Source organism: Micrococcus sp. 093350064-1 (assembly GCF_053627955.1).
The window spans coordinates 56,792-245,245 of sequence record NZ_JBSEYU010000005.1 but is presented as its reverse complement, the minus strand read 5'-3'; the positions used below and the strand labels follow the sequence as shown (position 1 = coordinate 245,245).

174 protein-coding genes, 3 tRNA genes and 1 riboswitch (1 of these 178 running past the window's edge) are annotated in these 188,454 nt (G+C 72.5%); of the genes, 57 read left to right on the top strand and 120 right to left on the bottom strand.

Annotated elements, in window-relative coordinates; all coding sequences use genetic code 11:
- The first annotated feature begins 194 nt into the window (after window positions 1-194).
- Both ACUW6W_RS07820 and ACUW6W_RS07815 read left to right on the top strand, forming a co-directional pair.
- Window positions 195-605 (top strand): hypothetical protein, encoded by a 411-nt coding sequence (locus ACUW6W_RS07820; RefSeq protein ID WP_127435035.1) that lies wholly within the window; start codon window positions 195-197, stop codon window positions 603-605.
- Window positions 606-1,640: 1,035 nt separating this feature from the next.
- Window positions 1,641-1,943: a hypothetical protein gene (locus ACUW6W_RS07815; protein ID WP_127435036.1), complete on the top strand. Its 303-nt coding sequence runs from the start codon at window positions 1,641-1,643 to the stop codon at window positions 1,941-1,943.
- A gap of 151 nt (window positions 1,944-2,094) precedes the next feature.
- Here the strand turns inward: ACUW6W_RS07815 and ACUW6W_RS07810 are convergent, their stop codons facing one another.
- From ACUW6W_RS07810 to ACUW6W_RS07740, 15 genes are all read right to left on the bottom strand, one after another.
- On the bottom strand, window positions 2,095-2,472 hold the full coding sequence (locus ACUW6W_RS07810) for a hypothetical protein (protein WP_049145134.1): 378 nt from the start codon (window positions 2,470-2,472) through the stop codon (window positions 2,095-2,097).
- Complete coding sequence (locus ACUW6W_RS07805; RefSeq protein ID WP_049145136.1) at window positions 2,469-3,317, bottom strand: hypothetical protein; 849 nt, start codon at window positions 3,315-3,317, stop codon at window positions 2,469-2,471. The genes ACUW6W_RS07810 and ACUW6W_RS07805 overlap by 4 nt, the downstream gene beginning before the upstream one ends.
- 268 nt (window positions 3,318-3,585) lie before the next feature.
- A complete protein-coding gene (locus tag ACUW6W_RS07800) occupies window positions 3,586-3,966 on the bottom strand; it encodes a hypothetical protein (RefSeq protein ID WP_049145137.1) in 381 nt (126 codons plus the stop codon).
- Window positions 3,967-3,970: 4 nt separating this feature from the next.
- Window positions 3,971-5,875 (bottom strand): type IV secretory system conjugative DNA transfer family protein, encoded by a 1,905-nt coding sequence (locus ACUW6W_RS07795; RefSeq protein WP_060973429.1) that lies wholly within the window; start codon window positions 5,873-5,875, stop codon window positions 3,971-3,973.
- The gene (locus tag ACUW6W_RS07790) at window positions 5,875-7,377 is read right to left on the bottom strand and encodes a conjugal transfer protein TraC (RefSeq protein ID WP_049145144.1); all 1,503 of its coding nucleotides are present in this window, start codon (window positions 7,375-7,377) and stop codon (window positions 5,875-5,877) included. The genes ACUW6W_RS07795 and ACUW6W_RS07790 overlap by 1 nt, the downstream gene beginning before the upstream one ends.
- Window positions 7,377-8,966, bottom strand: a complete 1,590-nt coding sequence (locus ACUW6W_RS07785; RefSeq protein ID WP_060973428.1) for an SCO6880 family protein — start codon at window positions 8,964-8,966, stop codon at window positions 7,377-7,379. Before ACUW6W_RS07785 ends, ACUW6W_RS07790 begins: the two co-directional genes overlap by 1 nt.
- On the bottom strand, window positions 8,966-10,006 hold the full coding sequence (locus ACUW6W_RS07780) for a hypothetical protein (protein ID WP_060973427.1): 1,041 nt from the start codon (window positions 10,004-10,006) through the stop codon (window positions 8,966-8,968). Before ACUW6W_RS07780 ends, ACUW6W_RS07785 begins: the two co-directional genes overlap by 1 nt.
- Window positions 10,007-10,038: 32 nt before the next feature.
- Window positions 10,039-10,344: a hypothetical protein gene (locus tag ACUW6W_RS07775; protein ID WP_060774791.1), complete on the bottom strand. Its 306-nt coding sequence runs from the start codon at window positions 10,342-10,344 to the stop codon at window positions 10,039-10,041.
- 183 nt (window positions 10,345-10,527) lie between these two features.
- Window positions 10,528-11,190, bottom strand: coding sequence for a hypothetical protein (locus ACUW6W_RS07770; protein ID WP_060973426.1), 663 nt, complete (start codon window positions 11,188-11,190; stop codon window positions 10,528-10,530).
- An 86-nt stretch (window positions 11,191-11,276) separates the two neighbouring features.
- Window positions 11,277-11,573 (bottom strand): hypothetical protein, encoded by a 297-nt coding sequence (locus tag ACUW6W_RS07765; protein ID WP_036340685.1) that lies wholly within the window; start codon window positions 11,571-11,573, stop codon window positions 11,277-11,279.
- Entirely contained in the window at window positions 11,570-12,379 is an 810-nt protein-coding gene (locus ACUW6W_RS07760) for an RNA polymerase sigma factor (protein ID WP_231119441.1), read from the bottom strand. Before ACUW6W_RS07760 ends, ACUW6W_RS07765 begins: the two co-directional genes overlap by 4 nt.
- Window positions 12,380-12,414: 35 nt before the next feature.
- Window positions 12,415-13,473 carry a helix-turn-helix domain-containing protein gene (locus ACUW6W_RS07755; RefSeq protein WP_061873033.1) on the bottom strand — a complete coding sequence of 353 codons (1,059 nt, stop codon included), beginning with the start codon at window positions 13,471-13,473 and terminating at the stop codon, window positions 12,415-12,417.
- Complete coding sequence (locus ACUW6W_RS07750) at window positions 13,470-14,603, bottom strand: DUF2637 domain-containing protein (protein ID WP_044659678.1); 1,134 nt, start codon at window positions 14,601-14,603, stop codon at window positions 13,470-13,472. The genes ACUW6W_RS07755 and ACUW6W_RS07750 overlap by 4 nt, the downstream gene beginning before the upstream one ends.
- A complete protein-coding gene (locus ACUW6W_RS07745; protein WP_230956249.1) occupies window positions 14,600-15,367 on the bottom strand; it encodes a helix-turn-helix domain-containing protein in 768 nt (255 codons plus the stop codon). Before ACUW6W_RS07745 ends, ACUW6W_RS07750 begins: the two co-directional genes overlap by 4 nt.
- 83 nt (window positions 15,368-15,450) lie before the next feature.
- Window positions 15,451-15,678 carry a helix-turn-helix domain-containing protein gene (locus ACUW6W_RS07740; RefSeq protein WP_060974140.1) on the bottom strand — a complete coding sequence of 76 codons (228 nt, stop codon included), beginning with the start codon at window positions 15,676-15,678 and terminating at the stop codon, window positions 15,451-15,453.
- A 110-nt stretch (window positions 15,679-15,788) separates the two neighbouring features.
- Between ACUW6W_RS07740 and ACUW6W_RS07735 the strand changes: the two genes are divergently transcribed.
- On the top strand, window positions 15,789-16,103 hold the full coding sequence (locus ACUW6W_RS07735; RefSeq protein WP_081097766.1) for a helix-turn-helix domain-containing protein: 315 nt from the start codon (window positions 15,789-15,791) through the stop codon (window positions 16,101-16,103).
- Here the strand turns inward: ACUW6W_RS07735 and ACUW6W_RS07730 are convergent.
- A tRNA-Asn gene (locus ACUW6W_RS07730) sits at window positions 16,065-16,136 on the bottom strand. The genes ACUW6W_RS07735 and ACUW6W_RS07730 overlap by 39 nt on opposite strands.
- Before the next feature lie 203 nt (window positions 16,137-16,339).
- Here ACUW6W_RS07730 and ACUW6W_RS07725 point away from each other — a divergent pair.
- Window positions 16,340-17,005, top strand: coding sequence for a PepSY domain-containing protein (locus tag ACUW6W_RS07725; protein WP_060974139.1), 666 nt, complete (start codon window positions 16,340-16,342; stop codon window positions 17,003-17,005).
- Window positions 17,006-17,086: 81 nt separating this feature from the next.
- On the opposite strand, the gene dnaG is transcribed toward ACUW6W_RS07725, so the two are convergent.
- The 3 genes from dnaG to ACUW6W_RS07710 form a co-directional block, all read right to left on the bottom strand.
- Window positions 17,087-18,997 (bottom strand): DNA primase, encoded by a 1,911-nt coding sequence (gene dnaG / locus ACUW6W_RS07720; RefSeq protein ID WP_060974138.1) that lies wholly within the window; start codon window positions 18,995-18,997, stop codon window positions 17,087-17,089.
- Between the two features lie 30 nt (window positions 18,998-19,027).
- The gene (locus ACUW6W_RS07715) at window positions 19,028-19,273 is read right to left on the bottom strand and encodes a hypothetical protein (RefSeq protein ID WP_060974141.1); all 246 of its coding nucleotides are present in this window, start codon (window positions 19,271-19,273) and stop codon (window positions 19,028-19,030) included.
- Window positions 19,274-19,335: 62 nt separating this feature from the next.
- The gene (locus tag ACUW6W_RS07710; protein WP_060974137.1) at window positions 19,336-20,202 is read right to left on the bottom strand and encodes an arsenic resistance protein; all 867 of its coding nucleotides are present in this window, start codon (window positions 20,200-20,202) and stop codon (window positions 19,336-19,338) included.
- 32 nt (window positions 20,203-20,234) lie between these two features.
- Here ACUW6W_RS07710 and ACUW6W_RS07705 point away from each other — a divergent pair, with 32 nt between their 5' ends.
- Together ACUW6W_RS07705 and ACUW6W_RS07700 are read left to right on the top strand one after the other, a co-directional pair.
- Window positions 20,235-21,818 (top strand): anthranilate synthase component I family protein, encoded by a 1,584-nt coding sequence (locus ACUW6W_RS07705; RefSeq protein ID WP_095353463.1) that lies wholly within the window; start codon window positions 20,235-20,237, stop codon window positions 21,816-21,818.
- 113 nt (window positions 21,819-21,931) lie between these two features.
- On the top strand, window positions 21,932-22,804 hold the full coding sequence (locus ACUW6W_RS07700; protein WP_454180097.1) for an SIR2 family NAD-dependent protein deacylase: 873 nt from the start codon (window positions 21,932-21,934) through the stop codon (window positions 22,802-22,804).
- Here ACUW6W_RS07700 and ACUW6W_RS07695 read toward each other — a convergent pair.
- From ACUW6W_RS07695 to ACUW6W_RS07685, 3 genes are all read right to left on the bottom strand, one after another.
- On the bottom strand, window positions 22,759-24,165 hold the full coding sequence (locus ACUW6W_RS07695) for a deoxyguanosinetriphosphate triphosphohydrolase (protein ID WP_134416446.1): 1,407 nt from the start codon (window positions 24,163-24,165) through the stop codon (window positions 22,759-22,761). The genes ACUW6W_RS07700 and ACUW6W_RS07695 overlap by 46 nt on opposite strands.
- Window positions 24,158-25,468 carry a tRNA dihydrouridine synthase DusB gene (gene dusB / locus ACUW6W_RS07690; protein WP_247298220.1) on the bottom strand — a complete coding sequence of 437 codons (1,311 nt, stop codon included), beginning with the start codon at window positions 25,466-25,468 and terminating at the stop codon, window positions 24,158-24,160. The genes ACUW6W_RS07695 and dusB overlap by 8 nt, the downstream gene beginning before the upstream one ends.
- A gap of 119 nt (window positions 25,469-25,587) precedes the next feature.
- Window positions 25,588-26,004 carry an ankyrin repeat domain-containing protein gene (locus ACUW6W_RS07685; protein ID WP_095353462.1) on the bottom strand — a complete coding sequence of 139 codons (417 nt, stop codon included), beginning with the start codon at window positions 26,002-26,004 and terminating at the stop codon, window positions 25,588-25,590.
- A gap of 139 nt (window positions 26,005-26,143) precedes the next feature.
- On the opposite strand from ACUW6W_RS07685, the gene ACUW6W_RS07680 reads away from it, so the two are divergent.
- Genes ACUW6W_RS07680 through ACUW6W_RS07670 form a run of 3 tightly spaced genes read left to right on the top strand, consistent with a single transcriptional unit; the run spans window position 26,144 to window position 28,479 of the window.
- Window positions 26,144-27,166, top strand: a complete 1,023-nt coding sequence (locus tag ACUW6W_RS07680) for an LLM class flavin-dependent oxidoreductase (protein ID WP_020628395.1) — start codon at window positions 26,144-26,146, stop codon at window positions 27,164-27,166.
- On the top strand, window positions 27,163-27,630 hold the full coding sequence (locus ACUW6W_RS07675; protein ID WP_223247516.1) for an MFS transporter: 468 nt from the start codon (window positions 27,163-27,165) through the stop codon (window positions 27,628-27,630). The genes ACUW6W_RS07680 and ACUW6W_RS07675 overlap by 4 nt, the downstream gene beginning before the upstream one ends.
- A gap of 18 nt (window positions 27,631-27,648) precedes the next feature.
- Window positions 27,649-28,479 (top strand): MFS transporter, encoded by an 831-nt coding sequence (locus ACUW6W_RS07670; protein ID WP_223247515.1) that lies wholly within the window; start codon window positions 27,649-27,651, stop codon window positions 28,477-28,479.
- 7 nt (window positions 28,480-28,486) lie between these two features.
- Here the strand turns inward: ACUW6W_RS07670 and ACUW6W_RS07665 are convergent, their stop codons facing one another.
- From ACUW6W_RS07665 to ACUW6W_RS07655, 3 genes are read right to left on the bottom strand one after another with little or no spacing between them, the layout of a single operon-like run.
- A complete protein-coding gene (locus ACUW6W_RS07665; RefSeq protein WP_041103529.1) occupies window positions 28,487-29,122 on the bottom strand; it encodes a cation transporter in 636 nt (211 codons plus the stop codon).
- A complete protein-coding gene (locus ACUW6W_RS07660) occupies window positions 29,119-30,255 on the bottom strand; it encodes a GNAT family N-acetyltransferase (protein WP_036317592.1) in 1,137 nt (378 codons plus the stop codon). Before ACUW6W_RS07660 ends, ACUW6W_RS07665 begins: the two co-directional genes overlap by 4 nt.
- Window positions 30,252-31,634 (bottom strand): glycine--tRNA ligase, encoded by a 1,383-nt coding sequence (locus tag ACUW6W_RS07655; protein ID WP_044659691.1) that lies wholly within the window; start codon window positions 31,632-31,634, stop codon window positions 30,252-30,254. Before ACUW6W_RS07655 ends, ACUW6W_RS07660 begins: the two co-directional genes overlap by 4 nt.
- A gap of 141 nt (window positions 31,635-31,775) precedes the next feature.
- On the opposite strand from ACUW6W_RS07655, the gene ACUW6W_RS07650 reads away from it, so the two are divergent.
- Window positions 31,776-32,018: an RNA-binding S4 domain-containing protein gene (locus ACUW6W_RS07650; RefSeq protein ID WP_036317588.1), complete on the top strand. Its 243-nt coding sequence runs from the start codon at window positions 31,776-31,778 to the stop codon at window positions 32,016-32,018.
- Between the two features lie 52 nt (window positions 32,019-32,070).
- On the opposite strand, the gene ACUW6W_RS07645 is transcribed toward ACUW6W_RS07650, so the two are convergent.
- Complete coding sequence (locus ACUW6W_RS07645) at window positions 32,071-32,763, bottom strand: alpha/beta hydrolase (RefSeq protein ID WP_134377310.1); 693 nt, start codon at window positions 32,761-32,763, stop codon at window positions 32,071-32,073.
- An 80-nt stretch (window positions 32,764-32,843) separates the two neighbouring features.
- Between ACUW6W_RS07645 and ACUW6W_RS07640 the strand changes: the two genes are divergently transcribed.
- Window positions 32,844-33,737, top strand: a complete 894-nt coding sequence (locus ACUW6W_RS07640) for an SGNH/GDSL hydrolase family protein (protein ID WP_357012605.1) — start codon at window positions 32,844-32,846, stop codon at window positions 33,735-33,737.
- Window positions 33,738-33,812: 75 nt separating this feature from the next.
- Here the strand turns inward: ACUW6W_RS07640 and metX are convergent, their stop codons facing one another.
- Window positions 33,813-34,943 (bottom strand): homoserine O-acetyltransferase MetX, encoded by a 1,131-nt coding sequence (gene metX, locus ACUW6W_RS07635; RefSeq protein ID WP_136940098.1) that lies wholly within the window; start codon window positions 34,941-34,943, stop codon window positions 33,813-33,815.
- Window positions 34,940-36,307 carry a bifunctional o-acetylhomoserine/o-acetylserine sulfhydrylase gene (locus tag ACUW6W_RS07630; RefSeq protein WP_115165257.1) on the bottom strand — a complete coding sequence of 456 codons (1,368 nt, stop codon included), beginning with the start codon at window positions 36,305-36,307 and terminating at the stop codon, window positions 34,940-34,942. The genes metX and ACUW6W_RS07630 overlap by 4 nt, the downstream gene beginning before the upstream one ends.
- Window positions 36,308-36,437: 130 nt before the next feature.
- A riboswitch (SAM riboswitch) is annotated at window positions 36,438-36,553 on the bottom strand.
- Window positions 36,554-36,730: 177 nt separating this feature from the next.
- Between ACUW6W_RS07630 and ACUW6W_RS07625 the strand changes: the two genes are divergently transcribed.
- The gene (locus ACUW6W_RS07625) at window positions 36,731-37,366 is read left to right on the top strand and encodes a VOC family protein (protein WP_078025700.1); all 636 of its coding nucleotides are present in this window, start codon (window positions 36,731-36,733) and stop codon (window positions 37,364-37,366) included.
- Between the two features lie 18 nt (window positions 37,367-37,384).
- Here the strand turns inward: ACUW6W_RS07625 and ACUW6W_RS07620 are convergent, their stop codons facing one another.
- Window positions 37,385-38,281 (bottom strand): CPBP family intramembrane glutamic endopeptidase, encoded by an 897-nt coding sequence (locus ACUW6W_RS07620; protein ID WP_454180096.1) that lies wholly within the window; start codon window positions 38,279-38,281, stop codon window positions 37,385-37,387.
- A 140-nt stretch (window positions 38,282-38,421) separates the two neighbouring features.
- Here ACUW6W_RS07620 and ACUW6W_RS07615 point away from each other — a divergent pair, with 140 nt between their 5' ends.
- The gene (locus ACUW6W_RS07615) at window positions 38,422-39,498 is read left to right on the top strand and encodes a phosphotransferase (protein ID WP_122054117.1); all 1,077 of its coding nucleotides are present in this window, start codon (window positions 38,422-38,424) and stop codon (window positions 39,496-39,498) included.
- Between the two features lie 15 nt (window positions 39,499-39,513).
- On the opposite strand, the gene gatB is transcribed toward ACUW6W_RS07615, so the two are convergent.
- The 11 genes from gatB to ACUW6W_RS07560 form a co-directional block, all read right to left on the bottom strand.
- A complete protein-coding gene (gene gatB, locus ACUW6W_RS07610; protein ID WP_454180095.1) occupies window positions 39,514-41,019 on the bottom strand; it encodes an Asp-tRNA(Asn)/Glu-tRNA(Gln) amidotransferase subunit GatB in 1,506 nt (501 codons plus the stop codon).
- On the bottom strand, window positions 41,016-42,632 hold the full coding sequence (gatA, locus tag ACUW6W_RS07605; protein WP_454180094.1) for an Asp-tRNA(Asn)/Glu-tRNA(Gln) amidotransferase subunit GatA: 1,617 nt from the start codon (window positions 42,630-42,632) through the stop codon (window positions 41,016-41,018). Before gatA ends, gatB begins: the two co-directional genes overlap by 4 nt.
- 8 nt (window positions 42,633-42,640) lie before the next feature.
- The gene (gatC, locus tag ACUW6W_RS07600) at window positions 42,641-42,937 is read right to left on the bottom strand and encodes an Asp-tRNA(Asn)/Glu-tRNA(Gln) amidotransferase subunit GatC (protein WP_049146890.1); all 297 of its coding nucleotides are present in this window, start codon (window positions 42,935-42,937) and stop codon (window positions 42,641-42,643) included.
- Window positions 42,938-43,141: 204 nt separating this feature from the next.
- The gene (locus ACUW6W_RS07595) at window positions 43,142-43,666 is read right to left on the bottom strand and encodes a GNAT family N-acetyltransferase (RefSeq protein WP_036317337.1); all 525 of its coding nucleotides are present in this window, start codon (window positions 43,664-43,666) and stop codon (window positions 43,142-43,144) included.
- On the bottom strand, window positions 43,663-44,145 hold the full coding sequence (locus tag ACUW6W_RS07590; RefSeq protein WP_454180093.1) for a hypothetical protein: 483 nt from the start codon (window positions 44,143-44,145) through the stop codon (window positions 43,663-43,665). Before ACUW6W_RS07590 ends, ACUW6W_RS07595 begins: the two co-directional genes overlap by 4 nt.
- Window positions 44,142-45,059, bottom strand: coding sequence for an inositol monophosphatase family protein (locus tag ACUW6W_RS07585; RefSeq protein ID WP_454180092.1), 918 nt, complete (start codon window positions 45,057-45,059; stop codon window positions 44,142-44,144). Before ACUW6W_RS07585 ends, ACUW6W_RS07590 begins: the two co-directional genes overlap by 4 nt.
- Window positions 45,056-47,449, bottom strand: coding sequence for an NAD-dependent DNA ligase LigA (gene ligA, locus ACUW6W_RS07580; RefSeq protein ID WP_078025707.1), 2,394 nt, complete (start codon window positions 47,447-47,449; stop codon window positions 45,056-45,058). The genes ACUW6W_RS07585 and ligA overlap by 4 nt, the downstream gene beginning before the upstream one ends.
- A gap of 40 nt (window positions 47,450-47,489) precedes the next feature.
- Window positions 47,490-48,248, bottom strand: coding sequence for a PP2C family protein-serine/threonine phosphatase (locus ACUW6W_RS07575; RefSeq protein ID WP_020625514.1), 759 nt, complete (start codon window positions 48,246-48,248; stop codon window positions 47,490-47,492).
- 11 nt (window positions 48,249-48,259) lie between these two features.
- Window positions 48,260-49,390 carry an adenylate/guanylate cyclase domain-containing protein gene (locus ACUW6W_RS07570; protein ID WP_454180091.1) on the bottom strand — a complete coding sequence of 377 codons (1,131 nt, stop codon included), beginning with the start codon at window positions 49,388-49,390 and terminating at the stop codon, window positions 48,260-48,262.
- Window positions 49,387-49,914 (bottom strand): PH domain-containing protein, encoded by a 528-nt coding sequence (locus ACUW6W_RS07565; RefSeq protein ID WP_134416412.1) that lies wholly within the window; start codon window positions 49,912-49,914, stop codon window positions 49,387-49,389. The genes ACUW6W_RS07570 and ACUW6W_RS07565 overlap by 4 nt, the downstream gene beginning before the upstream one ends.
- Before the next feature lie 30 nt (window positions 49,915-49,944).
- Window positions 49,945-50,781, bottom strand: coding sequence for a biotin--[acetyl-CoA-carboxylase] ligase (locus ACUW6W_RS07560; RefSeq protein WP_123243883.1), 837 nt, complete (start codon window positions 50,779-50,781; stop codon window positions 49,945-49,947).
- A 189-nt stretch (window positions 50,782-50,970) separates the two neighbouring features.
- Between ACUW6W_RS07560 and ACUW6W_RS07555 the strand changes: the two genes are divergently transcribed.
- The 6 genes from ACUW6W_RS07555 to ACUW6W_RS07530 all read left to right on the top strand — a co-directional run bounded on the left by ACUW6W_RS07555 (window position 50,971) and on the right by ACUW6W_RS07530 (window position 58,888).
- Window positions 50,971-52,554: an acyl-CoA carboxylase subunit beta gene (locus ACUW6W_RS07555; RefSeq protein ID WP_036383096.1), complete on the top strand. Its 1,584-nt coding sequence runs from the start codon at window positions 50,971-50,973 to the stop codon at window positions 52,552-52,554.
- Complete coding sequence (locus tag ACUW6W_RS07550) at window positions 52,551-52,844, top strand: hypothetical protein (protein ID WP_084776561.1); 294 nt, start codon at window positions 52,551-52,553, stop codon at window positions 52,842-52,844. The genes ACUW6W_RS07555 and ACUW6W_RS07550 overlap by 4 nt, the downstream gene beginning before the upstream one ends.
- Window positions 52,845-52,878: 34 nt before the next feature.
- Complete coding sequence (locus ACUW6W_RS07545) at window positions 52,879-54,567, top strand: DUF885 domain-containing protein (protein ID WP_454180090.1); 1,689 nt, start codon at window positions 52,879-52,881, stop codon at window positions 54,565-54,567.
- Window positions 54,564-55,259 carry a Maf family protein gene (locus tag ACUW6W_RS07540; RefSeq protein ID WP_454180089.1) on the top strand — a complete coding sequence of 232 codons (696 nt, stop codon included), beginning with the start codon at window positions 54,564-54,566 and terminating at the stop codon, window positions 55,257-55,259. Before ACUW6W_RS07545 ends, ACUW6W_RS07540 begins: the two co-directional genes overlap by 4 nt.
- A gap of 164 nt (window positions 55,260-55,423) precedes the next feature.
- On the top strand, window positions 55,424-57,280 hold the full coding sequence (locus ACUW6W_RS07535; protein ID WP_454180088.1) for an acetyl/propionyl/methylcrotonyl-CoA carboxylase subunit alpha: 1,857 nt from the start codon (window positions 55,424-55,426) through the stop codon (window positions 57,278-57,280).
- 171 nt (window positions 57,281-57,451) lie between these two features.
- Entirely contained in the window at window positions 57,452-58,888 is a 1,437-nt protein-coding gene (locus ACUW6W_RS07530) for an MFS transporter (protein WP_122054101.1), read from the top strand.
- A gap of 116 nt (window positions 58,889-59,004) precedes the next feature.
- Here ACUW6W_RS07530 and ACUW6W_RS07525 read toward each other — a convergent pair whose 3' ends face one another.
- Window positions 59,005-60,435: an NAD(P)H-quinone dehydrogenase gene (locus ACUW6W_RS07525; RefSeq protein WP_122055008.1), complete on the bottom strand. Its 1,431-nt coding sequence runs from the start codon at window positions 60,433-60,435 to the stop codon at window positions 59,005-59,007.
- A gap of 73 nt (window positions 60,436-60,508) precedes the next feature.
- Here ACUW6W_RS07525 and ACUW6W_RS07520 point away from each other — a divergent pair, with 73 nt between their 5' ends.
- The 6 genes from ACUW6W_RS07520 to ACUW6W_RS07495 all read left to right on the top strand — a co-directional run bounded on the left by ACUW6W_RS07520 (window position 60,509) and on the right by ACUW6W_RS07495 (window position 66,239).
- A complete protein-coding gene (locus ACUW6W_RS07520) occupies window positions 60,509-61,354 on the top strand; it encodes a purine-nucleoside phosphorylase (protein ID WP_122054099.1) in 846 nt (281 codons plus the stop codon).
- Window positions 61,354-63,084, top strand: a complete 1,731-nt coding sequence (locus tag ACUW6W_RS07515; RefSeq protein ID WP_242934169.1) for a phospho-sugar mutase — start codon at window positions 61,354-61,356, stop codon at window positions 63,082-63,084. The genes ACUW6W_RS07520 and ACUW6W_RS07515 overlap by 1 nt, the downstream gene beginning before the upstream one ends.
- 20 nt (window positions 63,085-63,104) lie before the next feature.
- Window positions 63,105-63,794 carry a deoxyribose-phosphate aldolase gene (deoC, locus tag ACUW6W_RS07510; RefSeq protein ID WP_069941671.1) on the top strand — a complete coding sequence of 230 codons (690 nt, stop codon included), beginning with the start codon at window positions 63,105-63,107 and terminating at the stop codon, window positions 63,792-63,794.
- A gap of 58 nt (window positions 63,795-63,852) precedes the next feature.
- Window positions 63,853-64,158, top strand: a complete 306-nt coding sequence (locus ACUW6W_RS07505) for a hypothetical protein (protein ID WP_036317357.1) — start codon at window positions 63,853-63,855, stop codon at window positions 64,156-64,158.
- 78 nt (window positions 64,159-64,236) lie between these two features.
- A complete protein-coding gene (locus ACUW6W_RS07500) occupies window positions 64,237-65,304 on the top strand; it encodes an acyltransferase family protein (protein ID WP_078025714.1) in 1,068 nt (355 codons plus the stop codon).
- Entirely contained in the window at window positions 65,301-66,239 is a 939-nt protein-coding gene (locus ACUW6W_RS07495; protein ID WP_122054095.1) for an arsenate-mycothiol transferase ArsC, read from the top strand. The genes ACUW6W_RS07500 and ACUW6W_RS07495 overlap by 4 nt, the downstream gene beginning before the upstream one ends.
- Before the next feature lie 10 nt (window positions 66,240-66,249).
- Here the strand turns inward: ACUW6W_RS07495 and ACUW6W_RS07490 are convergent, their stop codons facing one another.
- Window positions 66,250-67,584 (bottom strand): O-antigen ligase family protein, encoded by a 1,335-nt coding sequence (locus ACUW6W_RS07490; RefSeq protein WP_122054093.1) that lies wholly within the window; start codon window positions 67,582-67,584, stop codon window positions 66,250-66,252.
- Window positions 67,585-67,710: 126 nt separating this feature from the next.
- Here ACUW6W_RS07490 and ACUW6W_RS07485 point away from each other — a divergent pair, with 126 nt between their 5' ends.
- On the top strand, window positions 67,711-69,102 hold the full coding sequence (locus ACUW6W_RS07485; protein ID WP_242934168.1) for a polysaccharide biosynthesis tyrosine autokinase: 1,392 nt from the start codon (window positions 67,711-67,713) through the stop codon (window positions 69,100-69,102).
- Between the two features lie 109 nt (window positions 69,103-69,211).
- Here the strand turns inward: ACUW6W_RS07485 and ACUW6W_RS07480 are convergent, their stop codons facing one another.
- On the bottom strand, window positions 69,212-69,772 hold the full coding sequence (locus ACUW6W_RS07480; RefSeq protein ID WP_216881423.1) for a hypothetical protein: 561 nt from the start codon (window positions 69,770-69,772) through the stop codon (window positions 69,212-69,214).
- A 312-nt stretch (window positions 69,773-70,084) separates the two neighbouring features.
- Here ACUW6W_RS07480 and ACUW6W_RS07475 point away from each other — a divergent pair, with 312 nt between their 5' ends.
- Both ACUW6W_RS07475 and ACUW6W_RS07470 read left to right on the top strand, forming a co-directional pair.
- Window positions 70,085-70,972: a nucleotidyltransferase family protein gene (locus ACUW6W_RS07475; RefSeq protein WP_216881426.1), complete on the top strand. Its 888-nt coding sequence runs from the start codon at window positions 70,085-70,087 to the stop codon at window positions 70,970-70,972.
- Window positions 70,962-71,294, top strand: coding sequence for a PqqD family protein (locus ACUW6W_RS07470; protein WP_371470017.1), 333 nt, complete (start codon window positions 70,962-70,964; stop codon window positions 71,292-71,294). Before ACUW6W_RS07475 ends, ACUW6W_RS07470 begins: the two co-directional genes overlap by 11 nt.
- A 6-nt stretch (window positions 71,295-71,300) precedes the next feature.
- Here the strand turns inward: ACUW6W_RS07470 and mfd are convergent, their stop codons facing one another.
- The gene (mfd, locus tag ACUW6W_RS07465) at window positions 71,301-74,957 is read right to left on the bottom strand and encodes a transcription-repair coupling factor (RefSeq protein WP_454180087.1); all 3,657 of its coding nucleotides are present in this window, start codon (window positions 74,955-74,957) and stop codon (window positions 71,301-71,303) included.
- Window positions 74,954-76,000, bottom strand: a complete 1,047-nt coding sequence (locus tag ACUW6W_RS07460) for a MauE/DoxX family redox-associated membrane protein (RefSeq protein WP_454180086.1) — start codon at window positions 75,998-76,000, stop codon at window positions 74,954-74,956. The genes mfd and ACUW6W_RS07460 overlap by 4 nt, the downstream gene beginning before the upstream one ends.
- Window positions 76,001-76,184: 184 nt before the next feature.
- Between ACUW6W_RS07460 and ACUW6W_RS07455 the strand changes: the two genes are divergently transcribed.
- Window positions 76,185-76,712, top strand: coding sequence for a DUF2505 domain-containing protein (locus ACUW6W_RS07455; RefSeq protein ID WP_454180085.1), 528 nt, complete (start codon window positions 76,185-76,187; stop codon window positions 76,710-76,712).
- Between the two features lie 83 nt (window positions 76,713-76,795).
- A complete protein-coding gene (locus tag ACUW6W_RS07450; RefSeq protein ID WP_454180084.1) occupies window positions 76,796-77,371 on the top strand; it encodes an arsenate-mycothiol transferase ArsC in 576 nt (191 codons plus the stop codon).
- A gap of 47 nt (window positions 77,372-77,418) precedes the next feature.
- Here the strand turns inward: ACUW6W_RS07450 and pth are convergent, their stop codons facing one another.
- The 3 genes from pth to ACUW6W_RS07435 all read right to left on the bottom strand — a co-directional run bounded on the left by pth (window position 77,419) and on the right by ACUW6W_RS07435 (window position 80,121).
- Entirely contained in the window at window positions 77,419-77,994 is a 576-nt protein-coding gene (pth, locus tag ACUW6W_RS07445; RefSeq protein ID WP_454180083.1) for an aminoacyl-tRNA hydrolase, read from the bottom strand.
- A gap of 7 nt (window positions 77,995-78,001) precedes the next feature.
- Entirely contained in the window at window positions 78,002-78,625 is a 624-nt protein-coding gene (locus ACUW6W_RS07440; protein ID WP_454180082.1) for a 50S ribosomal protein L25/general stress protein Ctc, read from the bottom strand.
- A 185-nt stretch (window positions 78,626-78,810) separates the two neighbouring features.
- Complete coding sequence (locus tag ACUW6W_RS07435) at window positions 78,811-80,121, bottom strand: O-antigen ligase family protein (protein WP_324701504.1); 1,311 nt, start codon at window positions 80,119-80,121, stop codon at window positions 78,811-78,813.
- Between the two features lie 169 nt (window positions 80,122-80,290).
- Between ACUW6W_RS07435 and ACUW6W_RS07430 the strand changes: the two genes are divergently transcribed.
- Complete coding sequence (locus ACUW6W_RS07430; RefSeq protein WP_454180081.1) at window positions 80,291-81,694, top strand: polysaccharide biosynthesis tyrosine autokinase; 1,404 nt, start codon at window positions 80,291-80,293, stop codon at window positions 81,692-81,694.
- 59 nt (window positions 81,695-81,753) lie between these two features.
- Here ACUW6W_RS07430 and ACUW6W_RS07425 read toward each other — a convergent pair whose 3' ends face one another.
- Window positions 81,754-83,169: a sugar nucleotide-binding protein gene (locus ACUW6W_RS07425; RefSeq protein ID WP_454180080.1), complete on the bottom strand. Its 1,416-nt coding sequence runs from the start codon at window positions 83,167-83,169 to the stop codon at window positions 81,754-81,756.
- A 13-nt stretch (window positions 83,170-83,182) separates the two neighbouring features.
- Window positions 83,183-84,178 (bottom strand): dTDP-glucose 4,6-dehydratase, encoded by a 996-nt coding sequence (gene rfbB / locus ACUW6W_RS07420; RefSeq protein WP_454180079.1) that lies wholly within the window; start codon window positions 84,176-84,178, stop codon window positions 83,183-83,185.
- A gap of 139 nt (window positions 84,179-84,317) precedes the next feature.
- Between rfbB and ACUW6W_RS07415 the strand changes: the two genes are divergently transcribed.
- Complete coding sequence (locus tag ACUW6W_RS07415; RefSeq protein WP_129867293.1) at window positions 84,318-85,655, top strand: hypothetical protein; 1,338 nt, start codon at window positions 84,318-84,320, stop codon at window positions 85,653-85,655.
- Between the two features lie 52 nt (window positions 85,656-85,707).
- Window positions 85,708-87,588: a glycosyltransferase family 2 protein gene (locus ACUW6W_RS07410; protein WP_206481455.1), complete on the top strand. Its 1,881-nt coding sequence runs from the start codon at window positions 85,708-85,710 to the stop codon at window positions 87,586-87,588.
- A 48-nt stretch (window positions 87,589-87,636) separates the two neighbouring features.
- On the opposite strand, the gene ACUW6W_RS07405 is transcribed toward ACUW6W_RS07410, so the two are convergent.
- Window positions 87,637-88,806, bottom strand: coding sequence for a glycosyltransferase (locus tag ACUW6W_RS07405; RefSeq protein ID WP_165381398.1), 1,170 nt, complete (start codon window positions 88,804-88,806; stop codon window positions 87,637-87,639).
- Window positions 88,806-89,465, bottom strand: a complete 660-nt coding sequence (locus tag ACUW6W_RS07400; protein ID WP_063189840.1) for an alpha-1,2-fucosyltransferase — start codon at window positions 89,463-89,465, stop codon at window positions 88,806-88,808. Before ACUW6W_RS07400 ends, ACUW6W_RS07405 begins: the two co-directional genes overlap by 1 nt.
- A gap of 280 nt (window positions 89,466-89,745) precedes the next feature.
- Here ACUW6W_RS07400 and rfbA point away from each other — a divergent pair, with 280 nt between their 5' ends.
- Both rfbA and ACUW6W_RS07390 read left to right on the top strand, forming a co-directional pair.
- Complete coding sequence (gene rfbA, locus ACUW6W_RS07395; RefSeq protein WP_129867289.1) at window positions 89,746-90,615, top strand: glucose-1-phosphate thymidylyltransferase RfbA; 870 nt, start codon at window positions 89,746-89,748, stop codon at window positions 90,613-90,615.
- A gap of 2 nt (window positions 90,616-90,617) precedes the next feature.
- A complete protein-coding gene (locus tag ACUW6W_RS07390; protein ID WP_036317381.1) occupies window positions 90,618-92,228 on the top strand; it encodes a glycosyltransferase family 39 protein in 1,611 nt (536 codons plus the stop codon).
- Here the strand turns inward: ACUW6W_RS07390 and ACUW6W_RS07385 are convergent.
- From ACUW6W_RS07385 to ACUW6W_RS07335, 11 genes are all read right to left on the bottom strand, one after another.
- Window positions 92,200-93,090 carry a glycosyltransferase family 4 protein gene (locus ACUW6W_RS07385; protein ID WP_454180078.1) on the bottom strand — a complete coding sequence of 297 codons (891 nt, stop codon included), beginning with the start codon at window positions 93,088-93,090 and terminating at the stop codon, window positions 92,200-92,202. The two genes, ACUW6W_RS07390 and ACUW6W_RS07385, sit on opposite strands and share 29 nt — an antisense overlap.
- Window positions 93,091-93,381: 291 nt before the next feature.
- Window positions 93,382-94,515 (bottom strand): glycosyltransferase, encoded by a 1,134-nt coding sequence (locus ACUW6W_RS07380; protein WP_206481451.1) that lies wholly within the window; start codon window positions 94,513-94,515, stop codon window positions 93,382-93,384.
- 10 nt (window positions 94,516-94,525) lie between these two features.
- Complete coding sequence (locus ACUW6W_RS07375; protein ID WP_135019306.1) at window positions 94,526-95,488, bottom strand: glycosyltransferase family 2 protein; 963 nt, start codon at window positions 95,486-95,488, stop codon at window positions 94,526-94,528.
- 16 nt (window positions 95,489-95,504) lie between these two features.
- Entirely contained in the window at window positions 95,505-96,542 is a 1,038-nt protein-coding gene (locus ACUW6W_RS07370; RefSeq protein ID WP_135019307.1) for a glycosyltransferase family 4 protein, read from the bottom strand.
- A complete protein-coding gene (locus ACUW6W_RS07365) occupies window positions 96,539-97,675 on the bottom strand; it encodes a glycosyltransferase (protein WP_454180076.1) in 1,137 nt (378 codons plus the stop codon). The genes ACUW6W_RS07370 and ACUW6W_RS07365 overlap by 4 nt, the downstream gene beginning before the upstream one ends.
- Window positions 97,666-99,909, bottom strand: a complete 2,244-nt coding sequence (locus ACUW6W_RS07360; RefSeq protein WP_434145721.1) for an N-acetylneuraminate synthase family protein — start codon at window positions 99,907-99,909, stop codon at window positions 97,666-97,668. Before ACUW6W_RS07360 ends, ACUW6W_RS07365 begins: the two co-directional genes overlap by 10 nt.
- Complete coding sequence (locus ACUW6W_RS07355) at window positions 99,906-100,697, bottom strand: acylneuraminate cytidylyltransferase family protein (protein ID WP_161787928.1); 792 nt, start codon at window positions 100,695-100,697, stop codon at window positions 99,906-99,908. Before ACUW6W_RS07355 ends, ACUW6W_RS07360 begins: the two co-directional genes overlap by 4 nt.
- The gene (locus ACUW6W_RS07350) at window positions 100,694-101,956 is read right to left on the bottom strand and encodes an RNA-binding protein (protein ID WP_400409999.1); all 1,263 of its coding nucleotides are present in this window, start codon (window positions 101,954-101,956) and stop codon (window positions 100,694-100,696) included. Before ACUW6W_RS07350 ends, ACUW6W_RS07355 begins: the two co-directional genes overlap by 4 nt.
- Window positions 101,953-103,014: a CgeB family protein gene (locus tag ACUW6W_RS07345; protein ID WP_400410002.1), complete on the bottom strand. Its 1,062-nt coding sequence runs from the start codon at window positions 103,012-103,014 to the stop codon at window positions 101,953-101,955. Before ACUW6W_RS07345 ends, ACUW6W_RS07350 begins: the two co-directional genes overlap by 4 nt.
- Complete coding sequence (locus ACUW6W_RS07340; protein WP_400410005.1) at window positions 103,011-103,895, bottom strand: polysaccharide pyruvyl transferase family protein; 885 nt, start codon at window positions 103,893-103,895, stop codon at window positions 103,011-103,013. Before ACUW6W_RS07340 ends, ACUW6W_RS07345 begins: the two co-directional genes overlap by 4 nt.
- A gap of 28 nt (window positions 103,896-103,923) precedes the next feature.
- Window positions 103,924-104,853, bottom strand: a complete 930-nt coding sequence (locus tag ACUW6W_RS07335; RefSeq protein WP_400410006.1) for a glycosyltransferase family 2 protein — start codon at window positions 104,851-104,853, stop codon at window positions 103,924-103,926.
- 138 nt (window positions 104,854-104,991) lie between these two features.
- On the opposite strand from ACUW6W_RS07335, the gene ACUW6W_RS07330 reads away from it, so the two are divergent.
- On the top strand, window positions 104,992-106,158 hold the full coding sequence (locus tag ACUW6W_RS07330) for a PqqD family peptide modification chaperone (protein ID WP_400410009.1): 1,167 nt from the start codon (window positions 104,992-104,994) through the stop codon (window positions 106,156-106,158).
- 49 nt (window positions 106,159-106,207) lie between these two features.
- Here ACUW6W_RS07330 and ACUW6W_RS07325 read toward each other — a convergent pair whose 3' ends face one another.
- The 15 genes from ACUW6W_RS07325 to rsmI form a co-directional block, all read right to left on the bottom strand.
- A complete protein-coding gene (locus ACUW6W_RS07325; RefSeq protein ID WP_400410012.1) occupies window positions 106,208-107,047 on the bottom strand; it encodes a glycosyltransferase family 25 protein in 840 nt (279 codons plus the stop codon).
- Between the two features lie 38 nt (window positions 107,048-107,085).
- Entirely contained in the window at window positions 107,086-107,832 is a 747-nt protein-coding gene (gene lepB / locus ACUW6W_RS07320; RefSeq protein WP_400410015.1) for a signal peptidase I, read from the bottom strand.
- A 2-nt stretch (window positions 107,833-107,834) separates the two neighbouring features.
- Window positions 107,835-108,815 carry a ribose-phosphate diphosphokinase gene (locus ACUW6W_RS07315; protein WP_020627447.1) on the bottom strand — a complete coding sequence of 327 codons (981 nt, stop codon included), beginning with the start codon at window positions 108,813-108,815 and terminating at the stop codon, window positions 107,835-107,837.
- A gap of 116 nt (window positions 108,816-108,931) precedes the next feature.
- On the bottom strand, window positions 108,932-109,969 hold the full coding sequence (locus ACUW6W_RS07310; protein WP_020627446.1) for a nucleotidyl transferase AbiEii/AbiGii toxin family protein: 1,038 nt from the start codon (window positions 109,967-109,969) through the stop codon (window positions 108,932-108,934).
- Window positions 109,947-110,516 (bottom strand): type IV toxin-antitoxin system AbiEi family antitoxin domain-containing protein, encoded by a 570-nt coding sequence (locus tag ACUW6W_RS07305; protein ID WP_020627445.1) that lies wholly within the window; start codon window positions 110,514-110,516, stop codon window positions 109,947-109,949. The genes ACUW6W_RS07310 and ACUW6W_RS07305 overlap by 23 nt, the downstream gene beginning before the upstream one ends.
- Before the next feature lie 85 nt (window positions 110,517-110,601).
- Window positions 110,602-112,095, bottom strand: a complete 1,494-nt coding sequence (gene glmU, locus ACUW6W_RS07300; RefSeq protein ID WP_371510349.1) for a bifunctional UDP-N-acetylglucosamine diphosphorylase/glucosamine-1-phosphate N-acetyltransferase GlmU — start codon at window positions 112,093-112,095, stop codon at window positions 110,602-110,604.
- 37 nt (window positions 112,096-112,132) lie between these two features.
- Window positions 112,133-112,204 (bottom strand) — tRNA-Gln (locus tag ACUW6W_RS07295).
- A gap of 64 nt (window positions 112,205-112,268) precedes the next feature.
- On the bottom strand, window positions 112,269-113,762 hold the full coding sequence (locus ACUW6W_RS07290) for a sugar transferase (protein WP_454180069.1): 1,494 nt from the start codon (window positions 113,760-113,762) through the stop codon (window positions 112,269-112,271).
- 142 nt (window positions 113,763-113,904) lie between these two features.
- Window positions 113,905-115,746 (bottom strand): ABC-F family ATP-binding cassette domain-containing protein, encoded by a 1,842-nt coding sequence (locus ACUW6W_RS07285; RefSeq protein WP_454180067.1) that lies wholly within the window; start codon window positions 115,744-115,746, stop codon window positions 113,905-113,907.
- Window positions 115,747-115,811: 65 nt separating this feature from the next.
- The gene (locus ACUW6W_RS07280; protein WP_113914004.1) at window positions 115,812-116,780 is read right to left on the bottom strand and encodes a 4-(cytidine 5'-diphospho)-2-C-methyl-D-erythritol kinase; all 969 of its coding nucleotides are present in this window, start codon (window positions 116,778-116,780) and stop codon (window positions 115,812-115,814) included.
- Window positions 116,777-117,700, bottom strand: a complete 924-nt coding sequence (rsmA, locus tag ACUW6W_RS07275; protein ID WP_454180065.1) for a 16S rRNA (adenine(1518)-N(6)/adenine(1519)-N(6))-dimethyltransferase RsmA — start codon at window positions 117,698-117,700, stop codon at window positions 116,777-116,779. The genes ACUW6W_RS07280 and rsmA overlap by 4 nt, the downstream gene beginning before the upstream one ends.
- 60 nt (window positions 117,701-117,760) lie before the next feature.
- On the bottom strand, window positions 117,761-119,581 hold the full coding sequence (locus ACUW6W_RS07270) for an ABC transporter ATP-binding protein (RefSeq protein ID WP_454180063.1): 1,821 nt from the start codon (window positions 119,579-119,581) through the stop codon (window positions 117,761-117,763).
- A gap of 24 nt (window positions 119,582-119,605) precedes the next feature.
- Entirely contained in the window at window positions 119,606-120,559 is a 954-nt protein-coding gene (locus ACUW6W_RS07265) for a TatD family hydrolase (RefSeq protein WP_095347422.1), read from the bottom strand.
- Window positions 120,560-120,678: 119 nt separating this feature from the next.
- Window positions 120,679-122,166 (bottom strand): NAD-dependent succinate-semialdehyde dehydrogenase, encoded by a 1,488-nt coding sequence (locus ACUW6W_RS07260; protein ID WP_063189038.1) that lies wholly within the window; start codon window positions 122,164-122,166, stop codon window positions 120,679-120,681.
- Between the two features lie 183 nt (window positions 122,167-122,349).
- Window positions 122,350-123,207: a 16S rRNA (cytidine(1402)-2'-O)-methyltransferase gene (gene rsmI, locus ACUW6W_RS07255; protein ID WP_095347423.1), complete on the bottom strand. Its 858-nt coding sequence runs from the start codon at window positions 123,205-123,207 to the stop codon at window positions 122,350-122,352.
- 96 nt (window positions 123,208-123,303) lie between these two features.
- Here rsmI and ACUW6W_RS07250 point away from each other — a divergent pair, with 96 nt between their 5' ends.
- Window positions 123,304-124,917 (top strand): dolichyl-phosphate-mannose--protein mannosyltransferase, encoded by a 1,614-nt coding sequence (locus ACUW6W_RS07250; RefSeq protein WP_454180060.1) that lies wholly within the window; start codon window positions 123,304-123,306, stop codon window positions 124,915-124,917.
- A gap of 68 nt (window positions 124,918-124,985) precedes the next feature.
- Entirely contained in the window at window positions 124,986-126,824 is a 1,839-nt protein-coding gene (locus ACUW6W_RS07245) for an AMP-dependent synthetase/ligase (protein WP_454180058.1), read from the top strand.
- A gap of 75 nt (window positions 126,825-126,899) precedes the next feature.
- Here ACUW6W_RS07245 and ACUW6W_RS07240 read toward each other — a convergent pair whose 3' ends face one another.
- From ACUW6W_RS07240 to ACUW6W_RS07230, 3 genes are read right to left on the bottom strand one after another with little or no spacing between them, the layout of a single operon-like run.
- Window positions 126,900-128,120: a TIGR01906 family membrane protein gene (locus ACUW6W_RS07240; RefSeq protein ID WP_454180056.1), complete on the bottom strand. Its 1,221-nt coding sequence runs from the start codon at window positions 128,118-128,120 to the stop codon at window positions 126,900-126,902.
- 47 nt (window positions 128,121-128,167) lie between these two features.
- Window positions 128,168-129,727 carry an adenosylhomocysteinase gene (gene ahcY, locus ACUW6W_RS07235; protein WP_371506591.1) on the bottom strand — a complete coding sequence of 520 codons (1,560 nt, stop codon included), beginning with the start codon at window positions 129,725-129,727 and terminating at the stop codon, window positions 128,168-128,170.
- Window positions 129,728-129,772: 45 nt separating this feature from the next.
- Entirely contained in the window at window positions 129,773-130,075 is a 303-nt protein-coding gene (locus ACUW6W_RS07230; RefSeq protein ID WP_020628239.1) for a DUF3499 family protein, read from the bottom strand.
- A gap of 62 nt (window positions 130,076-130,137) precedes the next feature.
- Between ACUW6W_RS07230 and ACUW6W_RS07225 the strand changes: the two genes are divergently transcribed.
- Window positions 130,138-130,683: a hypothetical protein gene (locus ACUW6W_RS07225; RefSeq protein WP_225348318.1), complete on the top strand. Its 546-nt coding sequence runs from the start codon at window positions 130,138-130,140 to the stop codon at window positions 130,681-130,683.
- A gap of 55 nt (window positions 130,684-130,738) precedes the next feature.
- Here the strand turns inward: ACUW6W_RS07225 and ACUW6W_RS07220 are convergent, their stop codons facing one another.
- The gene (locus tag ACUW6W_RS07220) at window positions 130,739-131,260 is read right to left on the bottom strand and encodes a WhiB family transcriptional regulator (RefSeq protein WP_115165317.1); all 522 of its coding nucleotides are present in this window, start codon (window positions 131,258-131,260) and stop codon (window positions 130,739-130,741) included.
- A 171-nt stretch (window positions 131,261-131,431) separates the two neighbouring features.
- Here ACUW6W_RS07220 and ACUW6W_RS07215 point away from each other — a divergent pair, with 171 nt between their 5' ends.
- Window positions 131,432-132,055 carry a hypothetical protein gene (locus tag ACUW6W_RS07215; protein ID WP_123244309.1) on the top strand — a complete coding sequence of 208 codons (624 nt, stop codon included), beginning with the start codon at window positions 131,432-131,434 and terminating at the stop codon, window positions 132,053-132,055.
- Between the two features lie 27 nt (window positions 132,056-132,082).
- Here ACUW6W_RS07215 and ACUW6W_RS07210 read toward each other — a convergent pair whose 3' ends face one another.
- Window positions 132,083-132,643, bottom strand: coding sequence for a GtrA family protein (locus tag ACUW6W_RS07210; protein WP_041104993.1), 561 nt, complete (start codon window positions 132,641-132,643; stop codon window positions 132,083-132,085).
- Between the two features lie 162 nt (window positions 132,644-132,805).
- Between ACUW6W_RS07210 and ACUW6W_RS07205 the strand changes: the two genes are divergently transcribed.
- Genes ACUW6W_RS07205 through ACUW6W_RS07195 form a run of 3 tightly spaced genes read left to right on the top strand, consistent with a single transcriptional unit; the run spans window position 132,806 to window position 136,178 of the window.
- Window positions 132,806-134,011: a 5-(carboxyamino)imidazole ribonucleotide synthase gene (locus tag ACUW6W_RS07205; protein WP_123244308.1), complete on the top strand. Its 1,206-nt coding sequence runs from the start codon at window positions 132,806-132,808 to the stop codon at window positions 134,009-134,011.
- On the top strand, window positions 134,008-134,565 hold the full coding sequence (gene purE / locus ACUW6W_RS07200) for a 5-(carboxyamino)imidazole ribonucleotide mutase (protein WP_002854497.1): 558 nt from the start codon (window positions 134,008-134,010) through the stop codon (window positions 134,563-134,565). The genes ACUW6W_RS07205 and purE overlap by 4 nt, the downstream gene beginning before the upstream one ends.
- A 20-nt stretch (window positions 134,566-134,585) precedes the next feature.
- Window positions 134,586-136,178 carry an LCP family protein gene (locus ACUW6W_RS07195; RefSeq protein ID WP_233569949.1) on the top strand — a complete coding sequence of 531 codons (1,593 nt, stop codon included), beginning with the start codon at window positions 134,586-134,588 and terminating at the stop codon, window positions 136,176-136,178.
- A 28-nt stretch (window positions 136,179-136,206) separates the two neighbouring features.
- Here ACUW6W_RS07195 and ACUW6W_RS07190 read toward each other — a convergent pair whose 3' ends face one another.
- Window positions 136,207-137,214 carry an IS481 family transposase gene (locus tag ACUW6W_RS07190; RefSeq protein WP_454180054.1) on the bottom strand — a complete coding sequence of 336 codons (1,008 nt, stop codon included), beginning with the start codon at window positions 137,212-137,214 and terminating at the stop codon, window positions 136,207-136,209.
- Window positions 137,215-137,341: 127 nt separating this feature from the next.
- On the opposite strand from ACUW6W_RS07190, the gene manA reads away from it, so the two are divergent.
- Window positions 137,342-138,586: a mannose-6-phosphate isomerase, class I gene (gene manA, locus ACUW6W_RS07185; RefSeq protein WP_123244300.1), complete on the top strand. Its 1,245-nt coding sequence runs from the start codon at window positions 137,342-137,344 to the stop codon at window positions 138,584-138,586.
- A 23-nt stretch (window positions 138,587-138,609) separates the two neighbouring features.
- Here manA and glpX read toward each other — a convergent pair whose 3' ends face one another.
- Window positions 138,610-139,632 (bottom strand): class II fructose-bisphosphatase, encoded by a 1,023-nt coding sequence (gene glpX / locus ACUW6W_RS07180; protein ID WP_144825398.1) that lies wholly within the window; start codon window positions 139,630-139,632, stop codon window positions 138,610-138,612.
- A 107-nt stretch (window positions 139,633-139,739) separates the two neighbouring features.
- Here glpX and ACUW6W_RS07175 point away from each other — a divergent pair, with 107 nt between their 5' ends.
- Genes ACUW6W_RS07175 through ACUW6W_RS07165 form a run of 3 tightly spaced genes read left to right on the top strand, consistent with a single transcriptional unit; the run spans window position 139,740 to window position 142,475 of the window.
- Window positions 139,740-140,330: a DUF4245 domain-containing protein gene (locus ACUW6W_RS07175; RefSeq protein WP_152743687.1), complete on the top strand. Its 591-nt coding sequence runs from the start codon at window positions 139,740-139,742 to the stop codon at window positions 140,328-140,330.
- Window positions 140,327-140,998: a carbonic anhydrase gene (locus ACUW6W_RS07170; protein ID WP_002854504.1), complete on the top strand. Its 672-nt coding sequence runs from the start codon at window positions 140,327-140,329 to the stop codon at window positions 140,996-140,998. Before ACUW6W_RS07175 ends, ACUW6W_RS07170 begins: the two co-directional genes overlap by 4 nt.
- Before the next feature lie 55 nt (window positions 140,999-141,053).
- Complete coding sequence (locus tag ACUW6W_RS07165) at window positions 141,054-142,475, top strand: class II fumarate hydratase (protein ID WP_095347539.1); 1,422 nt, start codon at window positions 141,054-141,056, stop codon at window positions 142,473-142,475.
- A 90-nt stretch (window positions 142,476-142,565) separates the two neighbouring features.
- Here the strand turns inward: ACUW6W_RS07165 and ACUW6W_RS07160 are convergent, their stop codons facing one another.
- Together ACUW6W_RS07160 and ACUW6W_RS07155 are read right to left on the bottom strand one after the other, a co-directional pair.
- Window positions 142,566-143,069, bottom strand: a complete 504-nt coding sequence (locus tag ACUW6W_RS07160) for a prepilin peptidase (protein WP_041105007.1) — start codon at window positions 143,067-143,069, stop codon at window positions 142,566-142,568.
- A 345-nt stretch (window positions 143,070-143,414) separates the two neighbouring features.
- Window positions 143,415-144,863, bottom strand: coding sequence for a PhoH family protein (locus tag ACUW6W_RS07155; protein WP_041105009.1), 1,449 nt, complete (start codon window positions 144,861-144,863; stop codon window positions 143,415-143,417).
- A 227-nt stretch (window positions 144,864-145,090) separates the two neighbouring features.
- Here ACUW6W_RS07155 and ACUW6W_RS07150 point away from each other — a divergent pair, with 227 nt between their 5' ends.
- Window positions 145,091-145,732 carry a rhomboid family intramembrane serine protease gene (locus ACUW6W_RS07150; RefSeq protein WP_230297415.1) on the top strand — a complete coding sequence of 214 codons (642 nt, stop codon included), beginning with the start codon at window positions 145,091-145,093 and terminating at the stop codon, window positions 145,730-145,732.
- On the opposite strand, the gene ACUW6W_RS07145 is transcribed toward ACUW6W_RS07150, so the two are convergent.
- Window positions 145,711-146,484, bottom strand: a complete 774-nt coding sequence (locus tag ACUW6W_RS07145) for an isoprenyl transferase (protein ID WP_041105013.1) — start codon at window positions 146,482-146,484, stop codon at window positions 145,711-145,713. The genes ACUW6W_RS07150 and ACUW6W_RS07145 overlap by 22 nt on opposite strands.
- A gap of 103 nt (window positions 146,485-146,587) precedes the next feature.
- Between ACUW6W_RS07145 and trhA the strand changes: the two genes are divergently transcribed.
- The gene (gene trhA, locus ACUW6W_RS07140) at window positions 146,588-147,307 is read left to right on the top strand and encodes a PAQR family membrane homeostasis protein TrhA (protein WP_123244297.1); all 720 of its coding nucleotides are present in this window, start codon (window positions 146,588-146,590) and stop codon (window positions 147,305-147,307) included.
- A gap of 156 nt (window positions 147,308-147,463) precedes the next feature.
- Here the strand turns inward: trhA and ACUW6W_RS07135 are convergent, their stop codons facing one another.
- Window positions 147,464-147,868: a hypothetical protein gene (locus ACUW6W_RS07135; protein WP_036384966.1), complete on the bottom strand. Its 405-nt coding sequence runs from the start codon at window positions 147,866-147,868 to the stop codon at window positions 147,464-147,466.
- 48 nt (window positions 147,869-147,916) lie between these two features.
- A complete protein-coding gene (gene mca, locus ACUW6W_RS07130) occupies window positions 147,917-148,909 on the bottom strand; it encodes a mycothiol conjugate amidase Mca (RefSeq protein WP_095347542.1) in 993 nt (330 codons plus the stop codon).
- A gap of 115 nt (window positions 148,910-149,024) precedes the next feature.
- Here mca and ACUW6W_RS07125 point away from each other — a divergent pair, with 115 nt between their 5' ends.
- The 3 genes from ACUW6W_RS07125 (at window position 149,025) to ACUW6W_RS07115 (ending at window position 150,959) form a co-directional block, all read left to right on the top strand.
- Window positions 149,025-149,471 (top strand): DUF4307 domain-containing protein, encoded by a 447-nt coding sequence (locus tag ACUW6W_RS07125; protein WP_002856530.1) that lies wholly within the window; start codon window positions 149,025-149,027, stop codon window positions 149,469-149,471.
- A gap of 258 nt (window positions 149,472-149,729) precedes the next feature.
- Entirely contained in the window at window positions 149,730-150,224 is a 495-nt protein-coding gene (gene greA / locus ACUW6W_RS07120) for a transcription elongation factor GreA (RefSeq protein WP_073115954.1), read from the top strand.
- Window positions 150,225-150,320: 96 nt separating this feature from the next.
- The gene (locus ACUW6W_RS07115; RefSeq protein WP_061866917.1) at window positions 150,321-150,959 is read left to right on the top strand and encodes a GPP34 family phosphoprotein; all 639 of its coding nucleotides are present in this window, start codon (window positions 150,321-150,323) and stop codon (window positions 150,957-150,959) included.
- Between the two features lie 10 nt (window positions 150,960-150,969).
- Here the strand turns inward: ACUW6W_RS07115 and ilvA are convergent, their stop codons facing one another.
- From ilvA to ACUW6W_RS07015, 20 genes are all read right to left on the bottom strand, one after another.
- Window positions 150,970-152,301 (bottom strand): threonine ammonia-lyase, encoded by a 1,332-nt coding sequence (gene ilvA, locus ACUW6W_RS07110; protein WP_061866918.1) that lies wholly within the window; start codon window positions 152,299-152,301, stop codon window positions 150,970-150,972.
- The gene (locus ACUW6W_RS07105) at window positions 152,301-153,518 is read right to left on the bottom strand and encodes an AI-2E family transporter (protein ID WP_061866919.1); all 1,218 of its coding nucleotides are present in this window, start codon (window positions 153,516-153,518) and stop codon (window positions 152,301-152,303) included. Before ACUW6W_RS07105 ends, ilvA begins: the two co-directional genes overlap by 1 nt.
- Entirely contained in the window at window positions 153,515-154,486 is a 972-nt protein-coding gene (locus tag ACUW6W_RS07100) for an aldose 1-epimerase family protein (protein ID WP_061866920.1), read from the bottom strand. The genes ACUW6W_RS07105 and ACUW6W_RS07100 overlap by 4 nt, the downstream gene beginning before the upstream one ends.
- A gap of 121 nt (window positions 154,487-154,607) precedes the next feature.
- Complete coding sequence (locus ACUW6W_RS07095; RefSeq protein WP_036384970.1) at window positions 154,608-155,483, bottom strand: Bax inhibitor-1/YccA family protein; 876 nt, start codon at window positions 155,481-155,483, stop codon at window positions 154,608-154,610.
- 184 nt (window positions 155,484-155,667) lie between these two features.
- A tRNA-Leu gene (locus ACUW6W_RS07090) sits at window positions 155,668-155,744 on the bottom strand.
- Window positions 155,745-155,835: 91 nt separating this feature from the next.
- Window positions 155,836-157,251: an NAD(P)/FAD-dependent oxidoreductase gene (locus tag ACUW6W_RS07085; RefSeq protein WP_454180050.1), complete on the bottom strand. Its 1,416-nt coding sequence runs from the start codon at window positions 157,249-157,251 to the stop codon at window positions 155,836-155,838.
- Window positions 157,252-157,304: 53 nt separating this feature from the next.
- Complete coding sequence (locus ACUW6W_RS07080; RefSeq protein ID WP_144879234.1) at window positions 157,305-158,903, bottom strand: DUF501 domain-containing protein; 1,599 nt, start codon at window positions 158,901-158,903, stop codon at window positions 157,305-157,307.
- Between the two features lie 50 nt (window positions 158,904-158,953).
- A complete protein-coding gene (locus ACUW6W_RS07075) occupies window positions 158,954-159,784 on the bottom strand; it encodes an FtsB family cell division protein (protein ID WP_063189012.1) in 831 nt (276 codons plus the stop codon).
- 136 nt (window positions 159,785-159,920) lie between these two features.
- Complete coding sequence (gene eno / locus ACUW6W_RS07070) at window positions 159,921-161,198, bottom strand: phosphopyruvate hydratase (RefSeq protein WP_454180049.1); 1,278 nt, start codon at window positions 161,196-161,198, stop codon at window positions 159,921-159,923.
- Window positions 161,199-161,375: 177 nt separating this feature from the next.
- Window positions 161,376-162,182: a MazG nucleotide pyrophosphohydrolase domain-containing protein gene (locus ACUW6W_RS07065; protein ID WP_454180047.1), complete on the bottom strand. Its 807-nt coding sequence runs from the start codon at window positions 162,180-162,182 to the stop codon at window positions 161,376-161,378.
- A gap of 7 nt (window positions 162,183-162,189) precedes the next feature.
- Window positions 162,190-163,401 carry an adenosine deaminase gene (locus ACUW6W_RS07060; RefSeq protein WP_036336747.1) on the bottom strand — a complete coding sequence of 404 codons (1,212 nt, stop codon included), beginning with the start codon at window positions 163,399-163,401 and terminating at the stop codon, window positions 162,190-162,192.
- Window positions 163,402-163,425: 24 nt separating this feature from the next.
- Window positions 163,426-164,073, bottom strand: coding sequence for a DedA family protein (locus ACUW6W_RS07055; RefSeq protein WP_049145521.1), 648 nt, complete (start codon window positions 164,071-164,073; stop codon window positions 163,426-163,428).
- A gap of 4 nt (window positions 164,074-164,077) precedes the next feature.
- The gene (locus ACUW6W_RS07050) at window positions 164,078-165,412 is read right to left on the bottom strand and encodes a thymidine phosphorylase (RefSeq protein WP_134416300.1); all 1,335 of its coding nucleotides are present in this window, start codon (window positions 165,410-165,412) and stop codon (window positions 164,078-164,080) included.
- A gap of 74 nt (window positions 165,413-165,486) precedes the next feature.
- A complete protein-coding gene (locus ACUW6W_RS07045; protein WP_095695390.1) occupies window positions 165,487-165,918 on the bottom strand; it encodes a cytidine deaminase in 432 nt (143 codons plus the stop codon).
- 2 nt (window positions 165,919-165,920) lie between these two features.
- Window positions 165,921-167,228: an ABC transporter permease gene (locus ACUW6W_RS07040; protein ID WP_095347466.1), complete on the bottom strand. Its 1,308-nt coding sequence runs from the start codon at window positions 167,226-167,228 to the stop codon at window positions 165,921-165,923.
- Complete coding sequence (locus tag ACUW6W_RS07035; RefSeq protein ID WP_144825408.1) at window positions 167,225-168,640, bottom strand: ABC transporter permease; 1,416 nt, start codon at window positions 168,638-168,640, stop codon at window positions 167,225-167,227. The genes ACUW6W_RS07040 and ACUW6W_RS07035 overlap by 4 nt, the downstream gene beginning before the upstream one ends.
- Complete coding sequence (locus ACUW6W_RS07030) at window positions 168,637-170,235, bottom strand: ABC transporter ATP-binding protein (RefSeq protein ID WP_113913980.1); 1,599 nt, start codon at window positions 170,233-170,235, stop codon at window positions 168,637-168,639. The genes ACUW6W_RS07035 and ACUW6W_RS07030 overlap by 4 nt, the downstream gene beginning before the upstream one ends.
- Before the next feature lie 126 nt (window positions 170,236-170,361).
- The gene (locus ACUW6W_RS07025) at window positions 170,362-171,519 is read right to left on the bottom strand and encodes a BMP family lipoprotein (protein WP_113913979.1); all 1,158 of its coding nucleotides are present in this window, start codon (window positions 171,517-171,519) and stop codon (window positions 170,362-170,364) included.
- Window positions 171,520-171,663: 144 nt separating this feature from the next.
- Complete coding sequence (locus ACUW6W_RS07020; RefSeq protein ID WP_036314553.1) at window positions 171,664-172,920, bottom strand: amidohydrolase; 1,257 nt, start codon at window positions 172,918-172,920, stop codon at window positions 171,664-171,666.
- Window positions 172,921-172,981: 61 nt separating this feature from the next.
- Complete coding sequence (locus ACUW6W_RS07015) at window positions 172,982-174,133, bottom strand: mannose-1-phosphate guanylyltransferase (protein WP_396829845.1); 1,152 nt, start codon at window positions 174,131-174,133, stop codon at window positions 172,982-172,984.
- Window positions 174,134-174,379: 246 nt separating this feature from the next.
- Here ACUW6W_RS07015 and sdhC point away from each other — a divergent pair, with 246 nt between their 5' ends.
- From sdhC to ACUW6W_RS06995, 4 genes are all read left to right on the top strand, one after another.
- Window positions 174,380-174,784, top strand: a complete 405-nt coding sequence (gene sdhC, locus ACUW6W_RS07010; RefSeq protein ID WP_078025777.1) for a succinate dehydrogenase, cytochrome b556 subunit — start codon at window positions 174,380-174,382, stop codon at window positions 174,782-174,784.
- A 3-nt stretch (window positions 174,785-174,787) separates the two neighbouring features.
- Entirely contained in the window at window positions 174,788-175,267 is a 480-nt protein-coding gene (locus ACUW6W_RS07005; protein WP_036314556.1) for a succinate dehydrogenase hydrophobic membrane anchor subunit, read from the top strand.
- A gap of 77 nt (window positions 175,268-175,344) precedes the next feature.
- A complete protein-coding gene (gene sdhA, locus ACUW6W_RS07000; RefSeq protein ID WP_454180042.1) occupies window positions 175,345-177,132 on the top strand; it encodes a succinate dehydrogenase flavoprotein subunit in 1,788 nt (595 codons plus the stop codon).
- Complete coding sequence (locus ACUW6W_RS06995; protein WP_010079347.1) at window positions 177,132-177,923, top strand: succinate dehydrogenase iron-sulfur subunit; 792 nt, start codon at window positions 177,132-177,134, stop codon at window positions 177,921-177,923. Before sdhA ends, ACUW6W_RS06995 begins: the two co-directional genes overlap by 1 nt.
- A 179-nt stretch (window positions 177,924-178,102) precedes the next feature.
- On the opposite strand, the gene ACUW6W_RS06990 is transcribed toward ACUW6W_RS06995, so the two are convergent.
- From ACUW6W_RS06990 to ACUW6W_RS06955, 8 genes are all read right to left on the bottom strand, one after another.
- Window positions 178,103-178,624, bottom strand: a complete 522-nt coding sequence (locus tag ACUW6W_RS06990) for a hypothetical protein (RefSeq protein ID WP_363931971.1) — start codon at window positions 178,622-178,624, stop codon at window positions 178,103-178,105.
- A 7-nt stretch (window positions 178,625-178,631) separates the two neighbouring features.
- Window positions 178,632-179,216 (bottom strand): hypothetical protein, encoded by a 585-nt coding sequence (locus ACUW6W_RS06985; protein ID WP_036314561.1) that lies wholly within the window; start codon window positions 179,214-179,216, stop codon window positions 178,632-178,634.
- A gap of 108 nt (window positions 179,217-179,324) precedes the next feature.
- Window positions 179,325-179,927 (bottom strand): hypothetical protein, encoded by a 603-nt coding sequence (locus ACUW6W_RS06980; RefSeq protein WP_036314562.1) that lies wholly within the window; start codon window positions 179,925-179,927, stop codon window positions 179,325-179,327.
- 58 nt (window positions 179,928-179,985) lie between these two features.
- A complete protein-coding gene (locus ACUW6W_RS06975) occupies window positions 179,986-181,269 on the bottom strand; it encodes an ABC transporter permease (RefSeq protein WP_363931974.1) in 1,284 nt (427 codons plus the stop codon).
- Window positions 181,266-182,027: an ABC transporter ATP-binding protein gene (locus ACUW6W_RS06970; protein WP_155933632.1), complete on the bottom strand. Its 762-nt coding sequence runs from the start codon at window positions 182,025-182,027 to the stop codon at window positions 181,266-181,268. The genes ACUW6W_RS06975 and ACUW6W_RS06970 overlap by 4 nt, the downstream gene beginning before the upstream one ends.
- Window positions 182,028-182,208: 181 nt before the next feature.
- Window positions 182,209-183,291, bottom strand: coding sequence for a tryptophan--tRNA ligase (trpS, locus tag ACUW6W_RS06965; RefSeq protein WP_002856591.1), 1,083 nt, complete (start codon window positions 183,289-183,291; stop codon window positions 182,209-182,211).
- A gap of 26 nt (window positions 183,292-183,317) precedes the next feature.
- Entirely contained in the window at window positions 183,318-184,244 is a 927-nt protein-coding gene (locus ACUW6W_RS06960; protein ID WP_363931977.1) for an exodeoxyribonuclease III, read from the bottom strand.
- Window positions 184,244-184,807: a hypothetical protein gene (locus tag ACUW6W_RS06955; RefSeq protein WP_206495757.1), complete on the bottom strand. Its 564-nt coding sequence runs from the start codon at window positions 184,805-184,807 to the stop codon at window positions 184,244-184,246. Before ACUW6W_RS06955 ends, ACUW6W_RS06960 begins: the two co-directional genes overlap by 1 nt.
- Window positions 184,808-184,909: 102 nt before the next feature.
- Between ACUW6W_RS06955 and ACUW6W_RS06950 the strand changes: the two genes are divergently transcribed.
- Window positions 184,910-186,499, top strand: coding sequence for an MFS transporter (locus ACUW6W_RS06950; RefSeq protein ID WP_371506583.1), 1,590 nt, complete (start codon window positions 184,910-184,912; stop codon window positions 186,497-186,499).
- Here ACUW6W_RS06950 and ACUW6W_RS06945 read toward each other — a convergent pair.
- A complete protein-coding gene (locus ACUW6W_RS06945; RefSeq protein ID WP_440315461.1) occupies window positions 186,427-188,334 on the bottom strand; it encodes an ABC transporter permease in 1,908 nt (635 codons plus the stop codon). The two genes, ACUW6W_RS06950 and ACUW6W_RS06945, sit on opposite strands and share 73 nt — an antisense overlap.
- 3 nt (window positions 188,335-188,337) lie before the next feature.
- A protein-coding gene (locus ACUW6W_RS06940) for an ABC transporter ATP-binding protein (RefSeq protein WP_095347451.1) crosses the window boundary here: on the bottom strand, window positions 188,338-188,454 show its 3' portion. Its footprint extends 870 nt past the window's final position; only the last 117 of its 987 coding nucleotides appear in the window; the start codon falls outside the window, past its right edge — the gene reads right to left on this strand; its stop codon occupies window positions 188,338-188,340.

The window sequence follows — 188,454 nt, the reverse complement described above, 5'->3', positions numbered from 1 at the left end:
CAACTACCATCGGCCTCATACCTCCTGCGGGGACGCCCCGCCAACCTCGTTGGCCCCGGCACGAGTCAACAACGTCATGACCTCTTACACCTAGGAAGAGGTCCTCTTGAGCGAGAGGGATCAGAGAGCAATAGCGGTGCATAGAGAACGCACAGTACAGTGGGGCGCGTCATATCCACTCGAAGGAGACTCTCATGCCCGACAAGCATCGACCGCGCCTCTCTCGTCTAGCCCAGTCCGGGGCCGCGTTTTCCATCGTAGGAGCCCTCACCGTCAGCAACTTCGGGGCTACCGCCTGGGCGGCCCAGCCCGCCTTCACCCCTCAAGCAACAGACGGGTACGCAGCCGCCGCCTCGCTTCCCGGCGACTTCGAGAATCAAGGAAGCACATCCAGCGAGTGGGATGTCTCTGATCTTCTAATCGAGGAAAAGAAGACCGGCCCGGAAGTAGCCGAAACGCAGGCGTGGCCCTGGGCTGTCTATAGGTGCCTCATGGGAATCGGTCTCAATGGGCCTCAGATCACCCAGATCATGACTCGGGGGACCCCTGAGGCGTTTCTCGCCGCAGGAGGACGGGCTGCGCTTGCCTGCCTGAGGGGGAAGTGACCTATGCCACTCCGAGGCATTTCCCGCTCAGCCCTTGAAGAGGAGCTAAGGGCAGTCAACGCGAAACTCTCCACCCACCCTCTAGCATCCGCTCCAGTCAAGGAAGCGCACGCACTCGTTGCAACGATGCAAGGAGCAGACAAGACAGAGGTCTCCAAAAGGCTGTCTGACAAGGGGCTCCCATCCCTCGACGAACTAGGAGCCCTCCAGCTCAAGGGGTCAGTTTCTTGGTGGCGCCTAAACAGGAGGAAGAATAAGCTCGAAAAGAAGCTAGAAGAAAAATCAGAATGACGAATATTATAGTCGCTTTGATTGAGAGCCTCGCTTCTAGCTTTGTGACCCCACCCCCTCCTGTGATTAGTTCACTTCTTATGAAGAATTGAACTACTTTTCACACTGACACGGACTGCCCAGCTCCAGCCAATCCCAAATGGCCCTCCCGCGTCCTCGTGGAGCGGTCCGGGGTGCACCCCGGACCGCTCCGGCGCACGGTTGCCCAGCCCTGCGAGAAGTACTTCGTCAAGGTCGCCGCGCTCCATGAACGTATCCGCGCCATGCGCACCGAAGGCATGATCATGCGCGCCATTGCCGAGCGCGAAGGCGTCAGCACACGCGCCGTTCATTAAGCGATCCACAAGAACGACCCGCCGCGCACCCCGGACACCCCCCAGGCCCCCAAAACGGACGCCTCCGACGACGCTTGACCCCCTGCGCCTGCACCCCCAGCACAGTGCAACGAATCCCGGCCTGACTAGGCCGAAAGCGACTTAGCATAGCTAAGTATCTAACTTGCTCCGGCTCCGCCGGTCCGCACCCTGCACGCCCTCCTGCGCCCCTGCACGCCCTCCTGCGCCCCTGCACGCCCTCCTGCTGCTTACCGCCTCCGCCTCAGCCACCGACCCGTCTTCTGACGCACCCAACGACCAACCCACTGACGCAACCACCGACCCCCAACCAGTCCCGATCCTCGCTGGTGTCGAAGAAGTCAAAAATGACCAGGTCCCGACTTCGCTCCAGAACCTGGTGGGGTCGTTGATGCTGACAAGCGCCCTCCCTATCGTCGTGGGATTCTGGACCGTCATGTTCGGTGCATCCATCCTCATCCGCAAACGAGCAGTCGCATGGGCCACACTTGTTGTCCTGGTCAGCTTGTCAGCCATCGTCAGCTACAAGTTCAAGAGCACCATCACCGACCTTCAGAACCAGGGCCACGACATCGCGAACCTTAGCCTGGACGGGTGGACGTGGTTTGCACTTGCTCTGATTCTGGTTGCCTCGATCCTGCACGTGATCTTCGAGACCGCACGGCATCGTCGCGCCACCAATCGCACTGACTGACCCCAACACGACGGCCAGCCTCAGCCTGAGCCAACTATTCGAAGGCATCACAGGCTGGCCGTCCTGACTGAATCTCCTACGTCAGACCGAGAAGCCCGCGGCCCCGATACCTCTCCGGTATCGGGGCCGCTCCGTCATGGTGCTCCTGTAGTCAGCTCTGCGTCACAGCGACCTGGAGCTTCCGTTCGATTGCTTCGACGCATTCCCGACGCACGGCCTGATACCGCCCAGCACCCTCCTGGCGTTCATCGAAGTGCCCACCATGAGCCAGCCCCGAGAACAACACATCCGTGCGCTCGATAACATCGGTTCCGGCCAACTCGAACACGCGGTACCGGGACCGGTACGGCGCCCCGTTCTTCGTCATCCGCCAGCCACCGTCGCTGAGCATGGCCAGCACGGTGCCGTACTCCCGCTCCACCCACATTGCGCCGGTGCGGTCGTCCTCATAGAGGTCCCACTCCTGCCTGTCCATTTGCTGGACCCAGTGCATGTTCCACGGGCTACCGGTGCCGCGAACCCAGTTCATCGTCGTTCCTCCTCGCTCGAGTCTTCCGGCTGTTGCTCATCTCCCAGGGTGCCCCAGATGTGCCCGTCCGGGGAGCTCTCCCACTCCACACTGAGGTCGTCCCGACTATCAGCCACGGACACCGCCAGCCGTGGAGCCGACGGCGTAGACGAGGACATCTCCAGCACCACGGCCACGTCTTCAGGCTGCCGGGAGGCGGCCAGCCCCACCGGGTTCGACACCGCGACCTGCCCGCCGTCGCCGTCCACCACACGTGCCCGCACGTATTGCACGCCCGTCGCGGGTCGTTCGAGGGTGTCCTGTTCACGGGTGGTACCAGCCCAGGCCGTGAAGTCGTCCTCGTCGTAGTCCAGCGTGAACGCTGGCCGGTCTCCGTACGCCTCGGGCTCCTTGTGCCTCCCGATCTTCGCGCAGCCGGCCTCATCCACCATGCGGCGCAGACGCGCGGTGAGCATCTCCACATGCGGGTGCCACATCATCATCGGGCCCAGCCCCGGAGCCTGTTCCTCCCAGACCTTGTACTCCATGCACATCGCCGCATACAGCTCGGCCGTCAGGTCCGAGTGCTTGTACCAGCAGGGTGGCACTACCGAGGTCACCAGCCGGTACTCGGCTACGAACCAGTCCACCCACCGACGCAGCGTGTTCCACGCCTCCCACTGGTGCTCTGCCTTGATCTCCCTCCACCGCGTGCCCATCCACACCGGCGGACCCTCGCCCGCGAGTTCCGCGGCGACCTCCGGGTCGACGTAGGGCAGCGGAGTTCCCGTCTGTCCGTCGTCATCGGCGGCCGCCGGCGCCTCCCAGTCCGTGGGCTCGTCGTCTTCAACCCAGGGCGATGCCATCAGTTCCGTCCTTCCCTCGTGTACCGGCGTGCTGGCCCGCCCAACAGCCTCTCGAGCCGGGCGAACAGCTCCTCAACGGCCTCGCGCCCGTCTGCCCCGGTCGAGCGCATGTAGCGATGCGCGGCGTCCTCGCATGTACCGCACAACCACACCCCGATTCCGCCGGTGGCACGACACTCGGCGCGGTCCAGGTATCGTCCATCGGCGCAGTGCCACCTCGTGGAGACGGGCCGCTGGCAGACATGGCACCGTGCACCCCCGTCCGTGCTCATGCCTGCCTCTGCCGGATCATCCTGGCCACGATCACGACCGTGGCCCGCCTGCGGTCCCATCCAAAGAACTCCTTCTTGCCGTCCATGATCTGATGCAGCCGCTGATGGTGGTCCCGGCACAACGGCATCAGGTCGTTGTGCGCTTCGCGGGCCTGCCACCGGCCCTCCTCGTCCTGGCCCACGCCCTTGTACGAGACGTGGTGCAGGTCCAGGGTCCCAGCCTGGGTCAGCGTGATCCCGCAGACCTGGCAGGCCGGCTCTTGGCCGGCCTGCCGGCAGTCTGCGAACCACCGCACCCGCCTGTACCCCCATGCCTGGGACCGCAGGTACCGCTTGTACTCGGCCGAGCTGGTGCGGTGCAGCCCGAACCTGCCCATGCCCTCACCGCACCGGGATCGCCGGGGCCGTCTCCGGCACCGGGTCCAACGCCGCCACGGAGTCCTCGGCCCGGTCCGCGTCGGTCGGTGTGGACGGGGCCGGGTCCTTGGACTCCAGCTCAGCCAGCAGCGCCTTCGAGTACCGCCCCGCGGCCTCCTTGATCTGCTTGCCGTCCTTGCGGTCCCACCAGCGGGTCATCTGCATCAGGATCGGACGCCCATTACGGTTCAGCAGGACCCCCCACCCGAACGGCAGCCGACGCAGCTCCGCGACCGAGACCACGTCGGTGTCGTGGATCTGCTCGGAGACCGAGGTGTGGTCCTTGCCGCGAGACTTCGAGGTCCGCATGATCTTGCGCTGGCCGGCCAGCTTGGCGAACTGCTCCAGGTCGGACACGTTCGAGGCACCCCCGAGCTGGACCTTCACCGTGGCCGCATCGAACAACGCCTGCGCCTGCTGCTCGCCCCACTCGTTGCGGGCCTGAGCCATCGACTGGAACACCGCGAACGGGGAGATGCCCACGCCGCCGCCGTCAGCCATGAGCTGGGTCAGCCCCGGCCAGGCACCGGAGATGTTCGCAATCTCATCGAGCACCAGCGACAGCGGCGGGTCGAGCCGGTTCCCGGGCGACTTCGCCGCCAGCTCGCGCGCCCGCTCGGTGATGGCGTCCATCATCGCGATCAGGAACGGCCCCGCCGACGAGCCGCCGGTCTTGGTGCCCACGATGTAGAGCGTCCCGCACTCGGTGAGGAACTTGTCGATGTCCAGGGTCTCCTCGAACCGGTTGGGTCGCAGCACGTCGCGGACCTCGGGCACCGACAGCCCCTTGACCGCACCTTCGACGCCGAACCACTTGGACTGGAGCAGCTTCGGGTCGCCCTCGATGATGCCCTTGAGCACCAGGTTCCAGTTCAGCGCGGCCTTGGGATGTTCGGTGAGGATTTTCACGGCCTCCTTGGCCTCGGCCGGGTTGTTGCCCCACCGCATCAGGTCATCCACGGTGCGCTCACCCAGCGCCGCGGCGTGCAGCAGGCACTCCATGATCGTGATGGCCGGGGCCTGCCACTCCGCGTTCGAGCTGGAGGACCCCAGGCCGGAGGCACCGATCAGCGACGCCGCCCGCTGGTTCGCCACACGCGGCTCTTCACAGCCCGTGATCGGGGACCACTTCAGCGTGGAGGGCTGACCGGTCAGTCCCTGCGGGTCGAACAGGGCCACTGGTCCCTTCTTCTTGCGCAGCTCGGCTGTGGCCCCCAGGTTGTCCGCACGTGAGCTGGTCGTGATGACCGGGCCGGGTGCGTCGAGAATCGCGCCGATCAGCAGGTGCACGCCCTTGCCCGAGCGCGGCGGGCCGATCAGCACCACCGACTCCTCGTAGCTCGCGAACACGTCCACGCCCTCGGCCTTGCCCAGGCGCATGGCCCCGTCCGTGATGGCCGGCTTCTTGATCGAGGGCCGGACCTTCTTCACCCGGGACAGCACCGACTTGCGGCCCACCGTCTTGGTGATCTCCGTAGACCGGGCCAGGCCCTCGCGTTCGCGCAGCTCCTTGATGAACTTCTTGTCCGACTGCTGGTATCGGCTCCACGCCGTCACCGCGACGCCGATCAGCACGAGCACCAACACACCCAGACCGATCAGCCAGCCGATGACCCCGCCGGTGGTCGCCGTGCATCCCTGCGCGGTGGCCCCGAACGTGGCCGGGTCGTGCTCGCCCACGAGGAAGCCCAGCGGCGCGAACAGCGAGTCCGGCTTCGTCGGTGCCCCACAGTGGATACGCCCGGCCAGGAACCCGGCCAGCAGGTACGCCCCGTAGAGCAGCACGGCCGGACCGATGAGCCAGATCAGTGCCGTCTCGGCCGGGCTGTCCCCTTCCAGGACCGAGTTGTTGCCACGTTCACGTCGCATCAGGCCACCGCCTCCTTCGCCTTGTCCATGCGCTCGTCCGTATCGAACAGCGGCAGCTCGGCCCGCGTGAGCACGTTCTGCACCTCGAACGAGGAATCCCCCAGACGCCACAGGCCCGTGCCCTTGGGCAGGGACCGCACCAGGGACCGCTCCCGGTCGGACAGTTCCATCTCCGACGTCGTGATCTTCAGCGCGGACCGGTCCTGCCGGTAGATCACCTTCACGTCCGCGTCGGCCAGCAGGGACCGGGCCATCGCGGCCATCTTCGAGCTCTGATCACCAGCCATGTCCAGGTCAGCGATCTTGTGCAGCACAAGCACGTTGAAGATGCCGTAGGCGCGGCTGAGCTTCCACTGCTCGACCATGCGCCGCAGGTCGGCCTCGGAGCTGATGTTGTCCCAGCCCTCTTCGTAGATCACGATCCGCTGCCCGCCGTCGCGCGTGGTGACCATCGCTTCGGTCCACGCGCCCGCGCACGCGTTGACCACGCGCACCGCCTCCGGGGAGGCACCCAGCAACGCGGAGGTGTCGATGCTCGTCGCGCACGCCTGATCGTCCAGGACCACCGTGGTCTCCCCGTCGAACATGCCGGCCAGATCGCCGGAGGACACGCGGCCCAGCGTCATCATCGTCACCGACGCGGCCTGCGCCTTCATCGCGTCCGGGTCCGTGCGGGCCGCGTCCAGCGCCCGGATCACGTCCGGGATGATCGGCGGACGTCCCTCGGCGTCCGCGACCGCCACAGCCGCGTCCAGGCCCGCCGAGAGCACATGGTGCTCGGGCGAGGTCATGTCCCGGTCGGTGAGGATCTTCACCAGGGCCACCAAGATGGACATGCGCCGAGTCCGCACCATCGAGGCCCACGCCCGATCCGTCATCAGCTCGCCCTGCACGTCCGTCGAGGGCCGGGTGCCCGGGTCCAACGGGTTCAGGCGCGTGTCCAGGCCAGGGCCGACCTGGATCACCGATCCACCCAGGCCCTTGACCACACGGGTCCACTCGCCCTTCTTGTCCGAGGCCACCGAGAGCTTGCGCCCGGCCAGCACCTGCCGCACCGCCAGCGACTTGGCCAGTGACGACTTCCCGGTGCCCACCTGACCGAACAGCATCATCGACATGCCCGAGATGATCCCGGCCTCATAGAGTGCCCACGGGTCGAAGCAGAACGCGCCGCCGCCGTGCATGTCCTTGCCGATCATCAGCCCGCGCGCACCCAGACCGGGGCCGGCCACGAACGGGTACGCCGTCGAGGCCGTATGCGTCGTCGTGCGGACCGGCCGCGGGGCCAGCGTGCGCATCCCCCGCAGCTGCCGTGCCCCGCGCGGTCCGGCCTTGCCCCACTGCGGCTGAGGGAACCGCACCTCCTTAGCCTGCGCAGCCATCGCCTTCCGCAGCGCCCGCTGGCCTCGCTCCAGCTCCCGGGCCGCACGCTTGGCCTCTCGGGCTTCGTCCTTGCCCGGTTCGATGATCTGGAACAGATCGACCTTCGGTTCTTCACGCATCAGAGCTTCATCCTTCCGAACGGCAGGGCACCGGCCACGAACGCCGCGTCCTGCTCCATCCACACCGGGCGCAGCTCGCACCCGGCCGTGATCCCGGAGGCCACGACCTCCGCAGCCGCGGACTCCAGCTCGGACCGCGAGGACCCGGTCACCGTGACCAGCACGACGACATCCACGCCCGTGTGCCGACGCCGCAGCTCGGCCTCCTCGCGCTCCACGTCCTCCAGGGACTGGTCATGTTCCAACGACCCGATGCGCCCGAGCTTGCTCATCAGCCGCGAGTTCGTGTGCCAGTCCGTCTTGCGCCGCTGCACGGACCGCACCGCGGCCCCACGCTCCACCGGAGCCAGGAACACCGAGACCGTGTGCCGGAAGTCCCCGGCGAACACCAGCTCGTCCAGGAACCCCAGCCGGGCCAGGTTCTGCGGCAGCTCGGAGACCTTGTAGGTGCGGTGGTAGTTCCCGTCCGTGACCATGTGGCCCGCATGGACCTCCACGGCCATCGGTCCCGCGCTCGAGGGCGCGGTACCCGCCGTCTTCCCGTCCGCCTTCATGGTCGAGACCATCACCGAGGCGTCCGGGTCGAACGCCGACCGCGAGAGACCGGCCAGCGTGCGCGGAGAGTGCCAGGCGGTCACCTGGGTCCCCGAGCGCGGCAGCGTGCTCTCCACCGTCGTCATCAGCTTGAGCATGTGCTCCATGAGCGCCGGGGTGCCCCCGCCGAGCGCCTTGACCTGCGAGGTGATCTTCGACGGGGAGACCACCAGCGTCAGCCACTGCTCGTGCACCGGCATCGACTGGGCCTCCTTCATCAGCTCACGGAACGCCTGGTCCAGGAACGGGTCGACGCTTGCCCCTGACCGGCCCGCGCCCTCCTGCTTGGACTCGTAGAAGTCCTCCACGGCCGCACCGGAGATGAGCGTCGTCTGATCCGACGCCTGAATCCGCACCACACCCGGCAGACGCGACAGCGCCGCCAGCGACGATCCCCACGACAGGGACCGTTCCTCCTGAGCGTCGAAGGACTCCAGGTCAAAGCCCCGCGTCGTCATGACCTTCGCACAGACCACCGCTTCCCGGGCGCGCGGGTCCCAGACGAACCCGGCCCCGTTGGGCATCGCGTAGACCATCAGCTCACCGGCCACACCCGGCAGCCGGAACCGTGCCGGCTCACCCGGCTTGATCCGCCCCTTCGCATCGCGCTGAGCCTGCGGCCCTGCCTCGCTCACCGGGGCCTGCGGCTCGCCGTCCACCAGCTCCAGCACGTGTGCCGGGGCCATCCCCTGGCGGTACTCGAGCTGATCCGTTGCCCCGCGCCGCAGGTACTGCATCGCCACCCACACCCAGCCAGGCAGGGACCGGCCACGGAACCGGGTCGCGCCGAACGCGCCGATCACGGCCATCAGCCCGATACCCACGAGCATGGCCGGCCCGCCACGCAGGATGAACGCCATGCCGATCAGCACGCCGGCCAGAACCACGATCACCTGCTCCAGGGTCAGCCCCAGGATCAGTCCCTGAGTCCGTTCCTGGGGGAATCGGACGTCGTCGTACTCCGAGTCCATCGACTCCTGAATCATCGTTGCCATCAGCGGCCTCCTCGCATCACCATCGCCCCGGCACGCTGGCGCATCCGGCCAGCCCGCGCCGAAACGCCCCGCATCGAATTCATTGCTCCACGCCCGGCCCGGCTCGCGGCCATCACGCCCGCCTGCTCAGCCTGGCCAGCACCGCCGGCCAGCCACGCGGTGACTGCAAGCATGAAGATCGGCATGGCCGCGGCCACGAACACCAGCACCATGCCAGCCACGGTCTGCACCCAATCCGTGGACAATGCCGCCATCGCCATGCCCAGCCGCACAACGGCGGCTGCGAGTGGCCCGGCCATGATCAGCCCCAGCATCATCGACAGCCACCGCCCCGCCAGCGCCTTGGCCGGCTCCAGGGCCAACGAGAAGATCGCCGGGGCCGCGAACGAGGCCAAGATCAGAATCAGCACCAGACGGAAGATCATCATCGCCATCAGCACGAAGCAGGCGAAGAAGATCACCAGCGCGATGATCACCGCGACCACGATCATCCCGTTCTCCGAGTTCTCGCTGGCCATCTCCCACTGCGCGAAGTTCTCATCCAGCAGGATCTTGTCGTTGGCGGCGTCGTAGGTCAGACCGAACAGCCCCAGCACGCCGGCCACCGCCTCGTCCTGGCCATCGGTGCCACCGGAACCGACCCGCAAGATCCACAAGGTCAGCTGCTGGGTCGCCCCCATCGCCATCCACACCAGCCCGACCACCACGTAAGTCGCCGGGATGCTGAACACCGCCGCCAGGAACGCGCGCACCATGCCGGCCGTAGACCCGCGCACCGCCGAGAGCACGACCTGCACGGCCACGAAGATCATCAGCAGCGGGATCATCGCCACCACGATGATGTTCAGCATCCCCGGGTGGTCGATCACCGTGCTCTCGCCACCGGCCACCGTCGTAGTGACCTGCCCGCCGACGACCGTGACCCACCACTCCGGGGTCAGCGCACCCACGGAGAAAGCCTGCTCGAGCAGCCCGGAAGCGGCCTTCGCCAGCCCCAGGATCGAACCCCGCATGAACTCCTCGAAGTCCTTCTCCCACATCGTTCTCTCCCTCCGTGAGTGCGCTCAGGACCTCAGAACAGCGGCAGGCCAGCGCCCCAGCCGATCAGGCTCGCAGCACCGGCGATCAGGGCCGCAGCAACGATGCCCCAGACCACGAAGCTGATACCCACGTCCTGCGCGCGGCCGCTCGAGGAGAGCTTGCCGAAGATCCAGACCAGCACGCCGATGCCGACGGCGACGATCAGGATGACCAGGAAGGTGCCCAACGCCAGGCCCGTGATGTTCTGGATGGTGGGCATCCACGGCCCGTTGAAGCTCGGTGCGATGTCCGGGACACCGGCAGCCACCGTGGTGGCCGCGTGAATCAGATTGCTCATCAGAGGTCCTCCCGTAGGGATGTGATGTGACGACGGCCTGGATACCTTCCGGGCCGAACGGGCAACTCCCGCCCGCTGCCAGATGTACGACGCGCCCCACCGCCACGCATGTCACCTGGCCCGCACACGAGAAAGCCCCCACCCGCTGCATCCGCAGCAGGTGGGGGCAACTCGCAGATCAGATCAAGAGCAGTTCTGACCCCGCGTCAGCGTCAGGGTCCGCCCGGTCTGAGCACCGTTGGTCAGCGACTGACGCGCCACGTGCACCTCGACCGGCGAGCACTCGGCCGTGGCCTCGTTCTGTGCCGAGCAGTCCGGCTCACCCGACCCGTTCACCTCGCCCGTGGCGTACCACTTCACCGATGTGACGACCGTGTACGAGGATTCCGTGCCCGTAGCCTCCTTGCCCCACTCGTACCCGTCCAACGCGGGCTGTCCACCGAGCAACGCACTGATCACACGCTCACGCTCTGCCCGATCCGGCGACGGCTCCTCCTTGTCGAAGTCCCGCACCGCCTGCCGGTTGCAGGTCTGCTTCGGGGCGTTCTTCTCGATCGCGACCGACTGCGGCCTGGCCCCGGCGGGCATCAGCTCGCTCGTCCCCAGCCCAGCCCCCCAGCTCGTGCCGGCCGTGCCAGCGCCCAGCACCGTCGCCCCCACCGCCGCCAACGCGACCATCGTCCACCCCTTGCGCATCCCGCCAGGTGAGAACAAGGCCCTGCCCCACACCGCCAGCGCCACGCCAGCCCCCACCGCCAGGATCAGCACGACCAGCGCCGTCCCGACCACCCATCCACTGATCTGTGACCACCCCGACAGCCCGTCCGGGTTGATTCCGTTCAACATGTCCGACTCCTCGCCGCTCGTCTGGCCCGCTCTTGCTTCGTTGCCGTGTCTCGTCCTGGGTTCGCGGTCCCCACCGCGAAGGTCTGTCAGCGCGCCATCGCCTGCACCACCAGCACCCACACCACGAGCACCGCCAGCGCCACGGCCGCGATCACCCACCGACCCCGCGCCGAGTCCCACGCGTCCGGTACCCGCTCCTGCCACGACGTCGGCAGCGGCGCGTCCACGGACTCCGCCACCCACCGCCGCCCGGCCTCGCCTGCGCGCTGGCGCAGTCGCCGCACGGACGCGACCAGTCCCCGGTCCCGCTCTACGTAGACCACGCGCGGCTCCTGACCCTCCGGGACGTCATGGCTCTGCTCGAACTCCGTCTGCTCGCTCACTTCTCTGCCCTCTCGTTTCGGATCACCGTTGTCGCCACCCTCAGCAGGTGCCGTGTCTCGGCCAGGTACTGCCGACTCGTGGAGTGGCTGAACCCGGTGGCCTGCATGACGTCCTCGACCGTGACCGCTTCCATCCGGCCCCCCGCCTGCGCGCAGGCCAACGCGACCTGCCGCGCCCAGTCCCCCGCGTCCCCGTCGTCGGGAAGGCAGCTGATCAGCACACGCATCGTCACCGCCTGCCCCGAACGGGCCACCTCCTGCGCCGCCCGGACCACCCGGGCACAGCGCACCAGCTCACGCCGGGCCTGACGCAGTGCGGTCACCGAGACGCCCATCGCCTCCGATGCCGCCACGACGTCATCCCCGAACGCCAGCACCACGGCCAGGGCACGGGCCGTCATCTCCGAGGACTCCATGACCGACTCGACCACCCGCATCACCTCCGCGACTTCCCGGTGTGCAGCCAGCGCTTCAACCACAGCCTCGGCCGGGTCCTCCATGACCGTCGACACCGCGGTCTTCTCCCGCGCCACCGCGGAAGCCTCCAGCGCCTCCTGGCCCGCCCGCGACCGGCCGACCGCCCGCAGATGATCCACCGCTCGGTTCCGGGCGATGGTGCCGACCCAGGTCCGCAGGGAACCCCGGTCCGGATCGAACCGCTCCCGGGAGTGCCACGCGGACTCCCACGTGCTCTGGAGCACGTCCTCGACGACGTCGCCGTTGCCCGAGGGTCCGAGTACGGCCACCACCGTGCCTCGCACCGAGGCCACCGCTTCCGCCAGCTCGTCACCGGTCACCAGCACCATCCCCGCCGGAGCCACCCGGTCCGCCTGCCCGGTCATCAGTCCACCGCCTCCATCAACGCCCGTGGCATCGCCCGCCGCTCCAGCCGGCAGTGCGGGCAGTCTGCAAGCACGGCCTGCCCGTACGCCGGGATGTGCACGTCCGGGTCCTGGCACGGCTCACCGGTCCGCAGCTCACGCACCTGCCCCGAAGCAGCCGGAGCCTGAGTCACGGCGACCGGCCGGGGCCGGGTCACAGCGACCAATTCCTCGAACTCCGAGGCCAAGGACCGCGCCACGAAGGCCGTGGGCTTGCGCACCGGCCCCGAGGCCCGCGCCAAGACCACGTCCACGATGGACCGCAGCTGCCCGTCTCCGAGGTCCGCAGCCGCCGGCACCCGCTGAACCAAGTCCGCCAGGACCACACCCCGATGGACCAGCCCCACGCCTTCCCCACCGTCGATGACCTGATCGGTCCGTCGTCCGTCGTCCGTCGTCGTCTCCGCGCGCACTGCACCGGACTGACGGACTGACGGACGGACAGATGAGGGTTCTTGAGGGTTAGTCCGCGCGCGATCCTTATAGTCGGCAAAGTCGTGATTGTCGGGTGAGTCCGCCGAAATTGTCGGGTGAGTCGACTCACCCGACAGATTGTCGGGTCGCGTGTTCATGCGGGTCTCAGATTTACCCGACAGATTGTCGGGTCGCGTCTTCGTGCGGGTCTCAGATTTACCCGACAGATTGTCGGGTCGCGTCTTCGTGCGGGTCTCAGATTTACCCGACAGATTGTCGGGTCGCGTGTTCATGCGGGTCTCGGCGTCTTGGACAAGGTCGTTCAGGGCCTCTTCGCGGAGGTAGTACCTCAAGCCGATCCGCCCGCGCCCGTCCCCGTAGCGAGACTCGGTGTCCACCAGGCCCAGGTCTCGCAGGCGGGCGATGTGCCGCTCCACCGAACGCACCGTCTGGGCCGACCGCCGGGCCAACAACTCCTGGCTCGGGTGGCACGACCACGCCTCGTCCGCATGGTCACCCAGCAGCAAAAGCACGAACGCCTGGCCGGTGTTGAGTTGGCCTGTCTCCGCGACTTTCTGCGCCCACTTCATCGCTTCGATGCTCATGCCTGCTCCTCCTCGGTCCCGAATGCCTCGGCGTGCGCCTCACGGGCATCGGCCAAGCGGCGGCGCCCGGTGCGCTCTGAGCACCCGAACTTCTCTGCGACCTCCGCCGCCGAGGGCACCTGGCCCTCCTGCGCACGGGCCACGATCCATGCGGTGATGTCCGCACCCGATGCCTTCTCCACCGTCTTCGTCTCTGCGGCGACCGGCTCTGACGACGCCACGGTCTCGACGACCTCGATCCCCTGGGCGACCTGCGATTCCTCGACCACGGCCTGCGGAACCTCGCGGGCCTCGCGTTCGGTCTCGAGTTTGGCTTGACGCTCCATCCGTTCCAGCTCCTGCCGGTGCCGAGCCTCGGCCACCTCGGCCTCCCGCTCGGCCTCGCGCCGCTGGGCCTCGATCTGCCAGCGGCTCGCTGCGAGTTCGGCCTCCAGCTCCGCGCGCTGACGATCCAGCTCCGCCTGAGCCTTCAGCTGCTCTGCTTCCTCCGACACCTGCGATGCGCGCTCGGCCCGCCGCGAGTCCGGGTTCTCCACCGCGACCCGCGCCAGCTGATCCGTGGCCACGAACACCGCCACCGGAACCATCACCGCGATGAGCGCACCCACCACGGACTGCCACACGCTCGCGTTCTCAGCACTCCACGCATGCGCCCCGTTGGCGATCATCGACAGCCCCGTGAACGCCCCCAGCGCCCACCACGACGCCCGCGCGGACTCCCCTCGAGACTCGTGCACCAGTACGGAGCCTGCGTAGACCAGGATCGCCAGGTCTATGAAGACCGGCACTGCCCAATGCATGAACGGCGGCAGCCCCAGCCACGCCGCGACCTCGTACAGCGCCGCGAACGAAATGGAGAACGCCACCAGCCCGGCCACAGCGGTCCCGGCCACCACGGCCCGGATGAACCGCCCATCGTTCGGGTTGACCCGGCGCGGAAGCGTCCGAATCCCACTGTCCGTGGGCCGCGCCCCGGTGCTATCCTTTGAGTGCTCGACCAGCGTGTTCTTTGGAATGTGCACCGTCTCGGATTGAGCGTTTTCGGAAGCCCCGACAGCCTGCCCGCTGGCCGGGGCTTCCGCCCTTTTCGGCCCAGACGTTCGGGCCTCCCACATCTGCTGCGCGCTCATCGCGTGCCCTCCTCGATCTTCTTCAGCACCTCATCCAGGTCGTCCACCGCGTCCCGCAGCGTCGACCGGATCTCCGCCTGGGACTCGCCCTCGACATGCCCCACGGACCGGATCACGTGCGCCAGCGTCCGCACGCACCGCACCGAGTCCCACACGACCCCGTGCAAGTCCTCGTCTTCGACCAGCGCCTTACCCGTCGCCGGAGACACCAGCGAGGCCACCGGGGTAGCCGCCTTGATCAGCGCTGGCACCGCGGCCGCACCCGACCCGTTGAACGCAGTCAGCACACGACGCGCGCGGCCCTTCTGTTCCTCGTCGTGCCGGACCAAGTTCAGCGGCTCGATCCCGAAGTCCTCGGCCGGCATGTCCAGCACCGAGTCCAGGCCCATCTGGCCCTCGAGCACCGCCTCTGGCCCTTCGGACGACGTCGCGGCTCGCTCGCGCACCGGCTGATAGGTCTTCCCGTCCGTGCCAGTCACCCGCCGAGCGTTTCCAGGTGTCCCATTTGGGACATCTCGACCCGCCGTCGCGTCGAGTTCCCGGTGCACGGTGCTCTTAGACAACTGAGTGGCGGTTGCGATGGCGCGTGCGCTCATGCCGGCCTCACGAAGTGAGAGGACCACGTCCTGCCGATATTCCAAGGGCGGACGGAGGTGGAGGTTTCCGAACTCACGGGTCACGTAGTCGTCCCAGCTGCGGTAGCCAAGAACGGCCCAGGCCCGTCCTCGATATGCCGAACGGATGAGGTGGTAGACCGACTCCATGCCAGTCTTAATCTGGTCCGTGAGGTCACGCGCTGCCGCAGCAGTCATGGACGCGCCGTGGTCAGGGTCAACCACTGTCGCCGTCACGGCTTCCCCTCCTCGGCCTCGAACACGAAGAGGTCTCGCATCGACAACCCAAGAAAGTCAGCGACGGTCTCGAGTTCCGTGAAGGTGAAATCGCGGTGCCCGTTCATACGTGCTGACACCGATGCGCGGCTTAGACCGAGGGCTTCGCCCAGGTCCCCCATGCTTTTGTCGGCCAGGGCCAACCTGGAGCGGATTTGCAGAGTTAACTGCTTCTGTCTCGTCATGGCCACCAGTGTTGTGCTACCCGCAACACTGGTCAAGCCGTATGTTGCTTATGTAGCAATTTTTTTTCGTATCCCATGACGACTGGCCTGCCCTTCGCTACGCTGGACACATGGATGAGTCAGAAATCAAGACCGCGCTCCTCGCGGAGATCCGCGCCTGGATGGGCCGCCGGCAGGTCAACCAGTCCGACATGGCCCGGCACATGGGCCTGACACGCAGCGCGGTCAGCCGGCGGATGAGCGGACAGCAGGACTTCACGTTCCCCGAACTGGCCTCGATCGCGGGGTGGCTCGACATCACGCTCGCTGAACTGTTCGGCCCGGTCGTCCTCCAGGCACGAAGAAGCCCCCGCACCGACATGGTCGGTGCAGGGGCCTCAGGATCGCTCCCCCGGTTGGATTCGAACCAACAACCCTTCGATTAACAGTCGAATGCTCTGCCGTTGAGCTACGGGGGAATGTGCCGCGAACCGCCGGAGCCGTTCGGACAACGGATGGAACTCTACCAGAGCCCCTGCCTGCGCGCCACCCGGCCGCGGGGCGCCGTCGTCGTCCTACCCACGCCCGGGGACCGGGCCCTTGCCAGGCACGGTTCCGGCGGGCCTACGGTGCGCGGACACCCCAAAACCATCAGGAACGGACCCGAAGGAGAGACGTGTCCATGACCATCACGACCCTCACACGCAAGACCGCCCTGACCGGCACGGGCATGCTCGCCGCCCTCGCCCTCGCGGCCTGCGGCACCACCTCCGACAACGGCGACGACGGCTCCGCCTCGCCGGGGGTCGACGCCTCCTCGGCGGTGGCGAGCACCCCCACCACGGACGACGCGTCGGGCTCGGCGTCGTCATCAGCCTCCTCCGCTTCGGCCTCGTCGACGGCCGCCGCGGCCGGCAGCGGCTCGGCCACCGGCCAGGCCGACGAGCCCGCCTACGCGGTGATCGACGCGGTCCTGGAGAAGTACGCCGACGGCATCATCGTCGCGGTGGATGCCAACGACGATGACACGACCTGGGAGGTCGACGTCGTGGTGGGCGAGGGGGCCAAGGAGCTGGACGTCACCGCCGACGGCGACATCACCGAGACCGATCGCGAGTCGGATCCCGAGGACGTCCAGAAGGCGAAGGAGGCCGAGGTCACCGCCCAGCAGGCCCTCGACACCGCCCGGGAGGGCCGTGACGGGGTGACCCTGGACGAGATGGACCTGGAGGACGACAACGGCACCCTCCAGTGGGAGGTCCGGTTCGATCGCGAGGACGGCTCCGACGGCCCCGAGGTCGAGATCGACGCCACGTCCGGCGAGGTGCTCACGGTCGACGAGCGCTGACGCCGCGCGGCCGACGGGCCGCCGTTTCCCGAACGAAAACGCGCCTGGAGCCGCCGTTTCCCGAACGAAAACGGGTGGGGGTCAGTCGTCGGCTCGGAGGGCCCGGCGGCGCGCCTCCAGTTCCATGAGCTCGCTGTTGAGGCGGGTGAACTCGGCGGGGTCGCCCTCGGGGCCGAGCCGCTGCAGGCGCCCGAGCAGCTCCTCCTTGCGGTGCACGATCTGCAGGGCGAACAGGCGGTTCATGATGTCCCGGCAGTACCGGTCCACATCCTCGGGAGTGCGGGCGGGCAGGTCGCGGACGGCCAGCTCGGAGACGACGCCGGCCACCTCCTGGGGCACGGCGTCCCGCACGGCGTCCACCCAGCGCTGCGGTGTCGCCCCCGCCGACCCGGCCACCTTCACGCCCTGGTGGACGGCGGCGTACTGCGGGACCGTGAAGCGGGCGGCGTACAGCGCGGTCCACTGCTCCGCGGAGAGCAGGGTGGGGTGCTGCAGCACCACCTCGAGGGACTCCCGCTCCCGGCGGGCGACGGGGTCACGCGGGTCCACCGGCACCACGATCCGCGGCGCCGGGGCGGCAGCCTCCCCGTGGCGGCCCGTGGGCCCGACCGCCTGCCCGTCGCTCGCCGGGGTCGGCCGTGCCTCGGGCTCGGGCCCCCGCCGCGGTGCGCGCCCGGCCGCGGCCACGGCCCGGTGCACGGCGTTCGGGCCCAGGCCGAGCCAGCCGGCCAACTCCCGCTCGTAGCCCGGGCGCAGGACGGCGTCCTTGATCCCCGCCACGATCGGCGCCGCGTGGCGCAGGGCGCCGGCGCGGCCCTCCACGGTGTTCAGGTCGTAGTCCTTCAGCCCCGCCCGGATCGCGAATTCGAAGAGCGGCCGCCGCGAGGCGATGAGCGCGCGCACGGCCTCGTCGCCCTTCTGCATGCGCAGGTCGCACGGGTCCATGCCGCTGGGCTCCACGGCCACGAACGTCTTGGCGAGGAACCGGTGGTCCTCGTCGAACGCCTTGAGGGCGGCCTTCTGCCCGGCCTCGTCGCCGTCGAAGGTGAAGATCACCTCGCCGCCCGTGCCGTCGTCGGAGATCAGGCGGCGGGCCACCTTGATGTGGTCCGCGCCGAACGCGGTGCCGCACGTGGCCACGGCCGTGCCGACGCCGGCCAGGTGGGCCGCCATCACGTCCGTGTAGCCCTCGACGAGCACCAGCTGGCGTTCCTTGGCGATCGTGCGCTTGGCCAGGTCGATGCCGTAGAGCACCTGGGACTTCTTGTAGAGCGGCGTCTCGGGGGTGTTCAGGTACTTGGGGCCGGGATCGTCGTCGTAGAGCTTGCGGGCGCCGAAGCCGATGGTCGCGCCGGTCATGTCCCGGATGGGCCAGAGCAGGCGGCCGCGGAACCGGTCGTACAGGCCGCGCTGTCCCTCGGACACCAGCCCGGAGGCGCGCAGCTCCTCGTCCCGGAAGCCGCGCTGCCGGAGGTGGTCCAGCAGATGCGACCACCCCTGCGGGGCGTACCCGAGGCCGAACTGCACCGCGTGCTCCTGCGTGAACCCGCGCTGGGTGAGGAAGTCGCGGGCGGCCTGGGCCTCGGGCGAGCCGAGGGCCCGACGGAAGAACTCGTCCGCCACCTTGTTCGCCTCGAACAGGCGACGACGGCGCCCCGTCTCCGCCTTGTCCGGGCCGGTGCCGCCGTCCTCGTAGTGCAGCTCCACCCCCACCCGGGACGCCAGTCGCTCCACGGTCTCCATGAACGTGGTGTGTTCAAGTTCCATGAGGAAGCTGATGACGTCCCCGTGCGCGCCGCATCCGAAGCAGTGATAGGTGCCCACGCCGGGGCGCACGTGGAACGACGGCGTCCGCTCGTCGTGGAACGGGCACAGCCCCTTGAACGAGCCCACGCCCGCCGAGCGCAGGGTGACGAACTCCTCCACCACGGCCTTCAGGTCCGTGCGCTCGCGGACGAGGTCGATGTCCTTGCGCACGATCAGTCCAGCCATGCGGACCATTCTAGGGACGGGGCGGGGCGGTCAGCCCCGAGCGGAACCGCCCTGCGTGGATGGCTCGGTCTCCGCTGCGGCCTGTGCAGGACCGGTCCCTGCCGCGCGGGACGCTTCGGTCCGCGCCGCGTCCACTCCCTCGGACGCGGGGCGCCCGGTGGCGGGGTCGATGACGGGCAGTGCGCCGGTGGCCGCCTCGACCAGCGGATGGAACAGCGCGGCCGACGCCAGGCCGCCGTGACGGCGGCGCGCCGAGGACACGAACGAGAGGCTCATGTCGCCCACCATAGCCACCCGGGACCGTGATTCCGGTCACGGTAAGGCAACATTCTGGGCGGTCAGGTCACGGTTCGACCCGCGCCCGCCCCCGCGGACTGCCCGTGCAGCGGCAGCAGCCGGGGCACCAGGCGGACGAGGCTCACCATCGCCCCGAGCTCCACGAGCGTCTGCGTCACCACCACGAGCGGGGCCGGGTCCAGGCTCGCCGGCAGGGCCAACGCCAGCGGCAGCACGACCAGGGAGTTCCGCGTCGCGCCCGAGGACACGAGCGCTCGTCCTGCGGGCACATCGAGGCGCGCCCACCGCGCAGCCACCACACCGAGGGCCACCATCACGACGGCGAACGCCACGAACAGGGGCACGACGGCGGCCAGCGCGGGCAGCCGTTCCCCCACCCCGCGGATCTGCGAGGCGACCACCGTGAACAGCGTGACGACCATGAGCGGGACCATCGCCACCGTGAACCCGCGCACCACCCCGGCCGCCGTGTCCCGCACCCCACCGCGGCCGCGCACCGCACCCCACTGGAGCAGCGCCGCGAGCGCGAGCGGCACCAGAATCAGCATGACCAGAGCACGGACGAAGGGCCCGACGTCGACCGCGGCCACCGCCGCCCCGCCCGCGAGTGCGGTGAACGCGATGACGTAGTCCACGCACGGGGCCAGCAGCACGAGGAGCACGCCCACGAGCAGCGCGTCGTCGTGGGCCACGAACCGGCTCAGCCCGAACACCACCGCCGGCACCACCACGAAGTTCAGGACCAGCAGTGCCCCGAGGAACCTGCCGTCCCGCAGCCCCGCGCCCAGCGCGGCGAACGGCACCGCCAGGAACGTCGCCAGCAGGAGCAGCGCGAGGACCGGCTCGACGAGCACCGCCCACGCGTCGGCCCCGGGCACGGCCCACCCGACGACGGCGCCCGCGGCGATCCCGGCGGGGGCTGACCCCTACGCTGGGGGCCATGCCCACCGCCCCCGCACCGTCCGAGGCCGCTGCCACCCCGTTGCACGTGGCCGTGCGCACGCTCGACGCCGCGGCGCTCGCGGCGGCCGGGCACACGGCGGCGACCGCCGTGGCCGCGGTCTATGCGCACGCCGTCGTGCGCGGGGCCGCGTCGTTCTGGCTGGACTCCGCTCTGCCGGACCCGGCCGAGGCGCGCTGGTCCGTGGCGGGCGACGGGCTGGACGTGCTCGGCGAGGAGCAGGGTCGCGTGCCCTCCCCTGGCCCGCGGCTGGTCCGGCACGACGACCCCGCCGATCCGGACCGCGCGTGGGCGGACCTCGGGGCCGCGGCCGCGCCCCGGTCGGTGGTCGGCGGCGAGGGCCTGCCCCTGCGCGGCGGCCTGGTCGGCTGGCTCGGCTACGAACTTGGCATGGCGGATTTGGGGGTGTCCCCGCCCTCACGCCGACCCGAGGACCCCGCGCCCCTGCCCGCGCAGTTCTGGGTGCGCCCGTCCCGCTACGTCGTGGCCGACCACGCGGCCGGGGTGCTGCACTGCTGCGTCGTCTCCCTCGATCCGACCACCGCGGAGGCCGGGGCCGACCGCTGGGCGGCGGACGTGCGCCGCGCCCTCGCCGCGGCCCGCCGCGCTCTCGAGACGGCGGCGGGCGACGTCGTCGTGCCCCCGCCGCGGGACGCCGGCCCGGGGCCGCGGGCCGATGAGGAGGCGCCGGGCACGTGGCGCGAGGACCGGGCGGCGTACGCCGAGCAGATCGCCCGTTGCCGCGCCGCGCTGCATGCCGGCGACTCCTACGAGCTGTGCCTGACCACCCGCTTCGACGCCGATCCCGGGCTGCGCGTGAACCCGCTGGTCCTGTTCCACGAGCTCGCCGCGCACCAGCCGGCCCCGTACGCGGCGCTGCTGGAGCACGGCACGGGCGCCCGCCGGTGGGCCGTGGTCTCTGCCTCACCGGAGCGGTTCCTCGCCGGGCGCGAGGGCCGGTACAGCACCAAGCCGATCAAGGGCACGGCCGCCCGCCTGCCGGACCCGGCCGGGGACGCCGAGGCCGCCCGCGCGCTCGCCGCCGACCCCAAGACGCGCGCCGAGAACCTCATGATCGTGGACCTGCTGCGCAACGACCTCTCCCGGGTGTGCGAGCCCGGCTCCGTGCAGGTGCCCTCCCTCATGGCGGTGGAGAGCTACGCGAGCGTCCACCAGCTCGTCTCCACGGTCACGGGCACGGCACGGGCCGGCGTCGAGCCCGTGGACGTGGTGCGGTCGCTGTTCCCCGGCGGGTCGATGACGGGCGCGCCGAAGCGCCGCAGCGTCGAGCTGCTGGCCGCGTGGGAGGCCTCCCCGCGCGGGGTCTACTCCGGGGCGCTGGGGATGCTGAGCGCGGACGGGACGACGTCGTTGTCCGTCGTGATCCGCACGGCCGTGCTCGCCGGGGGCCGCTGGTCCGTGGGGGCCGGCGGGGCGATCGTCGCGGACTCTGACCCGGCCGCCGAGCACGACGAGGTCCTCCTCAAGGCCCGCGGCCTGCGCCGGGCCCTCGCCCGCGCCGCCGGCACGGGCCTGCCGACGACGGCGCCCGACATCGCCTGACCCCACCCTGTGGTTCGGGGGCGATATTCGGCGGTATTCCGACGGAATAACGCCGCAAACCGCCCCCGAACAAGGGGAGGCGACCACCCGTGCGGCCTGCCTAGGCTGGGGACATGGCCGATCCGTACCCCGTCCTCGCCGCCTCCGCCCCCGACCTCGCCCCTGACGCGCTGGACGCCGTCCGCGCGCTCGTGGCCGCCGCCGAGCGTCCCGTGGTGCTCTCCGGGGCGGGGATGAGCGCCGAGTCCGGCATCCCCACGTTCCGCGACGCCCAGACCGGCCTGTGGGAGCGGTTCTCCGCGGAGGAGCTCGCCACGGAGGAGGCATTCCTCGCGGATCCCGCGCTCGTGTGGTCCTGGTACCGGTGGCGTGCCCGGATGGTGCGGGCCCGCCAACCGAATCCGGGGCACGACGCCGTCGCCGCCTGGCAGCGCCGCACACCCGGCCTGGAGGTGGTCACCCAGAACGTGGACGACCTGCACGAGCGCGCCGGCGCCCGGGTGCTCGCGCACCTGCACGGCTCCCTGTTCGAGCACCGCTGCGCCGAGTGCGGGGCCCCCGCCGACGTCGACCCGGGCGCGCCCGCGGACGAGGCGACGGCCGACTCCGAGGCCGACCTCGAGGCGATGCTCCGCGAGGCACCGCCGGCCTGCACCGTGTGCGGGGACGGACTGATCCGCCCGGGGATCGTGTGGTTCGGGGAGATGCTGCCGGCCGAGCCCTGGGACCGCGCGTTCGCCGCGCTCGAGGACTGCGACCTGTGCGTCGTCGTGGGCACCTCGGGCATCGTGCAGCCGGCGGCGTCCCTGCCGTTCGTGGCGCTGGGGGCCGGAGCCGCCGTCGTCGAGGTGAATCCGGTGGAGACCGAGCTGAGCGGCGCGGTCACGCACGTCCTGCGAGGTCCCGCCGGCGCGGTGCTGCCCGCGCTGCTGGACCCGCGTCAGAGCCAGACGCGCCGGAACTCCGCGCCCTGCACCAGGGTGTGATGCCACTCGACGGCGGTCGAATCGGTGAGCGAGGCGATCTGGTCGATCACCACGCGCCGCCGGGCGGCGTCGTCGGGGGCCTGCGCCCAGTCGAACGCGAACATCGGCTCGAGGTACCGGTCCCCCGTCGCGTCGAGCAGCGCCACGAGCTCCGCGAGCACCTCGCGCTGCCGCGCGTAGAGCGGCTGGCGCTGCTCGGCGGTCATCACGTAGGCCGCCGCGATGCCCTTCATCACGGCGATCTCCGTCTCCGTCTCCTCGGGCACCACGACGTCGGCGCCGTGGCGGGTCAGCGGCTCGTTGCCGAACACCTGGCGCGTGGCGTCGAAGGCGGCGGTGCAGAACCGGCCGATCAGCTGGCTCGTCATGTCCTTCATCGCCGCGAGCGCCCGCCGGGAGCCGTCCATCTCGGAGACCCACACGTCGGTGGCCTCGAGGCGGGCCAGGGCCGCGTCGACCTCGGCCGGGTCCGTGTGCGGCAGGTACCACTGGCGGGTGGTCTCCACGACGCGCTCCCGGTGCTCCGGGATGGCCAGCCACTTGAGCTGGAACACGGCGTTGACCACGCCGTCCTCCACGTCGTGCACGGAGTAGGAGATGTCGTCCGCGAGGTCCATGACCTGGGCCTCCATGGACGTGCGCGTGCCGGGCACCCCGGCGCGGAACCAGCGGAACACGGGCAGGTCGTCCTCGTAGACGCCGAACTTGCGCGAACGCGTGCCGTCGGGGCGCAGCGGGGCGTCCTCACGGGTCCACGGGTACTTGCATGCGGCGTCGAGGGCGGCGCGCGTGAGGTTCAGGCCCGCGGAGGAGCCGTCCGCGAAGAGCTTCTTCTGCTCGAGGCGGGCCAGCAGGCGCAGGGTCTGGGCGTTGCCCTCGAAGCCGCCGACGTCCTCGCTGAGCGCGTCGAGCGCCTTCTCCCCGTTGTGCCCGAAGGGCGGGTGGCCGAGGTCGTGGGACAGGCAGGCGGTGTCCACGAGGTCGGGGTCGCAGCCCAGCGACCTGCCGAGCTCACGCCCCACCTGCGCCACCTCGAGCGAGTGCGTCAGGCGGGTGCGGGCGAAGTCGTCCGCGTCCGGGGCGACCACCTGGGTCTTGGCCCCCAGCCGGCGCAGGCCCGCGGAGTGCAGCACGCGGGCACGGTCCCGCTCGAAGTCCGAACGGTAGGAGGACTTGGGCGGCTCGGGCAGCCACCGCTCCCGGTCCCACGGCGTGTAGCCGGGGGTCTGCACGGCGCGGCCGGCATACGGGGGCCGGCCTTCCGGGCCGAACAGCACCGGCTGGTGGGCGGCGCCGGTCCAGTGCGACGACGGCGCGGCGGGCGTTCCGGCGGCGGGCACCGGCGTCGTGGGCTCAGCCACCGGAGACGTCCAGCTCGGCGGCCTGGATCATGGCCTGCTGCTCGGCGTTGAGCTCGCGGGAGTCCAGCCAGCCGTCCGGCAGGTGCGGGCGCTTGGGGGCGCCGGCCCGGCCGCGGGGGCCCTCGGCGGCCTCGCCCGGGTAGGGCTGGTCGCGGTCCACGCGGGCGAGGATCTCGCGCATCGTGGCCAGGTCCGGGACGGTGGACAGCGCGGTGCGGATCTCCGAGCCCACGGGGTAGCCCTTGAAGTACCAGGCCACGTGCTTGCGGATGTCCCGCAGCGCCTTGAGCTCGTCGCCGCCGAAGGTGTCCACGAGCAGCTCGGCGTGGCGGTACAGCGTGTCCGCGACCATGCCCAGGGTCGGCTGGAACCGGTCCTGGCGGCCCTCGAAGGCGGCCTGCAGGTCCCCGAACAGCCAGGGCCTTCCCTGGCAGCCGCGGCCGATCACGACGCCGTCCACGCCCGTGCGCTCGACCATCGCGATGGCGTCCTCCGCGGACCAGATGTCGCCGTTGCCGAGCACGGGGATGTCCGGCAGGGCCTCGCGCAGCCGGGCGATGTCGTCCCACACGGCGGTGCCCGAGTAGAACTGGCGCGTGGTGCGGCCGTGGAGGGCGACGGCGGCGACGCCGAGGTCGCGGGCCGTGCGGCCGGCGTCGAGGAAGGTCAGGTGGTCCTCGTCGATGCCGCGGCGCATCTTCACGGTCACCGGGATGTCCTTCTTCGAGGCCTCGGTGACGGCGGCCTTGACGATCGAGGCGAACAGCTCCGACTTCCATGGCAAGGCCGAGCCGCCGCCGCGCCGGGTCACCTTCGGCACGGGGCAGCCGAAGTTCATGTCGATGTGGTCGCAGCGGCCCTCCTCGACCAGCATCCGCACCGCCGCGCCGGTGGTGACCGGGTCCACGGAGTAGAGCTGCACGGAGCGGGGCACCTCGTCCGGGTCGTGCTGGATGATCCGCATCGACTCGGGCTTGCGCTCGACGAGCGCGCGGGCTGTGACCATCTCGTTGACGTAGAGGCCGCCGCCGTACTCGCGGCACAGGCGGCGGAACGCGGTGTTCGTGATGCCGGCCATCGGGGCGAGCACCACGGGGACGTCGATGGTCAGCGGCCCCAGCCGCAGCGGGGGCAGGGTCAGGCGGTCCGTCGTCGGGGCGGGGTGGCGGGCCTCGTGGAGCTGATCGTCGTCGGTGATGCGTCGACCCGCGCCGGCGGACTTGGCGTAGTGCGCGGCGTGGAGGTCGGCGACGTCGTCGGCGTCGGTCACCGCCGCGGCGGGGAGGGTGTGGGAAGAAGTCATGTCGGACCCCATTCTTCCATTCCGCCCGGCACCCGCGTCACCGTGCCCCACGACGAGGCCCGCTGGGAGGCGATCACCGAGGCACCCCGCCGGGACGGGCAGACCATCCTCCCGGCGGGTCAGGCCTCCGACGCCGGCGCCGCGTCCTCGCCGTCGAGCACCGCCAGCAGGTCCGCACCGGCGAACATCTGAGCGGTCTGGCGCGCCGAGGGGGTGCCCGCGTCCGGGTCCGCCCCGGCAGCCAGCAGATGCCGCATCGAGGCGACATCCCGCTTGAACGTGGCGCAGGTCAGGGCGCGCTGGCCGCGATCGTTGGCGTGCTCGATCTCGGCGCCGGCCTCGATCAGCATCGCCACCGTGTCCGGGTGCTGGTGATAGGCGGCGAGCGTGAGGAAGGAGTCGCCCGCGTGGTTGCGCAGGCGCGTGCTCACCCCGGCGTCCAGGTATGCCTTCAGCTGGGCCGTGTCCCCGTCCCGCGCCATGTCGAAGAGCCGGTTCGCCAGCTCGATGTCCTTCTCGCTCCACTGCTCACTCATGCCCGCCAGTATGGCGGACGCCGCGACGATCGACCGCTCCGCAGCGACATCTCCGCGGGTCTGCCCGCAGGTGATGTCGCCGGCCGGCGGTCAGACGAGCACCGGGAACAGCCCCGCCCGCCCCGCGGTTGCACCCGGCATGACCCGCAAGCACCTCGGCTTCCTCAACTTCGGCCACTGGATCCACCGTCCCGGCGCCGAACCGGACGCGCGGCAGGCCCTCGACGACGTCGTCGCCATGGCCGTGGCCGCCGAGGACGCCGGACTCGACGGCGCCTGGCTCCGCGTCCACCACTTCCAGCGGATGTTCTCCTCGCCGTTCCCGATCCTCGCCGCGATGGCCGCCCGCACCGAGCGGATCAGCCTCGGCACCGGCGTGATCGACCTGCGGTATGAGAACCCCCTGTACATGGCCGAGGCCGCGGCCACCACGGACCTCATCTCCGGCGGCCGGCTCGAGCTCGGCGTCTCCCGCGGCTCACCCGAGGCCGCCCTCGACGGCCAGGCGCAGTTCGGCTACGCCCTCGACGAGGGGCAGACCTGGGCCGACGTGACCCGAGAGCGCGGACGCCGGTTCCTCTCGGCCGTGCGCGGCGAGGGCATCGCAACGCCGGACCTCACCTCCGGCTGGGCGCACAGCTCGCAGCCGCTGCGGATCGAGCCGCACTCCCCCGGGCTCGCGGACCGCATCTGGTGGGGGTCCGGCTCCGTGGGCTCGGTGGCCGGCGCCGCCACGGACGGCTACAACATGCTCTCCTCCACCCTGCTCCTGCAGGACGACGGCCGCCCCTTCCACGTCCAGCAGGCCGACCAGATCGCGCGCTACCGGGAGGCCTTCGCCGCGGCCGGCCACGCCGGTCCGGGCCGCACGGCGGTCACGCGCTCCGCGTTCGTCATCCAGGACCGGGAGGACGAGCTGTACTTCGGCCGGGAGCGGGCTTCGCGCGACTCCTCCGGCATGCTCGAGGGCGGCGCCGCCCGCTCCGGCCCGACCTATGCCGGGTCCGCCGAGGAGGTCGCGGAGAAGCTCGCCGCCGACGACGCCGTCGCCGCCGCCGACTGGGTCCTGTTCGCCAACCCCAACCAGCTCGGGGTCGAGTACAACGCGAAGATCTTCGCCGGCTGGGCGGAGGTCTGGCGCCTGCTCGGCTGGGATGCATGAGCGAGGCCCCGCCGCACCTCCCGACCGCCGACGACGGCGTCGCCCGAGCCCGTCGCGCGCGCTGGGCCGTCACCGCCGCCTTCGCGACGAACGGCGCCCTGCTCGGCGCGCTCATCCCGCACTACCCGGAGGCCAAGGCCGCGTTCGGCCTGGACCCGGCCGCGTTCGGCCTGCTCGTCATCGCGCTCGCCGTGGGCGGCACGCTCGCCGGGCCCCTGCCCGCCCCGATCCTGCGCCGGTTCGGCGCCCGCCGCGTCATGCTCGCCGGCAGCGTGGCCATCGCCCTGCTCACGACGGCGGCCGGTCTCGTCCTCGACATCGCCGGGGCGGGCGCGGGGGCCGGGCACGGTGCGGGCACGGCCGCGGCCTGGCCGCTGTGGGTCTTCGCGGGCCTCGTCGTGGCCTCGGGCGTGCTCGACGCCGTCGTGGACACCGCCCAGAACGCGCAGGGCCTGCAGGTGTAGACCCGGCTGGCCCGGCCCGTGCTCACGACCATGCACGCCGGCTGGAGCCTCGGAGCGGCCGCCGGTGCCGGGCTCGGTGCGGCGGTCATCACCGTGGGCGGCCCCGCGGCCCTGCACCTGGGGCTCAACGGCGCCGTGTGCGTCGCGGTGCTGCTGGGGGTCCGGCGCCTGTTCCTGGCGGAGGCTCCCGTGGACTCGGCGTCCGCCCGCGGCGCCGCGGATCAGTCACCCGCACCGTCGGAGACGTCCACGCCGCCTGCCCCGGCCGCCCAAGCCCTCCCCCGCCGCGCCGCCGTGGCCGTGCTCGTCCCCGCCGTGGTGATCGCGATGGCCGGGTTCGGCGTGGAGGAGTTCGGCAACGCGTGGGCCACCCTGTTCCTGATCACGGAGCGCGGCCTGGATCCGGCCGCGGCGGTGCTCGGCGCGTCGACGCTGCTGGGCGCGCAGTTCGTCGGACGCCTCGCGGGCGACCGCACCCTCGCCGCCCTGGGACGCCGCGGGGCGCTGACGGCGGGGCTGGGCGCCGTCGTCGTGGGGCTGGGGCTGGCCCTGGCGCCGCTGCCCGAGCCGGTGGCCGTGCCTGCCGCGTTCGCGGGGCTGGCCCTGGCGGGGCTCGGCTGCGCCGTGGTGGTGCCCGTGGCCTATGCGCTCGGCGACGAGGCGCCCGGGCTCCGGCCGCAGACCGGGCTGGCGGTGACGAGCTGGTGCATGCGGCTGGCCGGGGTTGGGCTCAGCCCGGCGGTCGGGGCGCTGGCCGGCGCCGTCGGTCTTGCACCGGCGCTGACGGTGTTCCTGGGCCTGGCCGCCGTCGGGGCGGTGCTCGCCGCCCGGCTGCCCGCCGCCCCGTAGGAACCGCTCAGTCGTCGTCGACCTCGCCGGCGAGGGCCTGGGCCGCCAGGTGCTCCTCGGTCGCGGCCTCCCAGATCTCCTTGGCGGCGGAGCCGTTGAGCAGCACGAGAAGCACGCCCACGATGATGTCCGCCCAGCCCGACGCCGTCAGCACCGTGATCCCGGACAGGGCGATCAGCACGACGCCGGCCACGAGGTCGTTGCGCGCCGCGAGCCAGGCCGCCCGGGTGAGGGAGCCGCCGTCGACGCGGACGCGGGCCAGCAGGACCACGCACACGATGTTCACGAGGAGCGAGCCGACGGCCGCCCCCAGCAGCACGCCCGCGGCCGGCGGCTCGGGGTCGCCGATCTTCGTGGCCGCCATGACGAGCGCCGCCACGGCCGGCAGCACGATGATCCCGGCCATGACCTTGCCGATGACCGCCTGCCGGGCCGCCGTCCACCCGAGCGCCACGAAGATCAGCAGGTTGACGGCGAAGTCCTCGAAGAAGTCGACGGAGTCCGCCACGAGGGCCACCGAGCCGATCCCCACCGCCAGGATGATCTCGACCACCAGGTAGGCGCCGTTGAGCAGGGCCACCGCCAGGACGGTGCCCCGCAGGGTGCGGGTGCGCCGGCGGTCCGCTACGGCCGCCCGGTTCACGCGCCCGGCGCGTCGTCCACGAACACGTACGTGTCCACCAGCGTCCGCGCCGCGTTGCCGCCGATGAGCCCGTCCACGATCCGCTCCAGCGGGGCCATCGCCTCGTCCACCTCGATCTGCACGGGGTACTGGGCCACGAGCAGGGCGAGCAGGTCGGCCACGGCCTGCAGCGCGTCCTCCTCCCCCAGCTCCGGATCCCAGCCCACGAGCACATCGGCCGGCGCGTCCTGGCGCTCCGGGGTGTAGGACACCGCGAACGCGCGGATGCGCCCGCCCTCGGCCTTCGGCGCGTCGCGGAGCACGACGGCGCCCGCGGCCCCGGTGGCCGGGCCCAGCAGCAGCTGCTGGGCGGCCCCGACGCTCAGGGTCGACGGGTCCCACGCGTGCACGGCGTCATAGAACGCGGCGACCGCCTGCGTCAGCTCGACGGAGCCGGTCGAGGCCTCCTCGAGGACCACGCCGTCCGGGTGCTCCTCCCCGCGCACATCCGGCAGGCCGATGGCCCCCGGGGCGATCGCGACGCGGCGGGAGCGCTGCACGGGGGTGAAGCCCTGGGCCACGAGGAACGCCTCGGTGCCGGCGGCCAGTGCGGCGGTCTGGGACCGCACGGCCTCCGTGTCCACGGGCGGGCGGCCCGTCGCACCGTCGGCCTCGGTCTGCGGGTCGGCGCCGGCCACTCCGGGCACCAGGGCGTCCTTGGCGAACCGAGCCTTCAGAGCCGTCGTCGGGATGGCGCCGGCGGCGTGCGCCTCCGCGGCGAGCCCCCGCAGGGCCGCCACGAGCGCCCGGCCGATGCCCCGGCGCCGCTCGGCAGCCGCGGTCTCGACGTACAGCCACAGCCGCCGCGGGTGCACGGACGAGGCATAGACGACGCCGGCCGCCACCGGCACCCCGGCGGCCTCGGCCACGAGCGCGCGGCGCCAGGGCCGTTCCGCGTCCTCGGCGAGCATCGCCCGGTCCTGGTGCTGCTGCGCGTTGGCCGGGTCACCCCACACCTCGAGCAGGGCCAGGTCGTCCCCGGGCCGCCAGGGACGCAGCACGATCTCCCCGCCGGCGACCGCGGCGGAGTCGAACAGCGCGCCGCCGTCGTCGTGTCCCGCGGCCCCGGCCGCTCCCGTCACGTCCCCGCTCACTTGACCAGGCGCTCCAGCAGGTAGGACTTCACCTGGGACAGCGCCACGCGCTCCTGGGCCATGGTGTCCCGCTCGCGGATGGTCACGGCCTGGTCCTCGAGGGTGTCGAAGTCCACGGTGATGCAGAACGGGGTGCCGATCTCGTCCTGGCGGCGGTAGCGACGGCCGATCGCGCCGGAGTCGTCCGTCTCGATGTTCCACAGGCCGCGCAGCTCCGCGGCGAGGGACTGGGTGGCCGGCTGCAGCTCGGGCTTCTTGGACAGCGGGAGCACGGCGGCCTTGACCGGGGCCAGGCGCGGGTCCAGCTTGAGCACGGTGCGCACGTCCACCCCGCCCTTGGCGTTCGGGGCCTCGTCCTCGGCATAGGCGTCCACGAGGAACGCCATCATGGCGCGGGTCAGGCCGAAGGACGGCTCGATCACGTACGGGGTGTAGTGCTCGTTGTTGGCCTGGTCGAAGTACTGCATCTTGGTGCCCGAGTGCTCGGTGTGCCGGCCCAGGTCGTAGTCGGTGCGGTTCGCGATGCCCATCAGCTCGCCCCAGCCGTCGCCGCCGGTGAAGCCGAAGTCGTACTCGAGGTCGATCGTGGCGTCCGAGTAGTGCGCCCGCTCGTCCGCGGGGACGTCGAACTTGCGCAGGTGCGCGGGGTCGATGCCGAGGTCGATGAACCAGTCCCAGCAGTCCTCGACCCAGCGGTCGAAGTGCTGGCCCGCCTCGGCCGGCGGCACGAAGTACTCGATCTCCATCTGCTCGAACTCACGGGTGCGGAAGATGAAGTTGCCCGGGGTGATCTCGTTGCGGAACGCCTTGCCGATCTGGCCGATGCCGAACGGCGGCTTCTTCCGGGCCGCGCCCAGAACGTTGAGGAAGTTCACGAAGATGCCCTGCGCCGTCTCCGGGCGCATGTAGTGCAGGCCCTCCTCGTTGTCCACGGGGCCGAGGTAGGTCTTGACCAGGCCCGAGAACAGCTGCGGTTCGGTCCAGGCGCCCTGGGTGCCGCAGTCCGGGCACACGATCTCGGCCATGCCCTCGGCCGGCCGGCCCTTCTTGGCCTCGAACGCCTCGAGCAGGTGGTCCTGGCGGTGGCGCCTGTGGCACTGGGTGCACTCCACGAGCGGGTCGGTGAAGGTCTCGACGTGGCCGGAGGCCTCCCACACCGCGCGCGGCAGGATGATGGAGGAGTCCAGGCCCACCATGTCCTCACGGGAGCGCACGAAGGTCTTCCACCACTCGGCCTTGATGTTCTCCTTCAGCTCCACACCCAGGGGCCCGTAGTCCCACGCGGAGCGCGAACCGCCGTAGATCTCACCGGCCTGGAACACGAAGCCTCGGCGCTTGGCGAGGTTGATGACGTTGTCCAGCGGGGACTTGGCAGCCATGGGGGCATCACTTCCGTACTCATCGGCGGGGCGGGAGGGGATCACGACGACGACGGCACCCGGCCGCCTCCGACGCGGCGGGCCCGTTCCGGCGCGGCGCGCCGGTCGATCCCGTCCAGCCTACCGGCCATGATGGACACCATGACCGAGACGAACGCACCCGACGCCCAGCCCCTGCCCATCCGTGACGAGTCCATCCGCCTCGGCCAGGCGCTCAAGCTCGCCTCCCTCGTGGAGGACGGGGCCATGGCCCGCGACGTCGTCACCGACGGGCTCGTCACCGTCAACGGCGCGGTGGAGACGCGCCGCGGCGCCCAGCTGCACGACGGGGACGTCGTCGAGTTCGCCGGCGAGGCGTTCGTCGTCCAGGCCGGGCAGGCCTGAGCCGACGCCCCGTCGGGCGGCCGCGGCGCCGTCGTCGAGCGTGTCCGGTGCGTCAGCCGCGGGGCGGCACCATGTGGGCGAGGTACTCCTTCACGTGGCCCAGCTCCTGCTCGTTGATCGCGTGGCCGAGCCCGGCGTAGACGATCTTCATGAGGTCCACGTGGGCGTTCAGCCAGGCATGGGTCTCCTCGACCCGGGGCTCGGAGATGATCGGGTCCTCCTGGCCGCGGCCCCAGAAGACCTTCGGTCGGACGCGGGCGACGTCGTCGTCGCGGGTGAACAGCTCACGCAGCTGCGGCTCCGCGAGCTGCGGGTCCACCACGAAGCCGGACAGCGCCACGGTGCACGCGTAGGCCTCCGGGTCCAGGCGCAGCAGCGACGTGGCCATGGCCATGCCCTGTGAGAAGCCGAGCAGGGAGACGGTGCGGAAGTCCCCGCGCACGGCCTGCACCCAGGCGTGCAGGGCCTTGACGGCCTCGCGGACCGGCTCGGCGGTGGAGCCCAGCTCCCCCGTGACCGGGTCTTGGGAGAGCGGGAACCAGGCGTGGGAGCCCGGCTGCAGGGGCAGGGGCGCGCGCACGGCGGCCACCGTGACGTGCTCGGGCAGGTGCGGGACGAGGCCGAACAGGTCGTCCTCGTTCGCGCCGTAGCCGTGCAGGACGATCAGCAGGTCCTCGGTGCGCTCGCCCTCGGGGCGGGACCAGCGGACGACGGGCTCGACGGCGGGGGTGGGGTTCGCGTTCACGTCCGCCAGCCTAGCGAGCGGCGCGGTCGGCCCCTCCCGGAGGTTGACCCCTCCCGCGCGACGCGGGCAGAATCCTACCCGTGGGTAACCCATCCTCCTCTCAGCCTCCGCACGCCTCCGACGCGACCCCGGTCGACGACCCCGCCGCCCATCCCTGGCGCCGCTACGTCGCCATCGGGGACTCGTTCTCCGAGGGCATCGGCGACCCGGACCCGGACCGTCCCGGCTACCACCGCGGCTGGGCCGACCGCCTGGCCGAGGAGCTCTCCCGCCTGACGCCGCCCGGCGAGGACCTGGCCTACGCCAACCTGGCGGTCCGCGGGAAGCTGCTGGACCAGATCGCCGAGGACCAGGTGGAGCCGGCGCTCGCCCTGCGGCCGGACCTCATCAGCGTGTGTGCGGGCGGCAACGACATCCTGCGCGGCGCGGACCCGGACGAGATCGCGGTCCGGCTGGACGCCGTCGTCGAGCGTCTGGCCTCCGACGGCGCCACCGTGCTGCTGTTCAACGCGACCGACGTGAAGGGCACGCCCGTCATCGGCCGCATCCGCGGCACCGTGGCGATCTACAACGAGAACGTGCGCACCATCGCCCTGCGGCACGACGCGCTGGTGCCGGACATGTGGTCACTCAAGGACCTCGCCCGGCGGGAGATGTGGGCCGAGGACCGCCTGCACTTCTCCGCGCTCGGCCACCACACGATCGCCGCGATGGTGCTGGACACCCTCGGCGTGGAGCACGGCCTCGAGCACCTGCGCCTGGCCCCGCCGGCGCCGCGCGCGTGGCGCGCGGCCCGCGCGTCGGACGCCGCATGGGTGCGCACGCACCTGGCGCCGTGGGTGGTCCGCCGCCTCCGCGGCGTCTCCTCGGGCGACGGCGTCACGGCCAAGCGCCCCGTCCCCGAGCCGCTCTTCGGCGCGCCGATGCCGCAGGGCTCGGACCACACCGAGCCGCTGGACGTCGTCGAGCCCTGAGCCCGGCCGGCGGGGGCCGGGGTCCGTTTCCCGAACGACAGTGCCGCGACACGCCGCCGTTTCCCGAACGAAAGTTCAGAGGGCGAGGGCGCGCTTCAGCGTGTCGGCCACCTGGCCGTATTCGGTGAGGAAGCCGTCGTGGCCGATGGGCGAGGCGATCGTGTGCACCGGCGGCCGCGCGGGCAGCGCCGCCGCGAGCGCCTCGGACTCGGCCGGCAGGTAGAGCCGGTCCGAGTCGACGGCGGCCACGAACGCCCGGCCCCGGTAGTCCGCGAGCGCCGCCGCCACGCCGCCGCGCCCGCGCCCGACGTCGTGGCCCATGAGGGCCTCGGTGACCACGAGGTAGGAGTTCGCGTCGAACCGGTCGGTGAGCTTGGCCGCCTGGTGGTCCAGGTAGGACTCCACGGCGTAGCGCCCGCGCCCGCCCGGCACCCCGACGACGGCGCCGAACGGGTCCTCGACGCCCTGCGGTTCCCGGCCGAACCGCTGGCCGAGCTCGCCCGCCGTGCGGTAGGTGGTGTGGGCGATGCGCCGGGCGATGCCCAGGCCGGCCACGGGGCCGGGGCCGGGGTAGTAGTCGCCGCCCTGGAAGTCCGGGTCGAGGCGGATGGCCGCGGTCTGCGCCTGGCCCCACGCGATCTGGTCGGCGGAGGAGGCCGCGGTGGCGGCCAGCACGCCCACCCCGGCGACGCGCGCGGGGTGGGTCGCAGCCCACTCGAGGGCGCGGGCCCCGCCCATCGATCCGCCGATCACGGCACGCCAGGCGCCGATCCCGAGGTGGTCGGCCAGGCGCCGCTCGGCCTCGACCGCGTCCCGCAGCGTGAGGAACGGGAACCGGGAGCCCCAGGGCCGCCCGTCGGGGGCCGGCGTCGAGGGCCCGGTGGAGCCGTGGCAGCCGCCGATCATGGCGGGGGCGACCACGAACCACCGGTCCGTGTCCACGGCGCGGCCCGGGCCGACGAGGGCGTCCCACCAGCCCGGCGTCGGGTCCTCCTCGTGCGCGGCCACGTGCGCGTCGCCGGTGAGGGCGTGCAGCACGAGCACGGCGTTGGAGCCGTCGGCGGCGAGGGTGCCCCAGGTCTCGTAGGTCAGCTCGACGTCGGGCAGCAGCCCGCCGGTCTCGGTGCGCAGCTCGCCGACCCGCAGACGGTGGCGGCCGCCGCGGGGCAGCGCGGTGCGCGACGGACGCGTGGCGACGGCGGTCATGCCCGCTCCCCCGCGTCGTCGTCGCCGCGGCGAGCGGCGGCCGCGAAGCCGCGCTCGAGGTCGGCGAGGATGTCCTCGATGTCCTCCACGCCGAGCGAGAGCCGCACCAGGCCGGGGGTGACGCCGGCGGCGCGCTGCTCGTCGTCGGTGAGCTGGGAGTGGGTGGTCGAGGCCGGGTGCACCACGAGCGAGCGGACGTCGCCGATGTTGGCCACGTGGTGGTGCAGGGTGAGCCCGTCCACGAACGCGGCCCCGGCCTCTCGGCCGCCCGCGATCTCGAAGGAGACGAACGCGCCCGCGCCCTTCGGCAGGTAGCGCTGGGCCCGCTCGTGCCACGGGCTGGACTCCAGGCCGGCGTAGACCACGCGCTCGACGTCGTCGCGACCCTCCAGCCAGCGCGCCACCGCGGCCGCGTTGGCCACCTGCCGCTCCATGCGCAGGGACAGGGTCTCCAGGCCGAGGTTCACCAGGAACGCGTTGAACGGGGAGATGGCCGAGCCGTAGTCGCGCAGCAGCTGCACGCGCGCCTTGAGGATGAAGGCCAGGTTGGCGCCGAGCGGCGAGCCCACCCCGAGGTCCCGCGCGTAGACGAGGCCGTGGTACGACTCGTCCGGCTCGTTGAAGCCGGGGTACCGCTCGGCGTGCTGCGCGTAGTCGAACGTGCCGGCGTCGACGATCACGCCCGCGATGGCCGCGGCGTGCCCGCCGAGGTACTTCGTGGCGGAGTGGGTGACGACGTCGGCGCCGTGCTCGATGGGCCGCAGCAGGTACGGGGTGGCCAGCGTGTTGTCCACGATCAGCGGCACCCCGGCCTCGTGGGCGGCGTCGGCGACGGCGCGCACGTCCAGGACGTCCCCGCGCGGGTTGCCGAGGGTCTCGCCGAAGAACGCCTTGGTGTTCGGCCGGACGGCGGCGCGCCAGGACTCGAGGTCGTCCGGGTCGGTCACGAACGTCGTCTCGACGCCGACCTTGGCGAGGGTGTGCTTGAACAGGTTCTGCGTGCCGCCGTAGAGGCTGGCCGAGGCGACCACGTGGTCGCCGGCGCCGGCGAGGTTGAGGATCGCGAACGTCGTCGCCGCCTGACCGGAGGCCAGCAGCAGCGCGCCCACACCGCCCTCGAGCGCGGCGATCTTCTCCTCCACCGGGCCCTGCGTCGGGTTGCCGATGCGGGTGTAGAGCGGGTCGAGGTCCTTGAGCGCGAACCGGTCCGCGGCCACCTGGGCGGACGGGAAGTCGTACGAGGTGGTCTGGAAGATCGGCAGGGCGGTCGCACCGAAGGCGTGCTGGCCGACGGCGACGCCCGCGTGGACCTGCGCGGTGGAGAAGCCCCAGGCGTCGGGGGTCGGGGTGGTCTGGTCGGTCATGGCGGACCCTCCTGAGGGGTTCAGGGGCCGGACCCGGCCGCCCCGCCCGCCGGCCGACGTGCCGATCCGGGAACCGGCGTCGTCGAGGTGCCGGAGATGACCCGGCGCCGTCGAGAGGGGCCGTGGGATCGGCCCGCGCTTGCCGGCGTCCGTTGTGGGGCCGGCCTGGTCGTCACCCGGGGCACCCCACCGCGGAAGGAGGGTTGCCGGTCAGCATGCCGGGGCCTGTTGCTGACTCTCGTGACCGTGCCTCCGAGTGTAGCCCGCCGCCCCGCCACGATTTCGTCACGCGTGTCACACGCGGATACGCTCTCCGCACGGGGCGCCCGACCCGTCAAGGGCTCGACGCCCCGCGACTCGCACCAGGTCAACCCCCGGGGCAGCCCGGGAACGGAGAGGAACAGCGCAGTGCACACCTGTCGCATGGACCACGTGTCCTACGCCGCCGGCCCCGAGGGCCTGGACGCCACGGTCGCCCGCATCGCCGAGACGCTGGGCATCGAGCGGATCAAGGGCGGTGTCCACCCCCGCTTCGGCACGCAGAACGCCCTGTTCCCCATGGCGGGCAGGCAGTATCTGGAGGTCGTCGAGGCCCTGGACCACCCGGCCTCCCTCAGCGCGCCGTTCGGCCAGCTCGTGCGCGCCCGCACCGAGCAGGGCGGCGGCTGGATGAGCTGGGCGGTGGCCACCACGGACATCGGCCGGTTCGAGCGCCGCCTCGGCCGTGAGGCCGTCCCCGGCAACCGTCGCTTCCCGGACGGCCGGGAGCTGTCCTGGCGGCAGATCGGCGTCAAGGGAACCCTCGCGGACCCGCAGCTGCCGTTCATCCTGCGCTGGGCCGACGGTCAGGAGGACATGCACCCCTCGCAGGCGGCCGAGCCGCAGGCCACCATCGAGCGCCTGAACATCGCCGGCTCCCCCGAGCGCCTCGCCGAGTGGCTCGGCGACGACGAGGACGGCCAGGTCCAGGACGTGAACATCGAGTACGTCGCGCCCTCCGGCACCCCGGGCATCGTCTCGGTCACCTTCCGCACCCCGAAGGGCGAGGTCACGCTCTGAGCGCGGGGGCGGGGCCGCTCAGCCGAGCAGCCCCGCCCGCGCCAGCAGCGGGTAGCCGACGAACCCGACGGCGTCCAGCAGCGTGTGCGCGATGACCAGCGGCATCACCCGGCGCACCCGCAGGAACACGAGCGCGAACACCACACCCATCAGGGCGTTGCCCACGCCCGGCCCGATCCCCTGGTACAGGTGGTACGCCCCGCGCAGCAGCGCGAGGGCGAGCACGACGACGGCCACGCGGGTCGGCAGGAACAGCCCCTCGGCGCTCGCCCACGACGACGGCACGGCCGGCGCCGGATCGCGTGCCAGGCCCGCGGCGCGCAGCCGCTGCAGATACCCGAGGCGGTCGACGAGCCAGGCGCCCACGATGACCTCCTCCAGCAGTCCGTGCCGCAGCGCGGAGAGCAGCAGGACCGGCACCTGGTACCAGCTCTCCCCGAGCGCCGAGCCGACGATCGCCGTCGTGATCCCCAGGGCCCGGCCGGCGGCGTAGACGCCGAGCGTGCCCAGCCCGATGGCCGCGAACAGGCCCAGGCCCCAGGCCACGTCGCGGCCGGGGCGGCGCAGGTCGAGGCCGAGCACCCGGAACGGGTTCCGGCCGCGCAGGTGCATCAGGTGCAGCACGAGGGCCACCGGCACGAGCGCGAACCCGATGCCGAGCAGCTGATAGGTCAGGTCGAAGGCCCAGCGGTCGGCCAGGGCCGGGTTGAGGACGGTGGTCTGCTCGCCGAGCGGGGCCTGGGTGGCCTTGTCGATGAGCTGGACGATCGCATAGACCGCCGACTTCCCCAGGGAGAGGCCGAGGACGATCGCGATCTCCCACCGCACCGTGCGCGCGGACGGGGCGGGCAGCGCGGGGGCGGGTCGGACGGCCGGGCCGGCCGGGGTGCGGGACGTGCGCGGGGTGGCGGGCATGCCCTCCAGTATCCGCCCGCCCCCTCTCCCCCGGCCGCTTTCGAACGTGAGGGAGGGCCTCTCTCCCGTTCGAAAGTCCCCATTCCCCCGATGTCACGTTCGAAAGTCCGGGAGGGCGGAGGGAGGGTTAGCGTGGTCGTGTGGTCTCCCCGCCTGCCCCCAGCGAGCTCGAGCTGGTCCACCGCGCCCTGCAGCACCTCCGCCCCGGCCTCGACCCCGCCCTCGCCCGCCGGCTCCGCACAGCCGACTGGGCCGCGGCGTCCGTGGAGGAGGGCGGGCAGTTCCACCGCGTGCTGGTGCTCGAGGACGTCGGCGTCCTCCGGATGACGCGGGCCCACGAGGTCGGCGCCGCCCCCGCCGCGCGGTGGGCGCCCGAGCGGGACCCCGCGGCGCACCTGCCCCGGCGTCTGGCCCTCCTCGACGGGCTCGCCGCGGCCCTGGCCGAGCGCCGCGTGCCGTGGACCGTGCCGATCGCCCTCTCGGACCCCGTCCCCGCGGGCCCGGGCGCCGCGGTGCTGCAGCGCTTCCTCCCGGGCGGACCGCACCCGCCGCACGAGGGCGATCCGGCCGTGCTGCGCGGCGTCCTCGACGACCTCGCCGCCGTGGACGTCACCGACCCGCGGATCGCCCCGCACCTCGGCCGCCCGTTCGCGTTCCGCGGCCCGTGGACGCCGGAGCGCGCCCGGCACGTCGCGGCGCTGCCGGGGGCGGTCGCCGCGCGCCTGGGCGCGTGGGAGGGGCACGACGTCGACGCGCGGCTGGGCGCCGAGGCGTGGCCGGACGCGGTGGCTGCCCTCGCGGACGCGGTGACGACGTGGACCGCCGCGCCGCCCGTGCCGCCGTCGCTCGTGCACGGCGACCTGGCCGGGCACAACATGCGCTGGCGCGCCGTGCCCGAGGACGAGGACCCGCGCGCCCCGCTGCGCTGGGCGCTGGCCGGGGTGCTGGACTGGGACCTCGCGTGCGCGTGGGACCCGGCCCTCAACGTCGCCTACCTGGCGCTGTGGCACGGCGAGGAGAAGGTGCCCGACCTGGCCCGGGACGCGGCCGAGGCGCGGCGGGCCCGCGTGTGGCTCGGGGCGATGGCCATGGAGACGCTCGACGACGCGGCGGCCCGGGACGCGATCGTCGGCGGGCTGGCCGCGGGGTCCTGGCGGCGTCTGCTGCGCAAGACCCTGCCCCGCGTGGCGCGGGCCCTCACCGCCCTGGACGGCTGAGGGCCCGCGCGGTCGTCAGGACACGCCCAGGCGCTCCAGGACGATCTCGCGGACGCGGCCGGCGTCGGCCTGCCCGCGGGTGGCCTTCATGACCGGGCCGATCAGGGCGCCGACGGCGGCCATCTTGCCGCCCTTGATCTTCTCGGCCACGTCCGGGTTGGCGGCGATCGCGGCGTCGACGGCCTCCGTGAGCGCGCCGTCGTCGGACACCACGGCCAGGCCCTTCGCCGAGACGACCTCCTTCGGGGCGCCCTCACCGTCGGCCACGAGACCGAGCACCTGCTTGGCGATCTTGTCATTGATCGTCTTCGCGGCGATCAGCTCCTCGATCTCCACCACGTGCGCCGGGGTGATCCCCAGCTCGGCGACGGCGACCTCGCGGACGTTCGCCAGGCGGGCGATCTCGCCCATCCACCACTTGCGGGCGGCCGCCGCGGAGGCGCCGGCCTCCACGGTCGCGACGATCTCGTCCAGGACGCCGGCGTTGACGACGTCGCGGAACTCCTCGTCCGAGAAGCCCCACTCTGCCTTGAGCCGCTTGTTCCGCACGGCCGGCAGCTCGGGCATGGCCGCGCGCACGCGCTCGACCCACGCGGCGTCCACGTGCACGGGCACGAGGTCCGGCTCGGGGAAGTACCGGTAGTCGTCCGCGTCCGACTTCGGGCGGCCCGAGGTGGTGCTGCGGGTGTCCTCGTGCCAGTGGCGGGTCTCCTGCGTCACGGTGCCGCCCGCGGCGAGCACCGCGGCCTGGCGCTGGATCTCGTGGGTGACCGCGTGCTGCACGGCGCGCGTGGAGTTCACGTTCTTCGTCTCGGTGCGGGTGCCGAACTCGGTGGCGCCCTTGGGCATCAGCGAGACGTTCGCGTCGCAGCGGACGTTGCCGCGCTCCATCCGCGCGTCGGAGATGTCGATGGCCTGCACGATGTCCCGGATCGCGGTGACGTAGGCGCGGGCCAGCTCGGGGGCCCGCGCACCGGCGCCGACGATCGGCTTGGTGACGATCTCGATGAGCGGCACGCCCGCACGGTTGTAGTCGACGAGGGACGCGGAGGCGCCCTGGATCCGCCCGGAGCCGCCCACGTGGGTGAGCTTGCCGGCGTCGTCCTCGAGGTGCGCGCGCTCGATCTCCACGCGGAAGACCTCACCGTCCTCCAACTCGACGTCCAGGTGGCCGTCGAAGACGATCGGCTCGTCGTACTGGGAGGTCTGGAAGTTCTTCGGCGTGTCCGGGTAGAAGTAGTTCTTCCGCGCGAACCGGCAGGTCTCGGCGACCTGCGCGTCCAGGGCCACGCCCAGGCGGATCGCGTACTCCACGACCTTGCGGTTGAGCACCGGCAGGGTGCCCGGCAGGCCGAGGTCGAGCGGGGTCACGTTCGTGTTCGGCTCGTCGCCGAACGCGTTGGGCGCCGAGGAGAAGATCTTCGTGGCGGTGTTCAGCTCCACGTGCACCTCGAAGCCCAGCACGGGGTCGAAGCGCTCCATCGCCTCCGCGAAGTCCATGGTCTGCTCTGCGTGGCTCATGCCCGGCCTCCTGCCGTGGTCGCGGTGGTGGCGCGCTGCGCGCCCTTCTCCAGCTCGGGGGCCTCGGCCCACACCGGCCCGCCCCGGCGCTGGGCCACGAGGCGTTCGAGCGCGGCGCCGGCCTCGTACAGGCGCGCGTCCTCGCGCGCCGGTGCCATCAGCTGCAGGCCGTAGGGCAGCCCGTCGACGACGCCACCCGGCACGGACATGCCCGGGATGCCGGCGAGGTTGGCCGGGATGGTTGCGAGGTCGTTGACGTACATGGTCATCGGGTCGTCCGTCTTCGCGCCCAGCTCGAACGCCGGGGTCGGCGCGGTGGGCGTGAGGATGACGTCCACCTGCTCGAAGGCGCGGGCGAAGTCCTCCTGCACGAGCGTGCGGACCTTCTGCGCGGAGCCGTAGTAGGCGTCGTAGTAGCCGGCGGACAGCGCATAGGTGCCCAGGATGATGCGCCGCTTGACCTCGGCGCCGAACCCGGCGGCGCGGGTGGCGCCCATGACCTGCTCGATCGTGCCGCCGCCGTCGGGCACCACGCGGTGGCCGTAGCGGACGCCGTCGAAGCGGGCCAGGTTGGAGGAGGCCTCCGAGGGCATGATCAGGTAGTACGCCCCGAGGGCGGCGTCGAAGCTGGGGCAGGAGACCTCCACGATCTCCGCGCCGGCCTCACGCAGGGCCGCGACGTGCTCGTCGAAGCCGGCCCGGATGCCCGGGTGGAACGCGTCCGCCGGCAGGTCCGTCACGACGCCGACGCGCAGCCCCGCCAGGTCACGGCCGCGGGCCGCGGCGGTCAGGTCCGCCGGCGCGTCGGCCAGGGACGTGGAGTCCTGCGGGTCGTGGCCGCCGATGACCTGCTGCAGCGCCGCGGCGTCGGCCACGGTGCGGGCGGCGGGGCCGATCTGGTCCAGCGAGGAGGCCATGGCGATCAGGCCGTACCGGGACACGGCGCCGTAGGTGGGCTTCACGCCGACCGTGCCGGTGAACGCGGCGGGCTCACGGACGGATCCGCCCGTGTCCGAGCCGAGGGCGAAGGGGGCCAGGAAGGCGGCGACGGCGGCCGCCGACCCGCCGCCCGAGCCGCCGGGCACGCGGTCCCCGTCCCACGGGTTGCGGGTGATGCCGAACGCGGAGTGCTCGGTGGAGCCGCCCATCGCGAACTCGTCGAGGTTGGTCTTGCCGAGGATCGGCAGGCGGGCCTCGCGGAGGCGGGCCACCACCGTGGCGTCGTACGGGCTGAGCCAGCCCTCGAGCATGCGGGAGGCGGCCGTGGTCGGCTGGCCGCGCGTGACGATGTTGTCCTTCACGGCCACGGGCACGCCGGCCAGCGGGTGCAGGGCGTCGGCCTCGGGGCCGCCGGCGGCGCGGATCGCGTCCACCTCGGCGGCGACGGCGAGGGCCTCGTCCGTGTTCACGTGGAGGTAGGCGCGCACGCCGCGGTCGCCGTCGGCGTCGGCGCGCACGTCGCCGTCGTGGGCCGCGATGCGGTCCAGGTGGGCCTGGACGAGCTCCACGGACGTGGTGGTGCCGGCGCGCAGGCGCTCGGCCATCTGCAGCGCGGTGAGCCGGACGAGCTCGTGGGCGCCGAGGGTCGCGTTCACGTCGAACGTCTCGGTCATGGGGGTGATCACTCTCCGTCCAGGATGGCGGGGACCTTGAACTGGCCGTCCTCGGAGTCCGGCGCCTGGTCGAGGGCCTCCTCCTGCGTGAGCATGCCGGCGGGCACGTCCTCGCGGAACACGTTCTGCAACGCGATGGGGTGGGACGTCGGCGTCACGTCGTCGCCCGCGGCGGCCTGGACCGCGGAGACGTGCTCCAGGATCTTCTCCAGGTCGCCGGACATCGTGTCCAGCTCCTCGTCGGTCATCCGGATGTGGGCCAGGCGAGCCAGATGCTCCACCTGATCCCGGGTGATCTCAGGCATGGATCTCCTCGTGTGACGGGTCGGGGCGGGGTGGACGACGCCGGCGCGGCGGCGGCCACATCGGGGTCGAGTCTAGTGCCGGGGCCTGCCCGGCCACCGCCACCGCTTCGAGGCGGGAAATCCACCCCACCGCGGCGCTCCGGGCCCGCATGACAGGGATTTCCCGCCCCGAGTGGGGTCCCGGTGCCGATGTCCCGCCCGGGGTCAGTCCAGCGCGAGCCGGTAGACGAGGAACGGGCCGGTCTCGTCGGCCGGGTCGAGGTCCGGCACCACGTCCGCGAGGAACCAGTCCCGCTCCGGGACGCGCACGAAGCCGGCGCGCTCGTACATCCGGTGGGCGCCGGTCATGGAGGGCATGGTGGTCAGCACGACGGCGTCCACGCCCTCCTCGGCGCGGGCCCGCGCCACGATCTCGGCCAGCAGGGCGCCGCCCACCCCACGGCGGTGGAACCGCGGGTGCACGGCGAGCATGCGGAACTCGTACTCCCCGTCGCCGGAGGTCTCGGCCAGGGGCGAGCCGGGCGGGGTGAGCACCACGGACCCGGCCACCTCGCCGTCGACCTCGGCCACGAGCACCTCCGCGCGGCCGGCCCGGTCGGCCACGTCCATGAGGGTCTTCACGTAGGCGTCGTCGGGGGCGATGTGGCCGCCGTCGACATAGGACGCCAGGGTGAGCTCGGCGACCGCCTCGTGGTCCTCGGGGCGCAGCGGGCGGACGAGGGCGCTCATGCGTCGCCTCCGGCGTGCTGGCGCAGCGTGTCCTTCAGGCGGGCGCGGGTCGCGTCCGTGGCCACGACGTAGTCGCGCCGACGCAGCCAGGCGGTGGGCACGGCCTGGTGGGGGTGGCCGTCGCGCGCCTCGTGCAGCCCTTCGAGGAACGTCGCGGCCGCCGGCTCCTGCCAGATGTTCACCCAGTAGGCGCGCTCCCGCTCCTGCGCCGTCAGTTCCTTGACCAGCCGCCTCGTGAACGAACAGCCCGGCCGCCAGAACACGACGACGCCGCCGCGCTCGACGTGCGCCTGCGCGCCGGCGAACGGCCGCGAGCGGACCCGGACCGCCCACCGGTACGTGACCGCGTAGCCGGCCAGGACGAGCCCGGCCACGATCATCCCGACCTGCTGCAGGCGCGTCCCCGCGATCATGAACGTCAGGCCGCCGGCCACGAACAGGACCGGGTAGAACCACGGGTCTCCGACGATCCGCCTCATGCCCTCTCCCCCGTCATGGCGGCCAGGGCGGACCCGTCCACGTCGCCGGCCACCATCCAGTCAGGATGTGCCGTGCCGTCCGCCGAGGCGGGCCGCGTCACCGCGACGCCGGCCTCCTCCGCCACCAACGCGCCGGCGGCCCAGTCGTACTCCTGCGTGCCGAACTCGGCGTACGCGTCCAGGGTGCCGTCGGCGACCATGCACAGGTCCAGCGCCGCCGAGCCGATCCGTCGCACGTCCCCGAACGCGGGCAGCAGGGCCGCGAGCGCCCGCACCTGCAGGGCCCGGCGGGCGGGGTCGTAGCCGAAGCCGGTGGCGAGCAGTCGCCCCGAGCGTCCGGGCAGGGGACCGGTGAGCCGCACGGGGGCGGCATCGCGGTCGGGCAGGTCCACGCCCGCCGTCGTCGCGTCCGCGGTGCTGAAGGCGCCCCGGCCCGCGCTCGCGTACCAGGTGCGCCCCAGCGCGGGCGCCGCCACGACGCCGGCCAGCCAGCGTTCGGTGCCCTCGGCCACCCCCAGCAGGTCGGCGGTCTCGGCGTCCACCGGGCCGGTGACGGCCACCGAGGTGCAGAACTGCGGAAGCCCGCGCACGAAGTTCGTGGTGCCATCCAGCGGGTCGATGGACCAGCGGTACCCGGACGGCTCGGCCGGACGGGTGGCGCCGTACTCCTCGCCGGTGATCTCGTCCGAGGGGCGGTAGCCGGCGACGACCTCCCGGACGGCCTGCTCGGCGCGGCGGTCGTAGTCGGTGACCCAGTCGGAGCCGGAGGACTTCGTCTGCGCGCCGATCTCCTCGATGCCCAGCGGGACGGCCGGGTGGTGACCGGTCCAGCGCCGGACCAGGACGTCCGCGCCGGCGCGCGCGGCGGCCTTGGCGACCACGAGCAGGCCCGGGACCGTGGTGCGCGCGCTCATGCCGAGGCCTCCCCCTCTGCGGCGCCGTCGGGGGCGTCGTCCGTGTCCGCCGGGCGCACCGCGTCCGGGCCACCGGCCAGCAGCGCCGTGAACCCGGCCTCGTCCAGCACGGGCACGCCGAGGGACTGCGCCTTGTCCAGCTTGGAGCCGGCGGCCTCGCCGGCCACCAGGAAGTCGGTCTTCTTGGACACGGACCCGGAGGCCCTGCCGCCGCGCACGAGGATCGCCTCCTTCGCGGAGTCGCGGGAGAAGCCCTCGAGCGAGCCGGTGACCACCACGGTCAGGCCCTCGAGCGTGCGCGGGGTCGACTCGTCCTGCTCGTCCTCCATGACCACGCCCGCCGCGGCCCAGCGGTCCACGATCTCCCGGTGCCAGTCCTCGGCGAACCACTCGATGAGCGCGTCCGCGATGATCGGACCGACGCCGTCGATCTCGGCCAACCGGTCCCGGTCGCCGGCCTCGGCCGCCGCGCGCAGCGCCGCCATCGAGCCGAACGCCGTGGCCAGCGAGCGGGCCGCCGTCGGGCCCACGTGCCGGATGGACAGCGCCACGAGGGTGCGCCACAGCGGCTGGGACTTGGCCTTCTCGAGCTCGTCGAACAGGCGGAGCGTGTTGGCCGTGGGCGCGGACGGCTTCTTCGCGGTGCCGGCGGTGAAGAAGTACGGCTTGAGCGTGAACACGCCCGAGGGCACCATGCGGCCGTCCACCTTCGTACGGCCCTCGCGCCACACGCGGACCTCGCCGAGGGAGCGCTGCAGGTCCGTCAGCCCGTCCTCGCCGCGGGGGCCGGTGATCTCCTCCGGCGTGCCGGAGGCGAGGTCGAAGATCTGCGCCTCCGCCGTGATGGGGCCGGGACCCTCGGGGCGCACCTGCCCCTCGTGCTCGGCCGGGTCCTCGCCGGGGCCCTGGACGAGCCAGCGGGCGGCCTCCTCGCCGAGCGCCTCCACGTCGAAGGCGCCGCGGCTGGCCAGGTGCTCGACGCGGCCGGCCAGCTGGGCCGGGCAGGAGCGGGCGTTGGGGCAGCGCAGGTCCACGTCCCCCTCCTTGGCCGGGGCCAGCGGCGTGCCGCACGAGGGGCAGTGCGCGGGCATGACGAACTCGCGCAGCTCCCGGCCCGCCTCGATCGCCTTCTCGCGCAGCGGCAGCACGGGGCCCACGACCTCGGGGATCACGTCCCCGGCCTTGCGCACCACCACGGTGTCCCCGATCAGCACGCCCTTGGCCTTGACCACGTCCTGGTTGTGCAGGGTGGCCAGAGAGACGGTGGACCCGGCCACGGTGACCGGCTCCAACACCGCGAACGGGGTCACCCGACCGGTGCGGCCCACCGAGACCGCGATGTCCCGCAGCAGCGTGTGCACCTCCTCCGGCGGGTACTTGTACGCCGCCGCCCAGCGGGGCACGCGGGAGGTGTGGCCGAGGTAGCGCTGGTCCGCGAACGCGTCCGCCTTCACCACGATGCCGTCGATCTCGTGGATCAGCTCGTGCCGGCGCCGGCCGTACTCCTCGATCACCGCGACGACGGCGGCCAACGCCTCCTCGTCCGCACCCTCCACCACGCGGGTGTAGGGGCTCACGGGCAGGCCCCAGCCCGCGAGCGCGTCGTACACCTCGTGCTGGGACTCCAGTCCGAACGCCTCGACCGAGCCGATGCCGTGCACGAACATGGCCAGCGGGCGCTGCGCGGTGACGGCCGGGTCCTTCTGACGCAGGGCGCCGGCGGCGGCGTTGCGCGGGTTCGCGAACGGCGTCTGACCCTCCTCGGCACGACGCGCGTTGAGCTCGGCGAAGGCGGCGGAGGACATGAACACCTCGCCGCGCACCTCGAACTCGGCGGGCCAGCCCTCGCCGGAGAGCTCGTGCGGGATGTCCCCGATGGTGCGCACGTTGGCGGTGACGTCCTCGCCCGTGACGCCGTCGCCGCGGGTGGCGGCCTGCACGAGCCGCCCGTCCCGGTAGCGCAGGGCGACGGCGAGCCCGTCGATCTTCACCTCCACGAGCCAGCGGGGCGCCACGCCCGGTCGCACCTGCGTCAGGGCCTGCGCCGCGCGGCGGAACCAGACCTCGAGCTCCTCGATGGAGAACAGGTCCTCGAGCGAGTACATGCGGGCCCCGTGCCGGACGGGGGCGAACGCCTCCGAGACCTCGCCGCCGACCTCCTGGGTGGGCGAGTCGTTGGCCACGAGCTCGGGGTGCAGGGCCTCGAGGTCCTCGAGGCGGCGGTACAGCGCGTCGTACTCGGCGTCCGAGATCTCCGGGGCGTCCCGCTGGTAGTAGGCGGTCCGGGCGGCGCGGACCCGCTCCACGAGGTCCTCGTACTCCTCCCGCAGGTCCGCGGCGGGGATGTCCTGCGGATCGGGCTGGGCGGCGGATTCCTTGGGGGTGCTCACCCGGCCCAGCGTAGTCGGCGTCCCGGACGGCGCACCCGGGTCAGGGGATGCGCACGAGCACCGCCGTGATGTTGTCCCGGCCGCCGCGCCACAGGGCGGCGCCGATGAGCTTCTCGAGGGCGTCCTCGAGGGTGTCGGCGTCGTCGATCAGCGCGCGGATCTCCTCGTCCAGCAGCTCGCCGGTCAGGCCGTCGCTGCACAGCAGGACGAGGTCCCCGGAGGCGAGGGGGACCTCGGCCACGTCCACCGTGAGCGCCTCGCGCGAGCCGAGCGCGCGGGTGATGACGTTGCGGCGCGGGTGGACGCGGGCTTCGGCGGGGGTGAGCTCCCCCGCGTCGACGAGCATCTGGACCGCCGAGTGGTCCACCGTGAGCTGCTGGAGCACCGGCGAGCCGACGGGCCGCAGGTACACCCGGGAGTCGCCGACGTTCGCCACGGCCCAGCGGCCGCGCTCCGTGTCCAGGCAGGCCAGGACGGTCAGGGTGGTGCCGGAGCGCCCCAGCCCGGCCTCGACGACGGCGGCGTCCGCCTCGTGGATCAGGTGGCCGAGCTCCTGGGGCGTGTGGGCCGTGCCCGGGGCGAGCACCTCGGGGGCGCGGCGGCGCAGGGTCTCGATCGCGGCGGCCGAGGCCACCTCGCCGGCCTCGTGCCCGCCCATGCCGTCGGCCACGGCGGCGAGCACCAGCGGCTCCCCGACGAGGGTCCACGCGTCCTCGTTCAGGTCGCGGACGGCGCCCACGTGGGTGGCGCCCGCGGCCTGGGGCCGCGGCGCGGACGGGGTCTCGGGGCGGGGGTCCACGGGGTCCTCGATCAGTCGGCGAGCAGGGTCTGGGCCGACCCGTCCAAGAGCAGGGAGGGGCGGACCTCTCCGAACCCGCGGACGATCCTGGGCGGCTGCGGGACGAGCACGAAGCGCTCGTCCCGGGACAGGGCCGCAGCGGTCATGGCGTCCACGAGCACGGTACCCGGATCGGCCAGGGACGTCAGCCGCGCGGCGAGGTTCACGGTGGGCCCGTAGATGTCCCCCATGCGGGAGAGCACCCGTCCCCATGTCAGGGCGACGCGCGCCGAGGGCAGCCCCTCGTCCGCGGCGATGGTCTCGGCCAGGGAGAGCGCGATCGCGGCGCCGGCCTCGGGGGTCTCGGCGTTGAACATGACCTCGTCGCCGATGGTCTTCACGAGCCAGCCGCCGCCGGCCGAGATGGTCTCCGCGGCGAGGGACTCGAAGCGCAGCACCATGCGGGCCAGCGTCCGGTCGTCCATGGTCCGGGAGAGCGTCGTGTAGGAGACCATGTCCGCGAAGCCGACGGCGCGGGCCAGCGGCAGCGGCGCATCCGACTCGGAGCCGTCGCGGCCCTGGGCGCTGGCCGCCAGCCCGGCCTCCACGCGCACGGTCAGGCGCTGGACGGCGCGGTTGAGCTGGCGCCGATAGACGATCCGCATGGCCTTCTCGAGCGGTCCGACCATGTCCGGGAGCATGTCGACGACGGCCCGCCGTGCCTCCGGGTCCGTCAGGCCCTCGGACGCGATCTTGTCCTCCACGAGCGCCTCGATCTGCCACACCACCATGCGGTCCGTCATCTGCCCGATCGAGCGGGCCAGAGAGATGGCGGTGTCCTCGTTCAGCGTCCCCGAGCGTACGAGCGTGAGCACGGACTCGAACGCCTCGATGTCCGCCTCGGTGAAGGCCTTGTGCCCCTCCGGCGACGTCGGATAGCCCAGCGCACGCCAGATCTTCCGGGCGGAGGCCATCGAGACGCCGAGGCGCTGCGCCACCTCCCGCGAGGTGTAGGCGCGCGGGCCCACCACCAAGCCGGCGTCGAGCGTGCGCATCGCGCTCGTCCAGCCGGCGGGCCGTGCCTCGGCGTCGCGGGCGGTCGTGTCCTCGGCCGGCGGGACGATCGGCAGCGGTGCGGTGTCCGGTGTCTCCGGACGGCTCATCGGAGGCCTCCTGTCGGGACGGGGGCGGGCCAGGTTGCGGTGCGGGCCTGGCGGGTGAGGTGGGCCAGGGCCTCCTCGAAGCGCGCGGCCTCGGGGACGTCGCGCAGCCGCCAGTGGACCTGGCGGGCGGGCTCCTGGAAGAGGATGTGCAGGTCTCCGGCACCCGAGCCGCGGCGGCGCCGCTGCACGTCGGCGATGGACACGAGCGGCATGGCGGCACCGGAGCCGCCGACGCCGGCGCCCTGGAGGATGCGGCGGTCGGTGAGCACGGTGCGCCGGAAGACCCAGCGCCACAGCGGGCGGACGGTGCCGGGGAGCAGGACGAGCGCCGCGACCACCCACGCGGCCGCCTCGAGCACGGCGCGGTTCGCGGCGACGATCCCGGGCAGGTCGGGGCGTGCGAGCACGCCGACGGCCAGGCCGAGCAGGAACGCGACGGCCACGAGGACCGCGGCCGGGCGCAGCAGCGCGCGCGGGTGGGTGCGGGTGCGGACCATCACCTGCTCACCGGGCTCGAGTCGCACGGCGGTCACCTCCTGACCGGGACGGGTGTGTCATGCGCCGCGATGGACGTCTCCGCGCAGGTGGGCCACGTCCCCCGCACTGACCTCGGTCTCGATTGTGCCACGGTCCGGTGTGACGCGCTTCACGCGCAGGGTGCCACCGGGGCCGAGGCCCACGGCCGTGCCCTCCAGCACGCCGCCGCCGGGCAGCTCGGCGCGCACCGCGCGGCCCAGCGTGGAGAGCCGGTCCGCCACGGCCGCCACGGCCGGGTGACGCCCGTCGACGGCCGTCGTCTGCCCCGCCACGCCCGCCGCGAAGCGGTCCACGGCCGCCACGACGGCGTCGCGCAGCTCGACCGCGAGGTCCCGGGGGGCGGGCACGGCGTCCGCGCCGATCCACTCCGCCAGGTCCGTGGCGGTGTCCACCGGGGCGGCCCCGCGGTGGTCCAGGTTCACGCCCATCCCGACGACGACGCCGGGCCCCTTGCCGTCCGAGGACAGCGCCACCGTGGCCAGCACGCCGCACAGCTTGCGCCCGTCGGTGGCGAGCACGTCGTTCGGCCACTTCACGTGCGTCGGGACGCCCCGGGCCGCGAGGCGCTCGGCGACCGTGGCGGAGGCGACGAGCGAGAGCCAGCTCAGGTGGGCCGGGGAGACCGGCACCCCGCCGGACTCGGGACGCAGGTACACGGACAGGGCGAGCGCCGCACCCGGCGCGGCGCTCCACACCCGGGAGTGCCGTCCCCGGCCGGCCCGCTGGTCCGCGGTGGCCACGGCCGCACCGTGCCGGTGTCCCTCGCGGTCCAGCCGTGCGAGGAGCTCATCCTGCGTGGAGCCGGCGGAGTCCAGCCAGGTCAGATCCGGTGTGGGGGCGTCGTCGGGGTGCATGCCCCTAGATATACACGGCGTTCCCGGGGGCGGGCTGGGCGGGCCGATCCGCTCCCGGGGCGCGCGGAGGGGCGGCCCGGGCCGACGTCCTCGTCGTTTGTGGGCTTCCTCCAACCGAGGGCGTCCGCGGCGGCCCGTAGACTGGCCGACTGAGCCTCCGCATCTGGCGGACCACCACAAGGAGGACGTGTGACCGATCCCGATCTGACCACCACGGCCGGCCGGCTGGCCGACCTGCATCGGCGGCTCGAGGCGACGGCCGCGCCCGGCGGCCCGGACGCCGTCGAGCGCCAGCACGCTCGCGGCAAGCACACCGCGCGCGAGCGGATCGACCTCCTCCTGGACGAGGGCTCCTTCGTGGAGCTGGACGCGCTGGCCGTGCACCGCACCACCGCGTTCGGCATGGACGCCAAGCACCCGGCCGGCGACGGCCTGGTGTCCGGCTTCGGCACCGTGGACGGGCGCCAGGTGGCCGTCTACTCCCAGGACTTCACCGTCTTCGGCGGCTCGCTGTCCGAGCGCAACGGCCAGAAGATCGTGAAGGTCCAGGAGTTCGCCGCGCGCAACGGCTGCCCCGTGATCGGCATCCTCGACGGCGGCGGCGCGCGCATCCAGGAGGGCGTGGCCTCCCTCGCCCAGTTCGCGGACATCTTCCGGAACAACGTCCTGGCCTCGGGCATGATCCCGCAGATCTCGCTGATCATGGGCCCCTCCGCCGGCGGCGCGGCCTATTCGCCGGCCCTGACGGACGTCGTGGTGATGGTGGACCAGACCTCGCACATGTTCATCACCGGCCCGGACGTGATCAAGACCGTCACGGGCGAGGACGTGGACATGGAGACCCTCGGCGGCGCCCGCTCGCACAACGCCACCTCCGGCACCGCCCACTACATGGCCTCCTCGGAGGAGGACGCGATCGCCTACGTGCAGGAGCTGCTCGAGCTGCTGCCCTCCAACAACCTCGCAGAGGCCCCGACCTTCGAGGCCGCGGACCCGGAGCCCACGGACGAGGACCTCGCCCTGGACGAGATCATCCCGGACTCCGCCAACCAGCCCTACGACATGCTCGAGGTCATCGCCTCGATCGTGGACGAGGGCCACCTGCTGCAGCTGCAGGAGCTGTACGCGCCCAACGTGATCACCGGCCTGGCCCGCCTGGACGGCATGAGCGTGGGCGTCGTCGCGAACCAGCCGATGCAGTTCGCCGGCACCCTGGACATCGCCGCCTCGGAGAAGGCCGCGCGGTTCGTGCGCTTCTGCGACGCGTTCAACATCCCGATCATCACCCTCGTGGACGTGCCCGGGTTCCTGCCCGGCACGGACCAGGAGTTCAACGGCATCATCCGCCGCGGCGCCAAGCTGATCTACGCCTACGCCGAGGCCACCGTGCCGAAGCTGACCGTGATCACGCGCAAGGCCTTCGGCGGCGCATACATCGTGATGGGCTCCAAGAAGCTCGGCGCCGACCTGAACCTGGCCTGGCCGAGCGCCCAGATCGGCGTGATGGGCGCCCAGGGCGCCGTGAACATCCTGTACCGGCGCGACCTGAAGGCGACGGCGGAGGCGGGCGGCGACGTCGACGCGCGCCGGGCCGAGATCGTGGCCGACTACGAGGCCGAGCTGCTCAACCCATACCAGGCCGCCGAGCTGGGCTACGTGGACGCCGTGGTGCCCCCGCACGCCACCCGCGGCCAGCTCATCCGCGCCCTGCGCGCCACCCTGCACAAGCGCGAGGCCCGCCCCGCCAAGAAGCACGGGAACATGCCGCTGTGAGCGCCCCGCTGGGCCCGGGCGCCCCGGACGAGAACGACGCGTCCACGCAGGCCACGCCGGCGTCGGCCGACCCGCTGCAGCTCAACGGCCCGGAGTTGGAGCCGGAGGAGATGGCCGCACTGGCCGCCGTCCTCGAGGCGGCCGCCGCGGCCCGGGCCGAAGCCGCCCGACTCGCCGCCGAGGCCGCCGACCCCCGCCCCCTGGACCGCACGCTCCGCCGTCGCGGCGACCTGGGCCTGTGGGCCCGGCCCGGCCGCGGTCAGTGGCGTCAGGGCGCGGGCCCGCAGTGAGCCGGGGGCGGGCGCCAGCGCCTAGAGTGCCGGTATGACCCAGCACACCTCCGAGGCCGCCGTCGACGGCGCCCGCACCCCGTCCGCCATCGACGCGCTCGCCGAGCGCTACGTGACCGACCTCCTCGCCCTGCACCCGGACACCGCCACCGAGCTCGGCTTCCCGGGCCGCGAGACCGAGTACACGGACTTCTCCCCCGCCGGCGCCCGCGCCGACGACGAGCTCAACGCCCGCCTGCTCGAGGAGCTGGCCGCGCTCGAGCCGCAGGACGAGACGGACCGCGTCACGAAGGCGGCCATGCAGGAGCGCATCGGCCTCGAGCGCGAGATCCACGCGACCGGCCGCACCGAGCTGAACAACATCGCCTCCCCCGCCCAGGGCATCCGCGCGGTCTTCGACCTCATGCCCACGGACACCGCGGAGCAGTGGGGCCACATCGCCGGCCGCCTCGAGAACCTGCCGGCCGCCCTGCGCGGCTACACCGAATCCCTGCTCGCCTCCCGCGACGCCGGCCACGTGGCCGCGGTGCGCCAGGTGGACATCGTGGTGGAGCAGGCCCGCGCCCACGGCGCCGCGGGCGGGTTCTTCCCGGGCCTGGTCGAGCGGGCCGAGACAGCCGACGTCGTGGACGACGCCCTGGCCGCCCGCATCCGCTCCGGCGCGGACGCCGCCGCGCAGGCCTACCGCGACTTCGCGGACACGCTCGAGGCCGAGCTGCGCCCGCACGCCCCGGAGGCGGACGGCGTCGGGATCGAGTACTACCGGCTGGCCTCCCGCGACTTCCTCGGCGCCGAGATCGACCTCGAGGAGACCTACCGCTGGGGCCAGGAGGAGCTGGCCCGCATCATCGCCGCGCAGCAGGCGGACGCCGAACGCATCCGGCCGGGCGCCACGATCGAGGAGGCGCGCGCGATCCTGGACGCGGACCCGGAGCGCACCCTGAAGGGCACCGAGGCCCTGCGCACGTGGATGCAGCGGCTCTCCGACGACGCGGTCGAGGCCATGAAGGAGCACTTCGAGATCCCGGCCCCGATGGACCGGCTCGAGTGCATGATCGCCCCCACCCAGGAGGGCGGCATCTACTACACCGGCCCCTCGGACGACTTCTCCCGGCCCGGCCGCATGTGGTGGTCCGTGCCCCCGGGCGAGGACGAGTTCACCACGTGGGCGGAGACCACCACGGTCTACCACGAGGGCGTGCCGGGCCATCACCTGCAGATCGCCACCGCCATGATGAACCGGGAGAACCTCAACCTGTGGCGCCGCAGCTTCTGCTGGACGTCCGGCCATGGCGAGGGCTGGGCGCTGTACGCGGAGAAGCTCATGGAGGAGCTCGGCTTCCTCGACGACCCGGGCGACCACCTCGGCATGCTGGACATGCAGCGCATGCGCGCGGCCCGCGTGGTGTTCGACATCGGCTACCACTGCGGCTTCGACGCCCCCGAGTCCGAGGGCGGCGGCGCGTGGACCCCGGAGAAGGGCTACGCGTTCCTGTCCAAGCACCTGAGGATCTCCGAGGGCCAGCGGCGCTTCGAGTTCACGCGGTACCTCGGCTGGCCGGGGCAGGCGCCGGCGTACAAGGTGGGCCAGCGCATCTGGGAGCAGATCCGCGCCGAGCACGAGCAGGCCGAGGGCGCCGACTTCGACCTCAAGGCCTTCCACACCCGGGCCCTGCGCCTGGGCGGCATGGGCCTGGACACCCTGCGGGAGGCGCTCGCGTGATCCCGCACGACGACGGCGCGGCCGGCCCCGGCATGAGCCTGCGGCTGGTGCTCGGCTCGGCCTCCCCCGGCCGGGCGGAGGTCCTGACCCGGGCGCGGGTGCCGTTCCGCGTCGTCGTCTCGGGAGTGGACGAGGCGGCCGTGGGCGCCGCGGCGGGCGACCCGTCGCCGGCGGAGCTGGCGGGCCTGCTGGCGGAGGCCAAGGGCCGCGACGTGGCCGCCCGTGTGGCGGCCGCCGGCGTCGAGGCCCCCACGCTCGTGCTCGGCTGCGACTCCGTGTTCGAGTTCGAGGGCCGCGCCCACGGCAAGCCCTACGAGCCCGAGGTCGCCGTCGAGCGCTGGCGCGCCCAGGCCGGCCGGGAGGGCGTGCTGCATTCGGGCCACTGGCTGGGCCTGGTGCTGCCGGAGCCCGGGGTCGAGTCCGGGATGGCCGCGGAGGCGGGCGTGGTGTCCGCCGTCGTGCGCTTCGGCGCCGTCACCGAGGCCGAGATCCAGGCCTACGTGGCCACGGGCGAGCCGCTGCACTGCGCGGGCGCGTTCACGGTGGACGGCGCGGGCGCGGCCCTCGTGGACGGCGTGGACGGGGACCCCAACGCGGTGATCGGGCTGTCCGTGGCGTGGCTGCGGCGGGCCGCGGCGGCCCTGGGCCAGGACTTCACCCGGTTGTGGGAACCCACCAACGCGCAGCGCTGATCCGGCGCGACAGGGCCGCGTGCCTCGGAGGGTTCCGCCACAACGAGTAGGGTGCTGGTCAGAGTCGGCGCCGTCCCGCGCCTTTCGCCCCACCGGGTGAGGGGCACGACCCCGGACGTGGCGCCCGCACCCCCAGCCGTGATCGTCCGAGGAGTCCATCGCCCATGAGCATCGCCGACGCACCGCAGGCCTCGGTCGTCCCGCCCGTCGACCCCGCGGCGGAGCGCCGGTTCTCCCGGGTGCTGATCGCCAACCGCGGCGAGATCGCCGTGCGCATCATCCGGGCCTGCCAGGACGAGGGGCTGACCTCCGTGGCCGTCTACGCCGAGCCGGACCGGGACGCCCTGCACGTGAGGCTCGCAGACGAGGCCGTGGCCCTCGGCGGGGAGACCGCCGCCGACTCCTATCTGGTGATCGGCAAGATCCTCGACGCCGCCGAGCGCGCGGGCGCGGACGCCGTGCACCCCGGCTACGGCTTCCTCTCCGAGAACGCGGACTTCGCGCGCGCCGTGACCGACGCCGGCCTCGTGTGGATCGGCCCGCCCGCCGAGGCGATCGACCGGCTGGGCGACAAGGTCTCGGCCCGCCAGCTGGCCACCAAGGTCGGCGCCCCGCTGGCGCCGGGCACCACCTCCCCCGTGACCGGCACGGAGGAGGTCGTCGCGTTCGCGGACGAGTTCGGCCTGCCGGTGGCCATCAAGGCGGCCTACGGCGGCGGCGGCCGCGGCATCAAGGTGGCCCGCACGCGCGAGGAGATCCCCGAGTTCTACGAGTCCGCGGTCCGTGAGGCCGTGGCCGCGTTCGGCCGGGGCGAGTGCTTCGTGGAGCGCTTCCTGGACAAGCCGCGCCACGTGGAGACGCAGTGCCTGGCGGACGTGCACGGCGACGTCGTCGTGATCTCCACCCGCGACTGCTCGCTGCAGCGCCGCAACCAGAAGCTCGTGGAGGAGGCCCCGGCGCCGTTCCTCACGGACGAGCAGAACGCCCGCCTCGTGGAGTCCTCCAAGGCGATCCTGCAGGAGGCCGGCTACGTCGGCGCGGGCACGTGCGAGTTCCTCGTGGGCCAGGACGGCACCATCTCCTTCCTCGAGGTGAACACGCGTCTGCAGGTGGAGCACCCGGTCTCCGAGGAGATCACCGGCATCGACCTCGTACGCGAGCAGTTCCGCCTGGCCCGCGGCGAGGCCCTCGGCTACACGGACCCGCAGCCCCGCGGCCACTCGATCGAGTTCCGCCTCAACGGCGAGGACCCGGGCCGCAACTTCCTGCCCGCCCCCGGCCGGCTCACCACGTTCCGCATGCCCAGCGGCCCGGGCGTGCGCGTGGACTCCGGCGTGGTGGAGGGCGAGACCGTGTCCGGGGCCTTCGACTCCATGGTCGCCAAGCTGATCGTCACCGGTGCGGACCGCCGCCAGGCCCTGCAGCGCGCCGCCCGCGCCCTGCGCGAGGCCGAGATCGTCGGCATGCCCTCGGTGCTGCCCTTCCACCGCGCCGTGGTGCGCGACCCCGCCTTCGCCCCCGAGATCGCCGGCTCGGAGGAGCCGTTCTCGGTGCACACCCGGTGGATCGAGACGGAGTTCGCGAACCGCATCGAGCCGAGCGCCCTCACCCCGGCCGAGCCGGCCCCCCGCGAGGCGCGCCACACCGTGACCGTGGAGGTCAACGGCAAGCGCGTGGACGTCACCCTGCCCACGTGGGGCGAGGCCCTGCACACGATCTCCGGCGCCGCCCAGCGGGCCGGTGCGGGACGACGCCGGCCCCGCGGCAAGCGCGGCGCACCGGTGGCCGCGGCCGTCAGCACGGACGCGCTGACCGCCCCGATGCAGGGCACCGTGGTGAAGGTCGCCGCCGAGAACGGCCAGACCGTGGCCGAGGGCGACCTGATCGTGGTCGTGGAGGCCATGAAGATGGAGCAGCCGCTCGCGGCCCACCGCGCGGGCGTGGTCAGCGGTCTCGAGGTCGAGCCGGGCCAGACGGTCACGGCCGGCACGGTGATCGCCACCATCGCCGACGCGGAGTGAGCCGCCGGCGACGACGGCGGGGAGCGCCGGCGTCGCGGACTGGTTCCACATGGTGGACGACGAGGATGTGACTCTCGCAGATCGGCGCGACGAGGCTTAACCTGACACGCATCTTCGTCTCACATCGTGGTCGCTCGCGACCCCCTGTGCCCGTCATACCAGGGAGACACCATGTCCCACTCCACCCCGCCCGTGAACCCGGGCGCCCCCACCGATCTCACGTCGGACGCGGTCGCCACCGCGGAGGAGGTGCCCCGCTCGCGGGTCATCATCGCCTCCCTCGTGGGCACCTCGATCGAGTTCTACGACTTCTACATCTACGCCACGGCCGCCGTCTCGGTGTTCCCGCTGATCTTCTTCGCGGGCGGCGACGACAACACGGCCCTGCTGGCCTCCATGGCCACCTTCGGCGCGGCGTTCATCGCCCGGCCGCTGGGCGCCGTCGTCTTCGGCCACCTGGGCGATCGCGTGGGCCGCAAGACCACGCTCATCGGCTCGCTGCTGACCATGGGCATCGCGACGTTCCTCATCGGCCTGCTGCCCACGTACTTCCAGATCGGCCTGTGGGCGCCGGCCATGCTGACGCTGCTGCGCTTCTTCCAGGGTCTGGGGCTCGGCGGCGAGTGGTCCGGCGCCGCCCTGCTGGCCACCGAGTACGCCAAGGACGGCAAGCGCGCGCAGGCGGCCATGTGGCCGCAGCTCGGCGCGCCGATCGGCTTCCTGCTGGCCAACGGCCTGTTCCTCGCGCTCGTGCTCGGCTTCGACCACGACTCCACGAACCCGGTGCTCGACGGCCCGTTCCTCACGTGGGTGTGGCGCGTGCCGTTCCTGCTCTCGATCGTGATGGTGGCCGTGGGCCTCTACGTCCGCGTCAAGCTCGAGGAGACCCCGGTCTTCCAGCGCGCCCTCGACCGCGACCAGCGTGTGAAGGCGCCGCTGGGCGAGGTCTTCCGCCGCAACTGGTGGGAGCTGATCCTGGGCACCTTCGTCATGTACGCCACCTACGTGCTCTTCTACCTGATGACCACGTGGATCCTGTCCTACGCGATCGGCAAGCCGGCCAACGGCTTCCTGGGTGTCCCCTACGCCGAGTTCCTCGTGCTGCAGCTGGTCGGCATCCTGTTCTTCGCGGCGTTCGTGCCGGTCTCCGGCCTGCTGGCGGACCGCTTCGGCCGCCGCCCCACCCTGATCGTGATCTCGGTGCTCATGGTGCTGTTCGGCCTCTCGTTCGGCCTGTGGCTCTCGCCGGAGAACATGGGCGTGGGCGCGGAGCTGAACGTGCCGCTGATGCTGGCGTTCCTGGCCACGGGCATGACGCTCATGGGCCTGACCTTCGGGCCGATGTCCGCGGTGCTGCCCGAGCTGTTCCCCACGAACACGCGCTACACCGGCTCCGGCATCGCCTACAACGTGTCCTCGATCCTCGGCGCCGCGCTGACCCCGTTTATCGCCGCCTGGCTGGTGCAGAAGTTCGATGTCGCCTACGTCGGCTACTACCTGGCCGCCGCCTCGGCGATCACCGTCATCGCGCTGGCCCTCTCCCCCGAGACCCGCCACACGGACCTCGACACCGTCACCTCGGCCCGCGAGCGTCGCGCCGCGCGCTGACCCCGCCCGGTTCCCCGCCCGGGGCCCCCGCCCGCACTGTCGAACGTGACATCGGGGGAATGGACGCTTTCGGTCGTGAGATAGGGCCTATCTCACGACCGAAAGTCGTCTCTGGGTCAGATGCGCACGTGCAGGCGTCGCGCCGCCTCCGCGATCGACCCGGACATGGACGGGTACACGGTGAAGGTGTCCGCGAGGTCGTCCACGTGCAGCTTGTGCGTGACCGCGAGCGCGAGCGCGTAGATCAGCTCGGAGGCGCGCGGCGAGACCACCACACCGCCGATCACGGTGCCGGAGCCCTGGCGCGCGAAGATCTTCACGAACCCCTCCTCCGCGCCGGACATCTTGGCGCGGGGGTTGGTGTGGAAGTCCAGGCGCAGCACGTCCGCCTGGTACTGGCCGGAGTCCACCTGCGCCTGCGTGACGCCCACGGTGGCGATCTCCGGCGAGGTGAAGATGTTCGAGGCCAGCAGGTGCGGGCGCAGCGGCTTGAGGGCGTCGCCGAGCAGGTGGGCGACGGCGATGCGCCCCTGCATGGCCGCCACCGAGGCGAGGGCGAGCGTGCCCGTGCAGTCGCCCGCCGCGTAGATGCTCGGCACGGACGTGCGGGAGACGCCGTCCACGAGCACGTGGCCGGAGCCGGACAGCTTCACGCCCACGTCGTCGAGGCCGAGGCCCGCCGTGTTCGGCACGCCGCCGACGGCCACCAACGCGTGGGAGCCCTCGATCGACGGGGTGTCCTCGGCCCCCTCGCCGGAGAGGTGCACGCGCACGCCGGTCTCGGTCCGCTCGACGGACTCGGCCCGGGAACGGGAGACCACCCTGAGGCCGTTGCCCTCGAAGACCTTCTCGAGCAGCTCGGCAGCGTCGGCGTCCTCGCCGGGGAGCACGCGGTCGCGCGAGGAGACGAGGGTGACCTTGGCGCCGAGGCGGTTGTAGGCCGAGGCGAACTCGGCGCCGGTGACGCCGGAGCCCACGACGATCAGGTGCTCGGGCAGCTCCTTGAGGTTGTAGACCTGCTTCCAGTTGAAGATCCGCTCGCCGTCCGGGACGGCGGTCGGCAGCTCGCGGGGGCTCGCGCCGACGGCCACGAGGATCGCGTCCGAGGTGATGATCTCGGGCTCGGCGCCGGCGTCGGCGTCGTCGAGGGCGCGGACGGACACCTCGTGGGGGCCGACGACGCGGCCCACGCCGTCGATCACCCGGACGCCGACCCGCTCGAGGCCCGCGCGGATGTCCGAGGACTGCTCGTGGGCCAGGTTCAGGATGCGGTGGCCGACCCGGCCCATGTCCGCGTGGGCCTCGGCCCCGCCGAGGTCCACCCCCAGGTCCACGGAGGCGCCCACGCGGCGCATCGAGTCGGCGGCGGCGATCAGCGTCTTGGAGGGGACCACGTCCGTGAGGACGGCCGCGCCGCCCACCCCCTGGCGCTCGACCAGGGTCACGCGGGCGCCCAGCTTCGCGGCCACCATGGCGGCCTCGTAGCCGCCGGGGCCGCCGCCGATGATGGTCAGGGACGGGATGAAGGTGCTGTTTTCCTCGGTCACGGGCTCCATTGTGTCCGCCGCGGACGGGAAAGTCCTAGCCCGCGCTCACGGGACACCGCCTAGACTCCACGACGTGACCGACCAGACCAGCATCCCCTCCCCCGACTCCCCCTTGACCGGCGACCATCCGGGCTTCGCCGAGGCCCGCGCGGCCGCCGACACCATCGCCCGGGCGACGGGCGTGGCGGAGCACCGCGTCGCCGTCGTCCTCGGCTCCGGCTGGGGCGAGGCCGCCGGCCTGATCGGCGAGGAGGTCGCCGCCGTGCCGCTGGCCGAGGTGCCCGGCTTCCACGCCCCGAAGGTGCCCGGCCACAACGCGGTGATCCGCTCGGTCCGGCTGCCGGACGGCACGCACGCCCTCGTCTTCGGCTCGCGCACGCACTTCTACGAGTCCCGCGACGCCCAGGCCGTGGCGCACACCGTCCGCACCGCCGCCGCCGCCGGGGCGCGCACCGTGGTGCTGACCAACGGCTGTGGCGGGCTGGACCCGGAGATCGCCCCGGGCACCCCCGTCCTGATCGCGGACCACATCAACCTCACCGGCGCCACCCCGCTCGCCGGCGCCACGTTCGTGGACCTCACCGACCTCTACTCGCCGCGGCTGCGCGCGATCGCCCGTGAGGTGGACCCGTCCCTGCGCGAGGGCGTGTACGTCCAGTTCGCCGGCCCGCAGTACGAGACCCCCGCCGAGGTGCGGATGGCGCGCACCCTCGGCGGCGACCTCGTCGGCATGTCCACGGCACTGGACGCGATCGCGGCCCGTCACGCCGGGCTGGAGGTGTTCGGCATCTCGCTGGTGACCAACCTCGGCGCCGGCATCTCGGAGACGCCGCTGTCCCACGCCGAGGTCGTCGAGGCCGGCCAGGCCGCCGGCCCGCGCATCGCGCGCCTGCTCGCGGACATCGTGGGGCGGCTCTGATGCCCGCGCATCCCCCGCACGACGACGTCGCCGCGCTCCCGGAGGACGTCCTCGCCCGGGCTGAGCGGTGGGCGGCGGAGGACCCCGACCCCGCGCACCGGGACACCCTGCGCGCCGAGCTCGACGCGGCCGCCGGCGTCGGCCCGGAGGCCGCGGCCGCCCGGGCGGCGCTCGCCGCCCGCTTCGCCGGGCCGCTCGCCTTCGGCACCGCCGGCCTGCGCGCCGAGGAGGGCCCGGGCGAGTCCCGCATGAACCGGCTCGTGGTGCGCCGCACCGCGGCGGGTCTGGCCGCCCACCTGTGGGACGGCGTCGGACGGGACGCAGCCCCGCCGCTGGCCGTCGTCGGGTACGACGCGCGGCGCGGTTCGGCCGCCTTCGCCGCGGACACGGCCGCCGTCCTGACGGCCGCGGGCGTGCAGACCGTCCTGCTGCCAGAGGCGCTGCCGACGCCGGTCCTCGCCTTCGCGGTGCGCCATCTCAGCGCGGACGCGGGCGTGATGGTCACCGCCAGCCACAACCCGCCCGCGGACAACGGCTACAAGGTCTACCTCGGCGGGCGGCTCACGGACGAGGCGGGTCGCGGGGCGCAGATCGTCTCCCCCGCGGACGCGGAGATCGCCGCCCGCATCGACCACGCGGCGTGGACCGCGGACATCCCGCTCGCCGACGACGGCTGGACCGTGGCCGGGCCGGACCTGCTGGAGGCCTACCGCGCGGCGGCCCTCGGCGTGCTCGACGACGACCGGCACGGCCACCGCGACCTGCGCGTGGTCTACACGCCCCTGCACGGGGTGGGCGGCGCCGTGGTCCCGGGCCTGCTCGAGGACGCCGGCTTCGGCCCCGTCCACGTGGTGGCCGAGCAGGCCGCCCCGGACCCGGCCTTCCCCACGGTCGCGTTCCCCAACCCGGAGGAGCCGGGGGCGATGGACCTCGCCCTCGCCCTGGCCGCCGAGGTGGACGCGGACCTGGTGATCGCCAACGACCCCGACGCCGACCGCCTGGCCCTGGCCGCGCCCGTCACCGACGCGCACGGCGTCCGCACGTGGCGGATGCTCTCGGGCGACGCCGTCGGGACGCTGCTGGGCGCGCACGCGATGCCGGCCCTGCACGCGGCCGGCCGCAGCGCCGCGAACTCCGTGGTCTCCTCCCCGCAGCTGGCCGCCCTGGCGGAGGCGAACGGGGTGAGGCACCACGTCACGCTGACCGGCTTCAAGTGGATCTCCCGCGCCCCGGACCTCGGCTTCGGCTACGAGGAGGCCCTCGGCTACTGCGTGGACCCGGACATGGTGCGGGACAAGGACGGCATCACGGCCGCCCTCATGGCCGCGGAGCTGGCCGCCGCCCTCACGGCGCAGGGACGCGGCCTGATGGACGCCCTGGCCGACGTCGACGCGGTCACCGGCGCCATGCCCAGCGCCCAGGTCTCGGTCCGCGTGGCGGACCTGTCCCTGATCGCCCGCACCATGACGGCCCTGCGTCAGCAGGCGCCGGCCACGCTCGCGGGCGAGCCGGTCACCGTGCGCCGGGACCTGGCCGCCGGCGGGGACGGGCTGCCGCCCACGGACGCGCTGCTGTTCGCCACCGACTCCGGCACCCGCGTCCTCGTGCGCCCCTCCGGCACCGAGCCCAAGCTCAAGTGCTACCTCGGCACCCGGGACGCCGACCCGGCCGCGGCCGCCGAGCGGCTCGAGGCGCTGCGGGCCGAGGTGACGGCCCTCGTGGGCGGCTGAGCCTCGGTAGGCTGGTGGGCATGACCGTCTCCCTCACCACCGCCGAGCTGGCGAAGTACATCGACGCGACCGCCCTGAAGGCCGACACCTCGGAGGCGGACGTGCGCCGCCTCGTGGCCGAGTCCCGCGAGGCCGGGGTCAAGAGCGTCTGCATCAACCCCGTGTGGGTGCCGCTGGTGGCCGCCGAGCTCGCGGACTCGGACGTGCTGACCTGCACCGTGATCGGCTTCCCCCTCGGCGCCAACACCTCGGAGGTCAAGGCCTTCGAGGCCCGGCAGGCGATCGACGCCGGCGCGGACGAGGTGGACATGGTCCTCGACATCGCCGCGGCCCGCGCCGGGGACCGCGCCCGGCTCGTCGCGGACGTCCGCGCCGTGGCCGAGGCCGCCCACGCGGACGGCCCCGCGGGCGATGGCGGGGCGTTGCTCAAGGTGATCGTGGAGACCGCCCTCCTGGACGACGACGCGATCGTCCTGGCCTGCGAGGCCGCGGTCGAGGCCGGGGCGGACTTCGTGAAGACCTCCACGGGCTTCTCCACCGCGGGCGCCACCGTCGAGCACGTCGCGCTGATGCGCCGCACCGTGGGCGAGGACATCGGAGTGAAGGCCTCCGGCGGGGTGCGCACCCGCGAGGACGCCCTGGCGATGATCGAGGCCGGCGCCACCCGGATCGGGGCCAGTTCCGCGCTTGCTATCCTGGGATCCGACTGACTCGCATCACTTCGGCCGGGCGTCCGCCCCGGCCGGGACCGCACCGAAGGAGCATCACGTGATCCGCAACGGCAAGGCCATCGACCACTCCAACGTGGGCGGCGTCTGGGGTTCCCTGATCGCCTTCATCGTCGCCTTCGGCGCGTTCCTCGGCTGCCTCTACGCCATGGGCTTCTGGTCGCTCGAGTCGGTCTGGATCCCCGGCCTGATCGCGCTGGCCCTGGCCACTGTGGCCTTCATGATCCCCAAGGCGTTCCTGGGCCGCAGCGACACCGTGGACACCACCGCCATCCACACCCGTCCCGTCGTCGAGCACGCCGCCTCCGGCGCCCACGCCGTCGAGACCGGCGCCGCGCACCGCTGAGCCGTCCCGGAGCCGAGGATCGCTGACACCGGTCGTCCGGCCGCCGCGCGCCGAAGGGCGTCCACCCGCAACACGGGGGTGGACGCCCTTCGGCTTGTCTCCATCGCGGCGGTGGTGCTGGGTCACGCATACCTGACGGACCTCACCTTCAGCCGGTACCTGGAGATCTGGCGGATGCCGCTGTTCTTCTTCCTCACCGGCTACTTCTGGACGCGCGGCCGCCCCTGGGCCACGGACGTGTGGGGCCGCTTCCGGAGCCTGATGGTGCCGTACCTGGTGTGGGCGGCGCTCATGTCCGTGGCCGCATTCGCGTGGTTCGCCGACGACCCCGACCTCCTGCGGCGCCTGATGATCACCGGCTGGTACGGGGGCGCGGACCAGGAGCCCCCGTGGTGGGCGTTCTGGTTCATCTCCGTCCTGTTCTTCACCACGGTGCTGCGCCGATTCCTCGAGCGCTTCCCGTCCGCCGTCGCCTGGGCCGTGGGCCTGGCCGGGCTGGCGTGGGCCCACCTCGTGCCGGACTCCGCGATCGCCCGCACGCCGCTGGGCGTCGGGCTGGCCCTGCCGTGCCTGTTGTTCGTCCTCAGCGGGGAGATGTTCCGCCGCCGCGTCCAGCCGCACGTGCGGCGCCACCGGACGCTCATCGGCGTCGGCCTGGTGCTGCTCGGGATGGTCGCGGTCCGGCTGGGCCTGGAGCCGCCCAACATCAAGTTCGGCGGCTTCGGCACGCCGGTGCTCACCCCCGCCGTGGGCGTCCTGATGTCCGCGGGGATGGTGCTCGTGTTCGGTTCCACGGTGGAGAGGCTGCTGCGCTCCTTCGCCCGACGCACCGGGACGGGTCAGGCCCTGCGCCGCGCCATCACCGCCCTGGTCCGGACGGGCACGGTGGTGGTGCTGCTGCACGGCTGGGTGCTGATGTGGGTCACGCGCCACGGCGTGGAGGACAACGCCGCCAAGTTCGCCCTCGCGCTCGCCCTCAGCTGGCTGGCAGGCCTCGCCCTGCTCGCCACCCCCCTGTCCAAGCCGTTCACGGGGGCGCGCCGCCGCTGGCACCCGGTGCACCGCCTGCGACACGTGGAGCCCCCGCACCCCGTCACGTCCGCGCTGCCGCGCGTCACGACCGCCTCGGAGAGGACACACCCATGAGCAGGGATCATCGCCCCCCGATCCGCAATCCGTTCCTGCCGCCGACGCCGGAGGAGCCCGAGGTGCCGGCCCGCGACGGCGGCCACCCGGCGGGTGACGGCGGCGACGCCGACGCCCCGGCGGCCTCCACGGCGCGGGAGGATCGCCTCGCCGAGTTCCGGCTCGGCCCGGCATTCCGCCCCCACCCGGCCGACCCCGCCACGCCGCGGCAGCGTGCGACGCCGACCGAGCGCACGGTGGCTCCCGCGCCCGTCAGGGCCGCTGAGCCAGCCTCGCCTGCCTCACCGGCCGGCCGTGTCCCCGGCCCCCTGCCGAGCGCCCGCGTCCTCGTCGTATGCACGGGCAACATCTGCCGCTCCGCCTACGTGGAGTACGCGCTGCAGGCGCAGCTCAACGCCCTGCTCGGCGACCGGGGCCGCGCGGTGGTCACGAGCGCGGGCACGGAACCGAACCAGGCGCTGACCGTCCCCGGCCCGCTGCTCGACCTCGCGCCGAGCCGCCGAGTCCGCGCCGCGTTGACGCAGCATCGACCGCAGCAGCTGACCGGGCGTTCGCTGGCGGACCAGGACCTCGTCCTGACCGCGACGGACGACCACCTGGACGAGGTGCTGCGTGAGGACCCCGCGGCGGTGCGCCGGACCTTCACGATCCTCGGCATGGGCACCCTCCTGCGCGACCACGGCGAGGAGCTCGCCGCGGCGGTCCCTCCGGGCGCGGGCGTCACCGCGCTCGTCACGGCGCTGGCGGAGCTGCGCTCCCGCCTGATCGCCCAGGGGGAGCGACCGGACGCGGATCTGCCGGACCCGTTCCGCGGCCCCGCCGAGGGCTACGCCGCCATGGCGCAGACCGCGCAGCCGATCGTCGAGCTGCTGGCGTGGGAGATCGCCCGGGCCCTCGACGGGGACCTCGTGGAGGAGGAGCCGACGGGCGCCTGACCGGCCGGCGTCAGAGATCGGGGACGGCGTGCCCGCCGGAGGACGGGGCGTGCTGCCCCCGGCGCGCCGCGGCCAGGACCCGACGACGGCGCCGCTCGAGCACCTCGCTCTCGAGCGGGGCGTCCCGCTCGTCGAGCCAGAGGGTCACGCCGGCGGCGACGACGAGCATGCTCGGGATCGTGATGAACACCTCGCCCAGCTGCGTCGCGGAGACGAACACGACGACGGCCGCCGCCTCCACCGCCACGCGCGAGGGGGTGCGCAGCCGGGCGCTGAACAGGCGCAGCCCGAAGAACGCGTAGGCGCCGAGGACGGCGAGGAGGAGCACGACACCGCCCTCGGTGTAGAGGCCCGCGTAGGAGTTGTGGTAGTGCCACGTGGCACCGCCGAAGTCCACGTACGCCGTGGTGAGGCCCCGGCCGTACCACGGCGTCTCCGCGACGCGCACGGCCGTCTCGGCCTGGATGTTCGAGCGCAGCCAGTCCGTGCCGGTGCGGTCCGCGAAGAAGGCGATGCGGGCCAGGTTCTCCTCGGCGAACGCGACCGCCCAGGCGAGGACCGCCAGCAGGACCAGGCGCAGACCCGCCCCCATCCGCGGCGTCAGCCAGAGCCACAGGACGGCGCAGGCGAAGCCCGCCATGGAGGTGCGGGAGCCCGTGAGGACGACGCACACCGCGGCGGCGACGAGCAGGATCAGCTTCCACCGCCGCGTCCGCACCAGGGCGAGCGCCAGGACCGGCATGGCCGCGTAGTAGAGGCCCGCCACGTTCTTGTCCGCGAGGATGCCGGTCAGGAAACTGCCGTAGGGCGCGGGGACGAGGCCGGCGTAGAAGAGGGGCACGTTCAGGGCCATGGCGGCGCCGAGCCCGACGGCGAGCGAGCGCAGGCTGAGCCGGCCGCCGGCGATGCAGCCGACGAGCCCGACGAGGGCCGCCATCCGCACCCACCGGCGCAGCCATTCCAGGTCCGGGATGCCCTGGGACACGGAGACGATCGCGAGGAACAGCAGCACGGCGGCGGCGAGCACGGCGGTCAGCCCGAGGGCGGAGACATCGCGGCGGGACCGTCGGCACAGCGCCAGGGCCAGCAGCAGGAGCATGCCCGCCTCGTTCAGCGGGAGCGCCACGGGGCCGAGGGGGACGCTGAACGCCTCCATGGCCAGCAGGGCCCCGAGCAGCAGTTCGGGGATGCGCAGGGGCTCGCGCGGGACGGCGGCGTCCTGGTCGGCCGACCACACGGACGTGCCGCGGGCGGCGGCGCGGGCGTGCTTCTCCCGTTCCGTCTGCAGGGCCACGTAGCGGGGGTCGGAGTGCCGCGGTCCGTGCGCGCCGTGCCCCACCGTCATGACCGCTCCTCCGTCGCCCTGCCGGGGCGCGTCTCCGCCCCACGCTCAGCGTAGACGAGTGCGAAGGAATGGGCTGTCCCGCTTGTTAGAGTGACCTGAGTCGCTGCCCTCCGATCCTGGGACCCCATGAACATCATCGATTTCCTTCGTGTGCTGCGTGCGAACCGCCTGGTGATCCTGGGGTGCGCCGCCCTCGGCCTGGCGCTGGGCCTCCTCTACTCGCTGCTGCAGCCCACGCTGTACACCGCCACCTCGACCGCGTTCGTCACGGTGGAGGGGGAGGCGAGCATCTCCGGCACCGAGACCGCCCAGACCCGCGCCCAGTCCTACATCCCGCTGATCAACAGCCGCACGGTCCGCGAGCGGATCGCCGCCGAGGGCCTGGACACCGCCGGCGCGACCTTGAGCGCCGCCCTGGTGCCGAACTCCAACCTCATCACGGTGTCCGCCGTGGCCCCCGATGCGCAGCAGGCCGCCGCGCTGGCCAACGGGGCGCTCGTGGCGACCGCCGACGTGGCGAACGAGCTCGATCCGACGTCCAACGTCAAGGTCACGGCCATGGAGGACGCCCTCGCGCCGGCCGCGCCCTCGAGCCCGGACCGCGTCCGCCACCTGCTGTACGGCCTGGGCGCAGGCCTCGTCCTCGGCCTGATCGTCGCGTTCCTGCGGCGGCTGCTGGACGTCAACGTGCGGACGACGACGGACGCCCAGGTGGCGGGCGGGGCGGGCCTGCTCGGCGTTATCCCCCTGGATCCCAGCATGAAGGCGGAACGCACGGCGCCGATGGCGCCCCTCTCCCCCCGCGCGTCGGAGGCGGTGCGCCAGCTGCGCACCAATCTGCGGTTCGCTGCGGTGGACGATCCGCCCCGCACCATCGCGTTCACCAGCTCGAACCCCGGCGAGGGCAAGTCGACCGTGATCGGCAGCCTGGCCCTGACCGTGGCGGCCGCCGGCCAGCCGGTGATCCTCATCGACGCCGATCTGCGTCGCCCGCGCCAGGCCCTGCAGTTCGGCGTCGACGGCCGTGTGGGCCTGTCCGAGGTCCTCAACGGGGACGTCGCCCTCCAGGACGTGCTGATCCCCGTGGGCGAGGACGGGCTGCTCCTCCTGCCTGCCGGCCGCACTCCCCCGAACCCGTCCGAACAGCTCGGCTCCGAGCGGATGAGGGACCTGCTCACCGCCCTCGCCGAGACGCACATGGTGCTCGTGGACGCCCCGCCCGTGCTGCCCGTCACGGACTCCACCCTGCTCGCCACGGCGGTGGACGGCACCGTCCTGGTGATCCGCCACGGCAAGACCCGCAAGGAGCACCTCGAGGTGGCCCGGGACATGCTCGCGGGCGTCAACGCCCGGGTGCTCGGCGTCGTGCTCAACGGCACCCCGGCCTCCGGCGTGGGCTCGGACTACTACGGCGGGGGCTACGGCGCGGACGGCGGCAGCTACGACGCCTACTACCAGGCGCCCCGGGACGCCGCCGAGGCCGCGGCCGGGACCGCGGGCGACGCGTCGCGACGCTGACCGCGCCCGGCCGGCAGGGCCGGGTCGTCGCATCGACGGCGCGGGCCCGGGGATGCAGAAGGGCCCCGCCTCTGAGGAGGCGGGGCCCTTCGCGGTGGTGCTCCGACGATCAGCAGCCCGCCGTGGGCGGGGTGGTGTCGAAGCAGTTGCTGAAATCGACGACGCCGTCGTTGCAGAGATCCGCCCCCTCGGGAGCGCCCTTCGGCAGGGCCAGCTGCAGCTTGCCCTTGACGCAGCCGGACTCCTGGGCCGAGTTGCCGGTCTGGTTCACCACGTAGTAGTAGGTCTCGGACTCGCCCGGCTGCAGGAGCAGCTCGGGGTCCATCGCGGCCAGTCGCGTGCCTCCCTCGCACGGGCTGGCGGTGTAGAGAAGCGCCTCGCCGCTCCGGGTGGGGTGGCCCTTGAACTCCACGGTCACCGTGCCCGGGTTGACGTACACGGCGGTGGGTGACGTGTTGGTGATGATGATGTCAAAGCCGTAGGCCTGCTTGATGCCATCGGGGTGGCCGCCGCCCGGGAACTTCTCGGCGGTGCCCGTAGTCACCTCGACGCAGCCGGTCGGGGAGGCGGCGGCGAACGGGGCGGCGGCGACGGCGGCGACGGCGGGAACCGACCAGGCGATGCCGGCGGTCACCTTACGGCGGGAGAGGGTGGAGGTGTTCTTCTGCATGGGCTTCACTCGTTTCGAGTCGAGGTGTGGCTTTCGCGGCCGAACGGGTCACGGGTCACGCGAGTGGACGGAGCACCGCGGCATACTCAGTGAGCATCGGCTGTGGAACTCTTCAGCTGATTCTAAACGTGGTGCACAGCTTATCGCCAGCCCTCTCGCACATTCCTGGCGGGCGCGCCGCGACATGACTCCCGGGACCATGCGGAACTCGTGCCACCGATCCATGAATTCACCCGAAGTTCAACCTCGCCCAACAACGTATCAAGCACAGTCGACAGCAGAGCCTTCTTTCGGTCGACTAAGCTCGCGGCCATGGGGGAACATGCGACGGGACAGCGACCGGCCGCCCCGCCGTCCCTGGACCTCGAGGTCCGCATCCGCCTCGCTCACGCCCGCATCACGCATGTGCTGGACCGGGCCGGCATCCGCGGCCTGCATCTCAAGGGCTACGCCACCGAGCCCGGCGTCTACCCCGAGCACCGCCGCAGTTCGGACGTGGACCTGCTGGTCCATCCGGCCGATGCCGCCGCCGTCACCGCGCTCCTGCGCTCTCACGGCTGGGAACCGGTCGCCACCTTCTCTGAGGGGTCGATCTTCCAGCACGCGGCCACGCTCTGGCATGACCAGCTGGGGTATGTGGACGTGCATCGGCTCTTCCCCGGCCTCGGCGCGTCCCCCGAGGCAACCTTCGACGCCCTGTGGAGCGAGCACATCCACCTCGTGATCGCCGGCCGGTCCGTTCCGGTGCCGAGCCCGCGCCATCAGCGGCTCGTCGTGATCGTCCACGCGGCCCGCGACCCGTTCCGCGGTGGCCTCGACGTCCGGCACATCCGGGAGTCCCTCCCCGCCGAGAGCTGGGCCGCCCTGCGCGAAGAAGCCCACCGGCTGGACGCGGGTGCGGCCTGGCACGTCGCCACGGGCGAGGCCGCCGACGGCGTCGACTCCCGGCAGCTGACCCTCTTCGCGGCGCTGCACGAGAGCCAGAGCGGTCTTGAGCTGTTCCGCACCCGGTGGCGGTCGGCCGCCACGGTGCGGGAGCGGGCCGTCCTCGTGGCCCGCACGATCCCGGTGAACCGCCCCCATCTGCAGATGCGCCTGGGCCGACCCGTCACCCGCGCAGACCTGTGGCGCGAGCAGCGCGCCCGGCTCGGCGCACTCGCCGGCTGGGCCTGGACGAAGGCGGTGCGCCGTGACCGTTGAGACCACCGAGGGCTGGGCGCTCGCCCCCGACATCGCGTGGGCCCGCACCGCCGGCGGCCAGGCCGCCGTCATGACGCTGGAGGCCGGTCAGCCGCTGCTGTTGGGCGCCTCGGGCGACGTGATCTGGGACGTCCTCGTGGGAGGCCGCACCCCGGAGGACGACCTGATCGCGGATCCGCCGGTGCCGCTGTCGACGACGGACGTCACGGTCCAGGTGGCGGAGGCGTTCGGCCTCGCCCCCGCCGACGTCGCGTCCGACGTCCACGCCTTCCTCGAGATGCTCGAGGTGCACGGCGTCCTCGTCCGCGTGCAGACGGCCTGACCCGGCTCAGCCCTCCGGCGCGAAGATCGCGTCGACCACCTGCTGCGCCCACTCGAGCAGCGGGACGTCCACGAGATCCTGACCCATGACCGGCTTGGTCTTGGGACGCGGGATGAGGACGCCGTTCAGGGCCGGCTTGACCTGGGCGCCCTTGTACATGCGGGTCAGGCGCATCTGACGGGACTCCGGCAGGTCCGCGGCGGGGCCGAACTTCACGTTCTGCCCCAGCAGCATGACCTCGGTGACGCCCGCGGCCCGCGCCCGGTTGCGGAACCGGGCGACGGCGACGAGCGCCTCCACCGGCTCCGGCAGCGGGCCGTACCGGTCCTTGAGCTCCTCCACCACGGCGTCCACGGCGGCGTCGTCCGCGGCCTGGGCGAGGTTGCGGTACATCTCCAGGCGCAGCCGCTCCCCCGGCACGTAGTCGTGCGGCAGGTGGGCGTTGACCGGCAGCTCCACCTTCACCTCGGCGGGCGCGGTGTCCTCCTCGCCCTTGAAGTCGGCCACGGCCTCGCCCACCATCCGCAGATACAGGTCGAAGCCCACGCCGGCGATGTGGCCGGACTGCTCCCCACCCAGCAGGTTGCCGGCGCCGCGGATCTCGAGGTCCTTCATGGCCAGCTGCATGCCCGCGCCGAGCTCGTTGTGGGTGGCCACGGCCTTGAGGCGTTCGAGGGCCACCTCGCCCAGGGGCTTCTGCGGGTCGTACAGGAAGTACGCGTACGCCCGCTCGCGGCCACGGCCCACGCGGCCGCGCAGCTGGTGCAGCTGCGAGAGGCCGTAGCGGTGGGCGTCCTCCACGATCAGGGTGTTGGCGTTGGCGATGTCCAGGCCGGTCTCGATGATCGTGGTGGAGACGAGCACGTCGAACTTCCGCTCCCAGAAGTCCACCATGATCTGCTCGAGCCGGGCCTCGCTCATCTTGCCGTGGGCGACGGCGATCCGCGCCTCCGGCACCAGCTCGGCGATGCGCTTGGCCACCTTGTCGATGGTGGTGACGCGGTTGTGCACGTAGAACACCTGGCCCTCGCGCATCAGCTCGCGGCGGATGGCCGCGGTGACCTGCTGGTCCGAGTACGGGCCCACCGAGGTGAGCACGGGGTGGCGCTCCTCCGGGGCGGTGGCCAGGGTGGAGGTCTCACGGATGCCGGTGAGGGACATCTCGAGGGTGCGCGGGATGGGCGTGGCGGACATGGCGAGCACGTCCACGTTGGTGCGCATCTTCTTCAGCGCCTCCTTGTGCTCGACGCCGAAACGCTGCTCCTCGTCCACGATCACCAGGCCCAGGTCCTTGAACTGCACCTGGTCGGAGAGCAGCCGGTGGGTGCCGATCACCACGTCCACCTCGCCGTGCGCGAGCCCCTCGACGACCTCCTTGGACTCCTTGGCGGTCTGGAACCGGGAGAGCGCGGCCACCTTGACGGGGAAGCCGGCGAACCGGTCGGAGAACGTCTGGTGGTGCTGGCGGGCGAGCAGCGTCGTCGGGACGAGCACGGCCACCTGCTTGCCGTCCTGCACCGCCTTGAACGCGGCGCGCACGGCCACCTCGGTCTTGCCGAAGCCGACGTCGCCGGAGACGAGCCGGTCCATGGGGACGGCCGCCTCCATGTCCTTCTTGACGTCCTCGATGGTGGTCAGCTGGTCCGGCGTCTCGATGAACGGGAACGCCTCCTCCAGCTCGCCCTGCCACGGGGTGTCCGGGGCGAACGCGTGGCCGCGCGAGGCCATGCGGGCCGAGTACAGGCGGATGAGCTCGCCGGCAATCTCGCGGGTGGCGCGCTTGGCCTTGGACTTGGTCTGCGCCCAGTCCGAGCCGCCCATCTTGGACAGCGACGGCGTCTCCCCGCCCACGTAGGTGGAGATCAGGTCGAGCTGGTCGGTGGGCACGAACAGCCGGTCGCCGGGGGCGCCGCGCTTCGAGGGCGCGTACTCGAGCACGAGGTACTCGCGGTAGGACTCCTCGGCGCCGGGGGCGGTGCGCGGGCCGCCGGTGACCTTGCGGCGCTGCAGCTCCACGAAGCGGGCGATGCCGTGCTGGGAGTGCACCACGTGGTCGCCGGGCTGCAGGGTCAGCGGGTCGACGGCGTTGCGCCGCTTCCGAGCCAACCGCGCTCCGGGGGCGCGTGTGCCCGCGGTGCGGTGCCGGCCGAAGAGGTCGTGCTCCGTGATCAGGGCGATCTGCGCGTCCGGGATCGTGAAGCCGGAGCCGACGGGCGCCGTCGCAATGGAGACCCGCCCCGGTGCGAGGTCCGCGGGCAGGGGCCCGTCCGCCACGGAGGCCGTGAGGCCGGCCTCCGTGGTGAGCTCGGCGAGACGGCGGGCGGAGCCGGGGCCGTCGGTGAGGACCACGGCATGCCACCCCTCCGCGAGCCGGACGCGGGTGTGCGCGACCATGGCCTCGATGTCGCCTGAGAAGGTCTGCGGGACGCCGAGGGTGGCGCGCAGGGTGGCGGCGTCGGGCAACAGCTCGTCGTCCGAGACCAGCGCGGTGACGGACCAGAACCCCTGGTCCTGCTCGAGGGCGGCCGCGCGGAGTTCGGCCACCGTGAGGAAGCCGCCCGCGGCGGACTGGTCCGCCCCGGTCACATCCACCGGGGCGACCGCTCCCTGCGCGGCGCCCGCCCACGCGGCCTGGAGGAACTCCTCGTTGGTCGCCAGCAGGTCGTCGGCGCGGCCGCGCAGGCGCTCGGGCTCCACGAGGACGGTCAGCGAGCCTTCGGGCAGCATGCGGGGCAGCGACGTCATGGCCTCGGCCAGCAGCGGGGAGAGGGACTCCATGCCCTCCACGGCCACGCCCTCGGCGATCCGGTCCAGCATGTCCGCGGCGGCGGGCATGGCCGGGATCAGCTCCTTCGCGCGCCGGCGCACGTGGTCCGTGATCAGCAGCTCGCGGCACGGGGGTGCGTACAGCTCGGAGGGGTGGCCCGAGCCGTCCTCCGTGGTGTCCTCGAGGGAGCGCTGGTCCGCCACGGAGAACCAGCGCATCTGCTCCACCTCGTCGCCGAAGAACTCGATGCGCACGGGGTAGTCCTCGGTGGGCGGGAACACGTCGATCAGCCCGCCGCGCACGGCGAACTCGCCGCGACGGCTGACCATGTCCACGCGCGAGTAGGCGGCGTCCGCGAGCGCGGCCACCACGCCGTCGAAGTCCCGTTCCTCCCCCGTCCGCAGGGTCACGGGGCTCAGCTCGCCGAGCCCGGCCACGAGGGGCTGCAGCACGGCGCGCACCGGGGCGACGACGATGCGCAGCGGGCCCTCCGCGTGCTCCTCGGGGTGGGCGAGGCGGCGCAGCACGGCCAGGCGCGCGCCCACGGTGTCCGAGCGCGGGGACAGGCGCTCGTGGGGCAGCGTCTCCCAGGACGGGAACAGCGCGGCGGCGCCGGCGGGGGCCCAGGCGGCGAGGTCGGTCACGAGGTCCTCGGCCTCGCGGGTGGTCGCGGTGACCACGAGGACGGCGGCGCGCTCGCCGTGGCCCTCGGCCAGCGCCTCGGCCAGGACGGTCAACAGGGGCGCGCGGGCTCCGTCGGGCAGGCCGATCTCCAGTTCGACGCCCCGGGCCTCGAGCGGCCGGGAGGCGGAGGCGGCGGCCGCCTCGAGCGCGCGTTCGGCGCGCAGGCGCGGCAGCAGCGGGGCGAGGACGGGGGTGGTCTCGGGGGCGCTCATGCGCGGACCTCCGGGGTGGCGGCGGGCAGTTCGGTGGTCATGATCTCCCGGATCTCTTCGAGGAAGGCGAGCACGTCGTCGGCGCCGCCCACCGGGCCGCCGGCGGTGAGCCGGTCCGTGCCGAGCAGCACCGCGGTGGGGAACGAGTGCAGGCCGAGGGCCTGCGAGGCGGCGCCGGCCGGGTCGGCGAGCACGAGGGACGCGTCGACGGCGCCGCTGTGGATCGCCCCGTCGGCGCCGGGGGCATGCTGGGGCATCAGGACCCGCAGCCGGACCGGCCCGAGCGCGTCCTTGAACTCGTCCAGCCGCTCGATCACCCGCGCGCAGGAGCCGCACCCCGTGGACAGGCGCAGAGCCACCACGGCCCCGTCCGCGACCAGCCGGTGCAGACCGGTGTACTCGCCGTCCGCGACCACGACGGCGTCCGGGAACGGGTGGCGTTCGGGTTCGGCACCGTCGGCCGGGTCGACGGCGGCCGGGGCCTCGGGCGTGGGCGTCGCCGGGGCGGCGTCGGGTGCGGCCGGGACGGACTCGCGCCCGGCCAGGAACGCGGCGGTCGCGAGCAGCACGGACACGAGCAGGGCCCACGCCCACGCCCCGGCGCCGAAGGCGGTGAGCGGCTGCCAGGCCAGGCCCGCGCCGTGCACCGCCAGCGAGACGATCCCCTCGGCCACGGCCAGGACGGCGAGGGCCAGGAAGACGACGTTGCGGACCACGGTGGTGCGGGAGATCGGGGCGGCCGAGGCCTCGCCGAAGCAGCCGCACGAGACGCCGTCGTCCTGGGCCCGGACCACGAGCGCGAGGAAGGCGGCGAAGAGGGCCACGGCCACCAGGCCGACGACGGGACGCAGCAGGGTGAAGGGCTGCAGGAGGGCGACGGCGAGCAGCAGCTCGAGCCAGGGGAACGCGCGCGCCAGGGCGGGGGCCGCGAACGGGCGGGGCACCCTGAGTCGGGTGAACGTGGCCTGCACGTCCTCGCCGGAACGGAGCTTCACCGTCCCGCTCAGGAGCATGATGAGGGCCACGGCCCAGAGTGCCGACATGGCGGACACACCTTCCAGGGGGTTCACGAGGGGTCGCGCGGCCGGTCCCGGCACCGTGCACGGGACCCGGGTCGCGGAGGCCAGCATATAAGGTGAGGGATGGACGCCCATCGCCGTCGGCGAACCGGTGCCGGCCCTCTCACGGCCCGCCGGGCGCGGTCCGACTTGACCCCGAGGAGACACCGTGGCCTTTTCCGCCCAGCAGCCCATCCCGCACCCGCCGTCGACCGTGGCAGCCGCCCTGGCGTCCGAGGACTTCCACCGTTCCGTGGTCGAGTCCTTCGGCGGCTCCCTGGTCTCGTTCTCCGTGGAGGGTTCCCCGGAGGGCCCGATGACCGTCACCGCCGTGCGCTCCCTGCCCGCGGACCGCATCCCGGACCGTGTCCCGGACATGGCCCGCAAGCTCATCGGCTCCGCCCTCCAGGTGGAGCAGGTGGAGCGGTGGGACGCGCCCGCCGCGGACGGCTCCCGCACCGGCACCACCACCATCACCGTGCCCTCCGCCAAGGCGACGGCGGACGGCTCCCTCCGCCTGACCGCCGCCGGTGAGGGTTCCCAGTTCTCCGTGGACGGCACCCTCGTCTGCCGGATCCCGCTGGTGGGCTCGAAGCTCGCCGCGAAGGCCGAGCCGATGGTCGGCAAGGTCGTCAATCGCCAGGCCCGGGCGCTGTCCTCGTGGCTCGAGCGTGACGGCGGAGCCGCGCGCGGTTGATCTCGTTCTCCCGTCGCCCGGCGCTGTCGAGCTCGGCTCCGCCTGCCCGGCGGGGGCGCCGGGCCCTTCCCTCGCCGGACGCCGTGCTCATCGTGTGCACCGGCAACGTGTGCCGCTCGGCCTATGCGAGCCGGGCCCTGCAGGGCCGGCTGGCGGTCCTGGCCCCCGGCCGGGTGGAGGTCGGCAGCGCCGGCTCCCAGCCGAACCAGGCACTGACGGTGCCGCCGCCGCTCGTGCGGCTCGGCGCCGAGGCCGGCGTCACCGGGCTGGAAGGCCACCGTCCCGCCGCGTTGCAACCGTTCATGGTGGCGGAGGCAGATCTCGTGTTGGCCGCGGCTCAGGAGCACATGCGCTTCGCACTCCAAGAAGTGCCGCAGGCCGTCGCGCGGGTGTTCACCGTGCTGGAGCTCGCGGCGCTGGTCCGCGCGATGGACCAGCGGGACGGGCGGGACTGGATCCCCGCCGGTCGCGGGGTGCGTGCGTTCGCGGCGGAGGCAGCCCACCACCGGGCCCTCGCGCGGTCGACCGCCCAGCCCCTCGACGTCGTGGACCCGTTCCGCGGGCCGGTGGAGGGGTACGCGGAGATGATCCAGATCATGGATCCTGCACTGGAGACCATCGCGGATGCCCTGGCCCGTGCCGTGAGCCCGACCCCCTGAGCGTGGGGCTGAGCCCCCGTCGAGGACGTCCGCCCGGGGCGGGAGGCTCAGTGGAACGCCTGCTGGGCGGCCTCGAGCCCGTCCGTGACGAGCTTCTCGACGGCGTCCGCCGCGCGGTCCACGTGCAGCGGCAGGACGTCCTGCTCGGGCTTGGTGAAGGGGCGCAGCACGAAGTCGGCCACGTCCATGCGGCCCGGGGGTCGGCCGATGCCGACGCGCACGCGGGCGTAGTCCTTGGTGCCGAGCGAGGCGGTGATGGACTTCAGGCCGTTGTGGCCGCCCTCTCCCCCGCCGCGCTTGAGGCGCAGGGTGTCGAACGGGATGTCCAGCTCGTCATGGACCACCACGAGGTCCTCGGGGCCGATCCCGTAGAAGGACGCCAGCGCGGAGACGGGGCGTCCGGAGACGTTCATGTAGCCGGTGGGCTTCCCGAGCACGACGCGCGGTCCCCCGATGCCGAGGCGACCCGTGGCCACCACGGCGCCGGCCCGGTGGCGGGTGAACCCGACCCCCATGCGGGAGGCGAGCTCATCCGCCACCATCTGGCCGACGTTGTGACGGGTGCGCTCGTACTCGGGCCCGGGATTGCCGAGCCCGACGATGAGCGTGGTCCCCGTCGTCATGGCGTGATCAGTCCTCGGAGCCCTCGGACTCGCCCTCGGCGGACTCGGCGGCCTGCTCCTCCTGCACGGACTCGTCGCCGAGGTCCTGCTCGACGACCTCCGAGACGGTGGCGATGACGATGTCGTCCTCGAGCTGCAGGGTGGTGCCGGCGGGGACCTGCACGTCCGGGGCGTACACGTGGTCGCCGGCCTCGCGGCCCTCGACGGAGATGGTGACGGCCTCGGGCAGGTCGGTGGCGTCGGCCTCGACCGGCACGGTGACGTAGTCCAGCACGTAGTCGTTGCCGGGGGCGACCTCGCCCTCGACATGCACGGTGACCTCGACGACGACCTTCTCGCCGCGGCGGACCTCGATGAGGTCCAGGTGCTCCACGGTGTCCTTGATGGCGTGGCGCTGGATGTCCTTGGGCAGGACCAGGTGCTCCTCGCCGGCCTCGTTCACGACGGTGAGCAGGGCGTTGGGGTTGCGGACGGCCAGGGTGGTCTCCTGGGCCGGCAGCAGCAGGTGCACGGGATCCTGGCCGTGGCCGTAGACGACGGCGGGGATCAGGCCGGCACGGCGGGCCTGGCGGGCGGCACCCTTGCCGAAGTCGGTGCGGCGGGTGACCTTGATCTTGAGCTGGTCAGACATGATGCGTCCTCCTGTGGGGGTCTCGGCCGCGCAGCCGGGGGCGGCGCGGGATGCGGCCAGGAGGGGGCTTCAGTGCCGCAGCGGGTCAGCATGCTGACGCGCGGCGGCGGCCTCGTCGATCACGGAGCGCGCGCTCCCTCGCCTGGGCAACCTGGACAGGATAGCACCGGCGCCGGCGGGCCGGCTCAGACGCCCGCGCGCCGGGACCGCTCCACGATGCGGTCCAGCTTGCGGCGGTGAGCCCGCTCACCCGCAGACGCGCCGTGGGATTCGTCGTCCTCCTGGGCGCTCAGCAGCAGGCCGCAGCCGAGCACGATGGCACCGAAGATCGTGATGAACACCTCACCGAGCTGAAGGGAGGTGACCAGGATGATGACCGCGGCGGCCTCGACGGCCACCCGCGACGGCGATCGGTGCGTCCGGGCGAAGGGCCGCAGGCACAGCCACAGGTAGGCGCCCACCACCACGATCAGGAACGGCCAGCCGCCCTCCACCAGCAGCCCCAGATAGGAGTTGTGGAAGAACATGGTCACGTTGTCCAGATCGACGACGGCGGTGGAGAGCCCCTGGCCGAAGAACGAGGTGTCGGCCACCTTCTCCGCGGACGCCTGCTGGATCTCGGCCCGGAACCAGTCCGTGCCGGTGCGGTCTCCGAAGATGCCGAGGTCGGCCAGGTTCTCCTCGGCCCAGCTGACGAACCAGCCCATGACGACCGCGAGTGCGATACGGAGGACCCGCCCCAGGTAGGGGCTCACGAGGATCCACACGACGGCGCAGAGCAGACCGGCCATCGAGGTCCGCGAGCCGGTGAGGAACGTCAGGGCGGAGCCGGCGCCCAGCACGAGGAGCTTGGGGCCCATGCGCTGCATGGTGGCCACGAGCAGCACGGGCAGGAGCGCGTAGAAGAGGCCGGAGACGTTCTTGTCCCCCAGGAACCCGGTGAGGTAGCCGCCGTAGGTGTCCGGGGCCAGGCCCGCGTAGAAGAGGGGCACGTTGATCAGTGCGCCGGCCGTCATCCCGTAGAGGACGCCCTTGATGTCGATCCTCTCGCTGGCGATGGCGTAGATCAGCAGGATCAGGAGCGTGATCCTCGTGGCGCGACGCGTGGGGTCGAGGTCGTTGTGCACGGTCACCGCGACGAGATACGCCACCAGGGCCAGTGCGACGAGGGCCAGCACGCCGTAGTGGGAGAGGTCCCGGCGGGGCTGCCGGAATGAGGCGAGGAGCAGCAGAAGGATGGCGGAGAACTCCGCGAACGGGATCGGCAGGCCGGGAGCGGTGAACGCATCCATCACCAGGCCGATGGCCAGCACGGCCTCGAACAGCCGCGGTGAGGCCGGCGTGACCAAGGGGTTCCACGGGGAGCGGGTCCACGCGGCCTGACCGTCCGGGACGAGGCCGAGTGAGGCGTGACGCCTGGCAGGCCGGGCCTCGGGTGGCGCGACGGCCCCCATGGCGCGGGCAGCCGTCCGGTCACGGGGCGTGCTCGGGCGCATGGTGCGGAACCTTTCGTGGACGCCGGGCGATACTCGGCTCAGCGTAGCGCGGTGGCGGGCGTCGTCCTCGGGGCCCTCAGAGCGCACGGTGGGTGTTGGTACCGTGGACCTGTGCGTTTCCTGGCCACAACGGCCCGCGCATCCCCGTCCATGACCCCCGAGGTGCTCCGTGACGATCGTCGACTTCTTCCGCCTTCTGCGCGCCAACCTCCTGCTGCTCCTGGCAGCAGCCCTCGTGGGGGGTCTGTTGGGTTGGGGCTACTCCGCACTGCAGCCCCGGATCTACGCATCCGAATCTCAGGGGTTCCTCGCCGCGCGGGCTGCAGATCAGAGCCTCATCACCGGCAACCTGCCCGCCGAGGGCCGGGCTCAGGCCTACGTCGCCCTGATCAACAGCCAGGCCGTGCGTGAACGCGTGGCGCAGGACACCGGGCAGGACAGCGACGGCTCGCTCTCCGCGGTGCTCGTCCCCGAGTCCAGCATGATCAAGGTGACCGCCACCTCGACGGACCCCGAGACCGCCGCACAGCTGGCGAACAGCGCCCTGCAGGCGACGGCGGACGTGGCGGCGGACGTGGACAAGAACAGCCCGTTGGAGGTCGTGCCGCTGTCCGACGCCCGCGTGCCCTCTGCCCCCGTGAGCCCTGACACCCGGCGCAACGTCCTCGTGGGCGTCGTGGCCGGACTGGGTGCGGGACTCGCCATCGCCGTGCTCCGTCGTCTCCTGGACGTGAAGGTGCGCAGCCGCGCCGACGTGAAGGAGATCACCGGCGCCGGCGTGATCGGCGCCGTTCCAGAGAACGCGTCCCTGACTCGCACGGGCGAGGAGGCCGTGGACCTCGATCCCCGGGCCGGCGAGGCCATCCGGGCGCTGCGCACCAACCTCAAGTTCGTCTCCGTCGACGAGCCGCCGCGCGTCGTCTCGTTCACGAGCGCGGACCCCTCCGAGGGCAAGTCGACCGTCGCATCGAACCTGGCCCGCGCCCTGGCCCTGGCCGGCGAACGGGTGCTCGTGGTGGACGCCGACCTGCGGCGGCCCCGGCAGCACGACCTCTTCCAGGTGGCGGGCGACGTGGGCCTTTCCGAGGTGCTGGCCGGTGAGGTGCAGCCGGACGACGCCCTCGCGGCCACCGGAATCCCGAACCTCACGCTGCTCCCCGCCGGCCGGACGCCCCCGAACCCGTCGGAGCTGCTGGGCTCGAAGCGCATGCGGGCCCTGCTGAAGCTGGCGTCGGAGGACTTCTTCGTCATCGTCGACTCCCCTCCCCTGCTGCCCGTCACGGACGGCTCGCTCCTGGCCACGGCCGTGGACGGGACTGTGCTCGTGGTGCGTCAGGGGCGGACCCGCAAGGACCACCTGGAGGCCGCTGTAGAGAATCTCGCCGCAGTGGACGCGCATCTGCTGGGCGTCGTCATGAACGGCGTCGCACGCTCCCAGCGCGGCGGCGGCTACTCCTATGGCTACGGGTACGAGAGCACGTACCACAAGTCCCACGACAAGTACCTCTCGAGCGTCGGTTCGTCCGCGAAGAAGGGGCAGCGTTCACGCCGCAAGGCCCGCACGCGCAGCTGATCGCCCCCATGACGAAGCCCCCGCCGAAGTCGGCGGGGGCTTCGTCGTGCGAGACGCGGTCAGCGCCTCAGGTACGTCCGCAGGCGCTCGCGCTGATCCGGGGCGGTGTAGCCGACGGCGGCCAGGGGCCCGAGGTCGAGGGCGCTGTTCGTCGGCCGCGGGGCCACGCCCTCCTTGCCGGCCAGGTACGCGGCGGTGGTCGTGGCGGAGACGCGCGCGGCGTCGTGGCCGGTGTCCTCGAAGACCCACCGGGCGACGTCGTGCCAGGTGACCACGTCGCCGCTGTTGGTCATGTGGAACGTGCCCGTGGGCGCGTCCGTGGTGACCAGGTGCAGCAGGGCGTCGGCGAGGTCGTCGGCGAAGGTGAGGCGGCCGTGCTGGTCGGCGACCACGGCCGGGTCGATCCCGCGCTCGGCGAGGGAGGCCATGGTGGCCACGAAGTTCTTCCCCTCCCCGATCACCCAGGAGGTGCGCACGATCCAGTGCCGCGGCACGGTGCGCACCGCGGCCTCACCGGCGGCCTTCGACTGGCCGTAGACGCCCAGCGGCGCGAGCGGGTGGTCCACCGCGTGCTCCTGGCCCACGGGGAGGGCGCCGTCGAACACGTAGTCCGTGGAGACGTGCGCGAGGGGCACGCCGGCGTCGGCGCAGCGGCGGGCCAGTTCGGCGACGGCGGTCGCGTTGACGGCCCAGGCCTGGGCCCGGCCCTCGGGCGTCTCGGCGGCGTCCACCGCGGTCATGGCGGACGCGTTGACCACGGCGCGCAGGCCGCGGAAGTGCTCCCGCGGCCACGAGGCCGGATCGGTCATGTCCCACGTGCCCCGGCCGTGGGCCTCGACCGGGATCCCCGCGGCCTCGGCGCGGGCCACGAGGGCGCGGCCGAGCTGGCCGCCGGCGCCGAGCACGAGGATCGGGGCGGGCGGCATGGGGGTGACGTCCGCGAGCATCGGGTGGGCGCGGTCCTTGTCCGAGAGCTCGGCGTCCTCGAGGGGGATGGGCCAGGTGATGGCCGCCGTCGGGTCCGCGAGGTTGAGGAACGTGTACTGGCCCTGCGCGTCGGCGGACCAGTGGTCGTTCACCAGGTAGGTGTAGGCGGTGTCCGGCTCGAGCGTCTGGTAGGAGTTGCCCACCCCGCGCGGCACGAAGACGGCCTTCTCCGGGCCGAGCTCCACGGTGGCGACGGCGCCGAAGGACGGCCCTTCCCGCAGGTCCACCCAGGCGCCGAAGATCCGGCCGTGGGCGACGGCCACGTACTTGTCCCAGGGTTCGGCGTGGATGCCGCGGGTGGTGCCGACGGCGTCGTTGAAGGAGATGTTGTTCTGCACCGGGGCGAGCGAGGCGAGGCGGGGGTGCTCGGCGGCGAGGGCGCGGATCTTCTCCCGCTGCCAGTTCTCCTTGAACCAGCCGCGGTTGTCCCCGTGGACGTCGAGGTCGAGGACGAGCAGGCCGGGGATGGCGGTCTCGGTGATCTGCATCAGCGGTGCCCCCTCACTGGCCCTGGGCGCGGTACGTGGCCTCGACGGCGTCCTTGGCCGGGCGCCACCAGTCCTCGTTCTCGCGGTACCAGCGGACCGTGTCCGCCAGACCGGCCCGGATGTCCGTGAACTGCGGCTCCCAGCCGAGCTCGGTGCGCAGCGCGGTGTTGTCGATCGCGTAGCGCAGGTCGTGGCCCGGGCGGTCGGCCACGAGGTCGTAGTCGTCCGCGGGGCGGTCGAAGAGCTCGAGGAGGATTTCCACGATCTCCTTGTTGTTCCTCTCGCCGTCCGAGCCGATCAGGTACGTGCGGCCGATCTCGCCGCGCTCGAGGATCCGCAGCACGGCCGAGGAGTGGTCCTCCGTGTGGATCCAGTCCCGGACGTTGACGCCCTGGCCGTAGAGGCGGGGGCGGACGCCGTCGATCAGGTTGGTGATCTGGCGCGGGATGAACTTCTCGATGTGCTGGTACGGCCCGTAGTTGTTGGAGCAGTTGCTCAGCGTGGCCTGCACGCCGAAGGAGCGGACCCACGCGCGCACCAGGTGGTCCGAGCCGGCCTTCGAGGCCGAGTACGGGCTGGAGGGGTTGTACGGGGTGGTCTCGGTGAACTTCGCCGGATCGTCCAGCTCGAGGTCGCCGTAGACCTCGTCCGTGGACACGTGGTGGAACCGCTTGCCGTGCTTGCGGACCGCCTCCAGGAGGACGAAGGTCCCGACGATGTTCGTCTGGATGAACGGCGAGGGATCGTTCAGCGAATTGTCATTGTGGGACTCCGCCGCGTAGTGCACGACGGCGTCCGACTCGGCGACCAAGCGGTCCACCAGGGCCGCGTCGCAGATGTCCCCCACCTCGAGAGTGATGCGGTCCTCGGGCAGGCCGGCGAGGTTCTCCCGGTTGCCGGCGTAGGTCAGCTTGTCCAGGACGACGACGTCGTGGTCCGTGTGGCGGACCAGGTGGTGCACGAAGTTGGAGCCGATGAACCCGGCGCCGCCGGTGACGAGGAGGTGCATGACGTCAGGGTATCTGCGAGTGCACAACAATATGGTGACATAGGCTATGCCCAGGTCGCGCCGAACGCTCGAATCACCGACCCCATGGCCCTCCTCGGGTCAGCACTGCGGCAACCGACTCATTCAGCACTAAGGCCCTATGCATCAGAACCTCGACCCCCGGCCCAGCATCGACCGCTCGACCGTCGAGGTGCCGACAGCACTGGCCGTCGGCGCAACACTCGGCATTGTATGCAGCCTGGTCAGACTCCCCACATCTACATGGGACACTCTTTACGCGGAGGACGGAAAGGTATTCTTGCAGGCATGGGTGTCCAACCCGTCCCTTCACCTTCCCATTGACCCCTATGATGGATATCTGCATTTTTGGCCGCGTTTAATCAGCGGAATTATATCCCTCCTTCCAGTTGATACGTGGCCAACCGCCACGACAGTGGCCTTCGGATCCGTGGTCGGATTAATCGGCGGACTCAGCTTTCTAATATCCAAGAGTCTTATCACCAGCCGGATTCTCCGTCTATTGGTAATGATCATTCCCATCCTCCTCCCTTTTGCCGGAGTCGAAGCGCTTGGCAACCTCGCGAACCTGCATTGGTATTTTCTGTATCTCGGGTTCTGGATCTCATGGCACTCACCTCGAACTTATTCGGCGTCGGTGGTCTGGTCTCTGATCCTGGCGATGGCCGCAATGACCGAGATTCAGCTAGCGATCCTCGCTCCGATTATCGCGGGGCGAGCCTGGAAGGGGACCCGATACGAAAGAATCGTGTTCACAGGATGGTCTGTAGGAATAGTTGCGCAGCTCGTTGCTTTCCTGTCATCTGACACCACCCGCACAAGTCGCGGCTTAGCAGACCCCCTTTCCATGATTCGAGGGCTACTTGTGAATGTCGTCCTCGGGACACCGGTCGGAAATCAGCCGCGCGCAAACTTTCTGATCGAAATTTCCGGCTGGCTGGTCCCCGTCACGCTCGCTATCGCTATTGCCGCGCTCTTGGCGGCGTCTGCGATCAAGGACAATACTCGCAAGTGGGTGATTATTTCCGCCACTTTCACATCGATCACGACATGGGCGCTCAGCTTTCTCCTCAATAACCATCCAGGACTCGACTACATTCGTCCGCCTTTCACCTTCATAAGGTGGGGAACAGGGGCATCGCTTCTCCTATGGGTAGCTATTGTCATAGCATTAGATGTCGCCGCAAGTCATTCTGCGTCAGCCAAGAAACTTGTCCCCACCTTCACCGCGATAGCGCTCATATTGTCATCGCTTATTTCCCCGGCCACAGTCAACACTCGCCATGGCGCGCCGTCCTGGTCGCAGCAGGTCGCAAACCTGCGCCAACGATGTGAGTCACAGAATCCCAGCCGTGAGACCGTGGTCATAGACCATGCGCCGGAGGGATGGCAGATGATCCTTCCCTGCGACCGGTTGATGCCGCGCGGCTACAGTAATGGTGCGGTGAGCTCCCAATAGTCATGTCGAGTGGACCTGACCCAACATGCCGTTCTATTGAAGCGAGTAGACATTGACGGATCCTAAGATCTCAGTCATTATCCCCTGCTACCGTAGCGGACTGCCCCTCAAGGACCAGCTTGCAGCGTTGCTGAGTCAGACGGACGCGCCACCCCGGGAGATCCTGCTATGCGACAACGGGGGGAACCCCTGGCTTCACCCCTATGTCGCGTCCCTCGCTCCCCTGCCGGAGGGCGTGTTCATCCGCATCATCGACGCCGACACCCACCCCGGCGCCTCCTTTGCCCGGAATCGGGGCATCAACGAGGCCTCGGCCGACAAGTTGGCGTTCTGCGACGACGACGACCTCGTCCACCCTGACTGGTGCCGGCTCGCTTACGAGTTCCTCGACGACTTCCCCGTCGTGACCGGTGGCGTGGTGGTCAAGGAGGACACACAGCTCACCGGCAAGTCACTCGCGGAAAAACTCGAGATGCTGGTGGCAGAGACCATGCCGGTCCCCCCACGTCCTGCAGGGCGGGGGTCGATGGGGCCGGCCCTCATGGGCGGGAACTTCGCCGCCCGACGGGACGTCCTGCTGGCTGTCGGGGGGTTCGATGCGGCCCTCGTCCGCGGTGGCGAGGACAACGACCTGGCCTTCCGCCTCGACCGCGCCAGCGTGCCGATCACGGACTGCGGAGCCATGAGCATCATCTACTCCCGACCCTCCGCATGGCGTGACCGCGTCCGTACGCGGGCCCGGGCGGGACGTTCACTTGCGGAGGCCGCTTCGGCGCGGGACGCCTGGCATGCGGTGCCCGAACTGAGCTCCGCACCGACCACAGAACTGGCCCGCGCGGGCGCGGCTGCGGCCGCTATGGCCGCCGGGCTGAAGGCCCGAGACTGGCCTGGCGCGGTCGATCGCGTGGCGACGGCTTGGGGACTCGTTGACGGGTGGACGCGCCATCGAGTCCTCCGGCGGCAGGCCGAGTCACAGGTCGGTCTAGGGCTGGGTGACTCCGGGTGCCCACACCACCCGGGCACGACCGTTCTGGTGGTCGCCTACAACCACGCTCCCTACGTCATCGAGACACTGGAGAGCATTCGACGCCAGACCGTGCCTCCGGTCCGAGTCCTCATCGCCGATGACGCATCCCCGGGAGATGACACCGCCGAGGTCATCCGACAGTGGCTCGCAGACGCGCCGTCGTCGTTCGAGTTCCATCCCAATGCCATCAACATGGGGCTGAATCCGACCCTTAACCGACTGCTGGACAAAGTGGACACCGAATTCGTCACCTACATCGCAGGTGACGACACCATGCGCGAAGATCGCATCGCGGTCCACGAGAAGCTCCTGCGGGCCGCTCCAGATGATGTCGTTCTTGCCTACAGCGACGCCGCGGTGATCGACGAGAACTCTTCGGTGCTCCACCCGTCCTCGCGCGTCGAGTTTCCATGGCCGGACGAACCGCAACGCAGCGAAGACACCCTCGCCTGCCTTGTCGGTTCCAACTGGATCCCGGCTGCGTCGTTCTTCATGCGCACAGCTGTTCTTCGCGAGGAGGGCGGCTACGCTGAAGACCTCTTCTACGAGGACTTTGAGCTCCTCACCCGTCTGGCGGCGCGATATCGCTTCACCTACACGGAGGAGCCCCTCGTTGCCGTCAGGCGGCTGGCAACCTCTCTGGGCGCAGTGGGGTTCGCGCATGACAGTCCCCGTTTCGTCCGGTCCATGTTCGCGGCCTTGCGCAATGCAGAGCACGGCACGTCGGAGGAGGCCCGAGAACTTGCGCGATCACATCGGTGGGAGCTGACCAAACGGGCCGCACGTATCGGCATGCCATTCCGCGAGGTGGTGGCAATGTTCCAGGACAGCTGGCGTGGCGCAGCGACGCCGGCCCACGCGGCCGCCCACCTTGCTCGAATGATCGGGCAGCGAGTGGCCAGCTGAGGGGGCACGAGCCTCTCCAAGGCAGGCCCCAGGGTGGACAGGGCCCGCTTAGAGCGGAGCGGGGCCGATGTGTTGGAGCAAGTGGTCGGCGCGACGCTGGGTCGTCGTTTCGAAATCGTTTGTCGCTACGAGGTCGAGACCTGCCTGCCGTGCACGAAGGAGTGCCTCGGGGTCATCGATGAGAGATCGCAGAATCTCCACCATGCCGTCGATGTCTCCCCTCGGCACCGCCCAGCCCACACCATGGCGCCGCACGAGCGGGCTCAGCGTGGCGTTCGCGTAGCCGAGCACCGGTGCACCTGATCCCAGGGACTCGAAGTAGGTACAGGACGGGTCGCCCTGGAGGTGGGGCAGCAGCATGAGGTCGACGGTGTCCCGTACGTCGTTCAGCCACTCGGTGCGGTAGTCGCGGAATCCACGGAACTGGACCCAGCCTTCCGCGCGGTCCTGCAGTGTCTCGCGCATTGGCCCGGTCCCCAGAAAGGCCATCTCCACCGGCAGACCCGCCCGGCGTGCCCGATGGGCGACTTCAAGAGCGTACTCAGGGCCCTTGATCGGGTCCAGTCGACCGGAGAAGGCCATGCGAAGAGGACCCTCGCCGTCCCATGCCCGAACGGCACGCGCGGCTGCGACGTCTGCGGCGTAGATTCGATGGTCCATGAAGGCCAGCGGGGTGGCTGACTGCTTACCATAGGCCCGGAAGGCAGCAGGTCCGTTGCACTGAAGAGATCTCGCTTTCCGAGCCTGTCTGCGTAACCCGGCCTCGACACGAAGGAGTCCGACCGCTGCACGAGCGAGCGGGATTCCGGAGGACGTCGCACGGTGAATGCCGAGACGGATGCCGTAGTCCACCTCGGCCGTCAGTACTGCGGGCGTACGGGCTTCGGTCATCCCTCTCCAATGGGGTGCCAGGAGACCCAGCGTCAGGTCCAGGCCCAGGGAATCGATCTCAGCCGGGACGGGCTGAGCTTTGACGATGTCGAAACCCAGGCTGTCGACGTCTGCGGTCACGTAGGCCAGTGGGAGCGGTTCGGGGATGTCATTCACCGCAGGCGCGAGGACGATGACCCGTCCTGGCCAACTGCGAGCCAGCTCAGTCAGGCCCGAGAATCCGCGCGCCTCCATGGCAACCAGGCCACCGGAAGAGAGGATCGGACCGGGTAGCACGTATCCGAGCCGAGGGCCCGGTGTAGACGGCACATTGAGACCGAGAGACATCAGGCGCTTCCTTCCCCGTACCGGTCCCCGGGCACGGCGAGCCATTCCGGCAAGAGGAGTGCGGACTCAGAGTACGGATAGTGGCGTCCAAAAAACAGCGGCGCTACGACCCTGCGCGGTCGCTGCCCGGGGGGTCGAGAGGAGGCGAGGTAACCGCCCCAGTACGAAAATGTAGAATTAGCCAGGATCAGGTTATCCGCGCTCGAGACCTGGGCCAGGTCTTGGAACATGTCATGTGGCGAAGGCATCACCCGGACATCGCCGCCCGCAAACAGGTCCGACAGATGGGTCACGCACCAGTCGGGATCGTCGGAGACGAAGACCACCGGCGCCCCTCCCGGGGAGTCGATTTCTTCGATCGCCACCCGCACGAATTCACGAACGTCGAATCCGTAATGACGCCGGAATTCTGGGTTGCTGTAGTAGTCGCCGCGCCGCACGTTCACCACCGTGGCCCCCGGCGTGACGGTGCCCCAGCGATCGCTGAAGGCCGACCCCTGGAGGAGCATGTCCCGGCAGAACTGCTTCAGGTCCGGGTAGAGGAAATCCACATTGATCTCGTGACCCCATTCCACGGTCCGTGACTGGAAGAAGGAAACCTTGTCCTCCGTCACCGTTAGTTCGCGAAGTCGCGGGAATTCCTGGAGCCACGGTTCCATTTTGGGCTTGTACCTCACAAGCCAACTCACCCCGGTGGACCGTTGACGAGCCCACGCGGTCACCCACAGGAAGAGAAAATTCCCACCGTTCATGGGTTCATTTCCCCAGATCACGTACGGCTGACGTCGGCGGATCGGAGCCACACCGCGTGCGATGGCATCTCTGACGACTTGCTGCACAGGGTGATCATATCCGGCTTCTGCTCACACTGAGGGGATCCTGTACACCCACCGTGCGTACCCCTCAGACAGGACCCTCTGCTCCCGATAGCATCACAGCATGAAGGGCATCATCCTCGCCGGCGGCACGGGCTCCCGGCTGCATCCCATTACCCACGGCATCTCGAAGCAGCTCGTCCCCGTCTACGACAAGCCGATGATCTACTACCCGCTGTCCACCCTCATCCTCGCGGGCATCAGCGACATCCTTGTCATCACCACCCCACACGACGCGGAGCAGTTCCAGCGCCTCCTCGGCGACGGTTCCCAGTTCGGCGTCTCTCTGACCTATGTGCAGCAGCCTTCCCCAGACGGCCTTGCCCAGGCTTTCATCCTCGGTGAGGACCACATCGGCGACGAGCATGTCGCGCTCGTCCTGGGGGACAACATCTTCTACGGCCCGGGCATGGGCCAGCAGCTGCGCCGTCACACTGAGGTCGACGGCGCCACCGTGTTCGGTTACTGGGTCGCCGACCCGACGGCCTACGGCGTTGTGGAGTTCGACACCGAGGGGAAGGCCGTCTCACTGGAGGAGAAGCCGGCCCACCCCAAGTCGAACTACGCCGTCCCGGGGCTCTACTTCTACGACAACGACGTTGTCGAGATTGCCAGGAGTTTGAAGCCCTCAGCCCGCGGCGAGCTGGAGATCACGGACGTGAACCGCACCTACCTCGCGCGCGGCGCCCTGAACGTCGAAGTCCTCCCCCGCGGGACGGCGTGGCTCGACACCGGCACTTTCCACGACCTCAACGACGCGTCCAACTTCATTCGCACGGTCGAGTCCCGCCAGGGACTCAAGGTCGGTTCTCCTGAGGAAGTGGCGTGGCGCCAGGGGCTCCTTACAGATGAGCAGCTTCAGGAACGAGCCCAGCCACTGGTGAAATCCGGCTACGGCCGCTATCTGCTCGACCTGCTCAACACCGCAAGATGAGCATGGAAACCGTCGTGCGCGCACGAGGACATCACACCGACGCCGTCATCGTGACGGCCCTGATCGTGGCCCTTGTGGTCCTCCCCGCGATTGTTGCAGGCACCGCCGGTGCGCTCTGGATTCCTCACAACGACTCGTGGGCTCATTCACGGATCGCCGCTTCGTTTGCCGAGACCGGCCGGGTGCATCTCGTCGGATTCAACCGGGCCTCGATGGTCGGGATGATGGTGCCCCTAGGTTCGCTTGCGTCCAGCGTCGTCGGCCAGCATGTGTTCGTGATGCTCTGCGGAGCCGCCATGATCGGCTTCTCTTACGGGACGGCGCGACGGGTTCTGCCGAGGGGCCGCTCGTTGCTGGTCGCGGCGTTGGTCGGAGTAGCTCCAGGCTTTGCACTGCTGTCGACGTCCTACATGACTGATGTCCCGATGATGGCGGGCATTGCGGGTGGTCTGTACTTCGGTGCCCGCTACCTCGACGGCGGCGGCGTCCTCAACCTCATCGGGAGCATGGCGTTTGGGCTGTGGGCGACCACGGTTCGAGAGCAGGGCCTGGCAGCAGTGGCGGCGGTCGCGGTGACCGCCTGGCTCGTTCGACGGGACAGACGGCGCGTCATTTTCGTCGCCTCCCTCGTCACGCTGGTCGCTATCGCCGCCTTCGAGGTCTGGCGCCGGTCACAGCCAGGTGACGATCCGCCCATGGTCGATCCCACAGTTGGAGGCGCGGTGCGGGCCCTCGCAATGGGGGTCATGACCTTGATGTTCGTGTGTTCTCCGGCGGTCCTACTCGGCGCCTCAAAGCCGCGCTCCGCCGCGGCCTGGTCTTTCGGCACGGCAGGTGCCCTCACTACGGCAGGGCTAGTGTTCCTCCTCGGGCGGGGCGCCCTGCTGGGAAATTACCTGGCCGCCGACGGCGCCTACATGGCCATGTCCCACGGCGCACGTGACACGGTGCCGGGCTGGCTTCTCTGGTGCGCCGCAGGGCTGGCGATCCTCGCCGGCACCACGGTGGCGGCTCTGTGTGGCGATGTCGTGGCGCGTGCACGTCGTCGCCCAGGCCGTCCATGGCGACCGGCTGGTCAACCCGTCGTCCTGCTCATGGCCTCGTTCTTGCTGATCTACCTCGCGGGCATCACAGTGCAGACGTTCTCGGGCCAGGCGATGTTCGAGCGGTATCTCTACCCGCTCATCGTGCCCCTGAGTGTGCTGGTGCTTCGGGCCACACGGACCCGGGCGGCCCAGAGGGCCGCCGCCGCGACGGCCGCCCTCATCGTCGTGGCCTCCACTGCCCTGGTGACTCTTCATACGTGGTCGAGCACGGGCGTCGTGTGGCAGGCGGCGGAGGAGCTCGTGGCGGAGGGGCTGGCGCCGCAGGACGTGGACGCCGGATTCGCCTGGGTAGGGCTGCACTCGAACGTGGGCGTAGCAGAAGATCCGGCTCGATCAGACGTCGTCGGCGGGTGGGCTGCACTCTTCTCCGACTCGCGTCAGTGCGCCGTCGTGTCCATGGGAGACCCCGTGGCAGCCACGGAACCCGTTCGGACGATCACCTACACGAAGTACCTGTTCTTCGGACAGGACCGTGTGGTCATCGAGCGCCTGGACCCCTGCCGCTGACGACGGCGCGGACCAAGCGGTCGCGGACTCTCGCGCCGACCGCTTCCCAGGTCAGGCGCGCTGCGTGCTGTGATGCGCGGCGCCCCGCCTCCTTGGCCACAGCCGGGTCCGCCAGACGCAGCATGGCTTCACTGACCCCCCCTGGGTCTGACGGATCCACGACGATCCCACCGTCGCCGATCATGTCTGAGGCCCCGCCCACAGTGGTCCCGATGGAGGGAATGCCCATGCGGCCGGCCTCCGCGTACACGATGCCTGCGGGCTCGAGTCGGCTGGGCACGACGAGACACGTGGCTTCGGCGAAGAGGCGTCCCAGTCGCTGTTGCGCCGCCGGCTCTGAGATGGGCAGGAGCCCGTGCACCACGACCCCGTCAGCATCGATGTTGGGGACACCCGCGCCGACCAGGTGGAGGAGGGCGTCGGGGTACAGGTCGCGCACCTGCGCAAAGGCCTTGACCACGGCGTCGCCGCGTTTACGTTCCCAGTCGTGGCCGACGAAGAGGAACCGCGGCGAACTCCAATCCTTGTCCGTGGAAGGCTGCCCCTCTCGATTGACGCCCAGCCCCGTCACCGTGATCCACTCGCGAGGAATTCCGTAGTCGTCACTGATGGAGTCAGCGACCCAGGATGTAGCCGCGAAACAGATGCCCGCCTTCTCGTAGACGCTCTGCTGTAGGCGCCGTTGTCCGTCGACGAGAGCTGGCGGCAGGTCAGGAAACGGGCCCCACGCGTGCTCGACCGCCTGGGCGATCGTCATATCCTCGAAAGTGGCGAGTCGTCGGTGGTGAACTCGGTAGCCCGTGCCGATCTGGAGGACGGCGTCCACATGGCGGGGAACGCGGTACAGTGCAGTCAGCTCCACCAGGCGGGCGTAGGCAGCACTCTCACGGCCAAGCGTCAGCAACTCGTCGGCCGTCGGGCGAAGCCGTTGTGCCGTCACCCGAGTCCAGACTCGAGCGGCAGTGGACGGCGGGGTCAGGTCCACCGGCACCACCCGGACTCCCGCCGCCTCGAGGCCCCGGATGAGACCCGCCGGAGTGCCAGACCAAGACTGGGGGTCAGTCGGGTCCCCCGGGTATGTGACGGCTACGGTGAGTGTCACCCCGGGATCGTTGGCTCGCATGTGGCCATTACACCAGACGCCGAGGGATGCTCATCGCTGTCCCGCAATTCGCGGCAGATTCGTGAGCGCATTGCGAATTCGTTGGCTGAACTCCACTTCGGAAAACTGCTCGGCGTGCACCTGCATCGCCGCCCGGTCCCAGTCATGGGCCAGCAAACGCTCCACTCCGCCTGCCACCAGATCCACCGTCGGCTCATCCACGAATACCCCGTTGACGTCTTCCACGATGGTGTCCAGGTAGCCGCCGGCGCGCAGCGCCACGGTGGGCACGCCCCACGCGCTCGCCTCGAGCGGCGTGATGCCGAAGTCCTCGTGGCTCGCAGCGATCAGCGCCGTCGCGTGTGCGTACGCCCACCGCAGCTGCGCGTCGGTGAGGTCCTGGCCGAACACCACGTCCTCCCCCGCCATCGCACGCAGTCGGGCCTCCTCGGGGCCCTTGCCGATCACCACGAGCGGCCGCCCCGCGCGGGCCGCTGCCTCGATCGCCACGTCCACGTGCTTGTACGGCATGAGCCGCGCGACCGACAGCAGGAAGCCGTCCTCCGCCAGCCGTTCGGCGCCGGGGATCGGCTCCTGCGGGCCCTCCGTGCTCACGGAGTGCGGCGGGAACACGAGGTCCACGCCGTCGAGCCCGTAGACGTCTTCGATCCGCTTCTTCACCACCGTGGAGTTGGCCACATAGCGCGTTCGACGCCGGACGGCTGCGCGGTCCCACCTGCGCAGACCCGGGCGCAGCACGCGGGCGATCCGCCCCTTGATGCTGTTCCGACCGTCCTCGCCCAGGTAGTCGTCCAGCAGGTAGACCCAGCGCGCCGGCGTGTGGCAGTAGACGAGCGTGGCGCCGTCGTAACGGAATCCGTGCGCCCAGCCCGAGGTCGAGACGACGGCGATCGGCTCCTTCACGTGCATCAGCGAGGAGGCCAGGGGCAGCAGCGGCAGTGCCCTCCGCGGGTCCTTCCGCAGCACCCCCACCCGGTTCAGGGGCGAGGTGACGATGTGCGCGTCCTCGAACTCGGGGAACGTGCCCTCGGGGTCGTAGAACGTCGTGTAGATGGGCGCGTCCGGCCACATCCGGTGCAGGGCGAGCACCACCCGCTCTGCCCCGCCCTTCTGGGTGAGGTAGTCGTGGGCGATGGCGATCCGGCCGCGTGTCGTGTCGGTCATGGTGCTCCCCTCAGAACTGTCGGCGGGCACGCCCCGGCCGGGTGCGTCCAGTCTCCGCGGCGGCTTCGACCTGCAAGGCGATCAGTTTTCGTGCGACCGGGGCTGGCAACACGACAGCGGCACGCTCGACGACGGCGGAGCTGTACTGGATCGTGCGCTCCGTGCTCAGAGCAGCCACCGCCCGCACGGCGGCGCCCCACGGCCCGCCCGGGGCGCGGTCCCCGCCGAGTGCGTCCGCCCCGTGCTTGGCGATGAAGATCTGCCGGGCGGACCCGGAATGCAGAGCCCGGCGCGCCTTGGTGTAGGTGGTGACCGCTGCCGCGTGGTGACGGGTCTCCAACTCCGGCCGGATCTCCACCGGATACCCGGCGACGTGGAGGCGGTAGCCGAAGTCCACGTCCTCCCAGCCATAGCGGCGGTAGTCGGGGTCGTAGCCGCCGAGCTCCATGTGGAGGGCGCGGGGGACGGACACGTTGCCCGCCCAGTGCCGCCACTGCTGCTCTGCCGGAAGGGCATAGGCATGGCGACGGTGCGCTTCGTCCTGGGCATCACCGTAGACGCGCTGATAGGCGGAGTCCGGGAGGACATTGGCCGTCAATCCGATCACCCCGCCAGGCCCGCCCGCGTGCGCGGCCACGTGGTCCCGGATGTAGTGGGGTCCGGGCTCGAGATCGTCGTCCGCGCGGATGAGGATGCGGCCGGACGTCGCGTCGGCACCTGCGTTGAGCGCGGCGACCCGTCCGCGGTTCTCCCGGAAGACGGTCCAACTCAGGTCCAGGCCCGGATGTTCTGCGGCCAACTGGGCGAGCACCGCTTCCGACCCGTCCACATCCCCGTCCACGACCACGTGGACCTCGAACGGCGGGGCGTCCTCCTGCGCGGTGAGGGCGCCGATCAGGCGCGGCAACCGCTGGGCTCCGCCCCGGCTGGGGACGATCACGCTGGCCTCGGGGGTCAGGGGCGTCTCGGTCATGAGTCCTCCGCGGGGATCATAGGGACAGGTCATTCAGGAGCTCGGCGACGGCGGCGCGGCCGGCCGCGGGTGAGAACAGTGACTCCCAGCGGTGCCGCTGGGAGTGGGCCACCGCACCCAGATCGACCGCGCGCACGGCCCGCAGGCAATTCGCGAGTGCGGCAGCGTCCCGCTGCGGAACAACGAAGGGGTGAGCGCTGCCGACCACCTCGGGAACGGCCCCCGCGTCGGAAGCCACCACCGGAACGCCCGCGGCCATCGCCTCGGCCGTCACCAGGCCGAAGACCTCGGCCCACTGCGACGGCACGGCCAGCACGTCCACGGAGGTCAGGAACTCGCCGGTGTCCTGCCAGCCGAGCACCTGAACGTCCTCACCGGCTGCCTTCAGGGCGGTGGCGAGCCGCTCGGCCTCGTCCTCCGCCACGAACCGGCTCTCCCCCGCGATGCGGAACACGAAAGCACCCGGGTCGGTCCTCCGCAGCAGCGCGGCGGCCTCCAGCAGGGTGACGATGCCCTTGTCCACGGACAGCCGGCCGAGGAATCCCACGGTCACCGGATCATCGGCACCGCGGGCCGGACGTGTCTGCGGCGCCGTGGGGGCCGGAACCCAGTTGTGGAGTACGCGCGCCCCGCGGATCCGGTCCGCGGCGAACCGGGACGGCACGAGGACCGCGAGCGCGCCGGGGCGCGCCAGGGCGGAGAACACGCGCAGAAGCGGCTTCTCGGGCACCTGATGCAGGTGCACGATCCGGCGCGGCCGACCGGCGAGCGCCGTCGCCGGCAGCAGCCCGTTGCACCACGCGACGTCGTCCTTGCCTCGGCCACGGTCCCAGGCGCGGAGAGCGCGCAGGTACCCCAGGCGTCCGGGCCCACCCACGCGGACCACGTCGAAGCCGTCCGCGGCCAGGCGATCGGCGGTCTCGGCCGGGTGCGCCGGGGCCACGACGCCCACGTCCCGCCCGAGCTCGCGCAGGGCCGTGGCGAGGTGGTGCAGCATCACCTCGCCGCCGCCCACCTCACCCTGGTTCGCCAGGATCCAGATGCGACCGGTCATCCCGAGGACTTCCCCACCCGGCGCCCGAGCACCTCGAGGGTCGCCTCGGCGACCGCCCGGGCCATGGTCTCCACGTCACCCACGCGCACCTCGCCCGGGCCTTCGGCGGCGGCACGCACGACGGCGTCGGCGATGGCCGCCGGCGCGGTCTCGTGGACCAGGCGCTCGGGCGGCAGGATCTCCCCGTTGCCGCCCACGTCCCTGGCGACGGCGGGCAGGCCCGCGGCCGCGGCGTCGAGCAGGGTGTAGCTGAGATTCTCCCACGCCGAGAGCTGCACCAGCACGTCGTGCTCGGCCATGGTCCCCCACGGCTCCACGAAGCCGGGCAGGTCGACCGCATCCGCGACACCGAGCGCCTCGGCCTGGGCACGCAGCTGCCCCTCCAGGGGGCCAGCGCCGGCCAGCGTCACCCGCGTCCCGGGGTCGCGCTCACGCAGGGCGGGCAGTGCGGCGATCAGCCGGTCCAGGTTCTTCTCGGGGGCCAGCCGGGACAGGGAGAGGATCCGCAGCCCCTCCCCCGGTGCGCGCCGCTGCCCCGCGGCCGCGGCCCGCACCGCGGACACATCCACCCCGTTGCGCACCACGGTGAGGGGCGCCCCCGCACCCCACTTGCGCCGGAGCACGTCCGCGGTGGACTGCGCCACCGCGATCACGAGGTCCGTGCCGCGCAGCCGGGCGCGGTGCGCGGCGTTCTTCATCCGGGCCGCCGCGGCGCGGTTGTACAGCCCGTCGTCCGGGGCGATCCCGTGCTCGGTGCTGAGCAGCGCCGGCGCACCGGCCCGCCGCCGGGCCCGTCCCGGGCCGAACGCGGCGAAGGCCGCGAGGTCGGCGTAGGCCAGGTGCGTGTGGATCGCGGCCGGACGCAGGGGGCGCACCGCCGTCCGGAGCGTCCGCACCGAGGCGGCCAGGCCGGCGTCGGGCCCGACGTCCCCGGTGAACACCGCCGCACCCTGCTCGCGGAGGCGCTCGGCGAGCGGACCCTCGGGGCACAGCACCGCCAGACGCAGGCCGGGCAGGCCCACACGCGCGACGTCGAGGACGTGCCGGGCCACGCCGCCGAGGTCGGCGACGGGCACCACCCAGAGCGTCAGCGGGGCCGGAGTGGTCCTCGCGGCCTCGGGGATCACAGCCACTGCTCCAGGCGGTCCAGGGCCGTCCAGAAGCCCTCGCCGTTGTTGATGTGGCCCTGCCAGATCTCCGGGATGAAGCTCACCCCGGGGGCCAGGCGGTCCAGTTGCTCGCACAGCACGGGCCAGTCGACGTCGCCCTCGCCGATCTGCGGTCCCTCCCCGTCCACACCGGTGGCGTCCACGAGGTGCAGGTGGATGGTGTGCGGGGCCAGCTTCTCCACCATCTCGGAGAAGGGGATCCCCAGGAACGTGGCCGAGAGCTTGGAGTGGGAGATGTCCAGGCACAGGGGCACCCCCGTGGCCTCCACGAACGCCACGGTGTCGTCCGGGTCCATGAAGAGGTTGTGGTACTGCTGACCGCCCATCAGCCACGGGAACGGCGGCAGCGTCTGCGCGGCGATCCGGATGCCGGAGGTGTCCAGGCGCTGCACGGCCTCGGCGATGCGCTCGTACTTCGGCAGCCGCTCCTCCGGGCGGATGTGCCGGTCCAGGGTGAACCCGCCCATGGTGATGACCATGATGGGCTCCTCCTCGTGCGGGAACCAGCGCTTCAGGTCCCGGGTGATGTCGATCGTGCGCTGCACCTCGGCGATCGAGCGCTCCCACACGGCGTCGTCGTCGCTGGCCAGGTCCACGAGGAAGTCGCCGGAGAAGATGTCCGGCAGGTGGGTGGTGAAGCCCATCGGCATGGGCTCGGTGAACACCGAGTCGATGTCGATCTCGAGGTCCTTGTAGGAGAAGTGGAACTCCAGGAAGTCCGGGGTGCAGTCCTTCGTCAGCGCCTCGACGTCGTGGTAGCGCACCGGCAGGCCCCAGGGGCGCCGGAACTGGAACTGGCGTCCGGTGGGCACCGTGTCCGTGAGGTCCCCGGCGAAGAAGAAGTCGCCCTCGGCCATCTCGCGGTGCAGCGTGCGGCCGACCAGGCGCGGCAGCTCGTTGGGCTGCAGGCCACGGCCCGGGGACTTCACGGTCACGTCGTCGGCGGTGATCGTGGCGCCGGCCCGCAGCGGACGGGCCGCCACCAGGGACTTGGCCAGGTTGATGCGGTTCATCGCCTCGCCGGTGGAGACCACGCGCTCGGTCCCGACGCCGATCGACTCCTCGATGTCCCGGGTCTGCCGGACCATCTGCGCGAACTCCTCCGGCAGGAGGGAGACCTTGTGGTCATTGCCCTCGAGCCCGCGGTCCACGGTGAAGTGCTTCTCGATGATCGCGGCGCCCCGGGCCACCGCGGCCAGGGCCACGTGGAAGCCGCGCTCGTGGCCCGAGTAGCCCACCGGCGTCTGCGCGATCTCCGCGAGCCGGTCCAGGTAGGCCAGATTCACGTCCTTGTAGGGGGCGGGGTAGGTGGACTGGGCGTGCAGCATCGCGAAGGGGACGCCGAAGGAACGCACCAGAGCCGCCGCCTCGCGGATCTCCTCCTCCCGGGACATGCCGGTGGAGAGCACCATCGGCAGGCCGGAGGCGGCCGCGTCCCGCAGCAGACCGTGGTTCGTCAGGTCCGCCGAGGCGATCTTCACGCCGTCCACCGGGTACTCGCGCAGCACCTGCATGGACGGGGCGTCCCACGGGGTGCACATCAGGGCGACGCCGGCGTCCCGGACGTGGTCGAACACCCGCACCATGTCCGCGGCGGAGAGCGAGAACTTGGCCAGCTCGTCCAGGGTGCGCTGCGCCCCCAGGTCCTCGCCGGCGGTGGCCGCGCCGGACTGCCGGTACAGGGCGTCCATGTCCCGCAGCTGGAACTTCACGGCGTCCGCGCCCGCCTCGACGGCCAGGTCCACGAGACGGCGGGCCAGGTCCACATCGCCCTGGTGGTTGTTGCCGATCTCGGCGATCAGGAACGCCGGGTGGCCCTCCCCGATCCGGTGCCCGCCGATCCGCAGCTCCGCCTCCCGGTTGATCGCCAGGGCCGTCAGGCGGCCGCGCTCGTCCAGCAGCGGCAGGTGCAGCGCCCCGGCGGGCAGGGCCTCGCGCATCTCGGCCGGGGAGGCGCCCAGGGACGCCGTCACCGGGTCGCGATGGGCGACGTCGGCCGCGGCCACGTCCAGCGACGCCTCCGGATGCTCCACGAGCCAGCGGCGCACGTCCCCGTCCGTCAGGGAGCCGACGAGGAAGCCGTGGGAGTCCACGACGAACACGGTGCGCTCGCGGTTGTCGGTCATCTTCTGCAGGGCGACCAGGAGCGAGTCCTCGGGGAAGACGAGGTAGGGGGTGAGCCTGCGTTCGATGATCACTGCGCGCCTCCGGGGGTGCGGTTCGGGCCGGTGGTGGGGGTCTCAGCGGTGTGCGGGGCACCGAGGCCGGGGCGGTGCTGGAGCACCTTCTGGACCGCCAGGTACTGGTCCATCTGCTGCTCGGCGAGGGCGAAGTCCAGCTCGGTGTCGATGTCCACGCCCTCGAGGTCGTCGAGCTCCAGCAGGCCGATCCGGCCGCCGAGCCGGTTGTGCAGCCGGTCGTAGACCCAGGGGCGCGTCACGTAGAGGGACCCGTTCTCGCGGAACCGCAGGTCGGCGCGCGACATGTCCTGCCGGCGCTTGCGCGCCGTGACGTCGAAGTCCGGGATCGGCTCCCCCTCGGGGTCCTCGGCGTGGCGCCACAGGAACGGGGACACCGGGACGACGCCGACCAGCGAGTCCACCCCCGTCTGTCGGAACTGCCGCACGGCGCGGTCCAGGGTGCCGGGCAGGCGGAGCGGGCTGGTGGCCTGGAGCAGCATCACGCCCTCGGGTTCGACGCCGGCCGCGCGCTCGGCCGCGAGCACGTGCTCGATCACGGGCTCGGTGGGGGTCGAGTCCTGGGCCAGGTGGGCCGGACGCAGGCCCGGCACGTCCGCGCCGTAGCGGAGGGCGACCTCGGCGATCTCGGCCGAGTCCGTGGAGACCACCACGTGCAGGTCCTCCTCCGCCTCGAGGGCGGCCTGGATGGTCCAGGCGACGAGCGGGTGGCCGCCCAGGAGGCGGATGTTCTTGCCGGGCAGCCCCCGGGACCCGCCGCGCACGGGGATGACGCACAGGATGCTCACGCGGACTCCTTCCAGACGTGCTCGGCGATCGCGGCCGCGGGGTCCGCGGTCGGCGAGGCCAGGGGCGGGGTGGGGGCGGGCGGCGCGGAGTCCGCTCCGGCGCCAGGGGTCCAGCGCACGATGCCGTAGCGGTCCCAGAACTCCGTCAGCCAGGCCGGCGGATCCGGGTGGACGCCCCACGCGGGGCGGCCGGCCTGGGCGGCCTCGAGGATGCCCGTGGAGAACACGGCGGCCACGGGCCCGAAGGTCTCGGTGAGCGGGGCGCCGGAGCGGTCCACGGTGATCCCGGCGGCCTCCCAGCGGGCGTGCTGAGCGCGGGAGAGCCGGTCCTGCTCGGCCGGGTGGGGGCGGTACACGGCGCCGGTGGCGCGGATGTACTCCTGCGCGGCGCGGGCGAAGTCCGCCCGGGGCAGCTCGGCGCCGTGCAGTTGGCCGAGGAACACGCCCGGTCCGGGGGCGGCCGCGGGCGGAGAGCCCGCGGGCGGCGCGGACGGTGCGGCGCGGCGGGCGTCCTCCAGCAGTGCCGACCCCACGGCCACGGCGCGCACGTCCGCGCGGCCCTGGGTCCACCAGCCCGCGTCCCGCGCGGTGAAGGCGTAGAGCGTGACGTCCCGCGGCACCGGCGGCGTGGAGACGGCCAGCAGCCCGTGCTGCACCACGCCCACGCGCGCCCCGCGCTCCCGGGCCCAGCGCACGGCGGCCCGGCCGGCGGGCAGGTACTCCCCCGCCACGAGCACCCGGCGCAGGCCGGCCAGGCGCTCGGCCAGCGCGGCGTCCACGGCGGGGACGGGGGTGAGGGCGGCGCCCCACGGCAGGCGGTCCCGGACGGCGTCTGCCACCGCCGCGGGCAGCAGCCATGCCGTGCCGTCCCGGAGCATCCGGCGGGCGGCAAGCTCCGCCGCGGAGCCGGGCTCGAACACCGCGGGCAGCCGGGACCGGCCCTCGGCCAGCGCCAGCACGGGAGCGGCGAGCGCCGCCCACTGGGTGGGGCCGGCGGATTCGAGGGCCACGAGCGAGTGCAGGTCCCCCGGGGGCAGCAGCAGCGTCAGCCCGGCCTCCGGGGCAGCGGCACCGCCGCGGCGCAGCAGCGAGCGGCCGGCGCGGGCCGCCGTGCGGGCGCGGTCCACAGCGCGGCGGGAGGCGGGCCACTGCGCGCGCTGCCAGCGCTGCCACGCCGGCAGATCCTCGGCCCGCCAGAACATCGGTGGGGCGGTGGCGGCGGCGGGCGGCGTCCTCGTCGTGGGGCCGGTGCCGCTCACGCCCACCACTCCTGGGCGGCGCGGGCGCGGTGCGCGAAGGTATGCTCGGCGTGGGAGCGGGCGCGGCCGGCCTCGCGGATGCGCTCGCCCCAGGCCGGCTCCGCGACCACCCGCTGGGCGAGCTCCACGAGGTGCTCGGGGCCCTCGAACACCAGGACCTCCCGGCCGGGCTCGTAGAACTCGGCGACGTCCGCGCGGTCCACCAGCTGCAGCCCGCCCATGCCGGGGACCTCGAAGGTGCGCATCGCATGGCCGGCCTGCAGCCCGTGGACGTTGATGGCCGCGGCGGCCGCGGCCTGCACGGCGTAGGCCTCCTCCAGCGGGATGTCCCGCTCCGCGGGCACGTCCGGGCGGCGCAGCTCCCACGTGCGCAGGCGGTCCAGCGGGTGGTGGCTCCACTGCCGGCCGTAGGCGCGCACCGGCACCCCGGCGGTGACGAGCCGGGTGAGCAGCTCCACGCGGTTCTCATACCGCGAGCCCACGAACACCACCTCTGGGCGGCGCTCCAGGTGCGGCACGGGCAGGTCCGGGTCGAAGCCGTTGGGCAGGTAGTGGGCGTCCACGCCGTCCGCGGCGAGCGCGTCCGCCTCGGAGCGCGCGTAGCTGAGCACGGGACCGACCCGCCGCAGGAAGTCTGCGCCGTAGGCGTGGCGGTGGAGGTCGTCGTAGAGCCAGAGCATGCGCGGCACGCCCAGGGCGTCCACGGCGTCCCAGAACGCGTCCCCCAGAGAGTCGCCCTTGATCACGAGCACGCGGTCCGGGCGGGCGGCGCGCAGCGCGGCCACGGCGCGCTCGGTGTCCCAGGCCACGCGGGCCGCGGAGCGGTCCACACCCGCCTTCTGCGGCAGCTCCAGGAGGGCCTTGTTGCGGACCTTCATGCCGAGCGTGGCGTACGCGTCATAGGTGTGCACGGTGACGTCGAAGCCCTGCTGCGCCCAGGCCGCCGCGATGGAGCGGTGGTAGCCGTGGAACGCCGGGGAGACGAGGAAGAGGCGCTCGACGCGCCGCCCCGGGATCAGGTGGCCGTGCGCGCGGACCGTGTAGGGGCCGGCGCTCACCTGCGGGTCCTTCGCCGGGCAGGAGCAGGGAACGCCTCGATCAGATCATCCTGAATTTTTTCGAGGTCTTCGATCGGCTCCCACGTCCCGTGGATCTTCCGCACCAGGGAGTCCACTCTTCCCGCCTCAACCGGTGACGGCTCTCGCCCGAAAGCGGAGTAGTAGTCTCGGAATTTATATTCTCCGCCGATCACACGCCCGCTCAAAGGCATCCACACGTTGGGCACACGGAGCGCATCCGCAACGATTAGTCCGTGGAGACTGGACGACACCACCGCCTCACATTCGGCAATCCTCGAAGCCACATCGCGCGGATGACCCAGGACGTTAATGAACGCGACCCCACCCTCAGAAGTCATTTCATCTACAATCTTTTCAGACTGATCAACGCAATGAGGGATGACGCCGAGCCTGTACTTCTTGCGAATGTTCCGAAGTTCCGGATAGACACGCCCGATCAGAAGACCCGGATCTCCCAGCGGCACAGTCCCGTGGATATACTCCTCCAGGCGCCCCCGCGTGAGCTCGCCACGAACGGCGGCCACGCGGACCCGAGGACCCGAATAGACTGGCCCGTCGAGAATGAAACCCGTCCCCCAGATCCAAGGGTTCCGGTGCGGTCCTCTATCCTCGACCAGGTTCATGAGCGAACCGACGCCGACGATTTCAGCACCAGCGACATTACTTTTTCTCACCCGATACCCAAAGAGCTCTTCAATAAGCACGTGAGTCAAATAGTCGCCAAAGTTCCCCTTGGGGCCCTCGATGTAATAGGCGTTCACACCGAACGCAGACCAGAACACTCCAGCTGGAAGGACGCGCCAGCCCCCATTCCTCAGACCCCCTTGCACTCGCGCCTGAAACGAAATTTCTCTCGTCATCCGACGTCCCCTTCCAATCGATTGGTCCTCATCGGCAGGTCCCCTTCCAGATCAGGTCCAGCTCGGCGCGGAACACGGCGGCGGCGTCCACGTCCGTGCCTCGGGCCTGGCGCACACGGTTGACGGCGTAGTTGACGCCCGTGGCCGCGGTGAGCGCGGCTTTCAGCGCGCGGGGGCGGCCGTGCAGCCGGGCGTAGCGGAAGCGGGAGTCCACCAACCACCCGCGGCGGCGCAGCGGGTCCGAGGAACCGTGCAGCCCGTGGACCACGCGCACGGACGGGATCACGAGCGAGGGGACACCGCTCCGACGCAGGCGCAGCTGCAGGTCCACCTCCTCGGAGTTCATGAAGTAGGCCTCGTCGAAGCCATCGGCCGCACGGGCCTCCGCCACGGGCAGCAGCATCACGGCGCCCATCACCCAGTCCACCGGGGTGGGCTCCTCCGCGCGGGACGCGGCCACGTCATGCCCTACGGCCTCGTGCAGCGCCGGCAGGTGCCGGAAGCGGGCCAGCGGAGTCAGCCACTCCACGGTCTGGTGCAGCACCGTGGGGAAGTGCCGTCCGGACCACTGCGGCGTTCCGTCCGCGTTCACCACCTGCGGGCTGGCCACGCACGGCTGGTACGGCGCGGCGGCGGCCACGAGGGCGTCGATCTGGGCGCCGGTGATCTCCGCGTCCGAGTTCAGCACGAGCGCCAACGGGGTGGTCACCTCGGCCAGCGCCGTGTTCACGTTGGCGCCGAATCCGCCGTTGGCGGGCCGGCGGACCACGGTGAGGCGCGCGGCGTCGTCGTCGGGCTGCGGGTACGGCTCGGGCGAGGCGTCATCCGAGACGACGATCCGCGCGAGCCGCTCCCCCGGGGCGGCGAGCAGGGCGTCCACGAGGGCGCGCGTGGGCGCGGGGTCCCCGTAGTGCGGGATGACCACGGTGACGTCGCGGACGGGCGCTGATGCGGACATGCTGATGGCGGCCTCCCGAGGACGCACGGTGGGACGGCAGGTGACGGACCGGCCTACCTGCCAGTATAGGGAGGGGCGGCCGGCCGGGCCGCCCGGCGCCGGGACCCCGGCGCCGGCCGCAGCGAGCACAGGAGCGTCATGGGACACGGCAGTGAGCAGCCCGCGACCGCGGGCCGCGCCCTCCGCCTGGAGGCCGGGCTGGGCCACGTGGTGCTCGCCGGGCTCGAGGGGGACGAGCGCGCCGAGGTGGTGCAGGCATGGTCCCGGTGCGCACCCACCACCGAGCCGGCGGGCAGCGCCACCGTGCCGGACGCCCGCCGCGCGCCGGACGGCACCGGCTCCTGGAAGGGCTTCCACGAGCAGCTCGTGCACACCGCCACCACCGCGGCGATCGAGGCCGGCCGCGGCACCCACCTGATGTTCCACGCCGCGTGCCTGGCGGATCCTGACTCGGGCGCCGGCGTCGTGCTGGCCGCCGCCTCCGGCACGGGGAAGACCACCGCCACGCGCACGCTGGGCCGGCACTACGCCTACCTGACGGATGAGACGGCGATCATCGCGCCGGAGGACCTGACGATCACGCCGTTCCCCAAGCCCCTCTCCCTGCTGGGGGCGGACGGCCGGCGCCCCAAGCGCCAGGCCGGCCCGGACGAGCTCGGGCTCGGCCCCACCCGGGGCGCGACCCTGCGGTGCATCGCCGTGCTGGACCGCGTGCGCGAGCCGGAGGGGGACGTGACCGCGCGCTCGGAGCCGATGCCCCTCGCGGACGCGCTGACCGAGCTGGTGCCGCAGACCTCCTCCCTCTCCCGGCTGCCGCGCGGGCTGGTGACGCTGTGCCGGACCCTGGACCGGCTCGGCGGGGCGCGGCGGCTGGTCTACGCCGAGGCCGCGGACCTGCGGCCGGTGGTGGACGAGCTGCTGGCCGCGGAGCCGGTGCCACAGGCCCCCACCTGGGAGGCGCTGGAGGAGGCGGAGCTCGCGGCGTCCAGTGAGCGTGCGGAGCTCGCAGAGGGCGGGGAGCCCGCGGAGGGCGGGGCCCCCGAGGGCCCGGTGCGGCTGCGGCGCCGGGCCGCGGACTGCGGCGTCCACCTGGAGGACGGCCGCGTGGCCCTGCTGGTGGACCAGCAGCTGATCGTCCTGGGCGGGCTGGGCCCGTCCCTGTGGCTGCTGCTGGACGAGCCCCGCACTGCGGAGGAGCTGCTCGCCGCGCTCACCGCCGAGGGGGACGCGCCCGCCGACGCCCGCGCGCTCCTCGACGAGGCCGTGCGGGCCCTGCGCGCCGAAGGGGTGCTGAAGATTCAGTGAAGCGCGGATCCGGAGTGAAGTTCTCAGGTCACGGGTCTTGGCCGGGATCTCACGACGTGAGCGGCATACGGCGGTGTCGCCGGCGCCACTGGACATCGAACTTCGTCGATGCGGCCTTCATGGTGAGGCGTCGTGCGTAGACGGTCAAGAGCCGTCGCAGCGTGGGACGACCCGGTTCCTGCTGTCCGTCCCGCCACGCCTGATGGTCGCCGTCCTGGATCGAGGATTCGCCCTCCCATCCCGCGAGGTTGGGCCGCACGGCCAGCACGTCAACCCCCACATGATCACGGTAGAAGCCGTGGAAGTCAGCGACCCACCAAGGCCGGCCGTCGAACTCGCCATCGAGGCACCGGATGATGCGCGTGGCTGCCGAACGGGTCACCAGATATGCGCTGGCCCCTGCCAGTCCCCTGGACCACCGCCCAACCCGAACGTTCTGACGTGGTCCCCGACGGGGAAACGAGGCGGCCATCACGGAGAGCTGGACGAAGTGCTCGGACGCGCTCCGCCACGATCTGTCTCGACGTCCGGGTGGTCCATAAGGGTCGGCCAGAACCACCATTGATGGACCGGTGACGCGTCGGGCGACCCGCTCGACGACCTCATGAAAGTCATCGACGAAACGGGCGTCGTCTTCAGCGACCAGGAGGAAGTCGCCGTCCCCGCCAGGCATTTCACAGAAGGCCCGCAAGACGGCCAGATGACTGAGCGTGCAACCGATCTCTCCTGGGCGGGGCTCTCTCCCGAAGCGTTGCTGAAACCGCTCCACATCGAACAGATGAGTGAACTGGCCGGCACGGTTGTCCACCGCGTCGAACACCTCGAAGCCCCGCGCGGAGCGCTGGGCCAGGAAGCCTGGCAGGCGAGGGCTACCGTCCAGGGCGATCACGGTTCGTTGCACCACGTGACCACGTCCCATCGGAGCGGTCAATGGGTGCCCCAGTTGCTCGGCGGCCAGATGGTCACGAACACCTCGCCCACGATGTCCTCGCGGGTGACGAAGCGCGCGCAGTCCCCGGCCTGGTCGGCGGGGATGCCGCGGCACGCGATCACGGAGTCGGCCGAGTTCGAGCGGTGGTCGCCGAGCACGAGCATCGAGTCCTCCGGCACGGTGACCGGGCCGAAGCAGCGCGCGGACATCACCTCGGACTCGCAGTCCAGCTCGTCCCGGAGGAACGGCAGGTCGTTGTGGATGTACGGCTCGTCCAGGGGCTCCCCGTCCACCGTCACGGCACCCTCGGCGGTGCAGCACTCCACGGTCTGCCCCGCGGTGCCGACCACGCGCTTGACCAGCGCCTGCTCGTGCGAGCGGCCGATGCCGGTGAGGTCGCCGAACGTGCGGACGGCGTTCTCGACGGCACCCTCCGACGACGCGGGGGCCGCCCAGTCCTCGTTCGCCGTGAAGACCACCACGTCCTGGGAGTCGGCCATCCCGTCCGGATAGGCGGTGCGGTTGACCAGCATGCGGTCCCCCACCTCGAGGGTGTTCTCCATCGAGCCGGACGGCACCGAGTACACCTTCACCCACAGGGCCTGCACCACGGCGACGACCGCGATGGCCACCACCACGTTCACCAGCAGGGAGGCCCAGAACGGCAGGCGCGGACGGTGAGGCTGCGGCGCGGCCACCGCGCCGCCGTCGTCCCCGTGGGCCGGCTCGACGCGCTCGGCCATGGTCAGGCGACGCCGTCGAACAGGCTGGTGACCGAGCCGTCCTCGAAGACCTCGCGGATCGCGCGGGCGATCAGCGGGGCGATCGAGAGCACGGTGAGGGTCTCGAAGCGCTTCTCCTCCGGGATGGGCAGGGTGTTGGTCACCACGACCTCACGGGCGCCGCACTCGCCGAGACGCTGGGCGGCCGGGTCCGAGAACACCGCGTGCGTGGCGGCGATGATGACGTCCTTCGCGCCGGCGTCCTTGAGGATCTGCACGGCGCCGGCGATGGTGCCGCCGGTGTCGATCATGTCGTCGATCAGCACGCAGACGCGGCCCTCGACGTCCCCGACCACGGTCTTGGACTCGGCCTTGTTCGGAACGGTGAGGTCCCGGCTCTTGTGCACGAAGCCCAGCGGCACGCCGCCCAGGCGGTCCGCCCACTGCTCCGCCACGCGCACGCGACCGGTGTCCGGGGAGACCACCGTGACCTCCTCGCCCTCCACGCTGGAGCGGATGTGGTCCGCCAGCAGCGGGATGGCGAACAGGTGGTCCACCGGGCCGTCGAAGAAGCCCTGGATCTGGGCGGTGTGCAGGTCCACGCTCATCACGCGGGAGGCGCCGGCGGTCTTGTACAGGTCCGCGACGAGACGGGCCGAGATCGGCTCGCGGCCGCGGCCCTTCTTGTCCTGGCGGGCGTACGGGTAGAACGGCGAGACCACCGTGATGCGGCGGGCGGAGGCGCGCTTCATGGAGTCCACCATGATCAGCTGCTCCATGAGGTGGTTGTTCAGCGGCGCCGGGTGCGACTGGATGATGAACACGTCCTTGCCGCGCACCGACTCGCCCGAGCGCACGTAGATCTCGCCGTTGGCGAAGTCGTAGGCGCTCATGGGGAGCAGCTCGGTGCCCAGCTCCTCGGCGATCTCCTGCGCGAGCTCGGGGTGGGCGCGGCCCGTGGCCAGCACCAGTCGCTTGTCCTCGCTGCGGCTCAGCTCCGTCATGACGTCCTCATCATCCTTCGTGGTTGCACGTTCCATGCCCGGCGGCGGCGCGCGGCCGACGTCCAGCGGGCCGCCTGAGGGGCCCGGTCCTCGCACCCATCCTAGGGCGCGCGGGGTCAGCCCTGAGCGCCGGAGCCCTCGGCGCCGGCGGCCCGCGCGATCCTTGTGATCAACGACTCCAGCCAATCCGCCGCGTCGGACACGCGCGGCTGCAGGAGCCTGGCCTGTCCCTCCGCACCCACTCGTGTCTCCTCCAGCGCATCCAGGTACCCCTGCTCGAGAGTCCGGACGTGAGCGACCGGAGGCGGCCACTCATGCGGTGTGTGTCCTGCCGCAGTCCGGCCGGGTGACCGAAACATGAAAGTACGGCTGACGAGATCTGCGAGCAACGGGATGTCGACACCACCCTCGGCCTCCGCCCCATGCCAGAGCAACTGGATGTCCACGAGATCGTGGCCTCGCGTCTGATGTGGATCCGTGACGGCATGGATCTTCTGTGCGAGCTGCTGCTCGACAGCCATCACGGCCACAGACCGCGGTGTTCCACATCCCAACGCGGTGACCGCCTCCGCGACCTGGGGTGCCACGACCTCGACTGGCTGCGCCAGCGTGCTGCCCTCGAATTCGTCGCGCCCGATCTCGATCGGGACCGACACCCAACTTGTCCTCGCGGAGAGAAAATGCAGGGTCACCTTCGCTCGTGACAGGACGTAGGGATCGGGCACTCCGAGAGGCTCCGCAGGATCGTCCTCATGCACCGTGCCGAAGAAGGCCACCCGGGTCGCAGCCGGGTCGGCCTTGAGTTCTCTCTTGCTCCCGGGCGCGGCCCCCCATCCCCGGTCGACGAACCCGGTCAAGTCCTTCAGCGCCTGCTGGGGATCGCGAGCCAGTAGATCGAGATCCCGGGTCGCCCGCGTCCCGGTGGCTCCATGTCGGAGTCGAACGCCATTTCCACCCTTGACTACGACGCCTTCCGGCAACATCTGCGCCACGATCACTGCTCCCAGCAACCGGCGCGCCCGGTCCACCGGAACGCCCATCGCGTCAGCGATCGCCTCCAGTCGACGGTTGAGTTGGCCTTCGCTCCTGGGCGCACCTCGAGCTCCCAGATCGCCCAGGCCCACGACCACGTCATCGACCGCCACGATGTCCACCGTTCTGCCGCGCCTCCAGGTCCTTCTTCAAGCTCCTCGCCTCGCCCACCGTGAGCAGCCCGCGCGCGCGGGCCTCCTCGATCGCAGCGGCGACGCGCTCGAGAGGGATGCGGTCGAGTGCCTCACGAAGGGCTTGGTTGATCGTGAGGCCTCGCACGCCGCCGTGAAAGGTGAGGTCCTCGTCGCCCGGCGGGGGACGGCGTCGTGTCACTCGTACATGCGCGCGCGGCGAGCCGCGGTACCGCCTCGTCACGCCCACCCGTACGACGGAGGGATCGACCAGGGCGAGGTCGTACAGTGACAGCACTGCGTCCCAGTCCAGGAATGCATCTTCACCGCCCGTGGCCACGGCCTCCGCCGCGTCCGTGAACCGGTCGCGGGGAACCTGGCGATGGAGGTACACCCCGTGGGCCAGCCTCCGCAGAACGCCGCGCTGGGCGAGCTTGCGGACCTCGACGGCGGGCACGCCCGCCTCCTCCGCTTCCGTAGTGGTGATGACCCCGTGGTTCCCCGCAGCCACGTCCCACAGATCGTCACGATACGTCACGGGATCACCACCTCATCTCTGGTGTCACAACCGTACCGGAATCGGTACGGTTGTGACACGCCGACCTCTTGTCGGGCGCGCGGGGTCAGCCCTGAGCGCCGGAGCCCTCCGCGCCGGCGGCCCGCGCGGCCTCGGCCGAGGAGGTGCCCGGGCGCTTGGCCGGCACCCAGCCCTCGAGGGTGCGCTGGCTCACGGCGTTCAGCGCCAGGGCCCCGGCGGGCACGTCGTCGCGGACCACCGCGCCGGCACCGGTGTAGGCGCCGTCGCCCACCGAGACCGGGGCCGTGAACACCGTGTTCGAGCCGGTGCGCACATGGGCCCCGATCACGGTGCGGTGCTTGGCGACGCCGTCGTAGTTGGCGGTGATGTTGCCGCAGCCGATGTTGGTGTACTCGCCGATCTCGGCGTCCCCGGCGTAGCCCAGGTGGGAGAGCTTGGCGCCGCGGCCCACGGTCACGTTCTTGGTCTCGTAGAACGCGCCGATCTTGCCGTCCTCCCCCAGCACCGTGCCCGGGCGCAGGTAGGTGAACGGGCCGACGGTCGCACCCGCGCCGATCACGGCCTCCATGGCGTCGGTGCGCTTCACCACGGCGCCCTCCCCCACCTGCGTGTCCGTGAGCGTGGAGTCCGGGCCGACGACGGCGCCCGTGGCCACCGACGTCGCCCCATGCAGCTGGGTGCCGGGCTTGAGCGTGACGTCCGAGGCGAGGGAGACGGTGACGTCCACCCACGTGGAGGACGGGTCGGCGACCGTGACACCCTCCTTCATCCAGCCGCGCAGCACGCGGTCGTTGAGCTGGCGGCCCAGGTCGGAGAGCTGACGGCGGTCGTTGGCGCCCTCGACCTCCCACACGTCGTCCGTGCCCACCGAGGCGACACGGCCGCCCTCGGCGCGGGCCATGCCGAGCACGTCCGTGAGGTACTTCTCACCCTGCACGTTGTCCGTGGAGACCTCCGGCAGGGTGCGGCGCAGCAAGGCGGCGTCGAAGGCGTAGATGCCGGAGTTGACCTCGCGGATCGCCACGAAGGAGTCGTCCCCCGTGGACTCGGCGTGGGCGAGGGCGTCCTTGTGCTCCATGATCCGCTCCACGAGGCCCTCGGCGTCGCGGACGATGCGGCCGTAGCCCGTGGCGTCCTCGAGGGTGGCGGTGAGCACGGTGACGGCGTTGCCGTCCGCCTCGTGGTCCGCGACGAGGCGGGCGAGCGTCTCCGGGGTCAGCAGCGGGACGTCGCCGTAGGTCACCACGACGGTGCCCTCGAGGTCCGCGGGCAGGGCGGCCAGGCCCAGCTCGACGGCGCGGCCGGTGCCCGGCACGTCGTCCTGGTCGGCGATCGCCAGCGCGTCGATGCCCAGCTGGGCCGCCACCGTCTCGAGGTGCTCGGCCACGCGGGCCCGCTCGTGCCGGACCACGGCCACGAGGTGCTCCGGCGCGAGCGACCAGGCCGCCGCGAGCGCGTGGCCCACGAGGGAGCGCCCCCCGATCGCATGCATGATCTTCGGCGTCGTCGACTTCATGCGGGTGCCCTGGCCCGCGGCCAGGACGATCACGGCGGAGGGACGGGCGGACGGCTGGGACATGGGGGCTCCTGCACCGGTGGGGGTCAGCGGACGGGGGTTCCGCCCCTAGGATTCGAACCTAGACCGCACGGCTCCAAAGGCCGGCGTGCTGCCATTACACCAGGGCGGAGCGCCGGACCCCAGGGGGCGGCGACGACGGCCCATTCTTCCACACAGGTCGCGCGGATCCGGGGTCAATAGGCGCCGTCGGCGGCGATCACGGCCTTGACGGTCCGCCCCAGGATCACGAGGTCGCCCAGGATGGACCAGTTCTCCACGTAGTAGAGGTCCAGGCGGACCGCCTCCTCCCACGGGAGGTCGGACCGGCCGGAGACCTGCCACAGCCCCGTGATGCCGGGCTGCACCAGGAAGCGGCGGTGCACGTACTGCTCGTAGGCCTCGACCTCGTGCGGCAGGTGGGGCCGCGGGCCCACGAGGGACATGTCCCCCCGCAGCACGTTCACGAGCTGGGGCAGCTCGTCGATGCTGGTGCGGCGGATGAGCTTGCCGACCCGGGTGATGCGCGGGTCGTCCTTCATCTTGAACAGCACGTCCGCATCCCCGCCGTCCGAGACGAGCCGCTGCCGGATCTCCTCGGCATCCACCACCATGGAACGGAACTTGAGCATGGTGAACGGCCTGCCGCCGAGACCGATGCGCTCCTGCCGGAACAGCACCGGCCCGCCGTCCGTGGCCTTGACCGCGATCGCAACGGCGATCAGCAGCGGCGAGATGGCGATCAGGCCCAGACCCGACGCGACGACGTCGAACGCCCGCTTGGCGAACGCCTTGCCCTCGGAGAGGCGCGGGGTGGAGAGGTGGATGAGCGGCAGACCCGCGAGGGGCTGCGTGTGGAGGCGGGGTCCGGCGACGTCCACGAGGGCGGGTGCCATGATCAGGGAGACGCCGCCCTCCTGCAGCTCCCAGCCGAGCCGGCGGACGTCCCCGGGGACGAACGGGTGGCCCGAGGTGATCACCACGGCTTCGACGTCGCGCTCCTCCACGAGGGCGACCACGTCCTCCACGGTGTCCAGGTCCGTGGAGACCGGTATCGGGAGGTAGTCCTCCCGCCGGGCCTTGTATCCGGGGAGAGCCGCGGCCACGGGGGCGTAGCCGGCGCCGGCCTCGGAGTCGAGGGCCTCGAAGATGTGCCGGACGGCCTTCGGGCCGCCGACGAGCAGGAGCCGCCGCCGGAACCTGCCGCGGTGTCGCTGCCGCGCCACCCACCCGCGCACGAGGAACCGGCCCAGCAGGAGCAGGAGCACGCCCAGCGGCAGAGCCAGGCCCACGTAGCCGCGCGCCACTTCGAGACCTGCCGCATAGGCGAGGATCGCGACGGTGCCGAAGAGGTAGAGGGTGCCCTGCAGGACCCGCTTGTACTCCTCGGTGCCCACCCCCAAGATCCGGATGTCCCGGGAGCCTTGGATGGTCAGCGCGAGCACCCAGGCCGCGCTCAGCGCGAGGCTGATGACGCTGTAGTCGACGAGTGCGGCGCCCGGGAGGGTGGTGCGCCGCGGTCCGCCGAAGCGGAGCTGGGCCGACACGAAGGTGGCGAGCAGGACCGCGACCACGTCCACGACCAGGACGAGTCGTGGAAGGCCTCGCTCCCAGGGCCGGCCCAGGACACGGCCGCGGGCGGTCGAGCCCATGCGAAGCGTGGTCGACTCGTCACCGGGGCTCGCGATCACGGCCTGCTCCTCCGTCCTGACGTGGGGGGATGGTCCACGTCACATGGGGTCGGGCATGGTGCTGTGCCCCAACCCTCGATTATAGGGCGGAGACAGCAGCCGGCTGTGACACCTGCCGCATTCTCCTGTGCGCCCCCGCCGGTCAGTCCCCTTCGGCGAGTTCGGCAGCCTGCAGCCACTCCTCCTCCAGGACGTCCAGCTGTGCGTCGAGGTCCTTCAAGTCGGCGGAGGCCGCGGTGAGGGCATCGAAGTCCTGCGCCTGCCCCAGCTCGGCCATCCGCGCCTCGAGGCCGGACCTGCGGTCCCGCAGCCGGGTCATCTGCTTCTCGAGCCGGGCCATCTCCTTGCGGGCCAGCCGACGCTCCGCCTCGGTGGGCCCGGCGTCCTCCTCCGGCCCGCCCATGCCCGCGCACGTCCCGACGACGTCGTTGCGACCTCGGGCCGCGCCGGCTCCCCGGGCCGGGCCGCCGGCGTCGTCCATCGCGGCGCGCAGCTCGAGGTACTGGTCCACCCCGCCGGGCAGGCCACGGACCTTGCCGTCCCCGAGCAGGGCGACCTGATGGTCGGTGACGCGCTCGAGCAGGTAACGGTCGTGGGAGACCACCACCAGGGTCCCCGGCCACCCGTCGAGCACGTCCTCGACGGCGGCCAGGGTGTCCGTGTCCAGGTCGTTGGTCGGCTCGTCGAGCATGAGGACGTTGGGCTCACCCACGAGCAGGCGCAGCAGCTGCAGGCGCCGGCGCTCGCCACCCGAGAGCTCGGAGACCTGAGTCCACTGCCGGGAGGTGCCGAAGCCGAGCATCTCGAGCAGCTGGCCGGAGGACATCTCGCGGTCACCGACCTGGAAGGACGAGCCTTCGCGGGCCATGACTTCGGCGACGCGCAGGTGGGCGACGTCGTCGAGCTCCTTCACGTCCTGGGTGAGGGTGGCCGAGACCACCGTCTTGCCGCGCTTCACCCGCCCCGAGTCCGGAGCGATGCGGCCGTCGAGCAGGCGCAGCAGGGTCGACTTGCCCGCACCGTTGACGCCGACCACGCCGAGCCGCTCGCCGGGCGCCAGGCGCAGGGTGACGTCGTCGAGGATCGGCTTCTCCCCCAGCGTCAGGCTCACGTGCTCGAGGTCGAGGACGTCCTTGCCGAGCCGGGCCGTGGCCATCTTCGCCAGGGACACCGAGTCGCGCGGGGCGGGGACGTCCTCGATGATGGCGTTGGCCGCCTCGATGCGGAACTTCGGCTTGGACGTGCGCGCCGGGGCGCCACGGCGCAGCCAGGCGAGCTCCTTCTTCACGAGCTGCTGACGCTTCTGCTCCGTCACCGCCGCCTGCCGGGAGCGCTCCGCGCGCGCGAGCACCCACGCCGCGTAGCCGCCGTCGAACGGGTCCACCGTGGCGTCGTGCACCTCCCACGTGCGCGTGCAGACCTCGTCGAGGAACCACCGGTCGTGGGTGACCACCACGAGGCCGCCGTCGGTGGGGCGCCAGCGCTGCGTCAGGTGGCGGGCGAGCCACGCGACGCCCTCGACGTCCAGGTGGTTGGTGGGCTCGTCGAGGAAGAGGACGTCGTCGTCCCCGGCGAGCAGACGGGCCAGGGCCACGCGACGGCGCTGGCCGCCGGAGAGGCCCCGCACGGACTGCTCCAGGTCGAAGCCGTCGAGGAGACCGCCCAGGACGTCCCGGGCCTTGGGGTCTGAGGCCCACACGTGGTCGTCCACGTCCCCGACCACGGCCTGACGCACGGTGTGCTCCGGGTCGAGCCGGTCCTGCTGGTCCAGCACGCCCACGCGGACGCCGCCGCGGCGGGTGACGCGGCCCGTGTCGGGTTCCTGGAGGCCGGCGAGGATGCGCATGAGCGTGGACTTGCCGTCGCCGTTGCGGCCCACGAGTCCGATCCGGTCCCCCTCATCCACGCCGAGGGAGAGGCCCTCGAGGACGGTGCGGGTTCCGAAGGCGATGCCGATGTTCTCGGCGCCGAGCAGGTGGGCCATGGAGGAGGTGGTCCTTTCCGGACGGAGGAGGGGTGGTCGGGTGCGGCGGGGTGCGCCGCCGGGTGTCAGAGCACGTGGGCGCCGGGCACGGGGCCGTGCACGGGGAGGGCGCGCACGCCCGTGCGCTCCTCGATGGCCGAGGCCAGCCGCAGCGCGGAGGCCTCGTCCTGCGCCACGAAGAGCAGGGTGGGGCCGGAGCCGGAGACCATGCCGCGCAGCGCGCCTTCGTCCATACCGAGGTCGAGGACGTCCGAGAGCTCGGGGAACAGGACGACGGCCGGGGTCTGCAGGTCGTTGTCCATGGCGGTGGCGAGTTCGAGCGGGTCCGCCGCGGTGAGGGCCCGCAGGACGGCCTCGTTCACCTCCGGGCGCGCCGGCCCGTCGGGCAGGTGGCCCTCCCGGCGCAGCTCGTCCAGGGTCTGGAACACCACGGGGGTGGACAGCCCGGCGTCCGCCGGGACGAGGACGAGGTGCACCGGGGTGCGGGCCGCGACGGGGGTCAGCTCCGCCCCGGTCCCGAGCCCGACGGCGGCGCCGCCCAGCACGCTGAAGGGCACGTCCGCGCCCAGCGGGGCGGCCAGCTCGGCGAGCTCGGCGCGGGTGTGCCCGGTCTCCCACAGGGCGCTGCACGCGAGCAGCGCGGCGGCCGCGTCGGCGGAGCCGCCGCCCATGCCGCCCGCGACCGGGACCTGCTTGGCGACCTCGAGGTGGACGCCGTGGGTGTCAGGATCGAGCCCGAGGGTGCGCCGCAGGTGTGCGGCGGCGCGGTGCGCGAGGTTGCGCTCGTCCCAGGGCACGTCCTGGGTGTCCACCAGACTGATGTGGCGGCCCGACGGGCCGACGGTGATCCTCCCGTCCGTGCGCGCGATCGCCGTGACGGTCTCCCGCAGGCTGACGGCCAGGTACACGGTGGCCACGGGGTGGTAGCCGTCCGCGCCGGGGGGTCCCACCCGCAGGGACAGGTTCACCTTGCCGGGGGCGCTGACCGTGACGTGCCGGGCCGTGGGGTCGAGGCCGAGGTCCTCCGTCGTCATGCAACCACCTCCTCCGCCGCACGCCGCGGGCCGTGCTCGGCGATCCGCGCGAAGGCCGCGATGTCCAGGGCCTCGCCGCGGGCGCGTGGGTCCACGCCGGCGGCCACCAGGGCGTCCTCCGCCGCCTGCGGCGACCCCGCCCAGGAGGCGAGCGCGGCGCGCAGGGTCTTGCGGCGCTGGGCGAAGGCGGCGTCCACCACGGCGAAGACCTCCCGGCGGGGCGCGCCGCCCGCCGGCGGCTCACGCCGGGTGAAGGCGACCAGCCCGGAGTGGATGCGCGGAGCCGGCCAGAACACCTGGGTGCCGATGGTGCCCGCCTTGCGCACGTCCGCGTACCACGCCGCCTTGGCGGACGGCACGCCGTACACCTTGGAGCCGGGCCCGGCCGCGAGACGGTCCGCGACCTCCTCCTGCACCATGACCAGGCCGTGCCGCAGCCCCGGCAGGACCGCGAGCGCGTGCAGCAGCACAGGCACGGCCACGTTGTAGGGCAGGTTCGCCACGAGCGCGGTGGGGCCGCCGGCGGCGGTGGCGGGCCGGACCTCAGCCAGGGCCTGCTCGCTCAGCGTCATGGCGTCCGCGTGCAGCACGGCGAGGGCGTCCTCGGCCCCGGGGCGGAACTCGGCGGCGGTGCGCGGCAGGCGGGCGGCGGTGACCGGGTCGATCTCGACGGCGGTGACGGCGGCGGCCGCGTCCAGCAGGCCGAGGGTGAGCGAGCCCAGCCCGGGGCCGATCTCGAGCACGTGCTCGTCCGCGGTCACGTCCGCTGCCTGCACGATGCGCCGGATCGTGTTCGGGTCGATCACGAAGTTCTGGCCCCACTGCTTGGTGGGACGCAGGTCCAGCTCGGCGGCGATGCGCCGCACGTCCGCGGCGCTCAGCAGCGGGGCGGGGGCGGGGCGCGGGGAGGGCTGGACCATGCCCGCGAGTCTATCGGGGCGCCGGACAGGGTAACCGGGGCGCAGCGGCGCGGGCTCCGCTCAGGTGGAGAGGTCACCGAGCCGGACGAGCTCGCGGAACTCGGGGCTCGTCTCCTGCAGCCCGGCGAACGTGCCCTGGCCGATGATCCGCCCCTGGTCCATCAGCACGATCTGATCGCAGCGCTTGACCGTGGAGAGACGGTGGGCGACCACGATGACCGTGATCCGGCCGCGCAGCGACTCGATCACCTCGGTGACCCGGCGTTCCGTGAGGTTGTCGAGAGCCGACGTCGCCTCGTCGAGCACGAGGAGGCGGGGGCGCCGGAAGAGCGCGCGCGCGATGCCCAGGCGCTGGCGCTGGCCGCCGGAGACGCCCACGGCCCCTTCGCCGATCACGGTGTCCAGGCCGTCGGGGAGCTCGTCCAGCCACTGCCCCAGCTGGGCTTCGCGCAGCACGCGCTCCACCTCGGCCCGGTCCGCCGTCTCGGCGGCCTCGACGTCCAGGAGCACATTGTGCAGCACCGTCCCGTTGACCACGGTGACGGACTGCGGGACGAACGCCACGTTGTCCCACCACCCCCGCGGGTTGGCCTCGAGCTCCACCCCGTCCACGTAGACCCCACCGCGCTGGGCGTGGTGGAAGCCGATGACCAGGTCCACCAGGGTGGTCTTGCCGGCACCGCTGCCGCCCACGAAGGCGTACGAGCAGCCGAAGGGGATGCGCAGGTCGATGTCGCGCAGGACCGGCTCGGTCTTGCCGGGGTAGGTGAAGGACGCGTCCCGCACCTCGATGGACTCCTCGAACGTGATGCGCTCGTAGGGCCGGTCCGCCGCGTGCAGGACCGGCTGCGCGGCGGCGAGCTCCGCCGTCGTGCGCTCGAAGGCCGGCCAGGACGTGCGGATCTCGTTGGTGGTGGCCATGAGCGCCGCCATGGACGGCAGCACGCGGAAGCCGGCCATCGCGAGCAGGGCGAGCGAGCCGAACGCCTCCCCGCCGCGGCCCTGGATGAAGGCCACGGCCACGAGCGCCGCGATGGCGGCCACGAAGGCGACCTCGAGCACGTAGCGCGGCATCATCGTGAGGATCATCTTGAGCCGCGTGGCTTCCGCGCTCTCCGCGCGGGCGGCGCGGTACTCCTCCATGAAGGCCGAGTCGTTGCCGCGGATCTTCACGTCCTTGTAGTTCTCCAGGCCCTGCAGCGCCGCCGTGTTGGCCCGCTCCCCCGCGGTCACCAGGGTCCAGCCCAGGCGGGAGGCCGGGCGGCGGATCACGGTCTTGATCACCCAGGCGACGGCGAGGAAGTACAGGGCCATCCCGAGCCCCGTCAGCGGCATGGAGACGCCCACCACGACCGCCACCGCGACGAGCGTCACGGCCTCCGTGAGGAACGTGACGGACGCGTTCACCACGCCCGTGTACGCCATGCTGGAGGTGCCGGTGACGTTGTTGACCAGGGTGCCCACAGTGCGCGTCAGGTGCAGGCCGTAGTCGGCCCGCAGGTAGTAGCGCAGCAGCGTGGCGGACGTGCGGATGAGGTTCTGGTTGGTGAACCCCATGGTCCACCAGCGGAACGCGAGCACCAGGATCGCCTTGAGCAGGAAGGCCAGCACGATCACGACGGCGAAGGCCACCGTCTGCTCCGGCACCGTCACGGCCCCGAACCGGGCCAGCAGCCCTTCGAGCGCCGGGGAGCCCAGCTCACCCGAGGTCAGCAGGCTGACCAGCGGGAGGATCGAGGCGAGCGCCACCATCTCGAGGCCGGCCACGAGGACGGACCCGAGGACCACGAACACGAGGCGGATCCGCATGGGGCGGTCCACCAGGTACTGCGTTCCCTCGGGCAGCCGGGCTTTGAGGAGTCGGGTCAGCACGTCGTCCATCCTAGGGGCCGGGTCTGGATCGGCTTAGAACGAGCCGTACACCCGGGCGGTGTTCTCGCTCACCGCGCGGGCGAGGGCCGCCACGTCGTCTCCGCGCGTCTCCGCCATGCCCCGCAGGGTCAGCGGGATCAGGTAGGGCGCGTTGGGGCGGCCCCGATGCGGATGCGGCGTGAGGAAGGGCGCGTCCGTCTCCACGAGCAGCAGCTCGGCCGGGGCGATCCGCAGCGCCTCGCGCAGCTCGTCGTTGGCCTTGAAGGTGACGGGCCCGGCGAAGGACATGTGCCAGCCGTGCTCGGCGCACGTGCGGGCCAGGTCGGGGCCGCCGGAGAAGCAGTGGAACACCACGTGCGGGGGCAGCCCGCCGTCGGCCGCCTCCTCGAGCAGGATCCGGACGACGTCGTCGTGCGCGTCCCGGTCGTGGATCTGCAGGGCCGTGCCGAGTTCGCGGGCGAGTCGGATGTGCCGGCGGAAGGACTCCTGCTGCGCGGCGTGGCCGGCCTCGTCCTGCGTCCGGAAGTAGTCGAGGCCCGTCTCGCCGACGGCGCGCACGCGGGGGTGGCGGGCAAGCTCCGCGATCTGCGCGAACGCCTCCTCGAACTCGCCACGCTCGGCCAGGCGAGCCGCGTCGTTGGGGTGCAGCGCCACGGCGCCGAGCAGGCGGGGCTCGGCCTCGATCGCCGCGATCGTGAGCCTGGCCGAGGCGACGTCGCAGCCCACCTGGACCGCGCCGGTCACGCCCACGGCCTCCGCCGCGTCCATCGCCTGGTGGACGTCCACGCGGACCAGGCCGTCGCGGAAGTCGAGGTGCGTGTGGTTGTCCACGACGGGCACCGGCAGCGGCTCGGGTGCGGGCGGGTACTCGAGGCGACGCCTGCGGCCCGACTTCTCCTCGCGGGCGTCCCGGCGCGGGCCGCCGTCGTCGTCCGGCTGCTGGGCGGGGGCGCGGTAGGCGAGGGGGGTCTCGGATGCGTGGGCCATGCACCCCACTCTAGGGAGCCGAACCCGGGCTCCCGACACGCCTCGGGGGCGGTATCGGGTGGTATCCACGTCGGATACCACCCGATACCGCCCCCGGAGGGAGCGGCGCGGCGAAGAGGTCAGGCCTTCGTGGCCGCCCACGGATCGGCGATGCCGATGTACTGCACCGAGGTGTACTCCTCGATGCCCTCGGCGCCGCCCTCGCGGCCCAGGCCCGACTGCTTCACGCCGCCGAACGGCGCGGCCGGGTTGGAGATGACGCCCACGTTGTAGCCCATGAGGCCGAACTCGATGCTCTCGGCCACGCGGTACATCCGGGCCTGATCCTTCGTGAACACGTAGGAGGCGAGGCCGTACTCGGTGTCGTTGGCCATCTCGATGGCCTCCTCCTCGGAGGAGAAGGTCACGATCGGGGCCACGGGGCCGAAGATCTCCTGCTGGAGGATCGGGTTGCCCTTCTCCACCTTGATCGCGGTCGGCGCGTAGAAGTAGCCGTCGCCCTCGATCTTGTGGCCGCCGGTGAGCACCTCGCCGCCGGCCGCCACGGCGTCCTGGACGAGCTGGTCGATGTCGTCGCGCGCGCCCTCGTCCACGATCGGGCCGAGGGTGGACTCCGGGTCGGTGCCGCGCAGGGGCTTGAGCGCCTCGAGCTTGGCCACGAACTTCTGCGTGAACTCCTCGGCCACGTCCTCGTGCACGAGGAAGCGGTTGGCGGCGGTGCAGGCCTCGCCCATGTTGCGCATCTTCGCGGCGAAGGCGCCCTCGACGGCGGCGTCCAGGTCCGCGTCCTCGAAGACGATGAGCGGGGCGTTGCCGCCGAGCTCCATGGAGGTGCGCAGCACGTTGTCCGCCGCGTCCTTCATGAGGCGCACACCGACCGGCGTGGAACCGGTGAAGGACACCTTGCGCAGGCGCCGGTCCTGCAGGATCGGGCTGGAGATCGACGAGGCGGAGGAGCCCGCGACGACGTTGAGCACGCCCTTGGGCAGGCCGGCCTCCTGCATCACCTGCGCGAACAGCTGGGTGGTCAGCGGGGTCAGCTTGGCGGCCTTGAGGACCATGGTGCAGCCGGCGGCGACGGCGGGACCCACCTTGCGGGTGGCCATGGCCAGCGGGAAGTTCCACGGGGTGATCAGCAGGCACGGGCCCACCGGGCGATGGTGCACCTGCATGCGCAGCGTGCCCTCCGGCACGGTCAGGGTGCGGCCGTAGTGGCGGCCGGCCTCCTCGGAGAACCAGCGCAGGAAGCCATTGCCGTACGTGACCTCGCCGCGGGCCTCGGCGAGCGGCTTGCCCATCTCAAGGGTCATCAGCAGCGCGAAGTCCTCGGCGCGCTCGTTGATCAGGTCGTAGGCGCGGCGCAGGATGTCGGCGCGCTCCTTGGCCGGGGTGCGGGCCCAATTGGCCTGCGCGGCGCAGGCGGCGTCGAAGGCGGCCATGGCGTCGTCGGAGTTCGCGTCCTGCAGGCTCGCGATGACCTTGCCGGTGGCCGGGTCCTTCACGTCGAAGGTCTTGCCGGAGGAGGCATCGCGCCACTCGCCGTCGATCAGCAGGCCGGTGGGGACGGACTCCAGCAGCGCCTTCTCGCGCTCAGCGGTCACGGTCATGATGCACCTCTTTCGGGGTCGGTGGTCGGAGGCGGCACGCCCCGCGTCCCTCAGGGGAACGGGTGGACGGCCACGGGTATTCCGACGCCGTCCGGCAGCGGTCGGCAGCGGCTCCACGGCTGATCCTAGCCAGGCCCCGGGGCCGCGCCCCCGCGCATGAGCATCTGTGTAGCCGGGGACGTGTCAGCCCCGGGCCGCGAGCACCGCCTGGTAGAGCTCCCGGCTCCGCATCCCGTGGGCTCCGGCCACCGCGGCCACGGCCTCCTTGAGCCGGGTGCCGGACTCCACGAGCACCGCCACCTCGGCGACGGCGTCCGCCTCGGACGCCTCGCCCTCAGCGCCGGGCGCGGCCGGCCCGATCACCAGCACGATCTCCCCGCGGATCCCCTCCCCCGCGTGCCGCTCCGCAGCCCAGGCATGCACCTCGGCCGCGGTGCCGCGCACCACCTCCTCGTGCAGCTTGGTGAGCTCGCGGGCCACGCACACCGGCCGCTCCGCACCGAGGACCTCCACGACGACGGCCAGCGCGTCCGCCAGACGCTGCGGCGACTCGAAGGCGACCACGGTGCGGGCCTCGGTCAGCAGGGAGGTGAGCCATCGCCGTCGTTCCCCGTCCTTGCGGGGGACGAAGCCGTCGAAGGCGAACCGGTCCGTCGGCAGGCCGGAGAGGGCGAGCGCGGTGGTCACGGCGGAGGGGCCGGGCGCACACGTCACGGGCAGCCCTGCGGACACCGCGGCCGCCACGAGCCGGTACCCCGGGTCCGAGACCGTGGGCATGCCCGCGTCCGAGACCACCGCCACCGTGGCACCGCCCCGCACCTGGTCCAGCAGCCCCTGGGTCGAGGCCGCCTCGTTGTGCTCGTGATGGGCCACCACCCTGCCCGCCGGGGTGACGCCCAGTCCGGCGCACAGGCGCCGCGCGGTCCGGGTGTCCTCGGCGGCGATCACGTCCGCCTCCGCCAGCAGCTCACGCAGGCGCGCGGACGCGTCCCCGAGGTTGCCGATGGGGGTGGCGGCCAGGACGATGCGGCCCTCGGGCATGGGACGACCTTTCGACGGACGGACGGCTGCCCCGAGCCTACGGCCCCGGTCACCGTGCACGTCTCGCCGTCCACCCCGCCGCCTAGCATGGAGCCCGTGCCCGCCACCGCCCTCGCCCCCCGCCCCGCCGCCGTCGCGGCCGACGACGGCCCCTTCGGCGTCGCCGCCCTGCGCGCCCGCCTCGGGGTCAGTGCGGCACCCCTGACGCGGTGGCACTGGATCCTGCCGCTGCTGGTCACGGCGATCGCCGGCGTCCTGCGGTTCACGAACCTGGCCCACCCGGACCAGCTGATCTTCGACGAGACCTACTACCCCAAGGACGCCTACTCCCTCCTGGAGTCCGGCTACGAGCGGCGGTGGGACGAGGACGTCAACGACGCGTTCGCGCGCGGCGAGGCAGAGCCGCTCGAGGGGGCCGCCTACGTGGTGCACCCGCCGCTGGGCAAGTGGCTGATCGGCCTGGGCATGCTCGCGTTCGGCCCGGACAACGGGGTGGGCTGGCGGTTCAGCGCCGCGGTGGCCGGCACGCTGTCCGTCCTGCTGGTCGCCCTCGCCACGCAGCACCTGCTGCGCTCGGTGTCCCTGGGCGCGGTCGCCGGGCTGCTGCTGGCCGTGGAGGGCCACCACCTGGTGATGTCCCGCATCGGGCTGCTGGACATCTTCCTCTCGTTCTTCGTGCTCGCGGCCTTCGCCGCGCTCTTGGCGGACCGCGTCCACGGGCGGCGGCTGCTCGCGGCGCGACTCGCCCACGACGTCGCCCGGCGGGGACGCGACGCCCTGGCCAGCGGGCCGTGGCTCGGCTGGCGCCCGTGGCGACTGCTGGCGGGCGTGCTGCTGGGCGCCGGCTGCGCCGTGAAGCTCTCCGGGCTGGCGTTCATGGCGGCCTTCGGCCTGCTCACGGTCCTGTGGGACATGTCCGCGCGCCGGACCGCCGGGGTGCGGCGCTGGGCGTGGGCCGGCGTCGAGAAGGACGGCCTGTACGCGTTCGTGGTCGTGGTGGGCGGCGGCCTGGTCGCCTACCTGGCCTCGTGGACCGGCTGGTTCGTCACGGAGGGCGGCTACTACCGGGACTGGCACCGGGACAACCCGCCGGAGGGCCTGCTCGCCGGGCTGGTCCCCGGCCCGCTGCGCTCCCTGTGGCACTACCACGTGGAGTCCACGACCTTCCACCAGGGCCTCACCAGCCCCCACGACTACGCCGCCAACCCGTGGACCTGGCCGTTCATGGGCCGGCCCGTGAGCTACTACTACGAGGGCGCAGAGCCCGGCGAGGGGATCTGCCCGGCGGACGCCGCGGGCGCGTGCTCGGCGGCCATCACGGACATCGCCAACCCGTTCGTGTGGTGGACGGGCCTGGCCGCCGTCCTCGTGTGCGTGTGGCTGCTGGTGCGCCACCGGGACTGGCGGGCCGGCGCCCTGCTCGGCGCCTACGCGGCCGGGCAGCTGGTGTGGTTCCTGTGGCCCGAGCGGACCATGTTCTTCTTCTACACGATCGCCTACGAGCCCTTCCTCGTGATGATGATCGCCCTGGCGCTCTCGCTGCTGCTGCGGCCGGGTCGCCGGCCCGGGCCCCGCTGGGGCTCGGCTCTGGTGCTGGCGTACGTGACGATCGCCGTCGCCGTGTCCCTGTTCTTCCTGCCCGTCTGGATCGGCGACGTGATCCCGTACGACCAGTGGCGCTGGCGGATGTGGTTCAGCAGCTGGATCTGACGGTCGCGTCCCGGGCGCGGGCGTGCCCGACCGCGCGCCGCACGCCCGGAAATGGATACGCTCGGACCGTGCAGAACCAGAGCCCCGTCCATGAGTCCGCCACCGAGCTCGTCGGCATGCCGCCGGCGGACTCCAACATCACGGACCTGATCGTCACCTCCTGTGCCAACCGGCCGGACGCCCCCGTGTACGCCGTGCGCAACGGCGCGGGCGGCTGGGTGGACGTCCACTTCACCGCGTTCCTCACCCAGGTGCGCGCCGTGGCGGCCGGCCTCATCGCCCGCGGCGTCCAGCCCGGGGACCGGGTGGGCCTGTTCTCCCCCACCTCCTACGCGTGGGCCGTCCTCGACCAGGCCGTGTGGTTCGCCGGCGCCGTCTCCGTGCCGATCTACGAGACCTCCTCGGCCCACCAGGTGGAGCACATCGTCACGGACTCGGGGCTACGGGTGGTCGCCGTCGGCAGTGAGGAGCTCGGCGAGCGCGTCGCCGAGGCCGCCGGGCACGCGGGCGTGGACGTGGCGACGTTCCCGCTGACGGACGCGGGGCTGGCGGAGCTGGCCGAGGCCGGCGCGTTCGTGTCGGACGACGCGGTCGAGCACGCCCGCTCCCTGGCGACCCTCGCCAGCCCCGCCTCGATCGTCTACACCTCCGGCACCACCGGCCGCCCGAAGGGCGCCGTGATCACGCACGGCAACTTCGTGGGCGCGGCCATCAACGTGCTGCACTTCGCGCGCGAGGTGGTCCAGTGGTCCCCGGAGACGACGACGTCGCGCACCCTGCTCTTCCTCCCGCTGGCCCACGTGCTCGCCCACGCCGTCCAGGTCATCTGCCTGTACGCCCGCATCCAGGTGGCCCACTCCGGTTCCCCGGCCACGCTGCTCGGCGACCTCGCCTCCTTCCACCCCACGTGGCTGCTGGCCGTGCCGCGCGTGTTCGAGAAGGTCGAGGCCGGTATCGAGGCCAAGGCCCAGAAGGGCGGCACCGGGCCGATCTACGCGGCCGCCAAGCGCACCGCCATCGAGTGGTCCACGGCCGTGGACGAGGCCGAGTTCGGGGACGGCCCCGGGCCTTCGGCCCTGCTGCGCGCCCGGCGCGCGCTGTTCGACCGGCTGGTCTACCGCAAGATCCGGGAGGCCCTCGGCGGCGAGGTGATCTCGTGCGTGTCCGGCGCGTCCGCCCTCTCCCCGGAGCTGGTGCACTTCTTCCGCGGCGCCGGCATCCCGATCGTGGAGGGCTACGGCCTCACGGAGACCACCGCGCCGGCCACCGTGAACATCCCCGGCGCGCACCGCGTGGGCACCGTGGGCCTGCCCGTGGCCGGGGTGACGGTGAAGATCGCCGAGGACGGCGAGATCCTCATCCGCGGCCCCGTGGTGTTCGACGGCTACCACGGCATGCCGAAGGCGTCGGCGGAGGCGATGGAGGACGACTTCTTCCGCACCGGGGACATCGGTGCGCTGGACGAGCACGGCTTCCTGCGGATCACCGGCCGCAAGAAGGACGTGATCATCACCGCCGGCGGCAAGAACGTGTACCCCACGCCCATGGAGGAGGCGCTGCGCCAGCACCGGCTCATCGAGCACGTCGTGGTGGTCGGCGAGAACCGCCCGTTCGTGGGCGCCCTCATCACCCTGGACACCGAGGCCTTCACCCAGTGGGCCCTGGACCGCGAGCTCAGCCTCACTCCGGCCGAGGCCGCGACGGACCCCACCGTGCTGGCCTCGATCCAGGAGGCGGTGGACCAGGTCAACGCGGGCGTCTCCCGTGCCGAGTCCATCCGCCGCTTCCGCGTCCTGGACCACCCGTTCACCGAGGACTCCGGGCACGTCACCCAGTCCCAGAAGCTCAAGCGGGCCCAGGTGATCGAGGACCACGCCGAGGACGTCGAGGCCCTCTACCGCCGCTGACCCCGCCCCCGGACGACGACAGGCCGGGAGGACGCCTCGTCCTCCCGGCCCGTTCCCGGTGCCATCCGGCGGCGGTCAGCGCACCACGGCGTCGTCCTCCCGGGCCCACCGTAGGCGGGTGCGCAGCAGCTGCTCGCGGCGGTCCGCGCTCAGCTCACGACGGCGGCGCGTGGGCCACGTGAGCACGAGCGTCACGAGGCACGCCAGCAGGGTCACCAGCCCGACCACCACGGCCGCGTCCACCCAGAACTGCTCGGGGTAGAGGCGGATGAGGGCGTCCCGCACGGAGAACGTCCACGTGCCGTCCGCGAAGAACATCGAGTGGAACCCGGCGAAGAACGTCTCCCAGCCCAGCACCGCCAGGACCGCGAGCGCGATCACCGCGAGCGGCAGCCACACGGCGCCGGCGAACAGGCCGCGGCGCACCCCGCCGGGGCTGGTGCGCAGCAGGGACGCGATGAGCAGGGCGCACACCACCACGAGCACCACGAGCGCCGCAGTGGCGATCCACAGCACGGTCTTCACATCCGTCATGTGGTCGACCTCGACCTCGGTGAACAGGGGTGCGCCCTGGTGTGTGAGGCTGCTGAGGTACCGAGGCCCGGCCAGGTTGGTCACGTAGTCCAGCCCGGCGGAGCCGTAGTGCATGCGGTCGGCGAGGGTGAAGCCGAACCGGTCCGCGGGGAACCCGGGCCGGTGGTACTCCAGCCACAGGAACACCGGGCTCGCCACGAGGCGGACAGCGGCCAGCAGCAGGGCGAGCGGGGCGAGGACCGCCAGCAGCACCTGCGCCAGGCGCGGACCCGCCTTGGGCAGGCGCGCGCGCTCCTCCGGCGTGGGGCCCTGCAGGGCCGCCGCCTGCGCCACGGGGGCGGCGGTGCCGTCCTCGGGGTAGCGGTCGACCGGGGCGGCCGTGCTCGACCCCGCCGGGCGGGCCCCGACGGCGGCGCTCAGCGGGCCGAGCTCGTCGGCGCCGGGCAACGGCCGCCGGCCGCCCTCGGGCACGGCCCGGGAGGCGACGATGTCGCGGTCGGCGTCCGCGACCGGGCGGCCGGCGTCGCGTCGGTCCGCGGCCGCCGCGTCCCCGCCGCGCAGCGCGGCGAGGTCCTCGGGGCTGAGCGCCGAGGTGTGCTGGGCGCCGCCGTCGTCGTCCCGACCCATGGCGGGCAGCGCCTGGGTGCGGTTCGGATCGTCGGCGGCGTCGTCCTCGACGAACGCGCCGTAGTCCAGCCCGGATTCGAAGTCCTCCGCCCCGGCGCGCTCGTCGCGCCCGCGGCCGGCCTGATGGGAAGCCATGCTCGTGCCTCTCTCGAGTGGGTCCGTCCGCCCGCGGGCGCCGGGGATCAGTAGCGGTAGTGGTCGGCCTTGTAGGGGCCGGCCACGTCCACGCCGAGGTACTCGGCCTGGGCCTTGGTCAGCTCGGTCAGCCCGACGCCGAGGGCGTCCAGGTGCAGGCGGGCGACCTTCTCGTCCAGCACCTTGGGCAGCGTGTAGACGCGCTTCTCGTAGTGCTCGCCGGTCAGGGCGCCGGTGCCCGTGGAGCCGCCGTAGAGCTCGATCTGGGCCATCACCTGGTTGGTGAAGGACGCGCTCATCACGAACGAGGGGTGGCCGGTGGCGTTGCCGAGGTTCAGCAGGCGACCCTCGGAGAGCACGATGATGCTGCGCTCGGCCTCCGTGCCGCCGTCCAGGGTCCACTCGTGGACCTGCGGCTTGATCTCCGTCTTCACGACGCCGGGGATGCGGGCCAGGCCGGCCATGTCGATCTCGTTGTCGAAGTGGCCGACGTTGCCCACGATGGCCTTGTCCTTCATGGCGGCCATGTGCTCGGCCATGATGATGTCCTTGCCGCCGGTGGTGGTGACGAAGATGTCGCCCTCGCCCACCACGTCCTCGAGGCGGGCCACCTGGTAGCCGTCCATCGCGGCCTGCAGCGCGCAGATCGGGTCGATCTCCGTGACGATCACGCGGGCACCCTGGCCGCGCAGGGCCTCGGCGGCGCCCTTGCCGACGTCGCCGTAGCCGCAGACCACGGCGACCTTGCCGCCGATCAGCACGTCCGTGGCGCGCATGATGCCGTCCGGCAGGGAGTGGCGGATGCCGTACTTGTTGTCGAACTTGGACTTGGTCACGGCGTCGTTCACGTTGATCGCCGGGAAGAGCAGGCGGCCCTCCTGCGCCAGCTGGTAGAGGCGCAGCACGCCCGTGGTGGTCTCCTCGGAGACGCCGCGTAGGGTGCCGGCGGTGCGGGTCCAGTGCTGCGGGTCGCGGGCCAGCGAGCGGCGCAGCGTCTCGAGGATGATCCGGTACTCCTCGGGGTCGTCCTCGGTGGCGCTGGGCACGGCGCCCGCGGCCTCGAACTCGACGCCCTTGTGCACCAGCAGGGTGGCGTCGCCGCCGTCGTCCAGGATCATGTTGGGGCCGCGCTCCGGATCCTCGTCCGCGCCCGGCCAGGTGAGGATCTGCGAGGCGGTCCACCAGTAGTCCTCGAGGGACTCGTTCTTCCAGGCGAACACCGGCACGCCCTGCGGGTCCTCGGGGGTGCCCGAGCCCACGACGACGGCGGCGGCGGCCTCGTCCTGCGTGGAGAAGATGTTGCAGGAGGCCCACCGGACCTCGGCGCCGAGGGCGATGAGGGTCTCGATGAGCACGGCGGTCTGCACGGTCATGTGCAGGGAGCCGGCGATGCGGGCGCCCTTGAGCGGCTGGGCCTCCCCGTACTCCTCGCGCAGGGACATCAGCCCCGGCATCTCGTGCTCGGCCAGGCGGATCTGGTGGCGGCCCGCCTCGGCCAGGGACAGGTCCCGGACCGTGAAGTCGAACGAGGCACCGGGCACGGTGGTGCGGTTGGCGAAGGCCGGGTCGACGTCGGGGGTGCGGAACTCTGCGGAGGTCTCAGTCATGCCCTCCAGCCTAGCGAGGCCCCGGACGGCACGAGACGCGCCGCGTCAGTCCCCGTCACGCACCACGCGCAGCCCGGGGCGGGCCGGCGGGACGGCCATGGGCCGGGTGGGGACCGTGCGCACGCCGCCGTCCGCGTCGACGGCCTCGTAGTGCTCGGGCAGCTCCAGCCGCAGCACCTCCCAGCCGCGCGGGGCCGTGGTGCGCCGAGCGTGCTCGCCGCAGAGGTCGTACGTGTGCGGCTCCGCCCGGCGCGACAGGGGCCCGATGACCACCTGCGAGTCCGCATAGTTGTACGTCAGCGTGGCCAGGGCAGGGCTCTGGCATCCGGTCTTGCTGCAGCGTCGCATGGGTCCCACGCCCGCCACCCTACTCGGCGGACGGCCCGGAGCGGTGGCCTACCATGGCGCGCATGACCGCGTCCGCCTCCTCCGATCCCCTCGACCCCCTGCCGTTCCGGGCGGGCGACGCCGCGGGGGCCGAGCCGGGTGTCGAGGGCGGCCCGGCCGAGGCCGGCGTCTCCTCCCCCACGGGGCGCGGCGGACGGGACCGCCGTGGCCGAGGGCTGCGGCATCCGCGCCCGTTCGGTGCGCGCTCGGAGCGGGGCCGGGGCGAGGCGCTGCTGACCGCCGTCGAGAAGGCGGTGGACCGGCTGGGCTCCCTGGACGCGCCCGGGCTGCGGCACGTGACCGCGCGGGTGGAGCGCATCCCGGACCGGCTCGACGAGCGACTGCGCGAGCTGCACGCCGGCCGGGAACGGGATGAGGAGGCGCTGTTCGCGCGGGCCGAGCGGCAGGGCCGGGACGGGGTGCTGATCACCCTGTTCGAGCGGCCGCTGCGGGACGCGGCCGACCCGGCCGACCTCGAGGGGGCCGTCTACGGGGTGGCGCTGAGCCGTTGCGCCGACGCGTTGGGCGTGGACCCGCAGGTGCTCGACCCCAGCTGGGGCCGCGGCTGAGCCCGGACCGGGCGGTCCGCGCCGGGCACCGCACCCGGTGGACGGGCGCCGTGCGTCAGGCGCGGGCGCGGCGCAGGCGGCGACGCTCGCGCTCGGAGAGCCCGCCCCAGATGCCGAAGCGCTCGTCGTTCGCCATGGCGTACTCCAGGCACGCGTCCTTGACGGTGCAGGCCTCGCACACGCGCTTGGCGTCCCGCGTGGAGCCGCCCTTCTCCGGGAAGAACGCCTCGGGGTCCGTCTGCGCGCACAGGGCGTCCGCCTGCCAGGCCAGCTCGCCCTCGACGGGCTCGGTGGTCACGCCCGGGATGGCGGCCCAGTCGGCGGAGACGGGCACGGCCTCGACCGGACGCGCGTCACCGGGGAAGAGGGCGGTGACGGTGGCGGTCGGGGTGCCGGTCTCGCCGTCGAGGTCGTGGGCGGTGAGGAAGGCGGTCGCCTGATCCTCGAGGCTCGCGCCGGACACGCCTGCCTGCGGGTCGGCGGGGTCGAGGAACCAGTCGCTGGGGACGCTCCGCGGACGAGGCGCCGGCGCGGGATCGGCGCGGTGCGCGTCCTCGACTCGCTGGGTCTGCTCCATGTGTGACGCCTCTTCCCGGGATCGACGTGGCGGCTGTGGGCCGGGTGACCATGCGGTCCGTGCGGGTGCCGGGCAAGCCGGCGGGCCCCTCCTGGCGGGACCGTTGGCCCGGGTTCATTACATCGGTGTGATTCATGCCGAGTCAAACCGAGCGGGTGCCACACTGGGCCCATGGTCTCCCTCTCCGCACCCCGGTCCACCGGCCCCCTCGTGCTCCGCCTCGCCTCCTCCCCGCGGCCCGCGCTCGTCCAGGAGCCGGGGGCTCCGGACGAGCCCGGCGCGGTGGACCAGCGCATCGAGCTCTCGGGCCGCGTGACCGTGAACTGGGCCGCCAAGTTCGCGGGCCTGCTCGGCGCCGAGGGCGTCGGCGCGGGCGACGCCGTCGCCCTGGACCTGCCCGTCCACTGGCTCTCCCACGCCCTCGCCCTCGGCGTGCTCTGCGCCGAGGCCGAGCCCGCCCTCGAGGGCGACTCCCCCGCCGCCGTCCTCACGGACCGGCCCGAGGCGTGGCCGGACCCGTCCGTGACCGTGTTCGCCGTCGCCCTGCCGCGCGGCCTCGAGCCCGAGTTCGACGGCCCGGCCGCCGATCCGGCCGTCATGGACGTGGCCGCCGAGATCCGCGCCCAGCCGGATGCCCTGCCCGGCCCCGTGGATCACGTGCGGCCCGCGTCGATCCCGGCCGGGGCCGACGTCGCCCCGGACGACGACGGCCCGCGCCCCCGCCTGACGTGGGCGGGAGTGCGGGCCGCGCTGGAGGCGTGGGACGCGGGCCGGGCGGTGACCGTGCGCCCCTGACGGGGCGGCGGGGTCAGGCCGGGACGCTCAGACCCCGGCGTCGGGGGTACGGTGCCGGCCGTGCGGAGGCAGCTGGTCCTCGCGCAGCACGGGCATCTGACCGGTGATGATCGCGAGGTCGTTGGCGAAGCCGGGCTCCACGTCCAGCTTCTCCTTGAACACCCAGAACCGGTAGGCGAAGTAGCGGAACACGGTGCCGAAGAACAGGCCGATCACGTTGCCGGCGATGAACAGGCCGGTCGGGTCGGTCACGCCCATCAGGTACTGCGCGATCGCCACGCAGCCGGCCTGGATGCCCAGCCCGATCGCGTTCATGATCAGGAACATCACGAGCTCGCGCGTCTTGTTGGAGGAGCGCTTGTCCCGGAACGTCCAGTAGCGGTTGGCGACCCAGCTGAACAGGGTGGCGACGACGCCGCCCACGATCTTGGCCTTGACGTTGGACCCCTCGAGCGGGCCGGTCATCATCCACCAGAAGACGAGCGAGTCCACCACGAACGCGGCCGCACCGACGGTGCCGAACTTGGCCACCTCCCGCCACAGCAGGGAGACCATCCCGGTCAGGCGGCCCCAGAGATCGGACAGCATGGGCGTGGACTCCTCGGTTCGGGACGGGGGTGTGCACGCGGGGCGGACCCGCGCAGGGCTGGGGAACACTGTAGCCGCGCCCCCGGCGCGCGCCCTCCTCGGATCCGGCATCGGCCACCCCTCCGTGACGGAGTTCTCAGCCGGTCCGACTACCCTGTCCGGGTGACTTCCCCTCGACTCGGTGTGATCGGTGGCGGGCAGCTGGCCCGCATGATGGCGGGCGCCGCCGCGGAGCTCGGCGTGCCCTTCCGCGTGCTCGCGGAGGCCCCGGACGCGTCAGCGGCCCAGGTCGCCCCCCACGTGGTCGGCGACCACGCGGACCTGGCGGACCTGCGTGCGTTCGCGGCCACGGTGGACGTGGTCACCTTCGACCACGAGCACGTGCCCACCGAGCACCTGCGGGCCCTGCAGGAGGCCGGCGTCGCCGTGCGCCCCGGCCCCGAGGCGCTGCAGCACGCCCAGGACAAGCTGGTCATGCGCGCCGCCGTCGAGCGGCTGGGCCTGCCGAACCCGGCGTGGGCGCCGGTCGACGACCTCGAGGCCGTCCTCGCCTTCGGCGACGAGCACGGCTGGCCCATGATCCTCAAGACCGCCCGCGGCGGCTACGACGGCAAGGGCGTGCTCAAGCTCGACGACCCCGACGACGCCCGCGCCTCCGCCGCGGACGGCACCCTGGCCGCGTGGCTCGGCGCCGGCATCGCCCCGCTGCTGGCCGAGGCCCTCGTCCCCTTCTCCCGTGAGCTCTCCGCGCAGGTGGCGCGCACCCCCTCCGGTGAGGTGGCCGTCTACCCCGTGGTCGACTCGGTGCAGGTGGCCGGCGTGTGTGACCTCGTGGTCGCCCCGGCCCAGGACCTCGACCCGGCCGTCGCCGCGGCCGCGACCGCCGCGGCCGTCCGCCTCGCCGAGGAGCTGGACGTCACCGGCATGCTCGCGGTCGAGCTGTTCGAGACGCCGGGGGTCGGCCCGGGCTTCCAGGTGAACGAGCTGGCCATGCGCCCCCACAACTCCGGCCACTGGTCCATGGACGGCGCCGTCACCGGCCAGTTCGAGCAGCACGTCCGCGCCGTGCTCGGCCTGCCGCTGGGCGAGACGGCCCCCCGCGGGGCCGGCGTCGTGATGAAGAACGTCCTCGGCGGCGCCCGCGAGGACCTGCACGCCGGCAGCGTCGCGGCCCTCGCCGCCCACCCGCAGGCCAAGGTCCACCTCTACGGCAAGGACGTGCGCCCGGGCCGCAAGGTCGGTCACGTCAACGTCGTCGCGGACCACGGCCTCAGCCTCGAGGAGGCCGTGCGGACCGCCGAGTCCGCCGCCGCACTGCTGCGCGACGACGCCCCCACCACCGGCACCGAGACGGAGGCCCGCCCATGACCGCCACGCCCCAGACCCCCGCCCAGCCCCTGCAGGACGACGCCCCGGTCGTCTCCGTCGTGATGGGCTCCGACTCCGACTGGCCCGTGATGAGCGCGGCCGCCGAGGCCCTGCGCGAGCTCGACGTGCCCGTCGAGGTCGGCGTGGTCTCCGCGCACCGCATGCCCCACGAGATGGTGGAGTTCGGCGCCCGCGCGCACGAGCGCGGCATCCGCGTGATCGTGGCGGGCGCGGGCGGCGCGGCGCACCTGCCCGGGATGCTCGCCGCCGTCACCCCCCTGCCCGTGATCGGCGTGCCCGTGAAGCTCAAGAGCCTGGACGGGATGGACTCCCTGCTCTCGATCGTCCAGATGCCCGCCGGTGTGCCGGTGGCCACCGTCTCCATCGACGGCGCCCGCAACGCCGGCCTGCTGGCCGCCCGCATCCTCGCCTCGGCCGACACCGCGGAGGGCGACCGCCTGCGCGCCGCCCTCGCCGAGCACGCCGACGAGCTCAACGCCCAGGCCCGGGCCAAGGGGGCCCGCCTGCGCGAGCGGATGGCCGCCGACCGCTGATGTCGCCCGCCACCGGATCCGTGCCCGCCGGTCACGCGCAGCCCGACCCGCTCCGAGATCCACGCGTCGCCTCCCCCACCGAGCGCACCCGCCGGGCGCTGATCCTCACCGCCCTGACCCTGCTGGTCCCCGGCGGCGCCCAGCTCGTCGCCGGCAGCCGCCGGCTCGGCCGCGTGGCGCTGCGGGTCACCGTCACCGTGTGGGCCGTGCTGATCCTCGGGCTGCTGTGGTGGCTGGTCTCCCGCGCGAGCCTGATCTCGCTCATGGCCCGGGACGGCGTGCTGCTCGGGCTGGCGGTGGTCCTGGCGGCGTTGGCGGTGGGCTGGGCGGTGCTGTGGGTGGACACGTTCCGGCTGATCCGGCCGCACCTGCTCGCCCCCGGCGCGCGGAAGATCACGGCGGCGGTCACCGCGCTCGCGCTCGTGCTCACCAGCGGCGCCCTGCTCTACGGCGGCTGGGCGGCGAACACGAGCCGCGGGGCGCTCGGCGAGGTCTTCCAGGAGGGGCCGGCCGTCCCGGAGGCCGAGGGCCGCTACAACATCCTGGTCCTGGGCGCGGACGCCGGCGAGGGCCGCCAGGGGCTGCGCCCGGACTCCATGCACGTGGTCTCCGTGGACGCCCGCACCGGCGCCATCGTGATGTTCTCCCTGCCCCGCAACCTCCAGAACGCGCCGTTCGTCGAGGGCTCCCCGCTGTGGGACGTGTACCCGAACGGCTTCGACTGCGGCGACGAGTGCATCCTCAACGCCCTCTACACGGACGTGGAGGAGCACCACGCAGACCTCTACCCGGACGCCGAACACCCCGGCGCCGAGGCCATGAAGGACGCCGCCGGCGGCATCCTCGGCCTGGACGTCTCCGGCTACGCCCTCATGGACATGGGCGGCTTCGCCCAGCTGATCGACGCCATGGGCGGGGTGGACGTCGTCAGCGGCGGCTACGTGGTGCACCGCGGCGTCCGGCCCGACGGCGTCTGGGGCAACATCTGGTGGGAGCCGGGCACCCACCACTTCAACGGCGACGACGCGCTCGCCTTCGCCCGCTCCCGGCACTGGTCCACCGACTACGCCCGCATCCGCCGGCAGCAGTGCCTGCAGGCGGCGATGCTGGAGCAGTTCAGCCCCGCCACCGTGCTCACCCGCTTCGAGGGGATCCTCGCGGCGGGCCAGCAGATCGTGACCACCGACCTGCCGCAGTCCCAGCTCGGCACGTTCGTCGACCTCGCCGAGCGCTCGCGCGGCCAGAAGATGCGGCGGCTGACCATCGGCCCGCCCGACTTCGGCGACACGGGCACCCACTTCACCACCTACCCCGACTACGACCTCGTCCACCGCCGCGTGGACGAGATGCTGGCCGATGAGTCCGTGACCGCCGGATCGGAGCCGACCGGGGTCTCGGCGACGCCGCTGCTCACCGTGCTGGCCGTCGTCGCGCAGGAGACGCAGGCCCCCGACGTCGACGAGGACGACCCGGCCACGTGGCCGGCCCCGCCGACCCGCTCCGACGGCGAGCCCTTCACCGCCGAGGACCTGATGACGGCCGAGGACCTGGGCCAGGAGGACGTGCTGAACCACGCGTCCTCGACGAACGGGCTGTGCGTCCCCGCCCCGTGAGGCGCGGCGCGCGGGCCGACGGGCTGACCTAGGTGTAAGAGGTCATGACGTTGTTGACTCGGGCCGGGGCCAACGAGGCCGGAGGAGCGTCTCCCCAGGAGGTATGAGGCCGATGGTAGTTGTAGTGGTTCACCCACACCGCCAGGGCCTCACGCCGAGCTTGCTCTGAGGTGTAGGGGCGGGCGTAGAGGACCTCATCGACCATCAGCCGGTTGTACCGCTCGACCTTCCCGTTATGGCGCGGGGTGTAGGGTCGGATCCGGTGATGCCGGCCCCCGAGCGAGACCACCTTCGCGGTGAAGTCCGCAGCCCGATAGTTGTTCCCGTTGTCCGTGATCACCCGGTCCACGGTGATGCCGTGGGCGGCGAAGAACGCCCGCGCCCGGCAGTAGAAGCTCACGGTCGTGGCCGCCCGCTCGTCCTCCAACGCCTCGGTGTAGGCCAGGCGGGTGTACCCGTCGATCGCCGAGTGCAGGTAGGTGTAGCCGACCCGCCGGCCAGGCCCGCGCTTGGAAGCACGGCCTGCTTCACTTTCACGTCCGTGGGTGCGCCAGCCGCCCCCGTCTGGGATCTTCCCGATCTTCTTCACATCCAGGTGCACCATGTGCCCCGGCCCTCTCGCGGTGATCTTCTGGGGTCGTTGGCGCAGGTCCTCACCTGTGGGCGCGAGGTCTCGCAACCGGGAGATGCCCAGCCGGTGCATCCACCTCCCCACGGTGCGCAGGCACAGCTGGTGGCCTTCGGAGGCGAGGTGGTGATGGATGCGCCGTGCGGACCACTTGCGCTCCCGCCGCAGGGCGTGGATCTGGGCGACCAGGACCGGATCGAGCTGGGCAGGTGAACGGTGCGGCCGGCTGGGCAGGTCCTGAAGGCCGGCCTCGCCCTCGGCGCGGTAGCGGGCCACCCAGGTGGCCACCGTGGGCCGGCTCACCCGGAACTCGGCGGCCACGTGCGCCTGTGGGATCCCGTCGTGCAGGTGGCGGTGGACCATCCTGAGACGGCCGGTGGGGGTCAGGGGTGCGTTAGCGTGAGTCATGAGTGGGTCTTTTCGGGCAGGTGGGTTGTTGAGGAACTTCCATCCTGCGGGAGAGGCCCACTCGTCTCATCTCAGCCGGCGCCTCGTGGCAAGAACCTCATGACCCACAACACCTAGGCTGGGGCGCATGCACGTCCTGAAGCCCGTGATCCGTGACTACGCCTGGGGCTCCCCCACGCTCCTCGCCGACCTGCAGGGACGCGAGCCCACCGGCCGCCCCGAGGCCGAGCTGTGGCTGGGCGACCATCCGGGCGCCCCGTGCGTCGCCGTCGTGGCGGACGGCGCCCGTGTCGGCCTGGACGAGGTGGTGGCCGCGGACCCGGAGCGCTGCCTAGGGCCCGCCGCGCCGGAGGGCCGTCTGCCCTTCCTCATGAAGCTGCTCGCCGCGGGCGCCCCGCTGTCCATCCAGGCGCACCCCACCCTGGAGCAGGCCCGCGCGGGATACGCCGCGGAGGAGGCCGCCGGCGTGCCGGTCGACGCCCCGGAGCGCAACTACAAGGACGCGAACCACAAGCCGGAGATGCTGCTCGCGCTGACCCCCTTCTCGGCGATGTGCGGCTTCCGCTCCCCCGAGGTCTCCTCGGACAGCTTCGAGGCCCTGGCCCGCGCCCTCACGGAGCGGGCGGACGGGGACACGTCCGCCGTCGCCGTCGCCGCCGCCCGGATCAGCCAGGCCCTCGCCGCCGGGGACCTCGAGGACGCGTTCACCTCGATCCTCGACCCGGACTCCGTGTGGGGCTCTCCCGGCGCCGTGGCGCAGGTCGTGGACGTGCTGCGGGCCGCGCCGGACCTGGCCGAGCGCGACCCCTCGCTGGCCACGGCCCTCGAGGTCGCCCAGCACCACCCGGACGACCCCGGCGTGGTGGTGGCCATCCTGCTCAACCGCGTGGACCTGGCCCCGGGTCAGGCCATCCATCTGCCCGCCGGCAACGTGCACGCGTACCTGCACGGGCTGGGCGTGGAGGTCATGGCGGCCTCGGACAACGTGCTGCGCGGCGGGCTCACCCCGAAGCACGTGGACGTGCCCGAGCTGCGCCGCGTGGTCACCTTCGAGGCGCTGCCGGTGCCCTCCACCGAGCCCGAGCGCGTGGCCGACTCCGTGGTGGCCTTCCGCCCGCCGTTCGAGGAGTTCGAGCTGCTCCAGGCCACGCTCGAGGACGACGCCGTCCACGGGCTCGACGTGCACGGGCCCGGGATCGCGGTGGTCACCCGCGGCACGGCGAGCCTGGCCCTGGCAGGCCAGGAGATCGAGCTGGGCCCGGGCGAGGCCGTGTTCCTGCCCGCCGCGGAGACGGCGTCCGGCCCGCTGGCCGTCCGCGCCGCGGCCGGCGCCCCGGCGACGGTGCACGTGGCCGGCCTGCCGCGGGGCTGAGCCCGGCAGGCCGGCCCGCAGGCTCAGCGGGCGTCGCGGTCCTCCAGCCACTTCGACCACTTCTTCACGTCGTGGTCGGCGTCCACGGTGCGGACCGTGCCGGATGACGAGCGCATCACGATGGACTGCGTGTGCACGCGGCCGTCGGCGAAGCGCACACCGCGCAGCAGGTCGCCGTCGGTGATGCCGGTGGCCGCGAAGTAGCAGTGGTCGGAGGTGACCAGCTCGTTCGTGGTCAGCACGGCGTCGAGGTCGAGGCCGGCGTCGAGGGCCTTCTGCTTCTCGGCGTCGTCGGTGGGGGCCAGGCGACCCTGGATGATGCCGCCGGTGGCCTTGATCGCGCACGCGGTGACGATGCCCTCGGGGGTGCCGCCGATGCCCATCATCATGTCCACGCCGGTGCCCGGGCGGGCGGCGGCGATGGCGCCGGCGACGTCGCCGTCCAGGATGAACTTCACCCGGGCGCCGGCCTGGCGGATCTCCTTGACCAGGCCCTCGTGGCGGGGGCGGTCCAGCACGCACACGGTCACCTGGGAGACGGGCTTGTCCAGGGCCTTGGCCACGAGGTTCACGTTCTGCTTCACCGGCAGGCGCATGTCCACGAAGTCGGCGGCCTCGGGGCCCACCACGAGCTTGTCCATGTAGAACACGGCCGACGGGTCGAACATGGTGCCGCGCTCGGCCACCGCGAAGACGGAGAGCGCGTTGTTGTAGCCCATGGCGGTCAGGCGGGTGCCGTCGATCGGGTCCACGGCCACGTCCACGGCGGCGCCGGAGCCGTCGCCGACCTGCTCGCCGTTGAACAGCATGGGGGCCTCGTCCTTCTCGCCCTCGCCGATCACCACGGTGCCGTCCATGGCCACGGTGTCCATGAACGCGCGCATCGCGTCCACCGCGGCGCCGTCCGCCTTGTTCTTGTCCCCGTAGCCCACCCAGGGACTCGCGGCGATGGCCGCCGCCTCGGTCACCCGCACCAACTCCATGGCCAGGTTGCGGTCCGGGACGTGATTCTCGTAGCCGGTCTTCTCCGAGGACGCGCTGGTCATCGCTGCTCCGATCCTTGCTCGCGGCGCTCCGTCCGCACGAGACGGGGCGTGAGGGCGGCTCTGCCCCGGTCCTCATCCTACGGGGGCGGCCTCCCGTGGGTGGCACAATGCTGACCGTGAGCTCCGCCGACCCCCACGCCCCCGCCCCCCGTCCCGTCCTGACCGCCACGCAGGCGCAGCGGGCCCGGCAGCCGTGGATGGCCATGGTGCTCTCCCTGGCGGCTCTGCTGGCGATCGTGGCCGTGGTCCTCCTGCTCAACCCGGAGCCGCCGCAGCGGCCCCGTGAGGACCGCGTCGACGTCGCCGCCGAGGCCGCCACGGTCCCCCACGACGACGGCGACCTGCCGGCCCTGGCGCCCGAGGTGCCGGAGTCCTGGTACGCCAACTACGCCCGCCTGCAGAAGCTGGACGGCGTCTCCACGTGGGACGTCGGCTGGGTGGTGACGGACACGGTATTCGCGGGCCTGCAGCAGGCCGAGGACGTCGACCCCACCTGGGTGAGCCTGCGGGTGGACCACGTCCCGACGTCGGAGACGATCGAGATCGACGGGATCGCGTGGGATCTCCACGCCGATCCGAAGAAGCCGGAGCGACGGCTCGTGGCGGAGGTGGACGGCAGCACCGTGGTGCTGACCACCACCGGCGACCAGGCCGTCCTCGAAGACCTGGCGCACGGCGTCGCGAAGGAGACACGATGACCCCCCATACCCGCCCCGAGACGACGCCGGCCCCCGACGTCGTCGTCCCCACCTCCGACCTGACCCCCGCGGAGGCGTGGGAGGTCCTCGCCGAGGGCAACCGCCGCTTCGTGGCGGGCGAGCCGAGCCACCCGAACCAGAACGCGGAGCGGCGCAGCGACCTGACCGCCGGCCAGGCCCCGGTCGCCGTGATCTTCGGCTGCGCCGACTCGCGGCTTGCGGCGGAGATCATCTTCGACCTGGGCCTCGGCGACGTGTTCGTGGTGCGCACGGCCGGCCACGTGATCGACGACGCCGTGCTGGGCTCCATCGAGTACGGCGTGGACGTGCTGGAGATCCCGCTCGTCATCGTCCTGGGCCACAACTCGTGTGGCGCCGTCACCGCGACGGTCGAGTCCTACATCTCCGGGACCATGCCGCGCGGCTTCGTGCGCCCCCTCGTGGAGCGCATCATCCCGTCCGTGCTGGCCGGGCGCCGCCGCGGTCTGGAGGAGGTCGACGAGTTCGTGGCCGAGCACGTGGACCAGACCTGCGACCACCTCCTGGAGACCTCGCAGTCCGTCCGCGCGGCCGTCGAGTCGGGGCGCACCGCCGTCGTCGGGCTCACCTACTCGCTCTCCGAGGGCACCGCGCGGCCGGGCCGCGTGCACGGCGACCTGGCGGTCTGACGACGCCGGGCGTCCGGTGCGGCACCGGGCGCCCGCGCCGTCCTAGGATGTGACCATGACCGCAGAGAACACCGATCAGCAGTTCCGCATCGAGCACGACACCATGGGCGAGGTGAAGGTGCCGGTGAACGCGCTCTACCGTGCGCAGACCCAGCGCGCCGTGGAGAACTTCCCGATCTCCGGCAAGGGCCTCGAGCCCGCCCACATCCACGCCCTCGCACAGGTCAAGAAGGCCGCGGCCAAGGCGAACGCCGAGCTGGGCATCATCTCGCAGGAGCGCGCGGACGCCATCGTCGCCGCCGCGGACCAGGTCATCGCCGGCGACCACGACGACCAGTTCCCGATCGACGTGTTCCAGACCGGCTCCGGCACCTCCTCGAACATGAACACCAACGAGGTGCTCGCCACCCTCGCCACCCGCGCACTGAAGGAGGCCGGCTCCGAGGACGAGGTGCACCCCAACGACCACGTCAACGCCTCCCAGTCCTCGAACGACGTGTTCCCGACCTCCGTGCACGTGGCCGTCACCGCCGCCCTCGTGAACGACCTCGTCCCGGCGCTGGACCACCTGGCCGTCTCCCTCGAGAAGAAGGCGGAGGCCTTCGCCGGCGTCGTGAAGTCCGGCCGCACCCACCTCATGGACGCCACCCCGGTGACCCTGGGCCAGGAGTTCGGCGGCTACGCCGCGCAGGTCCGCTACGGCATCGAGCGCATCCAGTCCGCGCTGCCGCGCGTGGCCGAGGTCCCGCTCGGCGGCACCGCCGTGGGCACCGGCATCAACACCCCGAAGGGCTTCTCCGCCCGTGTGATCGAGCTGCTCGCCGAGGAGACCGGTCTGCCGCTGACCGAGGCCCGCAACCACTTCGAGGCCCAGGCCAACCGTGACGGCCTCGTGGAGGCCTCCGGCCAGCTGCGGAACATCGCGTTCTCGCTCATGAAGATCAACAACGACCTGCGCTGGATGGGCTCCGGCCCGAACACCGGCCTCGGCGAGATCGCCATCCCGGACCTGCAGCCGGGCTCCTCGATCATGCCGGGCAAGGTCAACCCCGTGATCTGCGAGGCCGCGATCATGGTGTGCGCCCAGGTGATCGGCAACGACACCACCGTCGCCCTGTCCTCCACCAACGGCGCCTTCGAGCTCAACGTGGGCATCCCCGTGATGGCCGCCAACCTGCTCGAGTCCATCCGCCTGCTGGCCAACACGACGCGCGTCATGGCGGACAAGATGATCGACGGCATCGAGGCCAACGAGGAGCGCTGCGCCTTCCTCGCCGGCGCCTCGCCGTCCATCGTGACCCCGCTGAACAAGGTGATCGGCTACGAGGCCGCCGCCAAGATCGCCAAGCACGCCGTCGCGAACAAGATGACCGTGCGTGAGGCCGTCGTGGACCTCGGCTACGTCGAGCGCGGCGAGGTCACCGAGGAGCAGCTGGACAAGGCCCTGGACACCATGTCCATGACCCACCCGGAGTGATCCGGCGGATCCGGTGAGCGGCGCGACGCCGCCTCCCGGACCACGACGACGAGCGGCCGTCCTCCCGTGCGGAGGGCGGCCGTCCGTCGTTCACGCCAGCACCAGCACTCCGGCGGCCGCCGCCACCATCGCCGGCCCGAACGGCAGCGCCGTTCGCCCCGTCGCCCGGCCCGCGAGGACCAGCAGCCCCGCCACGACGCCGCCGAGCAGGATCGCGCCCACCCCGGCGGCGAGCACCGCCGTCGGACCGAGCACCCCCGTGTACACGCCCAGCCCGCCGGCGAGCTTCACGTCCCCCATCCCGAGGCCGCCGCGGCTGAGCACGTGCAGCGCGAGCATCGCCACGGTGTAGCCGAGACCGCCCAGCAGGCTGCAGAGGGCCAGGTCACCCCGGCCCGCCAGCAGCGCTCCCCCGGTCATCATCGCCAACCCGCCCAGCGCCAGCCGCAGCGTCCATCGGTTCGGCAGCCGATGTTCGCGCAGGTCCGTGCGCACGAGCACGCCCGAGCACACCGCGAACCACACCAGTCCCAGGGACCACAGCACCGCCGTCGCCGGCGCGCCGTGCGTCCACGCCCATCCCACCCCGCTCATGCGCCCAGCCTAGGCCGGGCGGCGCACCCGCCGGGCCGTCGTCCACAGGGCGATCCGGCCACCTCGCGTTCACGGTCCGGCCACCCGGTGTTCTGCCCACAGCGCAACCGGAGCCGCCCATTGCGACGAGCCCTCGCGTGGGTCTACTGTGAAGTCACGAGCTTCCAGCCGTCTCATGGACGTACGGGGCTCACACAGACCCCATGGCCTCAATCCCGTTTCAAAGGGGCCATGGTGGCGGGCTTCCTCGGTCCCCCATCCCCCCCTCCGCGGGGCCGAGCACCCCCGCCGGGGGCCGCTGCTTCGGCAGCGGCCCCTTTTTCATGACCGACCCCGCCGCCCGGCTCAGGCCCGGCCCTCCTCCAGCAGGTCCGTGACCAGCGCGGCGATCGGGGAGCGCTCGGAACGGGTCAGCGTCACGTGTCCGAACAGCGGGTGGCCCTTGAGGCGCTCCACCACGGCCGCGATGCCGTCGTGCCGGCCCACGCGCAGGTTGTCCCGCTGGGCGACGTCGTGGGTCAGCACGACCTTCGAGTTGCGGCCCATCCGGCTCAGCACCGTGAGCAGCACGTTCCGCTCGAGCGACTGCGCCTCGTCCACGATCACCCACGCATCGTGCAGCGAGCGGCCGCGGATGTGCGTCAGCGGCAGGATCTCCAGCATCCCGCGGTCCACCACCTCGTCCACCACGGACGGGGAGACCAGCGCACCCAGGGTGTCGAACACGGCCTGCGCCCACGGGCCCATCTTGTCGCCCTCGGAGCCGGGCAGGTAGCCGAGGTCCTGGCCGCCGACGGCGTACAGCGGGCGGAACACGACCACCCTGCGGTGCTCGCGGCGCTCCATCACGGCGTCGAGGCCCGCGCACAGCGCCAGCGCGGACTTGCCGGTGCCCGCGCGGCCGCCGAGGGAGACGATGCCCACGCTCGGATCCGTCAGCAGCTCGATGGCCAGCCGCTGCTCGGCGGAACGGCCGTGCAGGCCGAACACGTCGCGGTCCCCGCGCACCAGGCAGGCTCGGCCGCCCTCGCCGACCCGGGCCAGGGCGGAGCCCCGGGGCGCGGTGAGCACCAGCCCCGTGTTGACCGGCAGACGGTCCGCCTCGGCCGGGGCCTCCTCCGGCCCGGTCTCGACGCCCGTGCCGGTCAGGGTCCCCAGCGGGACGCCGGCCAGGTCGACCTCGCCGTCGTCGTAGAGGGCGTCCAGCCGCTCCTGCGCCACGCTGAGGGAGACGGTGCCGCGCCAGCCCGAGTCACGCACGAGCTCGTGGCGGTACTCGTCCGCGGCGAGGCCCATGGCCGCCGCCTTCACGCGCATCGGCAGGTCCTTGGACACGACCGTGACCGTGGCGCCCTCGTCCGCGAGCGCCTTCGCGACGGCGAGGATGCGGGAGTCGTTGTCCGTGCCGCGGATGCCCAGGGGCAGCACGTCCACGGACACGTGGTTCAGTTCGATCCGCAGCGTGCCGCCCTCGGGGGTGATCGGCACGGGCTGGTCCAGCGCGCCGTGGCGGCCGCGCAGGTCGTCGAGCAGGCGCAGGGCCGTGCGCGCGTAGTAGCCGAGGTCGGGGTCGGCGCGCTTGGCCTCGAGCTCCGAGACCACCACGAGCGGCAGGACCACCTCGTGCTCGGCGAAGTGCAGCAGGGCGCGCGGGTCCGAGAGCAGCACGGACGTGTCCACCACGTAGGTCCGCAGGCCGGTCGCCTCCGCCGCCCCCGCCTCGGCACGCGCCTGGCCCGGCCGGCTCGACGGCTCCTGCCGGGTCTGCGCGTGCTCCACGAGCTCTGCCACCATGTCTGCCTCCTGTGCCGGTGAACCGTGCGGGCGGGGGTCCGCCCACGGGCCACGCTAGGAAGCGGCGTCGTCCGCCGGGGCCCGGCACGGTGAACCCGGGATGAAGTCGCGGTGACGGTCCGTCCGGGCCCCGCCACGGCCCCGGCGTCCCGCGCTCCCTACACTGGAGACGCGCCGCCGACGTCCCGACGGCCGCCCGCTCCCCGTCCCCAGGAGGGCCCTTGAGCATGCACCGCCCGTCCCCCGGCCTGCCCGATCTGCCGGGCGGCCCAGCCCCCGCCCCGACCCTGGCCGAGCGCGCCGGCGGCCGCCTGCTGGGCGCCGTCGCGCCCACCGCCGTGCTGATCGCGGCCATGTGGGTCGCGCAGGTCGTGCTGATCTTCCTCGGCCGGGTGATCATCCCCGGCGTGGGCCTGATCCCCCGACGCCTCGACGGCCTCGACGGGGTCCTGTTCTCCCCCGTGCTGCACGCCGGCTGGGCCCACCTGATCGGCAACACGACGGCGCTGCTCGTCCTCGGTCCGCTGGCCGCCCTGGTCTCGCGTCGGCCGGTGGCCCTGCTCGTCTGCGCCTGGCTGGGCTCGGGCCTGCTGACCTGGGTGATCGGCACCCCGGGCGTGCACATCGGCGCCTCCGGGATCGTGTACGTGCTGATCGCGTTCCTGATCGTCTACGGGATCGCGGTGCGGCGGATCGGGGCGGTCGTCGTCTCCGTGCTCGTCGCGCTCACGCACCTGGGCTCGAGCCTGATCGGCCTGCTGCCGGCACCCGGCATCTCGTGGACCGGCCACCTGGCCGGGGCCGTCGTCGGGGTGCTGCTGGGCCTGTGGTGGGGCCGCGCCGACCGTCAGGTGCCGAACCGGCGCTGACGGCTGCCGTAGTCGCGCAGGGCACGCAGGAAGTCGACCTTGCGGAACGCGGGCCACATGGCCTCGCAGAAGTAGAACTCCGAGTACGCGGACTGCCAGAGCAGGAACCCGGAGAGCCGCTGCTCCCCGGACGTGCGGATGACCAGGTCCGGGTCCGGCTGGCCGCGCGTGTAGAGCCGGTCCGCGATCTGCTCGACGGTGACGGACTCGGCCACCTCCGCCGCGCTGTGGCCCAGGGCGTGCTCGTCCCGCAGCAGCTCGCGCACGGCGTCGAGGATCTCCTGGCGGCCCCCGTAGCCCACGGCCACGTTCACGTGCACGCCGTCGTGGCCCTTGGTCTGCTCGGCGACCTCGGCGAGCCGTCGCGCCATGGGCTCGGGGAGCAGGTCCACCGCGCCGACCGGCTGCACGCAGACGGGGGCGCGGCCCTCGGCCGGCTGGGCGAGGCGCTCCGCCGTCGTCTGGATGATCTCCAGGAGCGGGGCGAGCTCCTCCGCCGGGCGCCGCAGGTTCTCGGTGGAGAGCATGTAGAGCGTGACCACGGGGATGCCGGCCTCGTCGCACCAGCCGATGAAGTCGAGGATGCGCTCGGCGCCGGCCTGGTGGCCCTGCTGCGTGGACGCCCCGAACGCGCGGGCCCAGCGACGGTTGCCGTCCACCAGCACGCCGATGTGCCGGGGCAGCCGCTCCGGGTCCAGGCCGCGCGTCAGCCGCCGCTCGTACAGGCGGTAGAAGGCCTCGGGTCGACCCACGGCGCGCTCCCCTCTCGGACGGTCCTGCGAGCCTCCAGGATACGCGCGCGGCACACAGCGACCATCCCGCACGGGCCCCGACCCGACCGGCGACAATGGACGCATGGACCCTGTGACACCCCTCCGCGACGCCGACGCCACCCGCCGCCTGCGCTGGCGCGTCGAGCGCGTCCGCGACCCCGACCATCCGCTGTACAAGCCCCGACTGCGCGGCTGGATCCACGCGGTCATGGCGCCGCTGACGCTCGCGGCCGGCATCGTGCTCATCGTGCTCGCGCCGACCGCAACGCTGCGGTGGGCCAGCGCGGTCTACGCCGTGACGGGCCTGCTGCTGTTCGCGGTCTCGGCGACGTACCACCTGGTGCAGTGGAACGAGGTGGTCTCCCGTGTCCTCAAGCGGCTGGACCACACGAACATCATGCTGGTCATCGCCGGCACCTACACGCCGCTCTCCCTGGCCCTGCTGCCTCCGGACCGGGCGCGTGTGCTGCTCACCCTGGTGTGGGTGGGGGCCGTGGCCGGCGTCGCGTTCCGGGTGCTGTGGACGGACGCGCCGCGCTGGCTCTACACGCCGGTGTACGTGGCCCTCGGGCTGGCGGCGCTGCTCTACCTGGGCGACTTCTTCGCCGCGGATGCGGCGGCGGGGTGGCTGATCGTGGCCGGCGGCGTCGCGTACATCACGGGCGCGGTCTTCTACGCGCTGCAGGCCCCCACGATCCACCGCGAGTGGTTCGGCTTCCACGAGCTGTTCCACGCCTTCACGGTGGCCGGCTTCGTGTGCCACGCCGTCGCCATCTACCGGGCGGTGCTCGTCGTCGCCTGAGCGTGGCGGGGACGGGGGTCTGCCGCCCGCCGGGCAGCGCCGAGGCCCGCAGACGCGCCGCTACGTCCATGCCGTAGCGGCGCGTCTGCGGGCCTCAAGGGTTCGGGCGTGGAGTCTCCGGCGTCGAGTCTCGGGCGTGCACGGGCCCGACGACGGTCAGTCGCGTCCGGTGTCCGGGGCCTGGGGCTCCGGGGCCGGCTCCTGGAGGTACCCGGGGTACTTCTCCTGCAGGCGGCGCAGCCGGTCCTCGGAGTCCGCGTCCAGGTGCTCGCCGCCCGCGCGGACCTCGTCCGGCAGGTGCTGCTGATGGCGCTCCACGAGCATGGCCTCGGCCTCCGGGGAACGCTGCTGGACGCGGCGCACCGAGCGGACCATGACGCGGAGGACGATGATCGCCATGACCACCATGAGCGCGGTGAACAGGAACCCCTCGATGCCGGGGGTGACCTCCGCCTCCTCGAGCCCGGGGCGCAGCGTCGGCTCCGGGACGGCGGGCACCGGCGCGGGGCTCGCGGCCGCGAGCGCGGTGAGGACGAGGGGAAGGCCAGACAGGGGTGTCACGCCGCCCCACTCTACCGGCCCCGGCCGCTCGGCCCGAGCCGGGGCGGCTCAGCGCAGGCCGGCGAAGAGGTCGTGCTCCGGCAGCTCGGAGGGCACGCGCGAGTCGATCAGCGCGAAGTCCTCCCACGGCCAGGCGCGCCGCTGCAGGTCGTGGGGCGCGTCGAAGAACATGCCGTCGGGGTCGATCTGCGTGCGGTGCGCCCGCAGGGCGGCGTCGCGCTCGTCGAGGAAGCCGGTGACGTCCACCTGCGTGGTGACGTCGTGGTCTGCGGTGACCCACGGCGGGATGACCTCCGGGTCGGGCACGTCCTCCCCGGCTTCACGGCGGCGCAGCACCTCGCGCATCGCGTCCATCGCATCGAACATCATCAGGCGTCGGGCGAACGGCACGTCCTCGCCGTCGGCCTCGGCCACCGCGGCCATCGTGCGGAACTTCCGCGGGTTGAACCCGCAGTCGTAGTAGACCTTCGAGACCTCCCACGCGGGCCCGGCCTCGGGGTACTTGTCCGCGAGGCCGGCGGCCCGGTAGGCCTCCATCGTCACGGCGTGGGCCTGCAGGTGGTCCGGATGCGGGTAGCCGCCGACCTCGTCGTAGGAGATGAGCACGTGCGGGCGGAACCGGCGCACGAGCGAGATCAGCGGGGTCGCCGCATCCTGGAGCGGGACCTCGGCGAAGCAGTTCGCCGGGAGGGCGGGCAGCGGATCCCCCTCGGGCAGGCCCGAGTCGAGGAAGCCGAGCCAGGCGTGCCGGATGCCGAGGATGCCCGCGGCCTCGGCCATCTCCTCGCGGCGCACGGCCGCGATGTCCCGGTCCGCCCGGGTGGTGTCCCCGAACGACGGGTTGAGCAGGGTGCCGGCCTCGCCGCCGGTGCACGTGACGACCATGACCTCGGCCCCGGCCGCCGCGTAGGCGGCCATCGTGCCGGCCCCCTTCGAGGACTCGTCGTCCGGGTGGGCGTGCACCGCCATGAGACGCAGCCCGGTGGAGGGCGGCAGGGCGGTGCCTGCGGCGGGCTGGGCCTGGGGGGTCTGATCGGTCACGTGGATCGCACACTCCTGTCCGGATGGCGGGGCCGCCGCGGGGGCGGCGGCGTGAGGGGTCCAGGCCGACGTCGTCATCGGCCTCCGGCGGCGGGCAGCGGCTAGGGTGGAGGGGATGTCTCACCACGCCCCCGCGGTCCGCGCGCAGGACCCCACATTAGCCAACCGGTACGGCACGGACCACACGCGTCCGGGCCGTCGTCGGCTGTGGGCGGGCCTCGGCGGGCTCGGGCTGGTCGTGGCCGTGCTGCTGTCCGTGTGGATCGGCCTGAACATGTCCGTGGGCGCCATCGAGTACAAGGACGTCGGCTTCACCATCGAGGACGACGGCCACGCGACCGTCACCTTCCAGGCCTCCGTCCCGGAGGGCGTGCAGGCCGAGTGCGATGTGCTCGTCACCGACTCCCACGCCGCCCCCGTCGGCTTCCGCACCGTCCGCCTGGAGACCCTGCCGGCCGACCGGCGGGACTCCCCCTCGGACGCGCAGCAGCGCTACACCGTGGACGTGCGCACCGTGGTGCGGGGCGACTCCGGCGTCGTCGAGACCTGCCGCAAGGTCTGAACCCTCCCGGCCCGCTCCGCCCTCAACGTAGCGGCCGCCTTTGGTGTGACGCACGCCGCCCGGATAGACTCGTCGGAGCATTCCCGCCCCGCCGGTGAGTCAGGCAGGCGTCGCACGGAGCCCTCGGGGCACGCGCGCCCTCCTGATCGGCGGGGTCTTTCGCATGCGGGCGCGTCCGCCGGACGCGGATCGCGCGCCAGACCCGGTGCGCCGCGCCCCGGACTCCGCATCACCCGAGACAGAAAGGCGGAACAGAGCATGACCACCAGCCAGTCCGACGCCCCGTGGCTGACCCAGGAGGCGTACGATCGCCTCTCCAAGGAGCTCGAGTACATCTCCGGTCCCGGCCGTCAGGAGATCATCGAGCGCATCGAGGCCGCCCGCGATGAGGGCGACCTCAAGGAGAACGGCGGCTACCACGCCGCCCGCGAGGAGCAGTCGAAGAACGAGGGCCGCATCGCCGAGCTGAAGCACCTGCTCGAGACCGCCCGCGTGGGCGAGGCCGCCGAGAACGACGGCGCCGTGCACCCGGGCACCGTGGTGACCGCCGTCGTCGCAGGCGACGAGATGACGTTCCTCTTCGGCAACCGCGAGATCGCCGCGGACGACGAGTCGCTCGAGGTCTACTCCGAGCGCTCCCCGCTCGGCGAGGCCATCAACGGCGCCAAGAAGGGCGACAAGGTCTCCTACACCGCCCCGAACGGCAAGGACATCAAGGTCGAGATCAAGGACGTCCAGCCCTACTCCGGCTGACCCTCCCCGGCCCCGACGACGGCCGCGGTCCCCTCGAGGGGCCGCGGCCGTCGTCCGTCCCGGGCCCCACCGCGCCCCCGTTGCTACTCTGGCCCCATGCTGACCGTCGAGAAGGCGCACCTGCTGCTCACCCGCGAGGACGGGCTCTCCGAGAGCCCCTCCCACCACCGCGTGGCCCTCGCGGCCGCCGCGCTGGCCGACCACCGCTCCGCCGGGATCGTGACCCTCGAGGACGTCCCCGTGGACCGGGCCCGCGTGCTCGTGACCGCGGCCGGCACCACCGGCGACCCCGTCCTGGACTCCTCCCTCGGACAGGTCGACGCCCTGGCCGGCCGACCGCTCGTGTCCACTGTGGCGGCCGGCAAGCCGGACCTGCGCAAGGCCGTCGTCGCCCATCTGACCGAGACCGGCCGCCTCACCGAGCGCAAGGCCTTCCTGGCCACCCGGCACGTCCCCCGGGGCACCGAGCGCACCGAGCTGCTGGCGCACCTGACCGCCGTGGTCCTCGACGAGGCCGAGCCCGCCGACGAGGACGTGCTCCTGCTCGGCGTGCTGCAGCACCTCAACCTCGCCCGACGCCTGCTGCCGGGCTCCCACGAGCGCTACGACCGCCGCGAGATGGTCCGCCGCATCGAGACACTGACGCGCGAGGACCTCCTGGTCCAGGCCGTGCGCCGCGCGGTGGGCGGGACCTCCGGCACCGTCACCGCGGCCGCCGCCGGCTCCGCGGCCTGAGCCGGCCCGGTCAGGGCAGCGGGGCCGGGCTGTAACCGGCCGCGCGCAACGCCTCCAGGACCTGGGCGGAGTGCTCGGCGCCGCGGGTCTCCATGTCGATCGTGATGTGCGCGCCGCCCATGGACAGCTCCGGGCCGACGCGGGTGTGGTCCACGCGCACCACGTTGGCGTCCGTGTCCGCGATGATCCGTGAGATCGTGGCCAGCTCGCCCGGGCGGTCCCGCAGCGGGATGCGCACGGTCATATAGCGCCCCGCGGCCGACAGTCCGGCCTGGATGGACTTCAGCATGAGCATCGGATCGATGTTCCCGCCGGAGAGGATCACGGCGGTGGTGCCGAGCTCGAAGCCCAGGTCCGCCGTGCGGCCCGCCAGCAGGGCGGCCACCCCGACGGCGCCCGCCGGCTCCACGACGAGCTTGGAGCGCTCGAGGAGGTGGACGAGGGCCGCGGCGATCTCGTCGTCCGTGACGGTCACGACGGCGTCCACCAGCTCGGCGGCGATCCGCAGCGGCAGGGCCCCGGGCCTGCCGACGGCGATGCCGTCCGCGATGGTGGACACGCTCTCCAGCACCTGGACGCGGCCCTCCTCGAGGGAGCCGGGGAACGCGGCGGCGGTGGCCGCCTGCACGCCGATGACGCGCACCGTGCGCCCACGACGCCGGGCGGCCTCCTTGAGGGCCACGGCCGTGCCGGCGATGAGCCCCCCGCCGCCGATGCCCATGATCACGGTGTCCACGTCCGGCAGCACGTCGAGGATCTCGAGGCCGACGGTGCCCTGGCCCGCGATCACGGCCGGGTCGTCGAACGGCGGGATGAACACGGCACCGGTCTCCGTGGCCCACCGCTGCGCCTCGGCGAGGGACTCGTCCACGGTGGAGCCGTGCAGGACGACCTCGGCGCCGTGGTCCCGGGTGGCCTGCAGCTTGGGCAGGGCGACGCCGTGCGGCATGAAGATGCGGGCGCGGATGCCGAGCTTGGCGGCCGCGAGGGCGACGCCCTGGGCGTGGTTGCCGGCCGAGGCGGCCACGACGCCGCGGCCGCGCTCCTCCTCGCTCAGCTGCGCCATCCGCACGTAGGCGCCGCGGACCTTGAACGAGCCGGCCCGCTGCAAATTCTCGCACTTCAGGTGCACGTCCGTGCCCACGGCCCGGGAGAGCGCCCGGGAGTGCTGCAGCGGGGAGAGCTCGGCGATCCCGCGCAGCGTCTCGCGCGCCCGCTCGATCTCCTCGAGGGTGACGGGCAGCGCCGTCGGGGCCGGCGGGCCGCCGGCGGGCCGCACCCACCGGGGCGACGGCGTCGGGACGGTCCGGTCCGGGGTGTCCGTGGCCTGCGCCGCGCCCATCAGGCGCCGTCCCCGTGCCGGGTGCCCGCGTCGGCCTCGGAGGCGAGGGCGGCGTCCTCGTGCGTCGAGGGGCGGTACCGGTGGGAGCCGGCCGCCTCGTCCTCCGCGCCGCCCGGTTCGAGGGCGTGGTCCGTCCGCTCCGTGAGCTCCTCGGGGGTGTCGGCGGTGAGGGCGCGGACGAAGCTGTTCACGAAGGCCAGCACCGGCACGGCGAACACGGCGCCCGCCAGGCCGAGGACGGTGGAGCCGGCGGCGACGGCCAGGAACACGGCCAGCGGGTGCAGCGCGACGGCCTTGCCCATCACGAGCGGCTGCAGGACGTTCGACTCGATCTGCTGCACGAGCAGCACCACGCCCAGCATGAGCAGCGCGTTGACCAGGCCGTTGGACATCAAGGCCAGGAGCACCGCCATCGCGCCGGTCAGGGTGGCGCCGATCATCGGGATGAACGAGGCCAGGAACACGAGCACGGCCAGCGGGATGGCCAGCGGCACCCCGAGGATCAGGGCGCCGATGCCGATGCCGACGGCGTCGATGAACGCCACGAAGATCTGGACCCGCACGTAGGAGCCGAGGGACTGCCAGCCGGAGCGGCCCGCGCGGCCCACGGTGGCCCGGTGCGCCTTCGGCACGAAGATCAGCAGGAAGCGCCAGATGCGGTCGCCGTCGTAGAGGAAGAAGATCAGGGAGAACAGGGCGATGAACAGGCCCGCACCGATGTTGACGGCCGTGGAGCCGAACGAGACGGCGCTGTTCATGACCGTGGCGGAGTTGTCCCGCAGCGTCTGCCACAGGCCCTCCAGCCCGGCACCGGAACGGGGGATCTCCACGCCCACGCCGGCCAGCCAGGCGATCGCGTCGTCGACGGCCTGGCCCAGTTGGCCGCCCAGTTGGGCGAAGCCCTGGACGATCTGCTGACCGGCGAGCCCCATGAGGCCCACCACGACGACGACCAGCAGCAGCACGCACAGCAGGGCGGCCGCGACGCCCGGCACCTTGATGCGCCGCATCGCCTGGAACACCGGGGCCAGCAGGGTGGCCAGCAGCGCGGCCACGAGGATCGGGATCACCACGAGGCTCACGAAGCCCAGCAGGTACACCACGACGCCGATGCCGATGACGACGGCCACCAGCCGCCAGGACCAGGCCGCGGCCACCGTCAGCCCGTAGGGCACGTCCTTGTCGATCTTGGTCTGGGCCGCCAGGGTCGAGCTCACGCGCGATCCTCCTCGTGTGGGTGGTCGGGGACATGGGGGGTCAGACCCCACTGGACGCTCCAGCGGGCGTGCGGGGCGAGCCGGTGCAGGCCCTCCCCCGAGTTCAGGGCGTCCGCGGGAGCGGTGAGCGGCTCCACCGCTAGTGCCGTGTCACGGCCGGGCAGCCGGTCCGTGACGAAGACGTGGGTGTAGGCGAACGCGTGGTCGGTCCACAGGGTCACGGCGCGGCCGTCCGCGGCGAGCAGGGTCTGGCGGTGCCGGCCGTCGGCGTCCGGGGTCAGGCCGGTGAGGCACACGTCCAGGGCGGCCTCGCCCACGGCCCGGCCGCGGCGGAAGTCCAGGTCGGTGCCGTCCACCGGCAGGGTCTCCACGGGGATGAGGTCCTCCCCCGTGCGGATCCAGGCGTCCGCGGGCACGCGCAGGCTCAGCTCCGCCGTCGGGACGTCCCCGATCCGCAGGAACGGGTGGGAGCCGACCGCCACGGGCACGGTGGCGTCCGTGTGGTTCTGCACCTCGGCGGTGACGGTGAGGCCGCCGTCCGCCTCGAGCTCGTACGTGACGCGGTGGGTGAGCCGGAACGGCCAGCCGTGCTGGGGGTGGATCTCACCGCGCAGGGTCACCGCGTGGGCGGAGAACGTCTCGGTGACGAAGTGGGTGTTGCGCAGCAGGCCGTGGCTGGCGTGGCCGCGCGCGGGTTCGGTGACGTCCAGGCGCTGCTCGACGCCGTCCAGGATCCAGCGGGCGCCGGCGACGCGGTTCGGCCACGGGCTCATCTGGATGCCGTTGGCGGCGGGCGGGACCACGTCCTGGCCGTACGGCTCGGTCAGGTCCACGCCGCCCACGCGGTACCTGCGCAGGGCACCGGCCAGGCCGACGACGACGGCCTCCGCGGACCCGCGGTGCAGGCGGTGCTGGGTGCCGGTGGCGTCCGGAGCCCCGAAGGCGGGCAGGTCGCTGGTCTCGGTCACGAAACCTCCTGAGTGGCGGCGAGGGACCCCCTCAATCTACGCCCTCGCGGACGCAGACCGCCCCGGCCCTGTGCAGGACCGGGGCGGCGGTGCGGGTCTCCGTGCGGGGACGGGGCGCCGGTCAGTCGTTGCCGCGCAGGATGGCGACGATGCGCAGGATCTCGATGTACAGCCAGATCAGGGTCACGGTCAGGCCGAAGGCCACGGACCAGGAGTACTTCTGCGGGGCGCCGTTCTTCACGCCCACGGCGGCCATCTCGAAGTCCATCGTCAGCGAGTACGCGGCGAGCAGCACGGCGATCGCGCCGATGATCAGGCCCAGGCCGCCCTCACGCATGTTGCCGATGCCGGTCCAGGTGAGGACCAGGTTGACGAGCATGAACACGAGGTAGCCGATCATGGCGCCCATGACGATCTTCGTCATGCGCGGGGTCGGGCGGAACTTGCCCGAGGTGTAGAGCGCCAGCATCACCGCGAACACGGAGAAGGTGCCGAGCACGGCCTGCACCACGATGCCCGGGTAGGCGCCCTCGAAGAACGCCGAGATGCCGCCCAGGAACAGGCCCTGCGCCACGGCGTAGGCCATGATCAGCACGGGCGAGGGCTCGCGCTTGAACGCGTTGACCAGGCCCAGCACGAGGCCGGCGATCGCGCCGATGATCATCAGGCCCGGCGAGAACCAGCCCACGGCGCCCGCCACCACGACGAGCACGAGCATCAGGCCGGTCTTGCCGACGACGTCGTTGAAGGTCATCCGGCCGGTCTGCTCCGGGCCGGCGGAGGGCGCGCGGAAGGCGTCCTCCATGGACTGCTGGTGCGCGTACTGCTGGGCCGCCTGGCCGGCGCCGAACGCCTGGGCCTGGCCGTACGGGCTCTGCTGCTGGCCGTACGGGGACTGCGCGGACTGCTGCCCGCCCTGGTACCAACCGGGCTGCGCCTGTCCGCCGCCCTGCATCTGCTGCTGGAAGTTCTGAGAGTTCATGACCGGATTCGCCACGGCTCACTCCTTCGGGTCGAGTCGGCCCGGTCGCACGCCGCCGCAGTGAGCCGCGTTCGTGCCCCGGGGTTCAGCACGATCCTATCGGGAGGTCTGTGTCCGCGCGCGGGGTCGGAGCGTGGATCCGCGCCGGTTCACCGGCTGTTCACGGTGGGCGCAGAAGCGAGGCGCGCGGGGAGACGCGTGGTGCCCCCGGCGGGACTCGAACCCGCAACACGCCGATTTTAAGTCGGCCGCCTCTGCCAGTTGGGCCACGGGGGCGTGGCGGGCCCGTGGACGCGGGCCCGGGTGCGGACGACGCCGGCCCCGCCCGATGCGCTCGGACGGGGCCGGCGGCCCGCTGGCTGCGGGATCAGCCCTTCGAGGACTCGAGGGCCCGCTGCCGCTCGAAGCGGCCGGGCTCGAGCTCGACGCCCGCGGCGCGGCGGAACGGGTTGAACGGGGTGTCCAGGCCCGCCACCGAGGTGGAGTCACGGCCGAACAGGGTCTCGGCGACCCAGCCGGACAGGATGCGGAACTTCCGCTCCAGGGTGGGCATCGCGTAGCCGTGGTAGCCGCGGTGGGCCAGGAACGCCGGGATGCCGGCGATCTTGGTGCCCAGCGGGTTGCCCACGCCGCGGCCGAAGCCCAGCCCCGCCACGGTGCCCAGGGACTTGTGCACGTACTCCTGCACCTCGCCCTCGCCGTGGCGCACGGCCATGTAGTTGGCGGCCAGACGCTTGGCCTGACGGATGGCGTGCTGGGCGTTCGGGACGCAGAAGCCGCCCGGGCCGGCCCCGGTCAGGTCCGGCACGGCGGAGACGTCGCCGCAGGCCCACGCACCCTCGAGCGCGCCGGCCTCGCCGTCCTTGATCTGCAGGGTGGGGGTGGCCTCCACGCGGCCGCGGTCGTCCACCGGGAAGTCGGTGCTCTTGACCACGGAGTTGGCCACCACGCCGGCGCACCACACGAGGGTGTCCGCCGCGAAGGTCTCCGCCTCCTCCTTGGAGGGCATGGCCACGAGCTTCATGACGCCGTCCGTGGCGTCGCCCAGCGAGGTGTTCAGCAGGACCTCGACGCCGCGGGACTTCAGATGCTCCACCACGCCCTGGGCCTGCTCCTCGGAGACCTCGGGCATGATGCGGCCCACGGCCTCGACGAGGACGATCCGGATCTCCGACTGGGAGAGGCGCTCGTTGCGCTCCACGGCGTTGCGGATGAGGTTCTCCATCTCCGCGATGGCCTCGATCCCGGCGAAGCCGCCGCCCACCACCACGAAGGTCAGGGCACGCTTGCGCTCCTCGGCGTCCGTCATCAGGGAACCGGCGTCCAGGCGCTCCAGGATCTGGTTGCGCAGCTGGACGGCCTCCTCGACCGAGCGCAGACCGATGCCCTGCTCGCCCAGACCCGGGATCGGGAACACGCGGGTCACGGCGCCCGCGGTCATCACGATGTCCTGGTACGGGATCTCGAACTCGTCGCCGCCCTCGCCGCGCACCACGGCGGTGCGGCCGGCGTGGTCCACGGACACGACGGCGCCGCGGACGACCTCGGCGTCCTTGAGGTGCGTCTGCAGGTCCACGTTCACGTGGCGGCCCTCGATGTGGCCGCCCACGACCTCGGGCAGGAACGGGTAGTACGTCATGTACGGGCGGGGGTCGACGACGGTCACGACGCCGCCGCGCTCGGCGACCTTCTTCTGCAGCTCGCGGGCGACATGGAACCCGGCGTAGCCGCCGCCGACGATCAGCAGGCGCGGCTTGGGAGACAGTTCAGGAGTGAGAGACATACCGCCAGTCTACGCACGCACGGGCCCGGCCCCTCCACTCTCCGCCGTCGTGGTCAGGACCGCAGCGAGAGCACGATCCCGTCCAGGATGTCGTGCTCGCTCGCCCAGGCCTCGGTGACGCCCGCGACCTCGGCCACCCGCTCCAGGACGGTGCTCCACAGCAGCGCGCCCGCGCCGATCACGTCCACCCGTCCCGGGTGCATGAACCCCCGCTCGGAGCGCTCGGCCCGGGTCGCGGCCACGAGGCCCTCCGCCGCCGCGCGGAACTCCGCGATCGGCAGACGCGCGCCGTGGATGGCCTCGGGCTCGTACGTGCTGAGCCCGAGGGCCTCGGCGGTCACGGTGGTCACCGAGCCGGCCACGCCGACCACGCGGGCCACGCGTTCCAGCGGCAGGCGGGCGGCGGCGTCGTCGAGGAGGCGGCGGGCGTCCGCGCGGGCCGCGGCGACCTCGTCCGACGTCGGGGGGTCGGAGCGCAGATGACGCTCGGTGAACCGCACGCAGCCCATGTCCAGGCTGACCGCGCCCACGACCTCGCCCGCGGGCGTGCCGACGACCAGCTCGGTGGAGCCGCCGCCGAGGTCCACGACGAGCACGAGGTCCTCCGGGCCCAGGTCCGCGGTCTCGACGGCGGAGACGGCGCCCGCGAAGGACAGGGCGGCCTCCTCGGCGCCCGAGACGACCTCCGGCTCGACGCCGAGCCGCTCCCGGACGCCGTCGACGAACGCGGCCCGGTTGGAGACGTCCCGGCTGGCGGAGGTGGCCACGAACCGGACCCGGCCGGCGTGGTGGCGCTGGACCAGGCGGGCGTACTCGTCCACCGCCGCGAAGGTGCGCTCCAGCGCGGCGTCGGAGAACGCGCCGGTGGCGTCCACGCCCTCGCCCAGGCGCACCACGCGCATCTCGCGCACGACGTCGGCCAGCGGCGCCGTCGGGTCGGCCCCGGCGCCGGTGGTCTCGTCCGTCCCGGCCGGCCGGGAGATCAGCAGGCGGATGGAGTTCGTGCCGCAGTCCACGCCGGCCACCGTCACCTCCTTCAGCGCGGCGACGCGCTCGAGGTGCTTCACGTGCCGGGAGAGGTCCTTCGTGGGCACCGCCGCGGCCTCGTCCCACGCGCCCTCGCACGCGCAGACCTCGGGCGTCCACCACGGGGCCACCAGGGCGATCGCCTCGTCCCCGAGCGGGTTCACCCCCGGCCCGGCCGCGAGCGCGTGGCCCACGAGGGCGTGCAGGCACTTCACGCGCTCGGGCATGCCGCCGGCCGAGACCCCGGCGATCTCCGGGACGGGCCCCGTGCCGGCCTCGGCCCCGACCCGGTCCCGCTCGGCGATGTAGGCCTCGTGCGCCGCGCGGTGCGCGGCCGCGAGCGCGGGGTCCTGGGCGAGGCGGTCGTTCATGCGCGCCATCTCCCCGTCCGCCTCCACGCGCGAGACCGCCGCCGTCAGCACGGGGTGCGTCAGGTAGAAGGTCGTGGGGAACGGGATGCCGTTGGAGAGGCGCGGCGCGGTGGTGGCCACGAGGGGGTTGCCGCACACGCAGCGGGCGCCGATCTCCACGACGTCCCGGACCGGGCGGCCGAGCTGGCGGGACAGGGTGTCCAGGTCCTTCTCGGTGACGGTGCGGTCCTGGGCGGGGCGGGGGCTGACGGTCATGGTGTCCTCGGGGGTGCGGGGGTGGTGCGGGCGGGGGCGGGACGCGGGGTTCACTCGAGCCCGGCGCGGACGGCCGAGTCCCACAGGCCCTCGGCCCACGGCAGGCGGGTGTTGACGACCTCGTCCGCGCCGGCGGCGGGCGTGTCCTCGGCCTCGGTGTCGGTCTCGGTCTCGGTCTCGGTCTCGGAGGGTCGTCCCGTCACGGAGTACAGGGTCTCCCCCGGCATGACCAGCTCGAGGCGCTCGCGCGCCTGCTGGGTCACGTAGGCGGGATCGTCCCACAGCTGGATCCGCCGTTCGTAGTCCTCGCGCTGGGCCTGCATGGTGGCGATCTCCTCGCGCGCGGCCGAGATCTCCAGCTGCTGGTTCAGGAACGCGCGCAGCGTGGGCGCCACCAGGACGGCGGCCACCAGCAGCACGGCGACGACGATGAGCGAGCGGCCCGTGATCTGCCGGGCCGGCACCGGCTCCGGCAGCGGGGCCCGACGGCGGGCGGCCGTGGCGGCGGCGGATGCGGCGCCGCGGGGGGCGGGCCGGGGCCGACGCCCGGCCGGGCGGGCCGGAGCCGTGCGGCGCGGGGGTGCCGACGGGGATGCGGGGGCGGCGGTGTCCCCGGCGGAGGCCGTGTCGGCCCGGTCCGCGTCCGGGTGCCCGTCCAGGTGTCCGGGGTGACCGGCCTGGCGGCGCTCCTGGACGCTCTGCAGGTCGATGACCTCGGCGTCCGTCGCCGCGGGCGCCGGCGTGGGGGCCGCGGGGGTCGGCGTGGGCGCGTCCGGCTTCGGGGAGGCCGTCGTCGGGGCCGCCGGGGCCGCGACGGCGGTCCGGCGCGGGGCGCCCGTCGTCGGGTCGACACGGGGCACGCGGGGGCGGCGCGGACTCATCGCGGACTCCTTCGGACGCACTGCGGGAACCCTCCCAGCCTACTGCCCGCCCCTGGCAGGATCCTGGTCGCGCCGGGACGGGCGCGGGCCCGCCCGGAAGGATCCGGGCGGGCCCGCGCGTCGTCGTCGGGGACGGTCAGCCGCGGAAGCGCGGGAAGGCGGAGCGGCCCGCGTAGACGGCGGCGTCGGCCAGGTCCTCCTCGATGCGCAGCAGCTGGTTGTACTTGGCCACGCGGTCCGAGCGGGCCGGGGCGCCGGTCTTGATCTGGCCGGCGTTGGTGGCCACCGCGAGGTCCGCGATGAACGTGTCCTCGGTCTCGCCCGAGCGGTGCGAGATCATGCAGTGGAACATGTGGCGCTGGGCCAGGGCGATCGCGTCGAAGGTCTCGGTCAGGGAGCCGATCTGGTTGACCTTCACGAGCAGGGCGTTGCCGGCCTTCTCGTCGATGCCGCGCTGCAGCCGCTCCACGTTGGTGACGAACAGGTCGTCGCCCACCAGCTGGACGCGATCGCCCAGCTGCGCCGTCAGGTGCTGCCAGCCGTCCCAGTCGTCCTCGTCGAGCGGGTCCTCGATGGAGACGATCGGGTAGTTGTCCACCAGCTCGGTGTAGTAGGCGGCCATCTCCTCGGCGGAGCGCTGCTGGCCCTCGAAGGTGTAGGAGCCCTTGTCGAAGAACTCGGAGGAGGCGACGTCCAGCGCCAGCGCGATGTCCTCGCCCAGGCGGTAGCCGGCCTTCGTCACGGCCTCGGCGATGAGGTCCAGGGCGGCCCGGTTGGACTCCAGGGACGGGGCGAACCCGCCCTCGTCGCCCAGGCCGGTGGACAGGCCCTTCTCCTGCAGCACGGTCTTCAGGGCGTGGTAGACCTCGGTGCCCCAGCGCAGGGCCTCGCGGAAGGACGGGGCGCCGATCGGGGCGATCATGAACTCCTGGATGTCCACGTTGGAGTCCGCGTGGGCGCCACCGTTGAGGATGTTCATCATCGGCACGGGCAGCACGTGGGCGTTCGGGCCGCACAGGTACTTGTAGAGCATGAGGTCGGAGGCCTGCGCGGCGGCCACGGCGACGGCCATGGACACGCCCAGGATCGCGTTCGCGCCCAGCGTGCCCTTGTTGGGGGTGCCGTCCAGGTCCCGCATCGCGCGGTCCACGGCGCGCTGGTCCGCGGCGAACTCGCCCTCGAGCTCCTCCGCGATGCCCTCGACCGCGGCGACGGCGTCCAGCACGCCCTTGCCGCCGTAGCGCTTCTTGTCCCCGTCACGGCGCTCGACCGCCTCGAACTCGCCGGTGGAGGCGCCCGAGGGCACGGCCGCGCGGCCCAGGGAGCCGTCGGTGAGCAGGACCTCCACCTCGACGGTGGGGTTGCCGCGCGAGTCGAGGATCTCGCGAGCGTGGATGGCGTCGATCAGGGCCATGGACGGGTCTCCTTCAATCGAAGTCGGAAGTCGTGCCCGCGGCGTGGACACGGCCTCAGCCTAGCGGGGACCTCCGGTTCCGGTCGGCCGCGCGCCGGCGACAAGACCGCCGTTCCCCCCGGCTGCGATGTCGCTGGGGCGCGGTCGGGGCTGCGGCCGGGCCGGCGCGGCGCCGCGTCAGCCGGACGGACGCAGCGCCGACCAGTCCCCCGCACGCACCCGGGCCACCGTGGTGCGCAGGGCCCGTTCGGGGTCCAGCCCCGCCGCCCGGGCCCGACGCACCAGCGCGAACAGCTCCGCCCCGAGCGCGGCCTCGCCCGGCCACACCGCCGCCGGGCGCTCTCCCGCCTCGGCGGCCGGCGCCGGGACGTGCGCGGCGAGCGGGTCCGGCTCCTGCCGGGCCGCGCGGTCGACCACCTTCGCGGCGGCGGCCAGCGCCGGCAGCCGGGCCGGGATGTCGCCGACGTCGAGGCCCGGGCCGGTGCCGCCGTCGTCGTGGGTCGGGGCGGCGGACGAGAGCCCCGCGGCGGCCCGCTCCTGCGCCTTGACCCGCTCCCAGGCCAGCTCGACGGCCTCGGGCGTGACGGCGGCGAGCTCCTCGGCCGGTCGCAGGCCGCCCTCGGGGGTGAGCACGAGCGGGTTGCGCCGGATCATCTTGGCGGTGAGGGCGTCGGCGGCGTCGTCCAGGCGGAACCCGGCCGTCTCCGCCGGGGCGCCCGGCTCCCGGCAGACGGCGGCGTGCAGCACCACCTGGAACAGGACGTCCCCGAGCTCGGCGGCCAGGGCGGGGTACGCGCCGTCGGCCCGACGCGCGGGCACGTCGGCCCACGCGGCGGCGTCGCGGGACTCGACCTCCGCCACCGCCTCGTACGCCTCCTCCACGAGGTACTCGGCGAGGTCGGCGTGCGTGAGCGCGGCCGTCCACGGGCAGTGGTCGCGCAGGGCCTCGACCACCGCCACCAGACGGTCCACACTCGCGCTCACGGACGGATCAGTCGTCCTCGTCCTCGTCGTCCAGCTCCTCGAGGACCGGGCCGACGGCGTCGCCGGAGATGACCTCGCCCCAGCCGGCCACGAGGATCTCGGCGAGGTCCTCGCGCTCGTCCACGGACAGGAAGGCGGCCTCGGCGGCGTTGAGCTGCAGGTCCAGCAGCTCGGAGAGCGAGTAGCCGAAGGTCTCGGCGAGCAGGTAGAGCTCGTCGGTCAGGGACACGTCCGAGACGAGCCGGTTGTCCGTGTTCACGGTGACGCGGAAGCCGAGCTGCACGAGCAGGTCGATGGGATGGCCCGCGATGCCCGCCGCGGCGTCCACCGCGCCGGTCTGCAGGTTCGAGGACGGGCAGACCTCCAGGGCGATCTGCCGGTCCCGCACCCACGCGGCGGTCTCGCCCAGGTCCACGAGGCCGGTCAGCTCGTCCAGCTGCTCGCCGTCCTCGTCCACGCCGCCGTACTCCACCGAGATGTCCTCGGCCAGGCGCACGCCGTGGCCCAGGCGCAGCGCGCGGCCGTCCACGAGGGCCGAGCGGACGGAGTCGAGCCCGTCGCCCTCGCCCGCGTGCACGGTGACGGGCAGGTGGTGGGCGGCCAGCCACGTGAAGGTGTCGGCGAAGCGGGAGGGCGGGAACCCGGCCTCGGCGCCCGCGATGTCGAAGCCCACGACGCCGGCCTCGCGGTGGCGCACGGCCAGCTCGGCGATCTCCTGGGCCCGGTCGGCGTGCCGCATCGCGGTGACCAGCTGGCCCACGCGGATCACGTGGCCCGCGGCGTCGGCGGCCTCGACCGCCTCGTCCAGGCCGGCCTGCACGGCCTCGACCGCCTCGTCCAGGCTCAGCCCGCCGGCCAGGTGCTGCTCGGGGGCCCAGCGGATCTCGCCGTAGACGACGCCGTCGGCGACCAGGTCCTCGACGAACTCGCGGGCCACGCGGCGCAGCTGCTCGCGGGTCTGCATCACGGCGGTGGTCAGGGCGAAGACCTGCAGGTACTTCTCGAGGGACTCGCCGTTGGCGTGCTCGGCGATCCACTCGGCCAGGCCCTCGACGGTGTCCGCGGGGACCTCGACGCCGGCCTCGCGGGCCAGGTCGAGGACGGTGCCCACGCGCAGGCCGCCGTCGAGGTGGTCGTGGAGGGAGACCTTGGGCAGGACGGCCAGGTCGACCTCGAGCGGGGAGGGGGATGCGGTGTCCGGAAGCTGCGTCGTCGTCACGGGCGTCACTCTACGGCAGGGCGCTCAGCGCAGGGCCTCCTGCTCGGCCAGGGTGAGGCCCTTCACCCCGGTGCCCAGCCGGCGGCGCAGCAGGGCCTTGAGCAGGCGGTCCAGCAGCAGGCCCACGAGCGCCGCACCCGTCACGGAGACGGCGATCTGCAGCACCGGGTTCTCCAGCCAGCCCGCGGTCAGACGCGCGATCATGATCGAGTACGCGGCCCAGCTGGCCGTGGAGAGCAGGTCCAGCGCCACGAACCGCACCGGCGGGTAGCGGGTGGCGCCGGCGGTGAGGTTCAGGGCCACGCGGCCGCCGGGGATGAACCGGGCGGTGAACAGCAGCAGCGCGCCGTGGCTGTGCAGGTGGTGGCGGGCGACCTCGACCGTGGCCCGCACCCGCCGCAGCCGCATCCACCGGAACCGCTCCACGCCCACGGCACGGCCGATCGCGTACGCGGCCACGTCCCCCAGGAACGCGCCCGCGAAGCCGACCCCCCACAGCGCCCACAGGGAGAACGGGTGCCCGTCGCGGACGATCGCGCCGAGGGCCACCAGCACCGACTCCGACGGGAAGATCGGCACGATGCCGTCGAGCAGGCACAGCAGCAGCGTCAGTGGCAGGACCCACCACTGCGCGGAGGCGTGGAGGATCGCCTCCTCGAGCCACGCGAGCATCCGGTCAGCCGATCCGGTCCAGGATCACGGAGCGCTCGCGCAGGGTCCGGGCGGCGGCGTCGTCGAGCTCGCCGACGGCCCAGCCGCCGGCGAGCGCGGCCTTCGCCCGCTCGAAGCGCTCCGGCGTGTCCGTGTGCAGGGTCAGCACCTTCTGACCCCGGCCCACGCGCTCGCCGGGGCGCACGTGCACCTCGACGCCGGCCGCGGCCTGGACGGCCTGGCCCTGCCGCTCCCGCCCGGCGCCGAGGCGCCACGCGGCCAGGCCCACGGCCATCGCGTCCAGCTCGGTGAGGACGCCGTCCGTCTCCGCGACGACGTCCTCGGTGTGGGCCGCCGTCGGGAGGTCCGCGCGCGGGTCGCCACCCTGGGCCTCGATCATCCGGTTCCACACGTCCATCGCCCGGCCGTTGGCCAGGTGCTCGGCCGGGTCCACGTCCGTGACCCCGGCGCCGGCGAGCATCGCGGCGGCGAGCGCCACGGTGAGCTCCACGACGTCGGCCGGGCCGCCGCCGGCGAGCACCTCCACCGACTCGCGGACCTCGAGGGCGTTGCCGGCCGTCCGGCCCAGGGGCACGGACATGTCCGTGAGCAGCGCCGAGGTGTCCACCCCGGCGTCCCGGCCTAGGTCCACCATGGTCCGGGCCAGCTCGCGGGCGGACGCCTCGTCCTTCATGAACGCGCCCGAGCCGCACTTGACGTCCAGCACGAGGGCGCCGGTGCCCTCGGCGATCTTCTTGGACATGATCGAGGAGGCGATCAGCGGGATGGCCTCCACCGTGCCGGTGACGTCGCGCAGGGCGTACAGGCGCTTGTCCGCCGGGGCCAGGCCCGAGCCGGCCGCGCAGATCACGGCGCCCACCTCGGAGAGCTGGCGCAGCATCGCCTCGTTGCTGAGGTCGGCCCGCCACCCGGGGATCGCCTCGAGCTTGTCCAGGGTGCCGCCGGTGTGGCCGAGGCCGCGGCCGGACAGCTGCGGCACGGCCACCCCGAAGGAGGCCACGAGGGGGGCCAGCGGCAGGGTGATCTTGTCCCCCACGCCGCCGGTGGAGTGCTTGTCCGCGGTGGCCAGGGGGCGGCCGTCCGGGGTGGTGAGCCCGCCGAAGTCCATGCGCTCGCCCGAGGCGATCATCGCGTCCGTCCAGCGGGCGATCTCGGCGCGGTCCATGCCGTTGAGCAGGATCGCCATGGCCAGGGCGGACATCTGCTCGTCCGCCACCACGCCGCGGGTGTACGCGTCCACCACCCAGTCGATCTGCTCGGGCGACAGCGTCCCCCGATCCCGCTTGGTGCGGATCACCTCGACGGCGTCGAAGGGCTCGGCCTGCGGCTGCGCGGTCATGGGGGTCTCCTCGGGGGACGGCTGCGACGGTCAGCCTCCGACTCTAGCGAGCGGGCCCGGGAGCGCGCCGCAGGTCAGGGACGGGCCGCCCGCTCCAGGTCGGCCGGGCCGAAGGCGTCCGGCAGCACCGCGTCGATCCCCCGCTCCCCCGCCGGGGTGAGCAGCACGAGCCCGGGGGCGCGGAACTCGTACAGCAGCTGGCGGCACCGCCCGCAGGGCATGGTGAGCACGCCCTCGCCGTCCACGCACACGAACGCGGCCAGTCGGCCGCCCCCGCCCATGCGCAGGTCGGCCAGCAGCGCGCACTCGGCGCACAGGGTCAGCCCGTAGGACGCGTTCTCGATGTTGCAGCCCGAGACGAGGCGGCCGTCGTCGGTGAGCGCGGCGGCGCCCACCCGGAACCCCGAGTAGGGCACGTAGGCGTGCTCCGTGGCGGCCAGGGCCGCGGCCCGCAGCCGGTCCCAGTCCACGCGCGGCGCCGTCGTCGTGTGCTGCCCGTCCGCCACGGCTACTCCTTCACGTACGGCACGCCCGAGGCGGCCGGGCCGCGCGAGCGGCCCACGAGGCCGGCCACGGCGAACACCGTGACGAGGTACGGGAGCATCGCCATGAACTGGCTCGGCACCGGGGTGCCGAGGATCGCCAGGACGTACTGCATGTTGGTGGCGAAGCCGAACAGCAGCGCCGCGAAGAACGCGCCGATCGGGTTCCAGCGGCCGAAGATCACGGCCGCGAGCGCGATGAAGCCCTGGCCCGCCGTCATCTCCTTGGTGAAGGACGACGCGGAGACGAGCGTGAAGAACGCCCCGCCCATGCCGGCCACCGCGCCGCCCAGCAGGACGGCGGCGTACCGCGTGCGGTTCACGTCGATGCCCACGGTGTCCGCGGCCTTGGGGTGCTCGCCCACGGCGCGCACGCGCAGGCCCCAGCGGGTGCGGAACAGGGCGAACCATAGCGCGATGACGAGCAGGTACATCGCGTAGCCCAGGATCGTCTGGTTGAACAGGATGGGCCCGAGCACGGGGATGTCCGCCAGGCCCGGGATCCGCAGGTTCGGGAAGTGCGGCGGCGCGTTGAGCTCGGTGTCCCCGCCCGTGAGGACGGTGGAGTACAGGAAGCTCGTCAGGCCGGCCACGAGCACGTTGAGCACGACGCCGACGATCACCTGGTTGACCAGGTACTTGATCGAGAACACGGCGAGCAGCCAGGACACGAGGACGCCGGCCACGATCGCGGCGGCCAGGCCCGCCCAGGGCGAGCCGGTGGCGGTGCCGACGACGGCGGCCGTGAACGCGCCCGCCAGCAGCTGACCCTCGATCGCGATGTTCACCACGCCCGAGCGCTCGGCCAGGATGCCGGCCATCGAGCCGAAGATCAGCGGGACGGCCAGCGCGAACGAGCCGGCGATCAGGCCGGTGAGGAACACGGTGGTGTTGTCCGCCGAGCCGATCACCCAGATGAGGAACGCGGCCACGAAGGCGACGGCGAACAGGGCCGCGGCCCAGCCGGGGGTGCGCCCCGAGCGCAGGGTCGCCAGCCAGGCCACCGCGGTCAGCACCGCCATGAGCCCGACGAGCAGCCAGCCCCCCAGCACGGGGTCGGCGGTCAGGTCCGGGAGCACGACGGCGTCGGACGCGTTCGAGAGTCGGAAGGTCGCCGCCGCCTCGGGGGCGCCGAGGGCGAAGACGGCCAGGGCCAGCAGGGTCAGGATCGTCAGGGCGATCGGGGTGGTCCAGTGCCGGACCACGACCCGGGCGGGCTCGGCGGCCTCGGGGCGGACGACGTCGGCGTGGGGCCGGGCGGCGGTCGCGCTCATCGGGCGTCCCCCTTCTGCTCGTGCGGGCGGTGGGTCGGGGCCGTGTCCGTGGGTGCAGTGGTCGGAGCCTGCGGGTCCGCGACGGCGGCGGCCGCGGCCGCCTGGACGCCCGTGGACGGGGCGGCGGCGTGGCCGCCGGCGCCGGTCACCGAGGCGCCGGCCACGGCGGGCTGGGTCACGGGGTCGGCGGCGCGGCGGGCACGGGCGGCGCCCGGGGCGGGCAGTCGGAAGATGGCGCGGACCAGCGGCGGGGCCGCGATGAGCAGCACGATCACGGACTGCACCACGAGGACGATGTCGACCGGCACCCCGGTCTCGGTCTGCATGGTCACGCCGCCGGCGCGCAGGGCGCCGAAGAGCAGGCCCGCGAACAGCACGCCCACCGGGTGGGACCGGCCGAGCAGGGCCACCGTGATCGCGTCGAAGCCGAAGGACCCGGCCACGGAGGTGTTCAGCGTGCTCTCCGTGCCGGCCACGTGGGTGGCGCCGGCCAGGCCGGCGAGGCCGCCGGAGATCGCCATGGCGGCCACGTAGGAGCCCTTCACGGAGATGCCGGCGGTGCGGGCGGCGTCGGGGTTGGCACCCACGGCCCGCAGGCGGAAGCCGAGGGTGGAGCGCTGCATCAGCCACCACGTGAAGAGCACGGCCAGCAGGGCGACGAAGAAGCCCCAGTGCAGCCGGAAGTCGGTCCCCAGCAGCCGCGGGAACATGGCGGAGCGGTCCAGCGGCGCGGACACCGGGTTCGTGGTGGCGGGCGCCCGCAGGACGGGGGTGTTCAACAGGTAGGCGAGCAGGTTCACCGCCACGTAGTTGAGCATGATCGTGAGGATCACCTCGTGCGCGCCCGTCCAGGCCTTGAGCACGCCGACGACGGAGCCCCACAGCACGCCGCCGAGCACGCCCATCACGACGACGAGCAGCAGGTGCACGCCGGCCGGCAGGTGCAGGTGCACGCCGAACCACGTGGCGAACATGGCGCCGAAGATGAACTGGCCCTGGCCGCCGATGTTGAACAGGCCCGCCCGGAAGGCGATGGCGATGCCCAGCGAGATGATGATCAGCGGGGTCGCCACGGTGAGGGTCTCGGTGAGCGGGTAGAGCATGCCCGTCGCGTCCGAGGCCCGGTAGTTGAAGACGGCGCCGCGGAATAGGGCCGCGAAGGCTCCGGCGAACGCGGCCCAGGCGGCGGAGAGCAGGTCGCCCGGGCGGGCGAAGAAGTAGCCGGCGGCGTCGCGGACGTCCTCGTCCACGGCGATGATCAGCAGGCCGGAGATCAGCAGGGACAGCAGGATCGCCAGGGCGGTGACCGTGCCGTTGCCCGAGAGGATCCGGCGCAGGGCGGAGTCGGCGGGGGCGGGCCGGGCGGCCGCGTCGGACGCGGGGGCCGGGCGCTGCGGGGCGGCGGTGCTCACGGGCGCTCTCCTTCCGTGGTGGGGTGGGCGGCGGGCGCCTCACCGGCGGTGCCGGGCGTGCCCGCGGCGACGTCTGCGCCGGAGGCGAGGGCCGCGTCGTCGGGGGTCTGGCCGGCCATCATGAGGCCGAGCGTCTCGCGCGAGGTGTCCCCCGGCACGATGCCGACGATCCGCCCGTGGTACATCACGGCGATCCGGTCCGCCAGCTCGAGGACCTCGTCCAGCTCGGTGGAGACGATCAGCACGGGGGTGCCGGCGTCGCGCTCGGCGATGATCCGGTCGTGCAGGAACTCGATCGAGCCGACGTCCACGCCGCGCGTGGGCTGCGAGGCGATGAACAGGCGCAGCCCGTCCACGAGTTCGCGGGCCATGACGACCTTCTGCTGGTTGCCTCCCGAGAGGGAGGAGACCGGCAGGTCCACGCCCTGGGTGCGGACGTCGAACTCGGCCACGCGGCGCTCGGCGAGCGCCCGCACCGCGGCGGGGCGCATCTGCACGGCGTTGCCGGCCGGGGCGACGTCGTACCGGTTGAGCACCATGTTCTCCGCCACGGAGAACGGGCCGACGAGCCCGTCCGTGGAGCGGTCCTCGGGCACGAAGCCGACGCCGGCGCGGATGATCTGGCGGGTGGACCGGCCGATCAGCTCCCGGCCGTCCAGGGTGACGGAGCCGGTGGCCTTGACCAGGCCCATGATCGCCTCGGTCAGCTCCGTCTGCCCGTTGCCCTGCACACCGGCCACGGCGAGGACCTCGCCCTGGCGGACGGCGAAGGACACGGCGTCCAGCAGCACCTGGCCCGTGGGCGAGACGACGGAGAGGCCCTCGACGCGGAACGTCTCCTCCCCCAGGGTCGGGGCCGTCCTGCGCCGCTCGAGGACGACGTTCCGGCCCACCATGAGGGCGGCCAGCTCGGCGGCCTCGGCGGAGGGGTCCGCCGTGCCGACCACGCGGCCGCGGCGCAGCACGGTGATGTCGTCCGAGACGGCCTTGACCTCGCGCAGCTTGTGGGAGATGAACACGATCGCCGTGCCGTCCGCGCGCAGCTGGCGGATGATGCCGAGCAGCTCGTCGGTCTCCTGGGGGGTGAGCACGGCGGTCGGCTCGTCCAGGATGAGGATGCGTGCGTCGCGGACGAGGGCCTTGATGATCTCGACGCGCTGCTGCACGCCCACGGGCAGGTCCTCGACGACGGCGTCCGGGTCCACGTCGAAGCCGTACTGCGCGGAGATCTCCCGGATCCGCCGGCGGGTGGCCTCGAGGTCGAGCACGCCCAGGGCGCGGGTGTGCTCGTCGCCGAGGGCCACGTTCTCGGCCACCGTGAAGACGGGCACGAGCATGAAGTGCTGGTGCACCATGCCGATGCCCGCGCGCATGGCCTCGCCGGGGCCGGAGAACCGGACGGGCTCGCCGTCGAGCAGGATCTCCCCCTCGGTGGGCTCGTAGAGCCCGAAGAGGACGTTCATCAGGGTGGACTTGCCGGCGCCGTTCTCGCCGAGGAGGGTGTGCACCCGCCCCGACTCCACGGTCAGGTTCACGTCCTCGTTCGCGGCGAACGAGCCGAAGCGCTTGGTGATCCCGCGCAGTTCGAGCCTCATCGAGGGCCTTCCGTCTGGTCGATGCTCGTGGTGCCGCGCTCGGCGGCGGGGGCGGGCCGGGCGCCCGCGCGCCGCGGGGCCGGTCCGGAGGGGTCCGGGCCGGCCCTGCGGCGGTGGCGAGGCGGGTCAGGCCTCCGGGGAGTACTCCGAGCCGACCTTCAGCTCGCCCGAGACGATCTTGGCCTCGAGATCCTTGAGCTCGTCCTTGAGCTCCTGCGGCACCGTGTCCTCGAAGTCGTGGAACGGGGCCAGCTCGACGCCCTTGTTCTCCAACGTGCCCACGTAGGGCTCGGCCGAGAACTCGTCCTTCAGGTCCGCGGCGATCACGTCGGCGACGGACTGGCCCATGTTCTTCTTCACCGAGGTGAGGATCAGGTTGCCGTCCTTGGTGGACTCGTAGCCGTCCGAGTCCGGCCAGATGACCTTGACGTCCTTGCCGCCCTGGTTCGCCTCGCGGACGGCGTCCAGGGTGCCCAGGCCCACGGGGCCGGCCACCGGCATCACGATGTCGGCGCCCTCGTTGATGAAGTTGGCGGTGTTCGTCTTGCCGTTGGCCACGTTCTTGAAGTCGCCCGTGAAGGAGCCGGTCTTCGCGTCCTTGTCCCAGCCCAGGACCTTGACGTCCTTGTCCTTGACCTCGTTGTAGTGCTCCACGCCGCGGGCGAAGCCGTCCATGAAGATGGTGACGGTGGGGATCTCCATGCCGCCATAGGTGGCCACGGTGCCGGTCTCGGTGGTGCCCGCCGCCAGGTAGCCGGCCAGGAACGCCGCCTGCGCCGTGTCGTAGGTGAGCTTCTGGAAGTTGTCGGAGAAGCCCTCCGCGGTGACGTCCACGCCGAAGAAGTGGGTGTCCGAGTGCTGCGCGGCGATCGGCTTCATGGCGTCGCCGAGGAGGAAGCCCACGCCGATGACGGCGTCGCAGTCGGCGTTGACCATGGCGGTCACGTTCGGGGTGAACTCGCTGGGCTCGTTCGACTCGGCCTCGCTGGTGGTGATGCCGTAGGCCTTCTCGGCAGCCTTGAGGCCCTCGTAGGAGGACTGGTTGAAGGAGCGGTCGTCGAAGCCGCCCTCGTCCGAGACGATGCAGGCCTTGTAGTCCTTGTTGTCCGAGCCGACGCCGTCCACGGTGGCGATGGCCTCGCTCTCGGCGGCGCCGGAGCCCGAGGCCTCGGACTGCTCCGGCGGGGCGCCGCACGCGGTCAGCAGCAGACCGGAGACGCCGAGCGCGGCGGCGGGGAGCAGGAGACGACGGCGGCGCGCGGCCGACGGGGTGGCGATGCCCATGGGGTCCTCATTTCGGAAGGCACGGTGCGAGGCCCGCGGCCGGTGGCCGCGGAAAGACGGGGCCCGTGCGGGTGGCCCCGTCCGGATGAGCGCGAGTCTACCGAACGGTGGGCCCGTCCCCTCCGGCGGGGGCGGGCGGTGGGGTCAGTGGTGGTCCTCGCCCGTGAGCACCTGCAGCGCGGCGGCGGTGAAGACCCGCATGCCCACGCCGATGGCCCGCTCGTCCGGCGCGTAGTCCCCGCGGTGCAGATCGTAGATGGGGCCACCCGGGGACCGGGTGCCGAGGCGCAGCATGGAGCCGGGCACCTTCTGGGTCATCCAGGCGAAGTCCTCGCCGCCCATCGACTGCGGGGTCAGGACGATCGCCCGCGAGCCGAGCTCCCGCCGCGCCGCGGTCTCGATCAGCGCCGTCTCGCCCTCGGTGTTGTGCACCGGCGGGACGCCGCGCACGTGCTCGAGCTGCACGTGCACGCCGTACGGCGCGGCCACCTGTCGGACCACCTCGTCGAGCAGCGCGCCGGCCTCCTCCCACACGTCCGCGTCGAGGCAGCGCATGGTCCCGGCCAGGTAGCCGGTGTTGTCGATCGCGTTGGGCGCGCTGCCGGCGGCGATCTGCCCCCACACCACCGAGACGGCCGAGCGCACGTCGATCCGCCGGGAGAGCACGGCGGGCACGTTCACGGCGATCTGGGACAGGGCGAAGACCATGTCCTCGGTGAGGTGGGGCCGCGAGGTGTGCCCACCGCGTCCGGTGAGGGTGATCCGGATCGTGTCCGCCGCCGAGGTGATGGCGCCGATGCGGGTGCCGATCGAGCCGACGTCGACCTGGGGGTCGCAGTGCGCCGCCAGGATGCGGGGCACGTCGTCGAGGATCCCCTGCCGCAGCACGGCCAGGGAGCCGCCGGGCAGCCGCTCCTCCGCGGGCTGGAAGATGACGCGGACCGTGCCGTGGACCCGCTCGCCGACCGCGCGCAGGTCGGGGTCGGCGGTGGCCCCGCGGAGGATGCGGCCGAGGGCGACGGCCACACCCGCCATGACGGCGGTGTGCATGTCGTGGCCGCACGCGTGCGCGACGCCGTCATTGACGGACACGTAGGGCAGGCCGGTCTCCTCCTCGACCGGCAGCGCGTCGATGTCCGCGCGCAGGGCCAGCACCACCGGCCCCTCCCCGACGTCCACGTAGGCGCCCGTGGACTCCATCCGCACGGGCGAGAGCCCATAGCCGGAGAGCAGCTCCACGATGCGGTCGGTGGTGCGGTACTCCTCATAGGAGAGCTCGGGATGCCGGTGCAGGTCCCGGCGGAAGGACACGATCTCGTCCTCGAGCTCGGCCACCACGGGGCCCACCGAGGGGACGGAGGTCGGACGGGGCCCGGTCAGCACGGAGTCGGAGGTGGTCATGGCCCAGCACCCTACTCCGGGGGTGCCGGTCGGTGCGGACCGGACCCGGCCGGGGACGCGGTCAGAGGACCTCGTCCACGCCCTCGGCCTTGAGCGCCTCGACGGCCTTCTTGACCTCCTGCGCGTGCTCCGTGGTGGTGACCAGCAGCGCGTCCTCGGTGTCCACCACGACGACGTCCTCGATGCCGATCAGCGCGATGACGCGCTTCGTGTCCGTCACCACGACGCCGGACGCGTCGTCCGAGTACACGCGCGGGGTGTCCCCGATCACCGTGATGCCGGAGGCGTCCTTGACCGGGTTCAGGCGGGCGATCGCCGCGAAGTCCCCCACGTCGTCCCACGTGAAGGAGCCGGGGATCACGGCCACGTCGCCGACGGCGGCGGCGGGCTCGGCCACGGCGTAGTCGATGGCGGTCTTCGTCAGCTCGGGCCACACCCGGGCCATGACCTCGTCCCGCTCCGGCGTCTCCCACGCGCGGGCGATCTCCATCAGGCCGGCGTGCAGCGCGGGCTCGTTCTCCTCGAGGTGGGCCAGCATGAGGCCCACGGGCGCCACGAACATGCCCGCGTTCCAGAGGTAGCGGCCGGACTTCACGTACTGCTGGGCGACCTTCAGGTCCGGCTTCTCCACGAACGCGGCGACGTCATGCGCGTCCGGGGCGCCGGCCACGCGGAGACGGCGGCCCCGGCGGATGTAGCCGAAGCCCGTGGCCGCGTGCGTGGGCTCGATGCCGATGGTCACGATCCGGCCCGTGGCCGCCGTCTCGACGGCCTGCCGCACCGCGTCCTGGAAGACCTCCACCGGGGAGATCACCTGATCCGCCGCGAACGAGCCCATGATCGTGTCCGGGTCGCGCAGGGAGAGGATCGCCGCGGCCAGGCCGATGGCGGCCGCGGAGTCCTTGGGCGAGGGCTCGAGCACCAGATCCGTCTCCGCCAGGGCCGTTAGCTGCGTGCACACCGCCTCCCGGTGGGCCTCCCCGGTCACCACGAGCATGCCCGCGGCCAGGGGCGCCAGACGGTCCCACGTGGCACGGATCAGGGTCTGGCCCGAGCCGGTGAGGTCGTGGAGGAACTTCGGCGCGGCGGCCCGCGAGAGGGGCCACAGGCGGGTGCCCACGCCCCCGGCGGGGATCACGGCGTGGAAGCGGGACAGGGCCGTGCCCGGCGCGGCCTCGCGCGGGGCATCGGTCAGGTTCGGATCGGTGCTCACCGGGCCAGACTACGGAACCGTCCGGACGGGGGACCACTCGACGCGTCCCAGGCGGGGCACAGCCCAGACCGAACAGGACGGCGGCGGGGCGCCGCACGCGTCACAGTGGTCGCCCGGGTCCCGGTCGGGCACGGAGGCGCGGGAAGGGTCTACCCTAGGTGGAGGAATCCACTCGCACACGCCCCTGCCCGTCGTCGTCCCACGGCGGAGGACCGGGATCGTGCATTCCCCCTGGAGGTATCAACCGTGTCTAGCGCCACTGCGCAGGCCCCGGCCAAGAACGGCCGCGGAACCCTGTACCGGGGCCACGGCGGCATGTGGTCCTGGGTGGGCCACCGCGTCACCGGCGTCGTCATCTTCTTCTACCTGCTCGTCCACGTGCTGGACACGGCCCTGGTCCGGGTCTCCCCCGAGGCCTACAACGCCGTGATCGGCTCGTACAAGACGTGGTACTTCGCGCTCGGCGAGGCCGGCCTCGTCGCGGCGATCATCTTCCACGCCCTGAACGGCCTGCGCATCATCCTGGTCGACTTCTGGAAGGGCGGCACCCAGCACCACAAGACCCTGCTGTGGATCGTGCTGGGGCTGTGGGTCGTCCTGACCCTGGGCTTCGCCATCCGTCACTTCAGCCTCGCACTCGGAGGTCACTGAGCCATGAGCACCACCGCTGAGACCACCATCGCGGCGCCCCGCAGCCGCCGTCTGGACCCCAAGTACACGCGCGACGGCGGCGGCCGCGGCAACTTCGAGATGCTCGCCTGGCTGTTCATGCGCATCTCGGGCGTCTTCCTCGTCGTGCTGATCGCCGTGCACCTGACCACCAACCTGCTGGTGGGCGACGGCATCCACGCCATCGACTTCGGCTTCGTGGCCGGCAAGTGGGCGCACCCGCTGTGGCAGTTCTGGGACCTGGCCCTCCTGTGGCTGGCCATGCTGCACGGCGCCAACGGCGTGCGCACGATCATCAACGACTACACCCGTCGCGGCAGCGCCCGCTTCTGGCTGACGATGATCCTGTACATCGCCACGGCCGTGATCATCATCCTCGGCACCCTGGTGATCTTCACCTTCGATCCCTGCATGGTGGACGCCTCCGGCGCCCTGCTCGAGGGCTCCCCGGCCTTCTGCGGCTGACCTCGGAAACGCTCACCCTGCGGTGCGGCCGGCCCGAGCGGCCGCCGCGTCACAGACACCCAGAAAGAGAGACCTGAATGCAGGTGCACAAGTACGACGTGGTGATCGTCGGCGCCGGCGGCGCGGGCATGCGCGCGGCCATCGAGGCCGGTCAGCGCGCGCACACCGCCGTCCTCACCAAGATCTACCCCACGCGTTCCCACACCGGCGCGGCCCAGGGCGGCATGTGCGCGGCCCTCGCCAACGTCGAGGAGGACAACTGGGAGTGGCACACGTTCGACACCGTCAAGGGCGGCGACTACCTGGTGGACCAGGACGCCGCGGAGGTCATGGCCAAGGAGGCCATCGACGCGGTGCTGGACCTCGAGAAGATGGGCCTGCCCTTCAACCGCACCCCCGAGGGCAAGATCGACCAGCGCCGCTTCGGCGGCCACACCCGTGACCACGGCAAGGCGCCCGTGCGCCGCGCCTGCTACGCCGCGGACCGCACCGGCCACATGATCCTCCAGACGCTGTACCAGAACTGCGTCAAGCACAACGTGGAGTTCTACAACGAGTTCTACGTGCTCGACCTGCTGCTGGTGGAGGAGGACGCCGTGCGCGAGGACGGCACCGCCTACAAGCAGAAGCGCACCGCCGGCGTCGTCTCCTACGAGCTGGCCACCGGCGAGATCCACGTCTTCCAGGCCAAGTCGGTCGTCTTCGCCACCGGCGGCGCCGGCAAGGTGTACAAGACCACCTCGAACGCCCACACCCTCACCGGCGACGGCATGGCCATCGCCTACCGCGCGGGCCTGCCGCTGGAGGACATGGAGTTCGTGCAGTTCCACCCGACCGGCCTGGCCGGCCTGGGCATCCTGCTCTCCGAGGCCGCACGCGGCGAGGGCGGCATCCTCCGCAACGCGGACGGCGAGCGCTTCATGGAACGCTACGCCCCCACCATCAAGGACCTCGCCCCGCGCGACATCGTGGCCCGGTCCATGGCCGAGGAGGTCCGTCAGGGCCGCGGCGCCGGTCCCAACAAGGACTACGTGCTGCTCGATCTGACGCACCTGGAGCCCTCGCACATCGACGAGAAGCTCCCGGACATCACCGAGTTCGCCCGCACGTACCTGGGCGTCGAGCCCTACACGGAGCCGGTGCCGGTGTTCCCCACCTGCCACTACTTCATGGGCGGCATCCCCACGAACATCAAGGCCGAGGTCCTCCAGGACAACGACACCGTCGTGCCGGGCCTGTACGCCGCCGGCGAGGTGGCCTGCGTGTCCGTGCACGGGTCCAACCGCCTGGGCACCAACTCGCTGCTGGACATCAACGTGTTCGGCCGCCGCGCCGGCATCTACGGCGCCGAGTACGCCGCGCAGGCGGACTGGGTGGAGCTGCCCGAGGGCGGCGAGCTGCCGACCGTGGAGCACATCGAGAACCTGCGCTCCGCCACCGGCTCCGAGCGCGTCGCGGACATCCGCGCCGAGCTCCAGGAGTCGATGGACGCGGACATGCAGGTCTTCCGCGACGAGGACTCGATCCGCCGCGCACTGGCCAAGATCGAGGAGCTGCGCGGGCGCTACGAGAACGTGTCCGTCCAGGACAAGGGCCGCCGCTTCAACCTCGACCTGCTCGAGGGCATGGAGCTGGGCTACCTCCTGGACATCGCCGAGGCGATGACCCTCGCGGCCCTGGGCCGCAAGGAGTCCCGCGGCGGGCACTACCGCGAGGACTACCCCGACCGCGACGACGAGAACTTCATGGCGCACACCATGATCTACCGTGACGAGACCGCGGAGATGGAGGGCGTCAAGGGCATCCGCTTCGAGACCAAGCCCGTCGTCGTGACCCGTTACCAGCCGATGGAGCGTAAGTACTGATGAGCCACTCAGCAACCGAGACCGAGGCCCCCGTGGCCCAGGCGCAGACCCAGTCCGCCGGTGGCGGCGCAGGCGAGGTCGAGAGCTTCGACATCGTGCTCAAGGTCCGCCGCTACCTCCCGGAGTCCTCCGAGGAGTCCTACTGGGACGAGTGGCGCCTGACCATGTACGGCACCGACCGCGTGCTGGACGCCCTGCACAAGGTCAAGTGGGACCACGACGGCACCCTGTCGTTCCGCCGCTCCTGCGCCCACGGCGTGTGCGGCTCCGACGCCATGCGCATCAACGGCCGCAACCGCCTGGCCTGCAAGACGCTCCTGAAGGACCTCGACCTGTCCAAGCCCATCCTGGTGGAGCCCATCAAGGGCCTGCCGGTGGAGAAGGACCTGATCGTGGACATGGACCCGTTCTTCCAGTCCTACCGCGAGATCATGCCATTCCTGGTCGCCGAGGGCCACGCGCCCACCAAGGAGCGCTACCAGTCCCAGGCCGACCGGGCGATCTACGACGACACCACGAAGTGCATCCTGTGCGCCGCGTGCACCTCGTCCTGCCCGGTGTTCTGGACGGACGGCCAGTACTTCGGCCCGGCCGCCATCGTCAACGCGCACCGGTTCATCTTCGACTCGCGTGACGAGGCCGGCGACATGCGCCTGGAGATCCTGAACGACAAGGAGGGCGTGTGGCGTTGCCGCACGACCTTCAACTGCACCGACGCGTGCCCCCGCGGCATCCAGGTGACCAAGGCGATCTCCGAGGTGAAGCGGGCCATCCTGGCCCGCCAGTTCTGATCCCCCGCACCACGACGGCGGCCCGTCTCCTCGCTCGAGGAGGCGGGCCGCCGTCGTCGTGGAGGGGTGCCCCTCCCGCCGAGGCCCGCAGACGCGCCGTCACCGGCCCGGTGTAGCGGCGTGTCTGCGGGCCTCGGCGTGGGGACGGGGGCGGGACCGGAGGCGGAGGCGGTCCGAGCTCAGACGTCGAAGGCGGCGCGCGTCTCCCGCCGGTGCGCCACCCGCAGCCACACCGCGCTGGAGACGAGCATCCCGACGACGGCGCCCAGCACGACCGGACCCCCTCCCCCGGCCTGCACCATCCGCCCGCCGTCGACCATCCAGAAGGCCGCCGTGAGCATCCCCAGCACCACGAGCACGCTCCCCACGGGGCGCACGGCCCGGATCCGGCGGGTGATGCCGGCCAGGAGCACCAGGGTCAGGACGACCACCGCCGCGGCGGCCACCGGCCCCGCCCCCGCCGGGGTGAGGAACGCGGCGACGTCGGCGTCGGTGACCTCGCTCGCGCCCCAGGAGCGCGCCTCCAGCACGGCGCGGGCGTAGCCGGGCGTCACCTGCAGCGCGAGCACGCCCCCCACGCCGGCCGCGCTCAGTGCCCCCGTGACCGCCGTGACGGTCTGGAACAGGCGCAGGGGACGCAGCGACGCGAGATCGGGGGCGGGGTCCGTGGTCTCGTGGGGATCGTCGTCGAGGGGGTGCATACCCCCATCATGCCCGGCGGCGCAGGAAGGTCGTTGCGAGGCCCGGGTTGAAGGCGCACACGAGCCAGGCCGCGTTCACGAGCGCGAACAGCCCGCCCAGGACCAGGGGCAGCACCACGTCCCCGGCGGGGAAGACGAACAGGCGGATGGCCCCCAGCAGCGTCACGAAGATGGCGATCGAGGCGAACAGGGCACCCATGATGCGCGCCGTGTTGCTGTGCCGGGTCAGCCCGACGAGGACGATCGCGTAGACCGCCAGACCCAGCAGGGTCGCGAACCAGGCACTGCCGGTGAGGGCGCCCTCGATGGCCTCGGCGGTCATCGCGGGCGACTGCGCGCCGCCCTCGGGCAGCGAGTCCGCGATGTCCTGGGCCGCGCCCGGGAGGAGGTTGCGCAGGATCGACGCGGCATAGAGGACCGCGGATGCCACCGTCAACCCGAGCAGCGCCCGGAACACGCCGGGGGTGCGGGCGTCGGGGCGGATCAGCGGGCGGGCGTCCGGGCCGGAGTGCCCGGCGATGCGCCGCCGCGCCTCATCCGGGCCCACCACGGGCCGCCCGCCGCCGTCCAGGTCGTCGGGGTGGGGGGACACGGGATGCGGGGGTCGATGATCGGAGGCCATGTCGCCATGGTCTCCGCTGGCCGACGCCGGGGCGAGGGCTGGCGACCCCGGACTCGCCGCCGGCGAACGGCGTCGGGGTCAGGCGCGGCGGCCCTGACGGGTGTAGGCCGCGACCTGCGGGTTGAAGGCCTTGACCAGCCACAGGATGTTCACGATCACCAGCGCCAGGCTGAGCACGGAGGCCAGCACGCCGCCGATGCCGGGGTAGGTCACGAAGGAGAAGATGCCGCCGACGGCGCTGAGGGTGCCCAGGATCGCGAGGACGATGCCGAGGATGCGGGCCCAGTTCTTGGCCCCGCGGAGGTTGAAGTACACCAGGGCGTACAGGGCCACGCCGATGAGCAGGACGATGATCGTGCCCACCGTCACGGAGGCGCCCACGACGGGCGCGATCTCCTCCACCTGCTCGGGGGTGAGGCCGCTCTGGCGAAGGGAGTCCCGCATGCGTTCGATGCTCTCCTCGCCGCCGAACAGGGCTGGCAGGGAGGACAGCACGTACAGCGCGAGCGACGTGAGCGTCAGCGTCAGGAGGGCGGGGAACGCGGCCGGCTCCGGGACGATGCCGTACGGGCTGCCCGGCTGGGCGCCGTAGCCCGGGGCCGCGTAGGGCTGCGTGCCGTAGCGGGAGCCCGCGGCGGGCTGGCCCGGGTTCGGGTCCTGGTGCGGTCGATCGGTGGTCATGGAGTGCTCCTCGGTGTCGTGGGTGACGGTGATGGCGGTGACGGGCGCGGCGGCCGGATCACTCGTGGCGCAGGGCCTCGATGGGATCCTTCCGGGCCGCACGCAGGGCGGGCAAGGTGCCGGCGATGAACGCGATGGCCACGATCAGCAGCAGGATCAGCAGCAGGGCGGGGGGGTTGACCGCGAACAGGACCAGGCCGGTGACGCCGCTGAGGGGGCCGGTGGTCAGCACCTGGTTCGCGATGAGGCCGACGGCGACGCCCAGGCCGATGCCGATCAGCGAGCCGAGCAGGCCGATCACGACGGCCTCCATGGTGAACAGGCCGAAGATCTTCCCGCCGGTCATGCCGAGGGCCTTCATGAGGCCGATCTCCCGGGTGCGCTCCTGCACCGCCATGAGCAGGGTGTTGATGATGCCGAAGCTGGCGGCGAGCAGTGCGATGAGCGCGAAGCCGGTGAGCACCCACGTGACGGCGTCGATGACGCCGCGGATCACGCCGAGCTGCTCCTCGAGGGTCTGCGCCAGCAGGCCCTTGTCGGCCAGCGCCTGCTTCACGGCGTCCTCGTTCGCCTCCGGATCCTCCACGATCGCCGTGGCCTGGAAGTAGGTGTCCCGCTGGGACTCCGGCAGGCCCTCCGTCGTGATGTCGTAGATCGCCTGCTCGAGCGACTCCGACGGCGTCGGGGCGGTGCCCGCACCGGACGCGGCCGCCTTCGTCACTCCGACCACGGTGGCCTTCACGGACTTGTGCTCCTGCAGCGGGGTCGCTGCCACGACGGTCAGCTCCGTGCCGATCAGGTCCTCGGCGTCGCTGGCGCCCAGGTCCTCCACCCACGACTCGGGCACGACGATCTCGTTGGCCCCGGCCTCGGGGGCACGGCCGGCGGAGAAGGTGAGCATGTCGATCTCACCGGAGCTGCCCATGAAGCCGGTCTGCCACTTGCGGCCGTCCGGGCCCTGGATGTACTCCGGCTCGGCCACCCGATAGGTCTTCACCTCGGTGACGTGCTCGGTGTCCTCGATCGCGGCGAGGTCCTCCTGGGTGAGCAGCGGCATGCCGAACATCTCGCCGCCGGCGGCGTCCTGCTCCGTGTACTCCTGGGGCGAACCGCTCACCGCCCCGGCCGAGGACATGTCCTGCTGCTTCATCACGGTCAGCTCGCCGGGCTGGCCGAAGCCCTCGACCACGTTGTCCACGTACTTGTTGATGCCCGCGCCGAGCCCCGTGGTGAGGGTCAGCGTGAATGCGCCGATCACGATCGCGACGACGGTGAGGAAGGTGCGCAGCTTGGAGCGCATCGTGTTCGCGAGCGCCGTGCCCGCGACGTCGGTGACCTTCATGCCCGTGCTCCGTCCTGCTCGGTGCCGACGCGCTCGTCGGCGATGACCACGCCGTCCTGCAGCTCGACGCGACGGTCGCACTTCGCGGCCAGGTCGTCGTCGTGCGTGACCACCACGAGGGTGATGCCCTCGTCGCGGTGCAGGCCGAAGAGGATGTCCTCCACGGCCGCCGAGGTGGCGGAGTCCAGGTTGCCCGTGGGTTCGTCCGCGAACAGCACCGTCGGGTTGTTCACGAGCGCGCGGGCGATGCACACGCGCTGCTTCTGGCCGCCGGAGAGGTCGGTGGCCTTGTTCTTGGCCTTGTCCGCGAGCTCGAGCCGCTCGAGCACCGCCATGCCGCGGCGGGTGCGCTCGGCCCGGCCCACGCCGGCGATCTTCAGCGGCAGCACGGTGTTCTCCAGGACCGTCTGGTTCGGGTTCAGGAAGAACTGCTGGAACACGAAGCCGAACCGCTCGTTGCGCAGCTGCGAGATCTCCGCGGCCTTGAGCTGGGAGACGGGACGGCCGTCCATCGCGACGACGCCGGCGGAGGGCTGGTCCAGCAGCGCCAGCAGGTGCATCAGGGTGGACTTGCCGGAGCCGGACTTGCCGACGACGGCCAGGGACTCGCCGCGCTGGATCTGCAGGGTGATGCCCTTCAGTGCGTCGAAGCGGGACGCCCCGCGGCCGTAGACCTTGACGAGGTTCTCCGTCTCCAGGACGGGTTCGGCCCCGGGCGGGACCTCGGCGACCCCGGGGGTCGCGACTGCGGTGGACATGGCTCCGGCACTCCTCTGTCGGTGGGGCTCGCCCCCGCTGCGGCAGGAGCGGAGGCGGTGCCTCCATCCTGACAGCCGCGCACGCGCCGTCGCATCCACCTCGAGTCGGAGAAACACGACGGCCCGCGTCCCCCGCAGGTCGGGGGCGCGGGCCGTCGTCGGGGGGCCGGTGCGGTCCGGCTCAGCGCAGCGGCGGCAGGAAGCCGACCTTGGCGTAGACGTCCTCGAGCACGGGCGTGGCCACGGCGCGGGCCTTCTCGGCGCCGGCGGCGAGGATGCGGTCCAGCTCGGCGGGGTCGTCCAGCAGCGCGAGGGCGCGCTCGCGCACGGGGGCCAGGCGCTCGACGACGGCGTCCGCCACCGCGACCTTGAGGTGCCCGTACATCTTGCCGACGAACTCCTCCTCGAGCTGCGGGATCGGTGTGCCGGACACCGCGGAGAGGATGGTCAGCAGGTTGGAGACGCCAGGCTTGGCCTCACGGTCGAAGCGCACCTCGGTGCCGTCGTCGGTCACGGCCGACTTGATCTTCTTGGCGGTCTTCTTCGGCTCCTCGAGGATGTTGATGAGCCCGTTCGGGGACGCCGCGGACTTGGACATCTTCGACGTGGGGTCCTGCAGGTCGTAGATGCGCGCGCCGGTCTCCGGGTAGAAGCCGGTGGGCACCACGAACGTCTCGCCGTAGCGGTGGTTGAAGCGCTGGGCGAGGTCGCGGGTGAGCTCCACGTGCTGGCGCTGGTCGTCGCCCACGGGCACGCCATGCGGCTGGTAGAGCAGGATGTCCGCGGCCATGAGCATGGGGTACGCGAGCAGGCCGACGCCGGCCGCGTCCGCGCCCTGCTTGGCGGACTTGTCCTTGAACTGGGTCATCCGCATGGCCTCGCCCATGCCGGTCATGCAGGTCAGCACCCACGCCAGCTGCGCATGCTCGGGCACCTGGGACTGGACGAACAGCGTGGAGCGCTCGGGGTCGATGCCGCCGGCGATGAACTGCGCGGCGGCCACCCGCGTGCGCTCCGCCAGGGCTGCCGGGTCCTGCGGCACGGTGATGGCGTGCAGGTCGGGGATGAAGAAGAACGCCTCGAAGTCGGCCTGGGTGCGCTCCCAGTTCACGAGGGCGCCGAGGTAGTTGCCCAGGTGGAGGGAGTCCGCCGAGGGCTGCATGCCGGAGAGCACGCGGTGCCGGGCGGACGCGCCGGCCAGGTGGGCGGTGGCGGCGGCGTCCTGGGCCAGGACGTCCTGCACGGAGTTCTTCTTCATGGTCATCTCAGCCTCGGGTCTCTCCTGCACGGTCAGAACTGGTAGTCGACCACGAGCGGGGCGTGGTCGGAGAAGCGGGTCCCCCAGCTGGGGGCGCGGTCCACGACGGCGGTCGTCGCCCGCTCGGCCAGGCCCGCGGTCGCCATGTGGTAGTCGATGCGCCACCCGGCGTCGTTGTCGAAGGCCTTGCCGCGCATGGACCACCACGTGTACGGGCCCGGCACCGGCCCGGCGAGGGCGCGGTGCACGTCCGTGAAGCCGAGCTCGCCGAAGAACCGGTCGAAGTAGGCGCGCTCCTCGGGCAGGAAGCCGGCCTTCTTCACGTTGCCCTTCCAGTTCTTGATGTCCAGCTCGGTGTGGCCCACGTTGAGGTCGCCCGTGACGAGGGCGTGCCCCTCCCCCGCGGCCAGCTCGGAGAGGCGGCGGACCATCTCGTCGAGGAACCGGTACTTGTCCACCTGCTTCGGGGTGTCGACCTCGCCCGAGTGCACGTACGCGGAGACCACGGTCAGCGGCGAGCCGTCCGGCAGGCGCAGGTCGGCCTCGATCCAGCGGCCGGCGTCGTCGAAGTACGCGTCGGCGTCGGCGATGCCGGTGCGGACCTCGCCGAGCGGGAACCGCGAGGCGATCGCGACGCCGGCCCGCCCCTTGGCGGCGGCCACGGCGTCCGCCAGGTGCACCTCGTCCCAGTCCTCGCCCACGATCTCGCGGACCAGCTGCGCCGTGACGTCCGCGGGGGCGCGCACCTCCTGGAGGGTGAGCACGTCCACGCCGCGGCCGGCGAACCACTCGCGCATGCCCTTGCGGTGCGAGGCGCGGATGCCGTTGACGTTCACGGTGGCCACGCGCACGGCGCCGTCGGCCTTGGGCGCCCCGGCGTTGGCGTGCACCACGGGCTCGCCCTCGGCGGGCTCGGGGTACTTCCCGGTGACGGGGTCCTTCTCGGGCAGCGCCGTCATCAGCCGATCACCGTCCCGCTCACCGGGCCCTCGGCGCCGCCGGCCCGGGACTCCTTGATCATGTCGCGGGCGTTGGAGGCCGTGATGTCGATGGTCTCCAGGGCGCGGTCCACCATCTCGCGGTCCATGCCCGCGCCCGCGGCGAGCTGCTCGCGCACCACGCGCACCTGCACCTGGGCGATCTTGAACGAGTGGTCCAGCTTGGTGTCCCGCATGGGGTCCGCGGCCGGGGCCTGCGGGGCCACCGCGGGGGCGGCGGCGTCGGTGTCCCGGCCGCGCAGGGCGGCGACGTCGGCGCGGGCGTTCTGCATGGCGGTGTCCACCTTGCGGCCCGCGGCCTGGACGCCGCGGCGCATCTGCAGGAACACGACCACCGCGAACACGAGCCAGCCGGCGGCGACGGCGACCACGAGCCACCCGATCACGTCGTTCTGGTTCGCGGCGAAGATGATCGCCACGATCAGGATGACGATCATCGCGACGAAGCCGAGCGATCCCACGCGCAGGCCGGCGCGGGGGCCGCGGCGCGCGCCGTCGGGACCGGGGGTCAGGGACTGGGACATGGGTGCTCCTCCGGAGGGGCTCGTGGGGTCTGCCCTCCATCATCCCGCATCGTGGGGTGGGGTCCGAATCGGGCGGCCCGCGTCGGTACCTATCCTGAGGCGATGACCCCCCGCCCCCCGCACCCCGCCGACCCCGCGTCCGGGGCCTTCACCCCTGACCAGCGCCGCATCCTCACCGCACTGCTCATGCCGCTCTTCCTCGCGTTGATGAGCGTGTCCGTGGTGAACGTGGCGCTGCCGGCCATCGAGTCGGGCCTGGACGCCACGAGCGCGGATCTGCAGTGGGTGCTGGCGGGGTACACGCTGACGTTCGGCACCGTGCTCGTGGCCGCGGGCCGCGCCGGCGACCTGTGGGGGCGCAAGAACCTGTTCCTGGCGGGCATCACGCTGTACATGCTCGGCTCCCTGCTCTCCGGCCTGGCCGGGGACACTCTGCTGCTCAATGCCGGGCGCCTGCTCACGGGCCTGGGCGCGGGCGTGTTCAACCCCCAGGTCATCGGGTTCATCCAGTCGAACTTCCACGGCCGCGCCCGCGGGCGGGCCTACGGGCTCTTCGGCACCGTGGTGGGCCTCGGCGTGGCCGTGGGGCCCCTGCTCGGCGGGCTGTTCCTCGGCGCGTTCGGCCCCGAGTGGGGCTGGCGCTCCACGTTCCTCATGAACGTGCCCGTGGGCCTGGCCGCCGTCGCGATGGGCGCCCTCTGGCTGCCGCCGCCCACCCGCGTGCACGGCCTGCCCCCCGCCCCCGGACCACGCGGGATCGCCGCGCTCGATCCGGTGGGCGCCCTGCTGCTCGGCGCCGGCGGGGTGAGCCTCATGGTGCCGTTCATCGTCCCGGGCACCGCCTGGCTGCTGGTCCTCGCCGCCGCGCTCGTGACGGCGTGGTGGCTGTGGGAGAAGCGCGTGAAGGCCCGGGCGTCGGCCACCGGCGTGCAGCCCATGGTGGACCCGGCCCTGTTCCGGCGGCCGTCCTTCACGATCGGCGCGCTCGAGTCCACCATCTACCTGGCCACCATGCCGGCGGTGTTCGCGATCGTGGCGATCTTCCTGCAGCGCGGCATGGGGTTCACGCCGCTCGAGGCCGGCCTCGTGGGTCTGCCCGGCGCCGTCGTCGTGGCCTCCCTGTCCCCGTGGGTGGGTTCGATGGTGCAGCGGCGGGGGCCCGTGCTCGTGCTGCTCGGCGCTCTGGTGGGCCTCGTGTCGCTGGGGGTGCTCGCGCTCGCGTTCGAGCGCAGCGCGGCCGGCGCGTGGTCGCCGTGGATCGTGGGGGTGGGGCTGATCGTGCAGTCGGCCTCGCAGGCCCTGCTGCTCACCAGCACGCAGGTGCTGATGATGGACGACGTCGCCGGCCACGAGGCGGGGGCGGCCGGCGGCGTCGCCCAGACGGCGCAGCGCCTCGGCACCGCCCTGGGCCTGTCCGTGGTGACGGGCGCGTTCTTCGCGGCCCTGGCCGGCGCCGCCGGCGAGAGCGCCGGGCCGCCGTCGGCCGCGGAGTACGCGCACGCGGCCTCGGCCGCCATGGGCATGGTGGCCGTGTGCTGGGCGCTCACCGCCGTGATCGCGGCCCTGGACGTGGTCCGGCGGCGCCGCGCTGCGCGCGGTCTGACCGGCGCGCGGGGGCCTCAGCGCAGGAACAGCGCGCCGAGCCGGCGGGCGGCGAGCCACACCCCGACGCCGGCCATCACCACGAAGTAGAGGACGTGGCCGGCGGTCGCCCAGCTCAGCACGCCCACCGCGAGCGCGCGCATCATTTCCACGGCGTGCCACAGCGGGAACACCCGGATCACCCACTGGATCGGCTCCGGGTAGACCGCGAGCGGGAAGAACGTGGCTGAGAACAGGAACATGGGCATCAGCACGATCTGGATCCAGTCCATGTGCTGGAACGTCTTCATCCAGCTCGTCACCGCCATGCCGAGGGAGGCGAAGCCCAGCGCCACGAGCAGGGCGCCGGGGATCATGAGCAGCGCCGTCCAGGAGGTGACGAGCCCGGTCACGGTCATGACGATCAGGAAGCCGACCGCGTAGATCAGCCCGCGCAGCAGCGCCATCGCGATCTCCCCGAGTGCCACGTCCAGCGGGCCCAGCCGTGTGGAGAGCATGGTCTGGTACGTCTTCGCGTAGCGCAGCTTGAAGAACACGTTCCACGTGGAGTCGTAGATGGCGCCGTTCATCGCCGAGACCGCCAGCAGTGCGGGGGCGAGGTACATGCCGTACGGGATGGGGGTGCCGTCCGGGCCGGCCACGTCGCCGACCAGCGCACCGAGACCCAGTCCCAGGGAGGCCAGGTAGAGCACGGGCTCGAAGAACCCGGAGAAGAACACCACCCAGTTGTTGGACTTCAGGGACAGGAACGCCCGCTCCATCACCGCGCGCACGTTGCCCGAGTACGCGCCGGCCAGCGGGCCGCGGCGCACGGGGATCTCGGGCATGGGCGGCACGGCGACGGCGTGTTCCCGCACCACCGACGACGACGGCGCGGCCGGGCCCGCCTGCGCGGCGGCGGGTGCGACGTCGGCGCGGGCGGCCCCGGTGCGCGCGGCACGGCGGCCCAGGCGCGGGGCACGGTCCCGGCGGGCGGCCGTGACGGCGTCGCGGTCCGGGGTGCCTCGGACCCAGCCGAGGCGGCGCGTGTAGATCCGCACCGCGAGCCAGGCCCCGCCGAGCGCGAGGGCCAGCAGGAACGCCACATGCGCCACGGTGAGCCAGACCGGCTCGGCCATCCCGTAGGAGAGCACGCGGCCGAGCTGGGCGGCATGCCACTGCGGGGAGAGCCAGCCGATCCAGCGCAGCCACACGGGCAGTACGTCCAGCGGGTAGAAGGTGGCGGAGAACAGGAACAGGGGCATGACCACGAGCCGCTGCAGGGTGGCGAACTGGCCCTTGTCCTCCTTCAGGGAGGCGGCGAACGCCATGATCGGCGCGCCGACGGCGAGCCCGCCGAGCGTGGCGGTGAGGACCTGCACCCACGCCCACGGGCTCGAGACGACCCCGAACGCCAGCATCACCAGCAGGAACACGGCAGCCTGGAACACGAACCGCAGGCTCACGGCCGCGAGGTGGCCCAGGGCGATCTGCGCCGGAGACAGCGGAGTGGCCTGCGCCGCGTAGTACGTGCGCTGCCACTGGAACCCGCCCATCACCGGGTAGGAGAACTCGACGGACGCGGTCATCAGCGCACCCGAGGCCAGCAGCGCCGGGGCGATGAACGCGACGTAGGAGACCCCGCCCAGGGCGTCCTGCGGCATCCCGCCGCCCATGAGCTGGGCCAGGCCCAGGCCCATGGCCAGCAGGTAGAGCACGGGTTCGCCCAGGGCGCCGACGATCAGCACCGCGCCGTAGCGACGCATGTTCCGCAGCTGGTGCTCGGCGTAGAGCAGGACGCCGCGGCGCCTCACACGCTCCACGGACGCCGCCGCGGTGACCGGCGGGCGCAGCGGCTCGGCGGGCGTGGCGGACGGAGCCGAGGGCCCGGACCGCGGGCCGGGCGAGGCGGGGCCGGGGGTCGTCGTCGTGGTGGGGGACGGCACGGGTCAGTCCATCAGGGTGCGGCCGGTGAGGATGAGGAACACGTCCTCGAGGCTCGCGCGGCGGGTCAGCGTGGTGACGGGGGCGGGCAGGGCGCCCTCGTCGACGAGGCGCTGCACGAC

Coding starts and splice junctions, on each gene's coding strand:
- rfbB (WP_454180079.1), bottom strand. CDS start 84,178: ATGCACCTCCTCGTCACCGGCGGCGCCGGGTTCATCGGCTCCAACTTC.
- rsmI (WP_095347423.1), bottom strand. CDS start 123,207: ATGCCCGAGGGCCGCATCGTCCTGGCCGCCACCCCCATCGGCAACCTC.
- ACUW6W_RS07745 (WP_230956249.1), bottom strand. CDS start 15,367: ATGGAGTCGGTCTACCACCTCATCCGTTCGGCATATCGAGGACGGGCC.
- greA (WP_073115954.1), top strand. CDS start 149,730: ATGACCACCAGCCAGTCCGACGCCCCGTGGCTGACCCAGGAGGCGTAC.
- ACUW6W_RS07215 (WP_123244309.1), top strand. CDS start 131,432: ATGGTCTCCCTCTCCGCACCCCGGTCCACCGGCCCCCTCGTGCTCCGC.
- ACUW6W_RS07375 (WP_135019306.1), bottom strand. CDS start 95,488: ATGACCGAGACGCCCCTGACCCCCGAGGCCAGCGTGATCGTCCCCAGC.
- ACUW6W_RS07490 (WP_122054093.1), bottom strand. CDS start 67,584: ATGACGGTGGGGCACGGCGCGCACGGACCGCGGCACTCCGACCCCCGC.
- gatC (WP_049146890.1), bottom strand. CDS start 42,937: ATGCCTGAGATCACCCGGGATCAGGTGGAGCATCTGGCTCGCCTGGCC.
- ACUW6W_RS07625 (WP_078025700.1), top strand. CDS start 36,731: ATGGACCACGTGTCCTACGCCGCCGGCCCCGAGGGCCTGGACGCCACG.
- ACUW6W_RS07335 (WP_400410006.1), bottom strand. CDS start 104,853: ATGTCCGCATCAGCGCCCGTCCGCGACGTCACCGTGGTCATCCCGCAC.
- ACUW6W_RS07260 (WP_063189038.1), bottom strand. CDS start 122,166: ATGACCGTGACCGCTGAGCGCGAGAAGGCGCTGCTGGAGTCCGTCCCC.
- ACUW6W_RS06950 (WP_371506583.1), top strand. CDS start 184,910: ATGACCCCCCGCCCCCCGCACCCCGCCGACCCCGCGTCCGGGGCCTTC.
- purE (WP_002854497.1), top strand. CDS start 134,008: ATGACCGCCACGCCCCAGACCCCCGCCCAGCCCCTGCAGGACGACGCC.
- ACUW6W_RS07780 (WP_060973427.1), bottom strand. CDS start 10,006: ATGTGGGAGAAGGACTTCGAGGAGTTCATGCGGGGTTCGATCCTGGGG.
- ACUW6W_RS07515 (WP_242934169.1), top strand. CDS start 61,354: ATGCCCGCGCATCCCCCGCACGACGACGTCGCCGCGCTCCCGGAGGAC.
- ACUW6W_RS07160 (WP_041105007.1), bottom strand. CDS start 143,069: ATGAGCGGGGTGGGATGGGCGTGGACGCACGGCGCGCCGGCGACGGCG.
- ACUW6W_RS07725 (WP_060974139.1), top strand. CDS start 16,340: ATGACCATCACGACCCTCACACGCAAGACCGCCCTGACCGGCACGGGC.
- ACUW6W_RS07380 (WP_206481451.1), bottom strand. CDS start 94,515: ATGACCGACACGACACGCGGCCGGATCGCCATCGCCCACGACTACCTC.
- ACUW6W_RS06970 (WP_155933632.1), bottom strand. CDS start 182,027: ATGTCCACCGCAGTCGCGACCCCCGGGGTCGCCGAGGTCCCGCCCGGG.
- ACUW6W_RS07630 (WP_115165257.1), bottom strand. CDS start 36,307: ATGACCGACCAGACCACCCCGACCCCCGACGCCTGGGGCTTCTCCACC.
- ACUW6W_RS07820 (WP_127435035.1), top strand. CDS start 195: ATGCCCGACAAGCATCGACCGCGCCTCTCTCGTCTAGCCCAGTCCGGG.
- ACUW6W_RS07405 (WP_165381398.1), bottom strand. CDS start 88,806: ATGTCTCTCGGTCTCAATGTGCCGTCTACACCGGGCCCTCGGCTCGGA.
- ACUW6W_RS07280 (WP_113914004.1), bottom strand. CDS start 116,780: ATGACGACGGAGGACCTCGGCCTCGACCCCACGGCCCGGCACGTCACG.
- ACUW6W_RS07755 (WP_061873033.1), bottom strand. CDS start 13,473: ATGAGCATCGAAGCGATGAAGTGGGCGCAGAAAGTCGCGGAGACAGGC.
- ACUW6W_RS07150 (WP_230297415.1), top strand. CDS start 145,091: ATGCACCGCCCGTCCCCCGGCCTGCCCGATCTGCCGGGCGGCCCAGCC.
- ACUW6W_RS06955 (WP_206495757.1), bottom strand. CDS start 184,807: ATGTCCCAGTCCCTGACCCCCGGTCCCGACGGCGCGCGCCGCGGCCCC.
- ahcY (WP_371506591.1), bottom strand. CDS start 129,727: ATGACTGAGACCTCCGCAGAGTTCCGCACCCCCGACGTCGACCCGGCC.
- sdhA (WP_454180042.1), top strand. CDS start 175,345: ATGCAGGTGCACAAGTACGACGTGGTGATCGTCGGCGCCGGCGGCGCG.
- mfd (WP_454180087.1), bottom strand. CDS start 74,957: ATGAGCGCCCCCGAGACCACCCCCGTCCTCGCCCCGCTGCTGCCGCGC.
- ACUW6W_RS07025 (WP_113913979.1), bottom strand. CDS start 171,519: ATGGGCATCGCCACCCCGTCGGCCGCGCGCCGCCGTCGTCTCCTGCTC.
- ACUW6W_RS06980 (WP_036314562.1), bottom strand. CDS start 179,927: ATGACCACCGATCGACCGCACCAGGACCCGAACCCGGGCCAGCCCGCC.
- ACUW6W_RS07435 (WP_324701504.1), bottom strand. CDS start 80,121: ATGCGCCCGAGCACGCCCCGTGACCGGACGGCTGCCCGCGCCATGGGG.
- ACUW6W_RS07170 (WP_002854504.1), top strand. CDS start 140,327: ATGACCCCCCATACCCGCCCCGAGACGACGCCGGCCCCCGACGTCGTC.
- ACUW6W_RS07530 (WP_122054101.1), top strand. CDS start 57,452: ATGTCCCACTCCACCCCGCCCGTGAACCCGGGCGCCCCCACCGATCTC.
- ACUW6W_RS07400 (WP_063189840.1), bottom strand. CDS start 89,465: ATGGAACCGTGGCTCCAGGAATTCCCGCGACTTCGCGAACTAACGGTG.
- ACUW6W_RS07570 (WP_454180091.1), bottom strand. CDS start 49,390: ATGAGCCGTCCGGAGACACCGGACACCGCACCGCTGCCGATCGTCCCG.
- ACUW6W_RS07190 (WP_454180054.1), bottom strand. CDS start 137,214: ATGACTCACGCTAACGCACCCCTGACCCCCACCGGCCGTCTCAGGATG.
- rfbA (WP_129867289.1), top strand. CDS start 89,746: ATGAAGGGCATCATCCTCGCCGGCGGCACGGGCTCCCGGCTGCATCCC.
- ACUW6W_RS07240 (WP_454180056.1), bottom strand. CDS start 128,120: ATGGCTTCCCATCAGGCCGGCCGCGGGCGCGACGAGCGCGCCGGGGCG.
- ACUW6W_RS07800 (WP_049145137.1), bottom strand. CDS start 3,966: ATGGGCAGGTTCGGGCTGCACCGCACCAGCTCGGCCGAGTACAAGCGG.
- ACUW6W_RS07810 (WP_049145134.1), bottom strand. CDS start 2,472: ATGAACTGGGTTCGCGGCACCGGTAGCCCGTGGAACATGCACTGGGTC.
- trhA (WP_123244297.1), top strand. CDS start 146,588: ATGGACCCTGTGACACCCCTCCGCGACGCCGACGCCACCCGCCGCCTG.
- ACUW6W_RS07545 (WP_454180090.1), top strand. CDS start 52,879: ATGACCCAGCACACCTCCGAGGCCGCCGTCGACGGCGCCCGCACCCCG.
- ACUW6W_RS07175 (WP_152743687.1), top strand. CDS start 139,740: ATGCTGACCGTGAGCTCCGCCGACCCCCACGCCCCCGCCCCCCGTCCC.
- ACUW6W_RS07370 (WP_135019307.1), bottom strand. CDS start 96,542: ATGACCGGTCGCATCTGGATCCTGGCGAACCAGGGTGAGGTGGGCGGC.
- ACUW6W_RS07655 (WP_044659691.1), bottom strand. CDS start 31,634: ATGGCTGCCAAGTCCCCGCTGGACAACGTCATCAACCTCGCCAAGCGC.
- ACUW6W_RS07750 (WP_044659678.1), bottom strand. CDS start 14,603: ATGAGCGCGCAGCAGATGTGGGAGGCCCGAACGTCTGGGCCGAAAAGG.
- ACUW6W_RS07740 (WP_060974140.1), bottom strand. CDS start 15,678: ATGACGAGACAGAAGCAGTTAACTCTGCAAATCCGCTCCAGGTTGGCC.
- ACUW6W_RS07775 (WP_060774791.1), bottom strand. CDS start 10,344: ATGAGCAATCTGATTCACGCGGCCACCACGGTGGCTGCCGGTGTCCCG.
- ACUW6W_RS07415 (WP_129867293.1), top strand. CDS start 84,318: ATGCATCAGAACCTCGACCCCCGGCCCAGCATCGACCGCTCGACCGTC.
- ACUW6W_RS07330 (WP_400410009.1), top strand. CDS start 104,992: ATGGGACACGGCAGTGAGCAGCCCGCGACCGCGGGCCGCGCCCTCCGC.
- ACUW6W_RS07225 (WP_225348318.1), top strand. CDS start 130,138: ATGACCGCGTCCGCCTCCTCCGATCCCCTCGACCCCCTGCCGTTCCGG.
- ACUW6W_RS07220 (WP_115165317.1), bottom strand. CDS start 131,260: ATGGAGCAGACCCAGCGAGTCGAGGACGCGCACCGCGCCGATCCCGCG.
- ACUW6W_RS07715 (WP_060974141.1), bottom strand. CDS start 19,273: ATGAGCCTCTCGTTCGTGTCCTCGGCGCGCCGCCGTCACGGCGGCCTG.
- ACUW6W_RS07050 (WP_134416300.1), bottom strand. CDS start 165,412: ATGACCGCGCAGCCGCAGGCCGAGCCCTTCGACGCCGTCGAGGTGATC.
- rsmA (WP_454180065.1), bottom strand. CDS start 117,700: ATGGTCCAGCCCTCCCCGCGCCCCGCCCCCGCCCCGCTGCTGAGCGCC.
- ACUW6W_RS07790 (WP_049145144.1), bottom strand. CDS start 7,377: ATGCGTGAAGAACCGAAGGTCGATCTGTTCCAGATCATCGAACCGGGC.
- dnaG (WP_060974138.1), bottom strand. CDS start 18,997: ATGGCTGGACTGATCGTGCGCAAGGACATCGACCTCGTCCGCGAGCGC.
- ACUW6W_RS07760 (WP_231119441.1), bottom strand. CDS start 12,379: ATGGTGCTGGTGACCGGTGACGAGCTGGCGGAAGCGGTGGCCTCGGTG.
- ACUW6W_RS07030 (WP_113913980.1), bottom strand. CDS start 170,235: ATGAGGCTCGAACTGCGCGGGATCACCAAGCGCTTCGGCTCGTTCGCC.
- ACUW6W_RS07440 (WP_454180082.1), bottom strand. CDS start 78,625: ATGTCTGACCAGCTCAAGATCAAGGTCACCCGCCGCACCGACTTCGGC.
- lepB (WP_400410015.1), bottom strand. CDS start 107,832: ATGGCCGAGCGCGTCGAGCCGGCCCACGGGGACGACGGCGGCGCGGTG.
- ACUW6W_RS07285 (WP_454180067.1), bottom strand. CDS start 115,746: ATGGCCCACCTGCTCGGCGCCGAGAACATCGGCATCGCCTTCGGAACC.
- ACUW6W_RS07265 (WP_095347422.1), bottom strand. CDS start 120,559: ATGGCCCACGCATCCGAGACCCCCCTCGCCTACCGCGCCCCCGCCCAG.
- ACUW6W_RS07705 (WP_095353463.1), top strand. CDS start 20,235: ATGCCCACCGCCCCCGCACCGTCCGAGGCCGCTGCCACCCCGTTGCAC.
- ACUW6W_RS07085 (WP_454180050.1), bottom strand. CDS start 157,251: ATGTCTCTCACTCCTGAACTGTCTCCCAAGCCGCGCCTGCTGATCGTC.
- ACUW6W_RS07055 (WP_049145521.1), bottom strand. CDS start 164,073: ATGCTCGCGTGGCTCGAGGAGGCGATCCTCCACGCCTCCGCGCAGTGG.
- ACUW6W_RS07700 (WP_454180097.1), top strand. CDS start 21,932: ATGGCCGATCCGTACCCCGTCCTCGCCGCCTCCGCCCCCGACCTCGCC.
- ACUW6W_RS07495 (WP_122054095.1), top strand. CDS start 65,301: ATGAGCAGGGATCATCGCCCCCCGATCCGCAATCCGTTCCTGCCGCCG.
- ACUW6W_RS07680 (WP_020628395.1), top strand. CDS start 26,144: ATGACCCGCAAGCACCTCGGCTTCCTCAACTTCGGCCACTGGATCCAC.
- ACUW6W_RS07590 (WP_454180093.1), bottom strand. CDS start 44,145: ATGAGGCGGATCGTCGGAGACCCGTGGTTCTACCCGGTCCTGTTCGTG.
- gatB (WP_454180095.1), bottom strand. CDS start 41,019: ATGAGCCACGCAGAGCAGACCATGGACTTCGCGGAGGCGATGGAGCGC.
- ACUW6W_RS07390 (WP_036317381.1), top strand. CDS start 90,618: ATGGAAACCGTCGTGCGCGCACGAGGACATCACACCGACGCCGTCATC.
- ACUW6W_RS07475 (WP_216881426.1), top strand. CDS start 70,085: ATGGGGGAACATGCGACGGGACAGCGACCGGCCGCCCCGCCGTCCCTG.
- ACUW6W_RS07080 (WP_144879234.1), bottom strand. CDS start 158,903: ATGACCGTCAGCCCCCGCCCCGCCCAGGACCGCACCGTCACCGAGAAG.
- ACUW6W_RS07815 (WP_127435036.1), top strand. CDS start 1,641: ATGCTGACAAGCGCCCTCCCTATCGTCGTGGGATTCTGGACCGTCATG.
- ACUW6W_RS07480 (WP_216881423.1), bottom strand. CDS start 69,772: ATGCAGAAGAACACCTCCACCCTCTCCCGCCGTAAGGTGACCGCCGGC.
- ACUW6W_RS07075 (WP_063189012.1), bottom strand. CDS start 159,784: ATGAGTCCGCGCCGCCCCCGCGTGCCCCGTGTCGACCCGACGACGGGC.
- ACUW6W_RS06990 (WP_363931971.1), bottom strand. CDS start 178,624: ATGCACCCCCTCGACGACGATCCCCACGAGACCACGGACCCCGCCCCC.
- glmU (WP_371510349.1), bottom strand. CDS start 112,095: ATGTCCCAGCCGTCCGCCCGTCCCTCCGCCGTGATCGTCCTGGCCGCG.
- ACUW6W_RS07805 (WP_049145136.1), bottom strand. CDS start 3,317: ATGGCATCGCCCTGGGTTGAAGACGACGAGCCCACGGACTGGGAGGCG.
- ACUW6W_RS07560 (WP_123243883.1), bottom strand. CDS start 50,781: ATGCACCCCGACGACGCCCCCACACCGGATCTGACCTGGCTGGACTCC.
- dusB (WP_247298220.1), bottom strand. CDS start 25,468: ATGACTTCTTCCCACACCCTCCCCGCCGCGGCGGTGACCGACGCCGAC.
- ACUW6W_RS07485 (WP_242934168.1), top strand. CDS start 67,711: ATGAACATCATCGATTTCCTTCGTGTGCTGCGTGCGAACCGCCTGGTG.
- ACUW6W_RS07785 (WP_060973428.1), bottom strand. CDS start 8,966: ATGGCAACGATGATTCAGGAGTCGATGGACTCGGAGTACGACGACGTC.
- ACUW6W_RS07460 (WP_454180086.1), bottom strand. CDS start 76,000: ATGTCGGCACTCTGGGCCGTGGCCCTCATCATGCTCCTGAGCGGGACG.
- ACUW6W_RS07340 (WP_400410005.1), bottom strand. CDS start 103,895: ATGACGAGAGAAATTTCGTTTCAGGCGCGAGTGCAAGGGGGTCTGAGG.
- ACUW6W_RS07650 (WP_036317588.1), top strand. CDS start 31,776: ATGACCGAGACGAACGCACCCGACGCCCAGCCCCTGCCCATCCGTGAC.
- deoC (WP_069941671.1), top strand. CDS start 63,105: ATGACCGTCTCCCTCACCACCGCCGAGCTGGCGAAGTACATCGACGCG.
- ACUW6W_RS07315 (WP_020627447.1), bottom strand. CDS start 108,815: ATGACGGAGCTGAGCCGCAGCGAGGACAAGCGACTGGTGCTGGCCACG.
- ACUW6W_RS07125 (WP_002856530.1), top strand. CDS start 149,025: ATGTCTCACCACGCCCCCGCGGTCCGCGCGCAGGACCCCACATTAGCC.
- ACUW6W_RS07040 (WP_095347466.1), bottom strand. CDS start 167,228: ATGAGCGCGACCGCCGCCCGGCCCCACGCCGACGTCGTCCGCCCCGAG.
- ACUW6W_RS07270 (WP_454180063.1), bottom strand. CDS start 119,581: ATGGACGACGTGCTGACCCGACTCCTCAAAGCCCGGCTGCCCGAGGGA.
- ACUW6W_RS06995 (WP_010079347.1), top strand. CDS start 177,132: ATGAGCCACTCAGCAACCGAGACCGAGGCCCCCGTGGCCCAGGCGCAG.
- ACUW6W_RS07675 (WP_223247516.1), top strand. CDS start 27,163: ATGAGCGAGGCCCCGCCGCACCTCCCGACCGCCGACGACGGCGTCGCC.
- ACUW6W_RS07115 (WP_061866917.1), top strand. CDS start 150,321: ATGCTGACCGTCGAGAAGGCGCACCTGCTGCTCACCCGCGAGGACGGG.
- pth (WP_454180083.1), bottom strand. CDS start 77,994: ATGACGACGGGGACCACGCTCATCGTCGGGCTCGGCAATCCCGGGCCC.
- eno (WP_454180049.1), bottom strand. CDS start 161,198: ATGGCCCTGATCGACGCCATCCACGCTCGCGAGATCCTCGACTCGCGC.
- gatA (WP_454180094.1), bottom strand. CDS start 42,632: ATGACCGAGACGTTCGACGTGAACGCGACCCTCGGCGCCCACGAGCTC.
- ACUW6W_RS07210 (WP_041104993.1), bottom strand. CDS start 132,643: ATGCTGTCCGATCTCTGGGGCCGCCTGACCGGGATGGTCTCCCTGCTG.
- ACUW6W_RS07425 (WP_454180080.1), bottom strand. CDS start 83,169: ATGCAGATCACCGAGACCGCCATCCCCGGCCTGCTCGTCCTCGACCTC.
- ACUW6W_RS06960 (WP_363931977.1), bottom strand. CDS start 184,244: ATGACGGCGCTGCCCGAGAAGGACCCCGTCACCGGGAAGTACCCCGAG.
- ACUW6W_RS07795 (WP_060973429.1), bottom strand. CDS start 5,875: ATGCGACGTGAACGTGGCAACAACTCGGTCCTGGAAGGGGACAGCCCG.
- ACUW6W_RS07155 (WP_041105009.1), bottom strand. CDS start 144,863: ATGGTGGCAGAGCTCGTGGAGCACGCGCAGACCCGGCAGGAGCCGTCG.
- ilvA (WP_061866918.1), bottom strand. CDS start 152,301: ATGGGCGCGGCGCAGGCCACGGACACCCCGGACCGGACCGTCCCGACG.
- ACUW6W_RS07585 (WP_454180092.1), bottom strand. CDS start 45,059: ATGAGCGCGCGCACCACGGTCCCGGGCCTGCTCGTGGTCGCCAAGGCC.
- glpX (WP_144825398.1), bottom strand. CDS start 139,632: ATGACCAGCGCGTCCTCGGAGAAGACCGGCTACGAGAATCACGTCCCG.
- ACUW6W_RS07020 (WP_036314553.1), bottom strand. CDS start 172,920: ATGACCACCTCCGACTCCGTGCTGACCGGGCCCCGTCCGACCTCCGTC.
- ACUW6W_RS07735 (WP_081097766.1), top strand. CDS start 15,789: ATGGATGAGTCAGAAATCAAGACCGCGCTCCTCGCGGAGATCCGCGCC.
- ACUW6W_RS07005 (WP_036314556.1), top strand. CDS start 174,788: ATGAGCACCACCGCTGAGACCACCATCGCGGCGCCCCGCAGCCGCCGT.
- ACUW6W_RS07620 (WP_454180096.1), bottom strand. CDS start 38,281: ATGCCCGCCACCCCGCGCACGTCCCGCACCCCGGCCGGCCCGGCCGTC.
- ACUW6W_RS07685 (WP_095353462.1), bottom strand. CDS start 26,004: ATGAGTGAGCAGTGGAGCGAGAAGGACATCGAGCTGGCGAACCGGCTC.
- ACUW6W_RS06975 (WP_363931974.1), bottom strand. CDS start 181,269: ATGAAGGTCACCGACGTCGCGGGCACGGCGCTCGCGAACACGATGCGC.
- metX (WP_136940098.1), bottom strand. CDS start 34,943: ATGACCGCCGTCGCCACGCGTCCGTCGCGCACCGCGCTGCCCCGCGGC.
- ACUW6W_RS07165 (WP_095347539.1), top strand. CDS start 141,054: ATGACCGCAGAGAACACCGATCAGCAGTTCCGCATCGAGCACGACACC.
- ACUW6W_RS07230 (WP_020628239.1), bottom strand. CDS start 130,075: ATGCGACGCTGCAGCAAGACCGGATGCCAGAGCCCTGCCCTGGCCACG.
- trpS (WP_002856591.1), bottom strand. CDS start 183,291: ATGACCATGAAGAAGAACTCCGTGCAGGACGTCCTGGCCCAGGACGCC.
- ACUW6W_RS07535 (WP_454180088.1), top strand. CDS start 55,424: ATGAGCATCGCCGACGCACCGCAGGCCTCGGTCGTCCCGCCCGTCGAC.
- ACUW6W_RS07770 (WP_060973426.1), bottom strand. CDS start 11,190: ATGTTGAACGGAATCAACCCGGACGGGCTGTCGGGGTGGTCACAGATC.
- ACUW6W_RS07595 (WP_036317337.1), bottom strand. CDS start 43,666: ATGAGCGCCCTCGTCCGCCCGCTGCGCCCCGAGGACCACGAGGCGGTC.
- manA (WP_123244300.1), top strand. CDS start 137,342: ATGCACGTCCTGAAGCCCGTGATCCGTGACTACGCCTGGGGCTCCCCC.